Source organism: Streptomyces sp. NPDC048258 (genome assembly GCF_043201995.1).
Lineage (GTDB): Bacteria > Actinomycetota > Actinomycetes > Streptomycetales > Streptomycetaceae > Streptomyces.
Map to the genome: position 1 here is coordinate 1 of NZ_JBICZH010000014.1, position 192,887 is coordinate 192,887.

Annotated in this window: 110 protein-coding genes and 4 pseudogenes; 33 read left to right on the forward strand and 81 right to left on the reverse strand. The window is 72.8% G+C overall.

Annotation, left to right across the window (positions count from 1 at the left end; genetic code table 11):
• Positions 1-103: 103 nt before the first annotated feature.
• The 9 genes and pseudogenes from ACGFYQ_RS28075 to ACGFYQ_RS28115 form a co-directional block, all read right to left on the reverse strand.
• Positions 104-433: pseudogene (locus ACGFYQ_RS28075) on the reverse strand (IS110 family transposase); the annotation flags it as partial.
• Between the two features lie 505 nt (positions 434-938).
• Positions 939-1,616, reverse strand: coding sequence for a contact-dependent growth inhibition system immunity protein (locus tag ACGFYQ_RS28080; RefSeq protein WP_393748576.1), 678 nt, complete (start codon positions 1,614-1,616; stop codon positions 939-941).
• 10 nt (positions 1,617-1,626) lie between these two features.
• Positions 1,627-1,926: an RNase A-like domain-containing protein gene (locus ACGFYQ_RS28085; protein ID WP_030844105.1), complete on the reverse strand. Its 300-nt coding sequence runs from the start codon at positions 1,924-1,926 to the stop codon at positions 1,627-1,629.
• Between the two features lie 29 nt (positions 1,927-1,955).
• On the reverse strand, positions 1,956-2,720 hold the full coding sequence (locus ACGFYQ_RS28090) for an IS5 family transposase (RefSeq protein ID WP_393748579.1): 765 nt from the start codon (positions 2,718-2,720) through the stop codon (positions 1,956-1,958).
• Positions 2,721-2,828: 108 nt separating this feature from the next.
• Positions 2,829-3,386 carry a hypothetical protein gene (locus ACGFYQ_RS28095; protein WP_076045738.1) on the reverse strand — a complete coding sequence of 186 codons (558 nt, stop codon included), beginning with the start codon at positions 3,384-3,386 and terminating at the stop codon, positions 2,829-2,831.
• A gap of 124 nt (positions 3,387-3,510) precedes the next feature.
• Positions 3,511-4,263, reverse strand: a complete 753-nt coding sequence (locus ACGFYQ_RS28100; protein ID WP_393748581.1) for a hypothetical protein — start codon at positions 4,261-4,263, stop codon at positions 3,511-3,513.
• A gap of 438 nt (positions 4,264-4,701) precedes the next feature.
• A complete protein-coding gene (locus ACGFYQ_RS28105; RefSeq protein WP_030844112.1) occupies positions 4,702-5,007 on the reverse strand; it encodes a WXG100 family type VII secretion target in 306 nt (101 codons plus the stop codon).
• Between the two features lie 12 nt (positions 5,008-5,019).
• Positions 5,020-5,397: a WXG100 family type VII secretion target gene (locus tag ACGFYQ_RS28110; protein WP_393748583.1), complete on the reverse strand. Its 378-nt coding sequence runs from the start codon at positions 5,395-5,397 to the stop codon at positions 5,020-5,022.
• A 94-nt stretch (positions 5,398-5,491) separates the two neighbouring features.
• Positions 5,492-6,067 carry an ATP-binding protein gene (locus ACGFYQ_RS28115; RefSeq protein WP_393748585.1) on the reverse strand — a complete coding sequence of 192 codons (576 nt, stop codon included), beginning with the start codon at positions 6,065-6,067 and terminating at the stop codon, positions 5,492-5,494.
• A 580-nt stretch (positions 6,068-6,647) separates the two neighbouring features.
• Between ACGFYQ_RS28115 and ACGFYQ_RS28120 the strand changes: the two genes are divergently transcribed.
• Positions 6,648-7,040 carry a 2'-5' RNA ligase family protein gene (locus ACGFYQ_RS28120; protein WP_393748587.1) on the forward strand — a complete coding sequence of 131 codons (393 nt, stop codon included), beginning with the start codon at positions 6,648-6,650 and terminating at the stop codon, positions 7,038-7,040.
• Between the two features lie 355 nt (positions 7,041-7,395).
• Here the strand turns inward: ACGFYQ_RS28120 and ACGFYQ_RS28125 are convergent, their stop codons facing one another.
• A complete protein-coding gene (locus ACGFYQ_RS28125) occupies positions 7,396-7,836 on the reverse strand; it encodes a hypothetical protein (protein WP_393748589.1) in 441 nt (146 codons plus the stop codon).
• A 202-nt stretch (positions 7,837-8,038) separates the two neighbouring features.
• On the reverse strand, positions 8,039-8,494 hold the full coding sequence (locus tag ACGFYQ_RS28130) for an Lrp/AsnC family transcriptional regulator (RefSeq protein WP_393748591.1): 456 nt from the start codon (positions 8,492-8,494) through the stop codon (positions 8,039-8,041).
• A 111-nt stretch (positions 8,495-8,605) separates the two neighbouring features.
• Between ACGFYQ_RS28130 and ACGFYQ_RS28135 the strand changes: the two genes are divergently transcribed.
• Positions 8,606-9,223, forward strand: a complete 618-nt coding sequence (locus ACGFYQ_RS28135) for a LysE family translocator (RefSeq protein ID WP_393748593.1) — start codon at positions 8,606-8,608, stop codon at positions 9,221-9,223.
• Positions 9,224-9,503: 280 nt separating this feature from the next.
• On the opposite strand, the pseudogene ACGFYQ_RS28140 reads toward ACGFYQ_RS28135, so the two are convergent.
• The 4 genes and pseudogenes from ACGFYQ_RS28140 to ACGFYQ_RS28155 all read right to left on the reverse strand — a co-directional run.
• A pseudogene (locus tag ACGFYQ_RS28140) lies at positions 9,504-9,746 on the reverse strand (tyrosine-type recombinase/integrase); the annotation flags it as partial.
• 262 nt (positions 9,747-10,008) lie between these two features.
• A complete protein-coding gene (locus ACGFYQ_RS28145) occupies positions 10,009-11,982 on the reverse strand; it encodes a collagenase (RefSeq protein WP_393748595.1) in 1,974 nt (657 codons plus the stop codon).
• A 396-nt stretch (positions 11,983-12,378) separates the two neighbouring features.
• Complete coding sequence (locus tag ACGFYQ_RS28150) at positions 12,379-13,695, reverse strand: MFS transporter (RefSeq protein WP_393748597.1); 1,317 nt, start codon at positions 13,693-13,695, stop codon at positions 12,379-12,381.
• Positions 13,692-14,930, reverse strand: a complete 1,239-nt coding sequence (locus ACGFYQ_RS28155) for an aminotransferase class V-fold PLP-dependent enzyme (RefSeq protein WP_393748599.1) — start codon at positions 14,928-14,930, stop codon at positions 13,692-13,694. The genes ACGFYQ_RS28150 and ACGFYQ_RS28155 overlap by 4 nt, the downstream gene beginning before the upstream one ends.
• Here ACGFYQ_RS28155 and ACGFYQ_RS28160 point away from each other — a divergent pair.
• Complete coding sequence (locus ACGFYQ_RS28160; RefSeq protein ID WP_393748601.1) at positions 14,929-16,350, forward strand: PLP-dependent aminotransferase family protein; 1,422 nt, start codon at positions 14,929-14,931, stop codon at positions 16,348-16,350. The two genes, ACGFYQ_RS28155 and ACGFYQ_RS28160, sit on opposite strands and share 2 nt — an antisense overlap.
• Positions 16,351-16,668: 318 nt before the next feature.
• Here the strand turns inward: ACGFYQ_RS28160 and ACGFYQ_RS28165 are convergent, their stop codons facing one another.
• Positions 16,669-16,881 carry a hypothetical protein gene (locus ACGFYQ_RS28165; protein WP_393748603.1) on the reverse strand — a complete coding sequence of 71 codons (213 nt, stop codon included), beginning with the start codon at positions 16,879-16,881 and terminating at the stop codon, positions 16,669-16,671.
• Positions 16,882-17,059: 178 nt separating this feature from the next.
• Here ACGFYQ_RS28165 and ACGFYQ_RS28170 point away from each other — a divergent pair, with 178 nt between their 5' ends.
• Positions 17,060-18,439 carry a hypothetical protein gene (locus tag ACGFYQ_RS28170; protein ID WP_393748605.1) on the forward strand — a complete coding sequence of 460 codons (1,380 nt, stop codon included), beginning with the start codon at positions 17,060-17,062 and terminating at the stop codon, positions 18,437-18,439.
• Here ACGFYQ_RS28170 and ACGFYQ_RS28175 read toward each other — a convergent pair.
• The 5 genes from ACGFYQ_RS28175 to ACGFYQ_RS28195 all read right to left on the reverse strand — a co-directional run bounded on the left by ACGFYQ_RS28175 (position 18,402) and on the right by ACGFYQ_RS28195 (position 23,451).
• Positions 18,402-18,953 (reverse strand): FAD-dependent monooxygenase, encoded by a 552-nt coding sequence (locus tag ACGFYQ_RS28175; RefSeq protein WP_393748865.1) that lies wholly within the window; start codon positions 18,951-18,953, stop codon positions 18,402-18,404. The two genes, ACGFYQ_RS28170 and ACGFYQ_RS28175, sit on opposite strands and share 38 nt — an antisense overlap.
• A complete protein-coding gene (locus tag ACGFYQ_RS28180) occupies positions 18,908-19,039 on the reverse strand; it encodes a hypothetical protein (RefSeq protein WP_393748873.1) in 132 nt (43 codons plus the stop codon). The genes ACGFYQ_RS28175 and ACGFYQ_RS28180 overlap by 46 nt, the downstream gene beginning before the upstream one ends.
• A 169-nt stretch (positions 19,040-19,208) precedes the next feature.
• Positions 19,209-19,952, reverse strand: a complete 744-nt coding sequence (locus ACGFYQ_RS28185) for a DUF6801 domain-containing protein (RefSeq protein ID WP_393748607.1) — start codon at positions 19,950-19,952, stop codon at positions 19,209-19,211.
• 281 nt (positions 19,953-20,233) lie between these two features.
• The gene (locus ACGFYQ_RS28190) at positions 20,234-23,155 is read right to left on the reverse strand and encodes a trypsin-like peptidase domain-containing protein (protein WP_393748609.1); all 2,922 of its coding nucleotides are present in this window, start codon (positions 23,153-23,155) and stop codon (positions 20,234-20,236) included.
• Positions 23,152-23,451 (reverse strand): trypco2 family protein, encoded by a 300-nt coding sequence (locus ACGFYQ_RS28195; protein WP_393748611.1) that lies wholly within the window; start codon positions 23,449-23,451, stop codon positions 23,152-23,154. Before ACGFYQ_RS28195 ends, ACGFYQ_RS28190 begins: the two co-directional genes overlap by 4 nt.
• Positions 23,452-23,569: 118 nt before the next feature.
• On the opposite strand from ACGFYQ_RS28195, the gene ACGFYQ_RS28200 reads away from it, so the two are divergent.
• Positions 23,570-26,485, forward strand: a complete 2,916-nt coding sequence (locus ACGFYQ_RS28200) for a BTAD domain-containing putative transcriptional regulator (protein ID WP_393748613.1) — start codon at positions 23,570-23,572, stop codon at positions 26,483-26,485.
• A gap of 108 nt (positions 26,486-26,593) precedes the next feature.
• Here ACGFYQ_RS28200 and ACGFYQ_RS28205 read toward each other — a convergent pair whose 3' ends face one another.
• Positions 26,594-27,001: a hypothetical protein gene (locus ACGFYQ_RS28205; RefSeq protein ID WP_393748615.1), complete on the reverse strand. Its 408-nt coding sequence runs from the start codon at positions 26,999-27,001 to the stop codon at positions 26,594-26,596.
• 33 nt (positions 27,002-27,034) lie between these two features.
• A complete protein-coding gene (locus ACGFYQ_RS28210; RefSeq protein WP_393748617.1) occupies positions 27,035-33,526 on the reverse strand; it encodes an RHS repeat-associated core domain-containing protein in 6,492 nt (2,163 codons plus the stop codon).
• A 220-nt stretch (positions 33,527-33,746) separates the two neighbouring features.
• Between ACGFYQ_RS28210 and ACGFYQ_RS28215 the strand changes: the two genes are divergently transcribed.
• Positions 33,747-35,054 carry a phospholipase D-like domain-containing protein gene (locus ACGFYQ_RS28215; protein WP_393748619.1) on the forward strand — a complete coding sequence of 436 codons (1,308 nt, stop codon included), beginning with the start codon at positions 33,747-33,749 and terminating at the stop codon, positions 35,052-35,054.
• Positions 35,055-35,138: 84 nt separating this feature from the next.
• Here the strand turns inward: ACGFYQ_RS28215 and ACGFYQ_RS28220 are convergent, their stop codons facing one another.
• The 4 genes from ACGFYQ_RS28220 to ACGFYQ_RS28235 form a co-directional block, all read right to left on the reverse strand.
• Positions 35,139-37,988, reverse strand: a complete 2,850-nt coding sequence (locus tag ACGFYQ_RS28220; protein ID WP_393748867.1) for an NHLP bacteriocin export ABC transporter permease/ATPase subunit — start codon at positions 37,986-37,988, stop codon at positions 35,139-35,141.
• Positions 37,989-38,082: 94 nt separating this feature from the next.
• Positions 38,083-40,362 (reverse strand): NHLP family bacteriocin export ABC transporter peptidase/permease/ATPase subunit, encoded by a 2,280-nt coding sequence (locus tag ACGFYQ_RS28225; protein ID WP_393748621.1) that lies wholly within the window; start codon positions 40,360-40,362, stop codon positions 38,083-38,085.
• Entirely contained in the window at positions 40,359-41,165 is an 807-nt protein-coding gene (locus ACGFYQ_RS28230) for an HlyD family efflux transporter periplasmic adaptor subunit (protein ID WP_393748623.1), read from the reverse strand. Before ACGFYQ_RS28230 ends, ACGFYQ_RS28225 begins: the two co-directional genes overlap by 4 nt.
• A gap of 98 nt (positions 41,166-41,263) precedes the next feature.
• Complete coding sequence (locus ACGFYQ_RS28235; RefSeq protein WP_393748625.1) at positions 41,264-41,503, reverse strand: hypothetical protein; 240 nt, start codon at positions 41,501-41,503, stop codon at positions 41,264-41,266.
• 451 nt (positions 41,504-41,954) lie between these two features.
• Between ACGFYQ_RS28235 and ACGFYQ_RS28240 the strand changes: the two genes are divergently transcribed.
• On the forward strand, positions 41,955-43,871 hold the full coding sequence (locus ACGFYQ_RS28240) for an NAD-binding lipoprotein (RefSeq protein ID WP_393748627.1): 1,917 nt from the start codon (positions 41,955-41,957) through the stop codon (positions 43,869-43,871).
• A gap of 67 nt (positions 43,872-43,938) precedes the next feature.
• Here ACGFYQ_RS28240 and ACGFYQ_RS28245 read toward each other — a convergent pair whose 3' ends face one another.
• The 6 genes and pseudogenes from ACGFYQ_RS28245 to ACGFYQ_RS28270 all read right to left on the reverse strand — a co-directional run bounded on the left by ACGFYQ_RS28245 (position 43,939) and on the right by ACGFYQ_RS28270 (position 54,924).
• The gene (locus ACGFYQ_RS28245; protein ID WP_393748629.1) at positions 43,939-45,888 is read right to left on the reverse strand and encodes a flavin monoamine oxidase family protein; all 1,950 of its coding nucleotides are present in this window, start codon (positions 45,886-45,888) and stop codon (positions 43,939-43,941) included.
• A 150-nt stretch (positions 45,889-46,038) separates the two neighbouring features.
• Positions 46,039-48,726, reverse strand: coding sequence for a SpoIIE family protein phosphatase (locus tag ACGFYQ_RS28250; protein WP_393748869.1), 2,688 nt, complete (start codon positions 48,724-48,726; stop codon positions 46,039-46,041).
• Between the two features lie 111 nt (positions 48,727-48,837).
• A complete protein-coding gene (locus tag ACGFYQ_RS28255; RefSeq protein ID WP_393748631.1) occupies positions 48,838-50,643 on the reverse strand; it encodes a VanW family protein in 1,806 nt (601 codons plus the stop codon).
• A gap of 100 nt (positions 50,644-50,743) precedes the next feature.
• The gene (locus tag ACGFYQ_RS28260; RefSeq protein WP_393748633.1) at positions 50,744-51,757 is read right to left on the reverse strand and encodes a TolB family protein; all 1,014 of its coding nucleotides are present in this window, start codon (positions 51,755-51,757) and stop codon (positions 50,744-50,746) included.
• Positions 51,758-52,623: 866 nt separating this feature from the next.
• Positions 52,624-53,925 (reverse strand): annotated as a pseudogene (locus tag ACGFYQ_RS28265) (MFS transporter); the annotation flags it as partial.
• Positions 53,926-54,042: 117 nt separating this feature from the next.
• Positions 54,043-54,924: a glycosyltransferase family 2 protein gene (locus ACGFYQ_RS28270; RefSeq protein WP_393748635.1), complete on the reverse strand. Its 882-nt coding sequence runs from the start codon at positions 54,922-54,924 to the stop codon at positions 54,043-54,045.
• A 315-nt stretch (positions 54,925-55,239) separates the two neighbouring features.
• Here ACGFYQ_RS28270 and ACGFYQ_RS28275 point away from each other — a divergent pair, with 315 nt between their 5' ends.
• The 7 genes from ACGFYQ_RS28275 to ACGFYQ_RS28305 all read left to right on the forward strand — a co-directional run bounded on the left by ACGFYQ_RS28275 (position 55,240) and on the right by ACGFYQ_RS28305 (position 64,849).
• Positions 55,240-56,325, forward strand: coding sequence for a Gfo/Idh/MocA family protein (locus tag ACGFYQ_RS28275; RefSeq protein WP_393748637.1), 1,086 nt, complete (start codon positions 55,240-55,242; stop codon positions 56,323-56,325).
• A gap of 120 nt (positions 56,326-56,445) precedes the next feature.
• Positions 56,446-57,450: an NAD-dependent epimerase/dehydratase family protein gene (locus ACGFYQ_RS28280; RefSeq protein ID WP_393748639.1), complete on the forward strand. Its 1,005-nt coding sequence runs from the start codon at positions 56,446-56,448 to the stop codon at positions 57,448-57,450.
• Positions 57,447-58,601: a DegT/DnrJ/EryC1/StrS family aminotransferase gene (locus ACGFYQ_RS28285; protein WP_393748641.1), complete on the forward strand. Its 1,155-nt coding sequence runs from the start codon at positions 57,447-57,449 to the stop codon at positions 58,599-58,601. Before ACGFYQ_RS28280 ends, ACGFYQ_RS28285 begins: the two co-directional genes overlap by 4 nt.
• Positions 58,598-59,368 (forward strand): NeuD/PglB/VioB family sugar acetyltransferase, encoded by a 771-nt coding sequence (locus tag ACGFYQ_RS28290; protein ID WP_393748643.1) that lies wholly within the window; start codon positions 58,598-58,600, stop codon positions 59,366-59,368. Before ACGFYQ_RS28285 ends, ACGFYQ_RS28290 begins: the two co-directional genes overlap by 4 nt.
• Positions 59,365-60,483 carry a DegT/DnrJ/EryC1/StrS family aminotransferase gene (locus ACGFYQ_RS28295; protein ID WP_393748645.1) on the forward strand — a complete coding sequence of 373 codons (1,119 nt, stop codon included), beginning with the start codon at positions 59,365-59,367 and terminating at the stop codon, positions 60,481-60,483. The genes ACGFYQ_RS28290 and ACGFYQ_RS28295 overlap by 4 nt, the downstream gene beginning before the upstream one ends.
• Before the next feature lie 17 nt (positions 60,484-60,500).
• Entirely contained in the window at positions 60,501-63,803 is a 3,303-nt protein-coding gene (locus ACGFYQ_RS28300; RefSeq protein WP_393748647.1) for a DUF4082 domain-containing protein, read from the forward strand.
• Entirely contained in the window at positions 63,800-64,849 is a 1,050-nt protein-coding gene (locus tag ACGFYQ_RS28305; protein ID WP_393748649.1) for a glycosyltransferase family 2 protein, read from the forward strand. Before ACGFYQ_RS28300 ends, ACGFYQ_RS28305 begins: the two co-directional genes overlap by 4 nt.
• Before the next feature lie 17 nt (positions 64,850-64,866).
• Here the strand turns inward: ACGFYQ_RS28305 and ACGFYQ_RS28310 are convergent, their stop codons facing one another.
• Positions 64,867-65,493, reverse strand: a complete 627-nt coding sequence (locus ACGFYQ_RS28310) for a hypothetical protein (RefSeq protein WP_393748651.1) — start codon at positions 65,491-65,493, stop codon at positions 64,867-64,869.
• An 88-nt stretch (positions 65,494-65,581) separates the two neighbouring features.
• Between ACGFYQ_RS28310 and ACGFYQ_RS28315 the strand changes: the two genes are divergently transcribed.
• Together ACGFYQ_RS28315 and ACGFYQ_RS28320 are read left to right on the forward strand one after the other, a co-directional pair.
• Positions 65,582-67,606, forward strand: a complete 2,025-nt coding sequence (locus tag ACGFYQ_RS28315; protein ID WP_393748653.1) for an O-antigen ligase family protein — start codon at positions 65,582-65,584, stop codon at positions 67,604-67,606.
• Between the two features lie 2 nt (positions 67,607-67,608).
• Positions 67,609-68,523, forward strand: coding sequence for a glycosyltransferase (locus tag ACGFYQ_RS28320; RefSeq protein WP_393748655.1), 915 nt, complete (start codon positions 67,609-67,611; stop codon positions 68,521-68,523).
• A gap of 47 nt (positions 68,524-68,570) precedes the next feature.
• On the opposite strand, the gene ACGFYQ_RS28325 is transcribed toward ACGFYQ_RS28320, so the two are convergent.
• The 14 genes from ACGFYQ_RS28325 to ACGFYQ_RS28390 all read right to left on the reverse strand — a co-directional run bounded on the left by ACGFYQ_RS28325 (position 68,571) and on the right by ACGFYQ_RS28390 (position 83,866).
• Entirely contained in the window at positions 68,571-69,674 is a 1,104-nt protein-coding gene (locus ACGFYQ_RS28325; RefSeq protein WP_393748657.1) for an acyltransferase family protein, read from the reverse strand.
• 36 nt (positions 69,675-69,710) lie between these two features.
• Positions 69,711-70,712 (reverse strand): class I SAM-dependent methyltransferase, encoded by a 1,002-nt coding sequence (locus ACGFYQ_RS28330; protein WP_393748659.1) that lies wholly within the window; start codon positions 70,710-70,712, stop codon positions 69,711-69,713.
• Entirely contained in the window at positions 70,706-71,383 is a 678-nt protein-coding gene (locus tag ACGFYQ_RS28335; RefSeq protein ID WP_393748661.1) for a class I SAM-dependent methyltransferase, read from the reverse strand. Before ACGFYQ_RS28335 ends, ACGFYQ_RS28330 begins: the two co-directional genes overlap by 7 nt.
• A 41-nt stretch (positions 71,384-71,424) precedes the next feature.
• Positions 71,425-72,234, reverse strand: coding sequence for a glycosyltransferase family 2 protein (locus ACGFYQ_RS28340; protein WP_393748663.1), 810 nt, complete (start codon positions 72,232-72,234; stop codon positions 71,425-71,427).
• The gene (locus ACGFYQ_RS28345; protein WP_393748665.1) at positions 72,231-73,337 is read right to left on the reverse strand and encodes a hypothetical protein; all 1,107 of its coding nucleotides are present in this window, start codon (positions 73,335-73,337) and stop codon (positions 72,231-72,233) included. The genes ACGFYQ_RS28340 and ACGFYQ_RS28345 overlap by 4 nt, the downstream gene beginning before the upstream one ends.
• A gap of 5 nt (positions 73,338-73,342) precedes the next feature.
• Positions 73,343-74,860, reverse strand: coding sequence for an oligosaccharide flippase family protein (locus ACGFYQ_RS28350; protein WP_393748667.1), 1,518 nt, complete (start codon positions 74,858-74,860; stop codon positions 73,343-73,345).
• Entirely contained in the window at positions 74,857-75,780 is a 924-nt protein-coding gene (locus ACGFYQ_RS28355; RefSeq protein WP_393748669.1) for a chain length determinant protein, read from the reverse strand. Before ACGFYQ_RS28355 ends, ACGFYQ_RS28350 begins: the two co-directional genes overlap by 4 nt.
• Before the next feature lie 23 nt (positions 75,781-75,803).
• Positions 75,804-76,943 carry a non-hydrolyzing UDP-N-acetylglucosamine 2-epimerase gene (gene wecB, locus ACGFYQ_RS28360; RefSeq protein ID WP_393748671.1) on the reverse strand — a complete coding sequence of 380 codons (1,140 nt, stop codon included), beginning with the start codon at positions 76,941-76,943 and terminating at the stop codon, positions 75,804-75,806.
• Positions 76,944-76,946: 3 nt separating this feature from the next.
• Positions 76,947-78,203, reverse strand: coding sequence for a nucleotide sugar dehydrogenase (locus ACGFYQ_RS28365; protein WP_393748673.1), 1,257 nt, complete (start codon positions 78,201-78,203; stop codon positions 76,947-76,949).
• Complete coding sequence (locus tag ACGFYQ_RS28370) at positions 78,203-78,982, reverse strand: WecB/TagA/CpsF family glycosyltransferase (RefSeq protein WP_393748675.1); 780 nt, start codon at positions 78,980-78,982, stop codon at positions 78,203-78,205. The genes ACGFYQ_RS28365 and ACGFYQ_RS28370 overlap by 1 nt, the downstream gene beginning before the upstream one ends.
• Positions 78,979-80,148: a hypothetical protein gene (locus tag ACGFYQ_RS28375; RefSeq protein WP_393748677.1), complete on the reverse strand. Its 1,170-nt coding sequence runs from the start codon at positions 80,146-80,148 to the stop codon at positions 78,979-78,981. The genes ACGFYQ_RS28370 and ACGFYQ_RS28375 overlap by 4 nt, the downstream gene beginning before the upstream one ends.
• A gap of 432 nt (positions 80,149-80,580) precedes the next feature.
• Positions 80,581-81,180 (reverse strand): acyltransferase, encoded by a 600-nt coding sequence (locus ACGFYQ_RS28380; protein ID WP_393748679.1) that lies wholly within the window; start codon positions 81,178-81,180, stop codon positions 80,581-80,583.
• 164 nt (positions 81,181-81,344) lie between these two features.
• Positions 81,345-82,331, reverse strand: a complete 987-nt coding sequence (locus tag ACGFYQ_RS28385; protein WP_393748681.1) for an AIR synthase-related protein — start codon at positions 82,329-82,331, stop codon at positions 81,345-81,347.
• Between the two features lie 98 nt (positions 82,332-82,429).
• Complete coding sequence (locus ACGFYQ_RS28390; RefSeq protein ID WP_393748683.1) at positions 82,430-83,866, reverse strand: MFS transporter; 1,437 nt, start codon at positions 83,864-83,866, stop codon at positions 82,430-82,432.
• Positions 83,867-84,117: 251 nt separating this feature from the next.
• Here ACGFYQ_RS28390 and ACGFYQ_RS28395 point away from each other — a divergent pair, with 251 nt between their 5' ends.
• The 4 genes from ACGFYQ_RS28395 to ACGFYQ_RS28410 all read left to right on the forward strand — a co-directional run bounded on the left by ACGFYQ_RS28395 (position 84,118) and on the right by ACGFYQ_RS28410 (position 91,736).
• Complete coding sequence (locus ACGFYQ_RS28395) at positions 84,118-85,125, forward strand: AfsA-related hotdog domain-containing protein (protein WP_393748685.1); 1,008 nt, start codon at positions 84,118-84,120, stop codon at positions 85,123-85,125.
• Between the two features lie 5 nt (positions 85,126-85,130).
• A complete protein-coding gene (locus ACGFYQ_RS28400; RefSeq protein WP_393748687.1) occupies positions 85,131-87,689 on the forward strand; it encodes a BTAD domain-containing putative transcriptional regulator in 2,559 nt (852 codons plus the stop codon).
• A gap of 109 nt (positions 87,690-87,798) precedes the next feature.
• On the forward strand, positions 87,799-90,021 hold the full coding sequence (locus tag ACGFYQ_RS28405; RefSeq protein WP_393748689.1) for an ATP-binding protein: 2,223 nt from the start codon (positions 87,799-87,801) through the stop codon (positions 90,019-90,021).
• Positions 90,012-91,736 carry an AMP-binding protein gene (locus ACGFYQ_RS28410; RefSeq protein WP_393748691.1) on the forward strand — a complete coding sequence of 575 codons (1,725 nt, stop codon included), beginning with the start codon at positions 90,012-90,014 and terminating at the stop codon, positions 91,734-91,736. Before ACGFYQ_RS28405 ends, ACGFYQ_RS28410 begins: the two co-directional genes overlap by 10 nt.
• Positions 91,737-92,042: 306 nt before the next feature.
• Here ACGFYQ_RS28410 and ACGFYQ_RS28415 read toward each other — a convergent pair whose 3' ends face one another.
• The 3 genes from ACGFYQ_RS28415 to ACGFYQ_RS28425 all read right to left on the reverse strand — a co-directional run bounded on the left by ACGFYQ_RS28415 (position 92,043) and on the right by ACGFYQ_RS28425 (position 96,972).
• Complete coding sequence (locus ACGFYQ_RS28415; RefSeq protein WP_393748693.1) at positions 92,043-92,999, reverse strand: polyprenyl synthetase family protein; 957 nt, start codon at positions 92,997-92,999, stop codon at positions 92,043-92,045.
• A 275-nt stretch (positions 93,000-93,274) separates the two neighbouring features.
• Complete coding sequence (locus ACGFYQ_RS28420) at positions 93,275-96,127, reverse strand: AAA family ATPase (protein ID WP_393748695.1); 2,853 nt, start codon at positions 96,125-96,127, stop codon at positions 93,275-93,277.
• The gene (locus tag ACGFYQ_RS28425) at positions 96,127-96,972 is read right to left on the reverse strand and encodes a metallophosphoesterase family protein (RefSeq protein ID WP_393748697.1); all 846 of its coding nucleotides are present in this window, start codon (positions 96,970-96,972) and stop codon (positions 96,127-96,129) included. The genes ACGFYQ_RS28420 and ACGFYQ_RS28425 overlap by 1 nt, the downstream gene beginning before the upstream one ends.
• A 289-nt stretch (positions 96,973-97,261) precedes the next feature.
• Between ACGFYQ_RS28425 and ACGFYQ_RS28430 the strand changes: the two genes are divergently transcribed.
• A complete protein-coding gene (locus tag ACGFYQ_RS28430; RefSeq protein ID WP_393748699.1) occupies positions 97,262-97,993 on the forward strand; it encodes a 4'-phosphopantetheinyl transferase in 732 nt (243 codons plus the stop codon).
• Positions 97,994-98,386: 393 nt separating this feature from the next.
• Entirely contained in the window at positions 98,387-99,427 is a 1,041-nt protein-coding gene (locus ACGFYQ_RS28435; protein WP_393748701.1) for a LuxR C-terminal-related transcriptional regulator, read from the forward strand.
• Between the two features lie 35 nt (positions 99,428-99,462).
• Here the strand turns inward: ACGFYQ_RS28435 and ACGFYQ_RS28440 are convergent, their stop codons facing one another.
• From ACGFYQ_RS28440 to ACGFYQ_RS28475, 8 genes are read right to left on the reverse strand one after another with little or no spacing between them, the layout of a single operon-like run.
• The gene (locus ACGFYQ_RS28440; RefSeq protein WP_393748703.1) at positions 99,463-100,317 is read right to left on the reverse strand and encodes a 4'-phosphopantetheinyl transferase family protein; all 855 of its coding nucleotides are present in this window, start codon (positions 100,315-100,317) and stop codon (positions 99,463-99,465) included.
• Positions 100,314-100,550, reverse strand: a complete 237-nt coding sequence (locus ACGFYQ_RS28445; protein WP_393748705.1) for a phosphopantetheine-binding protein — start codon at positions 100,548-100,550, stop codon at positions 100,314-100,316. Before ACGFYQ_RS28445 ends, ACGFYQ_RS28440 begins: the two co-directional genes overlap by 4 nt.
• The gene (locus ACGFYQ_RS28450; RefSeq protein WP_393748707.1) at positions 100,547-102,526 is read right to left on the reverse strand and encodes an HAD-IIIC family phosphatase; all 1,980 of its coding nucleotides are present in this window, start codon (positions 102,524-102,526) and stop codon (positions 100,547-100,549) included. The genes ACGFYQ_RS28445 and ACGFYQ_RS28450 overlap by 4 nt, the downstream gene beginning before the upstream one ends.
• Positions 102,527-102,533: 7 nt before the next feature.
• Positions 102,534-103,553: a 3-oxoacyl-ACP synthase III family protein gene (locus ACGFYQ_RS28455; protein ID WP_393748709.1), complete on the reverse strand. Its 1,020-nt coding sequence runs from the start codon at positions 103,551-103,553 to the stop codon at positions 102,534-102,536.
• Entirely contained in the window at positions 103,550-106,504 is a 2,955-nt protein-coding gene (locus ACGFYQ_RS28460; protein ID WP_393748711.1) for a type I polyketide synthase, read from the reverse strand. The genes ACGFYQ_RS28455 and ACGFYQ_RS28460 overlap by 4 nt, the downstream gene beginning before the upstream one ends.
• Positions 106,504-106,824 (reverse strand): acyl carrier protein, encoded by a 321-nt coding sequence (locus ACGFYQ_RS28465; protein WP_393748713.1) that lies wholly within the window; start codon positions 106,822-106,824, stop codon positions 106,504-106,506. Before ACGFYQ_RS28465 ends, ACGFYQ_RS28460 begins: the two co-directional genes overlap by 1 nt.
• A gap of 37 nt (positions 106,825-106,861) precedes the next feature.
• On the reverse strand, positions 106,862-108,616 hold the full coding sequence (locus tag ACGFYQ_RS28470) for an acyl-CoA dehydrogenase (RefSeq protein WP_393748715.1): 1,755 nt from the start codon (positions 108,614-108,616) through the stop codon (positions 106,862-106,864).
• Positions 108,610-110,433: a fatty acyl-AMP ligase gene (locus ACGFYQ_RS28475; RefSeq protein ID WP_393748717.1), complete on the reverse strand. Its 1,824-nt coding sequence runs from the start codon at positions 110,431-110,433 to the stop codon at positions 108,610-108,612. The genes ACGFYQ_RS28470 and ACGFYQ_RS28475 overlap by 7 nt, the downstream gene beginning before the upstream one ends.
• Positions 110,434-110,598: 165 nt before the next feature.
• On the opposite strand from ACGFYQ_RS28475, the gene ACGFYQ_RS28480 reads away from it, so the two are divergent.
• Positions 110,599-111,564 (forward strand): ACP S-malonyltransferase, encoded by a 966-nt coding sequence (locus tag ACGFYQ_RS28480; protein ID WP_393748719.1) that lies wholly within the window; start codon positions 110,599-110,601, stop codon positions 111,562-111,564.
• Between the two features lie 107 nt (positions 111,565-111,671).
• Here ACGFYQ_RS28480 and ACGFYQ_RS28485 read toward each other — a convergent pair whose 3' ends face one another.
• Positions 111,672-113,270 (reverse strand): PQQ-binding-like beta-propeller repeat protein, encoded by a 1,599-nt coding sequence (locus ACGFYQ_RS28485; protein WP_393748721.1) that lies wholly within the window; start codon positions 113,268-113,270, stop codon positions 111,672-111,674.
• 37 nt (positions 113,271-113,307) lie between these two features.
• The gene (locus tag ACGFYQ_RS28490; protein WP_393748723.1) at positions 113,308-114,918 is read right to left on the reverse strand and encodes an AMP-binding protein; all 1,611 of its coding nucleotides are present in this window, start codon (positions 114,916-114,918) and stop codon (positions 113,308-113,310) included.
• Between the two features lie 108 nt (positions 114,919-115,026).
• Here ACGFYQ_RS28490 and ACGFYQ_RS28495 point away from each other — a divergent pair, with 108 nt between their 5' ends.
• Positions 115,027-115,296 carry a phosphopantetheine-binding protein gene (locus tag ACGFYQ_RS28495; protein WP_393748725.1) on the forward strand — a complete coding sequence of 90 codons (270 nt, stop codon included), beginning with the start codon at positions 115,027-115,029 and terminating at the stop codon, positions 115,294-115,296.
• An 82-nt stretch (positions 115,297-115,378) separates the two neighbouring features.
• On the opposite strand, the gene ACGFYQ_RS28500 is transcribed toward ACGFYQ_RS28495, so the two are convergent.
• The 9 genes and pseudogenes from ACGFYQ_RS28500 to ACGFYQ_RS28540 form a co-directional block, all read right to left on the reverse strand.
• The gene (locus ACGFYQ_RS28500) at positions 115,379-116,632 is read right to left on the reverse strand and encodes a pyridoxal phosphate-dependent aminotransferase (protein WP_393748727.1); all 1,254 of its coding nucleotides are present in this window, start codon (positions 116,630-116,632) and stop codon (positions 115,379-115,381) included.
• A complete protein-coding gene (locus ACGFYQ_RS28505; protein ID WP_393748729.1) occupies positions 116,629-118,011 on the reverse strand; it encodes a KamA family radical SAM protein in 1,383 nt (460 codons plus the stop codon). Before ACGFYQ_RS28505 ends, ACGFYQ_RS28500 begins: the two co-directional genes overlap by 4 nt.
• Before the next feature lie 303 nt (positions 118,012-118,314).
• Complete coding sequence (locus ACGFYQ_RS28510) at positions 118,315-119,931, reverse strand: MFS transporter (protein ID WP_393748731.1); 1,617 nt, start codon at positions 119,929-119,931, stop codon at positions 118,315-118,317.
• 147 nt (positions 119,932-120,078) lie between these two features.
• A complete protein-coding gene (locus ACGFYQ_RS28515) occupies positions 120,079-121,677 on the reverse strand; it encodes an AMP-binding protein (RefSeq protein ID WP_393748733.1) in 1,599 nt (532 codons plus the stop codon).
• A gap of 107 nt (positions 121,678-121,784) precedes the next feature.
• Positions 121,785-138,209, reverse strand: coding sequence for an SDR family NAD(P)-dependent oxidoreductase (locus ACGFYQ_RS28520; RefSeq protein WP_393748735.1), 16,425 nt, complete (start codon positions 138,207-138,209; stop codon positions 121,785-121,787).
• A gap of 88 nt (positions 138,210-138,297) precedes the next feature.
• On the reverse strand, positions 138,298-143,250 hold the full coding sequence (locus ACGFYQ_RS28525; RefSeq protein WP_393748737.1) for a type I polyketide synthase: 4,953 nt from the start codon (positions 143,248-143,250) through the stop codon (positions 138,298-138,300).
• A 273-nt stretch (positions 143,251-143,523) separates the two neighbouring features.
• Positions 143,524-146,832: a type I polyketide synthase gene (locus tag ACGFYQ_RS28530; protein ID WP_393748739.1), complete on the reverse strand. Its 3,309-nt coding sequence runs from the start codon at positions 146,830-146,832 to the stop codon at positions 143,524-143,526.
• 239 nt (positions 146,833-147,071) lie between these two features.
• Positions 147,072-157,517, reverse strand: a pseudogene (locus ACGFYQ_RS28535) (SDR family NAD(P)-dependent oxidoreductase); the annotation flags it as partial.
• Between the two features lie 25 nt (positions 157,518-157,542).
• The gene (locus tag ACGFYQ_RS28540) at positions 157,543-173,856 is read right to left on the reverse strand and encodes a type I polyketide synthase (RefSeq protein ID WP_393748741.1); all 16,314 of its coding nucleotides are present in this window, start codon (positions 173,854-173,856) and stop codon (positions 157,543-157,545) included.
• Positions 173,857-174,185: 329 nt separating this feature from the next.
• Between ACGFYQ_RS28540 and ACGFYQ_RS28545 the strand changes: the two genes are divergently transcribed.
• From ACGFYQ_RS28545 to ACGFYQ_RS28555, 3 genes are read left to right on the forward strand one after another with little or no spacing between them, the layout of a single operon-like run.
• Positions 174,186-175,745: an acyl-CoA carboxylase subunit beta gene (locus ACGFYQ_RS28545; RefSeq protein ID WP_393748743.1), complete on the forward strand. Its 1,560-nt coding sequence runs from the start codon at positions 174,186-174,188 to the stop codon at positions 175,743-175,745.
• Positions 175,746-175,777: 32 nt separating this feature from the next.
• Positions 175,778-175,978, forward strand: coding sequence for an acyl-CoA carboxylase epsilon subunit (locus ACGFYQ_RS28550; RefSeq protein ID WP_393748745.1), 201 nt, complete (start codon positions 175,778-175,780; stop codon positions 175,976-175,978).
• A 37-nt stretch (positions 175,979-176,015) separates the two neighbouring features.
• Entirely contained in the window at positions 176,016-176,807 is a 792-nt protein-coding gene (locus ACGFYQ_RS28555; RefSeq protein WP_393748747.1) for a thioesterase II family protein, read from the forward strand.
• A gap of 56 nt (positions 176,808-176,863) precedes the next feature.
• On the opposite strand, the gene pqqB is transcribed toward ACGFYQ_RS28555, so the two are convergent.
• Genes pqqB through pqqA form a run of 5 tightly spaced genes read right to left on the reverse strand, consistent with a single transcriptional unit; the run spans position 176,864 to position 180,014 of the window.
• Positions 176,864-177,775 (reverse strand): pyrroloquinoline quinone biosynthesis protein PqqB, encoded by a 912-nt coding sequence (pqqB, locus tag ACGFYQ_RS28560; RefSeq protein WP_393748749.1) that lies wholly within the window; start codon positions 177,773-177,775, stop codon positions 176,864-176,866.
• Positions 177,772-178,884 carry a pyrroloquinoline quinone biosynthesis protein PqqE gene (gene pqqE / locus ACGFYQ_RS28565; protein WP_393748751.1) on the reverse strand — a complete coding sequence of 371 codons (1,113 nt, stop codon included), beginning with the start codon at positions 178,882-178,884 and terminating at the stop codon, positions 177,772-177,774. Before pqqE ends, pqqB begins: the two co-directional genes overlap by 4 nt.
• Positions 178,875-179,129, reverse strand: a complete 255-nt coding sequence (gene pqqD, locus ACGFYQ_RS28570) for a pyrroloquinoline quinone biosynthesis peptide chaperone PqqD (protein WP_362400314.1) — start codon at positions 179,127-179,129, stop codon at positions 178,875-178,877. Before pqqD ends, pqqE begins: the two co-directional genes overlap by 10 nt.
• Positions 179,130-179,155: 26 nt before the next feature.
• Positions 179,156-179,851 carry a pyrroloquinoline-quinone synthase PqqC gene (gene pqqC / locus ACGFYQ_RS28575; protein WP_393748754.1) on the reverse strand — a complete coding sequence of 232 codons (696 nt, stop codon included), beginning with the start codon at positions 179,849-179,851 and terminating at the stop codon, positions 179,156-179,158.
• A gap of 58 nt (positions 179,852-179,909) precedes the next feature.
• A complete protein-coding gene (gene pqqA, locus ACGFYQ_RS28580; protein ID WP_393748756.1) occupies positions 179,910-180,014 on the reverse strand; it encodes a pyrroloquinoline quinone precursor peptide PqqA in 105 nt (34 codons plus the stop codon).
• Between the two features lie 242 nt (positions 180,015-180,256).
• Here pqqA and ACGFYQ_RS28585 point away from each other — a divergent pair, with 242 nt between their 5' ends.
• Entirely contained in the window at positions 180,257-181,159 is a 903-nt protein-coding gene (locus ACGFYQ_RS28585; RefSeq protein ID WP_393748758.1) for an ion transporter, read from the forward strand.
• Positions 181,160-181,177: 18 nt separating this feature from the next.
• On the opposite strand, the gene ACGFYQ_RS28590 is transcribed toward ACGFYQ_RS28585, so the two are convergent.
• The gene (locus tag ACGFYQ_RS28590; protein ID WP_393748760.1) at positions 181,178-182,230 is read right to left on the reverse strand and encodes a phosphatidylinositol-specific phospholipase C domain-containing protein; all 1,053 of its coding nucleotides are present in this window, start codon (positions 182,228-182,230) and stop codon (positions 181,178-181,180) included.
• 208 nt (positions 182,231-182,438) lie between these two features.
• On the opposite strand from ACGFYQ_RS28590, the gene ACGFYQ_RS28595 reads away from it, so the two are divergent.
• On the forward strand, positions 182,439-183,386 hold the full coding sequence (locus ACGFYQ_RS28595; RefSeq protein ID WP_393748762.1) for a trypsin-like serine peptidase: 948 nt from the start codon (positions 182,439-182,441) through the stop codon (positions 183,384-183,386).
• 19 nt (positions 183,387-183,405) lie between these two features.
• Here the strand turns inward: ACGFYQ_RS28595 and ACGFYQ_RS28600 are convergent, their stop codons facing one another.
• Positions 183,406-184,173 carry a hypothetical protein gene (locus tag ACGFYQ_RS28600; RefSeq protein WP_393748764.1) on the reverse strand — a complete coding sequence of 256 codons (768 nt, stop codon included), beginning with the start codon at positions 184,171-184,173 and terminating at the stop codon, positions 183,406-183,408.
• A 182-nt stretch (positions 184,174-184,355) separates the two neighbouring features.
• Here ACGFYQ_RS28600 and ACGFYQ_RS28605 point away from each other — a divergent pair, with 182 nt between their 5' ends.
• Positions 184,356-184,952, forward strand: a complete 597-nt coding sequence (locus tag ACGFYQ_RS28605; protein WP_393748766.1) for a TetR/AcrR family transcriptional regulator — start codon at positions 184,356-184,358, stop codon at positions 184,950-184,952.
• 158 nt (positions 184,953-185,110) lie between these two features.
• Here the strand turns inward: ACGFYQ_RS28605 and ACGFYQ_RS28610 are convergent, their stop codons facing one another.
• A complete protein-coding gene (locus ACGFYQ_RS28610; RefSeq protein ID WP_393748768.1) occupies positions 185,111-186,043 on the reverse strand; it encodes an oxidoreductase in 933 nt (310 codons plus the stop codon).
• Positions 186,044-186,194: 151 nt separating this feature from the next.
• Between ACGFYQ_RS28610 and cbiE the strand changes: the two genes are divergently transcribed.
• The 3 genes from cbiE to ACGFYQ_RS28625 are packed head-to-tail and all read left to right on the forward strand — an operon-like array spanning position 186,195 to position 189,037.
• Positions 186,195-187,448 carry a precorrin-6y C5,15-methyltransferase (decarboxylating) subunit CbiE gene (cbiE, locus tag ACGFYQ_RS28615; RefSeq protein ID WP_393748770.1) on the forward strand — a complete coding sequence of 418 codons (1,254 nt, stop codon included), beginning with the start codon at positions 186,195-186,197 and terminating at the stop codon, positions 187,446-187,448.
• A gap of 1 nt (position 187,449) precedes the next feature.
• On the forward strand, positions 187,450-188,199 hold the full coding sequence (gene cobM, locus ACGFYQ_RS28620) for a precorrin-4 C(11)-methyltransferase (RefSeq protein WP_393748772.1): 750 nt from the start codon (positions 187,450-187,452) through the stop codon (positions 188,197-188,199).
• Positions 188,189-189,037 (forward strand): cobalt-precorrin-6A reductase, encoded by an 849-nt coding sequence (locus tag ACGFYQ_RS28625; protein WP_393748774.1) that lies wholly within the window; start codon positions 188,189-188,191, stop codon positions 189,035-189,037. The genes cobM and ACGFYQ_RS28625 overlap by 11 nt, the downstream gene beginning before the upstream one ends.
• Before the next feature lie 111 nt (positions 189,038-189,148).
• Here ACGFYQ_RS28625 and ACGFYQ_RS28630 read toward each other — a convergent pair whose 3' ends face one another.
• From ACGFYQ_RS28630 to cobG, 3 genes are read right to left on the reverse strand one after another with little or no spacing between them, the layout of a single operon-like run.
• A complete protein-coding gene (locus ACGFYQ_RS28630; RefSeq protein ID WP_393748776.1) occupies positions 189,149-190,636 on the reverse strand; it encodes a precorrin-2 C(20)-methyltransferase in 1,488 nt (495 codons plus the stop codon).
• Entirely contained in the window at positions 190,633-191,280 is a 648-nt protein-coding gene (locus ACGFYQ_RS28635) for a precorrin-8X methylmutase (protein WP_393748778.1), read from the reverse strand. The genes ACGFYQ_RS28630 and ACGFYQ_RS28635 overlap by 4 nt, the downstream gene beginning before the upstream one ends.
• Positions 191,277-192,578 (reverse strand): precorrin-3B synthase, encoded by a 1,302-nt coding sequence (gene cobG / locus ACGFYQ_RS28640; protein WP_393748780.1) that lies wholly within the window; start codon positions 192,576-192,578, stop codon positions 191,277-191,279. The genes ACGFYQ_RS28635 and cobG overlap by 4 nt, the downstream gene beginning before the upstream one ends.
• Positions 192,579-192,887 lie beyond the last annotated feature (309 nt).

The window sequence follows — 192,887 nt, forward strand, 5'->3', positions numbered from 1 at the left end:
AGTTGCCTGCGTGTCACGACCACAGTCCTACCGGATTCCAACCTGCGAACAGGACAGAACCCAGGAACTGATCACGACATCACACAGGCCCTAGTACTCCAGTCAGGAAGGCGTCGCGGGCATCGGTCTTGGCCTCGCCCGGATAGAGATCGGCGATCCGCCGCATCGTCAGCCCGGGGAGATGGGCGACCGGGCAGCCCATGTCACGCGCGACGGCCAGCGGCAGGGCGCCGATGGAGGCCGGCTGATCGACCACGACGAGCACGGTTCCGTGCTTGGCCTGCAGTTTCCCGAACACCTCGCGGAGCTTGGGTTCACTGTTGGGCAGCCGCTTGTCGAATGCCTTCTTTCCGGCCGGGGTGACGGCGGTGGCGTGGTGTTCGCCCTTGCCGACGTCCAGGCCGAGGAAGGCGCCGATGTCACTGACGTCGATCGCGTGCGTCCTCCGGTCGTCCCCACACCCGGCCGTCCCACGGCACCGATCGCCACATCCACATTATGAAGAGCCTCCCGACTTACGAAGAAGCCGGTGGTCATGCCCCTAATCAGCGGTCTGTCGATGCCTCCGGAGCCGGTGACACCCCCCAGGCCATGCGTTCGACAGGGGGAGACAGTCATGCCAACTCCGGAGGCCTGGCGCCCCATTGCGGGGCGCCAAAACGGTAATGGGGGGACCCGGCTGCCGCTTGACCAGGGCCGGCACCCGCACGCCCGTTCCGCTCACGCGGCGCGCCAGGCGCAAGCCCTGAACGCCCGCGAGGGCGGCGACCACGCCACCGAGCACGGCGATCCCCGCAAGCACGACCACAGCTCCCAAGTCCACCACACCCTCCCCCTTCACCAACCGGAAGTACACTACAAACCCGCAGGTCAGTACCCCCTGGCAACGGGCTCCGACATAGCCCCGCCGGCCCGGAAAGCCCTCCGGACGGGACTGTTCAGTCCGTGTAGTCGGGCCTGGCCGTCCCGAGATGCTCCGCCACCGTCCGGAGCCAGGCTTCGACCGAGAACGGGGCCGGCGGCTCGACCTCCATGCCGAGCTCAGCGACGCCGACGGCGTAGTCGTGCTCCTCCAGCCCCAGAGCCAGCAGTTCGTGGATCTCGCCGACCAGCCGGGCGGTCAGCTGGGGATCAACCGTTGCCCTGTAGTCGCGGACCGCCGCATCGTGGTCGCCGAACTCGTCGGGCATGTCCTGCGAGAACCAACCGCCGAGGAACTGCCCCAGCTCCCCGAAGCGGGCGTGCCACTCCCAGTGGGTCTGAGGCGCGGCCGGCGGAGGCACATCTCCGGACTCGATGCTGCGCTTGATGTGGTCGGCCATCTCGGACAGCCAGCTTTGAGTCCGGGACTCGGACAGCCCGATGTCGGGTACCGAATAGAACTCGCCGAGGCGCAGCCGCAAACTGCCCGGCGGATTCCGCGCGTACTCCCGAAGTTGTTGTTCGGCGACGGAGAGCGCCCAGGGCCGGGTGTGCCAGGTGTGCCGGAGGTACGCCTGAAGAGCCGGAGGCGCTGTGCCTGCTTCCGGACTGTCGGGTTCCTGTCCGACGAAGGCTGCGACGACGACGTCGAGTTCGCCGTACCGGCGGTCGAACTCAAGCGGCTTCATGGGCACTGCGGCACCTTCAGAGATAGATCGGGTAAGTGGCGTGCACGACGAAGCCGTGCGGACTCGACGCTTCACGCCTCAGCGTCACCCGCGCGGCCCGCACATCGACGGGCTCGCGACCGGCGAGCATCATCGCCTGCAGAAGCACGCGCCCGACGGCCTCCTCACGGGACGGCCAAGCGGCCTCGATGGTGAGCCTCGGTCGCGTGCCCTGGGCCAGCCAGCGATGTACGGCCTGCTCGTTGCGCGTGACGACCTGCTGGGTACACCACTGTGCGGTCGCGCGGTCGGGATAGGTGGCAGAACGGGTACGCACGGGAGATCCTCAGTGAGCCTTTTCCAACCTCAGTTTGAGCAGGTGAGGTGGAGGGTGAGGACGGCTTGGACGAGGCCGGTGATCCGGGTTGTCGAGCATCGCAGCTTGCGTAGTAGCCGCCAGGTCTTGAGGGTGGCGATGGCGGGTTCGACCAGGACTCGGATCTTGGCCTGCGAGCGGTTCACGGCCTGCTGGCCGCGGGAAAGGTTCTCCCAGCGGCCTCGGTAGGGCACACGGACAGCCGGGCCCGCACCCTGGTAGCCCTTGTCCGCCCAGCAGTTGACGTCTGCTGCGGCGAGGGCGGTGAGGATGCCGTGTTCGCGTGCGGCTCGGATGTCGTGAACGGCCCCCGGCAGGGCGGGTGAGGCCCACAGCAGGCGTCCGGCCGGGTCGGTCAGAACCTGGACGTTCATGCCGTGCTTCTTGTGTTTTCCCGAGTAGAAGGGCCGGTCGGCGGCGATCCGGTCGATGGGCAGGAGCGTGCCGTCGAGCAGGACGAATGCTTTCCTCGACGCGGCGCGGACGGCTTGCTCGAGGGTCGGTGCCAGGGAGGCCAGGAGTTCGACGGCTTCGGTGATGTACCGGTAGGCCGTGGTCGTTCCGATGCCGAACCCGGCCGCGAGCTGGGCATACGGATGCCCGTTGCGCAGGTGGGCGAGGGTGAGTAGGGCTTGTCGGTCGGCGCTCAAGCGGCGCCATCGGCTCCCGATCGCGCGGCGGCGGTCACGGATGCGGACGGTCAGGAAGCGAAGGTGCGAGCTGGACAGGTCAAGTCCAGACGGGTAGACAAGCACGTGAAGCCTCTGGTCGGCACGGGTGATCTTCGTCGTGAACCCGTCTACCAGGGGCTTCACTCATCTGTCACGCCAACTGCCCCACCAGCACGGCAGGTTGGAAAGACCTCAGTCGATGGTGAAGCCCCAGAAGATGCCGACTTCCGTGGCGGAGACAGCGATTACACCACAATCCATTACGTGGCTGGTGAAGCCCTCATAGGCGCCCTCGCGACGGAACATATCGGCATGGGGATTCTCTCGCGCCGTCGCCGCATTGGTAAAAAATAGCGCGTCCTCTCCGAATCTTTCCAGGATCGTTCTCGCGTGCGAGGTCAGCTCGGCCTCTCGCGCATCGAAATCCGGAATGTCCTCTGTTTGGAACCACTCACCCTGGAGAGTGACCAGGATTTGTTCGGTGCCCCTCCTGGACACAGGGAAGGCCGTGCTGAAGTCTCCTGGCGTGACAGCACTGAACGGGCTGTCCGGGCCGGTGCCGTAATCGCCCCCTCCCGGTGCCGCGGCAACCTTCGACCAGCCACGCGGATCGTCCGTCCGCAGCTGCATGACGTCGAGGGCGTCCAGGCGCCAGTCATCGCGCCGCCGCGCCCCCACGGCCGCGAACATGCCCTCCCCGAAAAGGGCCCGCAGGGAACGGCTCCACGAGGTGGCGTCAATCCGAGTCATGGGCCTTACCTCAGTTCTCCACGTGCGCACTACGGGTGCTGGGTCTTGTCGGTGGACATGGAAGTGAGAACGACGAACGGCGGGTGGCTCCCCGGGTTGGGTCTCAGAACGACCCATACATTGGTCACGTCACGCGCGGCGGTGTCGCCCAGGACTCCGCCCGCGCCGACTCGGCCCGGAACGTGGGGGCACTGAGATATGCCTCATCCAGGGCTTCGTGCAGTTTGTTGAGCTCAGCGACCTGTCGGCGCACGCGGTTGTTGTACGCCTCGACCGCCGCGTTCATCGCCTCCTCGTCCACCTCAAGGGCGAAGCCGACCGCGAAACTCCTCCCCATCTTGAGGAGTCCCTTGCCGAAGCTCTTGACGTCCTTCATGTCCAGACCGTCGCTTCTGTCGATGTGCGGCAGAGCCTTCAGCACGGCTTCGTAGTAGAGCCTGCGAAGGTCGTCTCGCACATCCTTCGCGGCGGCCGCCCAGGCACGCAGAGCGTCGCTCATGACGTCACAGGTCTTGACCATCACGTCCATGACAGGGTGGCTGCTGGCCTGACCGGGCTGCGCGGAGTCATGTTTCCACTCGTAACCCTCGCGACTCTGGCCCCACGCGCTCGTACCCCAGACAGCGCTGCAGAATTGCCGCATCGCGGCGTTCCACTCGCCATTGGACCGATCGGTGTAGTTGTGCACAGCACTGCTGAGGTTTCCGTCCGTGGCGGTGACGGACGTGCTCGCGTACACCCAAGCGACGGACATGCTGTCCAAACCCACGTAATCGGGCAACGGCATGATCTCGGCCGCCTTGCCCATGCGGTAGGCGTCCTCCAGGAGGGGCCTGATGATCGCCAGGACTCCGGCCTCCACCGCTTCCAGTGCCAACTAAGATGTCCTGGCTCTGGTCGACGTCCGCCCACTTGAGGTCCGTCACGGACCCGTAGTTCGGCGGTGTGTCGATCACGGTCGGCGGTGGCTGGGTCTGGGCCGGGGCGCCCGAGGGGTCCGTGGCGGCGTCCGCGGTCGCGTAGTTGTTCGCGGTCACGGCGAAGCCGACGGCGGCGCCTCCGACGCTCGCCACCGACTTGGCCCACACCTCGATGAAACGGTTGCCGACCTTCTTGTACGCGGCGGCGAACTCCCGTGCGGCGGTTCCATAGCCCCCGCAGTCCGGATATCGGCCGAGCTCGTTGAGGAGCTGATTGGCCCCCTTGTGCAGTCCGTCCTGGAGATAGGCGACGTAGCCCGCGAGCGCGTGCAGCGCACTGGGGGTGACGTCGATGTCTCCGTTCTTCAAGGGGGGCGGAGGAGGAGGCGTGCTCATCAGGCCGCTCCCCATCCCCGCAGCACCGCGGCATGTGCCGCCGCGTAGTTGCTCTGACCGGTCGTCACAATGCTGTGAAGCCACGCCTGTGTCGCCTGAAGGTCCCGTGCGGACCGATCCCACTCGTCCAGCTTGTCGATGAACGCCTCGCGGGCCTCGCCCTCCCAGGTGAGAACGACCTTCGCGACGCGGTCGTGCATGGTCTGCACGTTCTCGTTGAGCTCCTTGAGGATCTCTTCCAGCTGGCCGGAGAGGAGCCGCAGAGTGGCGAAGTCGACCGCTATGTTGCCGTCGCTGTCAGTCATGCGTCCCCCTCGTCACAGATCCTGCAAGCGGCTCGTGCGCGGCGCGGGGGGCGGGCTCCCGGTGTTCGGGGTCGAAAGCTCGGCCGCCTCCCTGTCCACATCCACGGACATCTGGATGCGCCTGAAGGCGGCCAGAGTGTCGAGCTCCTGCTCGGTGAACCCGTCTCGGCTCATGCGAACGGCCGCTTCGATCAGTTTCATGAGCTCACGGATGCGTACCGCTTCCTTGGCGGCATCACGATGCCGCCGTCGGTAGGCCTTGGCCGCGGGCCCCTGCCAGCGGGCTTCGATCGTGTCGACGACCGTGTCCATGCGCTTGACCTGCCGGTCCAGGTAGCGCTGCATTTCGTCGAGGTCGTCGGCTAGCCTGGTCAAGTGCGTGCTGCTCACCAGCAAGTTGGGACCTGTTGCCACATATCCGCCCCCGTACCCCGATGACCGCTCAACTGCTCAGTTGCTCAACAAAGCGTTCAACACTTGCACTCTAGCAAGCAGGAACACAGGGGCAGCTTCCGCCACTTCGTACGCAGAAGTCGAAACGTGTCGCACCAGTCTTGTGGCCGCTGGGGTACGCCGTGATGCCGGAGCCCTCCGTCGGGCGGAGCTCCACGTGGGCGCCCAGGCGGCCGGTGAGCCGGCCGGCGACGTAGTGGCCGAGGTAGCGGGTGGGAGCGACCAGGAAGCTCTCGTCGCCCGAGAGGCGGGCGTTGGCGCGGGCCAGCTCCTCGGGGCTCATGTCGATGCCCCGGTCCACCACCGCCAGGCAGTACTCGTCGAGGTCCCGCCAGCCGTACACCTCGACCGGGAGCTGCACCGCCGAGTACACCAGCGCGTTCTCGGTGAGCTCGGCGAGCAGGTGCGACAGGTCGGCGACGAAGTCGCCCCGGATGCGACAGGGTTCGATCTCGGTCGCGGCACCCTGCGGTACTGCTCGACCTCCGAGACGGCCGACTGAACGACCTCCCGTGCGGTGACCATGCCCGGCCAGGGCCTCTGCGGCTGCTGCTCCCCAGCGAGGACGAGCAACGACTCGGCGTTGCGCCCACCGTTCGGAGATCACGTACGAATCGCGTCGGGCTCTCGAAGCCAGAGTGCATGCAGCCCGTCACCCACTGGCCGGGTGCAGGGCGGGAGAGACGGCGGGACCGCCGTCGGGGGCGGGGGCTAGGGTCGGCGGCGTACGACCACCAGCAGCAGGAGACTCCATGCCGTCAGAGCACATACAGCAGGCTCCCGCGTCGCGCTCGGTGCCTATTGGGCGCCGCGGGTCGGTTAGCCCGTAAGTGCCTCTTGTGTAGCGCCGGGCCGGCACCCTGGATTGCCAGGCTGCGGCAGGCGAACCGGGCCTCCTTGGAACGCAACCGCACCGGCGACTGAAGATCACCAACAGCATCCGGAAGCGCGGTCAGAACCCAAACCCGGAGCCACACGCGAGGGCGGCATCGCCGGACGAGCCCGCATCGAGCACGTCCCGGTCGGAAGCGGGCACCATACGGGGCGTGGATCACCAGCCAACACGTCGGCCGCGACCGCCTCGACCACGCCCAACTCGTTGCCCTCGCCCACCTCCCAGTGCAACGGGCGTAGTAGCGGACTGGCCTGCGATGATGACGGCGTGCCAGAGCCAGGGACCACCGTTCGTGCCGGAATCGGCGCTGACAGATCAGGACGAGAAGGGCGTGCGTTCCCTGGCGGCGAGTTTTCCGGCAGCTGATCTGCTCTTGGAGGAGGTCGTGACGGCGTCCGGCTTCGTCGCCGTCACCGTTCCGGGACTCCAACCGCTCGTCGATGCGTTCCGCGCCCAGTGGCCCGGGTTGCGCCCGTACAAGGGCCGCTTCGGGGCGCAGCCCGCCGCCCATGTCACGGTCGCTATGGGTGAGGACAACCCGACAGCTACCGCCCATGTCCGCGCTGCGATCGGCAGCCTGCTGCCGCTGCGCACCCGTGCGGCGGCGGTCCAGCTGGTGGTGCTGACGGAGGAAGGCTGGCAGCCGCGGTTCACCGTGCCGCTCGGCGTCCCGGACGGGCCGTAAGCACCGCCCGCCAGTCCCTCGCCCGTAGCCGCGAACACAGCCCGAAGCCGGCACCCCATCCTCGGCCGCGCCCTGGGCCCCCGCGACCTCCTGGAGTTCCTGCGGCGGGCAGGACTGGACCCGGAAAACGTCCGCCTGGACGACCCGCTGCTCATCGAGTGGCGCGGCGGCGGGCCAGCCGTCTGGAGCCCCGATCCCTCCGAGGAGTGAACACAGCAGTGCGGGCCGCCACCCGGCGAGGGCGGCGGCCCGCACTGCTGCGCTACTGCTGTTAGCCGGGCATCGCAGGCCCGTTCGCCTTCTCCGGCTACTGCGCCCCGACGTCGGCCGTCTTTGGCTGACCGGTGATCCCCGATCAGCGGCGGCCGGTGGCCAGGATGACGAGGAACTGGCCGCCGCCCGCCTCGATGTCGGCGGTCACCGGCAGCCCCGGTAGCAGTCGGGAGAACCGGTCCACCAGCCAATCCGCCGCTTCTTTCGCGTCCTTCCTGGTCGGACAACGGCCCACCATCTCGCGGCCCCCCTTGCGCTCCAGCCTGTCGGCAACGGCGATCAGCGGCGCGGGTTCGACTACGTACAGGCGCTCCGGCCAGGCGATGACCACCTTGACCGCACCCTTGCGGCTATTGCAGCCGCGGTGCGCGAGCCGCTCGGCGACCTTGGCCTTCCGGTCGGCGGTCCGGCTGTCGACACTGGGCCCCCGCGGGTCGTTCACCGACTCGTCGGGGTCGACCGGTTCGTCACAAACCCAGCACCGCCAGCCGTCGCGCTCGGCCACATCATCAAGAAGACTCATCCAAGCAAACTAGCCTGCGCGGCCGCCACCCGCGCACCAGGGCCCCGGCAACGTCTCAACACCGGCCAACAGCGCTGCGACACCAGGCTGGCTCTGAAACGCGGTCAGACCTGTAGTTGGCCAGTCTGGACAGATAGATGCTCAGCGAAGCGCCGGGTGGGGCGCCATCGCTGGAACGTTCAGCGCAGCAGCTCGGTGGTGACTAGCTTTCGGGCAGGGGCCGGTCGTCGATGACGTTCTTCATGACGAGTGTGGAGGTCAGGCGCTGGACCCCGGGCAGGCGTGCGAGCTGCTGGTCGTACAGCTCCTGGAACGCTGCCAGGTCGGTGGTGGCGACCCGCAGGAGGTAGTCGGGCTCGCCGAACAGGCGCTGCGCCTGAAGCACGTGCGGGACGGCGGCCACGGCCTCTTCGAAGGCGGTGACGGTGTCGGGGCTCTCCCAGCGCAGGGTGGCGAAGACGAGCGCCTCGAAGTTCAGGCCGACGGCGGCCGGGTCGACGACGGCGCGGTAGCCGCGGATCGCGCCCTCGCGTTCAAGGTCGCGCAGCCGCCGGTGACAGGGCGAGACGCTGAGCTTCACACGAGCGGCCAGCTCGGTGATGGTCAGGCGGCCGTCGAGCTGCAGCTCAGCAAGAATCTTCCGGTCCAGGGCATCCATGAAGAAGATTCTCCCTCATATCTCGCGATCATGGGGTAAAAACGCAAACACCTTCGGGCACATCCGGCCTAGCCTTCCCTCCAGAGCAAGAAATGCGAGAGGGAATGATCGATGGATACGACGACGCTGGCGGCCTTCCTGGCGGTGGACCTGCTCCTGGTGTTCACCCCCGGCGCGGACTGGGCCTTCGCGATCTCCGCCGGACTTCGGGAACGCTCGGTCGTCCCGGCCGTAACGGGCTTGATCGCCGGACACGCGGCCTACGCCCTGGTGGCCGTCGCGGGCCTGGCAGTGATCGTGGCGAGCTCCCCGGCCGCGCTCACCGCCCTGACCCTGGCGGGCGCCGGCTACCTGCTGTGGCTGGGCGGGGGCGTTTTGAGGCAGCCGGCGGTACCGGCGGCCGCTGGGGAGAGCTCGGACGCCTCCCACGTGCAGGTCATGCTCAAAGGGGCTGGGATCAGCGGTCTGAACCCGAAGGCGCTACTGCTGTACTTCGCGCTGTTCCCGCAGTTCATAGACTCCGCCGACGGCTGGCCGGTCGCCGCGCAGGCCGGGCTGCTCAGCATGCTGCACCTGACCGCGTGCGCTGTGGTCTACCTCGCCGTCGGCGTCCTGGCCCGCACGGTCCTGAAGTCCCGGCCCTCGGCCGCCCGGGTCGTCACGCGCATCAGCGGTGCCATGATGATCGCCATCGGCGCCTTCCTGTTGGTGGAACGCCTGTCTGGGTGAGGAACCCGTCGCGCTCCACCCGACACTGGTCCGAAGGAGATCATGTACGTGGAAGACCCCGTCGCTCTGGCGTAGTCGTCACGGAAGCACGGTCAGAATCCTGAACCCGACCCGAACCGCTCCTGAGGCCGCCGCCGCGTGGTGTGCCGAGGCGATCATGGTCAGGTGCGGTTAGGCCTGGAGCAGCCTCCAGCCGTTCCCGCTTCTCACCAACGTCTCCAGCCCTGTCCTGTTGGAAGCGCTGCCAACACCCGGCATTCGGCAGCCAGCCACCCGTTGATCACGCCGTGATCAGGCCCTCAGGCACGTACTCGGGCACCGTGCCGAGCAGCGCGTCGATGGCGGCGCGCCCCTTGCCGCCAGCCTCAGGCATGAAGTGGGCGTAGTGGTCGAGGGTGATGGTCGGACTCGAGTGACCGAGCCACCGGGCGAGCGTGACGATGGACTCGCCCACTTCGAGGAGGACCGAGGCGTAAGTGTGTCGGAGCACGTGGAAGCCGTCCTTGCGGGAGGCCTTCCACCGTGGGGATTGCGGCGGCCGGACTGTAGATCAAGCGATCCACCCTGCCGCCGGCCACCTCCCAGTCGGCGGACATCGCCCCTGCAATGGCAGAAGATCGATATGACACTGCTCTTCCGCTACCTTCAGTTGGCAATGCTGGACTGCAGCCGCTCGGCTGGGGCTCCCGGACCCGCGAAGGCAGGCCTGGTGTCCCGCGCGCACGAACGCTGCGCGGGACACCAGGCTCTCCTGGCTCAGTTCTTGTCGGCGACCGAGGCCCCGGTCACCGGCCGCTCCGGGCCGGCAGTTGGCCGCAGTCGCCGCCGGCGCACTTGCTCAGCCAGTCGGCGAAGTCGGCGTCGTACTTGGTGCCGATGGTGTCACGGAGCAGGCTGTGGGCCGCGTCGTACTCGCCTGCGCGGTAGTGGCCGAGCAGGGTTGCCACGTCCGCGGGGTGCGACTGGAGCATGTAACGGACGCCCAGATAGCCCCACTGGTAGATACGGGTGGTGTCGGCGTTGTCGTAGGTGGTCCCGAAGAGCTGGCTGAGCTTGTAGGTGTTCTTGCCCGCCTCCTCGATCGCCCTGTCGTAGGTGATGCCGCGGTACGAGTACGAGACGTACTCGGCGAAACCCTCGATCCACATCACGGTCGGGGTGGTCTGCCCGGCGGCGAAGTCGCCGTACATGTCGTGGCGGCCGTCGAGGTAGTGGGTGTACTCGTGGTTGAGGTTCCAGATCTGGAAGGCGCCGTCCTGGGCCGACTGCTCGTAGGCGATGAAGCGCGGCTGGTTGCCCTCAGCGGCCGGGTCGCCCTCCAGGTACATGCCGCCGTTGTTGGTGTCGATGCCGAAGACGACACCGGCGTAGGTCTTGTAGTCGGTACTGGAGTTGAAGGCGACGATCTCGATGCTGGTGTTGTTGTCGTCCTTGACCGGACCGTTGTCCTTGACGATGTTGTGGAAGACCGGGTCCTGCTTGAGGATGCTGTCGCACGTGGCCGACAGTTCGGACGCGGTCAGCTCCTGTGCGAGGATCTTCGCGCTCGGACCGCATATGTGCTTGACCGTCAGCACGGCGTCGCGCACGCGGTTCTGCAGGTCACAGGTGTCGTACTCGGCGCAGTTCTCCTTTTCGTACTCGTTCGTCATCTCGGCAAGGCCGACCCAGAGCGGGGCGGTGCGTCCAGTGATCTCGCTTCGGCCGAGCAGCTCCTTGACCAGCGGCTTGACGGTGTCCTTGAGGTCGGCGTGCCGCAGGAAGCGGCCGAGTTCGCGTCCGGCGTTGCCGGCCAGGTAGGACTTGTCGGTGCCGAGGAGATCGTCGTGGGCGACGGCGAAGTCACGCAGTCCGGTGAGGACGCTCGGGTCCGCCTTCACGGCTTCCACGAACTCAGGCAGCTGGTGGCCGCGGAAGAGCACGGTGTAGGTGTTGTTGACCGCCGCGAGCATCCCGTAGAACTGGTCGTACGACGAGTCGTAGTCCTTCTGCAGACGCTTGACCACGTCGAGGTGGCGGGCGTTCTCTCCGGAGCTGTCGATCAGGGTGACCGTCTCGCCCAGGGTTTCTCCGTTGGCCTCGGTGACGTCAAAGGCGTGGGAGGAGCCGAAGAAGGCATCCAGGGCGCCCTGAATGGCGCTCTTCAGCGTCGGGCCGTATTCACCGACGTTCTCCGGCTGGTTGTACTGGATGTAGTAGCCGGCGCGCAGGTACAGCACCACCTGGGTTGCGAAAGTGCTGTTGTTCCCCGGGTAGTTGGTCGCGACATCCTTGAGTGCGTTCGCCACCGTGACCATCTGTTCCTCGCGGAAGAGGGCCTTGGAGTCTTCACCGGTCACGTTGAACAGCGTGTTGATGCAGGTGGTTTCCGACTTCTTGATCTGCTCGGCCAGGGCGGCGCCGGTCTTCGAGGTGAACTCGCTGACGTTGCAGTCCGCCGCGGCCTTCGCCGCAGAGCGGGCCTGCTTGCGCTCTGAGGCGTTCTGGGCCGCGGGGAGCGGAGCGCGTTGCGCGGGGTTCGAGGTCTTCGTGGCCGATCGCGCGGGGTCGGCGGCGTGTCCGGGTGCGAGATCGGCGGCAAGCACGGTGGCGGAGGCGGGCTGTGGGGCGGGGGCCGGCCTCGGTGCGGACTTGGGTGCCCCAGCGCCGGCCGGGGTCGCCGCGCCATTGGGGGCGAGCACGGTGAGCCCCAGGCCGGCGACGGCCACGGTGGGTATCAGCAGTTGGGTGAGTTTCCGGAGGGTGGGGGGTTTGCGCATAGCGATGGCCTCCAGGCCGGTCGGCAGCCGTGCGTGGGGCACGGCGGTGGGGGGTGCGGACCGTGATGGCAACGGAAGTTGAGCACTCCCGGAGCTGGCATGGCCGCGGAAAGTGTGACCGTACAATTTCACAGTTCACATGGCAGTAAAAGAGGGTTGCAAGCATCAGAAGAAACTGATGTGCCGTCAGAGGGTGGTCTTGCCAGGGAACTTGAGCGCGCGGGCCGTCGGCTTCGGCCATCTCCGGGACGGCAGGGTCGAGCAGTACCGCCGTGAGGCCCAGGACCACCACGACTCCCGGCCCACCGACCCCTGGAACGCGAAGTTGCGTGCCTCATCAGGCACGTTGGCGAAGGGCCCCACCGTGTGCGGTGGGGCCCTTCGACGTTCTCCGTTTCAGCCGGCTGGCTGCCCGTCCGCTGTCGCCGTGACGGGTTCTTCCGGTGCCGACGGCAGGCCGCGCAGTCGGCTCACCGGGGACAGGACGAGCGCGATCAGCACGGAGGCGGAGCCGATCGCCGCCACGGTCAATGCCCCCCGGGCGCCGATCCGACCGGACAGCAGGCCCGCGAACAGGCCGCCGAGTGCGCCGCCGCCGAACAGCAGGGTGCGGAAGACCGCCGTCATCCGGCCCATCATCGACTGCGGGGTACTGGCCTGGCGCAGGCTGACGATGACGACGCCGGCGACTCCGAGTCCGAGGTAGGTGGTGAAGAAGGAGAGGACGAACATCCCCACCATCACCGGCCGGGGGCCGGTGGCCAGGGCGATCAGCGTCGGGCCGATGAGCAGGGCTGACTGGGCGACGAGGTAGACAAGGCCGAGCCGGAAGCGCCGGATGACCTTGCGGGAGATCGCCGCGCCGATCAGGCCGCCCACGGAGGCCGTGGCGAAGATGCCACCGAGGGTCGTCGAGTTCAGGTGCAGGTCGCGTGTTCCGTAGAGCAGGAACATCGTCCACACGGTGACCATGGAGAAGTTGCAGCAGAACCCGATCAGGGCCAGCGACCGCAGAACCGGGTTCTTCAGCACCCAGCGCAAGCCGTCCCGGAGTTCGGTCGGCAGGTGCCGCCGTGCGGCCGGCGGTTCGGGACGGGGCTCGGGCGTGCGAATGAGCAGCAGCGAGATCAGGGACACCAGATAGGAGAAGGCGTCGACGATCAGCGCCACGGGCGCGGTCAGGGCGCCGACCAGGACACCCGCGAGTCCGGGCCCTGCCACATCGGCCGCCGATGAGCTCATCCCCATCTTGGCGCTGGCTTCCACATAGCGCTCGGGATCGCGTACGAGAGTGGGTACGTACGACATCCAGCTCACGTCGAACAGCACCGAGGCGACGCCGACGGCGCAGGTGATCACCAGCAGCGAGCCCATGCTGAGCACGTCCGTCCAGTACAGGACGGGAACGAGGGCCAGCAGGATCATCCGGACGAGGTTGGCTCCGAGCATGATCCGCCGCCGTCGGGCCCGGTCCACCCACACCCCGAAGACCAGGGCGAGACCGAGATACGGGACGAGCTGCAGGAACCGCAGGATGCCGACCTGCTCGTCGGTGGCGTTGAAGGCGATGATGGCGGTCAGCGGCAGGGCGAGGTTCGTGACCTGGGTGCCGAGGAGCGAGAGTGTCTCGCCGAGCCAGAACTTGAGGAAGTCGCCGTTGTGCCAGAGGCTCTCCGTGGACGGTTCCTCGGTGCGTGTCCGCGTGGCGGTCATCGCCGTCCCTGGCCGGCGAGGTCCGCGACCGCGTCCGCGACGTGGTCCACTTCCTCCTCGGTGTTGTAGTAGTGCGGCGACAGGCGCAGGCACCAGTCGACGTCCTTGTCCCCGAAGTCGAACTGTGCGAACTCGCGGAAGCTGAGCGCCGAGTTGATGCCGCGGGCGTCCATGGCCGCCTTGAACGGCTGCGGCTGCCAGCCCGCTACTCCGAAGGTGACGAGCGCGGCAAGACGCGGGCCGCGGTCGAGCACGCGCACCCCCGGGATGGGTGCGAGCCGGTCGCGGAGCCGGGCCGCGAGCGCCGGGGTGCGCTGCTCGATGGCCTCGATGCCGACCTTGCGTGCATAGCGCGTTGCGGCGGCGCTGCCGAGCACCGTGGCGTACGGGAACTCCCACTCCTCGAACCGGGCCGCCGTAGCTACGGGCTCGTAGCCGCCCGGCTCGGTCCAGCGGGCCCCGTGCATGTCGATGAACAGCGGTTCGTAGCCCGCGCGCAGGACGCGATCGGATACGTACAGGAATCCGGAGCCGCGCGGGCCGCGGAGGAACTTGCGGCAGGTGGCGGTGAGGAGGTCGCAGCCGATCTCCTCCACGTCGATGACGAACTGGCCCACCGACTGGCAGGCGTCGACGAGGTAGAGCAGGTCCAGCTCCCGGCAGTGGCGGCCGATTTCCGCGACGGGTGAGACGAGGCCCGAATTGGTGGGGACATGGGTGGCGGACACCAGGCGGGGGCGGTGGGTCCGCATCAGCGCGGCCATCGCCTCCACGTCGACCCCGCCCTCCGGGGTGTCGGGCGCGTGGACGATGCGTACGCCGAACCGCTTGCGCAGGGACAGGAAGGCGATCTGGTTGGAGATGAAGTCGTCGCGGGTGGTGAGGATGACGTCGTCGGCCTCGAACGGGATCGACGACAGGGCGTTGGCGTAGGCGTGGGTGGCGCTGCCCGCAAAGGCGATGTTGTCGGGTGTGGTGTTGATGAGGGCGGCGATCTCCGTGTAGAACGCGCGGACTTCGGCGGCTTGGGCGGCCGAGGCTTCGTAACCACCGATCCTGGCTTCGAGGTTCAGATGGCCGACCATCGCGTCGAGGACCGGGGCCGCCAGCAGTCCGCAGCCCGCGTTGTTGAAGTGGATGACCTGGCGGCACCCCGGGGTGTCGGCCCGCAGGGCGGCGACGTCCAGCCGAAGTGCTTCCTGACCAGGACCGGAAGCGCTACTGTTGTCTCTCATGAATGACGGTAGCACTTCTGGTGAGTTGGCCGACAACCTCCGTGCGCTGCTCTCCCGGCTGTCGCCCGGCGACCGGCTGCCGAGCAGCCGGGAGCTGACCAAGGAATACCGGGTCGGCCCTGCGACCGTGGCGCGGGCCATCGCCGCGCTGGCCGCCGAGGGCGCGGTGGTGACCCGTCCGGGCAGTGGGACGTACGTGGCGCAGCGCACCCGCCTCCACGACGGAGCCAGTTCCACCGACACGTCCTGGCAGACGGTCGCCCTCACCGACCGCGCCGTCGACACCCACCTGATCGCCGACCCGCTCGGCCCGCCGCCGGCCGGGACGATCACGATGGACGGCGGCTACGTGCACCGCTCGCTCCAGCCGACCCGGGCCCTGAGCGCGGCGCTGGCGCGGGCGGCACGCCGTCCGGACGCCTGGGACCGCGCCCCGGCCGGCGGCCTGATGGCGCTGCGCACCGTGTTCGCCCGGATCGTCGGCGGCAGCGTGGCGCCGGAGGACGTGCTGGTCACCGCCGGCGGGCAGAGCGCCCTGTCGATCGCGTTCCGGGCCATCGCCGGGCCCGGCACCCCGGTCCTGGTCGAGTCCCCCACCTATCCCCGGGCCCTGGCCGCCGCCCGCGCCGCGGGGCTGCGGCCGGTCCCGGTACCGCTCGACGCCGACGGACTGCGGCCCGACATGCTGGCCGACGCGTTCGCGATGACCGGCGCGCGACTGCTGTACTGCCAGCCGACCTACCAGAACCCGACCGGCACCGTGCTCACGCCCGAACGGCGCCGCCAGATTCTCGATGTGGCGCGCGCTTCGGGCGCGTTCGTGCTCGAGGACGACTTCGCACGGCACCTGGGACACGGCGGCGCCGTGCCGCGACCGCTGGTCGCCGACGACCGCGACGGCACGGTCGTCCACGTCACCTCCCTCAGCAAGCCCGCCGCACCGAGCCTGCGGATCGGGGCGCTGGTGGCCCGCGGACCGGTCATGGAACGCATGCGGGCGGTGCGCCTGCTCGACGACTTCTTCGTCACGCGCCCGCTCCAGGAAGCCGCGCTGGAAGTGCTCAGCTCCCCCTCCTGGGACCGGCACGTCCGCTCTCTCGGTACGGCGCTGCGGGAGCGGTGCGCCGTGCTGGCCGCCGCGGTCACGCAGGAGATCCCGGGCGCGACCTTGGCCGGGTTGCCTACGGGCGGACTGCACCTGTGGGTTCGCCTGCCGTCGGGCGTGGACGACACGGTCCTCACCGGCGCCGCCCGGCAACGCGGCGTCGCCGTGAGCGCCGGCAGTCGCTACTTCGCCACCGAGCCGCCGGCGGCTCACCTGCGTATCGGGTTCGCCGCGACGGCCGATCACGCCGAGCTGACCGAGGGTGCACGTCGGCTGGGAGCCGCGCTTGCGGATGTCGGCCCCGGGCAGGAGTGAGGCGCATGACTCGACTACGTCGCGCAACACGTACCAACACCGGATCGCGCTCCTGACCAGGGGTCATCCGTCTTCGGAGGCATCCGCGGCCGGGGAGAATCCGGGGAGAATAAAGCCCTGTCGGGGAGCGGTTGGGGAGGATCGACCGTACAAACGGGCAGCACGGTACAAGAGTCGGAAAGATGGGTCGCTGCAGATCAGAGTGCCTCTCCAGGCATTTTCCGCAGGTCAGCGGAGTGAGAGTGACGGCTTCAAGAAGACGAGAATCGTTTGGCGCCCTTCCCCTTGGCCGACCCCGGCCCAGGCCAGCTTTTTGCTTCAGGCGATGGGTTTGCCGTCGTGCTTGCCGCCGATGCAGACCCACGAGCCGTCGGACTGATACTCCACAGTCCCCTTGCCTTCCTCGCATGCCTTCGGGTCGACGCTGGGCGGCGCAGTCTGTGCAACCACGGCAGCGTGCGCAGCAGGGGCGACGGGGCCAAGAGCGGCCAGTATCACGGCGGCGGTGAACCCGAGAAGTCGTGTACGCATCGGGACCTCCGACCAGGATGAGCGACACGGTCGTCACCAGCTTGCCCCCGCACGGTGTCGAGGTGTGCACCCTGTTACTCCATTCGGGTGACGGCTGTGGCCCCGTTATCGCACGGGAGGCGCTCCTGGGAGGCGCGGTCAAGGGGCGTTCGCCCAGGTGCGGCGGCAGGCTGGTGCCATGACGAACGCCCCCGCGGCAGTCGTGGGGCCACCCGAAGCCAGCGGCCTGCGGAAGGTTTTGATCAACGGCAAGCCCGTCGGCGAGGCGCGGTCCCCCGAAGAACTGCAGAAAGTCCTGTGTCAGTTGGGTCTGACATTCGAGGATGACATCCAATGGCTCGGCGGAGACAGCACTGTCTGGCCGGATCGCTCGCCGCTTCGACACATAACCGGCATCGCCTTGGCAGCCGGCCTCCTGGGGACTGCATGCGTGCTTTTCGGGATCGGCATGAAGGACGCCACTGACGCCCTCAGCTTCGCCGGGAGAATGGCAGGGTTTGTTTTGCTGACCTTGGCTGGGGTGGAATTGTTGGGCATGTTGGCCGCAATCGCCTATTGGCGCCGGTGGAGAATGGCCAAATCGGGGCCGATCGTGCTGCTCGGAGTCTCGGTCGCCCTTGCCGTCAGTTCGGGGCTGCTCTTGATGCACATCCACTACCGGTGGTATCCGTGGTACATGAAGGCCTGGATAGTCCTCGCGCTCTGGTCTTTCTGGGCTCTGTGGGTGCTTGCGTGGCACGACCGGGTGTGGAAGGGGCTTCGCTATCCTGGGCGAATCGCGATCGGGGCGATCGCCTCCTCTCTCCTTGTCGTCATCAACTTGGGATATGGACTGGTCTACGCTCCTTCCGTGGCGCAGCCGCTGGTACAGAGCACGGCTGAATTCGGGACACCAAGTTTGGACAAGAGCGGGGAGATGTACCTGCGGGTACGCCTGCGCATCAAAAACGCCGGCCAGGTCCCGGTCTATGTGCTCGGCAGCATCTACTGGATCAAGGTCAGGATCGCGAAGGATCCGAAGGACGAATACCGGGTCATCAAACCTGGCGAGTTCATCGAGCCTCCGGGGCGGACGTTGGATCCGGAGGAGGAATATTCGACAGATGTGGTCGCCGAGATCCCCAAACCTGAGACGCTTAACCATGAAGCAGTGAGAGTCGAGACCCAGACGTACGTGATCAGGAAAGACAGATTGACAATGACCGCCGATTACGAGGCGTCCGAAAAGGGGCGGGAAGAACTCAAGAAGGAAGGCAAGGACAAAGATCCCCCCGGGCCCGACGATCCCTACATCAGATATCAGTCCGGCATATCCAACAGCACTCAGCTCCTGAACGTGACTCGTGGTTGGGAGCGCGTGACGGTCTGGTGGGTGTATGCAAAGGGCGCTCCGGATCTCTTTGTGGATGTGTCGCGGCCGGGCGAAAAGAAGACCTTCAAGCCCGACCTGAAGCATGGTGAGGACTGGTACGGTCTCGCATTCGTGCGTGGCTCGATTGCGGAGACACCGTTCGCGGAACTCATGAGGAAGGCTCAGGCTCAGCGCCCGCTCCCCTGAACCCGACCGCGTTCCCCGCCCCGACCAGGGATGTTGCAAAGTCAGCGGCCACGGCGGCCGGCCACCGCGTTGACCTGCGGACCCTGGTGGCTTCCCGGAAGGCCGGCAGCCGCTTCTTGTCCGGGAGTACCGCGACGACCGTCACCCCGTCGTCGTTGGGAAACGCGTACGCCATGTCGGGCTCGAGGAACCAGGCGTGACTGATCCCGCCGTGCAGCGGAAGGTTGCGGAAGTGCGCGAGGTAGCCGAACCGCGCGTTCTCGTACTGCCGGGCGGGAACCTCGGCGAACTTCGCCACGGCCGAGTCCTTGCCATCGGCGCCGACCACCAGGCGGGCCCGGATCTCGCGCTCGCCCTGTGCTGTCGACGCGCGCACCCCCAGGGTTCGCCCGGCTTCCCGGACCAGCCCGGTCACCTGGTGACCGAGGAGCAGATCGACGCCGGGCGTTTCCGCCGCACGGGACCTGATCAGCGGGTCGAGGGTGCTGCGCCGGATGTTGTACGCGTACGACAGCTCGGGGTCGCTCCGGCGCTGCCGGCGAGGCCGGCTCCGCTGATGACGACGTCGTACTCGTATCCCGCGCTCTCGGGCTTGGTCATGCGCTGATCGCTCCCTTCGGGGTGGTGCCGTTCGTGGGAGTGGCGCAGTGCCCACTGCAGTCAGGAGCATGACCAGTTGTCAAGAGTGTGCGGATCGGGTGGTGATCGCCCGGCGGGGGTTCCTGCGCCTGCCGGTCTGCTCCGGACGTGAATCAGCCTGGTCGCCCGGTCAGGTCGCGGCGGCATCGCCGACGCCGCCACCCGCACGGCCTCGGCGTGCGGCGAAGAGGGTGCCCGCACCAGCGGCCAGCAGCACACCCGCGCCGCCGAGCAGCCACAGCTCGGGGTCGGCTCCGGTCTCGGGGAGCGCGCCCTGCGGCGTGGACTCGGTGGCGCCTGACGCGGCCCGGTCGGCTGCCGGTGCGCCGGGAGCGGCGGCTGTACCGGCAGCGCCTGTCGCCCCGGACGCGGCCTGGCCCGTGTCCGTCCCGGTCCCGGGCCCGGGCCCGGTAATGCGGAACGACGCCAAGACGTTGTTCTGCCCGGCATCCGGCGTGCACCGCGCGTCGATCTCGCCCGGGTAGGCGACGTCGCCCCTCGCGTCCTTCAGGGTGAGATGCGCGACGAGGTCGCCGACGGTGATCCGCGCGCTGCCCGCCTGCCTGAAGGTGAGCGCCGGTGCGGAGCCGGACGCCTCGACGTGGAAGGACCCGGCCGCCGGGATGCCGGCCTTCACATCGACCGGCACCTTCACCCGGCTGTCCCCCTCCGGGGCCGCCACGCGGACCTGCGCCTCCACCGTACCCTCGACGGTCGTCACACCGATCCTGCCCAGCGCCTTCGCAGCGTCCGCGGGCACCGGCACCTCAGCGTTGACGGGAAAGGTCAGGGTGGGCTTTCCGACCTCGGCCGACTCAGGGACGTCCGAGTGGATCCGCACCGTGACGGGCAGATTCCCGATCAACCCGGTCAAGCACGTGTACCGCAGCGTGAGCGACACCGGGTCCGCGGCAGCGGGTCCGGTGCCTGAGAGTCCCAGCACCCCGCCCGCAACCGCTGCGACCGTCGCCAGTCGAAGCGGGCTGTGTGGCACCGGGATGCTCCGGACGGCAGGGGCCGTTCGGCGCCGTTCGTGCGGGTTCCGGGTGTGCTTGCCAGTGCTCATGCTGACCCCCGTCAGGGTGTTTTGTTCTCTCGGAGAAATAGGCGGAATACGCAGTGCAGTGATGTGCCGGTCAAGGCCGGTCCGGCCCGTCACCGGCCCGGCCGGGTCCGCCGATGCCGGCCCGGCGAGCCGATGCCGACGTCGGCGGGCACAGGACCGGCCGCTGTCGGGTCTCCGTCGCCCGCGATACAAGACGCAGGGGGAGTCGGCAGGCCGCTGTCGCAGCCCGCCAGAAAGACCCGGGTCAGGTGATCTTGGAGTTGAGCGTGCCGGAACTGATAGACCGCGCCGGCCTGGCGCAGTACGTCCCGCTCGCACGCGTCGTCGAGGAAAGCGACAAGACGCCAGGGCAACTGCCCTGTGAGCGGCAGCCAGATGCGCGCGAGGGCCACCCACTGGCCCCAAGCGGTGAAAGCGAGTCCGTACGCGAGTCCACCCGCGAAGGCGGCTTCGATCCCGAAGGCGAGCCCCAGCAGAAGTCCCCACACGGGCCCGGTCGCGAGCGCGTTGGCGCATCCGGCTCCCGTCCCGAACACGAGCGCCCACACCAGCAGATGGAAGAGCACGTTCCTGCGGTCTTGGCCGAGCAGCTCCGAGGAACTGACACCCGATCTGATGTCGACGGGAACTTCCAGCCAGGCCATGAGCCCGAACACCGACCCGACCCCGAGCCCGAGCCCGGGCACGAACACGAGGGCCCCCACGAGCCCGCCGTCCAGGCCGTCCCCGAGCCCCAGGGACTCGACCACGACCCTGTCCAGGAACAAGAGCACGAGCGCGGCCAGGACCCCGCACGCGAGCCCCAGCCGGAACCTGGGGAAGACCCCCGTACGCGTGCGCCCGGTCCTGCCGAAGACCTGGATGCGTACGCGCGACGGCTCTGCCGCGCCCTGCGACACGAATCCGTACACGAGCCCGAAGAACAGTCCGTTCACGAGCGCGTGCAGGAGCCCAACCACGAACCCCCTCACGAGCGCGAACCTGAGCCCGAACGGTGTCGCGACCAAGTCCACGGGAACGTTCCCGACGGCGGTCGTCACCCCGAGGGCCAGTGCGGCGAGAAATCCGATCACGAGCATGCGCGAGGAACGGCTCATCGTGGTGCCCAGCTGCCACCAGGCGAGGTCACGTGCCGGGACGCCCGTGGCCGCCCTGCCGAGTCGGTCCAGGTGCGCGGCGAGGTAGCCGAGCCACTGCTGCGCACGGTCGGGGTGCCAGTCCCGCCGCCGACGTCGGCCGCTGCCGCCGTCGGTTGGCGAGGGCTCGTAGGCGGCCGGGGTGAACGCCGCCAGGAGATGCCTCTGCAGGGCCTCCGGGTCGGCGAACGTGGCGGTGTCCAGGAGCCGTCCGGGGTCGTGCCCGGGGGCGTCGCTGTAGACGGCACGGGCCATGGCGACCATCAGCGGGGTGATGAGCACCCTGGCCACGTTCTCCGCGCCCGGGCTGCGCCGTTGCCTGCGCAGCTCGTCCAGGACGGGTTCCCACACGGTGCTGCGCATACCGCCGTCCGTACCCGGACGGCTGGTGAGAGGCAGGTAGAGGGCGACGTCGTCCAAGGTCAGGTCGTCCAGCTCGACGACGGCGGCCTTCGGGAACGGGCGGGCCTCCACGGCCTCGGCGTACTCCCCGGGCCGGCTGGTGAGGAGCAGCGGGGTGGTGGTGCGGTCGAGCTCTTTGAGCGCTGCACGCCGCAGGCCGCCGGCGATCTCGTCGAACCCGTCCATGACGGGCAGGATCCAGCCGGTGTCGACCAGCGCGCCGGCCAGGTTCCCTCCGTGTGCGGCGGGACCGGCGAGGCCGTGGTCGCGTACCAGCTGGTGGCACATCCAGTCGCGCAGGGAGACGGTGGTCGGGTCCCACGATCCCAGGCTGAAGATCACCGGTACGGGCTCGTCCGGCGTACGGGCGCCCAGCCAGTCGAGGACGAAGCGCAGCGTCAGGATCGTCTTGCCCGCGCCGGCCGCACCGAGCACCACCAGCCGGCGGGACGGGATGGACCGGTACACCTCTACGATCCGGTCGATGCGGCCGCCCAGTGCGAGCGGCGCCGGATCCTCCCCGGGTGGCGCGTTGCAGATCTTGGCCCAGTGATCGAGCAGGCGCGCATCGGCGTTCCGGAAGCGTACCGGGAGCGGGAACGGGTCGTGCACATGCCGCCGCCGCTCCTCCTTCCGCCACTGTCCGGCCACCCTGGAGGCGAGCAGCCCGGCAGCCTCCCGCAGCTCCGGCGCACCGGTGAGCGGCGTTGCACGGGGAAGCTCCTCCAGTCGGCCAGGATGCGCCGGCAATCCGATCAGCGAGCTCAGTTCGCCGATCTCCTGCGGACTCACCTGTCGGTACCAGCGGTCCACCGGGCTCGCCGCGAGCGTGCTGAGCCCGTCGGAGCGGTAGTGCTTGGTGATGACGCCGATCACGTACCCGCCGCTCCACACCGGGGCCCCCGACATGCCCTCCCAAGGCGAACGGCCCCGCTCGGGGTCGGGCTCCGGGGAAGACCTCAGGGTTATCTCCAAACTGCCCTCACGCTGGTTCGACAACGGGGTGGTCTCACCGCGCGCGTGGTGGGAATCCCGATACGACACGGGCGCACCGCCGTGCGGCGACGCGGTCCCGGCACGCAGTCTGAACCTCGGGAATCCCAGCGCTTCGCACTCCACCGGCTTCGAAACACGGGCGAACCGCACCGGCGGAACCGCAGCACCGGCCGGGCTGCCCGCGCCCGGGCCGCGGACGGCTGCGTCCGCGAGGGCGATCAGCGCGACATCCGAGGCGGAGTTCACCCAGAACGGCTTGCCCTGCAACTCCCGCGTACCGCCGTCCTCGGTGAGAAAACGCACCTGCACCGTCGCCGCGCCGCACACCACGTGCGCGGCCGTGAGCACCACGTTCCCGGCCACCTGGTAACCCGACCCGCGCCCTCCGACGCCCGCGCCGCACGTGGTGATGACCTGGACCGCCCGCCGCCGGTCGAGCCCGTCCGGCTCCGTCGCCCCGCCCACAACGGCGCTCACTGCTCGTGTGCGTCAGCGCGGCCGGAGATGAACGGCGCTTTGTCCGCCCCCGCCAAGGCCGGCTGCAGCACCAGTGAGATGCGCTGGGCCGAGACGGCGCTCACCGCCGCCTCCGCACCGGACTCCACCACCCAGAACCGCACTTTCGCCCCCGCCTGCCCGGCCCGCTCCAGCGCGACCGACAGCTCCAACTCGATCGGTCCCAGCTCGAAGCGCAGCGCCTCGCCCTCCGCCGCGGCGATCGCCCGGCCCAGCTCCTCCCGTAGATCCCTGATCACGCTCGTCAACTCGATCACACCGTGCCCCTTGCGCTCCCTGGCTTCTCAGCCGTTCTCAGTCGCATCTCTGCAACCATGACCGGACACGCTGCAAAGCAGATGAAATTCCGATGATGTGCGAAAGCGGGGCTTCTCCATGGACAGCGAACCTCCCGAGCAGCTCCGGATCGCGGTGCTCGGGCCGTTACGGGCGTACCGGGGCGGAACACCGCTGGATCTGGGCCCCGTCAAACGGCAGGCCGTGCTGGCCGCGTTGCTGCTCAGCCGGGGGGCCGTGCTGAGTCATGAGCAGCTGATGCACGGAGTGTGGGGGGCGGAGCCACCCGCATCCGGCCACAAAGTGCTGGCCAGTCACGTCAACCCGCTGCGCCGGGCGCTCGACGCGCATGGCACCCGCCATACGGAGTCGGTGATCCGCAGCGGAAAGGGCTGGTACCGCTTCGCTGTCGACGGGGTCCGGCTCGATGTGGCGGACCTGACCGAGCAGGGCGTTGAGGCGCGGCGCACGAAGGTGTCCGGCGAGTTGGCCAGGGCTGTCGACCAGTTGTCCTCGGCGCTCGCACTGTTCCGGGGCGAGCCCCTGGCCGGCCTGCCGGGGTCGTTCGCGCAGGCCGAGCGGGAGCGGCTGTCGGAGCGCCGGCGCGGGCTCCGACTGGACAGACTCGAGTGCCTGGTCCTGCTCGGCCGGTTCCGTGATGTCCTGGACGACCTCACGGTCCTGTCCCCGTCCGACCGGTACGACGAGTCGCTGCTGGCCCTGCGGATGCGGGCCCTGTACGGCTGTGAACGCCAGGCGGAAGCGCTCAACGCCTATCAGGGCATGCGCGTACGGCTGCGTGACGAGCTCGGCGTCGATCCGGGGGAAGAGCTCCACCGGCTGTACGAAGCGGTGCTGCGCCGCGACGACGAACACCTGCTCGGTCCGGCCGCTGCGCGCTCCGCCGCACATCCCGCCCGCTCCGCCGCACATCCCGCCCGGCCCCGGACCCGCCGCGCCGTCAATGAACTGCCGGGCGACGCCGGCCGCCTCGTCGGCCGGGAGGAGGAGCTCGCGCTGCTGACGGAGGCTTACGCGCCCGGATCCGTGTCGATCGTGACGGTGGACGGTACGGCCGGTGTCGGCAAGACCGCGCTCGTCGTACGCGCGGCCCGTGAGCTCAGCGACCGGTACCCGGACGGCAGCCTGTTCGTGGACCTTCGCGCGCACAGCACGCAGCGGCGGCAGACCCCGGAGCAGGCCCTGCAGCGCCTGCTGCGCTCCCTGGGCGCGGCCAAAGGCGAGTTGCCGAGCGACCTCGAAGAACTCACCGCCGCCTGGCGCGCGGCGACCAGCCCGCTACGGCTGCTCCTCGTGCTGGACGACGTCCTGGACGCCGACCAGGTGCGACCGCTGCTGCCCGCAGGAGCGGGAAGCAGGGTGCTGGTGGCCGGCCGCCGACGGCTGTCCGAACTGGACGCCGACCGACGGGTCACGCTGGAGCCGCTGGGGAGCGGGGGTGCGGTGCTGCTGCTCACGCACATCATCGGCGAGGACCGCGCGAGCCGCGAGCCGGAGGCGACGCGTCAGCTCGTCGGGCTGTGCGACGGGCTGCCGCTGGCACTGCGCATCGCCGGGTCGCGGCTGCAGAACCGCCACACCTGGACGGTGGAGTACCTGGTGGGCCGCATGGCGGGCGACGAACGCCGACTCGGTGAACTGAGCATCGGGGACCGCAGCGTCGAGGCGGCCTTCCGGCTGTCGTACGACCAGCTCGCACCCGACCAGCAGCTCGGATTCCGCGCCCTGGGCCAGTCACCGACGGTCGAGTTCGATGTGCTGGCGCCGTCGGCCATGCTCGGCCGGCCGCCCCACGACACCGAGCGGATCCTGGAAAGCCTGGTCGACGCGAACCTTCTGCAACAACCGCGTCCGGGCCGCTACCGATTGCACGATCTGGTCCGCGTGCACGCGCGGCGCCTCGCGGAAGCCCTGCCCGGCGAGGCCGCCGGCATCCGCACGGCCGCCCTGCGCCTCTACCTGGACGCCGCCCGGATCACCAGTGACTGGGGCCTCCCCCACGGTTTCCCCACCGGCCCCCAGCCCTCCGGTGCACCGTTCGCCGACTGGAAGGACGCGGAGATCTGGCTGGACGCGGCCGGTGGAGAGCTCGTCGACGTCGTCGGACACGCCGTGGCCCTCGGCGAGGTCGACTACGCGTGCTGGATCGCCGAGGCGCTGGTCGACTACTTCACGCGGCAGGGCCGCTACCACGAGTCCCAGACCGCTCTCGAGATCGCACTCGCGCACGTGGACGAGGCCACCGACCCGCGGATGGCGCCCGCCCTGCGGAACTGCCTTGCCTACACCGGCGTGTACCAGCGCCGGTACGCGCAGTCGCGGACCGTGTTCACCGAGGCGCTCCACCTCAGCCGGAGCGGCCTCGACCCGATCGAAGAGACCCGGGCCCTCATCGGGCTGGCGTCCGTCGACGTGAGTGTGGGCGAGGCCGACCAGGCGATCTCCCGTGTCACCGAGGCGCTGGCCGTGTCCCGGGCGCCGCACAACGACTGGATCGCCTCGATCGGATTCGTCATCCAAGGCCTCGCCCACCAGTTGAAGGGACGGAACGAGGAGGCGCTGGCCTCTTTCGCCGAGGCCCGCACCCACGCCGATAGGGGCCGCAGACAGCGCATGCTCGGCAGGGTCCTGAGCTTCGCCGCCGACATCCACCTCCGCCTCGGCCGGTACGCCGAGGCCAAGAGCCTGCTCCGCCAGGCAGTCCACCTGGTCGAGGAGGCCGGTGACGTCTTCCTCTGCGCGCGCGGCCTGACCCGGCTGGGCACGGCAGAGCAGGGCGAGGGAGATCCGGGCGCGGCCGTGGCCCTCCATCACCAGGCCTTGATCCAGCACAAGTTGCTGTCCCCGCTCACCGAACCCGCGTACGACTGGCTGGAGATGGACATCCGCTCGCGGCTGGGCCGCGCCTACCTGGCGACGGGCCGCATCCACGAGGCGCTCGGGCAGTTCCAGGCCGTGCTCGCGGTGCCGGGCGCCCGTGGGCAGCGCGGCTGACCGCGCACCGGCGGCCGAGGAGCTCGAAGCTCTGACAGACGCGCCGACGGCCCGGGGGCCGCACCCTTGTGTTCGGTGCGGCCCCCGGGGGCGGTTTTCGTGATGCTGTCAGCCCTGCTTGCGGTATACGCAGTCGACTTCCTCGTCGACGTCCGCGAGGTATCTCAGGGCCTTCAGGCTGCCGTCCTCTGCCCGCTGGTACTCCAGCGAGTAGATCTCCTTCTGGAACTTCAGGTCCAGGGAGGGCGGGATGTCACCCACGCCGGTCTCCAGGTACCAGTGGCCCTCGCCGGTCAGGCGGGGCCGCTCGGGGCCCTGTCCTCTGGCGTCGGACTCGAAGTTCTTGAACCGGAACGTGCCGTCCTCGGCTAGGTCGAGGTCGGCCCCGCAGTCCCCGGTCCAGTGACCGAGGACCATGTCCGCGGTCACCGGAGCGGGGGCCGGGCGGGGTGATGCGCAGCCCGTGGCCAGGCACAGCACCACGGCCGCGCCGGCGATCAGCCCGCTCCCTCGCAACTCGTGTCCTTCCGTTGTCTCGTGTTCTCGCGCCTAGAAGAACAGGCCCAGGATCAAGCCGACGATGCCCAAGGCCGCCGAGATCAGGCCCGAAAGTCCGCCGTAGCCTCCGCCACCTCCTCCGCCGGATGAACCGGATGCGGGCTGGTAGCGGATGGTCTCCGTCCAGGTGATCGTCTGGGTCCGCTCCGACATCACGCCCTTCTTGAAGAGCTCGTTGTTGAGCGGCTCACCGATGTTCTTCGTCCACCAGTCGCCATAGCCGATGGACCCGACGTGCGTGGCGGAATTGATCGTACTCGGGTTCTTCACCCGGAAACGGACGACGGCAGTCCCCTCGGACTTGTCCACCGACATCACCTTGTAATTGAGGTGGTACGACCCGAGGAACGCGGCCGACAGGTTTCCGGTGAAGTCGCTGTAGAGCTTGCCGATGCTTTCCCTGATGGGCCCGCCCAGCGAATAGGGAGCGTCGCCGCCCCCGCCCTTTTCGAGCTTCCCGGACCGCAGATCCTTGGCGATCTTCGCACGGGTGTCCTTCACGTGTCCGTGCGTCTTGAGCGTCTTGGTGAACCGGTTGTTCCCGCCGAGGTCGCGGTGCCTCGGGCCGGTGTCGGTCGCCCATTCCCAGCCGATGCGGAGCGCGTTCGGGTCGTCCGGCGGGCCCGCGATGTAGTTGGCGAGCGGGTCCGGTACGTCCACCAGGGTGTTCATGGCCTTGAGCGTATTGCCGACGCCGTGGCCGACCTTGTCCACCGTCTGGACGTACACGGAGGCGACGAGCGCCTTGCCGGTGTCCTTGATGTCGTCCTTGAAGTCGTCCCAGGAGTACAGGCCGCTCGCGTCGGTCAGGTTCACCGGGTTGTTGCGGGAGTAGGCGTAGACGTTGAGCGTCTGCGGCTGCTCCGGGGTGGTCATCGGGTCCGGGCTCAGGAACTTGCCCAGACTCGGGTCGTACATCCGCGCCCCCATCAGGGAGAGCCCGGTGCTGTCGTCCTCCGCCTTGCCGAGGAAGCCGCGGTCCGTTTCGGCGGGCAGGCCGGCGGTCGTGCCGCGCTGCTTGCCGAACGGGGACAGCCTGCGCCGGACCAGGGTGCCGCCCACCGCGGTCACCATCAGCTGGGTGGACGCCTGGCCGTCCGAGAGCAGCCAGGTCAGCTTGCCGTTGGGGTCCGTGTCGGAGGCGGTGCGCATCGCCACGCTGGTGCCGTCCACGGCGTAGTACCGCGTCGCCCGGACCTTGTCCGTCTTGCGGAGTTCGTGGCCCTCCAGGTAGAGGACCTTCTCGGTCGGGGTCTTGCGCATGATCGGGTTGCCGTCGGCGTCGTAGACGTACGTCGTCGTCTCGTCGCCGCCCGGCTTCTTCTGGGTGATCTGTGAGACCTGGCCCTGCGGGTTCCAGTCGATGACGGAGGCGACCGCGTCGACGGTGCGCCCGGTCAGCCGGCCGGCGTTGTCGTAGCTGTAGGAGTCGGTGCCTCCGGTCGACTTGACCACCCCGGTGAGGGCGTGCGGCCTGGGCTGGCCAGGGGTGTAGGTGCTCTCGTCCGCGCTGTAGCCCGGGTACTTGTAGTCCCTGGTCACGGCGGCGCCGGCGGCCGAGGTCTTGTCGGTGACCGACTGGATGTTGCCCAGCTGGTCGTAGGTGTAGCTGCTCTGGTAGGGGTCGGGGCCGGTGAAGTCGGACTGCGGGGCGGCCCCGCAGGTGGTGGCCGCGGTGGTCCAGGCGCCGGTGAGCCGCCTGAGCTCGTCGTGCGTGAAGCACTGCTGCTGGCCGGCGGCGTTCTCGCGCAGTGCGGTCACCTGCCCGCCGTTGTCGCGGGTGTAGGTGTCGTTCTGCACGGTCGTGGAGGTACCGCCGGTGACCGATCGGGTGGTGATGTTCTTCACCCAGCCGGAGCCGTTGGTGTCCTCGTAGCCGATGGTGCGGTTGAGGCTGGTGCCGACGCCGGCGGTGCCGAGGGAACGTGAGGTGAGCCGCCCGGCGTCGTCGTAGCCGGCCGCCGACTGGTAGGTCGCCAGCGGACTCGCGGACGTGCTGGTGCGGCCGTCCTTGAAGGTGGTGGTGACCGTCTCGGCGGGCAGACCGCCCAGTGCCGGGTGGTCGATGGCCGTCACGTGGTCGGCCGCGTCGTAGTGGTACTTGGTCTGGTAGGAGCCGTTCAGCCCGCTGCCGTCGTCCGGTATGAGGGACGTCTTGGCCGTGGCCCGGCCCCGCACGTCGTAGTCGTCCACCCGCGAGGTGTACGGCTTGCCGCCGGTCCAGCTGGTCTGGGCGGCGAGCATGCCCTTGCCGCCGGGCGCGGAGTCGTACGTCTTCTCGCTCAGCAGGGTGGCGCCCTGCTTGACGGTCGTCCGCCGGTTCAGCGCGTCGTATCCGAAGGAGAGCACGGTGCCCCGCCCGTCGGTGACGGTCTGGATCAGGCCGTTGGCGTCGTACGTCGTCGTGCTGTTGCCGGCGCTCGGCTCCTCGCTCAGCGTCCGCTGGTTCGCCCAGTCATAGCTGTAGTGGGAGGTGTTGCCCTTCGAGTCGTGGACGTACTTGAGCTGGCCCTTGCGGGTGTACTCGTACGTGGTGGCGTACTGCTGGGCCCCCAGGTTCTCGATGATCTTGGTGGTCTGCCCGAAGGCGTCCTTCACCGACTTGGTGGGACTGCCGACCGGCGGGAAGACCGTGGTCTCGTCCGCGCCCTGGTACTGGGTGACCGTCTTGTTCGACGGCTGCACCACGCCCTTGGCCTGGATCTGGGAGAGGATGACCCGCCCGGCCCAGTCGCTCTTGGTGTCGGTGTACGAGGGGATGTCCGCGACCGCCGGGTTCACCAGACCGGATCCCGCCGCCGAGCCGTTGTAGAACGGCGCCGACGTGCCGGCCACGTTGCCCGAGGAGTCGTAGCGGGTGACCTCGACGACACGGCCCGTGCCGGACGGCGCCGTGGTCTGCTTCTCGCGCTCGCGCCCCAGCCCGTCGGAGTAGGAGTACGAGTTCAGGTAGGTCGTCCCGGACTGGAGCACGCTGCTGGTGGTGCGCACCGGGTCGCCCGTGGCCACCCGCGGCACTCCGTTCGCCGAAGTGGCGACCGGCACCGAGTAGTCGAACTTCATGGACGCGGTGCCGTCGGGGTAGTTGGCCGCCTCCGAGGGCTTGAAGACCTTCGTCAGCCGCCCGAGGGCGTCGTACACGAGCTGGGTGGCGTTGCCGTTGGCGTCCACGGTCTTCCACGGCTCGCCCCAGAAGCGGGACAGGTAGCGGGTGGTGGACAGCGCGGTGCCCGGTCCGGTGCCGTCCGGGTCCGGGGTGGTGACCTTGATTCCGTCGACCGGCCAGGAGGTGGCGGGAGAGAAGGTGGTGGTGGTCAGCTGGTTCTTGCCGTCCCACACCTTGGTCTGCCGGCCGGCCGCGTCGAAGTTCGCTTTGAGGGTCTTCCAGGACGTCTCCGAGGTGTACGTGCGCACCTCGGTCACGTTGCCGTCGACGAGCTTCTGGTCGTTCTCGGCGAAGGACAGCGCGCCGTCGTAGAACGTGGTCACCCGCTTGTCCATGTGCGCGGCGGGGGTTCCGGCCTGCTCGTCGGCGTCGACCGCGGAACAGGAGACGCTGTAGTGCCGTTCGTCGTCCGGGTAGACCATCCACCGCTTGGTGCCGGTGGAGTCGTCGGCCAGGTCGTCGGTGTTGTAGGCGCGGCCGTACTCGGTACAGCTGTTGTCGGAGACGTTCGTCTCGCCCCAGTCGTCCACGCGCATCGGCAGGCCGAAGGCCGTGGACGCCTTCTCCGTGCTGTCGAACTCGGTCTGGACGATGTGCTCGCGCCAGCCGGAGCCGTCGGCGGAGTTGGCCACCTTCTCCAGGTTGCGGAGCCTGTTCTCGCGCACCATCCGGGCATCGGGCATGCCGGTGTACTGGGCGGTGTTGTACGACCAGTACTCGTGCCACTCGCGTTCCTGCGAGTCACCGTTGTGGTCGCGGACGGAGGTCTCCAGCGTCTGGCCGGCCAGCCACGCGCTGTCCGTCCACTGCGTGCCCTCGGAGTCCGTCACCTTCACGCCGCGGGTCTGCGAGGCGTCCGTCTTCACGGTGCGGTCGCCGTCCAGGCCGCGGTAGAGCCAGTGGTAGGTGGAGTGCCGGTTCTCGTTGGCACCGGTCGTGACCAGCACCTTGCCGTAGCCGCGCCAGTCCGACCAGGACTCGTCCTCGTCCTTGACGAGCGGATCGGCGGAGAACCGCCAGCCCGGCGCGCCGTCGTACTGGTAGTCGGTGATGAGCGCGGGAGCCCCGTCGTTGGCCTTGCCGGGGTCGACCTGCACCCGCTTGGTGACGAACTTCTTGAACCAGCCGGTGTGTTCTTCGGTGGCCCCTTCCGGGACCCACTTCTGCCAGAAGCACTCGTACGCGTTGGTCGACTGCGAGGGCGCGCCGCTCTCCGGGCAGGTCCGGTCGATGGTGCCGTTCTCGTCGGTGGCGTGGCCGTACGTGGCCGTGATCGTGGAGCCCGCGTCGGTGAAGATCTTGTTGACGCGGCGGAAGTTGAGCTCGCCGGTGCCGACCTTGTTGTCCTGCCACTCGCCGTTGAAGTTGATGGTGGGCATGTCGATGTCGCCGCCCGAGTAGCCGCGGCGCTGGATGTAGTCCAGCCACAGCTGGTCGCCGACCGTGCCCGCCGGGTTCATCAACGCGTACTTGAACTGGTACTGCTTGACCAGGTCCCAGCCCGAGGTGTTGTTGTCACGGACGTGGATGTTGATGTCCCACAGCATGTCGCGCTGGAAGAACGTCGGGTAGTACGTCTTTCCGGCGCAGGTCTCGCCGTCCTCGGGGCCGTCGCAGATCAGGTCGACCGGCACGTCCGGATAGGACGAGGGGCTGGCGTCGATGGTGGGGCAGGACGGCGCGGTGTTGTTCAGCGGGTCCGCCTCCGCCATGCGCTCCACGCAGCGGTTCACGTGCTGGAAGTCGATCATCGCGGGGAGCTGGGCGCCGGCGATCTGCGAGGACCAGCCGTAGTCGATCCGGGAGAGGTACGAACCGGCGTCGTAGCCCCGGGCCTTGTCGGCCGCGGCCACGGAACGGTAGTAGTTCGTCTCCTTGTTGTAGAAGTAGGAGTTCTCCACCTCGTTGGGCGTGACCACCCGGTCCAGGCTCCAGCGCCAGGCCTGCTTGCAGGGGTTGGGGTAGGAGGCGTTGCAGGGTTCGCCCGCGTCGTCACCGATCACCGGCACGGTGAGGACCGAGTTGGTCTTCTCCCGGGCGTTGTCGTTGCCCAGTCGCTCGGTACGGCCCCAGCCGAAGTAGTAGCGGGTTCCGTCCTGCTTGGTGAGGACCCAGTACTCGTCGGTGTTGTCCGAGCCGAAACCGCCGTTGAGCTTCTGCACCCGCCAGCCCGGGTCGTCCTTGATGCGGAACGAGCCGGTGCCGGTGCTGTCCTGGATCAGCTCGGAGGCGATGCCGTCCATCTGGATCGTGTAGACGGCGCCGTTCGGGTCGGCCGAGGAGTTCGGGGAGTCCCAGCACAGGTCGCCGAAGGTGGCGTGCCCGTCGTCGGCGCAGTTCTTGTACTTCCGCTCGATCGCCCCGACGTTCAGGTCCCAGCCCATGCCGACCCAGGAGGCCTGGTTGTTCGAGGCGGACGTACGGCCGTCCACCTCCTGGGAGTTGTACGACAGTGCCAGGTCGGGTGCGATGCCCATGGGCGGGGCGGGCACCTCGATGGGCACCGAGTAGGTGAACGCGCCCGAGGCCAGGGACACGTCCCACTTGCCGGACGGCTTGATCGCGGTCGCGCGGTAGTCACCGGAGTCGGAGGACGAGCCCGATGCCAGCGCGTACACCGCGGGTGCGGCAGCGGCGGACGCGGTGGCGCCGGCGTCCTCGCGCGGGGCCGGGGCGGCCTCGACCGGTGCGGTCAGCTTGCCGCCGACGGGGTCGTTGCGCTGTCCGGCCACGCTCTGGGCGGCGGCGCAGCCCTTCGCCTGCGGGGTGGTGAGCGCACACGCCGGCAGCTTGACCAGCCGCAGCCGCGAGGCGAACGCGCCACCGTAGGCGCGGGCGAAGCCGGAGTAGTCGATCGTCGCCTCGACGGCTGCGGCGGTGGAACCGCCGTCCGCCCGCGCGACGGTCAGACCCATGCCGACGCCGCCGACCGGTGCGACCGCCTTGCGGTCGAGCACCTCCACCCGGACCTTCGAGGGAGCCGAACCGGACGCCCCCTGAGCGGACTTGGCCTGGCCGGCAACGGGAAGGGCACCGATCGAGACGATGGAGCCCTTTCCGCCGGCCGGCTTCTTCGCCGTGCCCGCCTCGGGCACGGCGACCGTGGCGGAGGCCTTCTTCGGCCACCCCACCTTGGCCGCCTTGACCGTGCCGGGCTCGGCCGGCTGCGCCACGGCGGGGCCGGTGCCCCGACCGGACACGCTTGCCTGGCCCGGCCCCGCGGGGCCTGCGGCGGGCGTGAGGACCGCGGCCATCACCAGCCCCACCAGCATCAGTTTCGCCGTCGTGAGCGCGACGGCACGACGTCTCAGTTTCAAGAATTTGTCATGTACCCAAAACAACATGAGGGACCCTAACCGTTCCGGAACGACAGAGTCCAGATCAACAAAGCAGACATGATCGACAGTTGGGGACGAAGATCATCACGCCTGTCGCCCGGCGCCCTCCGATCTGGCACGATCCCCCAGTCGCACGGACGGCCGACGACAGGAGTCGGGCGCCACGATGACTCAGCACGCGCTCCAAGGAGGGGATTTGATGCGCCTCGCATCGCACCTGAAGACATCCGGTACCGCCACGGCCCTGTCGGCGGTGCTCCTGACCGCGGGGCTCACCCCGGCATCGGGTGCGCCACGCCAGGCGCCGGCGGCCACGGCGGCAACCCTCGGGGTCGAGTCCTCGGGCCCCGTCTTCAACAACCCGCTGGGTACGCCGGCAGAGCAGAACGCGATCCGGAGTAAGATCCTCCAGTACGTCACCACCAGCCCGGCGGGATCGTCGATCACGGTCGCGCTGTACCACATCTGGGACCAGGAAGTCGCCCAGGCACTCGCGGACGCGCACACCACCCGAGGCGTCCACGTCCGGCTGATGCTCGACGAGTCGACCGTCAGCTCCCGTCCCACCGACCCGAGTTACGGCATCCTGCGCGACGCCCTCGGCACCGACACCGCCCAGCCCTCGTTCGTGGGCCTGTGCCCAGTGGGCAAGTCCTGCCTGGGACGGCCCGAGTTCGGCAAGTCCATCAACCACAACAAGTTCTGGCTGTTCTCCCAGGTCGACGGTGCCTCCGACGTCGTCCTGCAGACGTCGTCGAACATGTCGCCCTCGGCGTACAGCGCGTTCTGGAACGACGCGTACGTCGTCACGTACAACACCGGCCTGTACAACGCCTACGCGGGCTACTTCTCGGCGCTCGTCGGCAAGGACTGGGAGAACTGGCGCTACACCTCCAGCGCCTGGAGCCCCTACAAGGCCTACTTCTTCCCGTACTACCCGGGCACGGGCAATACGACCGACACGATCTGGAACACGCTCGACAACGTCACCTGCAACTACACGCAGGACGGTGTCGCCAAGCACACCAAGGTGCGGGTCGGCATGTTCAAGTTCACCCGCCAGGGCGTGGCCGACAAGCTCGTCGCGCTGAAGAAGGCGGGCTGCTCGGTGGAGCTGGTCTACTCGTCCACCGACAGCAAGGACAGCTCGTCCGACGGCACCACCCCCGGCACCTGGGAGACGCTGCACTCGGTCGCAGGACTCACTCCGGTCTGCTACCACCAGGACCACGACAACAACGCGAGCACGGCCGCACGGGTCATGCACTCCAAGTACCTGCTCATCGACGGCATGTACGACGGAAGCATCAACAAGGTGCTGTGGACCGGCAGTCACAACTACTCGGGCCCCGCCCTGCGCGAGAACGACGAGGCGCTCCTGAAGGTCGACGACTCCGCCGCCCACGATGCGTACGTGGCGAACTTCAACACGGTGAAGGCCGCGGCCCAGCCCGGCACGAGCGACAGCACGCCACAGTGCAAGGGCGTCGTCGACCAGCCGGAATAGCCGTACGAGAGCATGAGCGACCACGGGTGGTGGGGGCCGGCCTCCCTCACCACCGGTGGTCGGTGCGACCGCCGACGGCCGCAGTCACCAGCTCAGTTGGCGGCGGACCAGTTCGTGGAACAGGCCGGTCGTGTCGGCGAGGAGTTCGGCGGGCGGGCCCTGTTGCACGATGCGGCCGTCCGCCATGGCGATCACCCGGTCGGCGTCCATGATCGTGGACAGCCTGTGGGCGATCACGATGCGGGTGGCGTTCAGGGCGCGGGTGGATTCGATGACCACGCGCTGGGCTTCGTTGTCGAGCGCGCTGGTGGCCTCGTCGAAGAACAGGATGCGCGGCTTGCGGATGAGGGCCTGGGCGATCATCAGGCGCTGGCGCTGGCCGCCCGACACCGTGCCGCCGCCGTCGGACAGCATGGTGTGCATGTTCATCGGCATGGCCTTGATGTCCTCGGCCAGGCCCGCCATCGCGGCGGCTTCCCATGCCTCCTCCAGCGGAAACGACTCGGCGCCGCAGATGCAGTCGAGGATCGAGCCGCTGAAGGGCTGGGCGTTCTGCAGGACGACACCGCACTGGCGGCGCACGGCCGCCTGGTCCAGCGCCGCCAGGTCCTGGCCGTCGTACAGGACGCTGCCTTCCACGGGCTTGTCGAAGCCGATGAGCAGTCGCAGCAGGGTCGACTTGCCGCAGCCGCTGGCCCCGACGATCGCGACGAACTCCCCCGGCCGGATCGCGAAGTCGATGCCGTCGAGTACCAGGGGGCCGTCGTCGGTGTAGCGGAAGGACAGGTTCTTCGCTTCGACGGCGCCGGTCAGCTCGCCCGGCCGGGTACTGGCGCGGCCCACCTCGGGGAGCTCCCTCAGGAGCGGCTTGACCTGCTCGAACATCGGCAGCACCGCGGCGGCCGAGATGAGCGCGCCGGTCACCTGCGTGACCGAGGACATCAGCATCGTCAGGGCCGTGCTGAAGGTGAGGAACTCGCCGGCGGACATGGCGCCGCGGGCCGGTCCGGCCAGCAGTACGAACATCGCCAGCGTGCACAGCGGCAGGTACACCGCGCCCAGCACCGTGGTGACGTTCTGGATCCGGCCGATGCGCTGCTGGAGCTCGCGGGTGCGGGCGAACTCCCGTGCCCAGGCGGCGTACGCGAAGCTCTCGGCGGCGGCGACCCGCAACTTGGGCAGCCCGCGCAGGGTCTGGAAGGCCTGGTTGTTGAGCTTGTTGTTGAGCCTGATCAGCCGGCGCTGGTAGCGCAGCTGCCACAGTCCCAGGCCCAGGAAGACCGCCGCGACGGCGACCAGCATGGCGACCGCCGCGCTCGCCAGCGGCACGCTGTAGAGGAGCAGCAGCACGAGGTTCATCGTGCCGACCGTGCTCGCCTGTACGCAGACCGGGCCGACACCGGACAGCACGCTGCGGATGGCGCTGATGCCCATGGCCGCGCCGGCCAGTTCGCCGGTGGAGCGGCCGGCGAAGAACTTCGTCGGCAGCCTCAGCAGCCGGTCCCACACCGCCGGTTGCAAGGTGGCCTCGATGCGTCCCTCCATGCGCAGGATGGAGACGTTCTGCAGCAGCATGAAGGCGGCCGAGACCACCCCGGTGGCGATGAGCGCCAGCCCGGTCTGCACGATGAGGCTGTTCTCCGCGTTGGGGACGTACCGGCCGAGCACCTGGCCGGTGGCGATGGGCACCAGTGCGCCCAGGACCACCGCGACCAGGCCGCCCAGCATGAGGGTGCGCAGCTCCGGGAGGGTCCCGCGAAGGCTGAAGCGGAGCAGCGCAGGCAGACCCACCCGCCCGTCGGGCAGCGGACGGTAGAGCATGACGGCGCGCGGCTCGAAGGCGTCCTCACCGACGTCACCGCCCTTGCCGATGCGCTGCCGCGTGCCCGTGGCGGGGTCGACCGCCACGTAGCCGCCACGCCGCCACAGCAGGGCGACCGGGGTTCCGTCCTTCTCGCGCCGGCCCACCAGCGGACCGCTGTTCTCCCGCCACCACTGCCCGCCGAGTCCGACCACGCGGGTGCGTATCCGCGAGGCGAGCGCGATGCGTTCGACGGGGTCGACCCGCTCGGAGGCGGTGGTGGCCTCCCCCGGTTCGGACAGGGTGATGCGGGCCTCGTCGGCCACGAGGGAGCACACGGCGAAGGTCGCGTCGACGCTCGCGCCCCAGTGGCGGGAACGGCCGCGGGAGCGGTCGATGGAGGCCAGCAGCGTCCGGTCCGCCTGGGTACGGGCCGCCTGCCCGGCCTCGATACCGGCCGCCATACGGTCCTCGTGGGCGCGCCCGAGCTGCTCGATCGAGCGGTCCAGGGCGTACAGCAGCCGGTACTGCTGATCGACCATGCCCTGCCACATCGCCGCGTCGACGAGGAGGGTGCCGGTCGTGCCCTCCTCGTACACGGCGCCGTACTGCACGCTGCCCGGGGTGATCTGCATCCACAGGATGTCGTCGTCGGCCCGGCCCTGCCCGGTGGTCGCGCGGCCGTCCAGCGGTGCCTGGTAGAGCACCCGCAACCCGCGTCCGAGGCCGCGCGCGAACGCGTCCTCCAGCGGGCTCGGCCGGCCCGCGGGGTCGCCGTACGCCGCCTGGTCGGCCCACCCCTGCTGGAACGGTGCCCCGTACTCGGGTCCGGGCAGCTCCCGCAGCTCGATACGGCGCAGCAGGCAGCCTTGCAAGGGCCGGCCGACCAGGGTGTGCTCGGGGCCGTCGGCCGGGCCCAGCAGCAGGGTGCCCGCCTCCAGCCGGCCGAGGAAGTGCCAGTGCCCGGCCTGCGCGGCGTCGACGGCGAAGAGGTCCAGCTCGCCCCGGACGACGAGCCACAGCACGTGCGGGCCCTCCAGGGAGAGGCTGCGCAAGCCCGCGCAGTCGACGGGCGAGCCCAGTGCGCCCAGGGCGGCGACGACCGGGTCGGAGTCCTGCCCGCCGGGGGCCAAGCCCGGCTGTGCGGTGGTGACCGTCGTGTCATGCGGGTACTCGTGCGGGTACTCAGGGGGGTACTCGTACGGGTACTGGTGCGGGTACGTCACCTCAGTGCTCCTTGACCAGTTCGGCGTACGGGCCCCGCGCGGCGACCAGATGCTCGTGCCGACCGCGTTCCACGACCGTGCCCCGGTCGAGCACGACGATCTCGTCGCTGTCACGCACCGTGCTCAGCCGGTGGGCGATGACCACGCAGGCGCAGCCGCGGCGCCGCAGGTTGTCGATGACGGTCTGCTCGGTCACCGCGTCCAGGGCGCTGGTCACTTCGTCGAGGACCATGACGCTGGGGCGGCGGACCAGCGCCCGGGCGATCTCCAGACGCTGGCGTTGGCCGCCGGAGAAGTTCCGGCCGTCCTGCTCGACGCGGCTGTGGATGCCGCCCGGGCGGCGGGCGACCACATCGTGGACGGCGGCGTCCTGGAGGGCCGCGACGACGGCCTCGTCCGGGATCGAGGGGTCCCACAGCGTGACGTTGTCGCGGACGGTGCCCTCGAAGAGGAAGACGTCCTGGTCGACGAAGGAGACGGAGGCGGCCAGCGCGCTGCGGGGGATGTCCTCCAGCCGCATCCCGTCGATGCGGATGGCCCCCTGCCACGGGGTGTGGAGGCCCGACATCAGCCGTGAGACGGTGGATTTGCCGCTGCCGGAGCCGCCGACGAGCGCGACCTGCTGCCCGGGTCCGACCGACAGCGAGAAGTCCTTGAGCAGCGGGGCGTCCAACGGGCTGTAGCCGAAGGTGACGTTGTCCAGCTCCACGTGGCCTGTGAGGCGGCGGGTGTCGGCCGCGGGCTCGCGCCGCGAGAAGACCGGGTCGACGGGGAAGTTCTCCACGTCCTTGAGGCGGGCCACGTCGGCCGCGAAGTCCTGGATCCGTCCGGCGACCCCGCCCAGCCGGGAGATCGGCGCGGTGAAGCTGGTCACCAGGGTCTGGAAGGCGACGAGCAGGCCGACGGAGAGGTGCCCGTCCACCGCCCGCAGGCCGCCGATCATCAGGATCAGCGCGCTGTTGAGCGCCGCCAGCGTGGGCGCGACGATCGCCAGCCACGCGCTGGGCACGCCGAGCCGCTGCTGCACGTCGAGGGTGACCGCGTGCTGTCCGGACCAGCGGCGGAAGAAGCTGTTCTCGCCGCCGGTGGCCTTCATCGTCTCGATGAGCTGGAGACCGCTGTAGGACGTGTTCGTCAGCCGGGCGCTCTCGGCCCGCAGTTTCTGGGTACCGGTGGCCCTCAGGTGGATCACGGTCCGGATGGCCACCACGTTGAGCAGCGCGATCAGCACGCCCACGACGGTGAGCTGCGGGTCGTACGTCCACAGCAGCACCGCGTAGAGCACGACCACGACGGAGTCCACGGCCGCGGCGGCCAGGTCCCGCGCGAGGGTCTCGGCGACCGCGTCGTTGGACTGGAGGCGCTGGACCAGGTCGGCCGGGTTGCGCTGGGAGTAGAAGGTGACCGGAAGTCTGAGCAGGTGCCGCAGGAAGCGGGCGCTGCCCAGGGTGGAGGAGATGACGCGCCCGCGCAGCAGATTGGCCTGCTGGAGCGCCGTGAGCGTGCCGGTGAGCAGCAGCGTGACGGCCATCGACGCGAACAGCACCCCCAGCAGGGACGCCTGCTCGCCGATGAGGAACATGTCGATGTACGTGCGGCTCAGGGCCGGGGTCGTCGCGCCGACGGCCACCAGCAGGAGGCTGGAGACGATGGCGGCGGCCATGGTGCCCGAAGTGCCGCGCAGGCGGGCCGGCATGGCGCCCAGGACGCTCGGCCTGCGGCCGCCGCGGCGGAAGCCGTCGCCGGGTTCGAAGGTGAGCACGACACCGGTGAAGCTGGTGTCGAACTCCTCCATGGGGACGAACCGGCGGCCCTTGCCGGGGTCGTTGATGTACACGCCCCTGCGGCCGAAGCGGCGGCCCATGCCGTCGTAGACGACGTAGTGGTTGAACTCCCAGAAGAGGACGGCCGGACCCCGCACCTCGGCGAGCGCGGCCAGGTCCATCTGCATGCCCTTGGCCTTCAGCCCGTAACCGCGGGCGGCCTTGAGCAGGTTGCTGGCACGGGAGCCGTCGCGGGAGACGCCGCATCCGATGCGCAGCTCCTCCAGGGGGACGAAGCGGCCGTAGTGGCCCAGCACCATGGCCAGGGCGGCGGCGCCGCACTCCACGGCCTCCATCTGCAGCACGGTGGGCGTGCGTACGGGGCGGGGCGTCCTGCCCCTGGGGGCGGGCGCGGTCTTGCGGCGGGTGCCGCCCTTGGGCTCGGGGCGCTGGCGCCGGCGTCCGGCGGGAGGGAGCTGGGGTGCTCGGGGAGGCGTCCCGGTCGGCGACGCGGTCATGGCAGCAGCCAGTCGACGGGGCGCTGCGCGGCGAGGTGCACGGTACCGGTGACCGGGGTCGTGGAGTCGACGGCGTACGGGGGCCCGTCCGCGGAGGACCATTTGTAGCCGGACCTGGTGGCGGAGGAGCGCTCCAGTTCCACGAGGACCGCGACCGGGTTGCCCTGCCTGGCGAACTGTTCGGCGAGTCCTTTGTCGCCGAGGAAGCCGCTGATCTGCGCCGCCGTCTGAGGGGCGCGGCCGACCGTCTTGACGCGGCCGCGCAGCATGCCGAACCGGTGCTGGGGGGCCGACTGGACGCTCAGGTCGACCGAGGCGCCCACGGGGATCGTCGCGCTGCCGGCGCCCGGCACGTACAGCACGGCGAGCAGGGGGTCGTCCGAGTCCTTCACGTGTTCCACCGCCGCGACGTCCGCGCCGGTCGCGACGACCGAACCCACCTTGGCGAACAGTGTCGTCAGCCGGCCTCCGGTCACCGCGCGCACCGGCCGGTCGCCCTGCTCCGTACGGACGTTGAGCAGGGGCGCGCCAGGGGCGAGGAGCTGGCCCTCCTCGGCGAGGACTCCGGTCACCTGTCCCGCGACCGGACTCTGCAGCACGTAACTGCCCTCGGCGTGGGTGAGGATGCCGGGTGCGCTCAGCTTGGCCGAGACGGTGCCGGTGAGGGCCCAGAAGGTCGCGGCGGCCATGACGACGACCGTCACGGCCAGTACGAGCCGCCCCTGCGGGCGCGCGAAGCGTACGGGAAGATCGAGTTCTTCGGGCGATTGCAGCTTGGAAAGAGCCTTTTGACGAAACTGCACGGACTATTCCTTCAACTGCATTCGTGTCGTTCGGGCACGCGAGCAGCCATGAACCCCGGAGCCGCGGGGGGCGCTCCGGGGTTCATGGGATATCCCGCTCAGAGACCGGCGCGACCGGTGTTCACCGAAACGCCGGTGATGCCCGAGACCAGGCCGGGGACGTTGCTGACGAGACCGGTCGCGGCCTGGACGGTGTCGAGGGAGCCCACGACGCCCACGATGCCGCTGACGTCGCTGGTCACGGCGCCGGCCAGGCCACCGGAGATGCTGACGATGCCACCGGAGACGGCGTCCAGCTCGGAGTCGGCCATCTCACGGGTCTCAAGGTCGTTACGCATTATGCGCACCTTTCATTTGGGGGGAATGCGCGGCCGTCATTTCTCGACTGCCGCGGTGCGCAGATGAAAGCACGCGAACGGGTTAGCGGGCCAATCCTGTTGACGCACCCTCATGGGCAGATGACCGCCTCCGACTACCGGCGTGCAGCTTCATTCACCGAATGGTGACAACTTCTCCGCAGGAACGAGTAACAGATACGCGCGGCCCGCCACCCGCACGGGATCAATGGGGACAAACACCCGCCAAAACACGGGGAGGTGTCCGGCACGCGGGTGAACTGTGAAAGCGGGCAGGTGCGGCCACGCACACGATGTGCAGGTTTTCGGAAGGCGCGCGGGGTGACCGGCTCGTCACAGCGGGTGTACTCCGGGGCGGCCGGTTCCCTACTGTGAGTCCTGAGGTGGCGGTCAGCCGCCCGACTGGCGCGTCGTCTCATGCTCGGGAGCTTTCGTGACGCAGGACCACACGACGTCCCTCCGGCTGCGGCTTCGGTACCGGTTCGACCATCTGGTCGCGGGCGGGACCACCGCGCTCATCGGCTGGCTCGCCCTGGCCTGCCTCGCGGTCGTCGTCCCGGCGAGCACGGTCCTCGTCTGGTCCGACCGCACGGCCCCGAGCACGCTCTCCGGCCGGCTCACTGCCGTGTGGGTCAGCGTCGGCCAGACCCTGAAGATCGGGGGTGCGGTCGGCTCCCCGCTCCACGTGCTGGCCTCCGTGTCCCTCGCCCTGGTCGCCCTGCTGTTCGTGTCGACCCTGGTCAGTCTGATCACCACGGGTATCAACCGGCGCATCATGTCGCTGCGCCGCGGCCACTCCACCGTGCTGGAGGCACGGCACACCGTCGTACTGGGATGGTCCGACCAGGTGTTCCCCGTGATCGGGGAGTTGGTCGCCGCCCATGCGAATCAGCGCCGGTCGGCCATTGCCGTGCTCGCCCAGAAGGACAAGGTGGAAATGGAGGAGGACATCTCCGCCCGCGTCACCGACCGCGGCAGAACGCGGATCATCTGCCGCAACGGCAGCACCACCGACCCCACCGACCTGTGCCGGGTGAGTCCGCGGACCGCGAAGGCGGTTCTCGTCCTGCCTCCCGCCGGGGACGGCGGTGACGCCCACGTCGTGAAGACCCTGCTCGCCCTCGACGCGGCCGCCCCCGGGGCGGGTGACGCGGTGGTGGTGGCCGCGGTCCGTGACACCCGCAACCACGAGACCGCCAGGCTGGCCGCAGGGCCGGCGGGACACGTCCTGTGCGTCGACGACATCGTCGCCCGGCTCCTCGTGCAGACCGCGCGCCAGCCCGGCCTCTCGCTCGTCTACCAGGAACTGCTGGACTTCGGGGGCGACGAGTTCTACACCGCCGCCGCCGAAGGGCTCGCGGGACGCACCTTCGGCGAAGCCCTGCTGTCGTTCGCCACGTCCGCCGTGGTCGGCCTGCTGCGCGCCGACGGCGGCGTCGCCCTCAATCCGGACCCCGGTACGGCGATCGGCGCGGGCGACCGGATCATCGTCATCTCACAGGACGACGACACGGCCGTACAAAGCGACGTGGCCTCCTGCGTCGAGGAGGAGGCGATCGTCACGGCCGGGGCCAGGATCCCCGCGGCCGAACGCCTGCTCCTGCTCGGCTGGAACCGCCGGGCTCCGCTCATCGTGGATCAGCTCGACCAGTACGTGAGCCCCGGAACCACCCTGGATGTCGTGGCGCTCGGCGACGGCGCGGCGACGCGCGGCGCCGGTGACATCGCAGGGGACCGGCGCCTCGAAGTGGTCTTCCACAGCGCGGACATCACCGACCCGCTCGTGCTGGCCAAGCTGGACGTACCGTCGTACGACAGCGTGATCGTGATCGGTGAGACGGACCCGGCGGCCGCGGCCACGGCCACGGCGACCGACATGGAGGCGCAGGCAGACGACCGGACACTGGTCACACTGCTGCACCTGCGGGCCGTCGGGGAGGCCGCACAGCGGGAACTCGCGCTCACCACCGAGATGTCCGACGACGGCAACCGGCTCCTCGCGCCCGCCCGCGAGGGAGCCGACTTCATCGTGAGCGGCAGGCTGATCAGCCTGCTGATGACCCAGATCTCGGAGAGCCGCTACCTCGCCGACGTGTTCGCGGAGCTGTTCGACGCGGAGGGGCACGAGTTCTACCTCAGACCGGCCGCGGACTACGTCCGGGCCGGTCGCGCGGTCTCGTTCGCCACGGTCGTCGAGTCCGCACGCCGCCGCCGCGAATGCGCGGTCGGCTACCGGCTGCGCGGGCAGACCGCCACGGGCCCTGCCTACGGGGTGAGGATCAATCCCGACAAGCGGGAGCGGGTCCGATTCACCGAGGGCGACTGGCTGATCGTGCTCGCCGAAAGCTGACGGACCGCCGGAGCCGCGCCGGCGGCCGCCCTGCCTTCGGGCGGCGGTCGGCGCGGCTCCCGGTCACTCACGACGCCAAGTGGACCTCCAGCGCGGCCCGGACCGCGGATTCCAGGGCTCCTTCGATCCACGCGGGCTTGATGGAGGTGTGGCACCCGGCGAAGTGCAGGTTGCCCTCGGCCTTGCGGACATGGGGGAAGAGCTCGGTGTGCTGGCCGGGCAGCAGGACGGACGCCTCACCGTAGGCATATGGATCGCGCATCCAGGACTGGGTGCGGCCGACTCCGGTGTAGAACACCTCGATCCGTTGCCCGAACACCTCCTGGACGCCGGCCAGGGCGCGCGGGTACCGCTCGTCGTCGTCCAGGGAATCCCACTTCAGGGCATCGTCCGACCAGCTGTAGGAGGCGAGGACCACCCCGCCGGCGCTGCCTTCGACGGGGTAGGACGGCTGGAACATGAAGCGGTTGGGATTGTCGGTCGCCGAGCCTCCCCCGATGACGCCCGCCGCCTCGGGCTGGTCGCGGGTGACCAGGCGGCAGGCGGCGTAGTGGGCGCGCTGGGCGTCGGAGATGTGGCCCTTGGGCACGGAGGGGTGGGCACCCAGCAGCCCCCCTGCCTCCGGGGCCTGCGCGAGCTGGTACTTCCGGTACAGGCCGGGCTTCACGGCCTCCAGCTCGCGCTTCCAGTCGGCTTCGTCGAACTCCCACCAGCGGCGGCTGAATTCGAGGAGCACCTTGGTGGCGGCGTCGTAGTGCAGTTCGGTGACCGCGCGCCGCTTGCCGTAGGAGAGCGCGGGGGTGACCGGGATGTGGCGCAGTCCGGAGAAGGGGACGGTGATGATCGCGGTGTCGGCGGTGAAGGTCTCGCGCTGCACGGGGCTGCCGCCGCGGCCCTCGGACACGGTGTCGATGCTGACCTTGCCCTCGCCATGGGTGATCCGGGTGGCGCGGCGGTCGAGCCGTACCAGGTCCTCGACCCGGGCGTAGAGCGCGTCCGCCAAGGTGGCGGTGCCGCCGGGCAGTTCGAAGAAGGCGGTGTCGGGGCTGATCAGCGAAGCCCCGATGAAGCTGTGCACGAAGGCGAGGTGCAGACGGGAGGTGAGGTTCTCGACCGTTCCGATCAGGTCGATGGTCCGCTCGTCGAGCTCCGCCTCCTCCGTCAGGTACCGGTACATCGACATGTGGCCGTAGCGCTGGATGACACGGGCCCAGCCCTCGACGAGTTCCCTGTCCTTCTTGCCCTCGATCTCCTTGCGTACGGGAGCGAAGGCGCCCCGGACGATCTGCGCGGCGGGCACGGACTCGTAGGCCTGCGGCACTCCGAAGGAGCGGTTGATCGCCTGCGGGGCGCGCGCGTAGTCGGCCCGGCGTGCGCGGATGCCGTTGACGTGGATCCACGTCCGGTACGCGGGGCGGCCGGCCCCGTCGACGTCGACCAGGTGGAAGCGCCGGCGCTTGAGGCCGAGGCTGTCCATCAGCCCGGTGACCAGCGGATGGCTGTCGGGGATGCGCATGGCCCCGGCCTCGGCGTACTGCTTCGGGTCGGCGAAGGGTGCGGCGGACTTCTCGTGGCCGCCGGTACGGAAGGTCTTGATCCGGCCGCCCACCCGGTTCGCGTTGGCCTCGATGACGGTGACCTGGTGCCCGGCTTCACGCAGCAGGTGGGCGGCGGTGAGCCCGGCGGGCCCGGCGCCGACGATCAGTACCTTCCTGCGGGCGCGGGACCGGGGCAGGCCGTTCTTCAGGAGGATGTCCGCGTACCGCGGCACCAGGGGCTGGTCCTCATCGTCCCGTACGAGGACGGCCCGGGCGATGGTGAGGCAGGTGTCCCAGTCGGGGCGTGCGGCGCCGGGGCCGGCCGGCGGGGTCTCGGCGGAGGCGGCGGCGACCGTCAGCGCGCCGGCTCCCGCGACCGCGGCGGCGCCGGCGATGACGGTACGGCGGGACGGCCTGCGGGAAGGCTCCGGTGCGGGCTCGTCCGAGGGTTCAGGGGTGGCAAGCGGATCCATGATCATGGCTCAACTCTTGCCGCCCGCCCGGGCCCGGACGATCAAAAGGCCGTGGGTCGGCAAACAACCACCCGGACGTGCGTCGCGGACCGCCCGACGCTGACGAACTGGGTTTCGCACGGGCGGCCGCGAGCCGCGGGAACGCCCCGCCCCCCGTCAGAGGGGGTCCACGTCCAGGAAGGCCGCGAGGCCGGGTTCCGCGCCGCCGGAGGAACCGGGCAGTGTCTGTTCCGCCCAGATGACCTTGCCGTCGGGGGTGTACCTGACGCCCCAGTGCTCGCTGAGCTGCGCCACCAGGAACAGCCCGCGCCCTCCCTCGTCCGTGGTGGCGGCGTACCGCAGGTGCGGGGCGGTGCTGGTGCCGTCCCACACCTCGCAGGTCAGCGCGTGGTCGTGGAGCATCCGGACCCGCACCGGCGCGCTGCCGTGCCGCACGGCGTTGGTGACCAGTTCGCTGAGGATCAGTTCCGTGGCGAAGACGAGGTCGGTCAGGCCCCACTCCTCGAGCTTCTCCGCCGCCGCTTTCCGCACGGCGCCGACCGCGCTCGGCTGGTACCGCACGTCCCACTGCGCGACCCGGTCCGGGCCGAGCGTCCGCGTCCGGGCGATGAGCAGGGCCACGTCGTCGGCCGGCCGGTCCGGCAGCAGCAGGTCGAGCACGGCACGGCAGCTCTCGTGCGGGTCCCGGTCGGGATGGCTCAGCGCCGCGCGCAGCAGTTCCAGCCCCTCGCCGATGTCCCGGGTCCGCTCCTCGACCAGCCCGTCCGTATAGAGGACGAGCTGGCTGCCTTCGGCCAGGTGGAACTCCGCGGTCTCGAACGGCATGCCGCCCAGCCCCAGCGGCGGGCCGGCCGGCAGGTCCACGATCTCGGTGGTGCCGTCGGGGGCGACCAGCAGGGGCGGCAGATGGCCCGCCCGCGCCATCGTGCAGCGTTGGGACGCCGGGTCGTAGATGGCGTACAGGCAGGTCGCGCCCAGGATGCCGCCGTTCGCGCCGTCGCCGACCCCGTCGTGGTCGATGCGCTGTACGAGGTCGTCGAGCCGGGCGAGGATCTCGTCGGGCGGCAGGTCGAGGGAGGAGAAGTTGTGCACGGCCGTACGGAGCCGCCCCATGGTGGCCGCGGCGTGCAGCCCGTGCCCGACGACGTCTCCGACGACCAGCGCGACCCGGCTGCCCGGCAGCGGGATCACGTCGAACCAGTCGCCGCCCACCCCGGACTGCGCGGGCAGGTAGAAGTGGGCCACGTCCACGGCGCTCTGCTCGGGGAGGGCGCGCGGCAGCAGGCTGCGCTGGAGCGTCTCGGCGAGGGCGTGTTCCCGGGTGTAGCGGCGGGCGTTGTCCATGCTGACCGCCGCGCGGGCGACGAGTTCCTCGGCCAGCGACAGCTCGTCCTCGTCGAAGGGCTCCGGTTTCTGCGACCGCCAGAAGTTGACCACGCCGAGCACGACGCCCCGGGCCCTGAGCGGGGCCGCGATGAGCGAGTGGATCCCGTACTCGATGATGGCCCGGGCGCGCGGCGGGTCCTGGGCGTGCCATCCCGGCGCGTCCTCCAGGTCGGGGACCAGCTCCGCCTCGCCGGTGCCGTAACCGCGTGCCTGCGGGGTGGACGGCAGGAAGTCGATCAGCCGGCCGAGGGGGTAGAGGGGGTGGTCGGAGCGAATGCCGTTGACCGCCGTGCGCCGCATGTCGGCGCCCGGGCCGGGCTCGTCGCCGTCCAGCACCGGGTCGGCCAGGTCGACCGTGCAGTAGTCCGCGAAGCGGGGGACGGCGACGGCGGCGAGTTCCTCGGCCGTCCGCACCACGTCGAGGGTGGTGCCGATGTCGCCTCCCGCGTCGTACAGCAGCTTGAGGCGCCTGCGGGCCGTCTCCGCCCGGCTGGTCAGGACCTGCATCTCGGTGGAGTCGCGGATGGTGACCGCGCAGCCCTCCGGCCTGCCACGGGGGTGGGTGGGACGCTGGTTGACCACGAGCAGCCGGTCCCCGGTCGCCAGCACCTCGTCGGTGGTCTCCCGGCCGGACAGCAGCAGGTCGGCCATCGGGCGGTCCAGGCCCGGTACGTCCCCGATGCGGCGTCCCTCGGCGTCCTCCGGCAGGCCGAGCAGCCGTTTGGCCTCGTCGTTCGCCAGCAGGAGCCGCCCTTCGCCGTCGGTGATCAGCACCCCTTCGCGGACGGCGTGGAGCACCGCGTCGTGGTGCTCGTACATGCGGGTCATCTCCGACGTGCCGAGCCCGTGGGTCTGACGGCGCAGCCGTCGGCTGATCAGCGCCGTGCCCACGGTGGCCAGGGCCAGGCCGGTCGCGATGGCCAGGAGGATGACGGGGAGCTGGCGGTCGACGACACCGGTCACGTTCTTCACCGTCAGGCCCGCCGACACCAGCCCGACGACCCGGCCGTCGGGCGCGGTGACCGGCACGACCGCCTGGATCTCCTTGCCGAGCGGACCGTCCACGCTCTCGGTGTAGGTGTGTCCGGCGAGCGAGGGCTCGATCGTGCCGACGAACCGCTGTCCGATGCGTTCCGGCTGGGGATGGCTGTACCGGATGCCGTTGGTGTCCATCACCACGATGAAGTCCACCCCGGCGGCCTTGCGCGTCGTCTCGGCGAGGGGCTGCAGGACGGAGGACGGGTTCGGGGTCTTGAGCGCGTCCTGCAGACCGAGGGAGTGGGCGAAGGTCTGGGCGACGGAAACCGACCGGTTGCGTGCCTCCCGGTCGATGTCGTGCCGCGACTGGAGCACCAGGGCCAGCAGGGCGCCGGCAGCGAGCAACACCACGATCGCCACCTGGAGGACGAAGACCTGTCCGGCGACGCTTCTGAACTTGTTGCCTAGGGGTGACCGCACCGACGTGCCCGGCACGGGTGGCAAGGAATGGTCACGAACCCATTTGTAGCACTTCCGGGCGCCCAAAGCTCTCAGTCGGCACGGTTCGCACCCGGACGGTCACCCGTCGGCTCACACCTTCAGGCCGGTCCCACCGGTCTGCGGGGTGCCGGCGGTCTTCGTGGCCTTCGGCGTCTCACCGGCGTTCGGGGTCTCCGCGGGCTCCGGGGTGCAGGTGACCTCGTCGCGCGGCGTGTAGTGCGTCTTGAACTCTTCGCGCCTGACCTCCCGGCCGCCCTGGACGAAGACGCGGCCGACGGTCACGTCGAAGCCTTCGAGCGGGGTCTGGACCTCGCACGTCGGTCCGCTGCCCGTCCGCTTGCCGGGCTCCGTGATGTGGGTGCGCGGTCCCTTGGTCGCCCGTACCTCGTCGTACTTCTTCGTGCCGAGGAGGGTGATGGTCAGCGACGTGTCGGTGGATTCGGCCTGGATGTAGAGGGCGTGCCCGGAGTCGTTGATCCAGCGCAGGTCGAGGGTGCCCCACGCGACCGTGGCCTCGCGGCCTTCGGGGTAACGCTCGATGTAGAAGGAGTGGGCTCCGTGCTCGACGGGCTTCAGGCCCGCGAAGAACGCGGCGTTGTACATGGTGGTGGCGACGGCCGAGACGCCGCCGCCGGGCGATTTCACGTACTGCCCGTCGTTGATCATGATGCCGTCGACGAAGCCGTTCTCCGGGGTGCGCTCGCCGACCGTCCGGTTGAAGCTCCACTCCTCGCCCGGCAGGACCACGGAGCCGTTGATGAGCTCCACGGCACGGCCGATGTTGGTGGTGCGGTACGGGGCGGCCGGGAAGGCGACCGTGAACGAGGAGACCTTCTCCTTGATGCCGAGCCGCCGCGCCTCGGCGCTCGTGAGGTCCGGCTGGACCGCCACGGTGGCGACCTCGCCGCTGCGGGCCGCGCCCGAGCGGGTCAGCAGCGGCAGCACGGCCCGGCCGAACGCCGACTCCGTGACCTGGCGTCCGGCGCGGCCGTGGTCCCCGAGGACCACGCGGCCGTCCGCGGCGAGGCCGAGAGCGGCGTCGCGCGGGGCCTGGGTGGCCTCCTCGACGGGGCGGGCCACGGCGGGCTCGGCGAGCAGGCCCTTGGCGTCCAGGGCGGGCACGAGGCGGCCCTGGCCGTCGGCCTTCATCTTCAGGTGCTCGCCGAGGACGGCGGGGGTGATGGATATGTGCTTCCCGGCGACGGCGAGCGTGACGGGCCCCGACATCGCCGGCTTCGCGAACTGGCGCATGGCCCGTCCGGTCTCCTCGGCTCCGACGCGCGGCTGGGTGCGCTCGACCGGCAGCACGACGGGACCGGCGTCCGCCCGCAGGTACGCGTCGCGGAGGGTGTCGACGGCGCTGTCCCCGATCAGGGTGACGCCGGGCTCCGGGGCGACGGCCTTCGCCGTGCCCTTCTCGAAGGCGATCGAGCCGTCGCGGGCCTGCCGGCCGGCGGCCGCGCCGATGCGGTCGACGGCGGCCCGGCCGGCCCGCTCGTCCACGCGGATCACGGGCTCGACGTCCCGGTCGCCGGAGGCGAAGAGGCCGCCGATGACGGTGGCCGGGCCGTACCCCTTGCGGGCGGCGCGGTCGACGGTCGCGGCGGTGTCGAGGGACAGCCCGAGCGCGGCGGGATCCGCCTTCTCGACGCGGTCGCCGATCTTCATCGCGACCGGCGCGGCGGCGGTGGGCCCGAGCTGCCGGGCCAGCGCCTGGCGTGCTTCCGCCCGGCTCATCCCGCCGATGTCGATCCCCCGGACCCGGGTGCCCTCGTCGATGTCGCCGCCTGCCACGAGCCCGGTGACGTAGAGGCCGCCCAGTCCGAGTACGAGGGCTCCGCCCGCCACCGGCAGGGCGATCCGCCAGTTACCCGTCCAGCTGCCTGCGCGTCCCATGTCTCTCCCGGCCGGTATACGACGATTCCGGGAAATAATGATTCATGGAAAATGGGTCATTCGGGGGCAGATGTAATGCTTGTCACGAACCGAGGCAAGATCATCCGAGGCGGGTCGGCGAGGAGGCACCCGGGGCCAGCAGGCGGGGGGCGCCGGTGCCGTCGGCGGGCACCGTCCACAGGTCCGTGGTGTCGGGGGCGCCCTCGGCGGGGAGGGCGTAGGCGAGGGTCCGGTCGTCCAGCCAGAGGGCCTGGTCGTCCACGCTGTGCTTCTCCGCGAGCGGGTGCTCGCGGAGCGTCGCCAGGTCCAGGACGTGCTCGCGCCACAGCGCCGCACCGCGCTGCACGCGCTTCTTGTACGCGATGCGGGTCTCGTCCGGGGACAGGGAGGGGCACTCGACGTTCTGCGCGAGGGTGGTGACCGTACGCCGGGATATCGAGCCTCTGACCAGGTGCGTCTGACCCGCGGTGCCCAGGGTGGCGTAGAAGGTGTCGTCGTCCTTGGCGAAGGTGACGCCCCAGAGGTTCACGTCCGCGGAGCGGTACTCCCGGCCGTCCATGGAGATGGCGAACTTCTCCAGATCGGGTTCGAGGGCTCCGCTGCGGGTGTCCACGATCGCCGTGCGGGTGGAGAAGAACGCGGCTCCGTACGACTCGCCGGCGACGAAGACGGTCCAGGCGGCGAACCGGCCGCTGGGCGAGACCCGGGCCCGGCTGGGCGTGCCCGCGAGGGGGAAGCTGCGCACCGTGCGCAGGTCGGCGTCGACGATCAGGGCCCGGTTGTCCTGGGCGAGCGCGCCCGGCGTGGAGCGCAGGCACACGCCGGTGCCCGCGGCGGCGTGGAAGCGCTGGCAGGTGAGGTCGGAGGCGGTGCGCGGGGCCTCGGGCGTCCCCGCCGGGACCGAGGTGAGGGCGCCGCGGTGCGGGCCGGGGGTGGCGTTGAGGAAGGTCAGCCGGTCCTGCGGGCCGAGGGTGACGCTGCCCGCGGTGACGGCCGGGCCGCCCGGCTGCGGCCGGTCGCCGCGCGCGGCGGCGCGCAGCACCAGTGCGGCGGCGAGGCCCCCGAGGAGCAGCACGGCCGCGGTGAGTACGAGCAGGCGGCGCGACAACGTCATCGGGTTCCTCGCGGGCGTGGGGTCGGCTCGGGCGGGTCGGTTGGGCCGGTCGGGCCGGTCGGGGACGGGGCCGTCGGGGACGGGTCGTTCGGGTCCGGTGTGGTGCCGTCCGGGGTGGTGCTCGCCGGAGTGGTGCCGCCCGGGGCGGTGCTCGCCGGGGTCGCGCCGCCCGAGGTGGTGCCGTCCGGGGTCGCGCTGCCCGAGGTCGCGCTCGCCGGAGTGGTGCCGTCCGGGGTCGTGCTCGCCGGAGTGACGCCGCCCAGGGTCGTGCTCGCCGGAGTGACGCCGTCCAGGGTCGTGCTCGCCGGAGTGACGCCGTCCGGGGTCGTGCTCGCCGGAGTGACGCCGTCCGGGGTGGTGCTCGCCGGGGTCGTGCCGTCCGGGGTCGTGCTCGCCGGGGACGCGCCGCCCGGGGTGGTGCCGTCCGGGGTGGTGCTCGCCAGGGTCGCGCCGCCCGGGGTGGTGCCGCCCGGGGTCGCGCTCGCCAGGGTCGCGCCGCCCGGGGTGGTGCCGCCCGGGGTCGCGCTCGCCAGGGTCGCGCCGCCCGGGGTGGTGCCGTCCGGGGTCGCGCTCGCCAGGGTCGCGCCGCCCGGGGTGGTGCCGTCCGGGGTCGCGCTCGCCAGGGTCACGCCGCCCGGGGTCGTGCCGCCCGGGGTCGCGCTCGCCAGGGTCACGCCGCCCGGGGTGGTGCCGTCCGGGGTCGTGCTCGCCGGGGTCGCGCCGTCCGGGGTCGTGCTCGCCGGGGTCGCGCCGTCCGGGGTCGTGCTCGCCGGGGTCGCGCCGCCCGGGGCCGTACTCGCCGGAGTGACGCCGCCCGGGGCCGTACTCGCCGGAGTGACGCCGCCCGGGGCCGGGCCGTCCGGGGCCGCCGGACGCAGTACGAAGCCGGCGACGGCCGCGCAGCAGAGCAGGCCGGCCGCGGCGAGGGAGAGTGCCGGGCCGGTGCCCCAGAGCGTCCACGCCCCGCCGAAGGCCAGCGAGCAGCCGAAGCGGGCCAGCGCCTGGCCGGTGCCGACCAGGGCGAGGCCGGTGGCCCTCAGCTGCCGGGGCACGGTGGCGGCGACTGCGGCGGGCAGCACTCCGTCGGTGGCGGCGTAGAACATGCCGTGCAGCGCGAGGACGAGGTAGGGCAGGGCCGGCCAGTCGGGGGCCCACAGCAGCAGCCCGTACCCGGACAGCAGGAGGGCGTGCCCGGTGAGGAACACGGTGCGCCGCCCGATCCGGTCGGCGAGGGCGCCCGCCGGTACGGCCAGCAGCAGGAACACGGCGGCGGTGCCCAGCGGCAGCAGCGGGAACCACTGCTCGCCGATCCCGGCGCGGTCCTGCAGCAGGAGGTAGACGAAGGCGTCGCTGACGGTGGTCAGGCCCAGCAGGGCGGCGCAGCCCGCCAGGGCGCGCAGCCGGGGCAGGCGCAGCAGGGCCAGTGCCTCGCGCGGGCCCGCGGAGCCCGGTGCCGGGCGGACGCCGCTCTTCGGCCGGGGCCGGGGCCGGGGCCGCGGCCCCGGCCGGAGGTCGTCGCCACCGCCACCGGACGGTACGAACAGCACGAGCACCACGACCCCGAGTACGGCGACGCACGCGCTGACGCCGAAGACCGCGTCGTAGCCGTCGACCGCCACGCTCAGGATGAGGAAGGCGGCGAGGGGGCCGAGCAGCGCCCCGGTGGTGTCCATGGCACGGTGCACACCGAAGGCGCGGCCCTGTAACTCCGCCGGTGTGGACAGGGAGATCAGCGCGTCGCGCGGCGCGGTGCGCAGGCCCTTGCCGGTGCGTTCCAGCGCGAGGACCACGCCCACCGGGCCCAGGCTGTGGGCGAGCAGCAGCAGCGGCTTGCACAGGGCGGACAGGCCGTAGCCGATGCCGGCGATCAGCTTGTGGTTGCGGACCCGGTCGGCGAGGTGCCCGCCGGTCAGCTGGACCAGGGCGCTGACCCCGTTGTAGACGCCGTCGAGCGCGCCGAAGCCGAGGGGGCTCAGGCCCAGCCCCGCGACCAGGTACAGGGGCAGCACGGCGGTGACCATCTCGGAGGAGATGTCCGTGATCAGGCTGACCGTGCCCAGCGCGAGGACGGCGGAGGCGACGGCGGGGGTCCGCCCGCGCCCGGGGACGCTGTCCCCGTCCGGCGCGGTCTTCGCCCCGGCGGGGCCGGAGCGGTCCGCGAGGTACATGCTCAGGAGCTCCCGGTGGCGACGGTCTCGGACACTCGAACGTGCGAGTGGAAACATAGTCGTTGTAGTGGGCAACGGAGGTGTGTTCGCCGCGATCCGGCCGCCGTACGCACGGGCTCAGTTCTGCCGGCTGCTCTCGTCCCGCAGCCAGGTGGAGAAGTCCCCGCTGCGGATGGCCTTGCGGGCGCCCCTGCGGGCGGCGAACGCCGCCGCGGCGAAGACCACGACCGCGGGGAGCAGCCGCGGTTGGGTCCGCAGCAGGGCGCGCAGATCGGCCGTTCCGGTGCGGGCGGACGGCGCGGCCGGGGCCCCGGCCTCTCGCGAGGCCTGGAAGCGCTCGTACTCGGCGGAGGAGGTCGCCGCGCGGATCCGCCGCCTGACGAGGTCGGACCAGGTGCGCGGCGGATGGACGACGACCCGGGCGGCCTCGACCACGCGCCGCTCCCCCGGCCCGAAGGCGAGCGACGCGGCCAGGTCGTCGGCCATCAGCGGGGGCAGCGCGGCGATCCGCGCGTGCCCCGGCTCGGACACGGCGATGACCCCCCGGCCGAACAGGCCCTCGCGGACGGCCGGCAGCCGCTGCCACACCCGGTAGTACTCCCGTACCGGCCACGCGCAGCCGGTGAGCGGGATGTCCCGGCCGGGGGCGGTGGCGAGCAGGTCCGGATTCCTGGCGAGCGCACCGGTCAGGGCGCGTACGTCGGCGGCCCCGACGACGACGTCGGCGTCCACGTAGAGGCGCGGGAAGCCCCGCGCGTGCTCGTCTCCGACCCGGAGCGCCGTGTGCTTGGAGGGGGTCGGGATCTCGACCACCCGGACGCGGGGGCCGCGCGCGGCCGCCACCTCGGCGGTGTCGTCGGTACAGCCGTTGCACACGACGACGATGTCGGGCCCGGAAGCGGAGGGCGTGGTGGATGTCGAGGTGTCGGCCAGGAGCGCGTCGAGGAGCCGGCCGATGACCCGGCCCTCGTTGTGGGCCGGTATCACGATGCTGGTCACCCGGGCAGTATGCACGCTCGAACACACGCACCGGGTGTTTCCCTCAACTCTCCCCGGGGGTACGCCCGGTGGACTAGATTGACCGTCGTTACGGGTTCGGCTGCTCGGGGGAAACACGCAGCCGGGCCGGGGGGCGGAAGTACGCGCATTACGCAGAGCATCGGTTGTGGGGGGCCATCACCGTTGAGCGGGTCACGCAGGGGACGCGGGGGCGTTCCGGCCCGCCGTCGACGGCGTTTCCCTCCATCACACGCGTCCCGGCCAGGAGTTGTCGACACGCCAGCCGGCGTGTTTCGCGGAGCGAAGGGGAACGCTGTGAAGGACACTGCGAAGGACGCCGCCGCCGGCCGGGGGCCCGCGGAGCCGTTAGGCGTCGCCGTGGTCGGCGCGGGCTACTGGGGCCCCAACCTCGTCCGCAACTTCCAGTCCACACCGGAGTTCCGGCTCCGCTGGCTCTGCGACCTGGACGAGGACCGGGCCCGGCAGGTGCTCGGCGGGTACTCCACGGTCCGGGCGACCTCCGACTACGCGGAGGTCCTCGCCGACCCGGCCGTCGACGCGGTCGCCGTGGCCACCCCCGCCGGGACGCATCTGGACGTGGCGCTGGCCGCCCTGCGCGCCGGAAAGCACGTCCTCGTGGAGAAGCCCCTCGCCGCCACGTACGAGGACGGGCTGCGGCTGGTGACCGAGGCCGAGGAACGCGGTCTCACGCTGATGTGCGACCACACGTACTGCTACACCCCGGCCGTGGGCCGCATCCGGGAGATGGTCCGCTCCGGCGAACTCGGCGACATCCAGTTCTTCGACTCGGTCCGGATCAACCTCGGGCTGGTCCAGAAGGACATCGACGTGCTGTGGGACCTGGCCCCGCACGACCTGTCGGTCCTCGACTTCATCCTCCCGGACCACGTCCGGCCGGTCGCCGTGGCCGCGCACGGAGCCGACCCGATCGGGGCCGGGCAGTCCTGCGTGGCCTACCTGACGCTCCAGCTCAACACCGGTGCCATCGCGCACGTGCACGTCAACTGGCTGTCCCCGACGAAGGTACGGACCACCATGGTCGGCGGGTCCAAGCGCACCCTGGTGTGGGACGACCTCAACCCCGCCCAGCGTGTGGCGGTGTTCGACCGCGGGGTGGACCTGACCGCCCCGCAGGAGATCGGCGCGGACGAGCGCCGGGACATGCTCGTCTCCTACCGGACCGGCGACATGGTGGCGCCCGCGCTCGGCGAGAAGGAGGCCTTGCGCAGCATGGTCGAGGAGTTCGCCGCCGCGATCAGGACGGGGCGGCCCGCACTGACCGACGGCCGGGCCGGCCTGCACGTGCTGGACATCCTCGAAGCGGCCTCCCGGAGCCTGGAGTTCCGCGGCGCGGTCGTCGGACTGCGCACCGGGCGTTGACCGTTCGCGGACCGATCGCGGGCCGATGGCCGATCACCGGCCGATCACCGGCCGTCCGCAGGCCGCTCGCAGGCCTTTCGCACGCATGAAAGACATGACCGACTCAGTGGGGGCAGGGCGTTGAGCAGCGTACGAGGCAAGAGGATTCTGGTCACCGGCGGGGCGGGCACCATCGGCTCGCACCTGGTGGACCTCCTGGTGGACAACGGGGCACGCGAGATCACGGTGCTCGACAACTTCGTGCGGGGGCGGGCCGCCAACCTGGCCCGCGCCCTGCCCAGCGGCGTGGTGGAGGTCGTCGAGGGCGACATCCGCGACGTGGCCGCGGTGCGCAAGGCGACGGATGGCGCCGACCTGGTGTTCCACCTCGCCGCCATCCGCATCACCCAGTGCGCGGAGGAGCCCCGGCTGGCGAACGAGGTGCTGGTGGACGGCACGTTCAACGTGCTGGAGGCGGCGGCCGCCGCCGGGGTGGGCAAGGTGATCGCCTCCTCCTCGGCCTCGGTCTACGGGCTCGCCGAGACCTTCCCGACCACCGAGCGCCACCACCCGTACAACAACGACACCTTCTACGGCGCGGCGAAGGCCTTCAACGAGGGTGTGCTCCGCAGCTTCCACGCCATGTACGGGCTGGACTACGTCGCGCTGCGCTACTTCAACGTGTACGGGCCCCGGATGGACATCCACGGGCTGTACACCGAGGTGCTCATCCGCTGGATGGAGCGGATCTCCGCGGGCGAGCCGCCGCTGATCCTCGGTGACGGCGCCCAGACCATGGACTTCGTCGACGTCAGGGACATCGCGAGGGCCAATCTGCTGGCGGCGGAGTCGGATCTGACCGACGAGGTCTTCAACGTCGCGAGCGGGACCGAGACCAGCCTGCTCGACCTCGCGCTCGGCCTGCTGGAGGCGATGGGCGCGGAGGGCCTGGAGCCGGTGTACGGGCCTGCCCGCGCCGTGAACGGGGTGACCCGCCGTCTCGCGGACACCTCGCGCGCCGCCGAGCGGCTCGGCTTCACCGCGGAGATCGACATGCGCGGCGGGCTGCGGGACCTGGTGGACTGGTGGCGAGCCGAGCGCGCCGCCGATGCCGCCGCGGCCGCCCCCGCGAAGGCCGGCCGATGAGCACCCCGGACGCCGCGCCCGCCCGAATCCCGGTCATGGTGCCGTGGCTGGGCGACGAGGAGGCGAAGGCCGCCGCCGACGCGGTGCTCTCCGGCTGGGTCGCCCAGGGCCCCCGGGTCGCCGAGTTCGAGCGGGCCTTCGCGGAGCGGGTGGGCGCCGAGCACGGCATCGCGGTGAGTTCGTGCACCACCGCCCTGCACCTGGCCCTCATCGCGCTGGACCTGGGTCCGGGCGACGAGGTCGTCGTCCCCTCCCTGTCGTTCATCGCCACGGCCAACGCGGTGCGCTACGTGGGGGCCCGGCCGGTGTTCGCGGACGTCGAGGAGGCCACCGGCAACCTGACCCCGGCCACCGTGGACGCGGTCCGCACGCCCCGGACGAAGGCGGTGCTCGCCGTCCACCAGGGCGGGGTGCCCGCGGACGTGCACGCGCTGCGCGCGGCCTGCGCGGAATGGGACGTCGCCCTGGTGGAGGACGCCGCCTGCGGCATCGGCGCGACCGTGGGCGGCAAGTCCGTCGGCCACGGCGCGCTGCTCGCCGCCTGGTCGTTCCACCCCCGCAAGGTGATCACCACCGGCGAGGGCGGCATGCTGACCACGGACGACTCGCGGTGGGCGGAGCGGCTGCGCCGGCTGCGCGAGCACGGCATGAACGTGTCCGCCGCGCAGCGGCACGCGAGCGCCAAGCCGATCGTCGAGAGCTATCTGGAGGTCGGCTACAACTACCGGATGACCGACATCCAGGCCGCGGTCGGCCTGGTGCAGCTGGGCAAGCTGGACGCGATCGTGGCCCGGCGGCGGGCGCTGGCCGCCCGGTACGCGGAGCTGCTGCGCGAGGTCCCGGGTCTCACCCCGGTCGAGGATCCCGGTCACGGCCAGGGCAACTTCCAGTCGTACTGGGTGCTGCTGGCCGAGGGGTTCCCGGTCGGCCGGGACGAGCTGCTCGCCGTGCTCTCCGGGGCCGGGGTCTCGGCCCGGCGCGGGATCATGGCCTCGCACCTGGAGCCGGCGTACGCGGGGCACGGTGCGGCGCCGCTGCCGGTGACCGAGCGGATCAGCCGGGACTCCCTGATCCTGCCGCTGTTCCACACCATGACGGACGCCGAGCAGGACCGGGTGGTGGCGGTGCTCCGGGAACAGGCCGGCGGATGAGCGGGCCCCGGCCCCGGACCGATGATCTGCTGATCGTCGGCGCGGGCGGGTTCGCGCGGGAGACCGCCCAGGCGGTGCGGGACGCGGGCGCCGCGGACGCGGCGCTCGGCCGCACGCCGCGGTGGCGGCTCGCCGGGCACCTCGACGACGACCCGGCCCTGCACGGGCGGGACGTCGACGGGGTGCCGGTGCTGGGCGGCTGCGACCGGGTGCACGAGCTGGCCGACGCCCGGGTGGTGGTGTGCGTCGGCAGTCCGCGCGACTACGCCGTACGGGCCCGCCTGGTGCGGCGCCTGGGCCTGCCCATGAGCCGGTACGCGACGGTGGTCCACCCCACGGCGGTGGTGTCGGGGTCCTCGGTGCTCGGCGCGGGCTCGGTGCTGCTCGCGCACTGTGTGCTGACCGCCGCAGTCAGGGTCGGGTCCCATGTGGCGGTGATGCCGCAGGTGGTCCTCACCCACGACGACTGGGTCGGGGACTTCGCCACGCTCGCCTCGGGGGTCCGCCTCGGCGGCGGGGTGCGGCTGGGGCGGGGGGCGTACGTCGGCGCGGGGTCGCTGGTCCGCGAGTACACGACGGTCGGCGCCTGGTCGCTGACCGGTATGGGAAGCACGGTCCTGGCCGATGTGCCGCCCGGCGAGGTCTGGGCCGGCAGCCCGGCCCGCCGGCTGCGCGCGGCGGACGGCCCGGCGCTCGACGAGCTGCGGGCGGACGGCAACGAGACCGGCTGGAGGCCGGAGACACGGATGGGGAGCACCGTCGGATGAACCAGATACCGCTCGTCGACCTGAAGGCGGCGCACGCCGAGGTCGCCGAGGAATTACGGGCAGGATTCGACCGCGTGCTGGCCGACACCGCGTTCATCGGCGGTGAGGAGGTCCGCGCGTTCGAGCGCGAGTACGCCGAATTCGCCGGGGTCGGGCACTGCGTGGGCGTCGCCAACGGAACCGACGCCCTCGAACTGGCCCTGCGCGCCAGTGGGGTCGGCGTCGGCGACGAGGTGGTGCTGCCCGCCAACACCTTCATCGCCACCGCGGGCGCCACCGCCCGGATCGGTGCCCGGCCGGTCCTGGTCGACTGCCTCCCCGACAGCCTCCTGATGGACCCGCAGGCCGCGCTGGACGCGGTCGGGAAGGCCACCCGCGCGGTGGTCCCGGTCCACCTGTACGGGCAGTGCGCCGACGCCGCGGAGCTGGTGGCGCGGCTGCCGGCCCACGTGAAGGTCGTCGAGGACGCCGCGCAGAGCCAGGGCGCCACCCGGGACGGCCGCTCCCCCGGCAACGGCGGGATCGCCGCGACCAGCTTCTATCCGGGCAAGAACCTCGGCGCGTACGGCGACGCCGGTGCGGTGGTGACCGACGACGAGGAGACGGCCGCCCTGGTGCGGGCGCTGGCCAACCACGGCGGCGTCGCCAAGTACCGCCACGACGTGGCCGGGTTCAACAGCCGGCTGGACGGTCTGCAGGCCGTGGTCCTGCGGGCGAAGCTGGCCCGGCTGGCCGAAGGGAACGCCGCCCGCCGGGCGGCCGCGGCCCGCTACGACGGGCTGCTGGGCGACCTGGCGGCCGCCGGACGCGTCACCCCGCCGGTGACGGCGGAGGGCAACGTCCACGTGTGGCACCTGTACGTCGTCCGGCTCGCCGCCGGAGCGGACCGCGACGCCGTCGTCGGCAAGCTCAACGCGGAGGGCATCGGCGCGGGGGTGCACTATCCGGCCCCGGTCCACCTCACCCCGGCCTTCGCCCACCTCGGTCACGTCCGCGGCGACTTCCCGCACGCCGAGCTGGCCGCGGACCGGATGCTCTCCCTTCCGCTCTTCCCGCAGATCACCGCTGACCAACAGCAGCGGGTCGTCGACGCGCTGACAAACGCCCTGCGCTGACGCAAGAAGAGGTACAGATGAACAGACGGAGAAGGCTCCTCCGGTACGGTCTCTTCACCGTGGTCGCGGCTCTCATGGCCACGGTCCTGCCGCCGTCCGCGGTGGCCGGTGCGGTCGACCCGTGCGGCCCGGGGACGAACGCGATCGTGTGCGAGAACTCCAAACCGGGCACTCCGATGTCCGATTGGTTCGCGGCAGGCGCGTACGGCGACATCAAGGGGTTCCCGGCCCAGACCAGCGTCCAGGCTGGCGAAACCGTGCAGTTCAAGATCCAGTCGCCGACCGCGTACCACGTCTCGGTCTACCGGCTCGGCTACTACGGGGGCAACGGGGCCCGCCTGATGTCGACCGCCGCGCAGGCGGCCCAGACGTACCCGGCGAACTTCGCGCCGGGCGGCAATCCCAAGAGCTGTACGACCAAGGCCTCCACCGGCCTCGTCGACTGCGGGAACTGGCCGGCGACCGCTTCGTGGAGCGTGCCGTCCGATGCCGTCTCCGGTCTGTACATCGCCAACTTCGACCAGGCGGACGGCAACGGCGTGATGCCCTACCCGTTCGTCGTCCGCAACGACTCCAGCCACTCCGACATCGTGGTGCAGACCGCCGACCAGACCTGGCAGGCGTACAACAACTACGGCGGCCAGGACCTCTACGACGGCACCGGCCCGGCCCCGGACGGGCGTGCGTACGAGGTCAGCTACAACCGGCCGATGGACATCGGCGGGGAGAACGGGATCTACGGCTCCGAGTACCAGATGGTCTCGTGGCTGGAGCGCAACGGGTACGACGTGAGCTACATGTCCGGGATCGACATGTCGACCCGGGGTGCGGCGCAGCTGCAGAACCACAAGGTCTTCATGTCCTCGGGGCATGACGAGTACTGGACCCAGGACCAGTTCACCAACGCGCTGAACGCCCGCCGGACCGGGGTCAACCAGACGTACTTCAGCGGCAACGAGGTCTTCTGGAAGACCCGTCTCGCGCCGAGCATCGACGGCGCGAACACCGCCAACCGGACGCTGGTCTGCTACAAGGAGACCAAGCTGTCCTTCCCGGTTCCGAACGGCGTGCCCGACCCGAGCGGGATCTGGACGGGCACCTTCATGGATCCGGCCAGCGGCACCAACGGGCGGACCTATCAGCCGCAGAACCAGCTGACCGGCTCGCTGTTCAGCGTGAACGGCTCCCGCAGCGACGCGATCACCGTTCCGGGCTCCTTCGCCAAGATGCGGCTGTGGCGCAACACCACCGTCGCGGCCCTGGCCCCCTCCCAGACCGCCACGTTCCCGGTCGGCACCCTTGGCTACGAATGGGACAGCGACGTGGAGGACGGCTACCGGCCGCCGGGCCAGATCGCAATGTCTTCGACCACGGTGGACATCAACGACGGCAAGTTCCGGCTCGACTACGGAAACACCTACGGCAACGGCACCGCGACGCACAGTCTGGTGGCCTTCCGCGACCAGACCTCACACGCCCTGGTCTTCGGGGCGGGCACGGTGCAGTGGTCCTGGGGCCTGACGAACATGCCGACCGGCAATCCGGACGACGCGGTGGTCACCGAGGACAAGCGGATGCAGCAGGCCACGGTGAACGTGTTCGCCGACATGGGCGTCCAGCCCAAGTCCCTGCAGAGCAACCTGGTCGCCGCGACGGCCTCGACGGACACCGTCGGTCCCGCCGTCACCGTGACCAGCCCGGCGGCGAACGCCACCGTGCCGGCCCTGAAGCCCGTGACCATCAAGGGCACCGCGGCCGATACCGGCGGCGGGGTGGTGGCCCGCGTGGAGATCTCCACCGACGGCGGGACCACGTGGAAGGCGACCACGGGCCTCGGGTCCTGGAGCTACACGTGGACGCCGACCGCCCAGGGCGCGGCCCAGATCAAGGTGCGCGCGGTGGACGACAGCGTGAACATCGGCGCCACCACCACGGTGGCGCTGACCGTCGGCCCGCAGCAGTGCCCGTGCACCGTCTGGCCGGCCGCGACCGTGCCGGGCACGGTCAACGGCGGTGACGGCGGAGCCGTCGAACTCGGCGTGAAGATCCGCTCGTCGGTGCCCGGTTCCATCACCGGCATCCGGTTCTACAAGTCCCCCGCCAACACCGGCACCCACACCGGCAGCCTGTGGAGCAGCAGTGGCCAGCGCCTGGCCACCGGCACCTTCACCAACGAGACGGCGTCCGGCTGGCAGCAGCTGAACTTCTCCTCCCCGGTGCCGATCAAGCCCAACACCACCTACATCGCCTCCTACTTCGCACCGCACGGCGGCTATTCCTACGACACCACCTTCGCCTCGTCCGACGCCGGTCTGGCCCCGCTCACCGCGTTGAAGAACGGCACCGACGGCGGCAACGGCGTCTACCGCTACAGTGCCACGGGCGGCTTCCCGAACAACGCGTCCTCGGGCAGCAACTACTGGGTGGACGCGGTGCTCGACACCGCCACGGCCAGCACGACGCCGCCGACCGTCACCGCCATCTCGCCGCAGTCCGCGGCGACCGGCACGGCGATCACGACGTCCGTGACGGCGACCTTCAGCGGGGCGATCGACGCGGACACGCTCGCGTTCACCCTGAAGGACTCCGGGGGCAACTCCGTACCGGGCACCAAGGTGCTCGGGGCGTCGAACAGCGCCAACTTCACCCCGGCCGGCGAGCTCGCGCTCAGCACCACGTACACGGCGTCCGTGCAGGCCTCCGACCTGTGGGGCAATGCCATGGCCGCGCCGGTGACGTGGAACTTCACGACCAGTACGACACCGCCGACGGTCAACTGCCCCTGCACGCTGTGGACCGGCACAGCGACCCCGAGCACCGCCAACGTGGGTGACGACACCAACTCGGTGGAGTTGGGCACCCGCTTCCAGTCGGCGGTGAACGGCTACATCACCGGCGTCACCTTCTACAAGGGTCCGAACAACACCGGTACCCACACCGGCAGTCTCTGGGCCGCCGACGGCACGCTCCTGGCCACCGGCACCTTCGGCAGCGAAACGCTGACCGGCTGGCAGCAGCTCAAGTTCGCCACCCCGGTGCCCATCACCGCGGGAACCTCATACGTGGCCTCCTACCACGCGCCGAACGGCAACTACTCGGTGGACGGCGGCTACTTCACGGCGGCGCACCGCTCCTACCCGCTGGTCGCCCCGGCCGACGGCACGGGCGGGGCCAACGGCCTCTACAAGTACGGCGCGTCCACCGCCTTCCCCACCAACACCTTCGGCTCGGTGAACTACTGGGTCGGTCCGATCTTCACCACCACCCCGCCCGCGACGCTCGCCGAGTCGGCCGCCGCCTCGGAGGTGTCCGGCCAGTGAGCACGGTCAGCGTGGTGATCCCCTGCTACAAGTACGGCCACTTCCTGGCCGACTGCGTCAAGAGCGTCCTGGACGAACAGGAGGGCGTCGACGTCCGGGTGCTGATCATCGACGACGCCTCCCCCGACGACTCCGCGGACGTGGCGCGCGCCCTGGCGGCCGGTGACCCGCGGATCGAGGTCCGGGTCCACGAGCAGAACAAGGGCCACATCGCCACCTACAACGAGGGGCTGCTGGAGTGGGCCGACGGGGACTACGTCGCCCTGCTGTCGGCGGACGACCGGCTGGTCCCCGGGGCCCTGGTACGGGCCGCCGCCCTGCTCGACGCGCATCCGGAGGCGGGTTTCGCCTACGGCCGGCCGCTGCGGTTCCAGCACGGCGGGCCGCTGCCCGCGGCCCGTACCCGCAGCACGGGGTCGGTCGTGTACCCCGGACGGTGGTGGCTGGAGCGGCGCTTCCGGGAGGGCACCGGATGCATCACCTCACCCGAGGTGGTCGTCCGGACCAGTCTCCAGCGCAAGGTCGGGGGCTACGATCCGGAGCTCCCGCACACCGGTGACATCGAGATGTGGATGCGGCTCGCGGCGCACGCCGACGTGGGCTACGTCCGCGGGGCCGATCAGGCCTTCTACCGGGTCCACGGCAACAACATGTCCACCACCGACTTCGGCGGGCAGCTCGACGACCTGCGCCAGCGGCTCGTCGCCTTCGACTCGGTGCTGGAGAAGTGCGGCGTCCTGCTCCCGGAGGCCGGCCGGCTGTCCCTCGCCGCGCGCACCCGGCTCGCCCGGTACGCGCTGCGGCGCGCCTACCGGGCCTACGACCGGGGCCGGACCGGGGTCGTTCCGGTGGACGAGCTCGTGGAGTTCGCTGCCGAGTGCCTGCCCGGCGGCTACACCGCGCTCGGCGAGTACCGGGCACTGCGCAGGCGCCGGCGGATCGGGGCGCGCGTGATGCCGTACCTCCAGCCGCTGGTGCTCTCGGCCGTCGCCGACCGGGGCCGCGAGTGGCTGTGGTGGCAGTCCTGGAAGCGCCGAGGGATCTGATGCACCGTCCGCACCACTCAGCTGCTCGCCCGCCGCGCCCGGCGGGCGAGCAGCCGGTCGGTCCACAGGGCCGCCGGCACCCCGGCCACCACGGCGAGCATCGCCGCCCCGGCCAGCCCGCGGCTCTTCGTGCCGGTCTGCGCCACGGCGTTCGGCGGCACCAGGAGGGTGATGCCCATCCGGGCCGCTTCGGGGATGCCCTGCTGCGACTGCAGGTCCGTCACGTGCTTCGCGTACAGCTCGATGATCTTCCGTACGGCCGTGTTCGCGGCGTCCGGGCCGGGCTGCTCGGCCTGGATCTGCAGCGAGGGGATCAGGTAGCGCGGGGTCACGCTGGTTCCGCTGTTGCGGGGGATCAGCCGGTAGGTGCCGTCGACCCCCGCGGCGCGCAGCTCGCCGGTTCCGGCGGGCGACTCCAGCTGGCGTACGGCCGCGTAGGAGACGGCGGCGAGCGGCGGCTGCAGATTGGCGAGCTGGTTGGGCTGGTTTCCGGTCACCGGCGGTGTGAGCACGACGATCGCCGAGCTCAGGTACGTCGGAGTGGGGCGCAGCACCTGGAGGGCTCCGGCGGCCGCCAGCGCCATCGCCAGGACCAGGACGTACCAGCGCCGATGCAGCGCGCGAACCAGCTCACCAGGCGACACACGATTCCTTCCGTTCCCCACGTCGTGATCGATCCTGTCAGGCCACGTGTCGGCTCGCTATCAAATCCGGTACGTACGGGGGGCGTTCGTGACCATCGGTGAAATACTCGCGGTGCTCCGGCGCCGCTGGTACGTGATGGTGCCGCTGACGCTGATCGGTCTGCTCGCGGCCGGCCACCTCTACCGGTCGGTGCCGGTGGAGTACCAGTCGCAGAGCTCGGTGGCGCTGATCGACTCCAAGGCGGTCTCCGACCTGGCCCCTGCCTTCGGCAATCCCATCGCCAATACGGGCGGTTCGCTGGTCGTGACCGCGGACGTGCTGATCAGGACCCTGTCGGGGACGGACGCGGCGCGGGACCTGAACGGCCTCGGGGTGACGGACCCGTACACGGTCTCCTTCGCCGCGAACGCCTCGGGCCCGCTGCTCACGCTGACCGTCACGGGTACCGACCGGGAGAAGGTGCTGCGGGAGACCAACATCCTCACCGGTTTCGCCGGGGAGCAGCTGGGCGCGCTCCAGGCGGCGGCCAAGGTCGAGCCCGCGTACGCCGTGCACACCACGCCCGTGGTGCTGCCGCAGATCCCGCGCCCCCAGCTCAAGACCCGCTACCAGCAGGTGCTGGGCGTCATCATCCTCTGCACCACGGCCGGGTTCACGCTGTCGTTCGTGACCGAGACCCTGGTGGTGGCGGTGCGCCGCCGGCGCGCGGACGGGTCGGCCCGCGGGGTGCCCGCGTGGCGGGCCCGCAGGCGGGCCCGGGGCCGCCGGCTGGACGCGGTGACGCTGCTCACCGGCTATCTGGCGCTGGCCTTCTTCATCCCGTCGAGTCTGACGCTGCCGGGGCTGGGCGGTGTGGGTACGCCGGCCAACGTGTTCGCGCTGCTGGGCCTGTTCTGGTACCTGGCGGCGTGGCTCACCGGCCGGATCCGGGCCGCCCCGGGCACCCGGCTGCCCCGGGTGATGATGTGGCTGCTGGCCGTCTCGGTGCTGGCCTCGTACGTGGCGAACGCGACCCGGGGCGCCTCCCGCAAGGAGGTCCTCGGCGCGGACCGCGGGCTGATCGGGCTGCTGGTGTGGGTATCCCTGGTGGTGCTGGTCTCCGCCGCGGTCTCGAACCGGGCCCGGCTCGACGTGCTGCTGCGCAGGGCCGTGGTGATGGCGGCGGTGGTGGCCGCCGTCGGCTTCTACGACTTCTTCACCGCCACGAACATCGCCGACCAGATCAGCATCCCCGGGCTCCAGTCGAGCGTCCCCCAGCTCGCCGCCATGGACCGCGGCGCCTTCACCCGCCCGCGCTCCACCACGGCGCACCCCCTGGAGTTCGGCGGGATGCTCGCCCTGCTGCTGCCCTTCGCCGTGCAGCAGGCCTTCGATCCGGTACGGGCCCACCTGCGCTGGTGGCGCCGCTGGGTGCCGGTGGTGCTGATGGGCGGCGCGCTGCCGCTGACGGTGTCGCGGACGTCGATCATCGGGGCCCTCATCGTGGTGCTGGTGATGGTGCCGCGGTGGAAGCCGCAGCGGCGGTGGTCCGCGATCGGTCTGCTGCTGTGCTCGGTCGCCTGCTTCAAGGTGATCGTCCCCGGGCTGATCGGGACCATCACCACCCTGTTCGGCTCCTTCCTGTCCAACTCCGACAGCAGCACCCAGGCCCGTACGGTCAAGTACGGCGCGATCATCCCGTACCTGGAGGGACGGCCCCTGTTCGGGCGCGGACTGGGCACCTTCATCCCCGAGCTGTACTTCTTCACCGACAACCAGTACATGCTGACGCTGACGGAGACGGGGCTGCTCGGGCTGACCGCCCTCCTGGCCCTCTTCCTGACCGGGATCCACCAGGGCGGCGCCATCCGCCGGCTGGCCCGCGAGGAATCCGACCGGGAGCTGGGGCAGGCCTTCTTCGCCTCCGCCCTGGTCGCCCTGGTCAGCAGCGCCACCTTCGACGCCCTCAGCTTCCCGATGTTCGCCGGGATGTTCTTCCTGACGATCGCCGCCGGCGGCAGTCACCTCGGCTTCATCCGGCGCGCGGCGCCGAAGCCCCTCCCCCTGGAGTCCTCATGCGGTCCGACAGTCCGGCCTCCCGCCGTCCGGCAGCCCCCGCTACCGGTCCGGTAGCCGTGGTTCTCGTCACCTGGAACAGTGTGGCGGTGCTGCCGGAGTTCCTCAGCTCCCTGCCGGAGGGCATGGCCGGGCTCGACTGGCGGCTCGTCGTCGCCGACAACGACTCGGCCGACGACACCGTGGAGCTGATCCGTTCCCTGGCCCCGGACGCGACGGTCGTCCAGACCGGCCGCAACGCCGGGTACGCGGCCGGGGTGAACGCCGCCCTCGCGGCCGCCGCCGACCTGCCGGGCGGCTTCGGGGCGGCCCTCGTCTGCAATCCGGACATCCGGATGCGGCGGGGCTGCGCCAAGCTGCTCGTGGACGGGCTCGGCGCGCCCGCGGCCGGTGGCGGCCGCGTGGGGATCAGCGTGCCGCTGCTGTACGAGGAGGACGGCCGCACCCTCGTGCACTCGCTGCGCCGGGAGTCGAGCGTGACCCGTGCCCTCGGGGAGGCCGTCATCGGCAACCGCCGGGCCGGGCGCTTCCCCCAGCTGAGCGAACTGGTCACCGACCCCGCCGCGTACGAGCGGCCGACGCCCGCGGACTGGGCGACCGGAGCCCTGATGGCCCTCTCCGCGGACTGCCTGGCCGCCTGCGGCTCCTGGGACGAGTCCTTCTTCCTCTACTCCGAGGAGACCGAATACTGCCTCCGTGCGCGAGACCGGGGATATGTCACGCAGTTGGAGCCGACGGCCGAGGCCGTACACCTGGGGGGCGACTCCCAGGTGTCGCCCCGGCTGTGGACCCTGCTCACCCTCAACCGCGTCCGTCTGTACCGGCGCCGGCACGGCCCCCTGGCCACGGCCGCCTTCCGCACCGCTGTCCTGCTCCGGGAGACCTCGCGATCCGCGCTCGGCCGCCCGGCCAGCCGAACGGCCGCCGCTGCCCTCGCCCGACCGGGCGCCCTGCGCGCCACGCCGGGGCCGTGATCGCGACCCGTCCGGGAGGTGCGTTCCCCCGGACGGGGCCGACGGCGTCAGGGGCGCGTTTTCCGGCGTCCGAGTCGCCGCATCACGGGCACCTCGACGAACCGGTGCATGAGCCCCGCGAGCGCCACGGAGAGAACGAGCGCTCCGACGGTGAGCGTCCAGGCCTTCGCCGGGGCCGAACCCTGAGCGCCGAGCCCCCGCATGAGATCCACGATCACCGACTGGTGGATCAGGTAGAAGGCGAAGGAGACCTCTCCCAACCACACCGCGGACCGGCTCCGCCACACACTCGGCTTCCCCTCGACGTCGGCGACGGCCACGGCAGGGATGAGCAAGGCGAACGGGATCGCGGTGACGGCCGACGTTTCCGCGTCCGGCGGGAAGTACGGCGTCACGGCGTAGGCGACGACGAGGAGTACGACAACGGACCACACGGGAATCCGCGGCCAGCGCCCGCTCTTCACGACGAGCGCCATCAGGATCCCGAGCACGAACTCCAGCAAGCGGACCGGCGGGAAGATGTAGACGAACCAGTAGTGCCGCTCGGCGGGCAGCAGCGTCGCCATCACGGGCATCGCGAACACGGCCGCTACGCACGCCGTGGCGCTCGCCCACAGCCTCTCCGGGCGGATGCGCCTCAACACGGGCAGCAGCGCCGGGAACAGGGCGTAGAAGAACGCCTCACACGCGAGCGACCAACTGACCGAGTTCGCGCCGAAGTAGATGCGCGGGTCCGGCCACCAGGCCTGAACGAGCCCCAGGTTCGCCGCTCCGACGAGGAACGCGACGGCATGGCCGGTCGCATACAGCCCGACGAGGGAGATGACGAAGGCCATGACGTAGTTCGGGTAGATCTTCGCCGCTCGACGCCGCCAGAAGGCACGAGCCGTGTCTCCTTGCCGTGCCGACCACGTCAAAACGAAGCCGCTGAGGACGAAGAAGAACGAGACGCCCACAGCGCCGGCGCCCGCCATGCGAGCGAACGCGTGTTGCGTCGACGACGGAGCCAACAGCCCCGATATCGAGACGTGGAAGCAGAAGACGAGGAATGCGGCGGCGAACCGGAGCCCCGTCAGCGAGGGGAGCCTCGATCCGTCGCCCTGCGTGCCCGCCCGCCTGTCCGATCCGTCGGTGACCTCAACTGCACTCATGAACCCCCCTAAGAGCCCGGAGCGACCCGAGCCGACTCACCCGGCACTGGAATACTGGCTCGCGCTCCGCGGTCGGCACACCATGGCGATGAAGTCGTGCCCCACCTCCGGTAGGGCCGCGTCCTCCGCGGCGAAGCACTGCTCCAGCAGCTCCAGCGTCTCCGGGGCCTGGTCACGGAAGTTGTGCGCGATCCCGGAGAGCGCGATGTGCAGCACGGTGCCCCCGTAGGGCCGTTCCTCGACGACCTCGAAGTGGCGCCGCAGGCCCGGCAGCAGCGCCGCCGCGTCCACCGCCTCCGAGGGGTCGTCCAACACCATCGACAGCCTGCTGGGCCGCACGACGCGGCGCTTGATCCGGCCGTCGGCCAGCCGCCGCCGCTCCTCGGGGAGCCGGGCCAGCAGCGCGTTCGCCGCGTCCAGCTGGCCGTCGGTCCACTGGAACCGGGTGGGGCCGACGAACTCGTCGACCACGAACGTCCCGCCGGGCTCGATCAGCCGGGACAGCCGCGGCAGGGTCTCGTCGAGGTGGTCGAAGTGGTGCAGGGACTGGAGGCCCAGCAGTACGTCGAAGCGTTCCCTCTCGGCGGCCATGCGGTTGACGTCGGTGACCCGGAAGCGCAGGACGTCGGCGAGGCCCTCCTCGGCGGCGGCGCGGGTGGCGAAGTCGATCCGCTGCTGGGCCACGTCCACGCCCTCCAGGAGACCGAAGGCGCCGGTCTTCGCCCAGAGCAGTTCGTTCCCGCCGGTGCCGCACCCCAGCGACAGGCCGCGCAGATCGGTGCGCGGCGCGAAGTGCTTGGCGGCCACGTACTCGGGAAAGGAGGTGTCCGCGTCGCCGGTCATCAGCAGGTTCCACCGTTTGATGACCGCGGGTATCGCCCACCACTCGGTCAGCGACGGGTCGACCTGGGACCAGTGCTGGACCACCCGCGCGCCGCCGCGCACCCGCAGCTTGGCCAGCACCGGGTCCAGGTCCAGCTTCCGCACCTTGCGCAGGAGCCGGTCCGCATCGTGCCGGTTGATCAGGTTGTTCAGCATGCGCGCTCCGTTCGTACGGCCGTCAGGGACTTGGTGACACCGAGCACCCGCTCGCCGAGGAGCACCGATCCGGGGAACAGGTAGCGCATCTCGGCACGGGTCAGGAGCTCGATGTTGATCACGGCGTTCATCGCCGACTCCGGGCTGTCGGGACGGCTGTGGACGAGCGGCCAGTGCCGTACCAGACGTGTCCTGGCGGCCAGTGGCAGGAACTGGAAGCCGGGTGCCACGAAGTGCGGCTCGACCGGGAAGTAGCGGTACGGCGTCTGGATCCAGTGCCGCGGCGCCAGTGACTCGACGGCGGCGACGAACCGCCGGCGCTGGCTGTGGCCGCCCACGTGCTCGATGGTCGAGTTGGAGAACACCAGGTCGTAGCCACCCTGGCTGCTCAGTTCCGCGGCGACCGCCGGGTCGGTGACGTCGGCGACCTCCGCGGTGATCCAGTCGGGGAGTTCGGCGGGGTGCTCCTCCAGATTGATCAGGTGGACGTGCTTGGCGCGCACCGGTGCGCGCAGCCACATCTCGGCCGTGCCGCCCAGGTCCACGACGCTCATGCTCTCGATGCCGGGGAAGCAGCGCTGGAAACGCTCCCAGCGGGCGATGCGCAGTCGTTCGCCCAGTGAGCCGGGTGCGTCGACGAACTTGTTTCGGAGGGCCCGGGATCGGGGCATCGGATCAACCACCTGTGGTCGGAACGGAAAGGGAGCGAGCCTCAACTGGGCTGTCTCCACTGCGTGTAGAAGCTGGCCGGGTTCATCAGGTATCGGACCGTGGGGTGCGGCACATGGAGCAGCCGGTGCCGGCGGCCGTACCGGCGGATCAGCTCCCAGTCCTCGCGGGGCAGCACCTCCGGTGTCCGGCGCAGACGGCTGAAATGCAGGGAGCGGTTGCGGCGGGCGACGAAGGCGTTGGTGTCCAGGAAGGCCTCGCGGGCGGCGCGGCGCCGGTCGTAGGGCACCGACAGGACGTCGCTCTCGCTGCCGTCCGGGAGGACCCGGCGCAGCGCCGTGTAGACGCCGTCGGGTCCGCCGGGTGGCTCCAGGACCGCCAACGCCCGTTCCAGATGCTCGGGTTCCCACAGGTTGTCATCGTCGAGGAACGCCACGTACCGCGAGCGGGTGAGGCGGATGCCCACGTTGCGCACGACGCCCGCCACGCCGGTGTTGTGCGCCAGCGAGACGGCGAACAGCCGTGGGTCGTCGGGAAGTCCGGGCAGTCCCGCCCCGTCGTCCACCACGATCACGACCTGGTCGCGGACGGTCTGGGCGAGGGCCGAGCGCACCGCGGCGCGCAGCTCTTCGGGGCGCCGGTGGGTGGCGATCACCGTGGCGACCAGCGCCGAGGGCGGCGAGGGCAGGTCGGCGGCCAGCCGTCGGGTCTCGGCGTCCTCGATCCGGCGCAGCCGCACCGCTGTGGGGGCCAGCAGGATCTTGTTCCTGGTCTCGAAGAGCACCAGCCAGCCGAACACCGCCTTGAGCAGGTTCCAGGGCGCCCGCGCGACACGGCGCGCGAGGCCGCTCACGGGGCCGGCTCCGGCTGGATCGGGCGCCCGTCGGACATCCGGTTGTTCCGCCACTCGTTTCCGGCGCCGCTGTGGTTCCAGTGGGCGACCACGCCGTATCCGCCGGCGGCGGGGTGGAACTGCGTGGAGAAGACGTTGTCGGTGACCTTGATCCCGGTGGCGCCGGTGCTGCCGCCGTAGAGGGCGTAGGCGCCGCCGGCGATCCAGTTGTTGTCGACGGTGACGTTGCGGACCACCCCGGTGTCCGCGAACAGGCCGATGCTTCCCGAGGCGCCCTGCGCGAGGCTGCTCGGGTTCAGCAGGGTGTTGTGGCGGATGATCAGTTCCCCGGTGTTGCCGCCGCCGCTGATCACCGCGTTGGTGTGCTGCCATTCGCCGCCCAGGTTGACGAACGGGACGAGGTCGTGCACGTAGTTGTCGTGCAGATTGCCCTGTCCCATGGCCAGGGCGTCGCCGAAGACCGAGACGTCGCACCAGCCGACCTCGACCGAGCTGGTCCCCATGTTCGACACCGCGTAGTCCACGCCGCCGTTGTCCGGCCCCTTGCCGGGCACCGCCGTGATGGTGGAGTGCAGGACCCGCAGGCCGCTGTAGCCGGGGCGCAGGTTGATGCCCCACCAGTTGTCTGAGGTGATCTTGCTGTCGATGACGGTGACGTCGTTCGCGTAGATGTCGAGCGAGCCGGTGATGTCCCACCCCCGGATGACGAGCCCGTTCTCACGGACGGCCATGTACCCGGTCTCGTGGGGCGTGAGGGGGATCCGCGGACCGGTGGTGCCGGCGTCGGGGAAGCCGCAGGCGCCGGGTGAGGCGCAGGCGGTCTTGGCCCCGGGTGTGCCGGACGCGGTGTCGGCGCCCGCCGTCGCGGTGGGCTTCCCCGTCGGGGACGGCGGGGCGGCGGGGCTGCCCGTCGCCTGGCCGGCCGTGGTCGGCGGACCGGCGCTCGGTAACGCCGGAGACCCGCTGGCGGGGCAGGTCGCCGCGTCGTCCGGGCAGTGCGGCGGCGCGGACCGCTCCGGTCCCGAGCAGGCCACGCCCAGGACCGCCAGTAAGGCTGCGAGCAGCAGTCCCGCGAGCGAGTTCCGGCTGATGCGCCGTGACATCGGGCTCACCTCATGTCCTGTCGGGTAGGCCGAACCGATGTGGACGACCGGTGCCGGCCGCGGTGGGGCCGGTCGCCGCGGCCGACGCCGCGCAGGAAGTCGCGGCTGGGCAGTACGCACAGCGTGTAGCCGGCCAGGGCGATCGTGCTGAGGGCGAGGAGTGCGAGCGGGCCGTCGCCCAGCCGGGGCTGCAGGCCGAGGATGATCGCGGCCATCACGGCCCCGCCGAGGAAGGGCCACGCGCAGGCCCTGGCGATCGAGCCGACACCGATGCCTCCACGGCTGAGGGCGAACAGGAAGACGGGCACGACCATGCCGCCGGCGACCAGGACATGGGCCTGTGAGGCTCCGACGATGCCGTTCAGGCGGGCGCCGACGAGGAGCACCGGGATCAGGGCTGCCAGCCACAGGCCCTGCACCAGGAAGAGCGACCGGCGCTGTCCGATCGCGACCAGGCAGTCGTAGGCGAGTTCGCTGCCGATGCGGATCAGGCCGAGGGCCATCAGCCAGGGCAGTGCCGCGGCGGCGGGAGCCCACTGGCTCCCGTAGATCAGCTGGATGGCCGGCCCCGCGAGGCCGGCCAGCAGGACGCACAGCGGGACGGTGGCGGTGATCACTACGCCCAGGGCACGGCTGAAGCCCTGGGCGAGCGCCTGTGGTGAGTCGGCCAGGCGGGAGAAGCCGGCGAAGGAGACCCGGCGGGCGGCCTCGGAGATGATCCGCACGGGCCAGCCGGAGATGTTGAAGGCGAGCACGTAGAAGCCCAGGGCCACATTGCCCAGCGTCGCGCCCACCACCATGGTGTCGACGTTGACCACCGCGAGGGCCAGCATGCTCGCCCCTGCCAGCGGAAGCCCGAACCTGAGCAGCGCCCGGGCCTGTTCGGGGTCCCAGCCGAATTTCAGGGTGCCCGGTGCCGCCAGCCGGCAGCCGATCAGCGTCACGACGTTCCCCGCCACGGCTCCCCAGGCGAAGCTCATCGCGCCCCAGCCCTCGAAGGCCAGCAGCAGCGTCACCGAGGTGCTGAGCACGAAGTTGAGCCCGTCGATGGCCATCCGCTTGCCCTGGGCGAACTCACGGGTGAGGAAGCCGCCGGGCACCTGCGCCACCCCGTCGATCACCACGCACAGGCACATCACCCGCAGGACTCCCGCGGCGTCCGGCGAGCCGAGCAGACCCGCCACCGTCGGTGCCGCCGCGAACAGCGCCACGTACAGCAGGCCGCTGGAGAGGGCGCTGAGGGTCAGTACGGTCGGCGCGAACCGCCGTGCGTCCCCCTCCCAGCGCACGATGGCCAGACCCACGCCCAGCTCGTTCGCGGAGAGCAGGACCAGCAGCACGGTCTGGGCGATGCCGTACACGCCCCATTCCGCGGGGCCCAGGGCGAAGCGGGCCAGCACGATGCCGGTCGCGAAGTTGCCCAGGCGCATGACGACGGTGTTGACCAGGCTCCACCGGGCCGCCGAGCGGACCTTCCGGCCGAGGGAGGGGGCATCGGGGAGCGGGGGCGTCGCCCGGCTCACCGGTCTCGCTGTCCGGTGCGGCGCGGGCGGCGTCCGCGGGCCGGCTCCTCGGCGGGCGGCTCGGCGGCGGACGGCACGGGCACGACGGGCTGTGCCGCCGTGGGCTCCGCGGCGGCCGGCTCGTCCTCGGCGGACCGGGACCAGCAGGGCGGCCGCCGGATGGCGAGGGTCTCCTCCACGACCGGCACGGCCGGTTCCGCGGTCGAGGCGAGGGGGGCGGTCGTCTCCTGAGGGGCGGCCGTCTCCTGGGGGGCGGTCGTCTCCTCCTCCGGCTCGGAGCCCTCGGCCTCCGGCCCGCGCCCGGTCCTTGGCCCGGGCGTATGCGACCGCTTGCGCGCCTCCACGTAGAAGGCGGCGACGATGCTGAGGACCAGGCCCAGCACCCCGGCCATGACGAGGTACTGCAGCCTGGTCTTGGTCTCGGCAACCGGCTCCTGCGGCGGCACGATCGTCGCCATCCGGATCATGGCGTCGGGGGCGACGTTCTGCTTCGCCTGGAACTCGGTCAGCCGCTTCTCCGCGTAGGTGGTGAGCTTGCGGTCCGAGTCCAGGACGCGCTCCGGGTCGCTCCCGGTGACGATGAGCCATACGAACGGGCCCAGGGCGTTGTCGGCGATCTTCGCCTCGGGGGTTCCGGTGACGCCCAGCGCCTTGAGGTCTGCCAGCGAGGCGTCGGAGTTGAGGTTGCGGGCGAGCCCGTCGGCCATGCCGGTGAGGGAGGTCTGCGTGCTCAGGAAGGGGTTGCCGTCGTAGGCCACGGTTGCCTTCTGCGAGTTGAGCAGGGTCACGGTGCTCTGCGACCGGTACGTCACCGGCACCACCAGGTGGACGCCGACGACGATCGCCGCGGTGAGCAGCAGTCCGGGCAGCAGCACGTACCAGCGCCTGCGCATGACCCGCCCGATTTCGGCGAGATCCATGGTCTTCCCCCTCGAATGTACGGTTACTGCGGTGCGGTGCCGGCCCCGGTCGGGACGAGGTCGGTGGGCCTGGGCCGGGTGTCCGCGGAACCGCCGGACAGCAGCACCTCGGCGATGCGCTCGCTCGCGCGGCCGTCCCAGAGCTCGGGGCACCGGGGGGCGGGCGGATCGTCGAGCACCCGGTTCACGGTGGCCACGATGCGCTCCGGATCCGTGCCCGCCAGTACGTTGGTGCCCTCGGACACGGTGATGGGCCGCTCGGTGTTCTCCCGCAGGGTCACGCAGGGCACGCCCAGCGCGGTGGTCTCCTCCTGGATGCCCCCGGAGTCGGTGAGCACCACGCGGGCGGCGTCCTGCAGGGCGATGAAGTCGAGGTATCCGGCGGCCGGCACCAGCCGGATGCCGCCGGGCACGCCCAGTTCGGCCAGCCGCTCCGCGGCCCGCGGGTGCACGGGCAGCAGCAGCGGGCAGCGGCCGGCGATCTCGCCCAGGGCCTTCAGCAGGCCGCCGAGGGCCGCGGGGTCGTCCACATTGGCCGGCCGGTGCAGGGTGACCAGGCCGTATCCGCCCCGGGTCAGCCCGTACCGGTCCAGGACGTCCGACTCCCTGGCGCGGTCCAGGTTGGCGAGGAGGGTGTCGATCATGACGTTTCCGACGACGTGGATCTGGTCGTCCCGGTAGCCCTCCGTCCGCAGGTTCGCGGCGGCGTCGGGCGAGGGGGCCAGCAGGTAGTCGCTGACCCGGTCGGTGGCGACGCGGTTGACCTCCTCCGGCATGCTCCAGTCGCGGCTGCGCAGGCCCGCCTCCACGTGGGCCAGCAGCGGGCCGGCCTTCGCGGTCACCAGGGCGCAGGCCAGGGTGGAGTTGATGTCGCCGACCACGACCACCGCGTCCGGTGCCACCTCGTCGAGCAGCGGCTCGAAGGCGGCCATCACCCGCCCGGTCTGCTGGGCGTGGGTGCCGGAACCGGCGCCCAGGTACCGGTCGGGGGTGCGGATGCCCAGATCGCGGAAGAACACGTCGTTCATGGACTCGTCGTAGTGCTGGCCGGTGTGGACGAGGACCACCTCGGCGCCGCGGCGCTCCAGTGCGTCCATCACCGGTTTGATCTTCATGTAGTTGGGCCGCGCTCCGGCGACGCACACGATCTTCGTCACGGTCATGGCTCAGAGCACCTCCACCGTCGGTCCGGACACCCGGTTGCGGCAGTCGAGGACGAAGGAGGCGTGCTCGGTGATCATCCCGTAGTCGAAGGAGTCGTGGTCGGTGAGCAGGACGACCACGTCGGCCGCCGCCAGTTCCTTGCGGGTCGGCTCGACCCGGACGAGGCGGGCGTCGACCTTGATGCTCTCCACCACGTGGGGGTCGGCCGCGCGCACCTTGGCCCCCATGTCGAGGAGCAGTTGCGAGATCCGCACGGCGGGCGACTCACGGGCGTCGCCGGTGTTCTTCTTGTACGCCAGCCCGAGCAGCAGGACCCGGGAGCCGTTGACCGAGCGGCGCTTGGCGTTGAGCGCGTCGATGACGCGGCGCGTCACGTACTCGGGCATGTGGCTGTTGATGTCGTTGGCCAGCTCGACGAAGCGGAAGCTCTGGCCGAGTTCGCGCTGTACCCGCCAGGACAGGTACGAGGGGTCGATCGGCAGGCAGTGGCCGCCGACGCCGGGGCCCGGGGTGAACTTCATGAAGCCGAAGGGCTTGCTCGACGCCGCTTCGATGGCCTGCCACACGTCGATGTCGAGGTGGCGGGCGAACATCGCTATCTCGTTGACCAGTGCGATGTTCACGTGCCGGAAGGTGTTCTCCAGCAGTTTGGCCAGCTCGGCCTCCTTGGGCGAGCGCACGGGCACCGTGGTGTCGACGAGGTCCCCGTAGAAGGCCTCGACGGCCTTCAGCGAGGCGGCGTCGACGCCGGAGACGACCTTGGGCGTCTGCTGGAAGCCCCAGACGGCGTTCCCCGGGTCGATGCGCTCCGGGCTGTAGCCCAGGTGGAAGTCGACTCCCGCGGTGAGCCCCGAGCCGTCCTCCAGGATCGGCGCGAACAGCTCCTCGGTGGTGCCCGGATAGGTGGTGGACTCCAGGACGACCGTCGCGCCCGGGCGCAGGTACCGGGCGAGCGTGTGCGCCGACTCCTCGATGTAGCGGAGGTCGGGAGCACCCTCTTGTAACGGGGTCGGGACGGTGACGACGGCGACGTCGAAGCCGCCGCAGTCCCGGGCGAGTTCGGTGGGCCGGTAGGTGCCGAGCTCCAGTGCCCGGTTCAGCCGTTCCGAGGAGACGTCCTCCACGTACGACTCACCGGCGGCGAGGCTCTTGACCCGCCGCGCGTCCACGTCGTACCCGACCACCTGGTGTCCGACCTCGGCGGCCCGGACGGCCAGGGGCAGGCCGACGTATCCCTGTCCCACGACGACGACGCGCATCAGTGACTCCTGTTCGCGGAACGGGCGGCTGACGGGGTGCGGTGGATGAGTTCCCGGACCGTCATGAGGAGGAAGGCAGCGTTGGTGGTGAGGTAGCGCTTGCCGAGGCGGCGCGGCTCCTGGAGGGTGCGGTAGAACCATTCGAGTCCCATCCGCTGCCAGACCAGCGGGGCGCGCTTGGTGATGCCGGCGAGGATGTCGAAGGAGCCGCCGACGCCGTGTACGGCGTGGGCGCCGGTGCGCTTGCCGTAGCCGGCGGTGAAGATCTCCTTCTTGGGCGAGGTCATGCCGAGGAACAGCAGCTGGGCGCGGCTGTCCGCGATGGCGTCGGCGATCGTCTCCTGGTCGGAGTCCTCGAAGTAGCCGTTGCGGCTGCCGGCCACCCGCAGCTTCGGGAAGCGCTCGGAGATCCGGCGGAGCATGAGTTCCAGGACGCGCTGTTCGGCGCCGAGCAGGTAGACGGGGATGTCCGCGGTCTCGGCCGCGGCGAGCAGGCGCATGAACAGGTCGATGCCCGCGACCCGTTCCGGCAGCCGGACGCCGAGGAGGCGGCCGGCCCAGACGACCGCCTGGCCGTCGGCCAGGACGAGGTCGCAGCCCGCGACCGCCTCGGCGAGACGGGGGTCGCGCCGCATGTTGACGAGCTTCGCGGCGTTGACCATGCCGATCTCGATCTGTTCGCCGCGCCGTACCGCCTCGAGGCAGCGCTGTACGGTCTCGTCCATGGTCAGGGCGTCGAACGAGATCCCGAAGAGGGACGGTCTGTGTGTCTGCGTCATCTCGGCAGCCCTCCGAGCCAGGCGAACAGCATCCAGCCGAACTCGTACGGGCGGCACTCGCGGTCCACCGAGGCCGGGCGGAAGAGCGTGTCCAGCGGGGCGAGCCGGGCGCGCGGCGCGACCCGGGTGGTGAGTCCGCGGGCGGCGCGGACGGCCTTCTTCGGGTCGCCGCGGTAGACCTTGCGCCAGGTGACGTCGAAGTCTTCGCGGATCATGGGCTCGCGCGGGGTTCCGGTGGGCCCGGCGAGCTCGGGCACCTCGGTCATCCAGCGCAGGCCACGGCGGATCTCCGCGCCGAAGTCGGTGCCGCCCGCGTCGGCCAGGTCGAACAGGGCGGTCGGGGCCATGGCGTGCTGGTGGACGCTGTAGACGGGGTAGCCCTCGACGACGGTGCCGTGGCGGGCGTCGTAGTGCCACCACCACTGTCCGCCGTCCCCTTGCAGAGCGCAGATGCGGGCGGCGCACGCGTCGGCGGCCGCGAGGGCCTCGGGGTCGTCGCCGCTCGCGTGCAGCCGGGCCAGCGCCTGGAGCGGATAGGTCTGGTCGGCGAAGCAGGCCACGTGGGAGCGGTATCCGGGCACCAGCCCCGGCCCGGTGGCGTGCGGGAAGAGCGGGCTGTCGGCGGCCTTGGCCGCCAGCAGCCGGTCGCGGGCGGCCGCGAGGCGGTCCTCCACGTCCACCGCGGCGCGGGCCGCCACGAGGGCGGAGAGCACCCAGGCGGCCTCCACGGTGTACTGCGGCTGCCCTGGTACGTCGAGCGCGGCGACCCGTTCGAGGGCGTCGGACTGCTTGGGGTGGCCGGTCTCGGCGGCGGCCCAGGCGATGAGCGCCGCGTCACCGAGGTTCGCCACCCCGGGCAGCCGTTCCACCAGCAGCCCCGCGAACTGCTCGGCGGTGCGCCCGCCGAACAGGGCGCGCTGCCGGTCCTCGGGCAGGAACCGCGCGCCCAGCGCGGTGATGGCCGCGTACCGGGTGCTGGTCCCGCGCCGCTCCAGGCGGCGGGTGCCGTCGGGTGCGGCCGTCCCCACCCGGGTGAACACGAAGGTCTCGGCGCCCGGCAGGTACATCGCGGGCAGTCCCGCCTCGGCCAGCGCCAGCAGCCGTTCGGCGAGGGAGTGCAGCGGCAGGTCCTCGCGGGCCAGTGCTCCTAATCGTGCGGCGGTCATCGGGTCCCCACCCCGACTCCCCGGGTGCTGCGCGCACCCCGTATGTCCGAGCTGTTCGGCTCCAACACACCTACCCCCTCTGATCGCTCCTCGGACGGACCTGGCGGTCGTCGCTCCGCGGAGGGGAATCGCGCATGACGGCGCACGTGCCGCCGGTGTCCTCCCACCGATGGCACGAACCGTCCGACGGCTGCGTCTGGACCCCCCAGCGATGCCGTCGGACCGGGGCAGCGCGTGAACGGCAGCGTCCGCGGGCGCGGTGGAACCGCGCCGCGCGGCGTACTGCCCGCGGTGCCCTCGTCGTGTACAACCCCCCACTGAACAAGGCCTGTTGCCTGCTCAGATCCCGTGTGCAGGGACACGGTATGCCTACGGTTGTTCGTTGTTTGTGGTTTTGAGGAAATGCCGATGCCCTAAATTGCCGACATTCCGTCAGATGCGTTCGACGAGCGTGCCGTCCTTCTCGTCGTGCAGCGCGCCGGTGCGCGGGCACTCCCATACGCCCGGCTCGTCCGCGCGCTCCACCAGCCGGACGCCGGCCCGGCCCACCCAGCCGATCCGGCGGGCGGGCACCCCCGCGACGAGCGCGAAGTCCGGTACGTCCCGGGACACCACCGCGCCGGCCGCGACCAGCGCCCAGCGCCCGACGCGCACCCCGGCCACGCACACCGAGCGGGCCCCCAGCGAGGCCCCCTCGGCCACGACGACCCCGGCGGCCTCCCAGTCGTCGCCGCGCTTCAGCCGGCCGTCGGGGTCGACCGCGCGCGGGTAGAAGTCATTGGTGAGCACCACCGCCGGGCCGATGAACACCCCGTCGCCGAGCTCGGCGGGCTCGTACACGAGCGCGTAGTTCTGCAGCTTGACGTTGTCCCCGATGCGCACGCCCGGTCCGACGTACGCCCCGCGCCCCACGATGCACCCGCGCCCGAGCCGGGCCTCCTCCCGTATCTGCGCCAGATCCCAGACTGTGGTCCCCTCACCGAGTTCGGCGGTCTCGTCGACCTGGGAGGTGGGTTGGATGCGGACACTCACGGGGCGGTCCCCTTACGGCTCGCGAGGCGTTCGGACGCGCATGCGTACGGACGTCCTTGCGTCCGTACGTGCGGGCCGAGCATATGCCGCCGCGGGGCTTGCCATACGTGGATCAACCGACTGTTCACGCAACGGACTTGGCCCTCGCGCGCGCTTCGGCCCGTTCACAGGAGGCGTTCGGGGACCGAGCCCGAGGGGACCGTGCGGATGTGCAGGCGGCCGTCCGGGGTGCGGTACTCGACCTCGCCCGGGGCGTCGGCGGTGACCGCGCCGACCACGGTCGCGTGGCGGCCGTAGGGGTGGGCGCGCAGCGCGGTCAGGACCTGGGGGGTGCGTTCCGGGGCGACGAACAGGCACAGGCACCCGGCGCAGGCCGCGTCCAGGGGGGCGAGGCCGCGGGCGCCGAGGGCGACGCGGGCCTCGTACCGTACGGGCAGGGCGGCCTCCTCGACCCGCAGGGTCAGGCCGCGGGCCGCGGCGCACTGGCGCAGGACCTCCGCGAGGCCGCCCGCGACCACCGTCCGGGCGTGGCGGATGTCGGGTCCCACCGTGCGCAGCAGGTCACCCAGGGGGGCGCAGTCGCTGGGTACGTGGTGCTCGTAGCCGAGCCCGTCGCGCAGCGAGACCAGGTGGGCGGCGTGGCTGCCCAGGCGGCCGGTCACCACGATGCGGTCGCCGGGGCGGACCGAGCCGAGGTCCAGGGGCGGGCCGCTGCGCACGCCGAACGCGGTGGCGGTGACGAACACCCGGTCGGCCTCGCCCGCGCGGACGACCTGGGTGTCGACCGCGGCGACGGCGACCCCGGCCTCGGCGGCCGCGGCGCGTACGGATGCGGTGAGCCTGCGCACCAGGTCCAGCGGCAGTCCGGCTTCCAGCACGATGCCGAGGGCGATGCGGCGGACTTCGGCTCCGGTGGAGGCCAGTTCGTTGACGGCTCCGCAGACGGCGACCCGGCCGATGTCCCCGTTGCCGAAGAAGGGCGGGTCGACGACATAGGTGCCGGACCGGACGACGACTGCGGCGTCGGGGACGGCGGCGTCCCGGCCGGGGTCGGGGGTGGCCGGGTCGGGGACGAGCGATTCCTCGATCAGGGCCCGCACCTCCGGCCCGAAACCGACCTGGCCTGTGTCCCACTCCTGTGTGTACGTCACGAAAGCATCCCCCGAAGCCCGCGAGTCATGATCGTCCCATCATCCTGCGCGGACGGTGCCCCGCATACCCGTGTCGTCGCACCACTGCTGATGAGGGGTCAGTAGGGGCGGTCCGGCCGGTCGCCGGCGCGCAGCAGGAGGACGGCCGCCGCCGTCGCCACGGCCGGGATCAGCGCGAAGCCGGCCAGCATGCCGAGTTCGGCGGTCGGGGTCTGCTCGGCGGCCCGGCCCGTGCCGGAGGAGACGTAGCCGCAGAGCTGGAGCACCACGCCGTAGAGGAAGGGGCCGAGCGCGACACCCAGACCCTCGCCGGTGCTGAACAGGCCGGACAGGATGCCCGCTCGGCGGCGTTCGGTACGTGCGGTGTCCTCGGCGATCCGCTCCGGCAGCATCGCGTACAGGAAGAGCAGCTGGCCCGCGTGGCCGGTGCCGGCCAACGCCATGGTGAGCAGTACGGCGCCCTCGGGCAGTGCCGGGGCGGCGAGGAAGAGCAGGCAGCCGGCGGCGAACAGGGCGGAGGCGACGGCGTAGCCGTGGCGGCCGGCGCGCAGCCGCGACCAGAGCGGCATGGTCAGCAGGTTGGGCGCGACGAACGCGGCGACGAGGGCGCCGACGCCGGAGGAGTCGCGCAGGACGTGCTCGGCGAAGTACGGCGCGCCCGCGAGCAGGACGCCCGTGGCGACGGACTGGACGACCACGCACCGCAGCAGCGCCATGAAGGCCGGGTTGCCGCGTGCGGCGGCGAACTGGCGGCGTAGGCTCGGCTCGCTCTCCAGGACGCGGGCGCCGGCGTGCGCACCGGCGTGGCCGCCCCGGCCCGCGCCGGACGTTCCGGACGTTCCGGATGTTCCGGCGAAGACCCAGAGCGCGCCGAGGGCGATGACCACCCCGCCGAACACCCCCATCCACCGGTGTCCGGCGAGCCCGCCGCCCCCGGCGTCGACGAGGGCGGGCCCGGCCGCGCCGGTGATCAGCGCGGCCACTCCGATGACGGCGACCCGCCCGCCGACCAGGCGCATGCGGTCCTGGTGCCGGTCGGTGAGCTCGGCGGGCATGGCGACGTACGGCACCAGGAAGAAGGCGAACGCGGTGGCGGTGAGCATGTATCCGGCCGCGGTGAGCCAGGCGCCGCCGGTGCCCGGCAGCAGGCCGGCGAAGGTCAGCGCGAAGGCCAGGGCCATCGCGAGCCCGCCGCACAGGACGTACGGGCGGCGCGGGCCCCAGCGGGTACGGGTGCGGTCGCTGGCCCGGCCGACCAGCGGGTTGAGGAAGGCGTCCCAGGCCTTGGGTACGAACACGATCGCGCCGGCCAGCGCGGCGCCCACCCCCAGGGTGTCCGTGAGGTACGGGAGCAGCAGGAGGCCGGGGAGGGTGGTGAACGTTCCCGTGACGAGCGATCCCGAGGCGTAGCCGAAGCGGAGCCGGGCGGACAGACCGGCCGTACCCGCCGGGCCGGCCGCCGCGGCCACCGGACCCACCGGACCCGCCGGTGCCGCCGGCCGCGCGGTGTCGGTGTCGCGACCTGTGGTGGCCATCGGGGGCTCCCTTCCGGGACCGGTCGAGCGGGCGGAGAGCAAGGCCCCGCCCAGGGGGTGGGGGACGTCCCGGGGGCGGGGCTCTCGTACGGCAGGGTCCGCCCTCCCCCTTGGACGTGGCTAAAGCCCCGGACACGGATCGGGGCGGTGCGGAACGGATGAGTTCCTGCCATGCACTTTCCTGCCAACGGCACCGGCTGGCTGCCCGCTCGACCACCGCTCCACCATGACGCGAGAGTTAGGAGAGGGACATGACAGTCGACAACAGCACGACCTCGCCCCCCGCCGTCCACGGACACGCGGGGGCCGCGGCGGCCCGGCACCTGATCCACCGTCCGCCCTCGCGGGCCCATTACGGTCTCGACGTCCCCAGCCTGGGCGAGGAGAACTTCACCCTCGTCGGCGCGACCCCCGTCGCGCACCCCCTCTTCAACGACGGTCCGGGCCACTTCCACGATCTGCAGATCGCGACCGAGACCATGCGCGAGATCGGCGAGTTCGTCGGCCACCGCTACTTCGGCGTGCCGGAAGACCGCCCCGGTCTCTTCTACCGCTTCACTCTCGACCTCACCGACCTCTCCGCCTGGCGTACGGACGGGGCGCCGGCCGGCCCCGTACCCATGGAGACCCACATCAGGGCCCGCCCGGCGAACGTGGTCGACGAGGTGCCGCGCGGACTCGACTTCCACCTGGAGGTGGTGATCGACGGCCGTCCGTGCGCGACGGGCGCCGCCGGCCTGGTCTTCCTCATGCCGAAGCTCTACCGCAGGCACCTGGAGCACTCCCGGCAGGCGCTGCGGGCCGCGCCCGAGCTCGACGACGCGCCGGACGGCCCGCTGCGGCCGGCCGACTCCGCCGAGACCGGCCGCTACGCCCCCGGGAACACCGTGATCAGCGAACCGACCGACGTGGCGCGCGGCCGGATAAGCACCTGGCTGCTCTCCCGGCGGATCAGCCCCGTGTTCGCGGGCGAGGACGGGCAGCTCTCCGGACTGCACCTGATGGAGGCACTGCGGCAGACCTCGCTGCTCGCCGCGGGCCGGGCGCACGGGCTGAACCCGGCGCGGAGCGCGATCGGCGCCTGCCAGGTGCACTTCCGCGGGCAGGCGGACCTCGATCTGCCGCTGCGCTGCGTGGCGGTGGCCGGGCCGCTGGGGCGCGACGGCGTGGGGCGGCCCTCCGTACCGGTCACGCTCACCCTGACGCAGCGCCGCCGCGCGGTGGCCGAGGCCCGCACCTCCGTGGTCCAGGACTACTGAGGACGATGCGTTTCGGGATTCTGGGCCCGCTGGAGGTCACGGGCGGCGACACGGGCGGCAGTACGGACGGCAGCACGGACAGCGGCCCGGTGGCATCGTACGCTCCGCAGGCCGCCAAACTGCGGGTCGTCCTCGGGACACTGCTGGTCCGCGCGAACGAGGTCGTGTCCTCGGAGAGCCTCATCGACGAGCTCTGGCCGGAGGCGCCGCCGCGTACCGCGACGACGACGCTCCAGGTCTACGTGTCGCACCTGCGCAAGACGCTCCGCAGCGCCGATCCGGCGAACGGCCGGGAGTCGCTGGTCACCCGGCGCCCGGGCTATCTGCTGCGCGTCGGCCCGGACGCGCTGGACACCATGGCGTTCGAGGACCTGTCCCGCCGCGGCCACCAGGCCCTGCGGGCCGCGGACTTCGGCGCTGCGGCGGACCTGCAGCGGCGGGCGCTCGCGCTGTGGCGGGGGCCGTTGCTGTCGGACACCCCGCACGGGCCGCTGCTGGACGGCGCCGCCGTGCGCCTGGGCGAGGCGCGCTCCACCGTGCTCGACGAGCGCATCCGGGCCGAGCTGCACCTCGGGCTGCACCGCGAGCTGGTGGCGGAGCTCCAGGAGCTGGTCGCCGAGCACCGGATGCACGAGGAGTTCCACGCCCATCTGATGGTGGCGCTGTACCGGTGCGGGCGGCAGGCGGAGGCACTGCGTGTGTTCGCGATGCTGCGGCGGACCCTGGTGGAGGAGCTCGGGATAGAGCCGGGCCCCGCGTCGCGGCAGCTCCAGCGGCGGATTCTGGAAGGGGATCCGGCGCTGTCGACGGCCGGAACCGGAACCAGGTCGGCTGCCGGGTCGGCCGTCAGGTCCGGTGCCGCGGCCGCCGCCCCGGCCGACGGTGCGGAAGGCTGGTCCCCGGCGCTCGGGGCACTGCCCCCCGCCGACCCCCACTTCACCGGCCGCACGGCCGAACTGGCGGAGCTGGAGCAGCTGTTGCGGTCCGCCCCCGCGGGTGGCTGCGTCGCCGTGACGGGCCTGCCGGGCACCGGCAAGACGGCGCTCGCGGTGGAGACCGCGCACCGCGTGGCGGACGCCTTTCCCGACGGGCAGGTCTTCCTGGACCTGCGCCGCGGCTCCGGGCCGCCGCCGACCGGGGCGGAGATCCTCGACCGGCTGGGACGCGCACCCCTGACGGGCCGCCGGGTGCTGCTGGTCCTGGACCACGTCACTTCCGAGACCCAGGTACGGCCCCTGCTGCCCCTCGCGCCGGGCTCCGCGCTGCTGCTCACCGCGGGCCGCGTGCCCGCCGGGCTCCCGGGGCTGCGCCCGGTGGTCCTCGGACCGTGGCGTCCCGAGGAGTCGCGGCGGCTCGCCGGGCTGTTCACCGAGCGGGGCCGCTCCGCTCCCGAACCCGGCGCGGTCGACGAGATCGCCGGGCTGTGCGGCGGGCTCCCCCTCGCCGTGCGGGCCGCCGCGGCCCGGCTCGCGGCCCGGCCGCACTGGACGCCCGCCACGCTGGCGGAACGGCTGCGGGACGAGGGCGGACGGCTCGACACGCTGCGGGCCGGCGATGTCGACGTCCGGGCCCGCCTGTTGGAGGCCTACGCGGCGGCCCCGGACGCCCAGCGGCGGGCGTTCCGCCTGCTGTCGCTGCTGCCGCCCGGCCGGTTCGGCGCCCGGCAGGCCGCCGCCGCGCTGGACCTGGCCGAGCCGCGGGCCGCGGCGGTCCTGGACGTGCTGGCCGACGAACGGCTGCTGGCGGTGGACCGGGACGGCTGCCACCTACCGGAGCTGCTGCGGCTGCTGGGGGTGGAGCGGCTGGCCCTGGAGGAGCCGCCCGAGGTGCGGCGCGCGGCGGCGGAGCGGGTGTGCCGGGCGTACGCGGCGGCCGCCGCGCAGCCGGGCCGGCCGGCGGACGCCGACGCGCGGGGGCTCGTACGGCTGGCGCGGACCGCGTACGAGGCGGGGCTGTGGGCGCTGGCGGTACGGCTGACGGACGCCACGGGCGGGTGGGTGGAGGAGGACGCCGAGGCGGCCTACACCCTGGCCCTGGACGCCGCCGTACGGTGCGCGGACCGGTCGGCGCAGGCCCGGATGGAGCGCGCGCTCGGCGACCTCGCCTGGCAGTACCGGCGTGCGGAACGGGCGCACGAGCTGTACGCGGGGGCGCTGGCGCACGCCCGGGAGGCGGGCGACCAGGAGGAGACGGCCCGCGCCCTGGTGGGCCTGGCCGAGCTGCGGCTGGACGCCGGTTCGGCGGCGGAGGCGGCCGCTCTGCTGGAGCCCGCCCTCGCCGCCCTGCCGGCGCCCGGCCGTACGCGCGGCCGCTACGAGGCGAGCCGCGCCCGGGCGCTGCTCGCGCTGGCCCAGGACGGGCCGGAGGCGGCGGAGACCGCCCGGGCCTGGTTCGGCGAGTGCCTGACGCTGGCGGGCGCCCTGCGCGACCAGCGGCTGGAGGTGTACGCGAGGCGTTCGCTGCGGGCCCTGTCCGCGACCGCCGGTGGCGGCGCCGCCGCGCGGCGGGCCGTGGAGATCCGTCCGGGGCTCTGGCGGATCCAGCCGGCCGGGGTGCGCTCGTGACCGGCACGACACCCCGGCACGGCACCCCGGCACGACACCCGGACCCGGCACCCGGACCCGACCCGGCCCCTGACCACTCGACCGCCCTCTACGCAACGTACGGAGAACCATGTCGGTAGCGCTCGGCCCGGTGACGGAGCTCGTCGGGCGGGAACTCGAAGCCGCCGCGCTGCGGGAGCGGCTGCGCGACCCCTCGGTCCGGCTGCTGACGGTGACCGGGCGGGCCGGTGTGGGCAAGACCCGGCTGGCCGCGGAGGCCGTACGGGAGCTCGGCGCGGAGTTCGCCCGGGTGGAGGTGGTCGACGCGGCGGCGCGGTGGGCCGCCGGGAACGAGCGGCTGTGCTCCTCGGGGCCCGAGGAGCACGGCCGGGTCCTCCTGCTGCTCGACGGCTGTGACCACGAGGCGCGCCCGGCCGCCGCCGCGGCCGTCGCGGCGCTCGCCGGTGATCCGCGCGTGGTGGTGCTGGCCACCGCCGTGGAGCCGCTCGGGGTGTACGGGGAACAGCTGCTGCCCTTGGCGCCGCTGCCCGTACCGGGACCCGCGGACGGCGCGGCCGACCCGCACGAGGTGCGGGAGGTGGCGTCGGTCGCGCTGTTCGTGCGCCGGGCCCGGGACGCCGACCCGGCCTTCGCGCTCACCCTGGAGAACGCGGCGGCCGTCGCCGAGATCTGCGCGCTGCTCGACGGCCTGCCGCTCGCCCTCGAGCTCGCCGCGCGCAGGGTGCGGCTCTTGCCTCCCCACCTGCTGGCGGCCCGGCTGCGCGGCCGTACGACCGTCCTGTCCGGCGGACCCGCGCACGCGCCCGAGCGGCACCGCTCGCTCGCGGCGCTCGCCGAGTGGAGCTGTCGCGGGCTGGACGCCTCGGTCCGCGCCCTGCTGGAGCGGCTCTCGGTGTACGAGCCCGGCTTCGGCCTGTCGGCGGCGGGGGTGTCGGCGGAAGCAGGCGTCGAGACCCTGCTGGACCGCGGTCTGCTGGCCGTGGTGGGTGAGGAGCAGGGGGAGCTGAGGCTGGCCGTGACCGAACCCGTACGGTCCCACTGCCGCGCGTCGCTCGCGGACTCGGGCCGCGACGGCGCGGTGCTGGACGCGCACGCGGAACGCTACCGGCAGCTGGTGACCACCTCGCTGCCCGTCCTGAACGGAACCGAACAGGAACGCCTGCTGCGGGAGTTGGCGGCCGAGGGTGCGAACGTGACGGCCGCCCTGCGACGGCTTCGCGAGCGCGGCGACGGTGAGGCGGCCGCCGCCCTGGTCCTCGGCTGCCGGCTCCCCTGGCTGACGCAGGGGCGGCTGCGGGAGGGCCTGGAGTGGTGCGACGGCGCGGCCGAGGCGGCGGGGCCGCCGCTGCCGGACACCGTACGGGCCCGGCTGGCCGACATGTCCGGGCTGTTCGCGCTCGCCCTGGGCGATCCGCAGGAGGCCGTGCACCGCCATCGGCGCGCGCTCGCGCTGGGCAAGGCCGTGGGCGACCGGCGGCAGAACGCGCTCGCCTCCGCCCACCTCGGTACGGCGCTGCTGAAGGCCGGTGATCCACCGGGGGCGCGGGCCGTGCTGGTGACCGCGCTGAACGCCCTGGAGTCCATGGGTGTCACGGGGGGCGCGGCCGGGGCGGCGGCCTCGCTCGCGGCCGTGCTGCGCGCCGACGGCGACCGGCGCAAGGCGCGGGAGCTGCTGGACCGGGCCGAGGAGGCGTTCCGGCGGATCCGGGACGGGCGGGGCCTGGCGGGCACGCTGCGGACCTCGGCGGCGCTGACACTGGAGGACGAGGAGCCGGGCCGGGCCGACCGGGCGCTGCGGGAAGCCCTGCGGCTGTACGGGGCGATCGGCGAGCGGACCGAACTGCCGGACCTGCTGGAGGAGTTCGCCCTGCTCCTGCTGCGCACGGCGCCCGTTCAGCGGCCGCGGACGGTGCGGCTGCTGGCGGCGGCCGACACCCTGCGGGCCGGGACGGGCGCCGAGGTTCCCGACGAGTGGCGTTCCGAGGCCGAGCGGGCGCGTACGGAGCTGAGCGCGCGGCTGGACTGGTCCGACTTCGCCACGGCGTGGGCGGAGGGGGTACGGATGAGCGCGCCCGCGGCGGTGGCGGAGGCCCTCTCGGCGCCCGCGGCCTCGCGCCGCCCGGCGTCGGGGGCGGTCGCCGAGGCGCAGTCGCTCACCCCGCGGCAGGTCCAGGTGGCGCTGTTGGTGTCGGAAGGACTGACCAATCGTCATATCGCCGCCAGGCTGGACATTTCGGAGTGGACCGTGGTCAACCACGTCCGCCAGGTGATGCGCCGGCTCGGGTGCACCTCGCGCGTGCAGGTCGCCGGGGCGGTGGGCCGATGGGCCTGACGGACTCCCCCTCGTACCCCGCGGCGGAGGGCCTCGGTGCCGTGCACGGCAGGCCCCTGGACCTCACCGCGCCGGCCCAGGTCGCGGCGCGGTTCCGGGCCGCCGGATGGTGGCGCCCGGAGACCTTCCTCGACGACCTGTACCGTACGGCCGCCGCCGCGCCCGAGCGCCCGGCGATCGTCTCGGAGCGGGCCCACCGGCCCGCCGACCGGCGCCGGGTCACCCTGACGTACGCCCAACTGGCGGTGTACGTCGACCGGTTCGCCGCCGCCCTGGTCTCGCTCGGGGTGGTCCCCGGGGACCCGGTCGCCTACCAGCTGCCGAGCTGGTGGGAGACCTCGGCGCTGACCCTCGCCTGCCTGCGGGCCGGGGCGGTCGCGGTGCCGGTGCTGCCGACCGTACGGGCCCACGGGCTGCACCGGATCCTGGAGAGCACCCGGGCCCGGGTCTGCGTGGTGCCCGACGTGTGGGAGGGTTACGCGCACGCCGAGGCCCTCGCGGACCTCGCCCCGCGCCTGCCGTGGCTGCGCCACCGGGTCGTCGTGGGGGACGCGGCGGCGACGGGGTCGGTCGACTTCGCGGCGTACTTCCGGAGCACCGCGCACGAGCGCACCGAGGCGGGCAGGCGGAGCGGGCCGCGCGGCGGGCAGGCGGACCGGCCCGCCCTGCTGATCAGCGTGATGGGCCTGCGGGACGCCTACACCTCGGTGCTGCACTCCCCCAACACGCTGTACGCCAACGTCGCCTCCCAGCACGAGGGCGACGGCCCGGGGCGGCGGCCCCGCGAGGTCTTCCTCAGCACGCTGCCGCTGACCTCGCTGGCCTCGCTGATCTACACCGTGTGCTGGCCGCTGGCGGTCGGCGGGACGGGGGTCTACCAGGACGTGTGGGATCCGGGCCGGTGCCTGGACCTGATGGCGGCGGCCGGGGTGGACCAGGTCTACGCGGAGCCCGCCTACTTCTCCGAGCTGCTCACCACGCAGCAGCGCCGCCCCCGGGACCTGGACCGGCTGCGGCTGGTGCTGTCCGGCGGGCGCACCAGCACCCCGACGCCGCTCGCCGCCGAACTCCGCGCGGTGTTCGGCGTACCGGTGCTCTCCGTGTGGGGGACCCCGGAGCTGGGCATGGGCGCGCTCACCGGGGACACCCCCGACGAGGGCGACGCCTTCCGCCCGCTGCGCGGGCTGGAGGTGTCCGCCGGGTACGGGACGCCGGCGCTCACGGTGCGCGGGCCGTCGGTCTGCCTGGCCACGTGGGGGCAGGGGGCCCCGGCGCCGGTGGCGACCTGGGAGCGGGCCGACGGCTGGCTCGACACGGGGGACCTGGCGGAGGCCGGCCCGCACGGCGGGATCCGGGTCCTGGCCAGGGCCGGGATGCGGACCGGCGCGATCTTCATGGTGCCGGTGGCCGAGGTGGAGGAGCAGTTGCTGGCCCACCCCCGGGTCCACGAGGCCGCGGTCGTCGCCTACACCGATCCCGAGCACGGGGAGCTGCCCTGCGCGGTCGTGGTCCCGACCGCGCAGGACCGGCCGCCCGGTCCGGCCGAGCTGCGCGAGCACCTCACCGCCCGGGGCGTCGCGGAGGCCTTCCTGCCCACGCGGCTGGAGATCGTCGGCGCACTGCCCCGCGACGACCTCGGCCGGATCCGCCGCGGCGCACTGCGCGGCTGGCTGACACGCCTGCGGCCCGGCGGGCCCCGACCGGCCCCGGACTGAGGCGCGGCCGCCGCCCGGGCCGGGGTCCGCCGCGCCGGAGACGTCCGCCGGACCGCAGGCGTCCGCCGGGCCCGAGGAGTCCGCTGGGCCCAAGGCTTCCGCCGGACCACAGGCGTCCGCCAGGCCCAAGGCATCCGCCAGACCACAGGAGTCCGCCAGGCCCAAGGCATCCGCCGAGCCCAACGCGTCCGCCGGACCGGAGGAGTCCGCCGGGTCCGAGGAGTCCGCCGGACCTGGTCCGGCCCTCGGCGCCGTTGCCGCCGGCGGCGGAATCCGGCCTCGGCGCAGTGCGTCCAGGGGCGGGGTTCACTCGCAGCCGGCCACCCGGCGGGCGAAGGCGGCGAGTTCGGTGCGCCACCGGGGGTCGACGGGGGCTCCGGCCACGGCCTCGTCCGCGCGCGCCAGGAGTCCGGCGATGGTCTCCTCGGCCCCGTCCCTGGCCCGCGCGTCGAAGAACACGTCGCGCAGGAACTGGGCGTCGCCGTCGAAGCCCGGGCCGCCGCGCAGGAATCCGCGGATCCGCCAGGCCGCGTGCAGGTCCCGCGCGTACTCCTCGTACGTCTCGCGCAGATCGTCCCGCCCCGCAAGCGAGGCGCCGATCAGCAGCGCGTGCCGCAGCCCGTACCAGCCCGCGCCGCAGCCGCTGCCGCAGCCCTCCAGGCACTGCCCCGGCCAGGCGTCGTCGAGGTACTCGGTCGCGGCGGCGGCCTCGGTGTGCGCGCCGATCGCCCGCTCGGTCCGCAGGTCGTCCCACAACTCCCAGGCCTCGTACGGGAGCCGGACGGCCAGCCGGTCCCCGTAGGCGAGCGCGAGATCGCCCGCGAGCACGGCGGTCCCCTCGCCGAACCGGCGGGACTCGCCCCGCCAGCCGTTGCGCTCGTGCTCGGCGGCGTGGCTGACGTGCAGGGTCGGGATGCCGCGGCGCAGCGGCGCGTTGTCCCGTACGTCCTCACGGATCATCAGGCAGGTGTCGAGGAGTTCGAGCGCGGCGGCCGCGGCCACGGCGTCCTCGCCGTCCGGATCGCCGCCCGCCGCGAGGTATCCGGTGAGGCAGATGACCGGGTGGGCCCGCTCGGCCCCGGCCTGGACGAGTTCGGCGACGCCGGCCACCAGGACGGCGCTGCGCGGGTCGGAGGTACGTCGGTTGCGGTGCTCCTCGGCGAGCAGTCGGGCGAGGCGCTCCTCGACCCGGTCGAGCATGGCGTCGCGCACCTGTCCGGGCGTGGCCGTGCGCCACGGCTGGTCGTGCGTGGGTGTGGTCATGGTGCCCTCCCTGGTGGGCTGCGGCTCATGACCGAACCGTCCCGCACACGGCTCGCGAGGGGCCAGCGGGGAGGGCTCACCTGAGCGGACCCGCGGGGAGGCGGGGGCCAAGTGCGCCAGTTGTCTGCCAGGGGAGGGCGGGGACGGGGCGGGCTTGCCATGACCTTGCTATCCCGCGACGCACCGCCGCCATGGCGAGGGCGCGGGGCTCAGGCGCGGGCTCGGACTCGAACGCGGACTCGGACTCGGACTCGGACGCGGATACTGACGCGGGCTCAGACGAACTCCGCTACGCCCAGGTGGAAGTCGACCGGGAGGGCCTGTCGGCCGGGGATCTCCAGCTTGCGGTAGACGCGGGTCAGGTGCTGTTCCACCGTGCTCACGGTGATGTAGAGCTTCTGGGCGATCTCGCGGTTGGTGTGGCCGTGCACCGCGAGCAGGGCCACCCGCTTCTCCGACTCGCTGAGGCTCGCGACGAGGTCGGCGTGCGGGGTCTCGGCCGTCTCCCCCGCGTCGGGGCCCTCGCCGGTGTGGCCGGGGAGGATCTTCACGCACAGGGACTCGGCTCCGCACTCCCTGGCCACGTGCCAGGCCCGGCGGTTGACCATGGCGGCGCGGGCCGGCTCGCCGAGCTCCCGCAGCACCTGGCCGAAGTCGCCCATGGCACGGGCCAGTTCGTACTGGTCGCCCGAGCGGTGCAGATCGTCCACGGCCTTGGCGAGCATCGCCTGCCGTTCCTTCGGCTCGCGCAGGGAGGCCCGCAGCCGCAGGGACATGCCCCGCACCCACGGGTCGGCGGCGTCCCGGCTGCTGAGCTGGTCCGCGAGGAACCGTTCGGCCTGGCGCGCCTCGCCGAGCCGCAGCAGGGCCTCCGCCGCGTCGGTCCGCCAGGGCAGGAGCCGCGGCCGGTCCAGGCCCCAGCGCTTCATGTGGCGGCCGACGTCGAGGAAGTCGCCGAGCGCCGCGTGGAAGCGGCTGGTCGCGAGCGCGTACTGGCCCCGGGCGCGCAGGTACGCGAGTCCGTGGATGCTCCCGGTCAGCTCGGCGGGGACGGGCCGGCTCAGTACGGCCGCCGCCTCCTCGGGCCGGCCCATGGCCGTGCAGGCCCGGACCAGGGTCCCGGCGACCCCGCTCAGCAGGACGCTTCCGCCGCGTGCGGGGACGGCCCGCAGAACGCCCTCCGCGGTCTGGGCCGCGCCCCTGAGGTCGCCCAGGCGCATCCGGGCCTCGGCGAGCAGGCCGGCGAACACCGCCTGCCAGCCGGTGGCCCCGCGCTGGGTCGCCTGGAGGACGAAGGACTCGCACCAGGGCAGCGCCCGTCCGGCGCCGTCCAGGTACAGGAGGGTGCGCAGTGCCTGCACGACCGGCTCCACGGTGCCTTCGGCGAGGGTGGCGCCCCGGAGGAAGAGTTCGGCGGCCTGGGCGGCCGCGCCTTCGTCCGTCTCCACCGGGAGGGCCCACAGGGCCGCCGGGTGGACGGGGGTCCTGGCCGGCCGGCCGGCCGGGGGCGGTCCGGCCTCGGCCGGTGTGCCACGGCGGTTGGAGGCCGCCCACTGGGGGAACGCGGAGAGTCCGTCCAGGGGGTCGTCCCCGGGGATGTCGCCCGGTCTGCGCTCCGCGCCCGGGTGCCGCCCGCCGGCGGCCGCCAGCCGTTCCAGTACGTCGGCCGACTCGTCGATCCGGCCCTGGGCGGCCAGTACCCGGGCCAGCGGGCCCATGGCGTGCGGTCCCAGCGTTCCGGCGGCCAGGGCGGAGAGGGGTTCGCGCAGGTGGCGTTCGGCCGCCGCCGGGTCGGTGCGGCCGGCGACGACGCTGAGTTTGACGGCGAGTTCGGCGCGCCGCGCGTCGTCGGGGCTTGCCTCCTGGGCGAGTCGGAGGACGGCCGCGGCCTGCTCGAGGGCTCCGTCGGCCACGTACTGGTCCGCGGCGGAGCGCAGCACGGGCAGGGCCCATTCCTCGGAGGTGTGGCGTGCGCCGAGCAGTTGGTCGGCGACCGCCGTGTCGGGCGCGCCCGAGGCGCGGGCCAGCAGGGCGGCCTCCCGGTGCAGGGCCGCCCGGGCGGCCGGGTCCATCCGGTCGAGTACGGCGGCCCGCGCGGCCGGGTGACGGAACCCGTGACCGCCTTCGGCGGCGAGCAGGCCCGCGGCGTCGAGCGCGGCGAGGGCCCGGGCGACGGCGGCTTCGGCGGTGCCGGTCAGCCGTGCGAGGTGCGCGGCGCTCGCGAGGCCGTCGAGTACGGCGATCGCCTCGGCCAGTTCGGTGGTGGCGGGCCCGCAGCGGTGCAGGCAGGCGAGTACGGCCTGGGCGTAGGCGTCGCCGGGGCGGCTCCGGGGGTCCTGGAGCAGGGAGCGCAGCAGCAGCGGGTTTCCGCCGGTGGCCCGGTGCAGCCGCTCGGTCTCCGCCTCGGTGCGGTCCGGCAGCATGGCGCGGACGGCCTCGGGGGCGAACCGTTCGAGCCGCAGTCGTACGAAGTGGGGCAGCCGGAGCAGTTCGGTGCGCAGCAGCGGGTCGTCGCCGCGTTCGTGCACGGACTCGGCGAACGCCAGGAGGATCCTGGCCTGTCGGGTGCCGCGCGCCAGGTGCAGCAGGTAGCGGCTGGAGAGCTCGTCGACGTGGTGCAGGTCGTCGACGCAGATCACCACGGGTGCGGCGGTGCTCAGTTCGCGGACGGCGGCGGCGAAGACCTGCATGGCCTCGACCCGCCCCACCTCGTCCGGCGGCGGCGGGAGGGCTCCGGCCGGCGCGTCGGCGGCCAACTGGCGCAGGACGCCCAGCGGATGGCCGCGTTCGGCGGCGGTGCCGATGGCGCGCAGGACGGCCGCGCCCCGGGTCTCGGCATGGGCGGCGACGGTCTCCAGGAATTCGCTCTTTCCGCAGCCGACCGCGCCTTCGATCAATAGTAATCCGGCATTTCCTTCGGCACAGCCGTCGAGCAGTGCATGTGAAAGAGAAAGTTCCTCGGCACGCCGGAACAACACCATAGGGTCCCCCAGTGTCCCTTTTCCGTGCGTTCCGGGAAGGACCGCGAAAATCGGAAAGAGGGATGGTCGAGCATTGCTTGAGCGGGAATTCAAGATCAGTGTAGGCTCGAAATCCCGCTCCCACGGTGTCCGGAAGTTGCCAGACATCAATCCCCGGCCGGGGCTCCGGGGAAGATCCGGCGCGGGACGTCGCGCGGGTGGCCGGGCCTGCGCCACTCCCGCGGGTAGCCCACGGACACCTCTTCGAAGCGCACGCCGTCATACCACGTGGTGCGCGGGATGTGCAGGTGCCCGTAGACGACGGCCGCCGCCCGGAACCGGGTGTGCCAGTCGGCGGTGAGCTCGGTGCCGCACCATTGGGCGAACTCGGGGTGCCGCAGGATCCGGGTGGGGTTCCTGACCAGTGGAAAGTGGTTGACGAGCACCATGCGCAGGTCGGGGTCGCAGGCGGCGAGGCGCTGTTCGGTGACCGCGACCCGGGCCCGACACCAGGCCTCACGGGACGGGTACGGGTCGGGGTGCAGCATGAACTCGTCGGTGCACACCACCCCGGCCTCGTACGCCTGCTCCAGCGCCTCCTGCCGGGTGGCCGCACCGGGCGCCCGGAAGCTGTAGTCGTACAGCAGGAAGAGGGGGGCCACGACGAGCGGTCCGCCCGGTCCCGACCAGACGGGGTAGGGATCTTCCGGAGTGTGCACGCCGAAGGAGCGGCAGATCTCGACGAGGTGCCGGTAGCGCGCTTCACCACGCAAAGGCACCGGATCGTCGCGCAGCGTCCAAAGATCATGATTTCCGGGCGCCCACACCACGGTGGCGTAGCGCCGGGTGAGCAGGTCGAGCACCCATCGGAGATCGTCGGGCGACTCGCCCACGTCGCCGGCCACGATGAGCCAGTCGGCGGGACTCTCCGGATACAGCTCCTCGACGATCCGTCGATTCTCCCGGAATGCGACGTGGAGGTCGCTGATGCCCATGAGGTTTCCGTGCGGCATTCCGCGAGGATGGACGACGGACCGTGCGGTGTACACCCCTGTGCATCCCCTCAACCGCCGTTGGGCGTACGGCCCTTGGCGCATGACAGGTGGATGGCAAGGCCGGCGGGGGCGGTGCCAGCCTCCCGGCAGGAGGCGCTCCCCGGGGACGGCGGATGGCAGCGGCCTGGGAGGAAACCGGGTGCGCGGGGGCCGATCGGGGCGGGCGGCGCCTTCGTTCCTGGCCGGGGCGGGGCGGCGGCGGCAGCGTGGGAGCTGTCAGACCGACCCATCGACCCGGGGGAATGCCGTGCTCACGAAGCTCCTGCCATCGGATGTCGCGACCGCCGAGTCCACCGTCGACCCCGACGGCGTATTCCTCTTCCCGGAGGAGGAACTCCTGATCAGCAACGCCGTGCCGAAGCGGCGGGCGGAGTTCGGGACCGTGCGGTGGTGCGCCCGGCGGGCGATGGGGACCCTCGGGGTGCCAGCGGCGCCCGTGGTGCCGGGGCGGCGCGGGGTCCCGCAGTGGGACGCCTCGGTGGTGGGGTCGATGACGCACTGCGCGGGCTACCGGGGAGTGGCGCTCGCCCGCGCCTCGGAGTTCGCCGCGGTGGGCATCGACGCGGAGCCGAACGCTCCGCTGCCGGACGGGGTGCTGGAGTCGATCGCGCTGCCCCAGGAGCTGCGCCGGACGCGGGAGCTGGCCCGGGCGGTGCCGGAGGTCGCGTGGGACCGGCTGCTCTTCAGCATGAAGGAGGCGGTGTACAAGACGTGGTTCCCGCTCACGGGCCAGGAGCTGGACTTCACCGACGCCCTGGTCACCGTCGACGCGGGACAGGAGACCTTCCGGGCCCGGCTGCTGCCGGACCCCGGGTGGCTCTCGCCGGACGGGCCCACCGCGTTCAGCGGCCGCTGGTCGGCGGACGAGGGCGTACTGCTCAGCGCCATAGCGGTGCCGGCCGCGCGGCCGGCGGACGCCGCCGGGGCCCGGACAACGCGAAGCGCTCCCCCCATTCACCGTGCGGGGAGCGCTTGCTGAACCGGATCACCTGCGGGGTTCGGTCATCCCCAGCGGTCGTCCTCCGGGGTCGTGCCGTACCCCTGGTCGGCCCCGTCGGGACCACTGACTGCGGCGGACTGGGCGGATGTGCTCGGCAGAACCGGGCCCGACATGAACTGCACCCCCATAACAGACATGACCATACCCGCCAGTAAGGTCAAGTAAATCGAGGAGAATTTACCGGAAATTACCCTCACGACTCCCCCAGTCGAAGATCGAGATTAACTCCGCCGGCACACCTTCGCCCGATTTTTCCGGCTTTGGCGCCCCTGGTGATGCGAATAGAGTGCTTGATATCGATCATTCGCGCCAAGGGCCTTACGCTGGCGTAAAGTTACGTGGCAGCAATTACACCGATCAGTGGGGGCTGGCATGTTCGCAGGGGAGGGCCCGGATTCAGGGTTCGCCGAGCTGGATGACATCAGCGCGGCGGCGTACGGTCTCGCGGTCGAGTGCGGCCGCTTCGTACGCGAGAAGATCGCCGAGGAGCTGTCGCTGACACCCGCCGAGATCGCGCGGGTGGAACAGGTGCTGTGCGGGGTCCGCCTGCTGCAGTCCATGCCGGGCCATCCGTCCGAACTGACCCCCGTCACACCCGATGTGGCGGCCGCGTCCCTGGTGGCACCCGCGGAGCGGCACATCCGGGAACTCCAGCAGGCGGTGACCGACGTCCGGGCGAAGCTGCTGTCCCTGACGCCGCTGTACTTCGAGGGCCGCCGGCTGCGCAACCGCCTGGAGGCCTTCGACATCATCACCGATGTCACCCGGATCCAGGCGATGCTCAACCACCTGAGCCAGAACTGCAAGAGCGAGATGCTCACCGTCCAGCCCGGCGGCGCACGCCCGGCGGAACTGCTCGAAGAGGCACGGGAGTCGGCGCTGTCCACCCTGGCGCGCGGCGTCCGGATCCGGACCATCTACCAGCACACCGCGCGCAACGACCTGCCCACCCGCTCGTACGTCCGCGACGTCACCCTCCAGGGCGCGGAGATCCGTACCGCCGACGAGGTAATCGACCGGCTGATCATCTACGACCGGGAGGTGGCCTTCCTGCCGGAACGATCCGCCCGGGACAGCGCACCCGGGGCGGCGATCGTGCGCGAACCCACGCTCGTGGCGTTCCTGTGCTCCGTCTTCGAGTACCTGTGGGACGGCGCGTCCCCGTACGTCGTGGAGTCCCAACGGTCCCCCGCCTCCTCCGACGAGCTCAAGTGGTCGATCATCCGGCTCATGACCAAGGGCTACAAGGACGAGATGGTCGCCCGCCGGCTCGGCATGTCGGTGCGCACCTGCCGCCGCCACATCGCCGAGATCACCGAGGAGCTGGAGGCCACCAGCCGCTTCCAGGCGGGCTACAACGCCGCCCGGCTGGAGATACTCTCCGGTGGTCCGGCCGCGTCCTCCTTATCGTGAATCCCGTGGTGCACACCTGAACCCGGCGGTGCTCGTCACCGCCCCGGGTCCTCCTCCAGCGCCTCCGTGATCGCGTCCACGCAGTCCTGGTCCAGCATCGTCGTGACATGGGCGTCCTGGAGCCGGCCGAAGCCCGCGTCGTAGACCGCGGCGCTGACGACGTAGCCACCGGTCAGCGGGAAGGTCCGGAAGATCCACTCGTCCCCGGTGCCGGCCGTCCCGTCAGGCCGCTGGACCCGTACCGGCCTGCCGTCGGGACCGAAGCCGAACTCGGTGAAGCGGAACTGCATGCCCTGGCCGATGGCCTTGCTGTAAGCCTCCTTGAGGGTCCACAGCCGCACGAGCGCCCCGTTGCGCTCCTCCTCCGGCATTCCGGAGAGCAGCACCAGCTCGTAGGGCGTACAGATGTGGCGGCCCAGACCGCTGCCGTACATCTCCCGGTCGGCGCGCTCCGCGTCCACCCCTATCAGGCCGCAGGTCGTCAGCCCCACGAGGAGCAGGTCCTCGGTGTGGCTGAGGCTGATGTCGATCTGGTCGCAGCCGCGCAGGTACGGGCGGCCGGTCGGCCCGTAGGCCAGTTCCAGGTCGGCGGGTTCGCTGGCGAGCACCGCGCCCGCCGCGTACTTGAGCAGCATCCGGGAGGCGATGTAGCGGTTGCGCACGTCGGCGTGCGTCAGGTCGAGGTAGCGCGTCCAGTCGCGGCCGAGCAGTTCGCGCAGCCCGTCGCCGGAGGGCAGGACGGGCTCCAGGTCCTTCAGCCACGCGTAGACCAGCGCGGTCCCGTGGGTGGCGAGGTCCTCCCTGACCCGGTCCCACGAGTCCCCTCCCGGGACCACGGCGACGGGCTCACCGAGCGGCGGGCCGAGCGTGGGGCTGCCCGGGGCGGTCATCCGTACTCCTTCACCAGCGTGTGGATGTCCCTGAGGCTGTGCGCCTCCAGCAGACGGTGCACCGGCACCCGGTGGCCGGAGTCCTCCAGGAGGGCCAGCAGCCGGAGCAGGTTGAGCGAGTCCCAGCCGGGCAGGTTCACCAGAGCGGTGTCCGCGCCCGCGGGGATGTCGAGGTCCAGGCCGAGGTCGTCGCGGACCGTCCGCAGGAACGTGTCGAGGCTGTCGAGGCTCATCCGCCGGCCTTCTCCCAGGATTCGGTGATGCGCACGTGGCCGGGGACTTCCGGCACCCGCGCCAGGTCGTGGTGGAACTCCACCGGCCCGTCCGCCACCGCCCCGTCCGCCATCGGCCCGTCTGCCACCGCCCCGTGCCCGGCCGCGCGGGGCCGGGCCTCCGTGAAGCCGCAGGACGGGTAGAAGTCACGGACGCGGTGGTTGCGCGGCGTGGGCACGTACCGGGCCGTCACCGCGGACAGACCCAGGTCGCGGGCCCGGGCCAGCAGTACCGCGAGGCAGGCCTGTTCGACGCCGCGGGCGAGCACGCGGCAGCTGAGCCACATGTTGTCCAGGTGCAGCTCCCCGTCGGCGAAGGTCCCCAGCACCGCTCCGACCAGGCCGTTGTCGCCGAACCGGTCCGAGGTGCGGGCGGCGAGCAGCAGATGCCGGTCCGGGTCGGCGGCGAGCGAAGCCAGCTCGGACTCCTGGCGGCCGCCGCCGGTGAGGTTGAACTGGTTGGTGCGCAGGGTCAGCTGGGACAGCCGGGCGAACTCGTGGGGCCGGGGCGGGCCGAGCTCGACGCCGACCCCGAGGGCGCGCAGGAACTCCTCGTGCGAGCCCGAGCTCTCGTGCAGGGCCCGGCGTTCGCGCTGCCGGTGGTACTCGCCGGTCCTGGCCCGGTCCTCGTCGGTCAGCCGCAGGGTGTCGAACCAGCCGTCCGCGAGGAGCCGGGTCACGTGCAGCGCGGGCTCCTCGTCGAGCGGTACGACGGCCACCTCGGGCGCGCCGAAGCGCACCTGGGCGCGCTCGGCCGGCGAGTCGTCGGCGAAGACCAGGGCGTCGGTGGCGATGTCCAGCCGGTGCGCGATGTCGGCGAGATTGCCGTCCTTGGGCTGCCAGTTGGCGTTGATCCGTACGAAGTCCTCCTCGCGCAGCACGAGATCGGGATGGCCGCGCAGTGCCGCGAGGACCGGGCCTTCGTCGTTCTTGCTGCTCACCGCGAGGAGCACGCCCTGGGAGCCGAGCTGTTTGACGCACTTCTGGAAGGCGCCGAACGCCTCCCCCCGCAGGGTGCCGGCCGCCGCGACGCCGTCGGGTCCCCGTTCGCCGAGCACCCCGTCCCACAGGGTGTTGTCGAGGTCGAGCACCAGGCACTTGCGGGTCATGCCGCGCAGGGCGCGGGCCAGGTGAGCGACCTCGCGGGCGTACGCGGCGAGGAGTTCGGCGCCGAGCTGAACCTTGGCGTAGCGCGCCAGGCGCGGGTCGGTGACCGGTCCGCCCTCGCCGACCAGTGGTTCGAGGTCGATCACCACGAGGCGGGGGGCGGACTCCGTGAGGCGCAGCAGGCGGGCGTTGAACTCCCGCCAGACGGCGCCGAGCAGGGCCCGGGAGCGGTGGTCGAGGAGCTGGTGGCTGTGGGCGCGCGGCAGCGGGACGGTGTTGAGCACCAGGGTGCCGGGGGCCCGGTCCGCGAGCGCGGCGCACCGGCGCAGCACCTCCTCCCCCGCCGCTTCGACGTCCTCGGCCCGCCACACCGCGGGGACCTCGCAGAACAGGGTTTCCGCGTCGAGCAGGCACAGTGTCAGATCCGGTGCGGCCTCCCGAAGTTCGCCGCCCGGGCCGGTCAGGTCGCGCAGGTAGGTGCCGTGCTCGCCGAGGACGGGCCGCAGCAGCATTCCGTGGCGGGCCAGTTCGCCCGTGAGGGGGTCGACGACGTGCCCCACCGTGGACTGGCCGGTGACGGCCACCGTCACGACGGGTGTCCGCGGATGGTGGGCCAGCACGGCATCGTGGTCGAGGCCGGCGAGCAGCCGCCCGGCAGCGGCGGCGCCCGAGGGCGTGCCCGCGCCGCCGGCCCCGCCCGCGCCAGCCCCTCCGCCGCCGGACCCGCCCGGTCCGCTCTCGTCCGCGAGCAGCGCCGGTACCTGGTCGTACACCTTCTCCAGCAGGCCCCGCGTGCGCAGTTCGCGCAGTCGGTCCAGTCCCTCTCTCATCGACGCCTCACACCTTCTCCAGGGCGAACCCGGCTCTGATCCACCTGCTGGACTCCACGCACAGGGCGAGTGCGCGCTCTCCCGTGGAGAACGCCGGCAGCAGCCGGTCGAGTTGCAGGAACGGCAGGGCGTTGCCCGTGTTGCCGGTCTCCGAGACGCAGGAGATCTCCCGCGCCGAGGTGGCGGGCAGCCGCTCCAGGATCCGCGCGGTCATCCGCCGGGACAGCTGGGGCGGCAGCAGGTAGCCGATGTCGTCCAGGCCCCATCCGAGCCCGCCGAGCAGCTCCCAGAGGATCTCCACGGAGATCGACGGCACGTGCTCCTCGATGGCCTTGTAGTCCTCGGCCAGCATCCGCCGTTCCGAGTGGCGGTCGGTGGTCCCGTACCAGTCCAGCACCTGGCCGGGCGGACGGCCCTGTCCGGTCCAGGAGTTCAGTACCGCCCGTACGGCCACCCGCTCGCCCTCGGGCTCGTCGGTGAGGACGGCGGCGCCGGCCCCGTCCCCGAACAGGACGTGGTTGACCAGTTCCTCGGTCGGCAGCCGGGCGGTGTCCCGCCGGGGCGACAGGAAGCGGTGGGTGACGTCCCCGCCGAGGATCAGGCCCGCCCGGCGGCCGCCGCGGATCAGGGTGCGGCCGAGGTCGAGAGCCTGGATCGCGCCGGAGCAGCCCGACTGGAGCTGGAAGACGGGCAGATGGCCCAGGCCCAGCCGGTCGGCGACCTCGCTCGCGGTGGTCGGCAGGAGCAGGTCGGGGGTCGCGGTCGCGAGGACCAGGAACTCCATGTCGGCGGGGTCGAGCCCGGAGGCGTCGACGGCCTGCGCGCCGGCCTCGGCGCACAGGTCGGCCAGCGAGCCGCGGACCTCCCCGGTCACCGGGTCCCAGCCGAAGTGCCGGGTGCGGGTGCCGACGAAGATGTCGATCCACTCCTCGCTCACCCCCAGAAGCCGGCCGAGCGCGGTGTTGTCCACCGGGTCGCCGGGCAGCGCCGTACCGGTCGCCGCGAGGTAGACCGCGGCGGCCGTCACGCCGACCTCGCGGTGATCAGGTCGCCGAGGAACTCGGCCAGCGAGCCGACCGAGTTCAGCGCGGGCAGCATCTGCTGGACGGACACCTCGCCGACGCGCGGCAGCCGGGCCTCCACCCGGTTCTTGAGCTGCATGATCATCACCGAGTCGAAGCCGAGGTCCTCGTGGAAGCGTGCCTCGCGCACCACGCGCTCCGGGGGGTATCCGCCGACCTCGGTGACCGCTTCGACGACCGCGAGCAGCACCGGGTCGCCGGCGTCGCGGGCGGGGGCGGGAGCCCGCCGCTCCGGCCGGCCGTCCGGCCGGCCCTCCTCTGCCGGAGCCGGAGCCGGGAGCACGGCGGCGGGCGCCGGCGTCCGCCGGCCCCAGTAGCGCTGCGCGGAGGAGAACACGTACGGGCTCAGCGGCTCGACGACCCGGTGCTCAGGGGCGTACAGCTCCTCCCAGAGCGGGTCGAGTCCGCAGCGGTGCAGCGCGGCGACGGCCTCGGCCAGGTCCCGGCCGGTCGCCCCGGGGCCCGGGGCGGGGTGCAGGAGCTCCGCCCCCGGCGCCCGCCCGCCCCGGGCGGCGATCTGCAGCAGCTGCGTGCGCGGGCCGATCTCGATCAGATGGGTGGGGGCGATGTCCGAGACGAGCGCTCTCAGCGCGGTGTCCATGAGCACGGGCTCCTCTATCTGGTCGGCCCAGTAGCCGGCGTCCATGGGTTCGTGGTGCAGCATCCGGCCGTACCGGGTCGAGGCCACCGGCACGGCGGGCGGCGCGCACCGCACCTCGGCGGTACGCAGCCCGGCGGCGGCCGGGGCCGTCAGGGCCGAGTGGAAGGCGTGGGAGACCGGCAGCTCCCTGACCCGTACGCCGCGCCCGGTGAGCTCCTTGCCGATCCTGGCCAGGACGTCCAGGGGCCCGGAGAGCACGGTGTCCGCGGGGCCGTTCAGTGCGGCCACGACGGCCTCCGGCTCCGCCGCCAGGATTCCGGCGAGCTCCTCGGGACCGGCGGCGGCGGCAATCATGCCGCCGCCCGGGGGCAGTTCGCCGATCAGCGCGCCACGCCGGACCACCAGCCGGGCGGCCTCCTCCAGGCCGAGGGCCCCCGCGGTCACGGCCGCCGCATACTCGCCCAGGCTGTGGCCGAGGACGGCGGCCGGGGCGACGCCGAGCGAGGTGAGCGTACGGGCCAGGGCGTAGCCGACGGCGAACAGCGCGGGCTGCGCGAACTCGGCACGGTGCACCCGCTCGTCGCCGCCGAGGATCAGTTCGCGCACCGAGGTGCCCAGGGGACCGGCGAGGGCCGCGTCGGCCTCGGCGAGATGACGGCGGTAGGCGGCCGACTCGCGGTGGAGTTCCGCCGTCATGCCGGGGTACTCGGTGCCCTGCCCGGTGAAGAGGAAGGCGACGACGGGTCTGCCCCACGGGCGGCCGGCGCTCCCGGGGCCGTCCTGGGCGGCGGCCCGGCGCAGTTCGGCCACCAGCTCGTCGGTGTCGCGCACGGTGACCGCGAACCGGTGCGGCAGGCCGGTCTTGACCCGGTTGCTGCTCCAGCACAGGGCCGCGGCGCCGCCGCGCGGACGCCTGGCGACCGCGTCGGCCTGGGCGGCGAGGTTGCGGCGCAGGGCCTCGGGGGTGTCGGCGCTGACGGTGAACACGCCGACGGCCCCGCCGGCGGTGCCCGTACGGGCCCGGGCGGCGGCAGCCGTGCGGTGGGGCTGCCGGGGCGCCGTGCCCAGGATCGCGTGGGCGTTGGTACCGCCCATCCCGAAGCTGCTCACCCCGGCGAGGCTCTCCCCGCGCGGCAGCCGCATCGGGGACTTCAGCAGCCGCAGGCCCCGGTCGGCGAGCCGCAGCTGCGGGTTCTCGCGGTCGGCGAAGGGGCTGGCGGGGACGACGCGGTGGTGCAGCGCCAGCGCGGTCTTGATGAGTCCGGCGATCCCCGCCGCGCCCTCGGTGTGGCCCAGGTTGCCCTTGACGGAGCCGAGCGCGCACGGGGTGTCGCGCGGGACCCCGTGCACCGCGCCGAGCGCCGCGCACTCGATGGCGTCGCCGAGTACGGTCCCGGTGCCGTGCCCCTCCACGAAGGCGACGCGGTCCGGGGTGACGCCGGCCCGCCGGTACGCGGAGTTCAGCACCCGTTGCTGCGACCAGCGGTTGGGGGCGATGACCCCGTTGCTGCGGCCGTCCTGGTTGACGGCGCTGCCGCGCAGTACGGCGTAGATCCGCTGCCCGTCGGCAGCTGCGTCGTCCAGCCTGCGCAGCACGACCAGGCCGACGCCGTCGCTGCGCCCGATCCCGTCGGCGTCGGCGCTGAAGGGCTTGCACCGGCCGTCGGCGGCGGCCAGGCCGAGCTGTCCGTAGACCATGCCCAGCGAGGGCGACAGCACGATGTTGACGCCGCCGGCCAGGGCGGTGTCGCACTCCCCGGCCAGCAGGGAGGTGGCGGCGAGGTGGACGGCGACGAGCGAGGAGGAACAGGCCGTGTCGACGGCGAGGCTCGGCCCGGTGAAGTTGAAGTGGTACGAGATCCGGTTGGCGGCCATCCCGGCGCTGCTGCCGGCGCCGAGCAGCGGGGTGACGCGCGCGAGGTCGCTCATGGTGAGGCGGCCCCATTCGCCGCCCATCATCCCGACGAACACGCCGGTCTCGGTGCCGGCGAGTTCGCCGGGGGCGCGGCCGGAGTCCTCCAGGGCGCGCCAGGCGCAGGGCAGCAGCAGCCGCTGGTGCGGGTCCATCGCGGCGGCCTCGCGCGGGGTGACGGAGAAGAAGTCACTGTCGAAGACATCGACGTCGTCGAGGAAACCGCCGCTGCCGCTGACAGCGGGGAAGTCCTCCGCTTCCCAGCGCTGTCCGGGTACGGGGCCGATGGCGGCCCCGCCCCGCAGCAGCAGGTCCCAGTACGCCTGCACGCCCGCCGCCCCGGGGAACGCGCAGTCGATGCCGACGATGGCGATGTCCCCCATCAGCGCTGTTCCCGCGCGGACGGCTCGGTGGCGGCGAGGACCGCCGACAGGTGGCGGACCAGGCTCTCCACGGTCGGGTGGTCCCACAGCAGGGTGGGCTCCACCTCCAGGCCGAACTCGTCCTCCAGGTCTCCGCACAGGCTCAGCGCGGCCACCGAGTCCATGCCGTACTCGGCGAGCGGCACGGTCGGGTCGATGGTCTCGGGAGCCCTGCGCAGGTAGAGCGAGAGGCGGGCCGACAGCCACTCGTGCGGCGGTACGCCGACCGTGGTCGCCGCGGCCGCCGTGGTCGCGGTGTGCCGGCTGGTGGGAACGGTCATCGTGGGACTCCTTCGGTGCGTACGGCCCGGGCCCCGGTCAGCCCGGGATGGGGGTGGAGTAGAGGTCGTAGCTGATCTGCGTGCTGAAGCGGAGCTGCACCTCGTGCCGGATCCGGGTCTCGCACTCCGGCGGCAGGTCGGCCACGCGCGTGCCCAGCCGGCGGGCGATGTGGTGCAGCGCGGCCGCCGCCCAGCATGGGTCGGCCAGGAACGGGTCGGGCCCGTACCGGCCCTGGTCCCACAGGCCCAGTACGGCGGCCGCGGCCAGCAGCAGCGCGTACCGGTCCATGAGCGCGAACCTCGCGGGCTGCGCGGAGGCCGCCGAACCCGCCGCCTCCAGCCTGAGCACCCGGCCGCGTACGTCCCGGAACTCCTCGACGAGCTGCCCGGCGAGCGTGCGCAGGGCGCGCTCGACGGGACCGCCGCCGTCGATGCCCGAGCTGACGGCGAGCATCGTCGCGGTGAGGGAGTCCCGCCCGCACGCGAGGCTGAGCCGTTCGGTGCGCAGCGGCGGCAGGTCGCCGTGCAGCCGGAACAGGCCCGCGGGCGCCTCGTCCTCCAGGAACCACGAGGTCTGGGCCAGCCGCGGCATCTGGGGGATGACCGTGGCCTGGCAGGCGACCGTACCGGCGTGGCCGAGGCTGAGCACCGGTACGTCCCTGACGTGCTTCTGGAAGATGCCGAGCGTGCCCTCGCGGGTGTAGAAGCCGGAGCCGAGGACGATGGACAGGTCGTACATGGTCTCGGTGAGCACCCGGGGCAGCAGGTACTTGAGCGCCGCCGAGTAGACGCTGGTCTCGGCGGGCAGCAGGTGCAGGGCCCTGGCAGCGACGACGGCGAGGCTGTCGTACAGCAGCAGGTTGACGAAGGCGCTGGTCAGTGCCGCGCCGGTGCGGCTCCCGTCGATGCCCCGGCCCTGCCAGCCGCCGGAGTGCTCCCGGTCGAAGCGGACGGCCGTGCGCAGGCTGGTGTCGAGCGCGGCGACGGCCGACGCGGCGATCACCGTCCGGCTGATCTGGAAGGAGCGCAGGGCGGTCTCGATGCCGCTGCCCTCGGGGCCGAGCAGGGCGGAGCCGGGCACCGGGCAGTCGTCGAACTCCACGCCGGCGAACCGGCAGCCGCGCAGGCCCACCGGCGTGCGGCGGGCCGTCACCGCCGCGCGCGCGTCGGTCAGCTGCTCGGGTTCCAGCAGCAGCACCGAGTGGCTGCGGCTGCCGGGTGCGGGGTCGGTCCGGCAGAACAGGACCAGCGCGCCGGCCCGCTCCAGGTTGTTGACGAGGGGCTTGCCCCCGCTGATCAGATAGCCGTGCGGGCCGCGCCGGGCGGTGACCTGGCTGCGCACGTAGTCGTTGCTGTGGGCGGTCTCGTGCTGGGCGATGGCCGCCTTGCCGCCGTCGCGCAGCAGCCGGGCCAGCCAGTGCCGCTGCCGGGAGCTGCCGGCGGTCCAGACGTCGGAGGCGGCCATGAAGGTGGTCATGCCGTGGCCCATGGCCAGGCCCACGTCCCGGCGGAAGACCGGGCGCATGATCCTGACCAGGGTGTCCATCCCGTCGAGCCGGCCGCCCAGGGCCTGCGGGATGTACTCGTCGGTGATCCCGAAGTCGTCGAGCAGGGCCTCGCCGGCGGCGAAGGGCACCGCGGCCCGGTCGGCCTCCAGCAGCGCGGTGTAGCCGACCGGGTTGGCGGGGTCCGAGGGGTCGCCGAGCAGCGACTCCAGGGCGGCGACCCGGGTCCGCACGGCGCTCTCGCGGCGGTGCGCCACCGCCTGGTCGCCGAGGAGGGCTGTCACCACCTTCTTCCTCCGTCGGCTCCTTCCGGCCGCAGCAGGTCCTCGCCGAACAGCACGTCCTCGGAGCGGGCCAGCGCCCACACGTCCGGGGTGAGCACCTCGTACTCGCCGCGGACCACGCCGTCGAGGAAGAGCTTGCGCATCAGGGTGCGCTGCACCTTGCCGCTGCTGGTGCGGCGGACGGCGCCGGGGCGCACCAGCAGGATGTTGCCGGCCGGGATCTCGAACTCCTTGCCGATCAGGGCCTGGATCTTCTGCGCGACGGTGCGCAGCTCCTCGCTGCCCGCTCCGCGCACCTCCTGGACGAGGACGAGGTGCTCCCGTCCGGCGTCCACGGAGAAGGCGGCGCCCACGCCGAAGGTCAGGGCGGGGCTGACGGTCCGCGCGGCCCATTCGACGTCCTGCGGGTAGACGTTGCGGCCGTTGATGATGACGACTTCCTTGAGCCGCCCGGTGACGAACAGCTCGCCGTTCTCGAGCATCCCCAGGTCGCCGGTGCGCAGGAAGTTGCTCTCCTCGTCGTTGAGGCTGGCACGGAAGGTGCGCACGGTCTCGGTGGGCCGCTGCCAGTAGCCGCGGGCCACGCTGTAGCCGCGCAGCCAGATCTCGCCGACCGCGCCGGGCGGGAGTTCGTGGTGGGTCAGCGGGTCGACGATGCGGACTTCGACGTCGACGGGGGCGCCGCAGCCGACGAGGGTCTGGACGCGCTCGGCGCCGGTGGCCGAGGGTCCGGCGCCGATCACCCGGTCGCGTTCCAGGGCGGTCTTGTTGAAGTCCTTGCGGACGTGCGGGGTGCCGGGGACGCCGCCGGAGACGACCAGGGTCGCCTCGGCCAGTCCGTAGCAGGGACGCAGGGCCTCGGGGCGGAAGCCGGCCGGGGCGAACTTCTCGGCGAACTCGTCCAGGCTCTCGGGGCGTACCGGTTCGGCTCCGTTGAGGGCGAGGCGCCAGCGGGACAGGTCCAGGGCGGCGACCTGCTCGTCCTTCACCCGCCGCACGCACAGGTCGTAGCAGAAGTTGGGGCCGCCGCCGACGGTGACGCCGTACTCGTCGATGGCCTGGAGCCAGCGCAGCGGGCGCTTGACGAAGGACAGCGGGGTGACCTGGACGCTGTGGCTGCCGAGCCAGACCGGGTGCAGCAGGTGGGCGACGAGGCCCATGTCGTGGAAGTACGGCAGCCAGCTGCCGAAGCGGTCCTCGCGGGTGGTGTGCAGCACCTTCTGCAGGGCGGCCTGGTTGGCCAGCAGGTTGCGGTGCGAGACGGTCACACCGCGCGGTTCGGAGACCGAGCCGGAGGTGTACTGGAGGAACACGAGGTCGTCGGGGCGGGCGGTGACGGGCCGCCAGGCGTCGGCGTCGCCGATGCCGGGGACGTCGGTGACCACGCAGGCCGCGTCGGGACGGGAGTTGCGGGCGAGCCAGAGCGCGACCTCGGGCGCGGCGGACGTCTCGGTGAGGACCACCCTGGCGCCGGTGTCCTTCAGGACGGCGGTCGTGCGGTTGAGCCGCTTGTCGCGGCCGGCTTCGCCCGGCATCGGTACGGGGACCGCGACGGCGCCGGCGTAGAGGCAGCCGGCGAAGGCCTTGAGGAACTCGACGGTCGAGGAGTAGACCAGCAGCACGGGCTGCTCGGTCGCGCCGTACTCCTGGAGGCAGGCCGCGATGCGTCTCGCCTCCCGGTCCAGCTCCCCGTACGTGAGGTGTTCGGCCTGCGCTCCGCCGACCGTGTCGCGGAGGAAGATGTGCACATCCTCGTCGGCGAGTTCAGCCGTCCGAACGCGGAGCAGTTCGGTGAAGGTGGCGAAGCGTGACTCTGACATCCGCGGCATCCCCTCGCGTCTGCGGGCCCGTGGATCTGCGGACCTCGTTTACCGGCGATCCTCCGCGCGTATCCTTAAGGGGCGCTTGCGCGACCGGCGTTCGGAGTCCCCCTTAGGGGGCGGCAGGGGTGCTCGGCGCGCGGGCGGGCGGGCCACCCTCGGGCCATGGACACTCACACCGACACCGGGGCGCCGCGGGAAGCGGCGATCGTCTTCCCCGGTATGCAACCGACCGCCTTCTCCGAGGTCGCCCGGTTCATGCTGGTCAACCCGTACGCGCGGGAGCTGCACGCGATCGCCGACGACGTGCTGGGCTTCTCGCTGGCCGACCGGTACCAGCAGGCCGACGGCGACTACTCGCTCTACGGGCAGATCTCGTTCGTGGTGAACTGCCTCGCGCTGGCGCGGTGGGCGACGGACCGGCTGGAGATCGCGCCCGCGTACGTGACGGGGCCGAGCTTCGGCGCCCGGGCCGCCGCCGTGTACGCCGGAGTGCTCGATTTCGCCGACGCCGTACGGATGACCGCGCGGCTCGCCGACACGATGGAGGACTACTTCGCACACGAGCACCCCGCGCTGGTGACCCAGTCGATCGCGCGGGTGCCGCAGGACAAGGTCGCGCTGCTGCGCCGGGAGCTCGACGAGCGCGGCGAGTGGAACGACGTGTCCTGCGTCGTCGACCACGACTTCACGATGCTGACGGTGCACGAGTCGGTCCTCGACTGGCTCCAGCGGCGGATCCGTTCGCTGGGCGGGATGTCGATGTACACGATGAAGCCGCCCATGCACTCGTACCTGTTCGGCGGGCTGCGCGACCGGGTGGATTCCGAGATCTTCGACGGGCTGGCCTGGTCCGAGCCGCGGCTGCCGGTCGTCGCGGACCAGGACGGCCGGGTGGTGACCACCGGCGAAGGGGTGCGCGGGATGCTGCTGGACGGTTTCGTGCGTACGGTGCGGTGGCCCGACGTGGTGTCCACGCTGGAGGGCGCCGGAGTCGGCCGGCTGTACGTCTCCGGGCAGGACGGGCTGTTCACCCGTGTCGCGTGCACCACGCGCGCCTTCGAGGTGGTGCCGGTGACGCCCAGGTCGGCGATGCGGCCGGTGCGGCGGCGGCTGCCCGCGGCGGCCTGACGGCCGGCCGGCGGGCGGCCTGCCCGGCCCGCCTGACATGCGGCGCACGGACGACGGGAGGGGCCGGTACCCAGTGGGTACCGGCCCCTCTCACGTGTGCCGTCCGGTCACTTGCCGTCCACCGTGAAGGCGTAGAAGGTGCCCTCGGTGAGGCTGCCGGTGGTTCCGCCGCCGTTGGCGAAGCGGGCGTAGCCGTTGCCCCAGTAGACGGTGCCGTCGACGACCGCGGGCCCCGCGTTGGACGAGTACGGCGCGGTGAAGTCCCACAGGTAGGCGCCGGTCGCCGCGTCGAGCGCGTACATGCGGCCGCTGGTGGAGCCGCCGAAGACGACGCCGTTGGCGGCGGTCAGGGCGCCCCAGGCGAAGCCGTCGGTGCGGTCCGCGACCTGCCAGAGGATCTTTCCGGTCTGCGGGTCGAGCGCCGCGAACGAGCTGCGGGTCGTCGTGGTGCCGTCGGCCAGCTGGTAGGACAGCTTGTTGAAGTTGGCCTCGGCGATGTAGATCCGCTTGTCGTCGTTGGCGGTACCCCATTCGATGCCGCCGATGTGGCCGCCGGGGCCGGCCGCCGCGCTCCAGACCACGGCTCCGGTCTCCGCGTCCATCAGCCAGTACTCGCCGCTCTTCTCGCCCGCGCCGATCACCTTGCGGGGGCAGCCGTTCGGGCCCTTGATGGTGAACAGGTGCGCGCCGTCGCCGAAGTCGTAGTCGTAACCGGGGTTCGGCGGACAGTTGTTGGGCGGGAAACCGGGGAGGCAGCCGGTGTTCCAGGCGTCGAAGCGCTTGGCGCCGGTGTTCCACTTGACGCGGCCGGTCGTCATGTCGAGGGCCAGCACCGTGTCCACGTAGTTGTCCGGGGTGTAGCACTCGGCGGGGGTGTGGCCGGCGGTCTGGCAGTCGCTGACGGACTGCGGGACGGTGTAGTTGTTGCCGGTGGTGAAGTACACCGTGTTGGTGGACGGGTCCAGCGCCGGGGTGCCCCATACGGCCACGCCGCTGTAGCCGCCGGGCTTGCCGCCGTTGTCGGGGGTCGTGTACTGGCGCCACAGGAGGTTGCCGGTGGCGGCGTCGATGGCGTTCACGCTGCCGCGGAAGGTGCAGCAGGGGTACGCCGGGTCGAGGGCGCCCTCGGACTCGCGGGAGGAGACCCCTTGGTAGATCACGCCTTCGTGCACGACGGGCGACTGGGTCAGCACCGCCTTGTACTGGGTGTCGATCTCCCGCTTCCACACCAGGTTGCCGGTGGCGGCGTCGACCGACATCAGGACGGCCTTGTTCCAGTCGGCTATGTAGAGCTTGCCGCCGACGAGGGTGGGGCTGGACCGGGAGACGGAGGCCGGGTCACCGGTGTAGTCGGACACCTTGCGCGACCAGATCGGACGGCCGGTCTTGGCGTCCACCTTGTGCAGGTAGCCGCCCCAGTCGGGGAAGTACACGGCCCCGCCGACCACGGCCGGGGTGGCCGACACATCGCCGTGGGTGGCGTACGTCCACTTGGCCTTGAGGCGGCCGACGTTGCTCTTGCCGATCGTCGTTTCCTGCGGGTTGACGCGGCTGTTGCGGATGTCGTGGCCGCCGGTCGGCCAGGACGACGGGGGCAGGGCCGCGCTGGTGGCCGGCGCGGAGAACAGCGCGGCGGTCAGTGCGAGTACGGCGAGCAGCGCGAATCTGCGGACCACTCCCTGCCGGGACCGGGGTCTTGTGCGCATGGGACTTCCTCTTTCGTGCTGTGATGGGTTTCGGGGATCAGCCGGCGGTCACGGGGACGCGGGTGCCGTGCAGTGCGGCAGCGCGTGCGGTGAGCTCCAGCCGGTCGGTCTTCTTGTTGGTGTTCAGCGGGAACTCGTCCAGCTGGTGGTAGTGGCGCGGGATCAGCTGCGCGGGCAGCAGCCCGGCCAGGTCGCGGTGGAACTCCTGCGGCGAGCGCTGCCCGCCGAGGTAGAAGGCCACCAGTTCGGTGCTGTTGGCCACGGGGACGCCGACGACGACCGCGTCGGTCACCGGGGTGCCGTCGCGCAACGCGTGCTCCACCTCGGCCAGTTCGACCCGGTAGCCCTGCACCTGCACCTGGGAGTCCGTACGGCCCAGGTAGACCAGTTCGCCTCCGGCGAGCCGGCGGACCCGGTCACCGGTGCGGTACCAGAGGACGCCGTCGCGCTCCAGGTACTTGCCGGCTCCGTCCTCGGGGTCCAGGTAGCCCGCAGACAACTGCGGGCCGGACAGCCACAGTTCGCCTTCGTCGGCCGCCGGGGCGCCCTGTTCGTCCAGGAGCAGTTCCGCGTGGCCGTCGTGGAGCAGGCCGAGCGGTACCACCCCGTTGACGCCGAGCCGGGTCGACTCCTGCGGGGACCAGCGGTGGCGGTGCGTGGTGATGGTCATCTCGGTCGGGCCGTAGACGTTGATCACCGCGGAGTGGGGGGCGGCACGCTGCCAGGCGTCGGTGTCCTGGAACTGGAGCGCCTCGCCGCCGAAGTACGTCCAGCGCAGCGAGGGCATGCTGCCCGGCACCAGGCGGCCGGTGCGGCGGGACAGCGAGATCACGCTGGGCGCCGAGAACCAGACGGTGATGCCGTGCTCGGCGACGAAGGCGGGCAGGTCGCGGTAGGCGTGGGGGGAGACCGAGACCAGCGGGGCGCCCACCGCCCAGGCGCACCACAGGTCCGAGACCGCGGAGTCCCAGTTGAGGTTGGCGGCCTGGGAGAAGACGTCGTCGGACGTGAAGTCGTACCAGGCGTCCATCAGCGCGAAGTAGTGCGCCGTGTTGCCGTGCGTGAGCCGTACGCCCTTGGGCCGGCCGGTGGAGCCGGAGGTGAACAGGACGTAGGCCACGTCGTCGGGAGCGGCCGGCCTGGGTTCCGCCAGCGCGGTCTCCGGGCCGGCGGACAGCGGCAGCAGTGCGCCGCCGGCCAGGGCCTCGGCCTCCTCGCGGGCTAGGTCCGGTGCGAGCACCGGGAGTTCGCCGAGTTCCGCCGCGAGGCCCGTGGCACGTCCTTCGGCGTCACGGAGCAGGGCCGCGCCCTCCTCGTCGACGACGAGGGCGGAGACCCCCGCCGAGGCGAGCATCGAGGCGATCTTGCCGGGCGGGAAGTCGGCCAGGACCGGCACCGCGGTGAGTCCGGCGTACAGGCTCGCCAGGACGGCCACGTACGAGGTCACGCTGCGGCCCGCCAGGATGCCGACGGCCTTCGGCGGCCCGCCGGGGGCGCCGAGCAGTGCCCCCGCCCAGGACAGGGCCAGTTCGTGGGCCGTCGTGTAGTCGACGGTCTCCTTCCCGACGCGCACCGCCACCCCGCGCGGTGAGCGTTCCAGACCGCGCAGGAAACGTGCGTGCAGCGCGGTCCGCGCCAATGGTTCCATTTCTGCTCCTCCTCGCCAGAATTACCGGCAAGCTCTTTTCCGGACGCTTTCCGGGCGCATTTCGGGGACGCATTGACAGCCGTCGGCGGCCGCCCCCATCATTCCCGTATGCCAGAACTCACGAATCACACCTGGGACGGCGCTTTCGAGGCCGTCATACGCCCGTTCCTGCCCTACCTCTCCCCCGACGAGAAACTCACCGGGGACGCACAACTCCGTGACCTGGGGCTTGACTCCATGGGCACGATAGAACTCCTCGCCGCCCTGGAAGGCGCCTATGACGTCCGCTTCCTGGACGACGCGCTGAAACTGGAGAATTTCGCGAATCCGGACGTCCTCTGGAACACCCTGATCACCGAAACCGAATCCGCCGCGTGAGAAAATCGGTCCACCGACCGGCCCGACGAGGATGTCATATCCGAGTCGGGCCGTTTCTCTTTCGACGGGGAGGAAAAGACGGTCAGGGGACCAGCCGCTGGAAACTCTCCTCGATCCGGTCGAGATTCGAGCGGACGTGCGGCAGCGCGAGCGGGTCCCGCGCGTCGAGCGAGAGCTGCTGCTGCTCCGCCGTCTCGCCGTACAGCATGCTGGTGGCGCATTTGAACCGCAGGGCGTCCCCCTCGTCGCCGAGCAGGTGTCCGGCGAGCACCACGATCCCGAGGTCCAGCATCCGGCGGGCCAGCGTCGGCGAGTCGGTCACCTCGTACTTCGCCAGCTCCTCGCGGACCGGTTCGAAGTCGGGGTAGACGTAGAACGCCCCGGTCGGCGGCCGGCAGCGGGCGCCCGCCTCGACGGTGATGCGGTGGACCTCGCGCGCGACGGCCCCGTGCAGCCGGGCGCTGGCCCGGAGCCGGTCCCGGACCTCCTGCGGCTCGCTGAAGGCGTACTCGGCCACCGCCTGCATCGGGCCCGCGAGCGTCGACCAGACCTCGCTGGCCACGGAGACCACTCCGGTACGGATCCACTCGCCCCAGGGGCCCTGCGGGAAGCGGGCCACGCCGATGCGCCAGCCGCCCAGGGCGAGGCTCTTGCTCAGGCCCGTGGCGATGACCGTGCACTCGGGGGCCACTTCGGCGGGGCTGAGGAACTCGGTGGCCGGGTCGTGCACCACGTCCCGGTAGATCTCGTCCGAGACGATCAGCAGGCCCTCCTCCTGGGCGATCGCGCACAGTTCGCGGATGAGCGGGGGCGACGCCAGGGTGCCGGTCGGGTTGTCCGGCAGGGTCAGCACCATGATGCGCGGGTCGCGGCCGAGTACGCGCGCCGCGGTGATGCACTCGCGCAGGGCGTCCGGGTCCGGTACCCCGCCGCACTCCTCGGGGATGGGGACGGCGATCGGGTGCTTGCCGGCCAGCCGGGCCTGCGGGGCGTAGGTGTTCCACGCGGGCCGGGGCAGCAGCACGTCGCCGGGGACGGCCAGGTTGAGGGCCATGAGCAGCGGCTTGCTCCCCGGGGCGACCACGATCTGGTCGGCTTCGGTGGGGATGCGGCGGCGGTCGAAGTACCCCGCGGCGGCGCCCCGGACCGCGGGCGAGCCGGCCACCGGGCCGTAGGCGTTGCGGGTCGCCCCGGCGGCGAGCCGTTCCACCAGCGGCGCGAACGCGGGCAGTCTGGACTCCCCGAAGCCGAGGTGGATCAGGGGCTCGCCGGCCGCCTGGCGCTGTGCCACCAGCTGGTTGAGCGCCAGGTTGGGTGACATCCGCATGTCGCTCATGCCGGGCTCCCCACCGGTGCGGCGGCTTTGGTGCCGAAGAGCTCCTTCTCCCCCTGCCACGCCGGTCCCGCGATGGCGCGCGCGATGTCGGCCGGTACGGTGCGGTCGAGCCGCAGTTCGTCCAGCCAGGCGGCCTCGGGGTCGAAGTGCGCCAGGAAGGGCCGGCCGACCAGGGCGGGATCGCGGGCCTGGACCATGTGCAGCTGGAAGAACCGGCCCTCCGCGTTCTCGACGACCCCGTCCACGGCCACCTTGCCGGGGGTCGCGGACATCACCGGGCCGCGCACGGTGCGGGCCAGACCGGGCAGGGTGCGGTAGGCGCTCTGGAAGATCTCGGCCGCCCGGGCGAGCGGCACCCGGAAGTAGTCGTAGGGGCCGGTGTCGCGCTCCACGAACATGTAGTACGGGACCGAGCCGGCGGCGAGTTCGGCCCGCCACATCTCGCTCCAGACGTCCGGGTCGTCGTTGACCCGGGCGATCAGCGGCGCCTGGCAGTAGACGAGGGCGCCGGTGGACCTGATCCGGGCGATGGCCTGCCGGGCGAGGTCGGTGGCGAGCTCCCGGGGGTGGCTGAAGTGCGCCATGACGGCGAGGTTGCGGCCCGAGGCGACGACCGTCTCGAAGAGGCGCAGCACGTCGTCGGCGTCCGGGTCGCCGACGAACCGCTGCGGCCAGTACGCGACGGACTTCGTGCCGATCCTGATGGTCCGTACGGTGTCCACGGCGAGCAGCGGCTCCAGGTGGGAGCGCAGCCGCTCGGTGGACATGACCATCGGGTCGCCGCCGGTCACCAGCACGTCGGTGACGTCGGGGTGCGCGCCCAGGTAGGAGATCAGGCCGCTCGGGTCGGGCGCCGCGAAGCGCAGGTCCGCGTCCCCGACGAACTGGGCCCAGCGGAAGCAGTAGGTGCAGTACGAGTGGCAGGTCTGGCCCTGGCTCGGGAAGTACAGGACCGTCTCGCGGTACTTGTGCTGGAGCCCGGCGATCTCGGCGCCGTCCCGGGTGGGGACGTTGAGCTCCTTCTGGCCGGACGGGTGCGGGTTGAGCCGGCCGCGGATCTGCTGGACGAGGGTCCGCAGGGCGATCTTCGAGGCGGGGTCTGCGGACAGGGTGGCCAGGTCCCGTTCGTTCTGCTCGGTGAGCATCCCCTTCTGGGGGAAGACCAGTTGGAACATCGGGTCGTCCGGGATGCGGTCCCAGTCGATCAGCTGCGACAGGACGTACTCGTTGACCCGGAAGGGCAGCACCATCGACACGAGCCGGACGGTCTCCCGTATGTCGGCGGGCAGGCCGTGGCGGTCGGCGATCTCGTCGAGCTGCCGCGGCCCGTACGCGCGGAACCGTGCCGTCTCGACAGAATCGGTTGCCAGCAGGGACATGCGGATATTCCTCCAGCCTGGTGCCTGGCAGTTCCGAGCGTCTGCTCGAATGCGGTTCGATGCTAGGGAGAGGAATCGGCCACCGGACCCCAGATCGGACCCCAGCCCTACCCTTACGGCGGCCCGGCGGCCCGGCCCCCGCGAAGGGGTGCCGGACGGACCGCGGGCATGGCGAAGCCGCCCAGGACCGGCGGGGGTTCAGGTCCTGGGCGGCTGTCGTCGGGCCCCGTGGAGGGGGCCTGTGGGGGGTACGGAGGCGCCTGTGCGTGCGGAGGCGCCCGCACGTGGGGAGGTGCCCGCGCCTTACGCGGTGCCCGCGCCCGGCTGCCCGGCCCGCTCCGCCGGGGCGGCCTGGGCGGCCAGGTCCGCGGCCCGCTGGTTGTCGGTCTGGACGGCGCGCAGCCCGATCAGGGCGAAGACGGCGGCGCCGGCCATCACGACGGCGCCGGCCACCGAGGCGGCGTGCACCTCGGTCGTGAACGCGGCGCGGGCCGCCTCGATCAGGCTGGTGGAGGCTTCGCCCGAGAGCTTGCCGGCGGTCGCCAGGGCGCCGCCGATGGTCTCGCGGGCCGGGTCCAGCGCCTCGGCGGGCACCCCGGCCGGGGCGTCCAGCGCGGAGCTGTTGCGGTAGACGGCGGCGCCGATGCTGCCCAGGACGGCGACGCCGAGGGCGCCGCCGAGCTCCTGGCCGGTCTGGAGCAGGGCGGAGGCGGTACCGGCGCGCTCCGGCGGCACCTGGCCGACGACGAGCTCGGTGACGAGGGTGAGGACCGGGGTGAGCCCGACGGCGAGCGCGATGATGCCGATCAGGATCAGGACCAGTCCGTCCTCGGCGGGCACCTGGGTGAGCATCAGCAGGGCGAGGGTGGCGATGGTGAACCCGGCGCCGATGATGTGGGCGGGCTTGACGGTACGGACGAGCACGGTGGCGATGGGCACGACGGCGCCCACGGCGAGGGTGCCGGGGATGGTCCACAGAGCGGACTTCAGCGCGCTCATGCCGAGGACCGACTGCATGTACTGGGTGCTGAAGAGCGAGTAGCCGACCAGGGTGAAGCAGGCCAGCATGTTGACGGTCACCGAGGCGCCGAAGGCCCGGTTGCGGAACAGCGAGATGTCGATCATCGGGTCGCTGCTGGTGCGCTGGCGCCGCAGGAACAGCGGGACGATGGCCAGGCCGACCGCGATGGCGACGACGTGGGTGACGGAGAAGCCGTCCACGGCGATCTTCTTGAAGCCGTAGATGACCGGCAGCACGATGGCGAGCGAGAGCGCGGCGCTGATCAGGTCGAACTTCCCGGCCGCCGCGTCCTTGAACTCCGGCAGCAGGAACGGCGCCGTCACCAGCAGGAGCAGCATCACGGGAACGTTGATGAGGAAGACCGAACCCCACCAGAAGCCGGTGAGGAGGGCGCCGCTGACCACGGGGCCCAGCGCCGCGCCGGCGGCCATGCCGGTGGACCACACCGCGACGGCGGTACGCCGCTGGGTCTGGTCGCGGAACAGGTTGCGGATCAGCGCCAGGGTGGACGGCATGAGGGTCGCGCCGCCGATGCCCTGAAGGGCCCGGGCGATGATGATCATCTCGGGGTTGGAGGCGTAGGCGGCGAGCAGGGAGCCGCCGCCGAAGACCACGGCACCGATCAGCAGGAGGCGCCGGCGGCCGATGCGGTCGCCGAGCGCGCCCATGGTGAGCAGGACTCCGGACAGGACGAAGCCGTAGATGTCGATCATCCACAGCTGCTCGCTGCCGGACGGCTTCAGGTCCTCGCTGATGGAGGGGATCGCGAAGTAGAGGACCGTCAGGTCCATGGAGACGAGCAGCACGGGCAGGAGCAGTACGCCGAGGGCGATCCATTCCTTGCGGCCCGCTTTAACCTCCGGTCCGGTGTTGTCGTTCTCGCTCAGGGAGCTGGTCATGGGGGCTGTCCAATGCTGTCGGGACGGGGCGTACGTATCAGTGAACGGAAAGCGGTGATGTGCGGGGAGCGTCCGGACGCGAACAGGGGTCAGGACAGGGGTCGGAACAGGGGTCGAGGCAGGGGTGGTCGGGGCGGAACGGGGGATTCAGCCCTCCTCGGCGGCGCGCGCCGCCAAGGCCCTGCGATCGGTCTTGCCGTTGGGGGTGAGGGGCAGGCCGGGGATCAGGCCGACCTTCCGCGGAACCATGTACTCGGGCAGGGTCTGCTTGCAGAACGCGCTGATCACGAGGGGGTCGGCGGTGAACCCGCGGGCCGGGACGACGTACGCGTACAGCTCGGGGTCGTCGCCCTGCCGCGGGCGGACCACCGCCGCGGCCGCTTCGACGCCCGGGAACTCCAGGAGCCTGCGCTCGATCTCGCCCAGCTCCACCCGGTTGCCGCGGATCTTGACCTGGAGATCGGAGCGGCCGACGAAGTACAGCTCACCACTCTCGCCGCGGTATGCCAAGTCATTTGACTTGTAGACGAGTTGGCCGGACCTGGGATTGAGCGGATCGGGCACCAGCACGGACCGGGTGGCCTCCGGATCGTCCCAGTACCCGGTGAACAGCGAGGGACCGCGCAGGTGGATCTCGCCCACCGCCCCCGGCTCCTCGACGGGCCGGCCGTCGTCGTCGATCAGCAGCATCTCGGCGCCGGGGTAGGCGAATCCGATGGAGAGCTTGTCGGCGCCCTCGGGCAGCGGGTTCGGCACATCGGTGAGGGAGAAGGCCATCGCCTCGGTGGGGCCGAAGCAGTTCACCACCCGGGTCTGCGGCAACAGGCTCTGCAACTGCCGCAGTTCCGGCAGCGGGAAGGCCTCGCCGGAGAAGAGCACCCCGCGCACCTGGCCGGCCAGTGCGGCCAGCCCCTTGGCCTCGTGGCGCAGTACGGGCCGCCAGATGGACGGCACCCCGTCCACCTGCGTGGCGCCGGTCTCGGTGAGGAAGCGCAGCAGTCGGCGCGGCCAGTGCATCAGTTCCCGCGGTACGGGGATCAGCTGCGCGCCCGAGCCGAGGGCGAGCCCGATGTCCAGCAGCGCGAAGTCGAACTGGAGCGGCGAGGTGGTGGCGAGCCGGTCCTCGGCCGTGACGACCGCGTGCTGGAGCATGCCCCGGTAGAAGGAGAGCACTCCGCGGTGGCTCATGACCACGCCCTTGGGGCGCCCGGTGGTCCCCGAAGTGAAGATCATGTAGGCGGCGTCGGTGCCGACCGCCTCGCGCCGGTGCCGGGTCCGGGGCGCGGGGGCGCGCTCCACGGTGATCCCGTCGGGACCGAACCGGGCCGTGCCGATGGACTCCGGGACCTCCTCGCGCTTGCCGTCCGTCGTCTGGAGGTGCAGCGCGGGCTCCGCGGTGGCGGCGATGGCCAGCAGCCGCGGGGTGGGGACCTCCGGGCTCACCGGGATGAAGGTGAGCCCGAGCATCGAGCAGGCGAGGAGCGCGGCCACCGCGGCCGCGGAGTTGTCCGACTCCAGGATCACCCGGTCGCCGATGTCGAGGCCGAGCGTGTCCAGGGTGACCGCGTAGTCGTGGGCCCTGCGCTCCAGTTGGCGGTAGGTCAGGACGCGTGAGGAGCCGTCCGGACCGGCCTCCCAGGCGGCCGGGCTGTCCGGTGCGGTCCTGGCCGCCGCCAGCATGAACTCGTGGATGCGCTCCGCCGGCCCGTGGACCGCCGCCTCCGGGCGTACCGTGCTCAGGCTCACCGTCGTGCCACCTCTCCTCGTCTCGGTCGGTTCGGTCGTCTCGTTCGGTTCGGTCGTCCCGGTCGGTTCGGTCGTCCCGGTCGGTTCGGTCGTCGTCGTCCGGCTCATCAGGAGATCCGCTCCTTGAGGTCCGTCAGCCAGCGGTCGATGACGGGGGCCGTCGTGTCGACGTGCTGCTCGACGATGGTGAAGTGGGTGCCGGGGACGGTCGCCACGGTGTCCGCGCCCTCCCAGTCGGCCTGCCAGTCGGCATCGGGCTCGATCTCCGCGTCCTCCCCCATCTCGAAGAGGTCCCCGGCCCGGACGAAGAGCACCGGGGCCTCGACGGCGTCCTGCCGGAACTGCGGCAGGAGCTCCACGTACCGCCCCATGGCGGAGAGTTCGGCGCTGCTGAAGTTGCCCAGCGTGGCCGCCTTGCCGGGGACGGCGAAGGCCATCTGGTCGAAGATCGCGTCGTTGGTCTCGCCCATGTAGTAGGTGTCCAGCAGGACCAGCCCGGCGGGCCGTACCCCGTGGACCCGCTCCAGGCGGGCCACGGTGGCGTGGGCGAGCAGGCCGCCCGAGGAGAAGCCGAGCAGGGCGAACGGCTCTCCGCCGGCGGTGCGCAGCACGGCTTCGGCGAGGACGTCCACCGCCGCGTCGAACGACTCCGGCAGGGCCTCCCCCCGCCCGAAACCGGGGGTGGGGATGCCGGACACGGGCATCGAGAGCCGGGCCGCGAGACGCGCGTGCTGGTGCACGCCGCCCGCCACGGTCGGCGTGCTCAGGCAGATCAGCCGGGGCGCCTTCGCGTCCTCTCCCTGCGGCCGGGTGCGTGGCCCGTAGGACACCGCCGCGGGCAGTTCCGCCAGGTCGGCCGCCGAGCCGAAGGCGGGCCGCAGCGCGGCCACGGACCGCAGCATGGCCAGGCCGGGCTGGAGGTTCCCCGACATGATCGCGTCGAGGAACAGCCCGTACAGCGTGTCGTCGAGCCGGTCGTCGGCTTGCGCCGACGGCGCGTCGGCCTGCCCGGGCTCCCCCGGGACTCCGAGCCGCTCGGCGAGCAGCCGGGCCAGGGCCAGCGGGTTCTTGCTGTCGAAGACCACCATGGCCGGCAGGGAGAGACCGGACGCCGCGTTCAGCCGGTTGCGCAGCTCGACCGCCGTCAGCGAGTCGAATCCGGCCTCCAGGAAGCCCGCTTCGGCGTCCACCGCGCTCGCGTCGGCGTGTCCGAGGACCTCGGCCGCGTGGGTGAGCACCGCTTCGAGTACGGCCCTCTCGCGCTCGGCGCCGCCGAGCGCGCGGACCTTCTCGCGCAGCGCGCCGGCTTCGGCGGCTCCGGCCGCGGCGCCGGCCCGGCGCCGCACGGCGGGTGCCAGGCCGCGCAGCAGCGCGGGCACCTCGTCGGTACGGGCCCGCAGGGCGCCCAGGTCCACCCGCAGCGGTACGAGGGCGGGGGCGTCGGCCGCGACCGCCGCGTCGAAGAGCCACAGGCCCTCCTCCTCGGACAGGGCGGGCGTTCCGCTGCGCCGCATCCGCTGGAGGTCGGCCTCGCCGAGCCACTGGCTCAGCCCGGTCTCGGTGTCCCAGAGGCCGAAGGCCATCGAGGTGGCCGCGAGACCTCGCGAGCGGCGGTGGGCCGCGAGCCCGTCGAGGAAGACGTTCGCCGCCGCGTAGTTGCCCTGTCCGGCGGCCATGACCAGGCCGCCGGCCGAGGAGAACAGCGCGAACACGGACAGGTCGTGACTTACCGTCAGTTCGTGCAGGTGCCAGGCCGCGTCCGCCTTGGCGGACAGTACGGTGTCCACCTGCTCCGGAGTGAGCGCCCCGACCAGGCCGTTGTGCGCCACACCGGCGGCGTGGACGATCCCGCGCAGCGGGTGAGCCGGGTCGATGCCGCCGATCAGGGCGGCCACGGCGGCCCGGTCGGACACGTCGCAGGCGGCGATGTCCACCTGGGCGCCGAGCGAGGCCAGTTCCTCGCGGAGCCCGGCCGCGTTGGGCGCGCCCGGTCCCCGCCGGCTGGTCAGCAGCAGGTGCCGTACTCCGTGCGCGGTCACGAGGTGCTTGGCGACGAGCGCCCCCAGGCCTCCCGTACCACCGGTGATCAGAACGGTCCCCTCGGTGTCCCAGGGCGTGTCGCCGCCCGCCGCCGCGGACCTCGCGAGGCGCGGCGCGAGGACCTTGCCCCGCCGGATCGCGAGCTCGGGCTCGCCGGAGGCGAGCGCGGCGGCCAGCGCCTTCGGGGACACCTCGGCCTCCTCCAGGTCCAGCAGGACGAACCGGCCGGGGTTCTCCGCCTGCGCGGCCCGGACCAGCCCCCAGACGGGGGCCTGCCGTACGTCGACCGGGTCGCCGTCGGCCACGGCCGCGGCGGCCCGGGTCACCAGGACCAGCCTCGACTGCGCGAAGGCAGGCTCGGCCAGCCAGTGCTGCACGGCGGCGAGCGCCGTGCCGACCGCGGTCCGGACCCCCGCAGGGACCTCCTCCTCCCGGCCGGCGCCGGGCCCGGTCGCGAGGACCGGCAGCAGCACGGCGTCCGGTACGTCGACGCCCGCCGCGCCCAGCGCGTCGAGTCCGGGGGCCACCGGAACACCGGCGACCTCCAGGCCGGGGCCGGCGATCGTCCACGCTCCGCGCGGTCCGGATCCGCCGCCGACCGGCTGCCAGTCGACGGCCAGGAGCGCGTCCCGGAACCCGTCGGCGGCGAGCTGCTCGGCGGCGACCGGGCGCAGCTGGAGCGCGGCCACCGAGGCCACCGGGGCCCCGGCCGGGTCGGCGAGGTCGATGCGTACGGCGTTGCGCTGTCCCTCGACCGGCGCGAGGCGAACGCGTACGGCGGTCGCGGAGGCGGCGTGCAGGGTGACGCCCGCCCACGAGAAGGGGAGCAGCGCGACTCCCTCGTCCTCCTCGGCGCCGAGCCCGCCGAAGCCGAGCGCGTGCATCGAGGCGTCGAGCAGCGCCGGGTGCAGTCCGAACCGTCCGGCGTCGGAGTGCGCCTGCTCGGGCAGCTCGATCTCGGCGTAGAGCGCGTCGTCGAGCCGCCAGGCGGCGGTCAGGCCCTGGAAGACCGGGCCGTAGCCGAACCCGCGTTCCTGGAGCCGGTCGTACAGTGCGGCGGCGTCCAGCTCGGCGGCGCCGGTGGGCGGCCACGCGGTGAGACCGCCGCCGGGCTCGGTGGCGCCGGGGGCGAGGAAGCCGTCGGCGTGCCGGGTCCACGGCTCGTCGGGCCGGTTCTCCGGGCGGGAGTACACCTGCACGGTGCGCCGGGCCCGGGCGTCGGGTTCGCCCACGACGACCTGCACGGAGACGCCTCCGCGCTCGGGCAGGACGAGCGGGGCCTGGAGGGTGAGCTCCTCCAGGAGGCCGCAGCCGACGTGGTCACCGGCCTGGAGCGCGAGCTCCACGAAGCCCGTGCCGGGGAGCAGGACGCTGCCGTGCACGGCGTGGTCGGCCACCCACGGCTGGGCGTCCAGGGAGATCCTGGCCGTGAAGGTCACCGCATCGGAGTCGGGGGACGGCAGGACGGCCGCGAGGAGCGGGTGGTCCAGGGCGTCCTGGCCGACGGCGACGGCATCGGTGGCGGGCTTGGCGGCGTCGACCCAGTAGCGGGTGCGCTGGAAGGGATAGGTCGGCAGGTCGACGAGCCGGGCGCCGGTGCCGGCGTAGTACGCCTCCCAGTCGACGCGTACGCCGTCCACGTGCAGCTGCGCGAGGGCGGTGACGAGCGACTCGGGCTCTGCACGGTCCTTGCGCAGGGCGGCCGCCGACACGGCCTGCTCGGCGTCGAGCACCTGCTGGGCGAGACCCGTGAGGACACCGCCGGGCCCGATCTCCAGGAAGCGGGTGACGCCCTCCTGCTCCAGCGCCCGCACGGCGTCGGCGAAACGGACGGCTTCACGGACCTGAGAGACCCAGTACTCGGGCGACGTCCAGTCCGCCCCGGCACGGTCGCCCGTCACCGTGGACACCGCCGCGATCCGCGGCTCGCCGTACGTCAACTCCCCCGCCACCGACCGGAACTCGTCGAGCATCGGATCCATCAGCGAGGAGTGGAAGGCATGCGAGACCGCGAGACGACTGGTCTTACGACCGGTCGCCGCGAAGTGCTCACCCAGCGCAAGGACTTCGGCTTCGACACCGGACACGACCACGGATTCCGGACCGTTGACCGCCGCGATACCCACCCCGTCGGTGAGCAGCGGCAGGACCTCTTCCTCGGTCGCCTGAACGGCCAGCATCGCGCCACCGGCCGGCAACGCCTGCATCAACCGGCCACGCGCCACCACCAGCCGAGCCGCATCCGACAACGACAACACACCCACAACATGAGCGGCGGCCAGCTCACCGATCGAATGCCCGGCCACCAGGTCGGGCTTCACACCCCAGGCCTCGACCAGCCGGAACAACGCCACCTCAAGCGCGAACAGAGCCGGCTGGGTCAGGGCCGTGGCGTTCAGCGCCTCCGCGTCCTCACCCCACACCACCTCACGCAACGACCGACCCAGATGCTGGTCGACCTCCGCGCACACCGCATCGAACGCCTCGGCGAACACCGGGAAGGAGACGTACAACTCCCTGCCCATCCCCAGCCGCTGCGCCCCCTGCCCCGTGAACAGGAACGCCGTCTTTCCGGAGCGGCGCGCCAGGTCCCGGACCACGGCGGGTGCGTTGCGGCCCTGGGCCAGTGCGGTCAGGCCGCGCAGCAGCTCCGAGCGCTCCGTTCCCACGACCACCGCCCGGTGGGCGAACGCGGTGCGCGAGGAGGCCAGCGAGAGGCCGATGTCCGCCGAGTCGGTCTCCGGCCGGTCCGCGACCCGCTCCAGCAGGCGCTCGGCCTGGGCGGCCAGGGCCTGCGGGGACTTGGCCGACAGCACCCAGGGAAGGGCGGGGACTTCGGCCCGTACGGCCTGCTCCCCGGCGCCTTCCGGTGCCTCCTCGACGATCACGTGGGCGTTCGTCCCGCTGATGCCGAAGGAGGAGACGGCGGCCCGGCGGGGCCGGTCCTCCGTGATCTGCCATGCGCGGGCCTCGGTGAGCAGTTCGACGCTCCCCGCCGCCCAGTCCACCTGGTCGGACGGCGCGTCCACGTGCAGGGTCTTCGGCAGCACCCCGTGGCGCATGGCCATCACCATCTTGATGATGCCCGCGACGCCCGCGGATGCCTGGGTGTGGCCCATGTTGGATTTGATGGAGCCCAGGTACAGGGGCCGGTCCCCGGGGCGGTCTTGACCGTACGTGGCCAGCAGCGCCTGGGCCTCGATGGGGTCGCCCAGGGTCGTGCCGGTGCCGTGGGCCTCCACCGCGTCGACCTCCGTCGCCGAGAGACCCGCGTTGGCCAGGGCCTGGCGGATCACCCGCTGCTGCGAGGGCCCGTTCGGGGCGGTCAGGCCGTTGGACGCGCCGTCCTGGTTCAGGGCCGAGCCCCGGACGACGGCGACCACCGGGTGGCCGTTGCGCCGCGCGTCCGAGAGCCGCTCCAGGAGCAGGACGCCCGCGCCCTCGCCCCAGGCCACACCGTCGGCCGAGGCGGCGAAGGACTTGGACCGGCCGTCGGGGGCGAGCCCGCGCTGCCGGCTGAACTCGACGAACATCCCCGGTGTGCCCATGACGGCCACACCGCCGGCCAGGGCGAGGGAGCACTCACCCGACCTGAGCGCCTGCGCCGCCATGTGCAGCGCGACCAGGGAGGACGAGCAGGCCGTGTCGACGGTGACCGAGGGGCCTTCGAGGCCGAGCGTGTACGATGTACGGCCGGAGACGAGGCTGCCGCCGCTGCTGGCCGCGGCCTCCACGCCCAGGGCGTAGTCGTGGTACATCACGCCGGCGAACACGCCGGTCGAACTGCCCTTGAGCGCCGCCGGGTCGATGCCCGCCCGCTCGATCGCCTCCCAGGACACCTCCAGCAGCAGCCGCTGCTGAGGGTCCATCATCAGCGCCTCGTTCGGGCTGATCCCGAAGAACACCGGGTCGAACTCGGCCGCGTCGTACAGGAATCCGCCTTCACGGGCGTACGTCCTGCCGCGTGTACCCGGCTCCGGGTCGTACACCTCCGGATCCCAGCCCCGGTCGGCCGGGAACCCGCCGATGGCGTCCACACCGCCGGCGACGAGGTCCCACAGCTCGTCCGGCGTGGTCACCCCGCCCGGGTACCGGCAGCCCATCCCCACGATCACGATCGGGTCGTCCACGTCGGGTCCGCCGGAGACGGCGGGCACGGCGCGGGCGGGTACGGGTGCGGCGTGGCCGCGGCCGGCCACCTCGGCGCCGATGTGGCCGGCGACGGACTGCGCGGTCGGGTAGTCGAAGATCAGCGTGGCGGGCAGCCGCAGTCCGGTCGCCGAGCCGAGCCGGTTGCGCAGCTCCACCGCGGCGAGCGAGTCGAAGCCCAGCTCGCTGAACGCCCGCTCGGGCTCGATCGCGTCCGGCGAGGCGTGGCCGAGGACACCGGCGACCTGGCCGCGTACGAGATCCAGGAGCGCCGCGGCACGCCCGTCGGCGTCCAGTCCGGCCAGCCGGGCGAGGAGCCCGTCGCCGCCGTCCGTGGACTGTGCGGCCCGGCGCACCGGGACGCGTACGAGGCCGCGGAGCAGGGCGGGAAGCTCTTCGGCCCGGCCGCGCAGGACGTTGGTGTCGATCCGCAGGGGGACGAGGGCGGGCCGTCCCGAGCGGAGGGAGAGGCTGAACAGGGCCAGGCCCTCGGCCTGGGAGAGGGCGGGCAGGCCCTGGGCCGCCATGCGTTCCTCGGCCAGCTCCAGCCGGGTGGTCATGCCAGTGTTGACGCCCCAGAGGCCGAAGGCCATCGCGGTGGCCGCCAGGCCCTGCGCCCGGCGGTGGGCGGCGAGCGCGTCGAGGAAGACGTTGGCCGCCGCGTAGTTGCCCTGACCGGCCGCCAGTACCAGACCGCCGGCGGAGGAGAACATCACGAACGCCGACAGGTCCAGGTCCTCGGTCAGCTCGTGCAGATGCCAGGCCGCGTCCGCCTTCGGACGCAGGACCGCGTCCATCCGCTCGGGGGTCAGGGCTCCGATGACGCCGTTGTCCGCGACACCGGCCACGTGGACCACGCCCGTCAGGGGGTGCGCCGGATCCACACCGTCCAGAACCGCCGCGAGCGCGTCCCGGTCCGCCACGTCGCACGCGGCGACGGCGACCGTGGCGCCGGCCTCGGTGAGATCCGCGAGCAGTTCGTCGACGCCGGGCGTGTCCGCGCCCCGCCTGCCCAGGAGCAGCAGGTGCCGCACCCCGTGCTCGGCCACCAGATGGCGGGCCACCAGGGCCCCCAGACCGCCCGTACCGCCCGTGATCACGACGGTCCCGGCCGCGTCCCACGCCGGCTCCGCGCCGTCGTCCGCCGGCACCCGGGCCAGCCGCGGCACCGACACCTCGCCGGCGCGTACGGCCGACTCCGGCTCACCCAGGGCCAGTACCCGCCCCAGGTCCACCGAGCCGTCGGTGTCGACCAGCACGAACCGGCCGGGGTTCTCGGCCTGCGCCGACCGCACCAGGCCCCACACCGGAGCCTGCCGCACATCGACGGCCTCGCCGTCCACGACGGCCACCGCGCCCCGCGTGACCACGGCCAGCACCGCGCCCTCGGGACGTTCCTCGGCCAGCCACTCCTGGACCGCCGCCAGGGCCCGGTTCGCCAGGCTGTGCACGGCGGTCGGGACGTCCGTGTCCGTGACCTCGCACTCGAGGACGACCGTGCCCTCCGGCAGGCTCGGCGGGGCGGCCGCGGCCGGCAGGGGCAGCGGGTTCCAGGCGATGTGGAAGAGGGATTCCGTGCCGCTCGCGCCGAGCTGCTCCGTGGAGACGGGTCGGCCGACGACCGCGCCGACCGTGGCGACCGGAGCTCCGGTGGCATCGGCCACCTGCAACGAGAGGCTTTCCGGCGTGGGCTGGGTGATCCTCACCCGTACGACGGAGGCTCCCGCCGCGTGCAGGGTGATGTCCTTCCAGACGAAGGGCAGTACGGTCTCGTCGCCGCCGGTGCCGTTCACCAGCGCCGCGTGCATGGCGGCGTCCAGGAGGGCCGGGTGGAGTCCGAACTCCGCGGCCTCGGCGTGCGACTGCTCCGGCAGGGCGACCTCGGCGTAGAGCACGTCGTCGAGCCGCCAGGCGGCCTTGAGGCCTTGGAACGTCGGACCGTAGCCGAAGCCGCGCTCGCGCAGGCCCTCGTACGCGCCGTCCAGGGGCAGTTCGTCCGCCCCTGCGGGCGGCCAGGCCGCCAGGTCGAAGCCGGGGGCTTCGGCGCCCGCCGCGAGCACACCGTCGGCGTGCAGGGTCCACGGCAGGTCCGGTCGGTCCTCGGCGCGGGAGTAGACGCTCACCGACCGCCGCCCGGAGGCGTCGGCGGCGCCCACGACCATCTGTACGGTCACCGCGCCGCGCTCGGGCAGGATCAGCGGCGCCTGCAGCGCCAGTTCCTCCAGTACGTCGCAGCCCACCTGGTCGCCGGCGCGCACCGCCAGCTCCACGAACCCGGTGCCGGGCAGCAGGATGTTGCCCAGGACCTCGTGGTCGGCGATCCAGGCGTGGGTGCTCGCGGACAGCCGGCCGGTGAACGTGACCAGGTCCGTGTCGGGGGAGGGCAGGACCGCGCCGAGCAGCGGGTGACCGGCATCGGTCAGGCCGGCGGTCGCCATGCTGCCGCTGCCGGAGCCGATCCACGAGTTGGCGAGGTATTCCTCGGTGCCGATCCAGTAGCGGGTGCGCTGGAAGGCGTACGTGGGCAGGTCGACGCGACGGGCGCCGGTGCCGGCGTAGAACGCCTCCCAGTCGACGGCCACGCCGTGGACGTGGAGCCGGGCCACGGCGGCGGCCAGGGTCTCCGGCTCGGGACGGTTCTTGCGCACGGCCGCGGCGAGGACGGTGTCGTCCAGGCTCTGCGCGGCGAGTCCGGTGAGGATCCCGTCCGGGCCGATCTCCAGGAAGCGGGTCGCGCCCAGCCGCTCCAGCGAACGCACCGCGTCGGCGAAACGGACGGCCTCGCGGACCTGCCCGACCCAGTACTCCGGAGACTGCCACGCCTCGGCCGGTTCACCCGTCACCGTGGAAACGGCCTGTACGCGTGGGGCGTTGAAGGTCAGCGCCTCCGCGACGGTCCGGAACTCGTCCAGCATCGGATCCATCAGCGCCGAGTGGAACGCGTGGGAGACCGAGAGACGGCTGGTCTTGCGACCGGCCGCGGTGAAGTGCTCGCCCACGGCCAGCACCGCGGCCTCGACACCCGAGACCACCACCGACCGAGGACCGTTGACAGCCGCGATGCCGGCCCCGTCGGTGAGCAGCGGCAGCACCTCCGCCTCGGTGGCCTGGACGGCCAGCATCGCGCCACCGGCGGACAGGGCCTGCATCAGACGCCCACGCGCCACCACCAGCCGGGCCGCGTCGGCGAGGGACAGCACCCCGGCCGCGTGCGCGGCGGCCAGCTCGCCGATCGAATGCCCGGCCAGGAGGTCGGGCTTCACGCCCCAGGCCTCGACCAGCCGGTACAACGCCACTTCGAAGGCGAAGAGGGCGGGCTGGGTGATCGCGGTCGCGTTCAGCGCCTCCGCGTCCTCACCCCACACCACCTCACGGAGCGACCGCCCGAGGTGCCCGTCGACCTCGGCGCACACGGCGTCGAAGGCTTCGGCGAACACCGGGAAGGAGGCGTACAACTCCCGCCCCATCCCCAGTCGCTGCGCACCCTGCCCCGTGAACAGGAACGCCGTCCGGCCACCGGACTGCGCCTGTCCCGTCACCACCGCGGGGTGTTCCCCGCCCGCCGCGAGGGCGGCGAGCCCGCTCCTGCGGTCACCCAGCACCACCGCCCGGTGCTCCATCGCGCTGCGCGCCGCGGCCAGGGTGTACCCGATGTCCTCGGGGCCGTACGCGTCCGTCACCGAGAGCAGCCGCTCGGCCTGGCCGGCCAGCGCCTGCGCGGACTTCGCCGACACCACCCAGGGGGTCACGGGCAGTTCGGCGCCGGTCTCGGGTTCGGCGGGCCGCGGGGCGGGGACCTCTTCGACGATCACGTGGGCGTTGGTCCCGCTGATGCCGAACGAGGAGATGCCCGCGCGCCGCGGCCGGCCGTCGGCCTGCCATGCGCGGGCCTCGGTGAGCAGTTCCACCTCGCCCGCCGACCAGTCGATCTGGTCCGAGCGCTCCTCGGCGTGCAGGGTCGGCGGCAGCACTCCGTGCCGCATCGCCATGACCATCTTGATGATGCCGGCGACGCCCGCCGCGGCCTGGGTGTGGCCCATGTTGGACTTGATGGAGCCCAGGTACAACGGCTGCCCCTCGGGGCGGTCCTGTCCGTACGTCGCCAGCAGCGCCTGGGCCTCGATGGGGTCGCCGAGCGTCGTGCCGGTGCCGTGGGCCTCGACGGCGTCGACCTCGGTCGCCGAGAGACCCGCGTTGGCCAGGGCCTGGCGGATGACCCGCTGCTGCGAGGGCCCGTTCGGGGCGGTCAGGCCGTTCGAGGCGCCGTCCTGGTTCAGCGCCGAGCCCCGCACGGTCGCCAGTACCGGGTGACCGTTGCGCCGCGCGTCGGAGAGCCGCTCCAGGAGCAGCATTCCGGCGCCTTCGCCCCAGCCCGTGCCGTCGGCGCCCGCACCGAACGACTTGCACCGGCCGTCGGGGGCGAGGCCGCGCTGCCGGCTGAACTCGACGAAGACCTCGGGGGTGGCCATGACGGCGACACCGCCGGCCAGGGCGAGGGAGCACTCCCCCGACCTGAGCGCCTGCGCGGCCATGTGCAGCGCGACCAGCGAGGACGAGCAGGCCGTGTCCACGGTGACGGCGGGGCCTTCGAGGCCGAACACGTACGAGACGCGCCCGGAGGCGATGGCTCCGGTGCTGTTGTTGGCGGCGTAGTCGTGGTACATCATCCCGGCGTAGCAGCCGGTCATGCTGCCGCGCAGGGTCTCCGGGTCTATCCCGGCCCGCTCGAACACCTCCCAGGCCGTCTCCAGCAGCAGGAACTGCTGCGGATCCATGACGGCGGCCTCGTTGGGGCTGATCCCGAAGAAGGCCGGGTCGAACTCGCCCGCCTCGTGCAGGAAGCCGCCTTCGCGGGCGTAGCTGGTGTGGGGCCGCTCGGCGGTCGGGTCGTAGACGCGGTCGAGGTCCCAGCCGCGGTTGGCCGGGAAGCCGGAGACGGCGTCGACGCCGTCGGCGACCAGCTGCCACAGGTCCTCGGGGGTGCGTACGCCGCCGGGGTAGCGGCAGGCCATGGCGACGATCACGATCGGGTCGTCGTCGACGGCTCCGGACCGGACCGCGGTGGCGGCGGCCACGCGGCCCTGCTGCCCGCCGGCGCCGTCGAGTTCGTCCAGGAGGTGGCGGGCGAGGGCGCGCGGGTTGGGGTAGTCGAAGGCGAGGGTGGCGGGCAGCCGGACGTCGGCGGCCGCGCTGACGGCGTTGCGGAACTCAACCGCGGTCAGCGAGTCGAAGCCGAGCTCGCTGAACGCCCGCGTCTCGTCGACCGCGTGCGCCCCCGGATATCCGAGGGTGACGGCGACCTGCGTACGGACCAGGTCGAGCAGGACGGCCGTGCGCTCCTCCCGGTCCAGTCCGGCCAGCCGGCCCCGCAGGGCCCCGGCCGCCTCGGGGGCCGACACCGCACTCCTGCGCGCCCGTACGCGGACCAGGCCGCGGAAGAGCGCCGGCAGGGCCTCGCCCGCCTCGGCGAGGGTGCGCACGTCGAGCCGGATCGGCACGACGACCGGACGGTCGACGGTCAGGGCCCGGTCGAAGAGGTCCACCCCGTACTCGGCGGTGAGCGCGCCGATGCCGGTCCGGCTCATCCGCTGGAGGTCGGCCTCGGTGAGGGAGCCGGACATGCCGCTCGCCCACAGGCCCCAGGCGAGGGACCGGGCGGGCAGGCCCTGGGCGCGGCGGTGGGTGGCGAGGCCGTCGAGCAGGGCGTTCGCCGCACCGTAGTTGCCCTGTCCGGGCACGCCCAGGACACCGGTCGCGGAGGAGAACAGCACGAAGGCCGACAGCTCCAGGTCCCGGGTCAGTTCGTGCAGGTGGAGCGCCGCGTCGGCCTTGGCGCCGAGGACGGTGTCCAGGCTCTGCGGGGTCAGCGAGGCGATGAGCGCGTCGTCGAGCACGCCGGCGAGGTGGACCACGCCGGTGAGCGGTACGCCCGCGATCAGCGTGGCGAGGGCGTCGCGGTCCCCCGCGTCGCAGGCGGCGACGGTGGCCTCGGCGCCGAGGCCGCGCAGTTCGGCGCGGAGTTCGACGGCTCCCGGGGCGTCCGTACCGCGCCGGGAGACCAGCAGGAGGCTCCGTACGCCGTGGGCCTGGACCAGTTGCCGGGCCACCAGGCGGCCGAGCGCGCCGGTCGCGCCGGTGACCAGGACGGTGCCGTTGCCGAAGTCGGGCCGGACGCGCCGCTCGGGGTCGTCGGTGAGGCGGGCCAGCCGGGCGCCGTGGACGGTCGTGCCCCGTACGAGGGTCTGGGGCTCGTCGGCGGCCACCGCGGCGGCGGCCTCCCGCCCGTCGGCGAGGTCGGAGAGGTCGGTGAGGAGGAACCGGCCGGGGCTCTCGGCCTGCGCGGAACGCACCAGGCCCCAGACCGCCGCCCCGGCCAGGTCGGTGACGTCCTCCCCGGGCCGGGCCACGGCCCCGGAGGTCGCGACGAGCAGCCGCGAGGCGGCGTACCGCTCGTCGGCGAGCCAGCTCTGCAGGACGGCGAGCACCCTGGTGGTGGCGGCCCGCACCGAGGCCGGGTCCGACCCGGCCAGGGAGCGCAGGATGACGCTCTCCGGTACGGGCCCGTCGGCGGGCAGGGTGTCCCAGTCGGCCGGTGCGGCCGCCGAAGCGGTAGGGGCGGGCAGCGCGGTCCAGTCGAGGGCGAAGAGGGATTCGTGGGCGACGGCGCGGGCGGCGGCGAGCTGCTCGGCGGAGACCTCGCGCAGGACGAGGGAGTCCACGGACAGCACCGGCCGGCCCGTCTCGTCCCCGACGGAGAGGGCGATGGCGCCCGCGCCGTCGGGGGCGATCCGGACCCGCAGCCGGGTGGCGCCGGAGGCGTGCAGCCGCACTCCCGTCCAGACGAACGGCAGGACGGGGCCCTGGGCGTCGGCGAACAGGTCGGTGAAGACGGAGCCGTGCAGCGAGGCGTCCAGGAGGGCCGGGTGCAGGCCGAACGCGGCGGCGTCGGCGTGGGCCCGCTCGGGCAGGGCGACCTCGGCGTACACCTCGGTCCCGGCGGCCCAGGCGGCCGTGAGGCCGCGGAAGGCCGGGCCGTAGGGGAGGCCGGCCGCGGCCAGCGTCTCGTACACGCCGTCGGTCTCGATCGGGGTGGCGGCTGCGGGCGGCCAGGTGCTCAGGCCGAGGGAGTCGAGGGCGGAGTCCGCGGCGGTCGCCAGGACGCCGGCCGCGTGCAGGGTCCACGGCTGGTCGGGCTGGTCGTCCCGGCGCGAGTGGACGCTGACGGGGCGCCGCCCGGAGGCGTCCGCGGCGCCGACCTCGACCTGGAGGGCGACGGCTCCGCGCTCGGGCAGGACGAGGGGCGCCTGGAGCATGAGCTCTTCGAGCAGTTCGCAGCCGACCTGGTCGCCGGCCCGCACGGCGAGCTCCACGAAGCCGGTGCCGGGGAAGACCACGGAGTCGCCGACGACGTGGTCGGCGAGCCAGGGCTGGGCCGATACGGAGACCCTGCCCGTCAGGACCACGCCGCCGGAGTCGGCGAGGGAGACGACGGCGCCGAGCAGCGGGTGTCCGGCGGCGGCCAGACCGGCTGCCGAGAGGTCGCCGAGGGCGCCGGTGCCCTCGACCCAGTAGCGGGTGCGCTGGAAGGCGTACGTGGGCAGGTCGACGCGGCGGGCGCCGGTCCCGGCGTAGAAGGCCTCCCAGTCGACGGCCGTACCGGAGGCGTAGAGCTGGGCCACGGCGCTGACCAGGGCTTCGGGCTCGGGGCGGTTGCGGCGCAGGGCCGGTACGAGGACCGCCTGCTCGGAGTCGGCGTTCTGCTGGGCGAGTCCGGTGAGGATCCCGTCGGGCCCGATCTCCAGGAAGCGGGTCGCGCCCTGCTGCTCCAGGGCGCGGACGGCGTCGGCGAAGCGGACGGCCTCGCGCACCTGGGAGACCCAGTAGTCCGGCGACTGCCACCGGGCGCCGGAGCGGTCGCCGGTCACCGTGGACACGACCGCGATGCGCGGCTCCTCGTACGTCAGCTCCTGCGCGACGGCCCGGAAGGCGTCGAGCATCGGCTCCATGAGGGGCGAGTGGAAGGCGTGCGAGACGGCGAGGCGGCTGGTCTTGCGGCCCGCCGCGGTGAAGTGCTCGCCGACCGCGAGGACGGCGGCCTCGGTGCCCGAGACGACCACGGATTCGGGCCCGTTGACGGCGGCGACGGCCACCTCGTCGGTGAGCAGCGGGAGGACTTCCTCCTCGGTGGCCTGGACGGCGAGCATCGCGCCACCGGCGGGCAGTGCCTGCATCAGGCGGCCGCGCGCCACGACGAGCCGGGCCGCGTCCGCGAGGGACAGCACGCCGACGGCGTGGGCGGCGGCCAGCTCTCCGATCGAGTGGCCGGCGACCGCGTCGGGGGTGATGCCCCAGGCCTCCATCAGCCGGAACAGGGCGACTTCGAGGGCGAAGAGGGCGGGCTGGGTCAGGGCGGTGGCGTTCAGCGCCTCCGCGTCCTCACCCCAGACCACGTCACGGAGTGACCGCCCGAGGTGGGGGTCGATCTCCGCGCACACGGCGTCGAAGGCTTCGGCGAACACCGGGAAGGACTCGTACAACTCCCGGCCCATGCCGAGGCGTTGCGCGCCCTGACCGGTGAACAGGAAGGCGGTCGACCCCTTGGCCGCCGACCCGCTCACCACACCCGGGTGCGGCTGCCCCTCGGCCAGTGCGGCGAGACCGGCGAGCGCGCCGTCCCGGCCGTCCGCCAGGACGACGGCGCGGTGGTCGAGCGCCGCGCGGCTCGTGGCCAGCGAGTAGGCCAGGTCCGCGGCGTGGAGCTCCGGCCCGGCCGTGACGTGGGCGTGCACCCGGCCCGCCTGGGCGGCGAGCGCCTGGGCGTCCCGGCCGGAGACCGGCCACGGCAGGACGGCGGGCAGCGGTACGACGGCGGCGGCGGACGGCTCCCGCGGCGCCTCGGCCGGTGCGGCGGGCCCGGCGGGCCCCGCGGTCCCGGCCGGCTCCTCGGCGGGCGCTTCCTCCAGGATGACGTGGGCGTTGGTGCCGCTGACCCCGAACGCGGAGACGCCGGCCCGGCGCGGCCGGTCCTCGGCGCGCTCCCACGCACGGGATTCGGCCAGCAGCCGGACCTGGCCCGCGGTCCAGTCGACGTGGCTCGACGGTTCGTCGACGTGCAGGGTCTGCGGCAGCACTCCGTTCCGCAGGGCCATGACCATCTTGATGACGCTGCCGACACCGGCGGCGGCCTGCGCGTGCCCGAGGTTGGACTTGATGGAGCCGAGCCACAGCGGCTGCCCCTCGGGGCGGTCCTGCCCGTAGGTGGCCAGCAGTGCCTGCGCCTCGATGGGGTCGCCCAGGGTCGTACCGGTGCCGTGGCCCTCGACGACGTCGACCTGGGTGGCCGGGATCCGGGCGTTGGCGAGCGCCTGGCGGATGACCCGCTGCTGGGCCCGGCCGTTGGGGGCGGTCAGGCCGTTGCTGGCGCCGTCCTGGTTGACGGCGCTGCCGCGTACGACGGCCAGCACGGGGTGGCCGGCCCGCCGCGCGTCCGCCAGCCGTTCGAGTACGAGCATGCCCGCGCCCTCGGACCATCCGGTGCCGTCGGCCGCCTCGGCGAAGGCCTTGCAGCGGCCGTCGGGGGCGAGACCGCGCTGCCGGCTGAACGCGATGAACGGCGACGGCGTGGACATCACCATGACGCCGCCGGCGAGGGCCAGCGAGCATTCCCGCTGCCGCAGGGCCTGGGCGGCCAGGTGGAGGGAGACGAGGGAGGAGGAGCACGCCGTGTCGACGGTCACCGCGGGGCCTTCCAGACCCAGGGTGTAGGAGATCCGGCCGGATATGACGGCGGCCGCGTTGGCCGTGGTCATGTAGGCCTCGGCGACCTCGCCCGCCGCGCCGATCAGGTACTCGTAGTCCTGGATCCCGGAGCCCGCGAACACGCCGACGGGCTTGCCGCGCAGCGACACCGGGTCGATCCCGGCCCGCTCGATCGCCTCCCAGGACACCTCCAGCAGCAGCCGCTGCTGCGGGTCCATGGTCAGCGCCTCGTTGGGGCTGATCCCGAAGAAGCCCGCGTCGAAACCGGCGACGTCCTGGACGAAGCCGCCCTCGTGGACGTAGCTGCTGCCGGACTCGGCGGTCTCCGGCTCGTCGCCGCGGAGCCCGTCGAGGTCCCAGCCGCGGTCGGTGGGGAAGGTGGTGATGGCGTCCCGGCCCTCGGCCACGAGCCGCCACAGGTCGTCCGGGGTGCTGATGCCTCCCGGGTAGCGGCAGCTCATCGCCACGATGGCGATGGGCTCGTGGTCCTGGTTCTCGACCTCCTGAAGCCTGCGGCGGGTCTGGTGCAGATCCGCCGTGACCCGCTTGAGGTAGTCGAGAAGCCTTGCGTCGTCATTGGACATCTTGGTCCCACCGAGTCCTTGTTCATGCCGTGAGGTCGAGTCGGGTCGCAGTGCGCGGATCGGGCCGTTGACCGGGCCGCGCGGTCGGTCAGGTGAGGCCGAGTTCGTTGTCGATGAAGGCGAAGACGTCGTCGGCGGAGGCGGATTCCAGCTGCTCGCCGATGCCGTGCGCGCCGCCGGCCGTCGCGTCGAGGGTTCCGGTCAGCCGGGCCAGCAGGCTCTGCAGGCGGGCGGTGATGCGGGTGGCCTCGATCTCCTCCGCGGCGAGCAGAGAGGCAGCCTCTTCGAGCCGGTCCAGCTGGGCCAGTACCGGCAGTTCACCGGCGGTGTCGTCCTGGCAGAGCTCGGACCACAGGTGGGCCGCGAGCGCCCCGGGGTTGGGGTGGTCGTAGATCATGCTCGTGGGCAGGGGGCGGCCGGTGGCCGCGACCAGCCTCGTCCGCAGGTCGACGGCGGCGACCGAGTCGAAGCCGAGGTCGGTGAAGCCGCGGTCGGGGGCGACCTCGGCCGGGTCCTCGTAGCCGAGCAGCGCGGCCACGTGCGTACGCACCAGGTCGAGCAGGGCCGCCCGCTGTTCGGCCGGGGACAGGCCGGCCAGCCGGCCGCCGAGGTCCGCGCCGTCCCCGCCGCCGGCCTGTGCCGGGTCGGGGGCGAGGGCGTCCCGCGCCTCGGGCAGCGCGTCGAGGAGGGGCCGCGGCCGGGCGAGTACGTAGGTGGGGGCGAAGCGCTCCCAGTCGAAATCGGCGACCACGGCGTGCGAGGCGCCGCCCGCCAGGATGCGGCGCAGGGCGCCGACGGCCAGTTCGGGCGGCATCGCGGGGGCTCCGATGCGCCGCATGACGGCGGCCAGTTCGGCGTCGACCATGCCGCCGTCCCAGGAGCCCCAGGCCACGGAGGTGGCGGCGAGGCCGCGGGCGCGGCGCCGGTGGGCGAGGCCGTCGAGGTAGGCGTTGGCGCTGCCGTACGCGGACTGGCCGGCGCTGCCCCACACGGCGGCGCCGGAGGAGAAGAGGACGAAGGCGTCCAGCGGGGTGTCCGCGAGGAGTTCGTCGAGGTGGCGGGCGCCGAGGACCTTGGCGGCAGCCACGTCGGCGAGGTCGGCGAGGGTGAGTTCGCCCAGGGGCGCGATGCGCTGCGGCAGTCCGGCCGCGTGGACGACGGCGGTGAGGTCCGGGAGGCCGGCGAGGAGGGCGCGTACGGCTTCGCGCTCGGCGATGTCGCAGGCCTCGACGGAGACGCGTACCCCCGACTCCCGTATCTCCTCGGCCAGTTCTGCGGCTCCCGGGGCGTCGGGTCCGCGCCGGCCGACGAGGACGACGTGCTCGGCGCCGTCGGCGGCGAGCATGCGGGCGACGTGCGCGCCGAGCCCTCCGGTGCCGCCGGTGACCAGGACCGTGCCGCGGGGCCGCCACGGCCCGGCCGGGTCGGGCTGTGCGGGGCGCACCAGGCGGCGGGCGTACGTGCCTTCGGGGCGGACGGCGACCTGGTCCTCACCGGTGGCTCCGGAGAGGGTGTCGCAGAGCCGCAGCGCCACCCGTTCCGACCAGGCCTCGTCGGTCGCGGCCGGGTCGGTCGCGGTCGGGAGGTCGACGAGGCCGCCCCAGGTCCCGGGGCTCTCCAGGGCGAGGGCCGCGCCGAGACCCCAGACGGCGGCCTGCGCGGGGTGCACGGGCCGGGCCGCCGCGTCGGCGTCGTCGGTGGCCACGGCTCCGCGGGTCAGGCACCACACCGGGGCGGTGACCTCGCGGGCGGCCAGTTCCTGGAGCAGGGCGACGGTGTCCGCGAGGCCCTGGGAGAGCTCGGGGTGGCCGGGGTGCGGGGTGTCGTCCAGGGCGAGCAGGCTCAGCACCCCGGCCGGGTCGGCGGGGAGCTGCTCCGGGAGTACGGGGTGCTCCGTGCCGCCGGTCTCCCGCAGTACGGGCCGGGCGCCGCGCGTGGTGAGCGCCTCCGCGAGCAGAGCGGCGAGGGAGCGCTGCGCGGCCGTGTGGAGTACGAGCCATTCGCCGTCGAGCGGGGCGGGCGGCGCGGGGTCGGCGACCGGGGCCCAGGCGACGCGGTAGCGCAGCGCGTCGACGGCGGAGGCCTCACGGCGGCCGGCCCGCCAGGTGGCGAGTGCGGGCAGCACGGGGGCGAGGGCGGCGGGGGCGAGTCCGAGGCGTTCGGCGAGTCCCGCGGTGTCCTCGCGCTCCACGGCCTCCCAGAACGGGGACTCCCCCGGGTCGGCGCCGGCGAGGGACCCGGTGGCGGCTGCCGCGCCGGGCTGCGCCTGCGCCTGCGCCCAGAAGTTCCGTCGCTGGAAGGCGTAGGTGGGCAGGTCCACGCGGTGCGGGCGGGATCCGGCGGCCGCCGTGAAGTAGGCGGCCCAGTCGACGTGGACCCCGCGGGTGTGGGCGAGGGCGACCGCTCCGGCCAGTTCGCGCTCCTCGCCGCGGCCGCGGCGCAGGACGGCGGTGAACACCGGCGGGTCCTCCCGGTCCCCGTCCCGGTCCTCGGTCTCCGTGGCGGCGAGGCAGCCGGGGCCGAGCGGGGTGAGCGCGGCGTCGGGACCGAGTTCCAGGAAGGTGTGGACGCCCTTGTCCGCGAGGAGCCGGACGGCGTCGCAGAACCGGACGGTCGCGCGGACGTGGCGTACCCAGTAGTCGGCGGAGGCCAGGTCGTCCGCTCCGGCGAGCTCGCCGGTGACGGTGGAGACGATCGGCACGCGGGCGGTCCCGTACGCGACGCTCTCGGCGACGGTGCGGAACTCGGCGAGCATCGGCTCCATGAGCGGGGAGTGGAAGGCGTGCGACACGGCCAGGCGCTTGGTCTTGCGCCCCAGGGCGGCGAAGTGCTCGGCGACGGCCAGGACGTCCGCCTCCTCGCCCGAAACGACCACGGAGCGCGGGCCGTTGAGCGCGGCGATGCCGGTGGCGGCGGTGAGGAGCGGATCCACCTCGTCCTCGGTCGCCTCGATCGCGACCATCGCGCCGCCCTGCGGGAGCCCGCGCATCAGCCGGCCGCGGGCCGCGACGAGGCGGGCGGCGTCGGGGAGCGTGAGCACACCGCTGACGTGGGCGGCGGCCAGTTCCCCGATCGAGTGGCCGGCGAGGAAGTCGGGCCGGATCCCCCAGGACTCGATGAGCCGGTAGAGGGCCACCTCGCAGGCGAACAGGGCGGGCTGGGCACGGCCGGTGTCGGCGAGCAGCGCGCTGTCCTCGCCCCACACGGCGGCGCGCAGGGGGGTGTCGAGGTGCTCGTCGAGGGCGGCGACCGCCTCGTCGAAAGCGCGGGCGAACACCGGGTGGGCGGCGTGCAGTTCACGTCCCATGCCGAGCCGCTGGGCGCCCTGGCCGGTGAACAGTACGGCCGACAGCGCGTCGGGCCGGGCGGCGGCGGTGACCGTGCCGGGCGCGGGGAGGGCGGGGCCGGCGGCCAGGCCGCGCAGGGACCGGGCCAGCTCCTCGTGGGTGCCCGCGACGACCACGGCGCGGTGTTCGAGCGCGGCCCTGGTGGTGGCCAGGGACCAGGCGGTGTCGGCGAGGGGGTGGAGCGGGTGGGCGTCCACGTGGTCGGCGAGGCGGGCGGCTTGCGCGGCGAGGGCTTCGCGCCGCCGCGCGGAGACGAGGAACGGCAGGTGGCGGGGGGCGTCCTGGACGGCGGCGGCGAAGGCCTCGGCACCCACCGCATCGGGTTCGGCCTCGGGCTCGGGGGCCGGGGCCTCCTCCACGATGACGTGGACGTTCGTACCGCTCAGACCGAAGGACGACACCCCGGCGCGCTTGGCGCGGCCGCGGTCCGGCCAGGCGATCGGCTCGGTCAGCAGCCGTACGCTGCCCGCGCTCCAGTCGACGTTGGGACTCGGCTCGTCCACGTGCAGGGTGCGCGGCAGCACGCCGTGGCGCATGGCCTGCACCATCTTGATGACTCCGCCGACCCCGGCGGCGGCCTGGGAGTGGCCGATGTTCGACTTGAACGATCCCAGCCACAGGGGCTGGTCGGCGGGCCGCTCGCGGCCGTAGGCGGCGATCAGGGCCTGCGCTTCTATGGGGTCGCCGAGGGTGGTCCCGGTGCCGTGCGCCTCGACGGCGTCGACGTCGGCGGCGGTCAGCCGCCCGGAGGCGAGTGCCTGCTGGATGACCCGCTGCTGGGACGGCCCGTTGGGCGCGGTGAGGCCGTTGGAGGCGCCGTCGGAGTTCATCGCCGAGCCTCGGATGACGGCGAGGACCGGGTGGCCGAGGCGGCGGGCATCGGAGAGCCGCTCGACGAGGACCATGCCCGCGCCCTCGGACCAGGTGGTGCCGTCGGCGGCCGCCGCGAAGGACTTGCACCGGCCGTCGGGGGCCAGGCCCCGGTCTTGGCTGAAGCCGACGAACGAGTCCGGGCTCGCCATCACGGTCACCCCGCCGGCGAGCGCCATCGTGCACTCCCCGGTCCGTACCGACTGGACGGCGAGGTGGAGGGCGACGAGGGAGGAGGAGCAGGCGGTGTCCACGGTGACCGCGGGGCCCTCCAGGCCCAGCGAGTACGCCACGCGCCCGGAGGCCACGCTGGCCAGCCCGCCCGTACCGCCGCCGCCCGGGTAGTCGTGGTACACCACACCGGCGAACACGCCGGTGCGGCTGCCCTTGAGGGAGGTGGGGTCGATGCCGGCCCGCTCGATCGCCTCCCAGGACACCTCCAGCAGCAGCCGCTGCTGCGGGTCTGTGTCGCGGGCCTCGCGCGGGCTGATCTTGAAGAAGTCGGCGTCGAACTCGCCCGCGTCGTGCAGGAACCCGCCTTCCCGGCAGTACGTCTTGCCGGGCGTCGCCGGCTCCGGGTCGTACAGGGCGTCCATGTCCCAGCCGCGGCCGTCCGGGAAGAGCGAGACCGCGTCCCGCCCGGCGTCCACCAGGTGCCACAGGTCCTCGGGCGAGGCGATGCCGCCCGGGAAGCGGCATCCCATCGCGACGATGGCGACGGGCTCGTGGTGCAGCTCCTCGGCCTCCCGCAACTGGCGCCGGGTGCGCTGGAGTTCCGTGGTGGCGCGCTTGAGATAGTCCCGGAGCTTCTCGTCGTTGCTCATCGAACCTCAACCAATCTAGAGCTGATCGCTGGCTAGTGCTGTGACCGGAAAGGTTCACCGGAGCGCGACGCTCCCCCAGCTACCTCCCCCAGACTCCGTCCGGGGGGACCCCAGGGAGGTACCCCCAAGCACGGCACCTCGCCGCGTTGTCGGACCGCGCAAGTACGTCCAGTACGAGCCGCGGCCCTCCGCCTTGCGATGCACCGCACCTGGGGGCACCTCCCAGCGGTAGCTGGGGGAGCCGCGCCCCGGCAAACCTTTCCGGCCACAGCACTAGGAGATGCCGAATTCGCTGTCGAGCACGTCGAACAGCTCCTCGTCGGTGACCGTTTCGAAGTCCGGGCCGTCGTCCGCGGGCCCGGCGCCCCGGGCGTCGCGCCAGCGGCGTACCACGGCCTCCAGCCGGGCGGTGATCGCGTCGGCGCGGGCGCCGATGACCTCGGTGTCCCCGCCGGTGGCGGGGAATCCGGTGAGCACGGCCTCGATGCGGTCGAGTTCGGCCAGCGCGGCGGCGGCCGGGTCACCGCCCACGGGCTCGGCCTCCATCCGCTCGCCGAGGTGGGCGGCGGCGGCCCGGGGCGTCGGGTAGTCGAAGATCAGGGTGGCGGGCAGATCGCATCCGCTCGCGGCGGTGAGCCGCTTGCGCAGTTCCACGGCGGCCAGCGAGTCGAAGCCCATGTCGCGGAAGGCGAGATCGGCTTCCACGGCGGTGGCGGAGGGGTATCCGAGGACGACCGCGACATGCGTACGCACCAGCGCCAGCAGGATCCGGCCGCTCTCGGCGGCCCCGGCCCCGTCGAGCTCGGCCCGCAGGGCCTCGGCGGCCTCCCGGGACTCCTCGGCCGAGGGGACCTCGTGGACGGGCTGGGCGGCGGGGCCCGCTGTGGAACCCGCGGCGTCGACCCAGTAGCGGGTGCGCTGGAAGGCATAGGTGGGCAGGTCGACGAGCTGAGCACCGGTGCCGGCGTAGTACGCCTCCCAGTCGACGCGTACGCCGTCCACGTGCAGCTGGGCGAGGGCGGTGACCAGGGCCTCGGGCTCGGGGCGGTTCCTGCGCAGGGCCGGTACGAGAACGGCGTGGGCGCTCTCGTCTCCGTCGAGGCTCTGACTGGCGAGACCGGTGAGGATCCCGTCCGGGCCGATCTCCAGGAAGCGGGTGACGCCCTCCTGCTCCAGCGCGCGCACGGCGTCCGCGAAACGGACGGCCTCGCGGACCTGGCCGACCCAGTACTCGGGCGACGTCCAGTCCGCCCCGGCACGGTCGCCCGTCACCGTGGACACCGCCGCGATCCGCGGCTCGCCGTACGTCAACTCCCCCGCCACGGAGCGGAACTCGTCGAGCATCGGATCCATCAGCAAGGAGTGGAAGGCATGCGAGACCACGAGACGACTGGTCTTACGACCGGTCGCCGCGAAGTGCTCACCCAGCGCAAGGACTTCGGCTTCGACACCGGACACGACCACGGATTCCGGACCGTTGACCGCCGCGCTACCCACCCCGTCGGTGAGCAGCGGCAGGACCTCTTCCTCGGTCGCCTGAACGGCCAGCATCGCGCCACCGGCCGGCAACGCCTGCATCAACCTGCCACGTGCGACCACCAGTCGGGCCGCGTCGGCGAGGGACAGCACACCGACGGCGTGGGCGGCTGCGAGCTCGCCGATCGAGTGACCGGCCACCAGGTCGGGCTTCACACCCCAGGCCTCGACCAGCCGGAACAACGCCACTTCCAGCGCGAACAGAGCCGGCTGAGTGATCGCGGTCGCGTTCAACGCCTCCGCATCCTCACCCCACACCACCTCACGCAACGACCGACCGAGATACGGGTCGATCTCCGCACACACGGCATCGAACGCCTCGGCGAACACCGGGAACGCGGCGTACAACTCACGCCCCATCCCCAGCCGCTGCGCACCCTGCCCCGTGAACAGCAGTGCCGTCCGCCCGCCGCGCCGGATCCGTCCGGTCACCACCCCGGGGTGCTCCTCGCCCGCCGCGAGGGCGGCGAGCCCGCTCTCGCGGTCGCCCACCACCACCGCCCGGTGGGCGAAGGCGGTGCGCGACGTGGCCAGGGAGAGCCCGATGTCGCCCGTCCCGGCCTCCTCGAAGTCCGCGCCCCGCAGGCGCCCGGCCTGGGCGGCCAGCGCCTGCGGGGTCTTCGCCGACAGCACCCACGGCTCGACGGGGAGCGCGGCCCGCACAGCCGGCTCCCCGGCGCCTGCGGGCGCCTCCTCGACGATCACGTGGGCGTTCGTCCCGCTGATCCCGAAGGACGAGATCCCCGCCCGCCGCACACCGGCCCCGGCCTCCCACTTCCGGGCCTCGGTGAGCAGTTCCACGCTCCCCGCCGACCAGTCGACCTGGTCCGACGGGGCGTCCACGTGCAGGGTCGGCGGCAGTACGCCGTGCCGCAGGGCCATCACCATCTTGATGACGCCCGCGACACCCGCCGCCGCCTGGCTGTGCCCCATGTTCGACTTGATGGACCCGAGCCACAGCGGCCGGCCCTCGGGGCGGCCCTGCCCGTACGTCTCCAGCAGGGCCTGGGCCTCGATCGGATCGCCCAGGGTCGTACCGGTGCCGTGGGCCTCGACCACGTCCACCTCGGCCGCCGACAGCCCGGCGTCCGCCAGCGCGCGGCGGATCACCCGCTGCTGCGCGGGACCGTTCGGGGCGGTCAGGCCGTTGGACGCGCCGTCCTGGTTCAGCGCCGAGCCCCGGACCACGGCCAGCACCCGGTGCCCGTTGCGACGCGCGTCCGAGAGCCGCTCCAGCAGCAGGACCCCGGCGCCCTCCGAGCAGGCGACGCCGTCCGCCGAGGCCGCGAAGGACTTCGACCGGCCGTCGGCGGCCAGGCCCTGCTGGGTGCTGAAGTAGACGAACATGTCCGGTGTGGACATGACGGTGACCCCGCCGGCCAGGGCGAGATCGCACTCGCCCGACCTCAGCGCCTGGGCCGCCATGTGCAACGCGACCAGGGACGAGGAGCAGGCCGTGTCCACGCTCACCGCCGGGCCTTCGAGGCCCAGCGCGTAGGCGACCCGCCCCGAGACCACGCTGCCCGCGGTGGTGCTGCCGGGTTCCCGGCCCAGGGCGTAGTCGTGGTACATCACGCCGGCGAACACGCCGGTCGAACTGCCCTTGAGGGTGGTGGGGTCGATGCCGGCCCGCTCGATCGCCTCCCAGGACACCTCCAGCAGCAGCCGCTGCTGAGGGTCCATCATCAGCGCCTCGTTCGGGCTGATCCCGAAGAACACCGGGTCGAACTCGGCCGCGTCGTACAGGAATCCGCCTTCACGGGCGTACGTCTTGCCCGGTGCGCCCGGCTCCGGGTCGTAGACCTCGGGATCCCAGCCGCGGTCCTCCGGGAACCCGCCGATGGCGTCGACGCCCCCGGAGACGAGCTGCCACAGCTCCTCCGGAGTGGTGACCCCGCCGGGGTACCGGCAGCCCATCCCCACGATCACGATCGGGTCGCCGTGACGGGAAGGGCGGCGCTCGGCCTCGGCGAGGCGGCGACGGGCGTCTCGCAGGTCGGATGTGGCCCGCTTCAGATACTCGAGAAGCCGCTCCTCGTTGCTCACCGAGATCTACTCCCTCTGGTCGGACATACCGTGGCGACCCACTTGGCGTACCTGGCCGTTCAGTTGATCGGTGGGAACGCTACTGAGCTGCTGGAAGGGCGGCCTACCCTTAACCCACCCCTGCCGCGGGGGCCTGCGGACGAGGGGGAGAACACGTGAAAGGCCGGGGTGCGTGACGGCTGTCGTGCAGCTGTCACGCACCCCGGCCCGGGGTGCCGAATCCGCCGTGGGTCGGGCGGTCAGGGGGTCGCGGGGGTGCCGAGCTCGTTGTCGAGGATGTCGAACAGCTCGTCCGCGGTGACCTCGTTCAGGTCGTCCTGGCCACGGTCCGGGATCTCCGGCGTGGCATACCCCTGGGCGTGCATCTGTGGTCCGTCGAGCCGGCCGGCCAGCTCCCGCAGCCGCTCGGCCAGCCGCGCCCTGTCGGGGCCGGCGGGCGGGGCGGCGGTCATCAGGAGGGACTCCAGCCTCTTGAGGTCGGCGTCCACCCCCGATGCGGGTACGGCGGGCACCAGGCGCTCGGCGATGTAGGCGGCGACCTCCGCCGCGCTCGGGTAGTCGAAGATCAGTGTGGCGGGCAGCCGCAGGCCGCTGGCCGCGTTCAGCTGATTGCGCAACTCCACCGAGCCGAGTGAGTCGAAGCCCAGCTCACCGAAGGCGCGGTCGGGTTCGACGGCGTCGCCGGACGCGTGGCCGAGTACGGCCGCCGCGTGGCCCCGTACGACCTCCAGGATGATCCGGGTCCGCTCCTCCTCGTCCTGCCCCGCGATGCGCTCGACGAGCGGGGCGCCGTGCGAGGACGCGGACCCACCGGCGGTCCGCTTGCGCGTGGTGGGGACCAACCCCCTGAGCAGCGCGGGGAGTTCGTCCGTACGGGTGCGCAGCGCGGCCGGGTCCACCTGGAGCGGGACCGTCACCGGCGCACCCGAGGCCAGCGAGGCGTCGAACAGCGCGAGCGCTTCCGCCTCCGACAGGGCGGGGGTGCCGGCGCGGCGCATGCGCTCCAGGTCCGCGTCGGTGAGGTGGGCGGCCATGCCCGTACCGACGTCCCAGAGGCCGAAGGCCATCGCGGTGGCCGCCAGGCCCTGCGCCCGGCGGTGGGCGGCGAGCGCGTCCAGGAAGACGTTGGCCGCCGCGTAGTTGCCCTGACCGGCCGCCAGTACCAGACCGCCGGCGGAGGAGAACATCACGAACGCCGACAGGTCCAGGTCCTCGGTCAGCTCGTGCAGATGCCAGGCCGCGTCCGCCTTCGGACGCAGGACCGCGTCCATCCGCTCGGGGGTCAGGGCCCCGATGACGCCGTTGTCCGCGACACCGGCCACGTGGACCACGCCCGTCAGGGGGTGCGCCGGATCCACACCGCCCAGCAGGGCGGCGAGCGCCTCCCGGTCCGCGACATCACACGCCGTGACCGAGACCCGCGCCCCCAACCCGGTCAGATCGGCGACGAGTTCGTCGACGCCGGGCGCATCCGCACCCCGCCGGCCGGCCAGCAGCAGATGGCGCACCCCGTGCTCGGCCACGAGGTGGCGGGCCACCAGGGCCCCCAGACCGCCCGTGCCGCCCGTGATCAGAACCGTCCCCGCGCTGTCCCACAGGGGCCCGGAATCATCCGCGTCGACCGCCCACCGCGCCAGCCGCGGAACCGATACCCGACCGGAGCGAACCGCCGACTCCGGCTCACCCAGGGACAGGGCCACGTCGAGACCGGCCGATCCATCGGTGTCCACCAGCACGAACCGGCCGGGGTTCTCCGCCTGCGCCGCGCGCACCAGACCCCACACCGGAGCCTGCCGCACGTCGACGTCCTCATGGTCGCCGACGGCCACCGCACCCCGCGTGAGCACGGCCAGCACCGCCCCGTCGGAACGCTCGTCCGCCAGCCACTCCTGCACCGCCGCCAGGACCCGCTGCGCGTGGGTCCGTACGTCCGCGAGCACGTCGGCGGTGGCGGGCACGTCGGCACAGTCCAGGACCACGGTGTCGGGCGTGGCGGCCGGAGCGGTGGCCGCAGCGGGCTGCCACTCCACGTGGAGCAGCGCGTTTCCGGTCCCCGCGCTCAGTTGTTCGGCCGACACGGGCCGGGAGAGGAGGGACTCGACCGACAGCACGGGCCGGCCGTGCTCGTCGGCGACGGTGAGCGAGAGGCCGTCCTGCTGGGCGACGGGGGTGATCCGCACCCGCAGGGCCTTGGCTCCCGGGGAATGCAGCGCGACTCCGTTCCAGGCGAAGGGCAGCAGGGTCTGCCCGCCGTCTTCGCGGCCCGGAATGCCGAGCAGGCCGACGTGCATGGCCGCGTCGAGCAGGGCGGGGTGGAGCCCGAACCGGGCGGCGTCCTCGTGGGCCCGCTCCGGCAGGGACACCTCGGCGTAGAGGGCGTCGCCGAGCCGCCAGGCCGCCTTGAGGCCCTGGAAGACGGGCCCGTAGTGATAGCCGACGGCGGCGAGGTCCGGGTAGGCGGCGGAGACGGGAAGCTCTTCGGCTCCCGTCGGCGGCCAGTGGGTGAGCGCCTCCCCGGCGTCCGCGGGAAGCGGGGACAGCACGCCCTCGGCGTGGCGGGTCCACGGCAGGTCCGGCTGATCGTCGGCGCGCGAGTGGACCGCCACCGTCCGGCGCCCCGTCCCGTCGGCCGGGCCGACGACGACCTGGACGGCGATGCCGCCCCGGTCGGGCAGGATCAGCGGGGCCTGCAGGGTGAGTTCTTCGAGCAGCCCGCAGCCCACCTGCCTGCCGGCACGTACCGCCAGCTCCACGAAGCCGGTGCCGGGCAGCAGGACGCTTCCCAGGACGTCGTGGTCGGTGATCCAGGCATGGGTGCTCGCGGACAAACGGCCGGTGAGCACGGCTCCCCCGTCGTCGGGCAGCTCGACGGCCGCCCGCAGCACCGGGTGGTCGATCCCGACCTGCCCGGTCTCGGCCGTTCCACCGGTCGCGGCAGGGGCCGTCATCCAGTAGCGGGTGCGCTGGAAGGCGTAGGTGGGGAGGTCGACGCTGCGCGGGCCGGTTGCGGCGTAGTACGTCTCCCAGCCGACGGAGGCGCCGTGGACGTGGAGCTGCGCGAGGGCCGTGACCAGCGCCTCGGGCTCGGGGCGGTTCCTGCGCAGGGAAGCGACGAGAACGGCGTCGTCGTCCAGGCTCTGCGCGGCGAGACCGGTGAGGATCCCGTCCGGGCCGATCTCCAGGAAGCGGGTGACGCCCTGCTGCTCCAGCGTGCGGACGGCATCGGCGAAGCGGACGGCCTCGCGGACCTGGCCGACCCAGTACTCCGGGGACTGCCACGCGTCGGACAGCTCACCCGTCACCGTGGAGACCACCGGGACACGGGGCTCGTTGAAGCTCAACTCGGCTGCCATGGCACGGAATTCGTCCAGCATCGGATCCATCAGCGCCGAGTGGAACGCGTGCGACACGGACAGACGGCTGGTCTTGCGACCGGTGGCCGCGAAGTGCTCACCCACGGCCAGCACCGCGGCCTCGACACCCGAGACCACCACGGACCGAGGACCGTTGACCGCCGCGATACCGACTCCGTCGGTGAGCAGCGGGACGACTTCCTCCTCCGTGGCCTGGATGGCGAGCATCGCGCCACCGGCCGGCAACGCCTGCATCAACCTGCCACGTGCGACCACCAGTCGGGCCGCGTCGGCGAGGGACAGCACACCGACGGCGTGGGCAGCGGCCAGCTCACCGATCGAATGACCGGCAACCAGGTCAGGCTTCACACCCCACGCCTCGACCAGCCGGAACAACGCCACCTCAAGCGCGAACAGAGCCGGCTGAGTGATCGCCGTCGCGTTCAGCGCCTCCGCGTCCTCACCCCACACCACCTCACGCAACGACCGACCCAGAAGCGGATCGACCTCCGCGCACACCGCATCGAACGCCTCGGCGAACACCGGGAACGCGGCGTACAACTCCCTGCCCATCCCCAGCCGCTGCGCCCCCTGCCCCGTGAACAGAAACGCCGTCGAGCCCTTCGCCACCGCGCCGCTGACCACACCGGGGTGCTGGTGCCCCGCGGCCAGCGCCGCGAGACCACCCGAGCGGTCGTCGCCCACGAGCACCGCCCGGTGCTCCATCACACCGCGCGACGTGGCGAGGGCGTGCCCGATGTCCTCAGGGCCGTACGCGTCCGCCACCGCGAGCAGCCGCTCGGCCTGGCCGGCCAGCGCCTTCGCGGACTTCGCCGACACCACCCACGGCAGGACGGGCAGTCCGGCCGCCGGCTCCGCCGCGGCTTCGGCCACGGCTTCCTGCGGCGCCTCCTCCACGATCACGTGCGCGTTGGTGCCGCTCAGTCCGAACGAGGAGACGGCGGCCCGGCGCGGCCGGTCCGTCACGTCCCACTTGCGCGCCTCTGTCAGCAGTTCCACGTCACCCGCCGACCAGTCGATCTGGTCCGAGCGCTCCTCCGCGTGCAAGGTCGGCGGCAGCATCCCGTGCCGCATCGCCATCACCATCTTGATGATGCCCGCGACACCGGCCGCGGCCTGCGTGTGACCGAAGTTGGACTTGATGGACCCCAACCACAACGACTGCCCCTGGGACCGCCCCTGCCCGTACGTCGCCAGCAGCGCCTGCGCCTCGATCGGGTCGCCCAGCCGGGTGCCCGTGCCGTGCGCCTCGACGGCGTCCACCTCGGCCGCCGTCAGCCCGGCGTCCGCCAGGGCCTGGCGGATGACCCGCTGCTGCGCCGGACCGTTCGGCGCGGTCAGACCGTTCGACGCGCCGTCCTGGTTCAGCGCCGAGCCCCGCACGGTCGCCAGCACCGGGTGGCCGTTGCGCCGCGCGTCCGAGAGCCGCTCCAGCAGCAGCATCCCCGCGCCCTCGCCCCAGCCCGTACCGTCCGCGCCCGCACCGAAGGACTTGCACCGGCCGTCCGTGGACAGGCCGCGCTGCTCGCTGAAGTAGACCAGCATGTCGGGGGTGGACATCACGGTCACACCACCCGCCAGTGCCAGGGAGCACTCCCCCGACCTCAGCGCCTGCGCCGCCATGTGCAGCGCGACCAGCGAGGACGAGCACGCGGTGTCGACCGTCACCGCGGGCCCTTCCAGACCCAGGGTGTAGGCGACCCGGCCGGAGACGAGACTGCCCGCCGTGCCGCCGGCGTAGTCGTGGTACATCACACCGGCGTACACACCCGTCCGGCTGCCCTTCAGTACGCCCGGGTCGACCCCCGCCCGCTCGATGGCCTCCCAGGAGATCTCCAGCAGCAGCCGCTGCTGGGGATCCATGGTCAGCGCCTCGCGCGGACTGATCCCGAAGAACGCCGGATCGAACTCGGCCGCGTCGTAGAGGAAGCCGCCGTCACGGGCGTACGACTTGCCCGGCACCCCGGGCTCCGGGTCGTAGACCCCCGGATCCCAGCCCCGGTCGTCGGGCAGCGGGGCGATCGCGTCCACCCCGTCGGCGACCAGCCGCCACAGGCCGTCCGGCGTGGTCACCCCGCCCGGGTAGCGGCAGGCCATGCCCACGATGACGATCGGGTCGTCGTCCGTGGCGCGGACGGCGACGGCCGCCCCCGGCGCGGAGCTCGCGTCCGGGGTGCCGTCGAGGAGTTCCCGGACGTACGCCGCGGCCGCTTCGGCCGTCGGGTAGTCGAAGATCAGCGTGGCCGGAAGCCGCAGTCCGGTGGCCGCGTCGAGCCGGTTGCGCAGTTCGACGGCGGTCAGTGAGTCGAAGCCCAGCTCGTCGAAGGCGCGCCCGGGTTCGACGGCGTCGCCCGAGGCGTGCCCCAGGACCGTCGCGACCGTCGTACGGACCAGGTCGAGCACGGCGGCGGCGCGGTCGGCTCCGGTCAGTCCGGCGAGCCTGCCGCGCAGCGCCGGGGAGCCGGACCCGGTACGGGTCGTCCGGCGGCCGGGGGTGCGTACGAGGCCGAGCAGCAGGGCGGGAGTCTCGTCGGCGTGGGCGCGCAGCACGCTGAGGTCCAGGCGGACCGGCACGGTGGCCGCGACACCCGAGCGCAGCGCGGCGTCGAAGAGGGCGAGGCCGCGGTCGGCGGGGAGGGCGGGGGTGCCCGCCTGCCGCATCCGCTCCAGTTCGGCGGCGCCGAGCCGGGTGCCCATGCCGCCCGCCGTGTCCCACAGGCCGAAGGCCATGGAGACGGCGGCCAGTCCGCCGACGCGGCGGTGGGCGGCGAGGGCGTCGAGGAACGCGTTGGCGGCGGCGTAGTTGCCCTGTCCCGTCGAGCCGAGCGTGCCGGCGATGGACGAGAACAGGACGAACGCGGTGAGGCCGAGGCCTTCGGTCAGCTCGTGCAGGTGCCAGGCGGCATCCGCCTTGGGAGCGAGGACGCCGCTGACGCGCTCGGCGGTGAGCGAGGTGATCACGGCGTCGTCGAGTACGCCCGCCGCGTGGACGACCCCGCGCAGCGGGTGCGCGGGATCCACCCCGGCCAGGAGCGCAGCGAGGGCGTCCCGGTCGGACACGTCGCACGCGGCGACCGAGGCCTCGGCACCCAACTCGGCGAGGTCGCCCAGCAGTTCGGTGACACCGGGCGCGTCCGCGCCCCGCCGGCCGACCAGCAGCAGACGGCGGACCCCCTGCTCGGCCGCCAGGTGCCGGGCCACGAGGGCGCCCAGGCCGCCGGTACCGCCGGTGATGAGGACCGTCCCGTCCGCGTCCCACACGGTCTCGGGTCCGGCGGCGGTGGCGGCCCGGACCAGCCGGGGCACCAGTACCCGGCCTTCGCGTACGGCCGACTCCGGTTCGCCCTGGGCCCGTACGAGGCCGAAGCCCCCGGTCCCGTCCGCATCCGTGTCGGTGTCGATGTCGGTGTCCATGGCCATGTCCATGTCCAGGAGCACGAACCGGCCCGGGTTCTCCGCCTGCGCCGCCCGCACCAGGCCCCACACCGGGGCCTGCCGCACGTCGACCGGCTCGCCGTCACCGACCGCGACCGCACCGCGCGTGACGACGACGAGGGTCGACGTGGCGAACCTCTGGTCGGCCAGCCACGTCTGCAGCACCCCCAGGACCCGGTCGGCCACGGCGTGGACGGCGGACGGCACGTCCTCGCCGGCCTCCGCGCACTCCAGGACGACCGTGCCGTCGACGGGGCCCGCGGCGGGTACGTCCTCCCACCGCGTCCACTCCCCCGACGAGACGGAGTCCGCCGGCTGCCATACGACCCGGTAGAGCGGGTCCGCGGCCGGGCCACCGGTCCCGGACTCCTCCACCGCGCGGCCGACGACACCGCCGACCGCCGCGACCGGCGCGCCGCCGGCGTCCGCGATCTGCAGCGCGAGGCTCTGCGGGGTGGGCCGGGAGATCCGTACGCGGGCCGCCGACGTGCCGACCGCGAACAGCCGGACGTCCTTCCACACGAACGGCAGGACCGTGGCGGCGTCGTCGTCATCGGCGCCGTCCACCAGCGCGGCGTGCATCGAGGCGTCCAGCAGCGCCGGGTGCAGCCCGTACGCGTCCGCCTCCACGTCCCGGTCCAGCGCGACCTCGGCATAGACGGCTCCGTCGAGCCGCCAGGCGGCGGTCAGGCCCTGGAAGGCCGGCCCGTAGGCGAGTCCCCGCTCGCGCAGGGCCTCGTACGCGCCGTCGAGAGGGAGCGGGACGGCGCCCGGCGGGGGCCAGGCGGCCAGGTCGAAGGCGGGCGCGTCCACGCCCTCGGCGAGGACGCCTTCCGCGTGCAGGGTCCAGTCGGAGTCCGGGAGGCTTTCGTCCCGCGCGTACACCCCGACCGTGCGCCGCCCGGTCCCGTCGGCCGCTCCGACGACGACCTGTACGGCGACGGCGCCGTCCCCGGGGAGAACGAGGGGCGCGTGCAGAGCGAGCTCGTCCAGTACGTCACAGCCGGCGTGGTCGCCCGCACGGATCGCCAGTTCGACGAATCCCGAGCCGGGGAAGAGGATCACGTCCCGCACCACGTGGTCGGCGAGCCACGGCTGCGCGGCGACGGCGAGCCGTCCGGTGAGGACGGCGCCGCCCGAGTCGGCCAGGGTCACCACCGCGCCGAGCAGCGGGTGCGCGTGGGCCGCTGCCGACCGCACCGCGTCGATCCAGAACCGGGTGCGCTGGAAGGGGTAGGTGGGGAGGTCGACGCGGCGGGCGCCGGTGCCGGCGTAGTACGCCCGCCAGTCGACGCGTACGCCGTCCACGTGCAGCCTGGCGAGGGCGGCGACCAGCGCTTCGGGCTCGGGGCGGTTGCGGCGCAGGGCCGGTACGAGGACCGCCTGCTCGGAGTCGGCGCTCTGCTGGGCGAGTCCGGTGAGGATCCCGTCGGGCCCGATCTCCAGGAAGCGGGTCACGCCCTGCTGTTCCAGGGCGCGGACGGCGTCGGCGAAGCGGACCGCCTCGCGGACCTGGGAGACCCAGTACTCCGGCGACTGCCACGCCTGACTCGGCTCGCCCGACACCGTGGACACGACCGCGATCCGCGGTTCGGAGTACGTCAACTCACGGGCCAGAGCCCGGAATTCGTCCAGCATCGGATCCATCAGCGCCGAGTGGAACGCGTGCGACACCGACAGACGGCTCGTCTTGCGACCGGTGGCCGCGAAGTGCTCACCGAGCGCGAGAACGGCGGCCTCGACACCGGACACGACCACGGATTCCGGGCCGTTGACCGCCGCGATGCCCACCCCGTCGGTGAGCAGCGGCAGGACCTCTTCCTCGGTCGCCTGCACGGCCAGCATCGCGCCACCGGCGGGCAGCGCCTGCATCAGACGCCCACGCGCCACCACCAGCCGGGCCGCGTCCGCCAGCGACAGCACACCCACAGCATGAGCGGCGGCCAGCTCACCGATCGAATGCCCGGCCACCACATCGGGCGTGACACCCCAGGCCTCCACCAGCCGGAACAACGCCACCTCGAGCGCGAACAGAGCAGGCTGGGTGATCGCCGTCGCGTTCAGCGTCTCCGCGTCCTCACCCCACACCACCTCACGCAACGACCGACCCAGATGAGGGTCGATCTCCGCACACACGGCGTCGAACGCCTCGGCGAACACCGGGAAGGAGCCGTACAACTCCCGGCCCATCCCCAGCCGCTGGGCACCCTGCCCCGTGAACAGGAACGCCGTCCGCCCGCCGGTCCGTGCCTGGCCGGTCACCACCCCGGGGTGTTCCCCGCCCGCCGCGAGGGCGGCGAGCCCGCTCTCGCGGCCGCCCACCACCACCGCCCGGTGTTCGAACAGGGAGCGGCAGCCCGCCAGGGAGTACCCGACGTCCACCGGCCGGAGCCCGTGTTCGCCCTCGCCCTCGCCCACCCTCGCGAGGAGTCCCGCCGCCTGGTCCGCCAGGGCCTGCGCGGTCTTCGCCGACACCGGCCACGGCACCACCGGCGGCGGCGACCCGGCCGTCGCCCCGTCGGACACCGGCGCCTCCGCCGGTGCCTGCTCCACGATCACGTGCGCGTTGGTCCCGCTCAGCCCGAACGAGGAGATCCCCGCCCGCCGCGGCCGGCCCTCGGCCCGCCACTCCCGGGCCTCGGTGAGCAGTTCCACGCTCCCCGCCGACCAGTCGACCTGGTCCGAGGGCGCGTCCACGTGCAGGGTCCGCGGCAGCACGCCGTGCCGCATCGCCATCACCATCTTGATGATGCCCGCGACACCGGCCGCGGCCTGCGTGTGACCGAAGTTGGATTTGACGGAGCCCAGCCACAGCGGCCGCTCCGGGGGCCGCTTGCGCCCGTACGTGGCCAGCAGCGCCTGCGCCTCGATCGGGTCGCCCAGCCGCGTGCCCGTACCGTGGGCCTCGACCGCGTCGACCTCGGACGCCGAGATCCCGGCGTCCGCCAGGGCCTGGCGGATGACCCGCTGCTGCGCCGGACCGTTGGGGACGGTCATGGCACTGGACGCGCCGTCCTGGTTGACGGCCGAGCCGCTGACCAGCGCGAGCACCGGGTGCCCGTTGCGCCGGGCGTCGGAGAGCCGCTCCAGGAGCAGGACGCCCGCGCCCTCGCCCCAGCCGGTGCCGTCCGCGGCCGCCGCGAACGGCTTGCAGCGGCCGTCGGGCGCGAGCCCGCGCTGCTCGCTGAAGTAGACGAGCATGTCGGGCGTGGACATCACGGTCACCCCGCCGGCCAGGGCGAGGGAGCACTCCCCCGACCTCAGCGCCTGCGCCGCCATGTGCAGCGCGACCAGCGAGGACGAGCACGCCGTGTCCACGGTGACCGCAGGGCCTTCGAGGCCGAGCGTGTACGCGGTGCGGCCCGAGACGAAACTGCCCGCGCTGCCGTCCGCGTAGTCGTGGTACATCACACCGGCGTACACACCGGTCCGGCTGCCCTTCAGCCTGGCCGGGTCGACCCCCGCCCGCTCGATGGCCTCCCAGGAGATCTCCAGCAGCAGCCGCTGCTGGGGATCCATGGTCAGCGCCTCGCGCGGACTGATCCCGAAGAACGCCGGATCGAACTCGGCCGCGTCGTAGAGGAACGCGCCGTCACGGGCGTACGACTTGCCCGGCACCCCGGGCTCCGGGTCGTAGACCCCCGGATCCCAGCCCCGGTCGGCCGGGAAGCCGGACACCGCGTCCGTTCCGTCGGCGACGAGCCGCCACAGGTCCTCGGGCGTGCCGGCCCCGCCCGGGTAGCGGCACGCCATGGCCACGATCGCGATCGGGTCGTTGCTCGCGGCGGTGAGCCGGGCGTTCTCCTCGCGCAGCCGCTCGTTGTCCGTGAGTGACTTGCGCAGCGCTGCTACGACCTGTTCCACCGATGTGCTCACGTCATCCTCATCATCCAGGTCGGGGTCAGCTGAGTTCGCCGCCGGCGAGGGCGGCTCGTACGAGGTCGTCCACGTCCATCTCCTCGATGGCCGCGCCCTGGTCGGCCGGGGAGGCGTCCGGCTCGGCCGGACCGCCCTCCGCCGCCAGGCCGAGCAGCGCGTCGAGGAGGCCGGATGCGCGCAGCCGCGCGGCCGGGATCGACAGCAGGGCCCGCCTGATGCCGTCCTCGTCCAGGGCCCCTCCGGCCGCTACGGCGGCTACGCCGGCCGGCTCGGGCTCCAGTTCCTCCAGCAGGAACCCGGCCAGGGCCGCCGAGTTGGGGTAGTCGAACATCAGCGTGGCGGGCAGCCGCAGCCCGGTCGCCTTCTGGAGCCGGTTGCGCAGTTCGATCGCCCCGAGGGAGTCCAGTCCGAGCTCGGTGAAGCCCCGGTCGGCCGCGACTCCCGAGGGGTCGCCGTGGCCGAGTACGGCGGCCGCGTGGCCCCGTACCAGTTCCTCCAGGTAGCGGACCTGCTCCGGCCCCGCGGCCAGCCCGGCCAGCTTGCCCCGCACCAGGGAGCCGCCGGTGTCTCCGGAGCCCGCTGACGGGACGGCGGCGGGCTTGGGCCCCTTGCGGGCGGGCGGACCGGCCAGTTCCCGCAGCAGGGCCGGGATCTCGTCGGCCCTCTCGCGCAGTGCGGCACGGTCGAGCCGGACCGGTGCGAGCAGGGCCTCGTCCAGACCCAGCGCCGCGTCGAACAGGGCGAGTCCGTCGCCGAAGGACAGTTCGAGCACTCCGGAGCGGCCCATCCGGCGCAGGTCTGCCTCGGTGAGCTCCGGGCCCTCGCCGACGGTGCCCTCCCACAGGCCCCAGGCGAGCGAGGTGGCGGCGAGTCCGGCGGCCCGCCGGTCGGCGGCGAGCGCGTCGAGGAAGACGTTCGCCGCCGCGTAGGTGGCCTGTCCGGCGGACAGGATCTGGCCGCCGGCCGAGGAGTACAGGACGAAGGCGGCCAGGCCCAGGTCCTTGGTCAGCTCGTGCAGGTGCCAGGCGGCGTCCACCTTGGGCCGCAGCACCTTGCTCACCTGCTCCTTGGTGACCGCGCCGACCAGGGCGTTGTCCATCACCCCGGCCGCGTGCACGACGCCGGTCAGCGGGTGCTCGGCGGGGATCTCGTCGAGCAGCGCCGCCAGCGCGTACCGGTCGGCCGCGTCGACCGCGACGATCCGTACGGTGGCTCCCGACTCCACCAGTTCCTGCCGGAGTTCGGCGGCTCCCGGGGCGTCCGTACCGCGCCGGCTGGTCAGGACGAGGTGGCGTACTCCGCGCTCGGCGACGAGGTGTCTGGCGAGCAGCCCGCCCAGCAGCCCGGTGCCTCCGGTGATCAGCACGGTGCCGTCCGGATCCCACGCCAGGGGCTCGGGACCACCGGTGGTGGCGACGTAGCGCGGTACGAGGACCTTGCCGCGGCGGACGGCGATCTCGGTCTCGTCCGAGGCGACGGCGGCGGGCAGGGCCCGTACCGATTCCGGCGCCCCGTCGAGGTCCACGACGGTGAAGCGGCCCGGGTTCTCGGCCTGCGCCGCGCGCAGCACGCCCCACAGCGGGGCCTGCACGCAGTCGACGCCGTCGTCGTCCGCGGCCACCACCGCGTTCCGGGTGACGAGCACCAGCCGGGAGTCGGCGAACCGCTCGTCGGCCAGCCACTGCCCGAGCCCGTCGAGGAGCCGGCCCACGGACGTACGGACCTGCTCGGGCACCCCGCCGGTCGTGCCGAAGACATCGGAGACGTCCGGTGCGGTCAGCACGACCGTGCCCGGAACCCGCCGCTCCGCCGCGAGGTCGGAGAGCGAGGACACCGACCGGAGACCGGCGAGACCCGACCCGACCACCACCCAGTCGTCCACGGCCGCCGGGGCCGAGGCCGGTGTCGCGGCCGGGGCGCCGGGCGGCTGGTGGGCCTGCCAGTCGACACGGAACAGCTGCGCGCCGCGGCCGTCGCCGTCGCCCGCCAGCTGCTCGGCGGACACCTCGCGCACCACCAGGGACTCCACCGTGGCCACGGGTTCGCCGGTCGGCGCGGTGATCCGCAGGGCGACGGCGTCGGGGCCCGGCTTGGTCAGCCGCACGCGCAGGGCGACTGCTCCGGTGGCGTGCAGGGTGACGCCGTTCCAGACGAAGGGCAGGGCGGCCCGGACCGGACCCTCGTGATCCGCGTCGAAGATCCGCTCCGCGTGCAGGGCGGCGTCGAGCAGGGCGGGGTGCAGGGCGAACGCGGCGGCGTCGGTGCGGGCGTGGTCGGGCAGCGTGATCTCGGCGAAGAGCTCGTCGCCGCGCCGCCACGCCGCCGTCAGGCCCTGGAAGACCGGGCCGTACCCGTATCCGAGGCCGGCGAGGTCCTCGTACATCCCGCTCACGTCCACCGGCCGGGCGCCGGCCGGGGGCCACGTCTCCGGGTCGGCGGCGGGGACCGCCGGCTCCGGAGCGAGGACGCCACGGGCGTTGCGGGTCCACGCGGCGTCCGCGGTCAGGTTCTCGGCGCGCGAGTACACGGTGACGTCCCGCCGCCCGGACGCGTCGGCCTCGCCCACGACGACCTGCACGGCCACTCCGGTGTTGCCGGGCAGCAGCAGCGGGGTCTCCTGGGTCAGCTCCTCCAGCTGGGCGCAGCCCGCCTCGTGTCCGGCGCGCAGCGCCATCTCCACGTACGCGGTGCCCGGCAGCAGGACGCTTCCGTGTACGGCGTGATCGGCGAGCCAGGGGTGCGTGGGGACGGAGATCCGGCCGGTGAGGACCGGGGCTCCGGTCTCGGGCGAGACGACGACCGCGCTGAGCAGGGGGTGCCCGGCGGGGAGTTGCCCCAGGCCGGCCGCGTCACCGACGGCGGCGGGGGCGTCGAGCCAGTAGCGGGTGCGCTGGAAGGCATAGGTCGGGAGGTCGACGCGGCGGGCGCCGGAGCCGGCGTGGAAGGCCTCCCAGTCGACGGTGACACCGGTGGTGTGCAACTGGGCCACGGCGGCGACCAGAGCCTCGGGCTCGGGGCGGTTCTTGCGCACGGCGGCGACGAGAACGGCGTCGTCGTCCAGGCTCTGCGCGGCGAGACCGGTGAGGATCCCGTCCGGGCCGATCTCCAGGAAGCGGGTGACGCCCTGCTGCTCCAGCGTGCGGACGGCATCGGCGAAGCGGACGGCCTCGCGGACCTGGCCGACCCAGTACTCCGGGGACTGCCACGCGTCGGACAGCTCACCCGTCACCGTGGAGACCACCGGGACACGGGGCTCGCTGAAGCTCAACTCGGCTGCCATGGCACGGAATTCGTCCAGCATCGGATCCATCAGCGCCGAGTGGAACGCATGCGACACCGACAGACGGCTGGTCTTGCGACCGGCCGCGGTGAAGTGCTCGCCCACGGCCAGCACCGCGGCCTCGACACCCGAAACCACCACCGACCGAGGACCGTTGACCGCCGCGATACCCACCCCGTCGGTGAGCAGCGGGACGACTTCCTCCTCCATGGCCTGGATGGCGAGCATCGCACCACCGGCCGGCAACGCCTGCATCAACCTGCCACGCGCCACCACCAGTCGGGCCGCGTCGGCGAGGGACAGCACACCGACGGCGTGGGCAGCGGCCAGCTCACCAATCGAATGACCGGCCACCAGGTCAGGCTTCACACCCCACGCCTCCACCAGCCGGAACAACGCCACCTCAAGCGCGAACAACGCAGGCTGAGTGATCGCCGTCGCGTTCAGCGCCTCCGCGTCCTCACCCCACACCACCTCACGCAACGACCGACCCAGAAGCGGATCGACCTCCGCACACACCGCATCGAACGCCTCGGCGAACACCGGGAACGCGGCGTACAACTCCCTGCCCATCCCCAGCCGCTGCGCCCCCTGCCCCGTGAACAGGAACGCCGTCCGCCCGGCCGCCCGCGCGGATCCGCGTACGCCGTCCCCGTCGAGGAAGGCGTCGAGCTCCCGCAGTGCGCTCCGGGTGTCCGCGGCCAGGACCGCCCCGCGGTGTTCCAGCGCCGCCCGGCCGGTGGCCAGGGTGTAGGCGACGTCGCCGAGGTGCAGGTCCGGATCGGCGAGCAGCCGGGCGCGCAGGGCTTGTGCCTGGCGGGCCGGGCCGTCCTCGTCGGAGCCGGACAGCAGCAGCGGCCACACGGCGGGGGTGCCGGCCGGCGCCGAGGGAGCGGGCGCCGCGGCCGGCTCCGGTGCCTCCTCGACGATCAGGTGGGCGTTGGTGCCGCTGAGCCCGAACGAGGAGACGGTGGCGCGGCGCGGCCGGTCGGCCCGCCGGGGCCACGGGCGGGCCTCGGTGAGCAGCCGTACGTTCCCGGCCTCCCAGTCGACCTCGGGCGAGGGCTCGTCCACGTGGAGGGTCTTGGGCATGAGGCCGTTGCGGAGGGCCATGACGGACTTGATGACACCGCTGACGCCGGCCGCGGCCTGGGCGTGTCCGATGTTGGACTTGATGGATCCCAGCCACACCGGGTCGTCGGCGGGCCGCCCCCGGCCGTACGTCGCGAGCAGCGCCTGCGCTTCGATCGGGTCGCCCAGCCGGGTGCCGGTGCCGTGGCCCTCGACGAGGTCCACGTCGGCGGTGGTGAGGCCGCAGGTGGCGAGCGCGCGCTGGATGACCCGCTGCTGCGAGGGACCGTTGGGAGCGGTCAGGCCGTTGCTGGCGCCGTCCTGGTTGATCGCCGAGCCGCGGATCACGGCGAGGACGTCGTGGCCCAGGCGCTGTGCGTCGGAGAGCCGCTCGACGAGCAGCAGGCCGACTCCCTCCGCCCAGCCCGTGCCGTCCGCCCCGCCCGCGAAGGCCTTGCACCGGCCGTCGGCGGACAGTCCGCGCTGCTGGGCGAACTCGACGTAGATCTCCGGCGTCGACATCACCGTGACACCGCCGGCGAGGGCCATCCCGACCTCGCCGCGGCGCAGTGCCTGGCAGGCCATGTGGAGGGCGACGAGGGAGGAGGAGCAGGCCGTGTCCACGCTGACCGCCGGGCCTTCGAGGCCGAGGGTGTAGGCGACGCGTCCGGTGAGGATGGAGGCCGCGGTGCCGTTGCCGAGGTAGCCGGCGACGTCGTCGGGGATGTGCTGGAGGCGCGAGCCGTAGTCGTGGTACATGACGCCGGCGTAGACACCGGTCTGGCTGCCGCGCATGGTCGTGGGGTCGATGCCGGCGCGTTCGAACGCCTCCCAGGCCGCCTGGAGCAGGAGCCGCTGCTGCGGGTCCATGGCGATGGCCTCGCGCGGGCTGATCCCGAAGAACGCCGGGTCGAACTCGGCGGCGTCGTAGAGGAATCCGCCTTCCCGGGCGTACGTCTTGCCGTGCAGGCCGGGTTCCGGGTCGTAGATGCCGTCGGTGTCCCAGCCGCGGTCGGCGGGGAAGCCGGCGATGGCGTCGCGGCCCTCGGCGACGAGGTCCCACAGGTCCTCGGCGGAGCGTACGCCGCCGGGGAAGCGGCAGCTGATGCCGACGATCGCGATGGGTTCGTCGTCCGAGAGCCCCACCGGGGTGGTCTGCGCGGGTGCGGCTTCCGGTTCCGTGCCCCCGAGTTCGGTGTCGAGGTACTCGGCGACGGCGCGGGTGGTCGGGTAGTCGAAGACGAGGGTGACGGGCAGGCGCAGTCCGGTGGCCGTGTTCAGCGCGTTGCGCAGTTCGACGGCCGCCAGGGAGTCGAAGCCCAGTTCCTTGAAGGCCCGGTCCGCTCCGACGGTGTCCGCGGACTCGTGGCCGAGGACGGCGGCGACCTGCGCGGCGACCAGGTCGAGGAGGGCCCGGCGGCGTTCGGCGGCGCCGAGGGCGGCCAGCGTGCGGGCGAGGCCGTCGCCGACGGGTGCGGCGTTCGCCGCGCTGCGGCGGGTCGTGGGCCGGCCGGCGGCCGCGGCGGTGCGCAGCAGCGGCGGGACGTCGGCGCCGCGGGCGTGCAGGGCGGCCGGGTCGACGATGAGCGGGGCGAGCAGGGCGTGCCGGGTGCGCAGGGCCTCGTCGAAGAGTTCGATGCCGCGGGCGGCGGGCAGGGCGGGGAGGCCGAGCCGGTTCATCTTCTCGACGTCGGCGTCGGTGAGTTCGCCGCCGAGGCCGGTGTTGACCGCCCACAGTCCGTACGCGAGCGAGGTCGCGGGGAGGCCGGCCGCCCGCCGGTGCGCTGCCAGTGCGTCCAGGAAGACGTTGGCGGCGGCGTAGTTGCCCTGTCCGGCCGGGAGGACGAGTCCGCCGGCCGAGGAGAACATCACGAACGCCGTCAGGCCGAGGTCCGCGGTGAGCTCGTGCAGGTGCCAGGCGGCGTCCGCCTTGGGGCGCAGGACGGTGTCCAGGCGTTCCGGGCTGAGGGTGCCGATCAGGCCGGGGTCCACCACTCCTGCCGCGTGGACGACGCCGGTGAGCGGGTGCTCGTGCGGGATGTCGGCGAGGGTGTCGGCCAGCGCGGCACGGTCGGCCGCGTCGCAGGCGGCGATCCGGACGTCCAGGGCGCCGGCCTCGATGAGGCGGTCGCGCAGGCCGGCGGCGCCGGGGGCGTCCGGGCCGCGGCGGCTGGTGAGCAGCAGGTGGCGTACGCCGTGCCGGCTGACGAGGTGGTGGGCGACGCGTGCGCCCAGGCCTCCGGTGCCGCCGGTGACGAGGACGGTCCCGTCGCCGTTCCAGGGAGCGTCCGCCTCGGGCACGGGGGTCGGTACGAGCCGCGGGGTGAGGAACCGGCCGTCGCGCAGGGCGAGTTCGGGCTCGCCGTGGGCCAGCGCCGCGGCCGCGATGGCCGGGTACTCCGCGGGGTCGGTGTCCGGGTCGGTGTCGAGGAGGACGATCCTGCCCGGGTTCTCGGCCTGGGCCGCCCGGACGATGCCCCACACGGGGGCCTGGATCAGATCGGGCGCGGTGTCCCCGGTGGTGGCGACCGCGCCGCGGGTGACGACGAGCAGGGTGGTGAACTCGAACCGCTCGTCCGTCAGCCAGGACTGCAGCAGGCCGAGGACGTACGAGGTGACCGTGCGGGTGGCTTCGAGCACGGGCCGGCGCACCGGGGTGGGGCAGCAGGCCAGTACGACGGCCGACGGGTCGCCGAGGATGGCCAGCCCGTACTCGTCGAGCACGACGGTGGAGGAGGGGCGGACGGGTTCGGCCGGCTCGGGGAGCGCGGTCCACTCGATGTGCTGCAGGGCGTCGGAGAGGGTGCCGTCCACCGGCTCCAGCTGTTCGGCGGAGACGGGCCGGCAGATCAGCGAGGCCACGGTCATCACGGGGCTGCCGGTCTCGTCGGCGACGACCATCGCCGACTCCTCCGCGCCGCGGATGCGGCGTACGTACACGCGCAGGGCCGCGGCTCCGGTGGCGTGCAGGGCGACCCCGCTCCAGGCGAACGGCAGCAGTGCTTCGGTGCCGCCCTCGCCCTGGTCGACGAGGACGTCCACGTGCATGGCGGTGTCCAGGAGCGCCGGGTGCAGACCGTAGTCGGCGGCCTCGCCGCGTACGGCGTCGGGCAGGGCGACCTCGGCGAACAGTTCGTCGCCGCGCCGCCAGGCCGCCTTCAGGCCCTGGAAGGCGGGCCCGTAGCCGTATCCGCGTTCGCGCAGGCTCTCGTACGCCCCCGTCACGTCGACGGCGGTGGCGCCGCGCGGCGGCCACTGGGTGAGGTCCGCCTCGACCCGCGGGGGTTCGCCGGTGGTGAGGAAACCGGTGGCGTGGCGGGTCCAGGCTCCCTCGGGGGCACCGTCGAGGCGGGAGTGGATGTGCACGGGACGGCGGCCGGTCTCGTCGGGGGCGCCGGCGGCGACGCGCAGGGCGGCGCCACCGGTCGCGGGCAGGACGAGCGGGGCCTCCAGGGTCAGTTCCTCCAGGAGGTCGCAGCCGACCTGGTCGCCGAGGCGTACGGCGAGCTCGACGAAGCCGGTGCCGGGGAGCAGGACGGCTCCGTGCACGCCGTGGTCGGCGACCCAGGGCTGTCCGGCCGCGGAGAGCCGGCCGGTCAGGACGACGGAACCGGACTCGGGCGACAGGACGGCCGCGCCGAGGAGGGGGTGGTCGACGGCGTCGAGGCCGGCCGAGCCGACGTCTCCGGTCCTGGCCGGTACGTCGAGCCAGTAGCGCTTGCGCTGGAAGGCGTAGGTGGGCAGGTCGACGAGGGTGCCGGGGCGGCGGGCCGGGGCGCCGGGCACGGCGGTCCAGTCGACGGCGCTGCCGCGCGCCCAGGCCGAGCCGAGGCCGGTGAGCACTTCGCGGGCTTCGTCGCGGTCGCGGCGCAGCAGGGGGACGAAGGCGGTGTCCTCGCGGGTGGCCGAGCCCGCGCCGAGTGCGGTGAGGACCGCGTCGGGGCCGATCTCGACGAAGGTACGGGCGCCCAGTTCCTCGGCGCGGCGGACCGCGTCGGCGAAGCGGACGGGCTCGCGGACCTGGGCGGCCCAGTAGGCCGGTGACTGCCACTGCGTGGAGGTCTCGCCGGTGACGGTGGAGACGACCGGGATGCGCGGTTCGTGGAACGTCAACCGCTCGGCGACGGCCCGCAGTTCGGCGAGCATCGGTTCCATGAGCGCCGAGTGGAAGGCGTGCGAGACCGACAGCCGGCTGGTCTTGCGGCCCGCGGCGGCGAAGTGCTCGCCCACGGCCAGCGCGGCGGCCTCGACGCCCGAGACGACGACGGACCGCGGGCCGTTGACCGCCGCGATGCCCACCTCGTCGGTGAGCAGCGGCCGGACCTCTTCCTCGGTGGCCTGGACGGCGACCATCGCGCCGCCGGCGGGCAGTTCCTGCATCAGGCGGCCGCGCGCCACGACCAGTTCGGCCGCGTCGGCGAGGGACAGCACTCCGGCCGTGTGCGCGGCGGCCAGCTCGCCGATCGAATGCCCGGCCACGAGGTCGGGGGTGAGGCCCCAGGCCTCCACCAGCCGGAACAGCGCCACTTCGAGGGCGAACAGGACGGGCTGGGCGAGGGCGGTCGCGTTCAGCGCCTCCGCGTCCTCGCCCCACACCACCTCGCGGAGCGACCGCCCCAGGTGCGGGTCGATCTCCGCGCACGCGGCGTCGAAGGCTTCGGCGAACGCCGGGAAGGACGCGTACAGCTCCCGGCCCATGCCGAGGCGCTGGGCACCCTGTCCCGTGAACAGGAAGGCCGTCTTGCCGTCCTGGGCCGCGGCGGCGCCCACGAGCAGCTCCAGCGAGCGGGAGAGCTCGGCGCGGTCGGCGCCGAGGACGACGGCGCGGTGCTCCAGCGCCGCGCGTCCGGTGGCCAGTACGTGGGCGGCGGGGGCCAGTTCCTCGTCGGCGAGGTCCGCCAGGCGCTCGCGCAGGCGGTCGGCCTGGGCCCGCAGGGCCTCGGGCGTGGCGCCGGAAACCAGCCAGGGAAGGGCGGGGAGCGCGGTGCCCGGCGCGCTTTCGGCAGCGGCGACCCGCTCTTCCTCCGGAGCCTGCTCGATGATCACGTGGGCGTTGGTGCCGCTGATCCCGAAGGAGGACACACCGGCCCTGCGCACCCCGCCGGACACCACCCATTCACGGGCCTCGGTGAGCAGCTCGACGTCTCCGGCCGACCAGTCCACCTGGTCGGACGCGGTGTCGGCGTACAGGGTCCGCGGCAGCAGACCGTGGTCCATCGCCTTGACCATCTTGATGATGCCCGCGACACCGGCCGCGGCCTGCGTGTGCCCCATGTTCGACTTGATGGAGCCCAGCCACAGCGGCCGCCCCTCGGGGCGTTCCTGGCCGTACGTCTCCAGCAGCGCCTGCGCCTCGATCGGGTCGCCCAGCCGGGTGCCCGTGCCGTGCGCCTCGACCACGTCGACCTCGGCCGCCGTGAGGCCTGCGTCCGCCAGGGCCTGCCGGATGACCCGCTGCTGCGCCGGACCGTTCGGCGCGGTCAGACCGTTCGACGCGCCGTCCTGGTTCAGTGCGGAGCCGCGCACGACGGCCAGCACCCGGTGTCCGTTGCGCCGGGCGTCCGAGAGCCGCTCCAGCAGCAGGACGCCCGCGCCCTCGCCCCAGCCCGTACCGTCCGCGCCCTCACCGAAGGACTTGCAGCGGCCGTCGGCGGCGAGACCGCGCTGGCGGCTCATGTCGAGGAAGGTGTCCGGGGTGGACATGATCGTGACACCGCCGGCGAGGGCCAGCGAGCACTCCCCCGCGCGCAGCGAGCGCGCGGCCATGTGCAGGGCGACCAGCGAGGAGGAGCAGGCCGTGTCCACGCTGACCGCCGGGCCTTCGAGGCCCAGGGCGTAGGAGACACGCCCGGAGACCACGCTCGCCAGGCTGCCGTTGCCGTGGTAGCCGGCCACGTCCTCGGGGAGCGGGCCGAGCCGCAGCCCCCAGTCGTGGTACATCACACCGGCGAACACGCCGGTGCTGCTGCCCTTGACGGACCGGGGGTCGATCCCGGCGCGTTCGAAGGTCTCCCAGGCGACCTCCAGCAGCAGCCGCTGCTGCGGGTCCATGGCCTGCGCCTCGCGCGGGCTGATCCCGAAGAACGCCGGGTCGAACTGGGCGGCGTCGTAGAGGAATCCGCCCTCGGTGGAGTAGGTCTTGCCGGGCTTGCCGATCTCCGGGTCGTAGAGGTCGTCCGCCCAGCCCCGGTCGGTGGGGAAGGGGCCGATGGCGTCCGCGCCGTCCGCGACCAGCTGCCACAGCTCCTCGGGCGAGGTCACTCCGCCCGGGTACCGGCAGGCCATGCCGACGATCACGATCGGGTCGGTGTCGGTGGCGGCCTCCCCGCCGGGCGCGGCCGGAACGACGGCAGCCGGGGCGGCCGCGCCGACGAGCTTGGTGACCAGGTGTTCGGCCAGGGCGGTCGCGGTGGGGTAGTCGAAGGTCAGGGTGGCGCTCAGCCGCAGGCCGGTGGCCGCGCCGAGCCGGTTGCGCAGTTCCACGGCGGCCAGCGAGTCGAAGCCGGTCTCGGTGAACGCCCGGTTCGCGGTGACCTCTTCGGCGCTCTGGTAGCCGAGTACGGCCGCGGCCTCGGTGCGGACCAGCCGCAGCACCGTCGCGAGGCGGTCGCCCGCGCCGAGCTCCGCGAGCCTGGCGCCGAGCGGCGCCTGGGCGTTCGGTACGGAGGCTGCCGGCGCCCCGGCGGCCGGGCGGCGTACGGCGGTCCGGACGAGGGCCCGCAGCAGGGTGGGCGTGCCGTCGGAACGGCCCCGTACGGCACGGTGGTTCACGCGTACGGGGACCACGGCGGGCTCGTCGCCGGACAGGGCCTTGTCCAGCTGGGCCAGGTTCTCCTCGAAGGTCAGCGAGTCGAGGCCGAGGCGCTCGATGCGGGTGAGGGCGGCCGCGTCGAGGGTGGCGCCCATACCGCCGCCGCCGGCCCACAGGCCCCAGGCGAGGGAGGTGACGACCTGGCCGGCCGCCGCGCGGCGGGCGGCCAGCGCGTCGAGGAAGAGGTTGGCGGCGGCGTAGTTGCCCTGGCCCGCGCCATCGAGGACGGTCGAGGCGGAGGAGAAGAGGACGAAGGCGGTGAGGCCGAGGTCCGCGGTCAGTTCGTGGAGGTTCCAGGCGGCGTCCACCTTGGGGCGCATCACGGTGTCGAGCCGCTGCGCGGTGAGGGAGCCGGTCAGGCCGTCGTCGATGACGCCGGCCGCGTGCACGACGGCGCGCAGCGGGTGCGCGGCGGGGATCGCGGCGAGCAGGGCGGCGAGCGCGTCCCGGTCGGCGACGTCGGTGGCGGTGACGGTGGCCTCGGCGCCCAGGGCGGCGAGGTCGGCGACGAGTTCGCGCGCTCCGGGGGCGTCCGGGCCGCGGCGGCTGGTGAGCAGGAGGTGGCGTACGCCGTGCCGCCGGACCAGGTGGCGGGCGAGTTCGGCGCCGACGCCGCCGGTGCCGCCGGTGATCAGTACGGTGCCGGAGTCGTCCCAGGGGGCTGGGCGCTCCTCGGCGGGAGCGGGTACGGCCGCCAGCCTCGGTATGTACGACTCGGCTCCGCGCAGGGCCAGTTCGGGTTCGCTGACGGCGGCGAGCGCGCGGCCGAGCGAGGCGAGTCCGGCGTCGTCGGTGTCGAGGAGGGTGAAGCGGCCGGGGTTCTCGGCCTCGGCCGACCGTACGAGGCCCCAGACGGGTGCCTGGGCGAGGTCGACGTCGGTGCCGGGTACGGCCGCGCCGTCGCGGGTGACGACGACCAGGCGGGACTCGGCGTAGCGGTCGTTCTCCAGCCAGGTCCGCAGGGCGGCCAGCGCGTCGGCGGCCACCGTGCGGACCGCGGCGGGCAGGTCGCCTGCCGGGGTGGGGAGGGTGCGGTACACGACGACGGGCGGCACCGGGCCGTCCGCCAGGTCGGCGAGATCGGCGAACTCGGCGAACTCCAAGGTGCCCGAGGGCAGTTCGAGGGGGTTCCACTGCACGCGCAGCAGCGGGTCGGGCCGGTCTCCGGCGAGCTGCGCCCCGGTGACGGCGCGCAGCAGCAGCGAGTCGACGCGGGCGACGGGGGAGCCGTCGGCGGCGGCGACGGTCACCGCCAGCTCCTCGCTGCCGCGCGCGGTGATCCGTACGCGCACGGCGGAGGCCCCGGACGTGTACAGCGTGACCCCGTTCCAGGAGAAGGGGATCCAGGTGCCCTCGGGCCGGCTGCCGCGGGCCGCGAGGGCGTGGTCGGCGGGGTGCAGTGCGGCGTCCAGCAGCGCGGGGTGCAGTCCGTAGGCGGCGGCGTCCGCTCGCGCCGGCTGCGGGGGCTCGACCTCGGCGAAGACTTCGCCGTCGCGTAGCCAGGCGGCCCGTACGCCGTGGAAGGCGGGACCGTAGCCGTAGCCCTCGTCCGCCATGTCGCCGTACAGGGTGCTGACGTCCAGCGGGACGGCGCCTGCCGGGGGCCACGGGCCGGAGAGTGCGGCCGTGTCCGCTTCCGGGGCGGCGGGTGCCAGGACGCCGGTGGCGTGGCGGACCCAGCCGTCCTCGGCCTCGTCGGCGCCGTCGGGGCGGGAGTAGCACTCGACGGCGCGGCGGCCGGCCTCGTCGGGGGCGGCGACGACCACCTGGAGCGCCACTCCGCCCGACGCGGGCAGGACCAGCGGCGACTGGAGCGTCAGCTCCTCGACCAGCGCGCAGCCGGTCTCCGCCGCGGCCCGCAGGGCGAGTTCCACGAACGCGGTGCCGGGCAGCAGGGTGACCCCGGCGATGGTGTGGTCGGCGATCCACGGGTGGGTACGCAGCGACAGGCGGCCGGTCAGGACGGTGCCGCCGGCGCCGGCGAGGTCGACGACGGATCCCAGCAACGGGTGCCGGGCGGCGAGCTGACCCAGCCCGGAGGGGTCGCCTCCGGCCCGCTCGGGGGCGAGCCAGTAGCGCCGGGTGCGGAAGGCGTAGGTGGGCAGGTCGACACGGCGGGTGTCGCGTCCCGCGTACACGGCGGGCCAGTCGAGGAGGGCGCCGCGGGTGTGGGCGAGGGCGGCGGCGCCGAGCGCCTCGCGGACCTCGTCCTTGCCGGCGCGCAGCATGGGCGCGAAGACCGTGTCGGCCTCGCGCTCCTCGGGCAGGCTGTTCTGGCCCAGCGCGCTGAGGACCCCGTCGGGGCCGAGCTCCAGGAAGGTGCGTACGCCGCCCTGCGCGGCGAGCCAGTCGACGGCGTCGGCGAAGCGGACGGCCTCGCGGACGTGGTTGGTCCAGTAGTCGGGCGAGCGGAGTTCCTCGGTGGTCGCGAGCCGTCCGGTGACGGTGGAGACGACCGGGATGCGCGGCGCGGCGTAGGTGAGGATGCCCGCGATCCGCCGGAACTCGGCCAGCATCGGTTCCATGAGCGGCGAGTGGAAGGCGTGGCTGACCTGGAGCCGCTTGGTCTTGCGGCCCTGGTCGGCGAACCGGTCGGCGAGCGCCCGTACGGCGCTCTCCTCGCCCGAGAGGACCACGGAGTCGGGGCCGTTGACGGCTGCGACGGCGACGGCGGCCTGCTCGGCGAGGTACGGCAGGACCTCCTCCTCGGTGGCCTGTACGGCGACCATGGCGCCGCCCGGGGGCAGCTCCTGCATCAGGCGGCCGCGGGCGGCGACGAGGGTGGCCGCGTCCTCCAGGTTGAGGACGCCCGCGGCGTGGGCGGCCGCGATCTCGCCGATCGAGTGGCCGGCGAGGAAGTCGGGGCGGATGCCCCAGGACTCGATGAGCCGGAACAGGGCGGTCTCGACCGCGAACAGCGCGGTCTGCGCGTAACGCGTCTCGTCGAGGAGGGCCGCGGCCTCGGAGCCGGGCTCGGCGAAGAGGACGTCCCACAGGGAGGTGTCGAGCTGGAGGTCGAGCCAGCCGATGGCGTCGGCGAGGGCGTCCGCGAACACGGGCTGGGCGTCGTACAGCTGCCGGCCCATGGCCAGGCGCTGGCTGCCCTGGCCGGTGAAGAGGAACGCGAGGCGCCCTGCGGGGACGGCCCCGCTCCGGGTGCCGGGGGTGCTCCGCCCGTCGGCGAGGGCGCGCAGCCCGTCCAGGAGCTCCTCCCGGTCGGCGGCGAGGACGGTGGCGCGGTGTTCGAGGGCGGCCCGGCCGGTGCCGAGCGAGTGACCGAAATCCGCGGGGGTCAGCTCGGGCCGTTCGGCCAGGAACTCCGCGAGCCGCGCGGCCTGGGCCCGCAGGCCTTCGTCGGAGCGCGCCCCGACGGGCACGAGGGCGGGCGCGGCCCGCAGGCCGGCGCCCCCGCCGAGGGATGCGGCCGCGTCCCCGTCGCGGGACGTGGCGGCCTCGCCACCGGGCTCGCGCGGCGGCTCCTCCACGATGACGTGCGCGTTGGTGCCGCTGATGCCGAAGCCGGAGACGCCCGCCCGGCGCGGCCGGTCCTCGTCCGCCGGCCACGGCACGGGCTCGGTGAGCAGCCGTACGGTCCCGGCCGACCAGTCGACGTTCCCGCTGGGGGCGTCGACGTGCAGGGTCCGCGGGAGCACGCCGTGCCGCATCGCCATGATCATCTTCATCAGGCCGGCGACGCCGGCCGCTGCCTGGGTGTGGCCCAGGTTGGACTTCACCGAGCCGAGCCACAGCGGCCGGTCCTCGGGCCGGTCCTTGCCGTAGGTGGCGATCAGCGCGCGGGCCTCGATCGGGTCGCCGAGCGTGGTGCCGGTGCCGTGCGCCTCGACCGCGTCGACCTCGTCGCCGGACAGCCCGGCGTCGGCGAGGGCCTGCAGGATGACGCGCTGCTGCGCGGTGCCGCTGGGGGCGGTGAGGCCGTTGCTGGCGCCGTCCTGGTTGACGGCCGATCCGCGGATGACCGCGAGCACCTGGTGTCCGTTGCGGCGGGCGTCGTCGAGCCGTTCCACGACGAGCAGGCCGACGCCCTCGGCGAAGGAGGTGCCGTCGGCGCCCGCCGCGAAGGCCTTGATCTGCCCGTCGGGGGCGAGCCCGCGCTGCCTGCTGAACTCGGTGAACAGGCCGGGCGTGCTCAGGACGGTGACACCGCCGGCCAGGGCCATGGAGCACTCGCCGCGACGCAGCGACTGCACGGCCAGGTGCAGCGAGACCAGCGATCCGGAGCACGCGGTGTCGACGGTGAGCGCCGGACCCTCCAGGCCCAGCGCGTAGGCGACGCGCCCCGAGGTGACGCTGAGCGCGCCGCCGGTGACGAGGTAGCCGGTCAGGCTCTCGGGGGCGTCCTGCACCCGCGGCCCGTACTCGGAGGGCCCGGCGCCGATGAAGACGCCGGTGCGGGTGCCGCGCAGCGAGGTCGGGTCGATGCCGGTGCGCTCCAGCGCCTCCCAGGCCGTCTCCAGCAGCAGCCGCTGCTGCGGGTCCATGGCCAGCGCCTCGCGCGGGCTGATGCCGAAGAACTCGGCGTCGAACTCGGCGGCGTCGTGCAGGAATCCGCCGGTACGGGTGTAGCAGGTGCCGGGGGTGGCCGGGTCGTCGTCGAACAGCGCGTCGAGGTCCCAGCCGCGGTTGTCGGGGAACGGCCCGACGGCGGTGCCGCCCCGGGCGACCAGGTCCCACAGCTCCTCGGCGGAGCGCACGCCGCCGGGGAAGCGGCCGCCGATGCCGACGACGGCGATGGGCTCGCCGTCGAAGGCCTCGGGGGCGGCCGCCGCGGGGGCGGGCTGCGCGGCAACCGGCTCGGCGGGTCCGCCCAGGAGTTCCGTACGGACGTACGCGGCGAGCAGTTCGGGGCTGGGGTGGTCGAACGCGGCGGTCACCGGCAGGCCCAGCCCGGTGGCGGCGTTGATCCGGGCGTGCAGGTCGACCAGGGCGATCGAGTCCAGTCCCAGTTCCTTGAAGGAGGTTCCCGTCGCGACCACCGGTTCGGTGTCGGGCCGGGCCTTGCGGAGGATGTCGGCGGCCTGCGCGCAGACCAGGTCGAGGAGAAGCCTGGACTGCTCGCTCCCGGGAAGTCCGGTCAGCCGGGCGGCCAGTTGGGCCCCCGGGCGGACCTCCGCGCCGGACAAGTCATCAGCGACAGGATCGAAGCCCGCGGACATCTGCACGCTCCCAGCTCGGTATCGATTGCCCCGGGTCAGTTCCGGCCACGGGGTGATCGCACGCTAGGTCGGCCCCGAAGGGGCGCGACACCCCTATCCCCCCAGGTGTTGACCCTGCCCGGCGCCCGCCCGCACCCCGCGCCGCACGCCCCGTGCCCGCGCCGCCCGTGGCGACGTGCCTGCTGGGCGGGGGTGCGGGCGGGTCCCGGTGCGGTCAGGGGGGTGGTCGGTGTTCTCCGCGCGCGCCCCGGACGCCTTCAATGGCACGCACTGCCCAGGGGGCCGCCGCCCGTTTCGGTGGCTCCGATGGCCGAAGAGACGGGTGGAGCATGTCAGTTGCCGATGTCAGTGTCCGAGTGGCCGAACTAGGAGCGATCAAGGAGTCCGTCGAGCTGGGGCCGTCCGCGAGCGCCTCCGAGGCGCAGCACGCCCGCGGCAAGCTGACCGTGCGCGAGCGGCTGGACCTGCTGTTCGATCCGGGCACGTTCCGCGAGATCGAGCAGTTGCGCCGGCACCGGGCCACGGGTTTCGGCCTGGAGGACCGCAGGCCGCACACCGACGGCGTGGTGACCGGCTGGGGCAAGGTCGACGGCCGGCGGGTGTTCGTGTACGCGCACGACTTCCGGATATTCGGCGGCTCGCTCGGCGAGGCGCACGCCCAGAAGATCCACAAGGTGATGGACCTCGCCGTGGCGGCCGGCGCCCCGCTGGTGTCGCTCAGCGACGGCGCGGGGGCCCGTATCCAGGAGGGCGTCACCGCGCTCGCCGGGTACGGGGGCATCTTCCGCCGCAACGTGGCCGCGTCCGGGGTGATCCCGCAGATCAGCGTGATGCTCGGGCCGTGCGCCGGCGGGGCGACGTACTCCCCCGCCCTGACGGACTACGTGTTCATGGTGCGCGACATCGCGCAGATGTACATCACCGGCCCGGACGTGGTGCAGGCGGTGACCGGCGAGAAGATCAGCCACAACGACCTCGGCGGCGCGCAGGTCCACTCCTCGGTCTCCGGCGCGAGCGCGTTCCTGTACGACACCGAGGAGGAGTGCCTCGAAGAGGTACGGCACCTGCTGTCGCTGCTGCCGTCCAACAACCGTGAGATGCCGCCCTCCGTGGCCGCCACGGACCCGGCCGACCGCCTGGGCGAGGCGCTGTCGGACCTCGTCCCGGCCGATCCGAACCGCTCGTACGACATGCGTGCCGTGATCGAGGAGATCGTCGACGACGGTGATCTGTTCGAGGTCCACGCCAACTGGGCGACCAACATCATCTGCGGTCTGGCCCGGCTCGACGGGCACGTGGTGGGCATCGTCGCCAACCAGCCCGCCTCGCTCGCCGGGGTGCTGGACATCCACGCCGCGGAGAAGGCGGCCCGGTTCGTGCAGACCTGCGACGCGTTCAGCGTTCCGCTGGTGACCCTGGTGGACGTGCCGGGCTTCCTGCCGGGCAGCGACCAGGAGCACGGCGGAGTCATCCGGCACGGCGCGAAGCTGCTGTACGCGTACTGCGCGGCCACGGTGCCCCGGGTGCAGGTGATCCTGCGCAAGGCGTACGGCGGCGCGTACATCGTCATGGACTCCCGGTCGATCGGCGCGGACCTGTCGTTCGCGTGGCCCACCAACGAGATCGCGGTGATGGGCGCGGAGGGCGCCGCCAATGTCGTCTTCCGCCGGGAGATCGCAGCCGCGGACGACCCGGAGGCGGCACGCGCGCAGCGCGTCAAGCAGTACCGCCAGGAACTCATGCACCCCTACTACGCCGCCGAGCGGGGACTCGTCGACGACGTCATCGACCCGGCCACGACCCGGCGGGTGCTGGTGGACGCGCTGGACGCGCTGCGGGCCAAGCACGTGCCGCTGCCCGAGCGCAAGCACGGCAACCCGCCGTTCTGACCGACTTCCCCTACGACCGAGGAGCACGCCCGATGAGCGAGCGGGCCGAACCACACATGACGATCGTGCGCGGTGCCCCGGACAGCACGGAACTCGCCGCGGTCCTCCTCGTCCTGCTCTCCGCCGCCCGGCGGCGGGACGGGGCCGGGGAGGAGGCCGCGGCCCGGCCCCGGGCAGCCGCCTGGGGCCCCGCGCGCGGCTGGCGCCCGCCGGGCACCTGGACCGCCCTGTGAGCGGGCCCGGTCCCCACCGAAAGGACACCCACCGAGGATGAACCGCCACACCACGACGACCGCGACGACCGCCACCGCCGTGACCGCGACCCCGACCGCGCCCAGCGCCTGGCTGCGCCGTTTCCACCCCGCCGAGGAGGCCCCCGTACGGCTGTTCTGCCTCCCGCACGCGGGCGGCTCGGCCAGCTACTACTTCCCCGTGTCCCGGGCCCTGTCCCCGCGGGCCGACGTGGTGGCCGTGCAGTACCCGGGGCGACAGGACCGCCGCCACGAGCCCTGCGTGGACGACGTACGGGAGCTCGCGGACCGCGTCTTCGCACAGCTGCGGCCGTGGTGCGACCGGCCGGTCGCGCTGTTCGGGCACAGCCTGGGCGCGACCCTGGGCTTCGAGGTGGCGCTGCGGCTGGAGGCGGCCGGCGTCCGGCCGGTGGCCCTGTTCGCCTCGGGGCGGCGGGCCCCCTCGCGCCACCGCGAGAACGAGCGGGTCCACCTCGCCCCCGACGAACAGCTGCTGGCCACGATCAAGCGGATGAGCGGGACGGACCCGGCGGTACTGGCCGACGACGAGCTGCTGCGGTCGGTGCTCCCGGCGATCCGCGGCGACTACAAGGCCGCGGAGACCTACCGCTACCGTCCCGGCCCCGCCCTGACCTGCCCGATGGTGGTCCTCAACGGCGACAGCGACCCCGAGGTCACCGCCGAGGAGGCCCAGGGCTGGTCGGCCCACACCGACGGCCCGACCGCCTACCACTGGTTCACCGGCGGCCACTTCTACCTCAACCAGCACGCCACCCAGGTGATCGACCTGGTACGGCAGCAGCTCGTCTGAGACAACGGCGAAGGGTCCGGAAGCCTTGATGGCTGCCGGACCCTTCGTCGTCGACCTCAGAGCTCGACGCGCGTTCCGTCGGCCGGGATCTCCGCCCCCGCCGCGCGCACCTCGTGGTGGGCCTCGGAGCGCGGGTCCGCCATCGGGTTGGTGTTGTTGAGATGGGTGTACGCCCACCTGGTGCCCGGCCGCGCGGCCCGCAGCCGCCGGATGTGGGCCAGGCTCCCGCCCTCCCCGGTGACCGGCAGGTGCCCCATCGCCGCCTGTGCTCCGGTCGCCCCGGCCGAGCCCGTGGCCCCGCCGAACTCCCGCGCCGAGTGGAACGTACCGTCGAGCAGGACGTAGCCGGCCCCGGCGGTGAACTCGTCGAAGCCGGGCGGCCAGGAGGCCAGGCACGGCGCGTACACGAGGGCCCCGCCCGTGGCCGGGTCCTCGAAGCGGTACGCGACCACCCAGGGGCCGTCCCCCGGCCCGTCCGCGGGCAGCGAGCGCGCGTACTTGGGGCGTTTGGCGCCGACCGCGAAGGCGCCGACCCGCAGCCCGCCGACGTCCTGCTCCTTGTCGACGGCCGTCTCGGACCACTCCCAGCCGCTGTAGCCGCCGAGGATCCCCCGCACCGGGAAGGCCTCGTCCAGCGCGCCGAGCACCGCCCGCGGCGCCCACACCCGCAGCCCGGCCCCTTCGCGGAGCATCATCAGGCCCAGCGTGTGGTCGATCTCGGCGTCCGTGAGCAGCACCCCCCGCACCGGCGTCTCGCGCGGACCGGGGCCCGCCGAGAGCTCGGGCGTGGCGAGGATCTGCGCGCGGATGTCGGGCGAGGCGTTGACCAGGTACCACCGCACCCCGTCGGCGCTGATCGCGAGCCCGTCCTGGCACCGCGCGGGCGCACCCGACGTACAGACCGGGCAGGCGCAGTTCCACTGCGGGCAGCCGCCCCCGGCCGCGGTGCCGAGCAGGACGGCCCTCATCGGCGTCCCGCCACCGGTCCGCGCATCACGAGCTCGGGCGGATTCGGCGAGATGCCCGCCAACAGCAGGTCCACGGTGCCGCGTTGACCGGAGCGCGAGCAGACCGGGTCGGTGGCCGCGGCGTCCCCGGTGAGCAGGAAGGCCTGGCAGCGGCAGCCCCCGTGGTCGACGGAGCGCCGGTCGCAGCCGCGGCAGAGGTCGGGCATCCACTCCTCGCCGCGGTAGGCGTTGAAGGAGCCGGACGCGTACCAGATCTCGAACAGCGGCTTCTCGATGACGTTGTCGAGCTCCAGGGTGGTGATCGCGCCGGCCGCGGGGCAGGGCAGCACGGTGCCGTCGGGGGCGACCGTGAGCTGGATCGCGCCCCACCCGTGCATGCACGGCTTGGGGTACGGCTCGTAGTAGTCGGCGAGCACGTACACGATCTCCATCGTGCCCTTCAGCCGCTCCATGGCCGCCCGCACAACCGGTTCGGCAGCCGCCAGCTGCTCGCGGGTGGGCATCAGGGCCTCGCGGTTGCGCAGCGCCCAGCCGTAGTACTGGGTGTTGGCGAGCTCGAGGCGGTCCGCGCCCATGCTCTCGGCCAGGTCGATGAAGCCGGCCAGCTGGTCGTGGTTGGCGCGGTGCAGTACGGCGTTGACGGTGAGCGGAAGACCGTGCTTCCGGACCAGCGCGGCGGCGGCGATCTTGTGGTGGTGGGCCTTGGCTCCCGCGAGCCGGTCGGCGCGGGCCGCGTCGGCGCCCTGTACCGACAGCTGTACGTTGTCCAGCCCGCGCTCGACCAGGTCCGCGAGCCGCGCCTCGCTGAGGCCGAGGCCGCTGGTGACGAGGTTGACGTAGCAGCCGAGGCCGCTGACGTGCGAGACGATCTCGGGCAGGTCGGGGCGGGCCAGCGGCTCGCCGCCGGACAGGTGCACCTGCAGTACGCCGATCTCGCGCGCCTGGGTGAACACCTCCAGCCACTGCTCGGTGGTCAACTCCCGCTCACGCTCGATGAGTTCCAGCGGGTTGGAGCAGTACGCGCAGTGCAGCGGGCAGCGGTGCGTGAGCTCCGCGAGCAGCCCGAGCGGCGGGGCCGCGCTCGCGGGGTGGCCGGCGGTCAGATCCATCGCACGACGCCCTTCTCGGCGAGCCGCTCCAGGACGGTGCCGACCTCCGTCTCGCGGACGCCGGCGTACCTGGCGCCCAGCGCCGCGGTGATCTGCGGCACGGTCGTGGCGCCGTCGCAGAGTTCGAGTACCGAGACGGCCGTCCCGTTGGGCACGAGCACCCCTTCCGGGTGGAGCACGACATGGGTCTGCCGTGTCTTGTCGTAGATGAGCCGCACTCCGCGGCCGAGCACGGGCCGGTCCACGGCCACTCCTTCTGCAGATTCGGTGGCTATGCGCGTGTGGCGGCGGCGCGTTCGACGGCGTCCAGCATCTGCCACAGCACGTCGCACTTGAACGCGAGCGCGGCGACGGCCGCGTCCTGCTGCTCCCGTGTCACGCAGTGCCGGACGACGATGTCCAGGGTGCCCTTGCCCTCACCCGACACGGCCTCGATGCGGTCCGTGAAGTAGGCCAGGTCCCCCGGGCGGATCCAGTCGTAGTGCGCGAGCATGTCCGCGACCCTGCGGGTCATCAGGTGCCCGGCGAACATCTCGGTGAGCCCGGAGGCGATGGCCTCGGCCCACGGCCGGGTCCGGGCGAAGGTCACGTACGCGTCGACCGCGAAGCGCACCCCGGGGACCACGTACCGCTCGTCCAGGACCTCCTCGCGGGACAGGCCCACGGCCTCGCACAGCCGCAGCCAGCGCGCGATGCCGCCCTCGTCGTCCGGGGTCCCGTCGTGGTAGGCCAGCCGGTCCACCCAGGCGCGCCGGATCTCGGGGAGCGGGCAGTTGCTGATGATCGCCGCGTCCTTCTGCGGCAGCATCCGCTGGTAGTACCAGCGGTTGGCGGCCCACAGCCGCAGGGCCCGCCGGTCGAGCTCGCCGGCGTGCAGCCGCCGGTGGAAGGGGTGGCTGCCCCAGTAGGAGGAGGACAGCGCGCGCAGCGCGCCGATGAACTCGGACTCGTCCAGCATTGCCGTCATGTGTTCTCCCGCCACGGCGGGAGCCGGTCGCCCGGACTCCCGCCCGCCGACAGTCGGTTCACTTGTCCAGACGTGCGGCGTACGCGGTGACCTCGAAGGCCGTCTCGTACGCGACGAAGTCCGGGGTGGTCCACGCCTCGGGGGTCTCCTTGACCTCGGCCATGGGGGTGCTCCTTCGCTCGGTGCCCATCGGTTTCCGCCAGGAACCTACGGCCTGGCCCGGCGGCCGCAGATCCCCTAGCCGCCCCTAACCCCGGACACTCACCCCTGCGGCCCCGCTCGCCCGGCGGCTCGCGGGTGTAGACGTGCGCGCCGGAGTGAAACCCGATCGGGTGTGGGGCGTTAGAAGGGGCGACCGCCACTCCCCCGGGTGTGGCCTGCGGTGATACGAGTACGAGGAGCGAGATGACAGTCCCGATGGCGGCCGGGCGCGGCCGCGTGAAGCTGGCGGCCAGATGCCGGGTGGCCACGGAGGCTCCCGCCTTCGGGCTGGGCGTCTTCTGCGTGATCCTGCTCAACGCGGCGCTGATGGGGGTGGAGACCTACAGCGGGCTGGCCGCTGAGTACCGGCAGGTGCTGCGGGCCGCGGAGGAGGGCTGCCTCGTCCTGTTCACGCTGGAGATGCTGCTGCGCATGGGCGCGCACGCGGACAAGCCGAAAGCATTCTTCCGCGACCCGTGGAACCTCTTCGACCTGGCGATCGTGGCCTCCGCCTTCGTCCCCATGGTCCGCGAGAACACCACCCTCCTGCGGATGCTGCGGCTGGCCCGCGTCCTGCGCACCGCGCGTTTCCTGCCGCACCTGCGCATCCTGCTGATCGCCGTCGGCCGCAGCCTGCCGGGCACCGCCAGCTTCCTGTTCGTCGGCGCGCTGGTGCTGTACGTGTACGCCATGGTCGGCTGGGTCTGCTTCGCCGAATCCGACCCCGGGCACTACGGCTCGGTGGGCCGGGCCGCCCTCACGCTGTTCCTGCTGACCACGCTCGACGGGCTCACCGACGCCGTCCGCGCGGGGCTGCAGATCTCCCGCCTCAGCATCATCTACTACGCCTCGTACGCCCTGCTGGCCTCCTTCGTGCTGGTGAACGTCCTCATCGGTGTCGTCCTCAACTCGCTCGACGAGGCACGTGAGATCGAGGAGGAGGCCGGCCGGGTCCCGGCGCCGGCCGAGGACCCCGACGCGGGCGGGCAGGACCTCAAGGAGCGGATCGCCACCGCCCGCCGCGCGCTGGACGAGATCGAGGCGAGCCTCGCCGCGGCGGAACCCCACCCGGCCCGGCAGCTGGAGACCTCGCACACCGGTTCCTGAGCCGTTCGCGGACGCGGCTCAGCCGCGGGGGACGACCGTCCCGAGGACCTGGGGCAGCGGGTACCAGTCGGCGGAGACGACGGACGCGTGGTGTCCGGCGAGGAGCGCGAGCCGGTCGCGGGCCTGCGCCTCGGTCGGGCGGGTGGAGTCGATGGCCGGGGCGACGTTGTGGGCGTCGGTGGCGATCAGCAGGTAGTGGTTGCGGTCGTACCAGCCGGTGTCGACGGCACCCGACGCGTACGCGCTCGCGTCCCCGTCGAAGACCACGAACCAGGGACGCAGGGAGGCGTCGGCGTAGCGGACCCGGGGGTCGCCCGCCTCGGCCCGGTGCACCGCCGGGAACGCGGCGGCCTGGCCGAGCCGGCCCTGGGCCGCGAGGGAGCGCAGGTGGGTGGCGTACTCGCGGTCGGTCCACAGGGTGTCGGAGCTGTTGCCCTCCTCCAAGGTCCCGGGGATCAGCTCCACGATGAACTTCCCGGCGAGCGCGGCGCGGCTGGGCCAGGCCCCGGCGCGGGCGGCGGTGTCGAGGTCGGGGTGACCGGCGGCCAGCTGGCCGGGACGGTAGACGGCGTCGCCGAGCTTGCCGGTCAGCAGCGCGTCCAGCTCGGCCGGGCCGCGCCCGAGGTTGGCGGCGAAACCGTCCTTGAGTTCCAGCTTGAGGACGACCGGCCGGTGGCCGGGGTGGGCGTCGTGCCAGCTGCGGATGTCGGAGAGGCAGCCCGCCAGGTTCTGGTTGCGGGACTTGGTGCGCAGCTGGGCGGGCGACGTGGCGTTCTCACAGTTGCTGTCGTTGCCGACAGGGTTGTCGTGGGAGACCCGCCACGAACTGCCGAAGAAGTTGGTCCACACGTCGAGTTCGAGCATGGCGGCGCCCGAGTCCAGCGCGTCGGCGAAGTACGGGTACTTGGCCTTCTCGTAGGCATTGTGCACGCCGACTCCGGTCGATCCCGCGTAGGGGAGGCTGTCGGAGGTACCGGTACCCGCCGCGCCGGCCGGGGCCGTTCCCAGCACGAGGGCCACGGCCGCCAGTCCCGCGGTCACCGCGCCCGCCATCCGGTTGCGTAGTCTCATGCTTTCGGCTCCTGTCGGTCTGTCGGTCCGCTGTGGCTCAAGTCGCGTGGAGCGTAGGTGAGTTGAATGACACGCGGAAGACAGGGGAGTGACGCGGGGGCGGCCGGGGGCCGCTGTGAGAACGGACACGTCCGGATTTCGGAACCCATCCCGCCGATCTCCCCATCGAACGGAGAGTCGGACGCGTCTGCGGGGCGGGGAGTGCCACATGTTCAGCAAGGTTCACGGGCGGGCCGTACGGGCCTCCGTGCTCGTCGGCGTCCTCTGCGCGCTGGTCATCGTGGGCGCGGGGTACCTGTGGGAGCTGCGCGGCTTCGCCGCCCACCGCGCGGACGGGGATGCCGCGCAGGGCGTCTACCAGCAGGATCCCGAGCGCGCCGACCGGACGGCGGCCGCCGTGCTGGACGGGTTGGCCCACGAGGTCCCGGACCCGCCGACGGACGGCAACGCCTTCGCCGACAGCGGCACCTCGGTGCACTGGAGGTCGGCCGGGTGGCAGCCCTCCGACCCGTTGGAGGCCCGGCCGGCGCCCGCCGAGCCCGCCGTAGGAACGCTCTTCTCCCCCGGCGCCGACGGCGACCCCGACCACCACTGCTCGGCCGTGGTGGTCCACTCCCCCGGCGGCGACCTCATCGCCACCGCCGCCCACTGCGTGTACACGGGCGGCTTCCGCACCAACCTCGCCTTCGCCCCCGGCTATCTGGACGGCGCGGCTCCGTACGGGGTCTGGGTGCCCACCCGGATCGACGTGGACCCCCGCTGGACCGAGGACCAGGACCCCGACCACGACGTCGCCTTCGTCCGGCTGCGCCGGCCCGGCTACCCCGGCCAGCGGTTGGAGGACGTCACCGGCGCCGAGGAGATCGCCTTCCGGCCCGAACTGCCCGCGCCCGCACGGCTCGTGGGCTACCCCAACACCTCCGAGCAGCCGCTGGACTGCCGCAACACCGCCCGCGCCGCGGGGCCGACGCAGCTGCGCCTCGACTGCGCGGACGTGCCCAACGGCACGAGCGGCGGCCCGGTGCTGACCGATGGGCACACGCTGATCGGGGTGATCGGCGGCCGCGACGGCGGCGGCGACGACGAGACCTCGTACAGCAGCTATTTCGGCGACGGGCTCCGGGCCCTGTACGAACGCGCCACGAAGTCCGCGTAGCGCTTCCGGCGACGGTGGCCTAGCGGGCGTACGAGCCGAGGCCGACCAGGCAGTACACGTACTCGTTGATCACCCTGCCGTTGATGGTGTACCGGTGGGAGAACGCGTACTGGGTCTTGGGGTTGTCGTTGCAGCGGTCCATGTCGGAGGTCATCGGGATGCTCTCGATCACCCGGTAGTGCGCGTCGGACGCCGAGCAGGAGACCTCCTCGACGTCGTCCACCCGCTGGGCGGTCGTCGAGTCCGGCAGGCTCCCGTTGAGGCAGGTGCCGCGGTCGTACGGGGTGGGCTCCGGGCTGGGCTCCGGGCTGGGTTCGAGGCTGGGCTCCGGGAGGGTCGCCCGGCTGGACGGGGCGACGGTCTCGGTCCTCCAGGCACTGGGCGACGGGGTGGGCGTCGGGCTCGGCGACTCCGTGGGCGTCGAGCTCGCGGAGACCTTGCCGTCGCTGTCGTCCCCGCCGTTCAGCACGACGGCGATGCCGATGCCCAGCACCACTAAGACCGCGAGCGCCACCAGGCAGCCGCGGCCGCCCGCCCCGGGGGCCGGACCGGACCGCGGCGTGCCCCCGGCCCCGGCCGCAGCCCCTGCCCCTGCCCCTGCCCCTGCCCCTGCCACCCGGATGCGCAGCAGCACCTCGGCGTCTCCGACGCGGGCCCGGACGAGGTCCCCGTCCCGGGAGTGGGGGATGCGGACGCGCGCCGGGCCGGTCGGCAGCTCGACGGTGAGGATCACACCGTGGGCCGCCTGCTGCGGGGTGAGCTGGAGGGGGATTTCCTGCGACGACACCGGCTGCTCCAAGGGATGAGGGGGGCGGGTGCACACGGGTCCGATTGCCTGCCCAGTGTGGCGCGCCGGGCGGCTTCACGGAGGGTCTTTCTAGAAAAATCTTCTAGTTCCAGGTCTTGCTAGGCTCTCTCTCCGCCCAACAGATCACGGAAACACCGCGACGGACACCGACGGGACCCGACATGTCTCCTAAGCAACAACGCGGTGAGGCCACCGTCGACTTGCTCCTGACCGCCGCTCTGCGCGTGTTCGCCGAGTCCGGCCAGCAGGGGTTCACGGTGAACGCGGTCGTCGCGGCCAGCGGTGTGAGCCTCGGCAGCCTCTACCACCACTTCGGCAACTTCGACGGCCTGGCCGCCGCCCTCTACATCCGGTGCATGGACCAGCTGTGCGACGAGATGGCCGCCGCCCTGACCCGGTGCCGGACCGCGCGCACCGGCGTCCAGGCGTGGGTGGCGTCCTACCTGCGCTTCACCCAGGAGCACCGGGACGTCGCGCTGTTCCTGCACGCCTCGGCCTACTCCGGCTACCTCGTGGCCCACGCCGAGGAGATCGGCGCGGCCAAGGCGGAGAAGTTCGGGACCATCATGCAGTGGATGGGGGCGCGCATGGAGCGCGGCGAGATCGCCCCCCTCCCGGCCCCCGTGATCGAGGTCATGGTCATGGGGCCCCTCACCGAGGCCGCGCGCCGCTGGCTGTCCAGCACCTACGAGATCGACCTGGCGGAGGCCGCGCGCTACCTCCCGGACCGCATCTGGCGCTCCCTGCGCCCCGACTGAAGTGGGTGGTTGTCCGGAGTGTCGTCCATGCCACCGATTGTCCGGCGGCCGGGGGCGTCGCGGTCAGGTACCGTCCGGGGCGCCCGGAGGCGTCCGGGGGGCGGACGGGGGCGCTCAAGGACCGCTCCGCGCGCCCGGCGGTCGGCTCGCCGGGCGGGTCAGCGGGGCAGGGATCCGTACGAGACTCCCGTGAGCTTCTCGGAGGCGGCCCAGAGCAGTTCGCCGGACGTGTCGTCGAAGGTCCGCTTCGCCCGCCAGGACCGGACCGGCGCTCCGCGCCAGCCGAACCGCGGCCCGATGAAATCGTCCTGCCGCACCCCGGGCGCGGTGGCCGCGTAGAGCGTGGGCAGCGCGCCCGAGGACGCGGGCTGCGCGACGAACGCGTTGCCGAACGCCGCCACGCGCGAGTTGAGGGTGGGGCCCTCCAGCTTCGACGCTCCGGCGTGGAGGTTGGAGGAGGCGTAGCCGGGGTGCGCGGCGGCGGCGACGATGGTCGAGCCGGCGGCGGCGAACCGCCGGGACAGTTCGTGGGTGAAGAGCAGGTTGGCGGTCTTGGAGCGGCCGTAGGCGATCCAGCGCCGGTAGCCGTGCTCGCCGTCCAGGTCGTCGAGGTCGATGTCGGCGAGCGCGTGGAAGCCGCTGGAGACGTTGACGATCCGCGCGCCCGGCGCCGCGGCCCGCAGCCTCGGCAGCAGCAGCCCGGTGAGCGCGAAGTGCCCGAGGTGGTTGACCCCGAACTGCGTCTCGAACCCGTCGGCGGTCCGCCCGTACGGCAGTGCCATCACGCCCGCGTTGTTGACCAGCAGGTCCAGCGACTCCCGGCGCTGCCCGTAGGCCTTGGCGAACTCCCGGACGGAGGCCAGGTCGGCCAGGTCGAGCGGGGCGAACTCCACCTCCGCGCCCGGAACTTCGGAGCGTATCCGGACCTCGGCGGCCCGCCCGCGCGCGGCGCTGCGACAGGCCAGCACGACCGAGGCGCCGCGCCGGGCGAGCTCGCGGGCGGTGACGTAGCCGATCCCGCTGTTGGCCCCCGTCACGACCGCGGTCCGGCCGCTCTGGTCGGGGATGTTCGTGGCGTTCCAGCCGGGCATGGCGGGCTCCCTCGCGATCGGTGGGTTACCGAGAGTAGACCGGCGCGGGCCGGGGGCCGGAGCGGGGGTCGTACGGGCACGCGTACGCGCAGGCCAGTAGGCTGCGGTCCGCCCCTTCCGCTTTCCCCTTCCAGTCCCGAGGTACCGCGCAGTGAGCTCCGCACCGCCCCCCATACCCGTGACGGTCGTCGGCCTCGGCGCCGACGGCTGGGCCGGGCTCACCGCCGCCGCGCGGTCCGCGCTGTCCCGTGCCGAGGTGCTGATCGGCGGGCCGCGCCAGCTGGACCTGCTGCCGGCCGCCGACTGCCCCGGGGCGCGGGTGGCGTGGCCGAGCCCGCTGCGGCCGGCCGTGCCGAAGCTGATGGCCGAGCACGCGGGCCGCCGGATCGCGGTGCTGGCCAGCGGCGACCCCATGTTCTACGGGATCGGCCGGGCCCTCGCTCAGGAGCTGGGGCCGCAGGCCCTGCGGGTGCACCCGCACCCCTCCTCCGTCTCCTACGCCTGCGCCCGCCTGGGCTGGCCGGTCGAGGACACCGAGGTGGTCACGGTCGTCGGCCGCCCGGTGGCCCGGCTCGCGGCGGCGCTGTACGAGGGGCGGCGGGTGCTGGTGCTCAGCGCCGGAGCGGCGTCCCCGGACGAGATCGCCGCTCTGCTCCGGGATCGGGGCTTCGGCCCGAGCCGCATCCGGGTGCTGGAGCAGCTCGGCTCCGAGCGCGAGGACGCGTACGAGGGCCTCGCCGACGGCTGGGACCACCCGCCGGGCGATCCCCTGAACGTGGTGGCCGTGGACTGCCGCCGGGATCCCTCCCACCCGGCGCCCCGGATCGGCGCGACCCCCGGCCTGCCGGACGCCGCGTACGAGCACGACGGACAGCTCACCAAGCGCCGGGTCCGGGCCGCGACCCTGTGCGCGCTGGCCCCCGCCCCCGGCGAGCTGCTGTGGGACATCGGCGGCGGCTCCGGCTCCATCGGCATCGAGTGGATGCGCACGCACCCCTCCTGCCGGGCGGTGGCCGTGGAGCGCGTCCCGGAGCGGGCCGCGCGGATCGCCCGTAACGCGGCGGCGCTCGGCGTGCCCGGCCTGCACGTGGTCGTCGGCGCCGCGCCGGAGGCCCTCGCCGGCCTTCCCTCCCCCGACGCGGTGTTCATCGGCGGCGGCCTGACCGCGCCGGGGCTGCTCGACGCGGCCTGGGCGGCGCTCGCCCCCGGTGGCCGGCTGGTGGTCAACACCGTCACCCTGGAGTCGGAGGCGGTCCTCACCGACCGCTACCGGCGCCACGGCGGCGAACTGGTGAAGCTCTCGGTCGCCCACGCGGTGCCGGTCGGCGGCTTCACGGGCTGGCGGCAGGCCATGCCGGTCACCCAGTGGTCAGTGACGAAGTCGACGAACGAGAAGGATCTCTGACATGACCGTGTACTTCATCGGTGCGGGCCCCGGCGCCGCCGACCTGATCACGGTGCGCGGTGCCCGGACCCTGGCCGCCGCCCCGGTCTGCCTGTACGCGGGCAGCCTCGTCCCCCGCGAACTGCTCGCCGAATGCCCGGCGGACGCGCGGCTGGTGGACACCTCCCGGCTGAACCTGGACGAGATCGTCGCCGAGTGCGTACGGGCGCACGCGGCGGGCCAGGACGTGGCGCGGCTGCACTCCGGCGACCCCTCCGTCTTCAGCGCGGTCGCGGAGCAGATGCGGCGGCTCGACGCGGCCGGCATCCCGTACGAAGTGGTCCCGGGCGTGCCGGCCTTCGCCGCGGCGGCCGCGGCGCTGAAGCGGGAGCTGACCGTTCCCACGGTCGGCCAGACGGTGATCCTGACCCGGATCGCCCAGCAGGCCACCCCGATGCCGCCCGGCGAGGACCTGGCCACCCTGGGCCGCAGCGGCGCGCTGATGGTGCTGCACCTGGCCACCCGCTACGTGGACCGGGTCGTCGACGAGCTGCTGCCGCACTACGGGGCCGAGTGCCCGGTCGCCGTGGTGGCGATGGCCAGCCGCCCCGACGAGCTGATCCTGCGGGGCACGCTGGCCGACATCGCGGCCCAGGTGAAGGAGCACGGGCTGGTCCGCACGGCCGTCATCATCGTGGGCCGCACGCTGGGGGCGGAGCAGTTCCGCGACAGCCACCTGTACTCCCCCGAACGTGACCGGCATGTCTGCTGAACCGGGTCCCGGGCGGCACGTCCTGATCCTGGGCGGCACGACGGAGGCCAGACGCCTGGCGGCGGCGTTGACGGGGGCCCGGGGCGTGGGGGAGGCCGCCCACCCGGACGCCCACCCGGCCCGGGACACGGCCCCGCGCGCGGTCCGGCCCGCCCCGCCCGGAGCGACCAGGGTGACGACCTCCCTCGCCGGGCGGGTCGCCGCGCCCGTCCTGCCGCCGGGTGAGACCCGGATCGGCGGCTTCGGCGGCCCCGCCGGGCTCGCCGCGTGGATCCTTGCCCACCGGGTCACCCACCTGGTCGACGCCACCCACCCCTTCGCGGAGCGCATGAGCTTCAACGCGGCCGAGGCTGCGGCGCTTTCGGGCGTCCCGCTGCTGGCGCTGCGCCGGCCCGGCTGGACGCCGGAGCCGGGCGACGAGTGGACCTTCGCGGACTCCCTCGCCGGGGCGGCCGGCCTGCTGCCCGCGCTCGGCAGCCGTGCGTTCCTGACCACCGGCCGGATGGGCCTGCACACCTTCGCGCACCTCACCGACACCTGGTTCCTGGTGCGTTCGGTGGACCCCCCGGCCGCGCCCACGCCGCCGCGCCTCGAAGTCCTGCTGGCCCGGGGCCCGTTCACCCTCGACGACGAACGGGATCTGCTCGCTCGCCACCGGATCGACGTCCTGGTCACCAAGGACAGCGGCGGCTCCGCGACCGCCCCGAAGCTCACCGCCGCCCGCGAGACGGGCATCCCGGTGCTGGTCGTACGCCGCCCTCCCGTCCCGGAGGGCGTGGCGGAGGCCCGTTCGATGGCGGCGGCCCTGCGATGGCTCGACTGCGCGGAGCCCGCGTAGGGCCCGGGCCGCGCCCGCGCCGCGGCCTTCCGGCCGGCCGGAAGACGCGAAAGCCCGGGGCCCGGGGCGGTCGACCGCCCCGGGCCCCGGGTCCTGCGACGCCTCACCCGGTCACGGGTAGCGGCGCGGGGTCCACGTGATCCGCGAGCCGTCGGCGCGCTCGGTGACCTGGGTCTGCGAGGACCCGATCAGCAGCAGCGTGCGCATGTCCACCTCGGACGGCTCCAGTTCGGCGAGCGTGACGATCCGCACGGACTGCTCCGGGCCGCCGACGTCGCGCGCCACGACCACCGGGGTCTCGGGCGAGCGCAGCTCCAGCAGCAGTTCGCGGGCCTGCGCGACCTGCCACGTGCGGCTGCGCGAGCCGGGGTTGTACAGGGCGAGCACCAGGTCCGCCGAGGCGGCCGCGCGCAGCCGCTCCGCGATGACCTCCCACGGCTTGAGCCGGTCGGAGAGCGAGATGGTGGCGTAGTCGTGGCCGAGCGGGGCCCCGGCCGCGGCGGCCGCCGCGTTGGCCGCGGTCACCCCCGGCAGGACCCGTACGGGCACGTCCTTGTACTCCGCCTGCCCGGCGACCTCCAGGACCGCCGTGGCCATGGCGAAGACGCCGGGGTCGCCGCCGGAGACCACGGCCACCCGCTGTCCGCGCCGGGCCAGGTCGAGGGCGAACTCGGCGCGCTCGGACTCCACCTTGTTGTCGGAGCCGTGCCGGATCTGGCCCGGCCTGACCGGGACCCGGTCCAGGTAGGTGGTGTAGCCGACCAGCACCTCGGCGTCGGCCAGCGCCCGCCGTGTCTCGGGGGTCAGCCACAGCGGGCCCGCCGGGCCGGTGCCGACGACCACGACCTCGCCGGGGCCGGACGGCACGCTGCCCGGGTTGCCGATCCGGCTGGGGACGACGGCGAGGGCGAAGTACGGGACGGACTCGGGGTCGGTGTCCGCGAGGACTCCGGTGCGCTCCCCGGCCATGGTGGCGCGCTCGACGTAGCGGGCCTCGGCGAGCCGGCCGCTCCGCTCCATCGCCCCGCGCACGGCGGGGAAGGTCCGGCCGAGCTTCATCACGACGGCCGAGTCGGTGGCGGCCAGCCGGGCGGTGAGCTCCTCCTCGGACAGGGTGCCGGGGAGGATGGTCAGGACCTCCTCGCCCTCCACGAGCGGGGTGCCGAGCCGGGCGGCGGCGGCGCTCACCGAGGTGACACCGGGGATCACCTCGGTCTCGTACCGGTCCGCGAGCCGCTTGTGCATGTGCATGTACGAGCTGTAGAAGAGCGGATCGCCCTCCGCGAGCACGGCGACGGTCCGACCGGCGTCCAGGTGTACGGCGAGGCGGGCGGCGGCGGACTCGTAGAACTCCTCCATCGCACCCTGGTAGCCGCCGGGGTGGTCGGTGGTCTCGGTGGTGACCGGGTAGACCAGCGGCTCCTCGATGTGGTCGGCGCGCAGGTGCTTCGCGGCGATCGCGCGGGCGATGGACCGGCCGTGACGGGCGCTGTGGTACGCGACGACGTCCGCCTCGGCGATCACCTCGACCGCGCGCAGCGTCATCAGGGACGGATCGCCGGGCCCGAGCCCCACCCCGTACAGACGTCCGGCGCTCATTCGGCCACGCTCGCAATGGCGTTGACGGCCGCGGCGGCGATCGCGCTGCCGCCGCGGCGGCCGCGCACGATCAGGTGGTCGAGCCCCGACGGGTGGGCGGCGAGGGCGTCCTTGGACTCGGCGGCGCCGATGAAGCCGACGGGCACGCCGATGACGGCGGCCGGGCGCGGGGCGCCCTCCTCGATCATCTCCAGCAGCCGGAAGAGCGCGGTCGGCGCGTTGCCGACGGCGATCACCGAGCCTTCCAACAGGCCCCGGTCACGCCAGACTTCGAGGGCGGCGGCGCTGCGCGTGGTGCCCATCTTCGCGGCGAGCTCCGGCACGGCCGGGTCGGAAAGCGTGCAGATCACCTCGTTCTCGGCGGGCAGCCGCTTGCGGGTGACCCCGCTGGCGACCATCTGCACGTCGCACAGGATCGGCGCGCCCGCCTCCAGCGCGGCGCGGGCCCGCAGCACGACCTCGGGCGTGTACCCCAGGTCCTGCGGGAGGTCGGTCATCCCGCAGGCGTGAATCATGCGCACCGCGACCTGGGCGACCGAGGCGGGCAGCCCGGAGAGGTCCGCCTCGGCGCGGATCGTGGCAAAGGACTGGCGGTAGATCGCGGCGCCGTCCTTCTCGTACTCGAACACGGTGTACTCGCTCATTTCTTCACTGCGGCTTCGGACACTCGGGGTTGGTTGCGGGCGGCGGCGAGGGCCGCGGCGAGTTCTTCGGGTGCCACCGGGTCCGCGGCGCCGAGCCGGTACCCGTCGGGCGTGGCCACCAGGTCCACCCAGGCGGTGCCGCGCGGGTGCCCGCAGCGGCGTTCGCACCCGGACCAGTGCACGGGCAGCGGCCCCCGTGCCCGCTCGGCGACGGCCCGCGCGTCGGCGCGCACGTCGGCCAGGGACTTGGCGCAGCCGGGCCGGCCGGTGCAGGCGGTGACGGCCTCCCAGGGACTGTCGGGGGCGAGGACCAGGCCGGCGGTCTCGATCAGGGCCGCGCCGTGGACGGGCCTGCTGGTACCGGCCGAGGGCAGGATGACGCTGCGCCAAGGGGTGACGCGCAGTTCGCGGCCGCCCCGGTCGGCGACCCGTACCAGGACCCGCCACTGCTCGGTGCTCAGCCGCCCCAGCGGCGGCAGTACGCACAGGTGCGTCCGGTCGCCGGTCCCCGCGCCCCACGGCCGGGGCGGCGGCGCGTACGGCCAGGCCACCTCGGTGACGACGGCCGCCTCGATCCCGGCGGCCGTGAGCCGACGGGTGAACTCGGCCTCGTCCAGAGGGTGTTCGGGGGGCAGCTCGGACACCCGCCAGGCCCGGGTCCCGGCCGCGTCGGCCGTGTCGAGGAAGTACTCGGCGGCGAGCAGCGCCGCCCGGGCCGCGTGCGGCGCGGCCAGTTCCACGGCGTCGGCGGCCACGCCGAGCCGGATCAGCGCCCGGCCGTCGGGCCCGCCGAGCACGGTCACGTCGGGGTTCAGCGCGGCGACGTCCCCGCGCCCGTCGTCGAAGGCGAACAGGAACCGCCCGGACAGCGCCGCCGCCCGGGCGCTCGCGCACAGCAGCCCGTCGAACGCGCGGGCCCAGGCCAGCACGTCGGGCCGGGCCGGACCCTCCAGCCCGGACATCGGCGTCGCCACGATGTTCCGGACCCGTTCGTGACTCGGCGCCGGCAGCAGCCCGGCCCCGTCCAGCAGTTTCGCGAGCCCGGCGCCGCATCCGTCGTCGAGCCCGCGCAGCTGGACGTTGCCCCGGGAGGTCAGTTCGAGGTGCCCGTCCCCGAACCGGTCCGCGGCGAGCCCGAGCACGGAGGCCTGGCGGGGCGTGAGCAGCCCGCCGGGTATCCGGACCCGCGCCAGGAACCCGTCGTCCGCCGCGTGCAGCCGCAACGCGCCGGGGCAGGCGTCACCGCGCTCCCGTATGACGGGTTCGTCCCGCGATGCGGCGGAAGGGGGCTGGGGCATGGCGGCGAGCATACCCACGATTCCCCTCCCCCGACCTGTGTCCGTCACCACCCCACACCTCCCCACCAGCCAAATCCAGCCCCGCCGACCCACAACCAGCCCCGCCCGACCAATCCAGCCTCACCAGCCCACAACCAGCCCCGCCGGCGTTTGAGGCGCGGGGTCCGGGGCAGAGCCCCGGCAACGGCGCCGCACCCCCCCCCCCCCCCCCCCCCCCCCCCCCCGCACCCCCCAGCCCCCGCCACAGCGCCCCCCCCCCACCACCCCCCCCCCCCCCCCGCCCCCCCACCGCCCCCCCCCCCCCCCCCC

What these genes read in the sequence shown, in the direction of transcription:
- ACGFYQ_RS28095 (WP_076045738.1), bottom strand. Translation starts at nt 3,386, where the DNA reads ATGACTCGGATTGACGCCACCTCGTGGAGCCGTTCCCTGCGGGCCCTT.
- ACGFYQ_RS28105 (WP_030844112.1), bottom strand. Translation starts at nt 5,007, where the DNA reads ATGACTGACAGCGACGGCAACATAGCGGTCGACTTCGCCACTCTGCGG.
- ACGFYQ_RS28125 (WP_393748589.1), bottom strand. Translation starts at nt 7,836, where the DNA reads ATGAGTCTTCTTGATGATGTGGCCGAGCGCGACGGCTGGCGGTGCTGG.
- ACGFYQ_RS28130 (WP_393748591.1), bottom strand. Translation starts at nt 8,494, where the DNA reads ATGGATGCCCTGGACCGGAAGATTCTTGCTGAGCTGCAGCTCGACGGC.
- ACGFYQ_RS28135 (WP_393748593.1), top strand. Translation starts at nt 8,606, where the DNA reads ATGGATACGACGACGCTGGCGGCCTTCCTGGCGGTGGACCTGCTCCTG.
- ACGFYQ_RS28145 (WP_393748595.1), bottom strand. Translation starts at nt 11,982, where the DNA reads ATGCGCAAACCCCCCACCCTCCGGAAACTCACCCAACTGCTGATACCC.
- ACGFYQ_RS28150 (WP_393748597.1), bottom strand. Translation starts at nt 13,695, where the DNA reads ATGACCGCCACGCGGACACGCACCGAGGAACCGTCCACGGAGAGCCTC.
- ACGFYQ_RS28160 (WP_393748601.1), top strand. Translation starts at nt 14,929, where the DNA reads ATGAATGACGGTAGCACTTCTGGTGAGTTGGCCGACAACCTCCGTGCG.
- ACGFYQ_RS28155 (WP_393748599.1), bottom strand. Translation starts at nt 14,930, where the DNA reads ATGAGAGACAACAGTAGCGCTTCCGGTCCTGGTCAGGAAGCACTTCGG.
- ACGFYQ_RS28165 (WP_393748603.1), bottom strand. Translation starts at nt 16,881, where the DNA reads ATGCGTACACGACTTCTCGGGTTCACCGCCGCCGTGATACTGGCCGCT.
- ACGFYQ_RS28170 (WP_393748605.1), top strand. Translation starts at nt 17,060, where the DNA reads ATGACGAACGCCCCCGCGGCAGTCGTGGGGCCACCCGAAGCCAGCGGC.
- ACGFYQ_RS28180 (WP_393748873.1), bottom strand. Translation starts at nt 19,039, where the DNA reads ATGACCAAGCCCGAGAGCGCGGGATACGAGTACGACGTCGTCATCAGC.
- ACGFYQ_RS28200 (WP_393748613.1), top strand. Translation starts at nt 23,570, where the DNA reads ATGGACAGCGAACCTCCCGAGCAGCTCCGGATCGCGGTGCTCGGGCCG.
- ACGFYQ_RS28215 (WP_393748619.1), top strand. Translation starts at nt 33,747, where the DNA reads ATGCGCCTCGCATCGCACCTGAAGACATCCGGTACCGCCACGGCCCTG.
- ACGFYQ_RS28225 (WP_393748621.1), bottom strand. Translation starts at nt 40,362, where the DNA reads ATGACCGCGTCGCCGACCGGGACGCCTCCCCGAGCACCCCAGCTCCCT.
- ACGFYQ_RS28235 (WP_393748625.1), bottom strand. Translation starts at nt 41,503, where the DNA reads ATGCGTAACGACCTTGAGACCCGTGAGATGGCCGACTCCGAGCTGGAC.
- ACGFYQ_RS28245 (WP_393748629.1), bottom strand. Translation starts at nt 45,888, where the DNA reads ATGATCATGGATCCGCTTGCCACCCCTGAACCCTCGGACGAGCCCGCA.
- ACGFYQ_RS28255 (WP_393748631.1), bottom strand. Translation starts at nt 50,643, where the DNA reads ATGGGACGCGCAGGCAGCTGGACGGGTAACTGGCGGATCGCCCTGCCG.
- ACGFYQ_RS28260 (WP_393748633.1), bottom strand. Translation starts at nt 51,757, where the DNA reads ATGACGTTGTCGCGCCGCCTGCTCGTACTCACCGCGGCCGTGCTGCTC.
- ACGFYQ_RS28285 (WP_393748641.1), top strand. Translation starts at nt 57,447, where the DNA reads ATGAGCACCCCGGACGCCGCGCCCGCCCGAATCCCGGTCATGGTGCCG.
- ACGFYQ_RS28290 (WP_393748643.1), top strand. Translation starts at nt 58,598, where the DNA reads ATGAGCGGGCCCCGGCCCCGGACCGATGATCTGCTGATCGTCGGCGCG.
- ACGFYQ_RS28295 (WP_393748645.1), top strand. Translation starts at nt 59,365, where the DNA reads ATGAACCAGATACCGCTCGTCGACCTGAAGGCGGCGCACGCCGAGGTC.
- ACGFYQ_RS28300 (WP_393748647.1), top strand. Translation starts at nt 60,501, where the DNA reads ATGAACAGACGGAGAAGGCTCCTCCGGTACGGTCTCTTCACCGTGGTC.
- ACGFYQ_RS28325 (WP_393748657.1), bottom strand. Translation starts at nt 69,674, where the DNA reads ATGAGTGCAGTTGAGGTCACCGACGGATCGGACAGGCGGGCGGGCACG.
- ACGFYQ_RS28330 (WP_393748659.1), bottom strand. Translation starts at nt 70,712, where the DNA reads ATGCTGAACAACCTGATCAACCGGCACGATGCGGACCGGCTCCTGCGC.
- ACGFYQ_RS28335 (WP_393748661.1), bottom strand. Translation starts at nt 71,383, where the DNA reads ATGCCCCGATCCCGGGCCCTCCGAAACAAGTTCGTCGACGCACCCGGC.
- ACGFYQ_RS28345 (WP_393748665.1), bottom strand. Translation starts at nt 73,337, where the DNA reads ATGTCACGGCGCATCAGCCGGAACTCGCTCGCGGGACTGCTGCTCGCA.
- ACGFYQ_RS28355 (WP_393748669.1), bottom strand. Translation starts at nt 75,780, where the DNA reads ATGGATCTCGCCGAAATCGGGCGGGTCATGCGCAGGCGCTGGTACGTG.
- wecB (WP_393748671.1), bottom strand. Translation starts at nt 76,943, where the DNA reads ATGACCGTGACGAAGATCGTGTGCGTCGCCGGAGCGCGGCCCAACTAC.
- ACGFYQ_RS28365 (WP_393748673.1), bottom strand. Translation starts at nt 78,203, where the DNA reads ATGCGCGTCGTCGTCGTGGGACAGGGATACGTCGGCCTGCCCCTGGCC.
- ACGFYQ_RS28370 (WP_393748675.1), bottom strand. Translation starts at nt 78,982, where the DNA reads ATGACGCAGACACACAGACCGTCCCTCTTCGGGATCTCGTTCGACGCC.
- ACGFYQ_RS28375 (WP_393748677.1), bottom strand. Translation starts at nt 80,148, where the DNA reads ATGACCGCCGCACGATTAGGAGCACTGGCCCGCGAGGACCTGCCGCTG.
- ACGFYQ_RS28390 (WP_393748683.1), bottom strand. Translation starts at nt 83,866, where the DNA reads ATGGCCACCACAGGTCGCGACACCGACACCGCGCGGCCGGCGGCACCG.
- ACGFYQ_RS28395 (WP_393748685.1), top strand. Translation starts at nt 84,118, where the DNA reads ATGACAGTCGACAACAGCACGACCTCGCCCCCCGCCGTCCACGGACAC.
- ACGFYQ_RS28400 (WP_393748687.1), top strand. Translation starts at nt 85,131, where the DNA reads ATGCGTTTCGGGATTCTGGGCCCGCTGGAGGTCACGGGCGGCGACACG.
- ACGFYQ_RS28405 (WP_393748689.1), top strand. Translation starts at nt 87,799, where the DNA reads ATGTCGGTAGCGCTCGGCCCGGTGACGGAGCTCGTCGGGCGGGAACTC.
- ACGFYQ_RS28410 (WP_393748691.1), top strand. Translation starts at nt 90,012, where the DNA reads ATGGGCCTGACGGACTCCCCCTCGTACCCCGCGGCGGAGGGCCTCGGT.
- ACGFYQ_RS28415 (WP_393748693.1), bottom strand. Translation starts at nt 92,999, where the DNA reads ATGACCACACCCACGCACGACCAGCCGTGGCGCACGGCCACGCCCGGA.
- ACGFYQ_RS28420 (WP_393748695.1), bottom strand. Translation starts at nt 96,127, where the DNA reads ATGTCTGGCAACTTCCGGACACCGTGGGAGCGGGATTTCGAGCCTACA.
- ACGFYQ_RS28425 (WP_393748697.1), bottom strand. Translation starts at nt 96,972, where the DNA reads ATGCCGCACGGAAACCTCATGGGCATCAGCGACCTCCACGTCGCATTC.
- ACGFYQ_RS28435 (WP_393748701.1), top strand. Translation starts at nt 98,387, where the DNA reads ATGTTCGCAGGGGAGGGCCCGGATTCAGGGTTCGCCGAGCTGGATGAC.
- ACGFYQ_RS28440 (WP_393748703.1), bottom strand. Translation starts at nt 100,317, where the DNA reads ATGACCGCCCCGGGCAGCCCCACGCTCGGCCCGCCGCTCGGTGAGCCC.
- ACGFYQ_RS28445 (WP_393748705.1), bottom strand. Translation starts at nt 100,550, where the DNA reads ATGAGCCTCGACAGCCTCGACACGTTCCTGCGGACGGTCCGCGACGAC.
- ACGFYQ_RS28450 (WP_393748707.1), bottom strand. Translation starts at nt 102,526, where the DNA reads ATGAGAGAGGGACTGGACCGACTGCGCGAACTGCGCACGCGGGGCCTG.
- ACGFYQ_RS28460 (WP_393748711.1), bottom strand. Translation starts at nt 106,504, where the DNA reads ATGGGGGACATCGCCATCGTCGGCATCGACTGCGCGTTCCCCGGGGCG.
- ACGFYQ_RS28465 (WP_393748713.1), bottom strand. Translation starts at nt 106,824, where the DNA reads ATGACCGTTCCCACCAGCCGGCACACCGCGACCACGGCGGCCGCGGCG.
- ACGFYQ_RS28475 (WP_393748717.1), bottom strand. Translation starts at nt 110,433, where the DNA reads ATGTCAGAGTCACGCTTCGCCACCTTCACCGAACTGCTCCGCGTTCGG.
- ACGFYQ_RS28480 (WP_393748719.1), top strand. Translation starts at nt 110,599, where the DNA reads ATGGACACTCACACCGACACCGGGGCGCCGCGGGAAGCGGCGATCGTC.
- ACGFYQ_RS28485 (WP_393748721.1), bottom strand. Translation starts at nt 113,270, where the DNA reads ATGCGCACAAGACCCCGGTCCCGGCAGGGAGTGGTCCGCAGATTCGCG.
- ACGFYQ_RS28490 (WP_393748723.1), bottom strand. Translation starts at nt 114,918, where the DNA reads ATGGAACCATTGGCGCGGACCGCGCTGCACGCACGTTTCCTGCGCGGT.
- ACGFYQ_RS28495 (WP_393748725.1), top strand. Translation starts at nt 115,027, where the DNA reads ATGCCAGAACTCACGAATCACACCTGGGACGGCGCTTTCGAGGCCGTC.
- ACGFYQ_RS28500 (WP_393748727.1), bottom strand. Translation starts at nt 116,632, where the DNA reads ATGAGCGACATGCGGATGTCACCCAACCTGGCGCTCAACCAGCTGGTG.
- ACGFYQ_RS28505 (WP_393748729.1), bottom strand. Translation starts at nt 118,011, where the DNA reads ATGTCCCTGCTGGCAACCGATTCTGTCGAGACGGCACGGTTCCGCGCG.
- ACGFYQ_RS28510 (WP_393748731.1), bottom strand. Translation starts at nt 119,931, where the DNA reads ATGACCAGCTCCCTGAGCGAGAACGACAACACCGGACCGGAGGTTAAA.
- ACGFYQ_RS28520 (WP_393748735.1), bottom strand. Translation starts at nt 138,209, where the DNA reads ATGTCCAATGACGACGCAAGGCTTCTCGACTACCTCAAGCGGGTCACG.
- ACGFYQ_RS28525 (WP_393748737.1), bottom strand. Translation starts at nt 143,250, where the DNA reads ATGAGCAACGACGAGAAGCTCCGGGACTATCTCAAGCGCGCCACCACG.
- ACGFYQ_RS28540 (WP_393748741.1), bottom strand. Translation starts at nt 173,856, where the DNA reads ATGTCCGCGGGCTTCGATCCTGTCGCTGATGACTTGTCCGGCGCGGAG.
- ACGFYQ_RS28545 (WP_393748743.1), top strand. Translation starts at nt 174,186, where the DNA reads ATGTCAGTTGCCGATGTCAGTGTCCGAGTGGCCGAACTAGGAGCGATC.
- ACGFYQ_RS28550 (WP_393748745.1), top strand. Translation starts at nt 175,778, where the DNA reads ATGAGCGAGCGGGCCGAACCACACATGACGATCGTGCGCGGTGCCCCG.
- ACGFYQ_RS28555 (WP_393748747.1), top strand. Translation starts at nt 176,016, where the DNA reads ATGAACCGCCACACCACGACGACCGCGACGACCGCCACCGCCGTGACC.
- pqqB (WP_393748749.1), bottom strand. Translation starts at nt 177,775, where the DNA reads ATGAGGGCCGTCCTGCTCGGCACCGCGGCCGGGGGCGGCTGCCCGCAG.
- pqqE (WP_393748751.1), bottom strand. Translation starts at nt 178,884, where the DNA reads ATGGATCTGACCGCCGGCCACCCCGCGAGCGCGGCCCCGCCGCTCGGG.
- pqqC (WP_393748754.1), bottom strand. Translation starts at nt 179,851, where the DNA reads ATGACGGCAATGCTGGACGAGTCCGAGTTCATCGGCGCGCTGCGCGCG.
- pqqA (WP_393748756.1), bottom strand. Translation starts at nt 180,014, where the DNA reads ATGGCCGAGGTCAAGGAGACCCCCGAGGCGTGGACCACCCCGGACTTC.
- ACGFYQ_RS28585 (WP_393748758.1), top strand. Translation starts at nt 180,257, where the DNA reads ATGACAGTCCCGATGGCGGCCGGGCGCGGCCGCGTGAAGCTGGCGGCC.
- ACGFYQ_RS28590 (WP_393748760.1), bottom strand. Translation starts at nt 182,230, where the DNA reads ATGAGACTACGCAACCGGATGGCGGGCGCGGTGACCGCGGGACTGGCG.
- ACGFYQ_RS28595 (WP_393748762.1), top strand. Translation starts at nt 182,439, where the DNA reads ATGTTCAGCAAGGTTCACGGGCGGGCCGTACGGGCCTCCGTGCTCGTC.
- ACGFYQ_RS28605 (WP_393748766.1), top strand. Translation starts at nt 184,356, where the DNA reads ATGTCTCCTAAGCAACAACGCGGTGAGGCCACCGTCGACTTGCTCCTG.
- ACGFYQ_RS28610 (WP_393748768.1), bottom strand. Translation starts at nt 186,043, where the DNA reads ATGCCCGGCTGGAACGCCACGAACATCCCCGACCAGAGCGGCCGGACC.
- cobM (WP_393748772.1), top strand. Translation starts at nt 187,450, where the DNA reads ATGACCGTGTACTTCATCGGTGCGGGCCCCGGCGCCGCCGACCTGATC.
- ACGFYQ_RS28625 (WP_393748774.1), top strand. Translation starts at nt 188,189, where the DNA reads ATGTCTGCTGAACCGGGTCCCGGGCGGCACGTCCTGATCCTGGGCGGC.
- ACGFYQ_RS28630 (WP_393748776.1), bottom strand. Translation starts at nt 190,636, where the DNA reads ATGAGCGCCGGACGTCTGTACGGGGTGGGGCTCGGGCCCGGCGATCCG.
- ACGFYQ_RS28635 (WP_393748778.1), bottom strand. Translation starts at nt 191,280, where the DNA reads ATGAGCGAGTACACCGTGTTCGAGTACGAGAAGGACGGCGCCGCGATC.
- cobG (WP_393748780.1), bottom strand. Translation starts at nt 192,578, where the DNA reads ATGCCCCAGCCCCCTTCCGCCGCATCGCGGGACGAACCCGTCATACGG.